The 229,380-nt window shown below is 41.1% G+C and carries 236 protein-coding genes, 7 pseudogenes and 2 riboswitches; of the genes and pseudogenes, 191 read left to right on the top strand and 52 right to left on the bottom strand.

Annotation, left to right across the window (positions count from 1 at the left end):
* Window positions 1–606: 606 nt before the first annotated feature.
* Entirely contained in the window at window positions 607–1,962 is a 1,356-nt protein-coding gene (locus SRA_RS01955; RefSeq protein ID WP_003087012.1) for an aspartate kinase, read from the bottom strand.
* Between the two features lie 98 nt (window positions 1,963–2,060).
* On the opposite strand from SRA_RS01955, the gene SRA_RS01960 reads away from it, so the two are divergent.
* From SRA_RS01960 to greA, 20 genes are all read left to right on the top strand, one after another.
* A complete protein-coding gene (locus SRA_RS01960; protein ID WP_003087013.1) occupies window positions 2,061–2,702 on the top strand; it encodes an HAD family hydrolase in 642 nt (213 codons plus the stop codon).
* 158 nt (window positions 2,703–2,860) lie between these two features.
* Entirely contained in the window at window positions 2,861–3,652 is a 792-nt protein-coding gene (locus SRA_RS01965) for an enoyl-CoA hydratase (RefSeq protein ID WP_003087014.1), read from the top strand.
* 154 nt (window positions 3,653–3,806) lie between these two features.
* Window positions 3,807–4,241, top strand: coding sequence for a fatty acid biosynthesis transcriptional regulator FabT (gene fabT, locus SRA_RS01970; RefSeq protein ID WP_003087015.1), 435 nt, complete (start codon window positions 3,807–3,809; stop codon window positions 4,239–4,241).
* Window positions 4,241–5,218, top strand: coding sequence for a beta-ketoacyl-ACP synthase III (locus SRA_RS01975; protein ID WP_003087017.1), 978 nt, complete (start codon window positions 4,241–4,243; stop codon window positions 5,216–5,218). Before fabT ends, SRA_RS01975 begins: the two co-directional genes overlap by 1 nt.
* 59 nt (window positions 5,219–5,277) lie before the next feature.
* Window positions 5,278–5,502, top strand: coding sequence for an acyl carrier protein (locus SRA_RS01980; RefSeq protein WP_003087018.1), 225 nt, complete (start codon window positions 5,278–5,280; stop codon window positions 5,500–5,502).
* 101 nt (window positions 5,503–5,603) lie between these two features.
* Window positions 5,604–6,566, top strand: a complete 963-nt coding sequence (gene fabK / locus SRA_RS01985) for an enoyl-[acyl-carrier-protein] reductase FabK (protein ID WP_003087021.1) — start codon at window positions 5,604–5,606, stop codon at window positions 6,564–6,566.
* Window positions 6,567–6,741: 175 nt separating this feature from the next.
* On the top strand, window positions 6,742–7,662 hold the full coding sequence (fabD, locus tag SRA_RS01990; protein WP_003087023.1) for an ACP S-malonyltransferase: 921 nt from the start codon (window positions 6,742–6,744) through the stop codon (window positions 7,660–7,662).
* Between the two features lie 16 nt (window positions 7,663–7,678).
* On the top strand, window positions 7,679–8,416 hold the full coding sequence (gene fabG, locus SRA_RS01995) for a 3-oxoacyl-[acyl-carrier-protein] reductase (RefSeq protein WP_003087024.1): 738 nt from the start codon (window positions 7,679–7,681) through the stop codon (window positions 8,414–8,416).
* 41 nt (window positions 8,417–8,457) lie between these two features.
* Window positions 8,458–9,690 carry a beta-ketoacyl-ACP synthase II gene (gene fabF, locus SRA_RS02000; protein ID WP_003087026.1) on the top strand — a complete coding sequence of 411 codons (1,233 nt, stop codon included), beginning with the start codon at window positions 8,458–8,460 and terminating at the stop codon, window positions 9,688–9,690.
* A 3-nt stretch (window positions 9,691–9,693) separates the two neighbouring features.
* Window positions 9,694–10,167: an acetyl-CoA carboxylase biotin carboxyl carrier protein gene (gene accB / locus SRA_RS02005; RefSeq protein ID WP_003087028.1), complete on the top strand. Its 474-nt coding sequence runs from the start codon at window positions 9,694–9,696 to the stop codon at window positions 10,165–10,167.
* A complete protein-coding gene (gene fabZ, locus SRA_RS02010) occupies window positions 10,164–10,586 on the top strand; it encodes a 3-hydroxyacyl-ACP dehydratase FabZ (protein WP_003087030.1) in 423 nt (140 codons plus the stop codon). The genes accB and fabZ overlap by 4 nt, the downstream gene beginning before the upstream one ends.
* Before the next feature lie 31 nt (window positions 10,587–10,617).
* Window positions 10,618–11,988: an acetyl-CoA carboxylase biotin carboxylase subunit gene (gene accC, locus SRA_RS02015; RefSeq protein WP_003087032.1), complete on the top strand. Its 1,371-nt coding sequence runs from the start codon at window positions 10,618–10,620 to the stop codon at window positions 11,986–11,988.
* Window positions 11,989–11,996: 8 nt separating this feature from the next.
* The gene (accD, locus tag SRA_RS02020) at window positions 11,997–12,863 is read left to right on the top strand and encodes an acetyl-CoA carboxylase, carboxyltransferase subunit beta (protein ID WP_003087033.1); all 867 of its coding nucleotides are present in this window, start codon (window positions 11,997–11,999) and stop codon (window positions 12,861–12,863) included.
* Window positions 12,860–13,630, top strand: a complete 771-nt coding sequence (locus SRA_RS02025) for an acetyl-CoA carboxylase carboxyl transferase subunit alpha (protein ID WP_003087035.1) — start codon at window positions 12,860–12,862, stop codon at window positions 13,628–13,630. Before accD ends, SRA_RS02025 begins: the two co-directional genes overlap by 4 nt.
* Window positions 13,631–13,744: 114 nt before the next feature.
* Window positions 13,745–16,834: a pilus expression-regulating Snf2 family helicase gene (locus tag SRA_RS02030; protein ID WP_003087036.1), complete on the top strand. Its 3,090-nt coding sequence runs from the start codon at window positions 13,745–13,747 to the stop codon at window positions 16,832–16,834.
* A gap of 61 nt (window positions 16,835–16,895) precedes the next feature.
* Window positions 16,896–17,486 carry a divisome accessory protein ZapJ gene (zapJ, locus tag SRA_RS02035; RefSeq protein ID WP_003087037.1) on the top strand — a complete coding sequence of 197 codons (591 nt, stop codon included), beginning with the start codon at window positions 16,896–16,898 and terminating at the stop codon, window positions 17,484–17,486.
* A gap of 16 nt (window positions 17,487–17,502) precedes the next feature.
* The gene (gene murC, locus SRA_RS02040; protein ID WP_003087038.1) at window positions 17,503–18,834 is read left to right on the top strand and encodes a UDP-N-acetylmuramate--L-alanine ligase; all 1,332 of its coding nucleotides are present in this window, start codon (window positions 17,503–17,505) and stop codon (window positions 18,832–18,834) included.
* A gap of 54 nt (window positions 18,835–18,888) precedes the next feature.
* Complete coding sequence (locus SRA_RS02045) at window positions 18,889–19,380, top strand: GNAT family N-acetyltransferase (protein WP_003087039.1); 492 nt, start codon at window positions 18,889–18,891, stop codon at window positions 19,378–19,380.
* A gap of 267 nt (window positions 19,381–19,647) precedes the next feature.
* On the top strand, window positions 19,648–21,432 hold the full coding sequence (mltG, locus tag SRA_RS02050) for an endolytic transglycosylase MltG (protein ID WP_404827215.1): 1,785 nt from the start codon (window positions 19,648–19,650) through the stop codon (window positions 21,430–21,432).
* Between the two features lie 231 nt (window positions 21,433–21,663).
* Window positions 21,664–22,146 carry a transcription elongation factor GreA gene (gene greA, locus SRA_RS02055; RefSeq protein ID WP_003087042.1) on the top strand — a complete coding sequence of 161 codons (483 nt, stop codon included), beginning with the start codon at window positions 21,664–21,666 and terminating at the stop codon, window positions 22,144–22,146.
* 329 nt (window positions 22,147–22,475) lie between these two features.
* Here greA and yidC read toward each other — a convergent pair whose 3' ends face one another.
* Together yidC and SRA_RS02065 are read right to left on the bottom strand one after the other, a co-directional pair.
* Window positions 22,476–23,408: a membrane protein insertase YidC gene (gene yidC, locus SRA_RS02060; protein ID WP_003087044.1), complete on the bottom strand. Its 933-nt coding sequence runs from the start codon at window positions 23,406–23,408 to the stop codon at window positions 22,476–22,478.
* Between the two features lie 90 nt (window positions 23,409–23,498).
* Window positions 23,499–23,777, bottom strand: a complete 279-nt coding sequence (locus SRA_RS02065) for an acylphosphatase (protein ID WP_003087046.1) — start codon at window positions 23,775–23,777, stop codon at window positions 23,499–23,501.
* Between the two features lie 32 nt (window positions 23,778–23,809).
* On the opposite strand from SRA_RS02065, the gene SRA_RS02070 reads away from it, so the two are divergent.
* From SRA_RS02070 to yidD, 14 genes are all read left to right on the top strand, one after another.
* Entirely contained in the window at window positions 23,810–24,550 is a 741-nt protein-coding gene (locus tag SRA_RS02070; protein ID WP_003087047.1) for a TrmH family RNA methyltransferase, read from the top strand.
* A 35-nt stretch (window positions 24,551–24,585) separates the two neighbouring features.
* Entirely contained in the window at window positions 24,586–25,089 is a 504-nt protein-coding gene (locus SRA_RS02075; protein WP_003087049.1) for an HD domain-containing protein, read from the top strand.
* Window positions 25,090–25,109: 20 nt separating this feature from the next.
* Window positions 25,110–25,799 carry a Bax inhibitor-1/YccA family protein gene (locus tag SRA_RS02080; RefSeq protein WP_003087051.1) on the top strand — a complete coding sequence of 230 codons (690 nt, stop codon included), beginning with the start codon at window positions 25,110–25,112 and terminating at the stop codon, window positions 25,797–25,799.
* A gap of 199 nt (window positions 25,800–25,998) precedes the next feature.
* On the top strand, window positions 25,999–27,249 hold the full coding sequence (locus SRA_RS02085) for a diaminopimelate decarboxylase (protein WP_003087053.1): 1,251 nt from the start codon (window positions 25,999–26,001) through the stop codon (window positions 27,247–27,249).
* A 120-nt stretch (window positions 27,250–27,369) separates the two neighbouring features.
* Window positions 27,370–27,618, top strand: a complete 249-nt coding sequence (locus SRA_RS02090) for a YneF family protein (RefSeq protein WP_003087069.1) — start codon at window positions 27,370–27,372, stop codon at window positions 27,616–27,618.
* A gap of 51 nt (window positions 27,619–27,669) precedes the next feature.
* On the top strand, window positions 27,670–28,464 hold the full coding sequence (gene racE / locus SRA_RS02095; protein ID WP_003087072.1) for a glutamate racemase: 795 nt from the start codon (window positions 27,670–27,672) through the stop codon (window positions 28,462–28,464).
* Window positions 28,461–29,441: a nucleoside-triphosphate diphosphatase gene (locus tag SRA_RS02100; RefSeq protein WP_003087074.1), complete on the top strand. Its 981-nt coding sequence runs from the start codon at window positions 28,461–28,463 to the stop codon at window positions 29,439–29,441. The genes racE and SRA_RS02100 overlap by 4 nt, the downstream gene beginning before the upstream one ends.
* On the top strand, window positions 29,423–29,941 hold the full coding sequence (locus SRA_RS02105) for a metallophosphoesterase (RefSeq protein WP_003087077.1): 519 nt from the start codon (window positions 29,423–29,425) through the stop codon (window positions 29,939–29,941). The genes SRA_RS02100 and SRA_RS02105 overlap by 19 nt, the downstream gene beginning before the upstream one ends.
* Entirely contained in the window at window positions 29,938–30,399 is a 462-nt protein-coding gene (cbpB, locus tag SRA_RS02110; RefSeq protein ID WP_003087080.1) for a cyclic-di-AMP-binding protein CbpB, read from the top strand. The genes SRA_RS02105 and cbpB overlap by 4 nt, the downstream gene beginning before the upstream one ends.
* On the top strand, window positions 30,396–31,136 hold the full coding sequence (gene xerD / locus SRA_RS02115; RefSeq protein ID WP_003087082.1) for a site-specific tyrosine recombinase XerD: 741 nt from the start codon (window positions 30,396–30,398) through the stop codon (window positions 31,134–31,136). The genes cbpB and xerD overlap by 4 nt, the downstream gene beginning before the upstream one ends.
* On the top strand, window positions 31,136–31,843 hold the full coding sequence (locus SRA_RS02120; protein WP_003087085.1) for a segregation/condensation protein A: 708 nt from the start codon (window positions 31,136–31,138) through the stop codon (window positions 31,841–31,843). Before xerD ends, SRA_RS02120 begins: the two co-directional genes overlap by 1 nt.
* Entirely contained in the window at window positions 31,840–32,427 is a 588-nt protein-coding gene (scpB, locus tag SRA_RS02125) for an SMC-Scp complex subunit ScpB (protein WP_003087088.1), read from the top strand. Before SRA_RS02120 ends, scpB begins: the two co-directional genes overlap by 4 nt.
* Window positions 32,417–33,145 carry a pseudouridine synthase gene (locus SRA_RS02130; protein ID WP_003087091.1) on the top strand — a complete coding sequence of 243 codons (729 nt, stop codon included), beginning with the start codon at window positions 32,417–32,419 and terminating at the stop codon, window positions 33,143–33,145. Before scpB ends, SRA_RS02130 begins: the two co-directional genes overlap by 11 nt.
* Complete coding sequence (yidD, locus tag SRA_RS02135; RefSeq protein ID WP_003087094.1) at window positions 33,142–33,384, top strand: membrane protein insertion efficiency factor YidD; 243 nt, start codon at window positions 33,142–33,144, stop codon at window positions 33,382–33,384. Before SRA_RS02130 ends, yidD begins: the two co-directional genes overlap by 4 nt.
* Before the next feature lie 353 nt (window positions 33,385–33,737).
* Here the strand turns inward: yidD and SRA_RS02140 are convergent, their stop codons facing one another.
* On the bottom strand, window positions 33,738–35,177 hold the full coding sequence (locus SRA_RS02140) for a TrkH family potassium uptake protein (protein WP_003087098.1): 1,440 nt from the start codon (window positions 35,175–35,177) through the stop codon (window positions 33,738–33,740).
* Window positions 35,178–35,180: 3 nt separating this feature from the next.
* Window positions 35,181–36,536 carry a Trk system potassium transporter TrkA gene (gene trkA / locus SRA_RS02145; protein WP_003087101.1) on the bottom strand — a complete coding sequence of 452 codons (1,356 nt, stop codon included), beginning with the start codon at window positions 36,534–36,536 and terminating at the stop codon, window positions 35,181–35,183.
* Window positions 36,537–36,887: 351 nt separating this feature from the next.
* On the opposite strand from trkA, the gene trmL reads away from it, so the two are divergent.
* On the top strand, window positions 36,888–37,436 hold the full coding sequence (gene trmL / locus SRA_RS02150; protein WP_003087104.1) for a tRNA (uridine(34)/cytosine(34)/5-carboxymethylaminomethyluridine(34)-2'-O)-methyltransferase TrmL: 549 nt from the start codon (window positions 36,888–36,890) through the stop codon (window positions 37,434–37,436).
* Window positions 37,437–37,589: 153 nt separating this feature from the next.
* Here trmL and SRA_RS02155 read toward each other — a convergent pair whose 3' ends face one another.
* The 3 genes from SRA_RS02155 to SRA_RS02165 are packed head-to-tail and all read right to left on the bottom strand — an operon-like array spanning window position 37,590 to window position 39,308.
* The gene (locus SRA_RS02155; RefSeq protein ID WP_003087118.1) at window positions 37,590–38,426 is read right to left on the bottom strand and encodes a DUF4097 family beta strand repeat-containing protein; all 837 of its coding nucleotides are present in this window, start codon (window positions 38,424–38,426) and stop codon (window positions 37,590–37,592) included.
* Window positions 38,423–38,995 (bottom strand): DUF1700 domain-containing protein, encoded by a 573-nt coding sequence (locus SRA_RS02160; protein WP_003087119.1) that lies wholly within the window; start codon window positions 38,993–38,995, stop codon window positions 38,423–38,425. Before SRA_RS02160 ends, SRA_RS02155 begins: the two co-directional genes overlap by 4 nt.
* The gene (locus SRA_RS02165; protein WP_003087122.1) at window positions 38,982–39,308 is read right to left on the bottom strand and encodes a PadR family transcriptional regulator; all 327 of its coding nucleotides are present in this window, start codon (window positions 39,306–39,308) and stop codon (window positions 38,982–38,984) included. The genes SRA_RS02160 and SRA_RS02165 overlap by 14 nt, the downstream gene beginning before the upstream one ends.
* 141 nt (window positions 39,309–39,449) lie before the next feature.
* A riboswitch (FMN riboswitch) is annotated at window positions 39,450–39,658 on the top strand.
* 43 nt (window positions 39,659–39,701) lie between these two features.
* Here SRA_RS02165 and SRA_RS02170 point away from each other — a divergent pair.
* The 7 genes from SRA_RS02170 to SRA_RS02200 all read left to right on the top strand — a co-directional run bounded on the left by SRA_RS02170 (window position 39,702) and on the right by SRA_RS02200 (window position 47,356).
* Window positions 39,702–40,301 carry an ECF transporter S component gene (locus SRA_RS02170; protein WP_302048530.1) on the top strand — a complete coding sequence of 200 codons (600 nt, stop codon included), beginning with the start codon at window positions 39,702–39,704 and terminating at the stop codon, window positions 40,299–40,301.
* Window positions 40,291–40,947, top strand: coding sequence for a phosphatase PAP2 family protein (locus tag SRA_RS02175; protein WP_003087128.1), 657 nt, complete (start codon window positions 40,291–40,293; stop codon window positions 40,945–40,947). The genes SRA_RS02170 and SRA_RS02175 overlap by 11 nt, the downstream gene beginning before the upstream one ends.
* 228 nt (window positions 40,948–41,175) lie before the next feature.
* A complete protein-coding gene (locus tag SRA_RS02180) occupies window positions 41,176–42,114 on the top strand; it encodes a cation diffusion facilitator family transporter (RefSeq protein ID WP_003087133.1) in 939 nt (312 codons plus the stop codon).
* Window positions 42,107–43,039, top strand: coding sequence for a tRNA modification radical SAM protein MnmL/YtqA (gene mnmL, locus SRA_RS02185; RefSeq protein ID WP_003087136.1), 933 nt, complete (start codon window positions 42,107–42,109; stop codon window positions 43,037–43,039). Before SRA_RS02180 ends, mnmL begins: the two co-directional genes overlap by 8 nt.
* The gene (gene mnmM / locus SRA_RS02190) at window positions 43,036–43,584 is read left to right on the top strand and encodes a tRNA 5-(aminomethyl)-2-thiouridylate-methyltransferase MnmM (RefSeq protein WP_003087139.1); all 549 of its coding nucleotides are present in this window, start codon (window positions 43,036–43,038) and stop codon (window positions 43,582–43,584) included. The genes mnmL and mnmM overlap by 4 nt, the downstream gene beginning before the upstream one ends.
* A gap of 155 nt (window positions 43,585–43,739) precedes the next feature.
* Window positions 43,740–46,796 (top strand): GbpC/Spa domain-containing protein, encoded by a 3,057-nt coding sequence (locus tag SRA_RS02195; protein ID WP_003087142.1) that lies wholly within the window; start codon window positions 43,740–43,742, stop codon window positions 46,794–46,796.
* Window positions 46,793–47,356, top strand: a complete 564-nt coding sequence (locus tag SRA_RS02200) for a hypothetical protein (RefSeq protein ID WP_003087143.1) — start codon at window positions 46,793–46,795, stop codon at window positions 47,354–47,356. Before SRA_RS02195 ends, SRA_RS02200 begins: the two co-directional genes overlap by 4 nt.
* 94 nt (window positions 47,357–47,450) lie before the next feature.
* Here SRA_RS02200 and SRA_RS02205 read toward each other — a convergent pair whose 3' ends face one another.
* On the bottom strand, window positions 47,451–48,236 hold the full coding sequence (locus tag SRA_RS02205) for an ABC transporter ATP-binding protein (RefSeq protein ID WP_003087145.1): 786 nt from the start codon (window positions 48,234–48,236) through the stop codon (window positions 47,451–47,453).
* A gap of 76 nt (window positions 48,237–48,312) precedes the next feature.
* Between SRA_RS02205 and SRA_RS02210 the strand changes: the two genes are divergently transcribed.
* The 10 genes from SRA_RS02210 (at window position 48,313) to SRA_RS02255 (ending at window position 57,073) form a co-directional block, all read left to right on the top strand.
* Window positions 48,313–49,407, top strand: a complete 1,095-nt coding sequence (locus SRA_RS02210; RefSeq protein WP_003087148.1) for an AI-2E family transporter — start codon at window positions 48,313–48,315, stop codon at window positions 49,405–49,407.
* A gap of 39 nt (window positions 49,408–49,446) precedes the next feature.
* Complete coding sequence (locus tag SRA_RS02215) at window positions 49,447–50,784, top strand: hemolysin family protein (RefSeq protein WP_003087151.1); 1,338 nt, start codon at window positions 49,447–49,449, stop codon at window positions 50,782–50,784.
* A 355-nt stretch (window positions 50,785–51,139) separates the two neighbouring features.
* A complete protein-coding gene (pflA, locus tag SRA_RS02220; protein ID WP_003087154.1) occupies window positions 51,140–51,931 on the top strand; it encodes a pyruvate formate-lyase-activating protein in 792 nt (263 codons plus the stop codon).
* Window positions 51,932–52,140: 209 nt separating this feature from the next.
* Entirely contained in the window at window positions 52,141–53,076 is a 936-nt protein-coding gene (locus tag SRA_RS02225) for a manganese-dependent inorganic pyrophosphatase (RefSeq protein WP_003087157.1), read from the top strand.
* Window positions 53,077–53,230: 154 nt separating this feature from the next.
* The gene (locus SRA_RS02230) at window positions 53,231–53,881 is read left to right on the top strand and encodes a DUF1803 domain-containing protein (RefSeq protein WP_003087174.1); all 651 of its coding nucleotides are present in this window, start codon (window positions 53,231–53,233) and stop codon (window positions 53,879–53,881) included.
* Window positions 53,882–53,920: 39 nt separating this feature from the next.
* Window positions 53,921–54,844, top strand: coding sequence for a helix-turn-helix transcriptional regulator (locus tag SRA_RS02235; protein ID WP_003087184.1), 924 nt, complete (start codon window positions 53,921–53,923; stop codon window positions 54,842–54,844).
* Window positions 54,845–54,907: 63 nt separating this feature from the next.
* Window positions 54,908–55,483 (top strand): type 1 glutamine amidotransferase family protein, encoded by a 576-nt coding sequence (locus SRA_RS02240; protein WP_003087186.1) that lies wholly within the window; start codon window positions 54,908–54,910, stop codon window positions 55,481–55,483.
* Window positions 55,484–55,539: 56 nt separating this feature from the next.
* Window positions 55,540–55,914 carry a VOC family protein gene (locus SRA_RS02245; RefSeq protein ID WP_003087188.1) on the top strand — a complete coding sequence of 125 codons (375 nt, stop codon included), beginning with the start codon at window positions 55,540–55,542 and terminating at the stop codon, window positions 55,912–55,914.
* Window positions 55,915–55,917: 3 nt separating this feature from the next.
* Window positions 55,918–56,538 carry an SAP domain-containing protein gene (locus tag SRA_RS02250; protein ID WP_003087189.1) on the top strand — a complete coding sequence of 207 codons (621 nt, stop codon included), beginning with the start codon at window positions 55,918–55,920 and terminating at the stop codon, window positions 56,536–56,538.
* 25 nt (window positions 56,539–56,563) lie between these two features.
* The gene (locus SRA_RS02255; protein WP_003087191.1) at window positions 56,564–57,073 is read left to right on the top strand and encodes a YbhB/YbcL family Raf kinase inhibitor-like protein; all 510 of its coding nucleotides are present in this window, start codon (window positions 56,564–56,566) and stop codon (window positions 57,071–57,073) included.
* 74 nt (window positions 57,074–57,147) lie between these two features.
* Here the strand turns inward: SRA_RS02255 and SRA_RS02260 are convergent, their stop codons facing one another.
* The 5 genes from SRA_RS02260 to SRA_RS02280 form a co-directional block, all read right to left on the bottom strand.
* On the bottom strand, window positions 57,148–58,152 hold the full coding sequence (locus tag SRA_RS02260; protein WP_003087193.1) for a FecCD family ABC transporter permease: 1,005 nt from the start codon (window positions 58,150–58,152) through the stop codon (window positions 57,148–57,150).
* Window positions 58,149–59,168 (bottom strand): FecCD family ABC transporter permease, encoded by a 1,020-nt coding sequence (locus SRA_RS02265; protein WP_003087194.1) that lies wholly within the window; start codon window positions 59,166–59,168, stop codon window positions 58,149–58,151. Before SRA_RS02265 ends, SRA_RS02260 begins: the two co-directional genes overlap by 4 nt.
* A gap of 9 nt (window positions 59,169–59,177) precedes the next feature.
* The gene (locus SRA_RS02270; RefSeq protein ID WP_003087196.1) at window positions 59,178–60,110 is read right to left on the bottom strand and encodes an ABC transporter substrate-binding protein; all 933 of its coding nucleotides are present in this window, start codon (window positions 60,108–60,110) and stop codon (window positions 59,178–59,180) included.
* 18 nt (window positions 60,111–60,128) lie between these two features.
* Window positions 60,129–60,911 carry an ABC transporter ATP-binding protein gene (locus SRA_RS02275; RefSeq protein WP_003087198.1) on the bottom strand — a complete coding sequence of 261 codons (783 nt, stop codon included), beginning with the start codon at window positions 60,909–60,911 and terminating at the stop codon, window positions 60,129–60,131.
* Window positions 60,912–61,082: 171 nt separating this feature from the next.
* The gene (locus SRA_RS02280; RefSeq protein WP_003087200.1) at window positions 61,083–62,528 is read right to left on the bottom strand and encodes a UDP-N-acetylmuramoyl-L-alanyl-D-glutamate--L-lysine ligase; all 1,446 of its coding nucleotides are present in this window, start codon (window positions 62,526–62,528) and stop codon (window positions 61,083–61,085) included.
* Between the two features lie 87 nt (window positions 62,529–62,615).
* Here SRA_RS02280 and SRA_RS02285 point away from each other — a divergent pair, with 87 nt between their 5' ends.
* The 28 genes from SRA_RS02285 (at window position 62,616) to SRA_RS10115 (ending at window position 86,721) form a co-directional block, all read left to right on the top strand.
* The gene (locus SRA_RS02285; RefSeq protein ID WP_003087202.1) at window positions 62,616–64,250 is read left to right on the top strand and encodes a putative polysaccharide biosynthesis protein; all 1,635 of its coding nucleotides are present in this window, start codon (window positions 62,616–62,618) and stop codon (window positions 64,248–64,250) included.
* A gap of 178 nt (window positions 64,251–64,428) precedes the next feature.
* Window positions 64,429–65,523, top strand: coding sequence for a cystathionine gamma-synthase (locus tag SRA_RS02290; RefSeq protein WP_003087204.1), 1,095 nt, complete (start codon window positions 64,429–64,431; stop codon window positions 65,521–65,523).
* Between the two features lie 9 nt (window positions 65,524–65,532).
* Window positions 65,533–66,693, top strand: a complete 1,161-nt coding sequence (locus SRA_RS02295) for a MalY/PatB family protein (RefSeq protein ID WP_003087206.1) — start codon at window positions 65,533–65,535, stop codon at window positions 66,691–66,693.
* 369 nt (window positions 66,694–67,062) lie between these two features.
* Window positions 67,063–67,257 (top strand): hypothetical protein, encoded by a 195-nt coding sequence (locus SRA_RS02300; RefSeq protein ID WP_003087208.1) that lies wholly within the window; start codon window positions 67,063–67,065, stop codon window positions 67,255–67,257.
* A 619-nt stretch (window positions 67,258–67,876) separates the two neighbouring features.
* Entirely contained in the window at window positions 67,877–68,506 is a 630-nt protein-coding gene (gene upp, locus SRA_RS02305; RefSeq protein ID WP_003087210.1) for a uracil phosphoribosyltransferase, read from the top strand.
* Between the two features lie 185 nt (window positions 68,507–68,691).
* Window positions 68,692–69,282: an ATP-dependent Clp protease proteolytic subunit ClpP gene (gene clpP / locus SRA_RS02310; RefSeq protein ID WP_003087212.1), complete on the top strand. Its 591-nt coding sequence runs from the start codon at window positions 68,692–68,694 to the stop codon at window positions 69,280–69,282.
* 145 nt (window positions 69,283–69,427) lie between these two features.
* On the top strand, window positions 69,428–69,868 hold the full coding sequence (locus tag SRA_RS02315) for a YlbF/YmcA family competence regulator (protein ID WP_003087214.1): 441 nt from the start codon (window positions 69,428–69,430) through the stop codon (window positions 69,866–69,868).
* Between the two features lie 5 nt (window positions 69,869–69,873).
* Complete coding sequence (locus SRA_RS02320) at window positions 69,874–70,122, top strand: DUF2129 domain-containing protein (protein ID WP_003087216.1); 249 nt, start codon at window positions 69,874–69,876, stop codon at window positions 70,120–70,122.
* Between the two features lie 101 nt (window positions 70,123–70,223).
* Window positions 70,224–71,399 carry an ABC transporter substrate-binding protein gene (locus SRA_RS02325; protein WP_003087218.1) on the top strand — a complete coding sequence of 392 codons (1,176 nt, stop codon included), beginning with the start codon at window positions 70,224–70,226 and terminating at the stop codon, window positions 71,397–71,399.
* 83 nt (window positions 71,400–71,482) lie between these two features.
* Window positions 71,483–72,352 (top strand): branched-chain amino acid ABC transporter permease, encoded by an 870-nt coding sequence (locus SRA_RS02330; RefSeq protein ID WP_003087220.1) that lies wholly within the window; start codon window positions 71,483–71,485, stop codon window positions 72,350–72,352.
* Window positions 72,353–72,355: 3 nt separating this feature from the next.
* Window positions 72,356–73,312 carry a branched-chain amino acid ABC transporter permease gene (locus SRA_RS02335; protein ID WP_003087222.1) on the top strand — a complete coding sequence of 319 codons (957 nt, stop codon included), beginning with the start codon at window positions 72,356–72,358 and terminating at the stop codon, window positions 73,310–73,312.
* Entirely contained in the window at window positions 73,312–74,076 is a 765-nt protein-coding gene (locus tag SRA_RS02340; protein WP_003087227.1) for an ABC transporter ATP-binding protein, read from the top strand. Before SRA_RS02335 ends, SRA_RS02340 begins: the two co-directional genes overlap by 1 nt.
* Window positions 74,076–74,786, top strand: a complete 711-nt coding sequence (locus SRA_RS02345; RefSeq protein WP_003087232.1) for an ABC transporter ATP-binding protein — start codon at window positions 74,076–74,078, stop codon at window positions 74,784–74,786. Before SRA_RS02340 ends, SRA_RS02345 begins: the two co-directional genes overlap by 1 nt.
* Before the next feature lie 252 nt (window positions 74,787–75,038).
* Window positions 75,039–75,698: a CBS domain-containing protein gene (locus SRA_RS02355; protein WP_003087234.1), complete on the top strand. Its 660-nt coding sequence runs from the start codon at window positions 75,039–75,041 to the stop codon at window positions 75,696–75,698.
* 83 nt (window positions 75,699–75,781) lie between these two features.
* The gene (gene tmk, locus SRA_RS02360; protein WP_003087235.1) at window positions 75,782–76,420 is read left to right on the top strand and encodes a dTMP kinase; all 639 of its coding nucleotides are present in this window, start codon (window positions 75,782–75,784) and stop codon (window positions 76,418–76,420) included.
* Window positions 76,421–76,433: 13 nt separating this feature from the next.
* Window positions 76,434–77,309, top strand: coding sequence for a DNA polymerase III subunit delta' (locus SRA_RS02365; RefSeq protein WP_003087238.1), 876 nt, complete (start codon window positions 76,434–76,436; stop codon window positions 77,307–77,309).
* Complete coding sequence (gene ricT, locus SRA_RS02370) at window positions 77,306–78,112, top strand: PSP1 domain-containing protein (protein ID WP_003087239.1); 807 nt, start codon at window positions 77,306–77,308, stop codon at window positions 78,110–78,112. The genes SRA_RS02365 and ricT overlap by 4 nt, the downstream gene beginning before the upstream one ends.
* Window positions 78,105–78,437, top strand: coding sequence for a DNA replication initiation control protein YabA (gene yabA / locus SRA_RS02375; RefSeq protein ID WP_003087240.1), 333 nt, complete (start codon window positions 78,105–78,107; stop codon window positions 78,435–78,437). Before ricT ends, yabA begins: the two co-directional genes overlap by 8 nt.
* A gap of 5 nt (window positions 78,438–78,442) precedes the next feature.
* On the top strand, window positions 78,443–79,309 hold the full coding sequence (rsmI, locus tag SRA_RS02380) for a 16S rRNA (cytidine(1402)-2'-O)-methyltransferase (protein ID WP_003087241.1): 867 nt from the start codon (window positions 78,443–78,445) through the stop codon (window positions 79,307–79,309).
* Between the two features lie 363 nt (window positions 79,310–79,672).
* Entirely contained in the window at window positions 79,673–80,908 is a 1,236-nt protein-coding gene (locus SRA_RS02385; protein WP_003087242.1) for an ammonium transporter, read from the top strand.
* A gap of 16 nt (window positions 80,909–80,924) precedes the next feature.
* Window positions 80,925–81,266 (top strand): P-II family nitrogen regulator, encoded by a 342-nt coding sequence (locus tag SRA_RS02390; protein WP_003087243.1) that lies wholly within the window; start codon window positions 80,925–80,927, stop codon window positions 81,264–81,266.
* 229 nt (window positions 81,267–81,495) lie between these two features.
* Entirely contained in the window at window positions 81,496–82,587 is a 1,092-nt protein-coding gene (gene serC / locus SRA_RS02395; RefSeq protein WP_003087247.1) for a 3-phosphoserine/phosphohydroxythreonine transaminase, read from the top strand.
* Between the two features lie 112 nt (window positions 82,588–82,699).
* Window positions 82,700–83,230: a GNAT family N-acetyltransferase gene (locus SRA_RS02400; protein WP_003087248.1), complete on the top strand. Its 531-nt coding sequence runs from the start codon at window positions 82,700–82,702 to the stop codon at window positions 83,228–83,230.
* Between the two features lie 93 nt (window positions 83,231–83,323).
* Window positions 83,324–84,517, top strand: coding sequence for a phosphoglycerate dehydrogenase (locus SRA_RS02405; protein ID WP_003087249.1), 1,194 nt, complete (start codon window positions 83,324–83,326; stop codon window positions 84,515–84,517).
* Window positions 84,518–84,666: 149 nt separating this feature from the next.
* The gene (locus SRA_RS02410) at window positions 84,667–85,182 is read left to right on the top strand and encodes a methylated-DNA--[protein]-cysteine S-methyltransferase (protein ID WP_003087251.1); all 516 of its coding nucleotides are present in this window, start codon (window positions 84,667–84,669) and stop codon (window positions 85,180–85,182) included.
* Between the two features lie 17 nt (window positions 85,183–85,199).
* Window positions 85,200–85,553, top strand: coding sequence for an arsenate reductase family protein (locus tag SRA_RS02415; RefSeq protein WP_003087255.1), 354 nt, complete (start codon window positions 85,200–85,202; stop codon window positions 85,551–85,553).
* A gap of 67 nt (window positions 85,554–85,620) precedes the next feature.
* Complete coding sequence (gene nth / locus SRA_RS02420) at window positions 85,621–86,250, top strand: endonuclease III (RefSeq protein WP_003087257.1); 630 nt, start codon at window positions 85,621–85,623, stop codon at window positions 86,248–86,250.
* Between the two features lie 243 nt (window positions 86,251–86,493).
* Window positions 86,494–86,721, top strand: coding sequence for an IS3 family transposase (locus SRA_RS10115; RefSeq protein WP_126417909.1), 228 nt, complete (start codon window positions 86,494–86,496; stop codon window positions 86,719–86,721).
* Here the strand turns inward: SRA_RS10115 and SRA_RS02425 are convergent.
* From SRA_RS02425 to SRA_RS02440, 4 genes are all read right to left on the bottom strand, one after another.
* Window positions 86,696–87,115, bottom strand: coding sequence for a VOC family protein (locus SRA_RS02425; protein ID WP_003087260.1), 420 nt, complete (start codon window positions 87,113–87,115; stop codon window positions 86,696–86,698). The genes SRA_RS10115 and SRA_RS02425 overlap by 26 nt on opposite strands.
* 10 nt (window positions 87,116–87,125) lie before the next feature.
* Window positions 87,126–87,503 carry a VOC family protein gene (locus tag SRA_RS02430; RefSeq protein WP_003087261.1) on the bottom strand — a complete coding sequence of 126 codons (378 nt, stop codon included), beginning with the start codon at window positions 87,501–87,503 and terminating at the stop codon, window positions 87,126–87,128.
* A 143-nt stretch (window positions 87,504–87,646) separates the two neighbouring features.
* Complete coding sequence (locus SRA_RS02435) at window positions 87,647–88,474, bottom strand: exodeoxyribonuclease III (RefSeq protein ID WP_003087263.1); 828 nt, start codon at window positions 88,472–88,474, stop codon at window positions 87,647–87,649.
* A gap of 378 nt (window positions 88,475–88,852) precedes the next feature.
* Window positions 88,853–89,494 carry a deoxynucleoside kinase gene (locus SRA_RS02440; RefSeq protein WP_003087266.1) on the bottom strand — a complete coding sequence of 214 codons (642 nt, stop codon included), beginning with the start codon at window positions 89,492–89,494 and terminating at the stop codon, window positions 88,853–88,855.
* 335 nt (window positions 89,495–89,829) lie between these two features.
* Here SRA_RS02440 and SRA_RS02445 point away from each other — a divergent pair, with 335 nt between their 5' ends.
* The 3 genes from SRA_RS02445 (at window position 89,830) to SRA_RS02455 (ending at window position 93,669) form a co-directional block, all read left to right on the top strand.
* A complete protein-coding gene (locus SRA_RS02445) occupies window positions 89,830–90,663 on the top strand; it encodes a hypothetical protein (RefSeq protein ID WP_003087268.1) in 834 nt (277 codons plus the stop codon).
* Between the two features lie 294 nt (window positions 90,664–90,957).
* Complete coding sequence (gene metG / locus SRA_RS02450; protein WP_003087271.1) at window positions 90,958–92,961, top strand: methionine--tRNA ligase; 2,004 nt, start codon at window positions 90,958–90,960, stop codon at window positions 92,959–92,961.
* Window positions 92,962–93,174: 213 nt separating this feature from the next.
* On the top strand, window positions 93,175–93,669 hold the full coding sequence (locus tag SRA_RS02455) for a VIT1/CCC1 transporter family protein (RefSeq protein ID WP_003087272.1): 495 nt from the start codon (window positions 93,175–93,177) through the stop codon (window positions 93,667–93,669).
* 222 nt (window positions 93,670–93,891) lie between these two features.
* Here SRA_RS02455 and SRA_RS02460 read toward each other — a convergent pair whose 3' ends face one another.
* Together SRA_RS02460 and SRA_RS02465 are read right to left on the bottom strand one after the other, a co-directional pair.
* A complete protein-coding gene (locus SRA_RS02460) occupies window positions 93,892–95,094 on the bottom strand; it encodes an IS110 family RNA-guided transposase (RefSeq protein WP_003087274.1) in 1,203 nt (400 codons plus the stop codon).
* A 257-nt stretch (window positions 95,095–95,351) separates the two neighbouring features.
* Window positions 95,352–96,308 carry a glutathione S-transferase family protein gene (locus SRA_RS02465; protein WP_003087275.1) on the bottom strand — a complete coding sequence of 319 codons (957 nt, stop codon included), beginning with the start codon at window positions 96,306–96,308 and terminating at the stop codon, window positions 95,352–95,354.
* A gap of 427 nt (window positions 96,309–96,735) precedes the next feature.
* Here SRA_RS02465 and SRA_RS02470 point away from each other — a divergent pair, with 427 nt between their 5' ends.
* The 7 genes from SRA_RS02470 to SRA_RS02500 all read left to right on the top strand — a co-directional run bounded on the left by SRA_RS02470 (window position 96,736) and on the right by SRA_RS02500 (window position 101,848).
* Window positions 96,736–97,077 (top strand): PadR family transcriptional regulator, encoded by a 342-nt coding sequence (locus SRA_RS02470; protein ID WP_003087278.1) that lies wholly within the window; start codon window positions 96,736–96,738, stop codon window positions 97,075–97,077.
* The gene (locus tag SRA_RS02475; RefSeq protein WP_003087279.1) at window positions 97,058–97,939 is read left to right on the top strand and encodes a DUF1129 domain-containing protein; all 882 of its coding nucleotides are present in this window, start codon (window positions 97,058–97,060) and stop codon (window positions 97,937–97,939) included. The genes SRA_RS02470 and SRA_RS02475 overlap by 20 nt, the downstream gene beginning before the upstream one ends.
* A 422-nt stretch (window positions 97,940–98,361) precedes the next feature.
* Window positions 98,362–98,802, top strand: a complete 441-nt coding sequence (locus tag SRA_RS02480) for an ASCH domain-containing protein (protein WP_003087280.1) — start codon at window positions 98,362–98,364, stop codon at window positions 98,800–98,802.
* A gap of 73 nt (window positions 98,803–98,875) precedes the next feature.
* Window positions 98,876–100,255, top strand: a complete 1,380-nt coding sequence (gene glmU / locus SRA_RS02485) for a bifunctional UDP-N-acetylglucosamine diphosphorylase/glucosamine-1-phosphate N-acetyltransferase GlmU (RefSeq protein ID WP_003087281.1) — start codon at window positions 98,876–98,878, stop codon at window positions 100,253–100,255.
* Window positions 100,256–100,264: 9 nt separating this feature from the next.
* A complete protein-coding gene (locus SRA_RS02490; RefSeq protein ID WP_003087282.1) occupies window positions 100,265–100,816 on the top strand; it encodes an NUDIX hydrolase in 552 nt (183 codons plus the stop codon).
* Window positions 100,817–100,826: 10 nt separating this feature from the next.
* Window positions 100,827–101,147, top strand: a complete 321-nt coding sequence (macP, locus tag SRA_RS02495; protein WP_003087283.1) for a cell wall synthase accessory phosphoprotein MacP — start codon at window positions 100,827–100,829, stop codon at window positions 101,145–101,147.
* Window positions 101,148–101,158: 11 nt separating this feature from the next.
* Window positions 101,159–101,848, top strand: coding sequence for a 5'-methylthioadenosine/adenosylhomocysteine nucleosidase (locus SRA_RS02500; RefSeq protein WP_003087284.1), 690 nt, complete (start codon window positions 101,159–101,161; stop codon window positions 101,846–101,848).
* A 319-nt stretch (window positions 101,849–102,167) separates the two neighbouring features.
* Here the strand turns inward: SRA_RS02500 and SRA_RS02505 are convergent, their stop codons facing one another.
* Window positions 102,168–102,944, bottom strand: a complete 777-nt coding sequence (locus tag SRA_RS02505) for a peptidylprolyl isomerase (RefSeq protein WP_003087285.1) — start codon at window positions 102,942–102,944, stop codon at window positions 102,168–102,170.
* A 205-nt stretch (window positions 102,945–103,149) separates the two neighbouring features.
* Between SRA_RS02505 and SRA_RS02510 the strand changes: the two genes are divergently transcribed.
* The 3 genes from SRA_RS02510 (at window position 103,150) to ahpF (ending at window position 107,777) form a co-directional block, all read left to right on the top strand.
* The gene (locus tag SRA_RS02510) at window positions 103,150–105,519 is read left to right on the top strand and encodes a DNA translocase FtsK (protein ID WP_003087287.1); all 2,370 of its coding nucleotides are present in this window, start codon (window positions 103,150–103,152) and stop codon (window positions 105,517–105,519) included.
* A 149-nt stretch (window positions 105,520–105,668) separates the two neighbouring features.
* Window positions 105,669–106,229, top strand: a complete 561-nt coding sequence (gene ahpC, locus SRA_RS02515; protein ID WP_003087289.1) for an alkyl hydroperoxide reductase subunit C — start codon at window positions 105,669–105,671, stop codon at window positions 106,227–106,229.
* 12 nt (window positions 106,230–106,241) lie between these two features.
* Window positions 106,242–107,777 (top strand): alkyl hydroperoxide reductase subunit F, encoded by a 1,536-nt coding sequence (gene ahpF, locus SRA_RS02520; protein WP_003087291.1) that lies wholly within the window; start codon window positions 106,242–106,244, stop codon window positions 107,775–107,777.
* 234 nt (window positions 107,778–108,011) lie between these two features.
* Here the strand turns inward: ahpF and SRA_RS02525 are convergent, their stop codons facing one another.
* The gene (locus tag SRA_RS02525; protein WP_126417912.1) at window positions 108,012–108,365 is read right to left on the bottom strand and encodes a DUF3397 family protein; all 354 of its coding nucleotides are present in this window, start codon (window positions 108,363–108,365) and stop codon (window positions 108,012–108,014) included.
* Window positions 108,366–108,592: 227 nt separating this feature from the next.
* On the opposite strand from SRA_RS02525, the gene rplK reads away from it, so the two are divergent.
* From rplK to smpB, 23 genes are all read left to right on the top strand, one after another.
* Window positions 108,593–109,018 carry a 50S ribosomal protein L11 gene (rplK, locus tag SRA_RS02530; protein ID WP_003087294.1) on the top strand — a complete coding sequence of 142 codons (426 nt, stop codon included), beginning with the start codon at window positions 108,593–108,595 and terminating at the stop codon, window positions 109,016–109,018.
* Between the two features lie 99 nt (window positions 109,019–109,117).
* Window positions 109,118–109,807 carry a 50S ribosomal protein L1 gene (rplA, locus tag SRA_RS02535; RefSeq protein ID WP_003087295.1) on the top strand — a complete coding sequence of 230 codons (690 nt, stop codon included), beginning with the start codon at window positions 109,118–109,120 and terminating at the stop codon, window positions 109,805–109,807.
* A 169-nt stretch (window positions 109,808–109,976) separates the two neighbouring features.
* Window positions 109,977–110,714, top strand: a complete 738-nt coding sequence (gene pyrH / locus SRA_RS02540; protein ID WP_003087296.1) for a UMP kinase — start codon at window positions 109,977–109,979, stop codon at window positions 110,712–110,714.
* A 124-nt stretch (window positions 110,715–110,838) separates the two neighbouring features.
* Window positions 110,839–111,396 (top strand): ribosome recycling factor, encoded by a 558-nt coding sequence (frr, locus tag SRA_RS02545; RefSeq protein WP_003087297.1) that lies wholly within the window; start codon window positions 110,839–110,841, stop codon window positions 111,394–111,396.
* Window positions 111,397–111,556: 160 nt separating this feature from the next.
* Window positions 111,557–112,414: a CvfB family protein gene (locus tag SRA_RS02550; protein WP_003087299.1), complete on the top strand. Its 858-nt coding sequence runs from the start codon at window positions 111,557–111,559 to the stop codon at window positions 112,412–112,414.
* 22 nt (window positions 112,415–112,436) lie between these two features.
* Window positions 112,437–112,931, top strand: coding sequence for a hypothetical protein (locus SRA_RS02555; RefSeq protein WP_003087300.1), 495 nt, complete (start codon window positions 112,437–112,439; stop codon window positions 112,929–112,931).
* 264 nt (window positions 112,932–113,195) lie between these two features.
* Window positions 113,196–113,606, top strand: a complete 411-nt coding sequence (locus tag SRA_RS02560; RefSeq protein ID WP_003087302.1) for an OsmC family protein — start codon at window positions 113,196–113,198, stop codon at window positions 113,604–113,606.
* Between the two features lie 233 nt (window positions 113,607–113,839).
* A complete protein-coding gene (gene msrA / locus SRA_RS02565) occupies window positions 113,840–114,349 on the top strand; it encodes a peptide-methionine (S)-S-oxide reductase MsrA (protein ID WP_003087304.1) in 510 nt (169 codons plus the stop codon).
* The gene (locus SRA_RS02570; RefSeq protein WP_003087305.1) at window positions 114,346–114,561 is read left to right on the top strand and encodes a YozE family protein; all 216 of its coding nucleotides are present in this window, start codon (window positions 114,346–114,348) and stop codon (window positions 114,559–114,561) included. Before msrA (SRA_RS02565) ends, SRA_RS02570 begins: the two co-directional genes overlap by 4 nt.
* 142 nt (window positions 114,562–114,703) lie before the next feature.
* Window positions 114,704–115,771 carry a PhoH family protein gene (locus SRA_RS02575; protein ID WP_003091434.1) on the top strand — a complete coding sequence of 356 codons (1,068 nt, stop codon included), beginning with the start codon at window positions 114,704–114,706 and terminating at the stop codon, window positions 115,769–115,771.
* Window positions 115,772–116,253: 482 nt separating this feature from the next.
* Window positions 116,254–116,748 (top strand): rRNA maturation RNase YbeY, encoded by a 495-nt coding sequence (gene ybeY / locus SRA_RS02585; RefSeq protein ID WP_003087312.1) that lies wholly within the window; start codon window positions 116,254–116,256, stop codon window positions 116,746–116,748.
* Window positions 116,732–117,139, top strand: a complete 408-nt coding sequence (gene dagK, locus SRA_RS02590; protein WP_003087316.1) for a diacylglycerol kinase — start codon at window positions 116,732–116,734, stop codon at window positions 117,137–117,139. The genes ybeY and dagK overlap by 17 nt, the downstream gene beginning before the upstream one ends.
* A gap of 239 nt (window positions 117,140–117,378) precedes the next feature.
* The gene (gene era, locus SRA_RS02595; protein WP_003087317.1) at window positions 117,379–118,275 is read left to right on the top strand and encodes a GTPase Era; all 897 of its coding nucleotides are present in this window, start codon (window positions 117,379–117,381) and stop codon (window positions 118,273–118,275) included.
* A 130-nt stretch (window positions 118,276–118,405) separates the two neighbouring features.
* Window positions 118,406–119,188, top strand: a complete 783-nt coding sequence (locus tag SRA_RS02600) for an alpha/beta fold hydrolase (protein ID WP_003087320.1) — start codon at window positions 118,406–118,408, stop codon at window positions 119,186–119,188.
* Between the two features lie 64 nt (window positions 119,189–119,252).
* Window positions 119,253–119,777, top strand: a complete 525-nt coding sequence (locus tag SRA_RS02605; protein ID WP_003087321.1) for a mycothiol transferase — start codon at window positions 119,253–119,255, stop codon at window positions 119,775–119,777.
* A gap of 50 nt (window positions 119,778–119,827) precedes the next feature.
* The gene (gene mutM, locus SRA_RS02610) at window positions 119,828–120,649 is read left to right on the top strand and encodes a DNA-formamidopyrimidine glycosylase (protein ID WP_003087323.1); all 822 of its coding nucleotides are present in this window, start codon (window positions 119,828–119,830) and stop codon (window positions 120,647–120,649) included.
* On the top strand, window positions 120,646–121,242 hold the full coding sequence (gene coaE, locus SRA_RS02615) for a dephospho-CoA kinase (RefSeq protein ID WP_037611447.1): 597 nt from the start codon (window positions 120,646–120,648) through the stop codon (window positions 121,240–121,242). Before mutM ends, coaE begins: the two co-directional genes overlap by 4 nt.
* Window positions 121,243–121,258: 16 nt before the next feature.
* Window positions 121,259–122,092, top strand: coding sequence for a class I SAM-dependent methyltransferase (locus tag SRA_RS02620; RefSeq protein WP_003087327.1), 834 nt, complete (start codon window positions 121,259–121,261; stop codon window positions 122,090–122,092).
* 157 nt (window positions 122,093–122,249) lie between these two features.
* Window positions 122,250–123,422 (top strand): multidrug efflux MFS transporter, encoded by a 1,173-nt coding sequence (locus tag SRA_RS02625; protein ID WP_003087329.1) that lies wholly within the window; start codon window positions 122,250–122,252, stop codon window positions 123,420–123,422.
* Window positions 123,422–123,568: a 50S ribosomal protein L33 gene (gene rpmG, locus SRA_RS02630; RefSeq protein ID WP_003087331.1), complete on the top strand. Its 147-nt coding sequence runs from the start codon at window positions 123,422–123,424 to the stop codon at window positions 123,566–123,568. The genes SRA_RS02625 and rpmG overlap by 1 nt, the downstream gene beginning before the upstream one ends.
* A gap of 48 nt (window positions 123,569–123,616) precedes the next feature.
* Complete coding sequence (gene secG / locus SRA_RS02635) at window positions 123,617–123,853, top strand: preprotein translocase subunit SecG (protein WP_003087333.1); 237 nt, start codon at window positions 123,617–123,619, stop codon at window positions 123,851–123,853.
* Between the two features lie 59 nt (window positions 123,854–123,912).
* Window positions 123,913–126,255, top strand: a complete 2,343-nt coding sequence (gene rnr / locus SRA_RS02640; protein WP_003087334.1) for a ribonuclease R — start codon at window positions 123,913–123,915, stop codon at window positions 126,253–126,255.
* Window positions 126,218–126,685, top strand: coding sequence for an SsrA-binding protein SmpB (gene smpB, locus SRA_RS02645; RefSeq protein WP_003087335.1), 468 nt, complete (start codon window positions 126,218–126,220; stop codon window positions 126,683–126,685). The genes rnr and smpB overlap by 38 nt, the downstream gene beginning before the upstream one ends.
* 333 nt (window positions 126,686–127,018) lie before the next feature.
* Here the strand turns inward: smpB and gloA are convergent, their stop codons facing one another.
* Complete coding sequence (gloA, locus tag SRA_RS02650; RefSeq protein ID WP_003087336.1) at window positions 127,019–127,411, bottom strand: lactoylglutathione lyase; 393 nt, start codon at window positions 127,409–127,411, stop codon at window positions 127,019–127,021.
* 58 nt (window positions 127,412–127,469) lie between these two features.
* Window positions 127,470–128,135, bottom strand: coding sequence for an NAD(P)H-dependent oxidoreductase (locus tag SRA_RS02655; protein WP_003087337.1), 666 nt, complete (start codon window positions 128,133–128,135; stop codon window positions 127,470–127,472).
* A 62-nt stretch (window positions 128,136–128,197) separates the two neighbouring features.
* On the opposite strand from SRA_RS02655, the gene SRA_RS02660 reads away from it, so the two are divergent.
* The 9 genes from SRA_RS02660 (at window position 128,198) to SRA_RS02700 (ending at window position 137,041) form a co-directional block, all read left to right on the top strand.
* Complete coding sequence (locus SRA_RS02660; RefSeq protein ID WP_003087338.1) at window positions 128,198–129,091, top strand: ROK family protein; 894 nt, start codon at window positions 128,198–128,200, stop codon at window positions 129,089–129,091.
* Window positions 129,092–129,179: 88 nt separating this feature from the next.
* The gene (locus SRA_RS02665) at window positions 129,180–130,613 is read left to right on the top strand and encodes a 6-phospho-beta-glucosidase (RefSeq protein WP_003087339.1); all 1,434 of its coding nucleotides are present in this window, start codon (window positions 129,180–129,182) and stop codon (window positions 130,611–130,613) included.
* 172 nt (window positions 130,614–130,785) lie between these two features.
* Window positions 130,786–131,115, top strand: a complete 330-nt coding sequence (locus tag SRA_RS02670) for a hypothetical protein (RefSeq protein WP_003087340.1) — start codon at window positions 130,786–130,788, stop codon at window positions 131,113–131,115.
* Between the two features lie 485 nt (window positions 131,116–131,600).
* Window positions 131,601–131,918, top strand: a complete 318-nt coding sequence (locus SRA_RS02675; RefSeq protein WP_003087341.1) for a PTS cellobiose transporter subunit IIB — start codon at window positions 131,601–131,603, stop codon at window positions 131,916–131,918.
* A 44-nt stretch (window positions 131,919–131,962) separates the two neighbouring features.
* Entirely contained in the window at window positions 131,963–133,951 is a 1,989-nt protein-coding gene (locus SRA_RS02680; protein ID WP_003087342.1) for a BglG family transcription antiterminator, read from the top strand.
* A complete protein-coding gene (locus SRA_RS02685; protein ID WP_003087343.1) occupies window positions 133,951–134,265 on the top strand; it encodes a PTS cellobiose transporter subunit IIA in 315 nt (104 codons plus the stop codon). Before SRA_RS02680 ends, SRA_RS02685 begins: the two co-directional genes overlap by 1 nt.
* Before the next feature lie 12 nt (window positions 134,266–134,277).
* Window positions 134,278–134,796: a hypothetical protein gene (locus SRA_RS02690; protein ID WP_003091379.1), complete on the top strand. Its 519-nt coding sequence runs from the start codon at window positions 134,278–134,280 to the stop codon at window positions 134,794–134,796.
* Between the two features lie 14 nt (window positions 134,797–134,810).
* Window positions 134,811–136,160, top strand: a complete 1,350-nt coding sequence (gene celB, locus SRA_RS02695; RefSeq protein ID WP_003087346.1) for a PTS cellobiose transporter subunit IIC — start codon at window positions 134,811–134,813, stop codon at window positions 136,158–136,160.
* 290 nt (window positions 136,161–136,450) lie between these two features.
* Complete coding sequence (locus SRA_RS02700) at window positions 136,451–137,041, top strand: CDP-archaeol synthase (RefSeq protein ID WP_003087348.1); 591 nt, start codon at window positions 136,451–136,453, stop codon at window positions 137,039–137,041.
* Window positions 137,042–137,165: 124 nt separating this feature from the next.
* Here SRA_RS02700 and SRA_RS10550 read toward each other — a convergent pair.
* The 3 genes and pseudogenes from SRA_RS10550 to SRA_RS02705 all read right to left on the bottom strand — a co-directional run.
* Window positions 137,166–137,373, bottom strand: a pseudogene (locus SRA_RS10550) (hypothetical protein); the annotation flags it as partial.
* Window positions 137,374–137,534: 161 nt separating this feature from the next.
* Window positions 137,535–137,687: a hypothetical protein gene (locus SRA_RS10130; RefSeq protein ID WP_003087352.1), complete on the bottom strand. Its 153-nt coding sequence runs from the start codon at window positions 137,685–137,687 to the stop codon at window positions 137,535–137,537.
* A 156-nt stretch (window positions 137,688–137,843) separates the two neighbouring features.
* The gene (locus tag SRA_RS02705) at window positions 137,844–138,077 is read right to left on the bottom strand and encodes a hypothetical protein (protein ID WP_003087355.1); all 234 of its coding nucleotides are present in this window, start codon (window positions 138,075–138,077) and stop codon (window positions 137,844–137,846) included.
* 513 nt (window positions 138,078–138,590) lie between these two features.
* On the opposite strand from SRA_RS02705, the pseudogene SRA_RS09885 reads away from it, so the two are divergent.
* Both SRA_RS09885 and SRA_RS09890 read left to right on the top strand, forming a co-directional pair.
* Window positions 138,591–138,677, top strand: a pseudogene (locus SRA_RS09885) (IS3 family transposase); the annotation flags it as partial.
* Window positions 138,667–138,909 (top strand): annotated as a pseudogene (locus SRA_RS09890) (IS110 family transposase); the annotation flags it as partial. The pseudogenes SRA_RS09885 and SRA_RS09890, both read left to right, overlap by 11 nt.
* 251 nt (window positions 138,910–139,160) lie before the next feature.
* On the opposite strand, the gene SRA_RS02710 reads toward SRA_RS09890, so the two are convergent.
* Window positions 139,161–140,240: a M24 family metallopeptidase gene (locus SRA_RS02710; protein ID WP_003087358.1), complete on the bottom strand. Its 1,080-nt coding sequence runs from the start codon at window positions 140,238–140,240 to the stop codon at window positions 139,161–139,163.
* 164 nt (window positions 140,241–140,404) lie between these two features.
* On the opposite strand from SRA_RS02710, the gene ccpA reads away from it, so the two are divergent.
* From ccpA to ftsY, 14 genes and pseudogenes are all read left to right on the top strand, one after another.
* Complete coding sequence (ccpA, locus tag SRA_RS02715; RefSeq protein WP_003087361.1) at window positions 140,405–141,406, top strand: catabolite control protein A; 1,002 nt, start codon at window positions 140,405–140,407, stop codon at window positions 141,404–141,406.
* 107 nt (window positions 141,407–141,513) lie between these two features.
* A complete protein-coding gene (locus SRA_RS02720) occupies window positions 141,514–142,977 on the top strand; it encodes an alpha-amylase (RefSeq protein ID WP_003087364.1) in 1,464 nt (487 codons plus the stop codon).
* A 246-nt stretch (window positions 142,978–143,223) separates the two neighbouring features.
* Entirely contained in the window at window positions 143,224–144,222 is a 999-nt protein-coding gene (locus tag SRA_RS02725) for an LTA glycolipid anchor biosynthesis glycosyltransferase, IagA/BgsA family (RefSeq protein ID WP_003087366.1), read from the top strand.
* Window position 144,223: 1 nt separating this feature from the next.
* The gene (locus SRA_RS02730) at window positions 144,224–145,558 is read left to right on the top strand and encodes a glycosyltransferase family 4 protein (RefSeq protein WP_003087368.1); all 1,335 of its coding nucleotides are present in this window, start codon (window positions 144,224–144,226) and stop codon (window positions 145,556–145,558) included.
* Window positions 145,559–145,636: 78 nt separating this feature from the next.
* A pseudogene (locus SRA_RS10435) lies at window positions 145,637–145,821 on the top strand (hypothetical protein).
* A gap of 326 nt (window positions 145,822–146,147) precedes the next feature.
* Window positions 146,148–148,100: a threonine--tRNA ligase gene (thrS, locus tag SRA_RS02735; protein ID WP_003087372.1), complete on the top strand. Its 1,953-nt coding sequence runs from the start codon at window positions 146,148–146,150 to the stop codon at window positions 148,098–148,100.
* Between the two features lie 133 nt (window positions 148,101–148,233).
* Window positions 148,234–148,647, top strand: coding sequence for a helix-turn-helix domain-containing protein (locus SRA_RS02740; RefSeq protein WP_003087373.1), 414 nt, complete (start codon window positions 148,234–148,236; stop codon window positions 148,645–148,647).
* A complete protein-coding gene (locus SRA_RS02745; RefSeq protein WP_003087374.1) occupies window positions 148,644–149,069 on the top strand; it encodes a hypothetical protein in 426 nt (141 codons plus the stop codon). Before SRA_RS02740 ends, SRA_RS02745 begins: the two co-directional genes overlap by 4 nt.
* Before the next feature lie 184 nt (window positions 149,070–149,253).
* On the top strand, window positions 149,254–149,703 hold the full coding sequence (locus tag SRA_RS02750) for a helix-turn-helix domain-containing protein (protein WP_126417915.1): 450 nt from the start codon (window positions 149,254–149,256) through the stop codon (window positions 149,701–149,703).
* Window positions 149,704–149,769: 66 nt separating this feature from the next.
* Complete coding sequence (locus SRA_RS02755) at window positions 149,770–150,978, top strand: alpha/beta hydrolase family protein (RefSeq protein WP_003087378.1); 1,209 nt, start codon at window positions 149,770–149,772, stop codon at window positions 150,976–150,978.
* Between the two features lie 224 nt (window positions 150,979–151,202).
* Window positions 151,203–152,261, top strand: a complete 1,059-nt coding sequence (locus SRA_RS02760) for a DUF3114 domain-containing protein (RefSeq protein ID WP_003087380.1) — start codon at window positions 151,203–151,205, stop codon at window positions 152,259–152,261.
* An 86-nt stretch (window positions 152,262–152,347) separates the two neighbouring features.
* Window positions 152,348–153,163, top strand: a complete 816-nt coding sequence (locus SRA_RS02765) for a Cof-type HAD-IIB family hydrolase (RefSeq protein ID WP_003087381.1) — start codon at window positions 152,348–152,350, stop codon at window positions 153,161–153,163.
* A complete protein-coding gene (locus SRA_RS02770) occupies window positions 153,150–153,968 on the top strand; it encodes a Cof-type HAD-IIB family hydrolase (protein ID WP_003087392.1) in 819 nt (272 codons plus the stop codon). The genes SRA_RS02765 and SRA_RS02770 overlap by 14 nt, the downstream gene beginning before the upstream one ends.
* Window position 153,969: 1 nt before the next feature.
* Window positions 153,970–155,481 carry a signal recognition particle-docking protein FtsY gene (gene ftsY / locus SRA_RS02775; RefSeq protein ID WP_003087408.1) on the top strand — a complete coding sequence of 504 codons (1,512 nt, stop codon included), beginning with the start codon at window positions 153,970–153,972 and terminating at the stop codon, window positions 155,479–155,481.
* Window positions 155,482–155,541: 60 nt separating this feature from the next.
* Here ftsY and SRA_RS02780 read toward each other — a convergent pair whose 3' ends face one another.
* From SRA_RS02780 to SRA_RS10335, 4 genes are all read right to left on the bottom strand, one after another.
* Window positions 155,542–156,906 (bottom strand): DHA2 family efflux MFS transporter permease subunit, encoded by a 1,365-nt coding sequence (locus SRA_RS02780; protein WP_003087411.1) that lies wholly within the window; start codon window positions 156,904–156,906, stop codon window positions 155,542–155,544.
* Window positions 156,907–157,075: 169 nt separating this feature from the next.
* On the bottom strand, window positions 157,076–157,891 hold the full coding sequence (locus tag SRA_RS02785) for a TIGR03943 family putative permease subunit (RefSeq protein WP_003087415.1): 816 nt from the start codon (window positions 157,889–157,891) through the stop codon (window positions 157,076–157,078).
* Window positions 157,891–158,793, bottom strand: a complete 903-nt coding sequence (locus SRA_RS02790; RefSeq protein WP_003087418.1) for a permease — start codon at window positions 158,791–158,793, stop codon at window positions 157,891–157,893. The genes SRA_RS02785 and SRA_RS02790 overlap by 1 nt, the downstream gene beginning before the upstream one ends.
* Before the next feature lie 5 nt (window positions 158,794–158,798).
* Entirely contained in the window at window positions 158,799–158,936 is a 138-nt protein-coding gene (locus tag SRA_RS10335; RefSeq protein ID WP_003087419.1) for an SPJ_0845 family protein, read from the bottom strand.
* Between the two features lie 156 nt (window positions 158,937–159,092).
* On the opposite strand from SRA_RS10335, the gene SRA_RS02795 reads away from it, so the two are divergent.
* The gene (locus tag SRA_RS02795; RefSeq protein ID WP_003087421.1) at window positions 159,093–160,139 is read left to right on the top strand and encodes an LLM class flavin-dependent oxidoreductase; all 1,047 of its coding nucleotides are present in this window, start codon (window positions 159,093–159,095) and stop codon (window positions 160,137–160,139) included.
* A 613-nt stretch (window positions 160,140–160,752) separates the two neighbouring features.
* Here SRA_RS02795 and SRA_RS02805 read toward each other — a convergent pair.
* Entirely contained in the window at window positions 160,753–161,721 is a 969-nt protein-coding gene (locus tag SRA_RS02805; protein ID WP_003087429.1) for a helix-turn-helix transcriptional regulator, read from the bottom strand.
* An 84-nt stretch (window positions 161,722–161,805) separates the two neighbouring features.
* Between SRA_RS02805 and SRA_RS02810 the strand changes: the two genes are divergently transcribed.
* Window positions 161,806–162,459 carry an FMN-dependent NADH-azoreductase gene (locus SRA_RS02810; RefSeq protein WP_003087431.1) on the top strand — a complete coding sequence of 218 codons (654 nt, stop codon included), beginning with the start codon at window positions 161,806–161,808 and terminating at the stop codon, window positions 162,457–162,459.
* 552 nt (window positions 162,460–163,011) lie between these two features.
* Here SRA_RS02810 and SRA_RS02815 read toward each other — a convergent pair.
* On the bottom strand, window positions 163,012–163,920 hold the full coding sequence (locus tag SRA_RS02815; protein WP_003087437.1) for a LysR family transcriptional regulator: 909 nt from the start codon (window positions 163,918–163,920) through the stop codon (window positions 163,012–163,014).
* 123 nt (window positions 163,921–164,043) lie between these two features.
* Between SRA_RS02815 and SRA_RS02820 the strand changes: the two genes are divergently transcribed.
* From SRA_RS02820 to SRA_RS02890, 16 genes and pseudogenes are all read left to right on the top strand, one after another.
* Window positions 164,044–165,006 (top strand): NmrA family NAD(P)-binding protein, encoded by a 963-nt coding sequence (locus SRA_RS02820; RefSeq protein ID WP_003087440.1) that lies wholly within the window; start codon window positions 164,044–164,046, stop codon window positions 165,004–165,006.
* Between the two features lie 285 nt (window positions 165,007–165,291).
* Window positions 165,292–165,459, top strand: a complete 168-nt coding sequence (locus tag SRA_RS10515) for a DUF2798 domain-containing protein (RefSeq protein ID WP_225310772.1) — start codon at window positions 165,292–165,294, stop codon at window positions 165,457–165,459.
* Between the two features lie 126 nt (window positions 165,460–165,585).
* Window positions 165,586–165,735, top strand: a pseudogene (locus SRA_RS10340) (ISL3 family transposase); the annotation flags it as partial.
* Window positions 165,711–165,980: a hypothetical protein gene (locus tag SRA_RS02830; protein ID WP_003087444.1), complete on the top strand. Its 270-nt coding sequence runs from the start codon at window positions 165,711–165,713 to the stop codon at window positions 165,978–165,980. The pseudogene SRA_RS10340 and the gene SRA_RS02830, both read left to right, overlap by 25 nt.
* Before the next feature lie 293 nt (window positions 165,981–166,273).
* Entirely contained in the window at window positions 166,274–167,263 is a 990-nt protein-coding gene (locus SRA_RS02835; protein ID WP_003087447.1) for a Gfo/Idh/MocA family protein, read from the top strand.
* Window positions 167,264–167,534: 271 nt separating this feature from the next.
* Window positions 167,535–168,146, top strand: coding sequence for a TetR/AcrR family transcriptional regulator (locus SRA_RS02840; RefSeq protein ID WP_003087449.1), 612 nt, complete (start codon window positions 167,535–167,537; stop codon window positions 168,144–168,146).
* A 112-nt stretch (window positions 168,147–168,258) separates the two neighbouring features.
* The gene (locus SRA_RS02845) at window positions 168,259–168,777 is read left to right on the top strand and encodes an HdeD family acid-resistance protein (RefSeq protein WP_003087452.1); all 519 of its coding nucleotides are present in this window, start codon (window positions 168,259–168,261) and stop codon (window positions 168,775–168,777) included.
* A gap of 47 nt (window positions 168,778–168,824) precedes the next feature.
* Window positions 168,825–169,184, top strand: a complete 360-nt coding sequence (locus SRA_RS02850) for a potassium channel family protein (RefSeq protein WP_003087454.1) — start codon at window positions 168,825–168,827, stop codon at window positions 169,182–169,184.
* A 36-nt stretch (window positions 169,185–169,220) separates the two neighbouring features.
* Window positions 169,221–170,426 carry a chloride channel protein gene (locus SRA_RS02855; RefSeq protein WP_003087456.1) on the top strand — a complete coding sequence of 402 codons (1,206 nt, stop codon included), beginning with the start codon at window positions 169,221–169,223 and terminating at the stop codon, window positions 170,424–170,426.
* Between the two features lie 644 nt (window positions 170,427–171,070).
* The gene (locus tag SRA_RS02860; RefSeq protein WP_003087457.1) at window positions 171,071–173,197 is read left to right on the top strand and encodes a Tex family protein; all 2,127 of its coding nucleotides are present in this window, start codon (window positions 171,071–171,073) and stop codon (window positions 173,195–173,197) included.
* The gene (locus tag SRA_RS02865; protein WP_003087459.1) at window positions 173,184–173,627 is read left to right on the top strand and encodes a SprT family protein; all 444 of its coding nucleotides are present in this window, start codon (window positions 173,184–173,186) and stop codon (window positions 173,625–173,627) included. The genes SRA_RS02860 and SRA_RS02865 overlap by 14 nt, the downstream gene beginning before the upstream one ends.
* A gap of 85 nt (window positions 173,628–173,712) precedes the next feature.
* On the top strand, window positions 173,713–174,006 hold the full coding sequence (locus tag SRA_RS02870) for a PspC domain-containing protein (protein WP_003087461.1): 294 nt from the start codon (window positions 173,713–173,715) through the stop codon (window positions 174,004–174,006).
* Window positions 174,007–174,271: 265 nt separating this feature from the next.
* Complete coding sequence (gene hprK / locus SRA_RS02875; protein WP_003087463.1) at window positions 174,272–175,207, top strand: HPr(Ser) kinase/phosphatase; 936 nt, start codon at window positions 174,272–174,274, stop codon at window positions 175,205–175,207.
* Window positions 175,200–175,991, top strand: a complete 792-nt coding sequence (lgt, locus tag SRA_RS02880; protein ID WP_003087465.1) for a prolipoprotein diacylglyceryl transferase — start codon at window positions 175,200–175,202, stop codon at window positions 175,989–175,991. Before hprK ends, lgt begins: the two co-directional genes overlap by 8 nt.
* Window positions 175,992–176,009: 18 nt before the next feature.
* Window positions 176,010–176,402 carry a DUF948 domain-containing protein gene (locus SRA_RS02885; protein WP_003087467.1) on the top strand — a complete coding sequence of 131 codons (393 nt, stop codon included), beginning with the start codon at window positions 176,010–176,012 and terminating at the stop codon, window positions 176,400–176,402.
* A 2-nt stretch (window positions 176,403–176,404) separates the two neighbouring features.
* Window positions 176,405–176,848, top strand: coding sequence for a YtxH domain-containing protein (locus tag SRA_RS02890; protein WP_003087470.1), 444 nt, complete (start codon window positions 176,405–176,407; stop codon window positions 176,846–176,848).
* 389 nt (window positions 176,849–177,237) lie between these two features.
* Here SRA_RS02890 and SRA_RS02895 read toward each other — a convergent pair whose 3' ends face one another.
* On the bottom strand, window positions 177,238–177,525 hold the full coding sequence (locus SRA_RS02895) for a DUF3270 domain-containing protein (protein ID WP_003087472.1): 288 nt from the start codon (window positions 177,523–177,525) through the stop codon (window positions 177,238–177,240).
* A 161-nt stretch (window positions 177,526–177,686) separates the two neighbouring features.
* Here SRA_RS02895 and SRA_RS02900 point away from each other — a divergent pair, with 161 nt between their 5' ends.
* Both SRA_RS02900 and SRA_RS02905 read left to right on the top strand, forming a co-directional pair.
* Complete coding sequence (locus SRA_RS02900; RefSeq protein ID WP_003087473.1) at window positions 177,687–178,613, top strand: peptidase U32 family protein; 927 nt, start codon at window positions 177,687–177,689, stop codon at window positions 178,611–178,613.
* Window positions 178,614–178,629: 16 nt separating this feature from the next.
* On the top strand, window positions 178,630–179,919 hold the full coding sequence (locus SRA_RS02905) for a peptidase U32 family protein (RefSeq protein WP_003087474.1): 1,290 nt from the start codon (window positions 178,630–178,632) through the stop codon (window positions 179,917–179,919).
* Between the two features lie 190 nt (window positions 179,920–180,109).
* Here SRA_RS02905 and SRA_RS02910 read toward each other — a convergent pair whose 3' ends face one another.
* Entirely contained in the window at window positions 180,110–180,424 is a 315-nt protein-coding gene (locus SRA_RS02910) for a hypothetical protein (protein WP_003087476.1), read from the bottom strand.
* A 148-nt stretch (window positions 180,425–180,572) separates the two neighbouring features.
* Here SRA_RS02910 and SRA_RS02915 point away from each other — a divergent pair, with 148 nt between their 5' ends.
* Window positions 180,573–180,785: a YdbC family protein gene (locus SRA_RS02915; protein WP_003087478.1), complete on the top strand. Its 213-nt coding sequence runs from the start codon at window positions 180,573–180,575 to the stop codon at window positions 180,783–180,785.
* A gap of 61 nt (window positions 180,786–180,846) precedes the next feature.
* Here SRA_RS02915 and SRA_RS02920 read toward each other — a convergent pair whose 3' ends face one another.
* Entirely contained in the window at window positions 180,847–182,202 is a 1,356-nt protein-coding gene (locus SRA_RS02920) for an Nramp family divalent metal transporter (protein WP_003087481.1), read from the bottom strand.
* Window positions 182,203–182,414: 212 nt separating this feature from the next.
* Window positions 182,415–182,558, bottom strand: coding sequence for a hypothetical protein (locus SRA_RS10345; protein ID WP_003087484.1), 144 nt, complete (start codon window positions 182,556–182,558; stop codon window positions 182,415–182,417).
* Between the two features lie 85 nt (window positions 182,559–182,643).
* On the opposite strand from SRA_RS10345, the gene SRA_RS02930 reads away from it, so the two are divergent.
* The 8 genes and pseudogenes from SRA_RS02930 to msrA (SRA_RS02960) all read left to right on the top strand — a co-directional run.
* Window positions 182,644–182,994: a hypothetical protein gene (locus SRA_RS02930; RefSeq protein WP_225310745.1), complete on the top strand. Its 351-nt coding sequence runs from the start codon at window positions 182,644–182,646 to the stop codon at window positions 182,992–182,994.
* On the top strand, window positions 182,955–183,176 hold the full coding sequence (locus SRA_RS10145) for a hypothetical protein (RefSeq protein WP_126417916.1): 222 nt from the start codon (window positions 182,955–182,957) through the stop codon (window positions 183,174–183,176). Before SRA_RS02930 ends, SRA_RS10145 begins: the two co-directional genes overlap by 40 nt.
* Before the next feature lie 328 nt (window positions 183,177–183,504).
* Complete coding sequence (locus SRA_RS02935; protein WP_003087487.1) at window positions 183,505–183,987, top strand: MarR family winged helix-turn-helix transcriptional regulator; 483 nt, start codon at window positions 183,505–183,507, stop codon at window positions 183,985–183,987.
* A 6-nt stretch (window positions 183,988–183,993) separates the two neighbouring features.
* Window positions 183,994–184,368 carry a class Ib ribonucleoside-diphosphate reductase assembly flavoprotein NrdI gene (locus SRA_RS02940; protein ID WP_003087488.1) on the top strand — a complete coding sequence of 125 codons (375 nt, stop codon included), beginning with the start codon at window positions 183,994–183,996 and terminating at the stop codon, window positions 184,366–184,368.
* Window positions 184,369–184,391: 23 nt separating this feature from the next.
* Window positions 184,392–184,700 (top strand): antibiotic biosynthesis monooxygenase family protein, encoded by a 309-nt coding sequence (locus tag SRA_RS02945; protein WP_003087489.1) that lies wholly within the window; start codon window positions 184,392–184,394, stop codon window positions 184,698–184,700.
* Between the two features lie 22 nt (window positions 184,701–184,722).
* Complete coding sequence (locus SRA_RS02950; RefSeq protein WP_003087491.1) at window positions 184,723–186,072, top strand: dihydrolipoyl dehydrogenase family protein; 1,350 nt, start codon at window positions 184,723–184,725, stop codon at window positions 186,070–186,072.
* Window positions 186,073–186,121: 49 nt separating this feature from the next.
* Window positions 186,122–186,559, top strand: coding sequence for a peptide-methionine (R)-S-oxide reductase MsrB (gene msrB / locus SRA_RS02955; protein WP_003087493.1), 438 nt, complete (start codon window positions 186,122–186,124; stop codon window positions 186,557–186,559).
* 28 nt (window positions 186,560–186,587) lie between these two features.
* Window positions 186,588–187,073 (top strand): annotated as a pseudogene (gene msrA / locus SRA_RS02960) (peptide-methionine (S)-S-oxide reductase MsrA); the annotation flags it as partial.
* A gap of 290 nt (window positions 187,074–187,363) precedes the next feature.
* Here the strand turns inward: msrA (SRA_RS02960) and lysS are convergent.
* Complete coding sequence (gene lysS, locus SRA_RS02965) at window positions 187,364–188,854, bottom strand: lysine--tRNA ligase (protein WP_003087497.1); 1,491 nt, start codon at window positions 188,852–188,854, stop codon at window positions 187,364–187,366.
* 88 nt (window positions 188,855–188,942) lie between these two features.
* Between lysS and SRA_RS09910 the strand changes: the two are divergent.
* Both SRA_RS09910 and SRA_RS02970 read left to right on the top strand, forming a co-directional pair.
* Window positions 188,943–189,167, top strand: a pseudogene (locus tag SRA_RS09910) (hypothetical protein); the annotation flags it as partial.
* Between the two features lie 338 nt (window positions 189,168–189,505).
* On the top strand, window positions 189,506–190,408 hold the full coding sequence (locus SRA_RS02970; RefSeq protein WP_003087499.1) for an HAD family hydrolase: 903 nt from the start codon (window positions 189,506–189,508) through the stop codon (window positions 190,406–190,408).
* Window positions 190,409–190,837: 429 nt separating this feature from the next.
* Here SRA_RS02970 and SRA_RS02975 read toward each other — a convergent pair whose 3' ends face one another.
* The 7 genes from SRA_RS02975 to SRA_RS03005 all read right to left on the bottom strand — a co-directional run bounded on the left by SRA_RS02975 (window position 190,838) and on the right by SRA_RS03005 (window position 196,180).
* On the bottom strand, window positions 190,838–191,479 hold the full coding sequence (locus tag SRA_RS02975; protein ID WP_003087501.1) for a histidine phosphatase family protein: 642 nt from the start codon (window positions 191,477–191,479) through the stop codon (window positions 190,838–190,840).
* Window positions 191,480–191,499: 20 nt separating this feature from the next.
* Complete coding sequence (locus tag SRA_RS02980) at window positions 191,500–191,862, bottom strand: YccF domain-containing protein (RefSeq protein ID WP_003087503.1); 363 nt, start codon at window positions 191,860–191,862, stop codon at window positions 191,500–191,502.
* A 3-nt stretch (window positions 191,863–191,865) separates the two neighbouring features.
* Entirely contained in the window at window positions 191,866–192,339 is a 474-nt protein-coding gene (locus SRA_RS02985; RefSeq protein ID WP_003087506.1) for a YbaK/EbsC family protein, read from the bottom strand.
* A complete protein-coding gene (locus tag SRA_RS02990) occupies window positions 192,336–193,178 on the bottom strand; it encodes a DUF368 domain-containing protein (protein WP_003087508.1) in 843 nt (280 codons plus the stop codon). The genes SRA_RS02985 and SRA_RS02990 overlap by 4 nt, the downstream gene beginning before the upstream one ends.
* A gap of 44 nt (window positions 193,179–193,222) precedes the next feature.
* Window positions 193,223–194,206 carry a peptidoglycan recognition protein family protein gene (locus SRA_RS02995; RefSeq protein ID WP_003087510.1) on the bottom strand — a complete coding sequence of 328 codons (984 nt, stop codon included), beginning with the start codon at window positions 194,204–194,206 and terminating at the stop codon, window positions 193,223–193,225.
* Between the two features lie 378 nt (window positions 194,207–194,584).
* Window positions 194,585–195,154 (bottom strand): energy-coupled thiamine transporter ThiT, encoded by a 570-nt coding sequence (thiT, locus tag SRA_RS03000; protein WP_003087511.1) that lies wholly within the window; start codon window positions 195,152–195,154, stop codon window positions 194,585–194,587.
* 39 nt (window positions 195,155–195,193) lie between these two features.
* A riboswitch (TPP riboswitch) is annotated at window positions 195,194–195,293 on the bottom strand.
* A gap of 41 nt (window positions 195,294–195,334) precedes the next feature.
* Window positions 195,335–196,180 (bottom strand): glycoside hydrolase family 25 protein, encoded by an 846-nt coding sequence (locus SRA_RS03005; protein ID WP_003087513.1) that lies wholly within the window; start codon window positions 196,178–196,180, stop codon window positions 195,335–195,337.
* 152 nt (window positions 196,181–196,332) lie between these two features.
* Between SRA_RS03005 and SRA_RS03010 the strand changes: the two genes are divergently transcribed.
* The 7 genes from SRA_RS03010 (at window position 196,333) to tpiA (ending at window position 205,462) form a co-directional block, all read left to right on the top strand.
* Window positions 196,333–197,475, top strand: a complete 1,143-nt coding sequence (locus SRA_RS03010; protein ID WP_003087515.1) for a 5-methyltetrahydropteroyltriglutamate--homocysteine S-methyltransferase — start codon at window positions 196,333–196,335, stop codon at window positions 197,473–197,475.
* Window position 197,476: 1 nt separating this feature from the next.
* Complete coding sequence (locus tag SRA_RS03015) at window positions 197,477–197,992, top strand: ECF transporter S component (RefSeq protein ID WP_003090430.1); 516 nt, start codon at window positions 197,477–197,479, stop codon at window positions 197,990–197,992.
* The gene (locus SRA_RS03020) at window positions 197,976–198,362 is read left to right on the top strand and encodes a DUF4430 domain-containing protein (protein WP_003087519.1); all 387 of its coding nucleotides are present in this window, start codon (window positions 197,976–197,978) and stop codon (window positions 198,360–198,362) included. The genes SRA_RS03015 and SRA_RS03020 overlap by 17 nt, the downstream gene beginning before the upstream one ends.
* Before the next feature lie 156 nt (window positions 198,363–198,518).
* Window positions 198,519–201,254, top strand: coding sequence for a phosphoenolpyruvate carboxylase (gene ppc, locus SRA_RS03025; RefSeq protein WP_003087521.1), 2,736 nt, complete (start codon window positions 198,519–198,521; stop codon window positions 201,252–201,254).
* A gap of 446 nt (window positions 201,255–201,700) precedes the next feature.
* Window positions 201,701–202,984 (top strand): cell division peptidoglycan polymerase FtsW, encoded by a 1,284-nt coding sequence (gene ftsW, locus SRA_RS03030; protein WP_003087523.1) that lies wholly within the window; start codon window positions 201,701–201,703, stop codon window positions 202,982–202,984.
* Window positions 202,985–203,290: 306 nt separating this feature from the next.
* Entirely contained in the window at window positions 203,291–204,487 is a 1,197-nt protein-coding gene (gene tuf, locus SRA_RS03035; RefSeq protein ID WP_003087525.1) for an elongation factor Tu, read from the top strand.
* A gap of 216 nt (window positions 204,488–204,703) precedes the next feature.
* On the top strand, window positions 204,704–205,462 hold the full coding sequence (gene tpiA, locus SRA_RS03040) for a triose-phosphate isomerase (protein WP_003087526.1): 759 nt from the start codon (window positions 204,704–204,706) through the stop codon (window positions 205,460–205,462).
* A gap of 152 nt (window positions 205,463–205,614) precedes the next feature.
* On the opposite strand, the gene SRA_RS03045 is transcribed toward tpiA, so the two are convergent.
* The 4 genes from SRA_RS03045 to SRA_RS03060 form a co-directional block, all read right to left on the bottom strand.
* Window positions 205,615–206,850 carry an aminoacyltransferase gene (locus SRA_RS03045; protein ID WP_003087528.1) on the bottom strand — a complete coding sequence of 412 codons (1,236 nt, stop codon included), beginning with the start codon at window positions 206,848–206,850 and terminating at the stop codon, window positions 205,615–205,617.
* Complete coding sequence (locus SRA_RS03050) at window positions 206,850–208,064, bottom strand: aminoacyltransferase (RefSeq protein ID WP_003087530.1); 1,215 nt, start codon at window positions 208,062–208,064, stop codon at window positions 206,850–206,852. Before SRA_RS03050 ends, SRA_RS03045 begins: the two co-directional genes overlap by 1 nt.
* Entirely contained in the window at window positions 208,064–208,873 is an 810-nt protein-coding gene (gene yidA, locus SRA_RS03055) for a sugar-phosphatase (RefSeq protein ID WP_003087533.1), read from the bottom strand. The genes SRA_RS03050 and yidA overlap by 1 nt, the downstream gene beginning before the upstream one ends.
* Before the next feature lie 167 nt (window positions 208,874–209,040).
* Window positions 209,041–210,351 carry an HD domain-containing protein gene (locus SRA_RS03060; RefSeq protein WP_003087535.1) on the bottom strand — a complete coding sequence of 437 codons (1,311 nt, stop codon included), beginning with the start codon at window positions 210,349–210,351 and terminating at the stop codon, window positions 209,041–209,043.
* Between the two features lie 108 nt (window positions 210,352–210,459).
* On the opposite strand from SRA_RS03060, the gene SRA_RS03065 reads away from it, so the two are divergent.
* The 5 genes from SRA_RS03065 (at window position 210,460) to SRA_RS03085 (ending at window position 214,857) form a co-directional block, all read left to right on the top strand.
* A complete protein-coding gene (locus SRA_RS03065) occupies window positions 210,460–211,338 on the top strand; it encodes a TSUP family transporter (protein WP_003087536.1) in 879 nt (292 codons plus the stop codon).
* 45 nt (window positions 211,339–211,383) lie between these two features.
* Window positions 211,384–211,770 (top strand): YwiB family protein, encoded by a 387-nt coding sequence (locus tag SRA_RS03070; RefSeq protein WP_003087538.1) that lies wholly within the window; start codon window positions 211,384–211,386, stop codon window positions 211,768–211,770.
* Window positions 211,771–212,277: 507 nt separating this feature from the next.
* Window positions 212,278–213,186, top strand: coding sequence for a 4-hydroxy-tetrahydrodipicolinate synthase (gene dapA, locus SRA_RS03075; RefSeq protein ID WP_003087540.1), 909 nt, complete (start codon window positions 212,278–212,280; stop codon window positions 213,184–213,186).
* Window positions 213,187–213,213: 27 nt separating this feature from the next.
* Window positions 213,214–214,491: an SLC13 family permease gene (locus tag SRA_RS03080; protein ID WP_003087541.1), complete on the top strand. Its 1,278-nt coding sequence runs from the start codon at window positions 213,214–213,216 to the stop codon at window positions 214,489–214,491.
* 18 nt (window positions 214,492–214,509) lie between these two features.
* Complete coding sequence (locus tag SRA_RS03085; RefSeq protein WP_003087543.1) at window positions 214,510–214,857, top strand: hypothetical protein; 348 nt, start codon at window positions 214,510–214,512, stop codon at window positions 214,855–214,857.
* 40 nt (window positions 214,858–214,897) lie between these two features.
* On the opposite strand, the gene SRA_RS03090 is transcribed toward SRA_RS03085, so the two are convergent.
* On the bottom strand, window positions 214,898–216,682 hold the full coding sequence (locus SRA_RS03090) for a sigma-54-dependent transcriptional regulator (protein ID WP_003087545.1): 1,785 nt from the start codon (window positions 216,680–216,682) through the stop codon (window positions 214,898–214,900).
* A gap of 163 nt (window positions 216,683–216,845) precedes the next feature.
* On the opposite strand from SRA_RS03090, the gene SRA_RS03095 reads away from it, so the two are divergent.
* The 6 genes from SRA_RS03095 (at window position 216,846) to SRA_RS03120 (ending at window position 226,019) form a co-directional block, all read left to right on the top strand.
* Window positions 216,846–218,105 (top strand): four-carbon acid sugar kinase family protein, encoded by a 1,260-nt coding sequence (locus SRA_RS03095; RefSeq protein WP_003087547.1) that lies wholly within the window; start codon window positions 216,846–216,848, stop codon window positions 218,103–218,105.
* Window positions 218,095–219,252 carry an iron-containing alcohol dehydrogenase gene (locus SRA_RS03100; RefSeq protein ID WP_003087549.1) on the top strand — a complete coding sequence of 386 codons (1,158 nt, stop codon included), beginning with the start codon at window positions 218,095–218,097 and terminating at the stop codon, window positions 219,250–219,252. Before SRA_RS03095 ends, SRA_RS03100 begins: the two co-directional genes overlap by 11 nt.
* A 25-nt stretch (window positions 219,253–219,277) precedes the next feature.
* A complete protein-coding gene (gene pdxA, locus SRA_RS03105; protein WP_003087551.1) occupies window positions 219,278–220,306 on the top strand; it encodes a 4-hydroxythreonine-4-phosphate dehydrogenase PdxA in 1,029 nt (342 codons plus the stop codon).
* A gap of 465 nt (window positions 220,307–220,771) precedes the next feature.
* A complete protein-coding gene (locus tag SRA_RS03110) occupies window positions 220,772–221,944 on the top strand; it encodes a sialidase family protein (protein WP_003087554.1) in 1,173 nt (390 codons plus the stop codon).
* A gap of 225 nt (window positions 221,945–222,169) precedes the next feature.
* Window positions 222,170–224,851, top strand: a complete 2,682-nt coding sequence (locus SRA_RS03115) for a calcium-translocating P-type ATPase, PMCA-type (protein ID WP_003087556.1) — start codon at window positions 222,170–222,172, stop codon at window positions 224,849–224,851.
* Between the two features lie 415 nt (window positions 224,852–225,266).
* The gene (locus SRA_RS03120; protein WP_003087558.1) at window positions 225,267–226,019 is read left to right on the top strand and encodes a glycerophosphodiester phosphodiesterase; all 753 of its coding nucleotides are present in this window, start codon (window positions 225,267–225,269) and stop codon (window positions 226,017–226,019) included.
* Between the two features lie 208 nt (window positions 226,020–226,227).
* Here SRA_RS03120 and SRA_RS03125 read toward each other — a convergent pair whose 3' ends face one another.
* Window positions 226,228–227,085 (bottom strand): metallophosphoesterase, encoded by an 858-nt coding sequence (locus SRA_RS03125; protein WP_003087560.1) that lies wholly within the window; start codon window positions 227,083–227,085, stop codon window positions 226,228–226,230.
* A 271-nt stretch (window positions 227,086–227,356) separates the two neighbouring features.
* On the opposite strand from SRA_RS03125, the gene SRA_RS03135 reads away from it, so the two are divergent.
* Window positions 227,357–229,279 (top strand): fructose-bisphosphatase class III, encoded by a 1,923-nt coding sequence (locus tag SRA_RS03135; RefSeq protein ID WP_003087563.1) that lies wholly within the window; start codon window positions 227,357–227,359, stop codon window positions 229,277–229,279.
* Window positions 229,280–229,380: the final 101 nt, after the last annotated feature.

Consider the following 229,380-nt stretch of genomic DNA (forward strand, 5'->3'; position numbering starts at 1 on the left):
GTTTCTATTTAGAAAATGAAAGACTAGGATTATTTTGGCTCTTTGTCAACTGTAGTGGATGACTTATATTAAGCATGAGAGAGAACCAGCTGCTCTCTCTTTTTTGATGTTCAAGATAAAGAAAATGCGTGTTTCTTGAAGTTAGGGAAATTACGATGGCAAACCCTTGGCGCTTGATAGCCTTGGTAAGCTTGTCGCTTGCTTTTCATTATAAGTCTATGGGGCTTTTTTGGTAGCTAGAATTTACAATAGAAGTGTAATAAAAAACGCCATAATACCTCTAATGGATTTACTCACTACAAATATTATAGAGCCAGAAATTACACAGCTTTTTTTTATAAAATAATAGTTTTTAGACGGAACTTAGAATATATGGATAGGAAATATTAGTAGGGCTCACTTTTTACAAACATCTGATTTTTTAGTTCAATGACGTTATTGGAAACTGATTTTGTCATGGTACAAAATCTGCTAACTTTATTGTAAGTACTGTAGCCTTAAAGTGCGCTATTGATGGATATCTAAATCAGAACTCAAAAAATGAGAGAAAACTGAGCTTTTTTGAGCGGTTTTCTCTCATTTTTTATGTTATTGGCTGCTGCTTTGTTATTCTGTCTCAAAAAAAGTTTGGTAAAGCGCTCGAACAGCTGCTTTTTCCTGCTCTGTCTTGATAACAAACATGACGGATACTTCACTGGATCCCTGAGAAATCATTTCCAAATTAATATGTTTCTTTGAAAAAGCTTCGGCGGCTTTAGCCGTGACACCGATATGATTTTTCATGTTTTCTCCAACAATCATGATGATGGAAAGATCTCGCTCAATTTCTACTTCGTCAACTTCGAGTTTACGGGTCAATTGTGAGATAATTTCCTGTTCTTTGATGGGTGTCAGCTCACGGCCCCTAAGAATTATAGACATATCATCAATACCGGTCGGAATATGTTCCCAGCGGATATTTAATTCTTCTAAGATTTGCAGAACTTTACGTCCAAATCCGACTTCCCTGTTCATCAGGTACTTAGAAATATTAATGCTGACAAAGTCATCGTCACCAGAAATTCCGATAACTGGAATAGTAGCTCCAGTGTGTTTCAGGACAATTTTAGTACCTGGATGGTCAGGATTATTTGTGTTTTTAATGACAAGAGGAATCTTTCCGCGGTAAGCTGGGATTAGCGCTTCATCATGCAAAACTGAGAAACCGGCGTAGGCCAATTCGCGCATTTCCCGATAAGTTAATTCGGAAATAGATTGAGGCTTATGCACTACACCCGGGTGTGCTGCAAAGATGCCATCAACATCAGTGAAATTTTCGTAAAGATCAGCTTTAACACCAGCAGCCACAATTGAACCTGTAATGTCGGAACCGCCTCGAGAAAAGGTACAAACTTGATTATCAACCGTTACACCAAAAAAGCCAGGGATAACCAAGACTTCATCACTGTCGCACAGCTCTTCCAGTTTATCATAGCTGGATGGAAGAATCCGTGCATTGCCTGGTTCACTGGTGACAGTAATACCAGCATTTTTGGGATGGACATAGCGGGCAGGAAGATCATTTTTCCTGAAATATTCAGCAACCAGTTTTGCGTTATTATCCTCTCCGGCAGCTAAAAAGGTGTCATAGAGAAAATCGTTATTGTCAATAGGCAAATTAGCCAGATCAATAATGGCCTTGGTAATTTTTTCCAGAATACCCTGTCCGAGTCCGAGCTCATCAATAATCGAACGATAGCGGTTGATAATCCAAGTTTGATCCGCGGTAACATCTTTTTCTGAAATATAAGATTTATAGTACTTAATCAGGGCATCTGTTACTTTTATATCTTGATCGTCACGTTTGCCTGGGGCAGAAACAACAACAAAACGGCGGCTGTCATCAGATTTGATAATGTTTAAAACCTTTTCAAGCTGCGCAGCAGAGGCGAGCGAGCTCCCTCCAAATTTTACGACTTTCATATGTTCTCCAAATTTCAATAAGATTATATAAATTATAGCAAAATTCAGAAAATTTGTCAGCAGTTTTTGTGGTAAAATGGTTGAAGGAAGGGGATATCATGACAGTAAAGGCAATCATTTTTGATATGGATGGGGTTCTTTTTGATACTGAAAGTTTCTATTACAGGCGGCGTGAGGTCTTCCTGAACAGCAAAGGAATTTCAATCAAGCATTTGCCGCCAGCATTTTTCATCGGCGGCAATATAAAACAGGCATGGCGGCAGATTTTAGGCAGTGATTATGATAGGTGGGATACTGAGCAGCTGCAAAAAGAATACACTGACTATAAAAACAACCATCCTCTGCCTTATAAAAATTTGATTTTTTCCGATGTTAAAGATGTTTTAGAAAGACTTCATCAGCAGGAAATTAAAATTGCTTTGGCTTCCAGTTCGACTAAGTCTGATATTTTGCTGGCTTTAAGCGAAACAGATATTTTGTCCTATTTTGAATTTGTTTTATCAGGGGAGGAGTTTCCTGAAAGTAAACCCAACCCGGAAATTTATAATGAGGCTGCGCGCCGTTTAAATATACCCAAGTCGGATATTTTAATTATTGAAGACAGTGAAAAGGGAATTGCCGCAGGTGTAGCTGCAGGTATGGAAGTCTGGGCTGTTAAAGACAGGACATTTGGTCTTAATCAGACAGCTGCCAGCCGGCTTGTTGCCAGTTTAACACAGGCAGTTGAGGATGCTTTTTAAGCTAAAGATACTAGAAAGTACTTTTTCTTTTTGAGAACTGTTTATTTTTATGATAGAATGAAATGGTTAAGAAGTTTGAGATTCAAACTATTTTGAAATGAAACAGCGGGCTTTGTCAGCCGCTTGAACATTTAGAATTAGAGATGGAGAATGAGAAAATGGATTTTAAAGAAATTCTGTACAGTGTGACTGATGGCGTAGCAACTTTAACCCTCAACCGTCCGGAGGTTTCAAATGGTTTTAATATCCCGATTTGTGAGGAAATTTTGCAAGCCATTTCTGCTGCTGCAGAAGATGAAAATGTCCAAATTTTATTAATTAATGCGAATGGGAAAGTCTTTTCAGTAGGCGGTGATTTGGTAGAGATGCAAAGAGCTGTTGATGATGATGATGTTCAGTCTCTTGTTCGTATTGCCGAGCTGGTTAATGAGATTTCCTTTTCTCTGAAACGTTTGCCTAAACCTGTTGTGATGAGCACAGATGGTGCAGTTGCTGGAGCTGCGGCTAATATGGCAGTGGCAGCAGATTTTTGTATTGCCAGTGATAAAACGCGTTTTATTCAAGCCTTTGTTAATGTTGGTCTTGCTCCCGATGCCGGAGGTCTTTTCCTCTTGACCAGAGCAATCGGGATAACTCGTGCCACACAATTGGCCATGACCGGCGAAGCACTGACTGCGGATAAGGCATTAGAGTACGGTGTTGCCTATAAAGTTTGTGAATCAGAAAAACTAGAAAAAATGACAGGACGCCTGATTACCCGTTTGAAACGCGGGTCTATCAATTCCTATAAAGCCATTAAGGAAATGGTTTGGCAGAGTTCTTTTGCCGGCTGGCAGGACTATGCAAAATTGGAATTAGATCTGCAAAAATCCCTTGCCTTTACAAACGATTTTAAAGAAGGTGTCCGCGCTTATACGGAAAAACGGCGGCCAAAATTTACAGGGAAGTAATAGTAAAAAGCAGGATAATAAACTGAAGGTACCTCAAGATAGTTACTTGAGGTGCTTTTTTTACAGAAAACATTTTTGAATTAAGCTTGCAATTTCAGTAATCTTTTGATAAACTTTGATAGTCAAAGTTTATTTTCGTATAGGAGGTGGCAGATTGGATTATAATCAAATTAATTCTTACTTAGTTGATATTTTTAATAAAATCATGATTATTGAAGAGATGAGTTTGAAAACGAGTCAATTCAAAGATGTATCTCTAAAAGAGATGCATACGGTAGATATTATTGGAAAAAATACCAATGTGACACCGAGTGACATTGCCCATGAGCTGCTGGTAACTTTGGGAACTGTCACGACCAGCTTAAATAAACTTGAAAAAAAGGGTTATATTGAACGGACACGTTCTCAGTTAGACAGGCGTGTTGTTTATTTGACTCTGACACAAAAAGGCAGACTGCTTTATCGTTTACATAATAGATTTCACAAGAATGTTGTCAATCGCATTACGAAAGACATGGATACGACAGAGCTGGGTGCTTTAGAGAAGGGACTGAGTAACCTTCATCAATTTCTTGAGGGGTTGGTTTAATGGCTTTTGCAAAGATTAGTCAAGCAGCATATTATGTGCCTTCACAGGTTGTGACCAATGATGACCTGTCCAAAATAATGGATACCAGCGATGAATGGATTGCCAGTCGGACAGGTATCAAAGAGCGCCGTATCAGTCAAACAGAAGATACCGGTGATTTGGCCAGCCGGGTTGCTGAGCAGCTCTTGCAAAAGGCAGCATTAAAGGCAGAGGAGATAGATTTTATCATTGTTGCTACAATTACTCCGGATTCGATGATGCCTTCTACTGCTGCCCGTGTTCAGGCAGCTATTGGTGCTGTTAATGCCTTTGCTTTTGATCTGACAGCAGCCTGCAGTGGTTTTATTTTTGCTCTGTCAGTGGCTGAAAAGCTGATTAAGTCTGGTCAGTATCGAAAAGGCTTGGTTATTGGTGCGGAAGTATTGTCTAAAACGATTGATTGGACAGATCGAGCTACAGCTGTTCTCTTTGGGGATGGTGCCGGCGGTGTCCTTTTAGAGGCTGATTCTTCAGAACATTTTTTGGCTGAATCTATTCATTCAGATGGACGTCGCGGTGAGAGCTTAACCTCAGGAAATCATGCTATTTCATCACCTTTCTCGCAGGAAAGTGAGGAAGATAAGGGCTTTTTGAAAATGGATGGCCGGGCAATTTTTGATTTTGCTATTCGAGATGTGTCAAAAAGTATTTCAGCTTTGATTGAGCAATCGGGCTTCTTAGCAGATGATATTGATTGTTTCCTGCTGCATCAAGCTAATATCCGTATTTTGGATAAGATGGCTAAAAAAATTAATGCTGACAGAGAAAAGTTTCCTGCTAATATGATGAGCTATGGCAATACCAGTGCTGCCAGCATTCCAATTTTATTAGCTGAATGTGTCGAAAATGGAACCATAACCTTTGATGGTTCGCAGACTGTCCTCCTCAGCGGCTTTGGCGGAGGTTTGACATGGGGCAGTTTAATTGTTAAAATCTAGTTATACATTTTGTGCCTGGCACAGTATATAAAAAATATTTCTTAATAAAGGAGAAAAACATGGCAGTATTTGAAAAAGTACAAGAAATTATCGTTGAGGAACTTGGAAAAGATGCAGAAGAAGTTAAATTAGAAACAACTTTTGATGAACTTGATGCAGATTCTTTGGATGTCTTCCAAGTTATTTCTGAAATTGAAGATGAATTTGATATTCAAATTGAATCTGAAGAAGGTCTTCAAACAGTTGGTGATTTAGTTGCTTTTGTTGAAGAAAAAACAAAATAAATAGTATTTTGAGAGTATTCTTATAAGAATATTCTTTCTTCTTATTGTGATAGTTTGACTGTCAAATTATTGAGTAAAAAGCTTAGAAAGTTTGTATAAAAATGAAAACGCGTATTACAGAATTATTAGATATAAAATATCCTATTTTTCAAGGAGGAATGGCTTGGGTAGCTGATGGTGACTTGGCAGCAGCTGTATCGAAAGCTGGCGGTCTGGGCATTATTGGCGGCGGAAATGCACCTAAGGAAGTTGTCAAGGCTAATATTGACAAGATTAAAGCTGTTACAGATAAGCCTTTTGGAGTCAATATCATGCTTTTGTCTCCTTTTGCAGATGACATTGTTGATCTGGTTATTGAAGAAGGTGTTAAAGTTGTAACAACTGGTGCGGGTAATCCAGGAAAATACATGGAACGTTTCCACGATGCAGGAATTACTGTTATTCCAGTTGTTCCTAGTGTAGCTCTTGCCAGACGTATGGAAAAATTGGGTGCCGATGCTGTGATTGCCGAAGGTATGGAAGCCGGCGGTCATATCGGTAAATTAACAACGATGACTCTGGTGCGCCAAGTTGTAGATGCTGTTGATATTCCAGTTATCGGAGCCGGCGGCGTTGCTGACGGACGCGGGGCAGCAGCTGTGTTCATGCTGGGAGCTGAAGCTGTTCAGGTTGGAACACGTTTTGTCGTTGCTAAAGAGTCCAATGCCCATCAAAACTTTAAAAATAAGATTTTAAAAGCCAAAGATATTGACACTGTTGTATCAGCTTCAGTAGTCGGTCATCCGGTCCGTGCTATCAAAAATAAACTGTCTTCTGAGTACAGTCAGGCCGAGAAAGATTTCTTAGCTGGGAAAAAATCAGCTCAGGAAATTGAAGAATTGGGAGCCGGTGCTCTGCGCAATGCCGTTGTTGACGGAGATGTAGATAATGGTTCTGTTATGGCGGGGCAAATTGCAGGTTTTGTGAGCAAAGAAGAAACCTGTGAAGAAATCTTAAAAGATCTCTATTACGGAGCAGCAGAAGTAATAAAAGCTGAAGCAGCACGTTGGGCAGATGTGAAATAATCCTTACTGGTGATTATAGTAAAAGACAACATAGAAAGGAATTAAATCCGGTCGGAGAGCGAAAAAAAGCACAGCTGCCTGAACCTTAGCTGCGCTGCATTGCAGATGCTTGGGAATTGCAGTTCCTAAAATGGCTTATTTCTCTTGCTTTCCAGCCGACTTTGATATCTTAGTTATGACTAAAACAGCATTTTTATTTGCCGGTCAGGGTGCTCAAAAACTTGGCATGGCAAGGGATTTATATGAAACTTATCCAGTCGTCAAAGAGACTTTTCAAAGGGCTGAATCAGTTTTAGGCTATGATGTGCGTGCTTTGATTGATAATGAGGAAGAAAAGCTGAATCAAACACGTTATACGCAGCCTGCAATTTTAACAACCTCGGTAGCCATTTATCGCCTTCTAAAAGAAAAAGGCTGCCAGCCTGACATCGTAGCTGGACTTTCTCTGGGAGAATATTCAGCGCTTGTTGCAGCCGGAGCCATTTCCTTTGAAGATACGCTGAGTTTAGTCGCTAAGCGTGGGGAATTCATGGAAACAGCGGCACCAGCAGGTAGTGGACGGATGGTTGCTGTCATGAACACTGACCCCCAAGTGATTGAAGATGTGTGCCGGCAGGCAAGCACTAAAGGCATTGTAACACCGGCTAATTACAATACACCGGCTCAGATTGTTATCGGCGGTGAAGCTGCTGCGGTTGATTATGCTGTAGAATTGCTAAAAGAAGCTGGCAGCAAGCGCCTGATTCCTCTTAAGGTTTCCGGGCCTTTCCATACTGCGCTGTTAGAGCCGGCCAGCCAAAAATTAGCAGAAGTTTTAGAAACTGTTAACTTCTCCGATTTTGACATTCCCTTAGTCGGCAACACCAAAGCTGAGATCATGCAAAAAAATGAGATTAAAAGCTTGCTTGCCCGTCAGGTTAAAGAGCCTGTGCGTTTTTATGACTCTATTGCGGTTATGCAGGAGTTTGGCGTGGATCGCTATATCGAAGTCGGTCCCGGTAAGGTCTTAAGCGGCTTTATGAAAAAAATTGATAAATCTGCTAAGGTTTCAGCTGTTGAAGACTTATCAAGTCTGCAAGCCCTTTTAGAGAATTAGAAAGGTAACTACAGAAATGGAAATTAAAAATAAAAATGTGTTTATTACAGGCTCAACTCGAGGTATCGGGCTGGCGATTGCGCATAAATTTGCCCAAGCAGGAGCCAATGTTGTCTTGAACGGCCGTTCAGAGATTTCGGAAGAATTAATGGCTGAATTTAAGGATTACGGAGTTGCTGTCGCAGCTGTTTCAGGAGATGTGTCGCATTTTGACGATGCCAAACGTATGGTTGATGAGGCGGTCGAAGCACTGGGCAGTGTTGATATCTTGGTTAATAATGCAGGTATTACCAATGATAAGCTGATGTTGAAAATGACAGAAGAGGATTTTGAAAAAGTTCTGAAAGTCAATTTAACTGGCAGCTTTAATATGACAAAATCTGTTTTGAAAGCGATGACCAAGGCCCGTCAGGGTGCCATCATTAATATGTCCAGTGTTGTCGGACTTGCCGGCAATGTTGGTCAGGCTAATTATGCAGCTTCCAAGGCTGGCTTGATTGGCTTTACGAAATCTGTTGCCCGTGAAGCAGCAGCAAGAAATGTGCGCGTCAATGCAATCGCGCCGGGCTTTATTGAGTCTGACATGACAGATCGCATTCCTGATAAAATGAAAGATACTATGCTGAATCAAATTCCGATGAAAAGGTTTGGAACGACTGACAATGTAGCTGAAGTTGCACTCTTTTTGGCTCAGCAAGATTATCTGACAGGTCAGGTTATTGCCATTGACGGCGGCATGACCATGCAATCGTAATTGATAAGCTAACTAAATTTCCCCCAATAAAGGAGAACAACATGACATTACAAAGAGTTGTCGTAACTGGTTACGGCGTTACTTCACCAATAGGACATACGCCAGAAGAATTTTGGAACAGTCTTCGTAACGGAAAAATTGGGATCAAACCCATCACTAAATTTGATGCTTCAGAAATTCCGGTTTTCAATGCCGGAGAAATCCAAGATTTTCCATTTGACAAGTATTTTGTGAAAAAAGACAGAAATAGAATGGATGACTATTCTCTTTATGCCATCTATGCTGCTATGGAGGCTTTGGAAAATTCTGCGCTTGATATGGCGAAAACAATTCGTGACCGTGTCGGTGTCATCGTATCATCAGGTATTGGCGGTCTGCAAGAATTAGAAGATCAAATCATTCGCATGCATGAACGCGGTATGAAACGTATTAAGCCCATGTTTATTCCTAAAGCTCTGTCAAATATGGGTGCCGGCAACATTGCTCTTAAGATTGGTGCTCAAGGGGTATGTAAGTCTATTACAACTGCCTGTGCATCAGCTAATGATGCTATCGGAGAAGCCTTTCGTGAAATTAAACACGGTTTTCAGGATGTTGTCTTAGCTGGCGGTTCAGAAGCTTCTATTACCCAGATTGGTATCGGTGGTTTCAACGCTCTTACAGCTCTGTCTACAACAGAAGATCCCGCTCGCTCTGCTATTCCATTTGACAAAGATCGCAATGGCTTTGTCATGGGAGAAGGGGCAGGCGTGCTGGTTCTTGAAAGCTTAGAGCATGCCCAAAAACGCGGTGCAGCTATTTTGGCTGAGGTTGTTGGATATGGCAGCAACTGTGACGCCTATCATATGACAACGCCAAGACCGGATGGTTCTGGTGCCGCTAAAGCAATGAAGCTAGCTATTCAAGAAGCTGGCATTGAACCTGAGCAGGTCGGTTATGTCAATGCTCACGGAACATCAACCCAAGCCAATGAAAAGGGTGAAAGTCAGGCCATTGTTGCTGTCTTAGGAAAAGATGTCCCAGTATCATCTACGAAGTCCTTCACAGGTCACCTTCTGGGTGCAGCGGGTGCTGTAGAAGCAATCGCAACACTCGAAGCGATACGTCACAGCTACCTGCCTATGACGGCCGGCACTAAGGAAGTATCAGAAGATATTGAAGCTGACGTCATTATGGGTGAGGGCCGTGAGGTAGCAGTTGACTATGCAATTTCTAATACCTTTGGATTTGGCGGGCACAATGCTGTTCTTGCTTTCAAACGCTGGGAGGCTTAATTCATGAATATTTCAGAAATCAAAGATTTGATGAGTCAGTTTGATAGTTCCAGTCTTCGTGAATTTTCCTATAATAACAACGGTGAGGCCCTTGTTTTCAGCAAAAATGAGTCGGCTGCAGCAGTTTCTGCTGCTGCGATTGAAGCAGCTGTTCCAGCCGCCGCGGTTTCAACCCCAGCTCCTCAGCCTCAAGCAGCAGAAGTTTCAGCTCCTCTTGCTGACCAAGCAGAAGTGACTGCTGAGGGCGATATTGTTGAAAGTCCCTTGGTTGGAGTAGCTTACCTTGCTCCGGCTCCCGACAAACCAGCCTTTGTTTCTGTTGGCGATCAAGTCAAAAAGGGTCAGACACTGCTTATCATTGAAGCCATGAAAGTGATGAATGAAGTGCCGGCACCAAAAGACGGTACTGTTACAGAAATTTTAGTAGCAAACGAAGAAGTGGTTGAATTTGGAAAAGGACTGGTACGCATCAGATGATTGATATTAATAAAATTCGTGAGGCACTTCCTCACCGTTACCCTATGTTATTAGTTGATCGTGTTCTTGAAGTCAGTGATGATGAAATTGTTGCAATTAAGAATGTGACCATCAATGAGCCCTTCTTCAACGGTCATTTTCCCCAATATCCTGTCATGCCGGGTGTTCTGATTATGGAAGCCCTGGCACAGACTGCGGGAGTCCTTGAATTATCAAAAGAAGAGAATAAGGGAAAACTTGTTTTTTACGCAGGCATGGACAAGGTGAAGTTTAAAAAGCAGGTTGTTCCCGGTGATCAGCTTGTCATGACGGCTAAGTTTGTTAAGCGCCGCGGGACGATTGCTGTAGTTGAAGCAAAAGCAGAAGTAGACGGAAAACTGGCTGCAAGCGGAACGTTGACGTTTGCATTAGGGAATTAACAAATTAAAACCTTAGGAGAAATGCATCATCATGTTTAAGAAAATTTTGATTGCCAATCGTGGTGAAATTGCTGTGCGTATTATCCGCGCAGCCAGAGAATTAGGAATTGCGACTGTTGCAGTCTATTCGGAAGCAGATAAAGATTCGCTTCACACCCTCTTAGCAGATGAGGCTGTGTGTATTGGACCGGCTAAATCAACAGATTCTTATCTTAATATGAATGCTGTTTTGTCGGCAGCCATTGTAACTGGTGCTGAAGCCATTCATCCAGGTTTTGGTTTTTTAAGTGAAAATTCTAAGTTTGCAACCATGTGTGAAGAGATGCGGATTAAATTTATCGGTCCGGCAGCTGCTGTTATGGATAAAATGGGAGATAAAATTAATGCGCGTGCTGAAATGATAAGAGCCGAAGTTCCTGTTATTCCAGGTTCTGACGGTGAGGTTTTTACGGCTGAAGAGGCTTTGAAAACTGCCGATAAAATTGGCTATCCGGTTATGCTGAAGGCTTCTGCCGGCGGCGGTGGCAAGGGTATTCGTAAGGTTGATAAAGAAGAAGACCTGACAGCAGCCTTTGAATCGGCTTCTCAGGAAGCTTTGGCAGCTTTTGGCAATGGTGCCATGTACTTGGAAAAGGTTATCTACCCAGCTCGCCACATTGAAGTGCAGATTTTGGGAGATTCTTTCGGTCATGTTATTCACCTGGGAGAGCGTGACTGCTCACTTCAGCGTAATAATCAAAAAGTTCTGGAAGAAAGCCCTTCTATTGCAATCGGTAAGACTCTGCGTGGCAAGATGGGAGATGCTGCTGTCCGGGCGGCGAAGGCCGTCGAATATGAGAACGCCGGCACAATTGAATTCCTTTTGGATGAAGCTTCGGGACAGTTTTATTTCATGGAAATGAATACACGTGTTCAAGTTGAACATCCAGTAACAGAATTCGTTACCGGTGTTGATATTGTGAAGGATCAGATTCGGATTGCTGCAGGTCAGGAATTAGCCTATCAGCAAGAGGATATTCAGATTTCCGGCCATGCGATTGAATGCCGGATTAATGCTGAAAATCCTAAATTTAATTTCGCTCCCAGTCCGGGCAAGGTTAGCGAGCTTTTTCTGCCGAGCGGAGGTGTTGGGCTGCGTGTGGACAGTGCGATGTATAATAACTACACCATCCCGCCTTACTATGACAGCATGATTGCCAAAATTATTGTTCACGGTGAAAATCGCTTTGATGCTCTGATGAAGATGCAGCGTGCTCTCTATGAGTTTGAAGTAACTGGTGTTGTGACGAATGCTGAATTTCAGCTTGATTTAATTTCTAATGCAAATGTTATTGCTGGTGATTATGATACCTCCTTTTTGATGGAGACTTTTTTGCCAGCCTATACAGAGGATAAAGAATAGGTGTTGATATGGCTTTATTTGAAAGAAAAAATAAGTATATCCGTATAAATCCTCAGCGATTCGTTAAAGGGACAGAACCTCGGGAAACACCGGAAGTTCCAGATGAACTCTTTGCTAAGTGCCCGGCTTGCAAACACATGATTTATCAAAAAGATCTTGGTTTAGCCAAAATCTGTCCCAAGTGCTCTTATAATTTTCGTATCTCAGCTCAGGAACGCTTAGCGATTACGGTTGATGAGGGTTCTTTTCAAGAAATGTTTACAGGCATTAAAACAAAAGATCCCCTCGATTTTCCTGACTATAAGGAAAAATTGGCGGCAGCCCAAGCTAAAACCGGTCTTGATGAAGCTGTCATGACAGGGACAGCTGCCTTTGCTGGGCAAAAAGCAGCTCTTGCTATCATGGACTCTCATTTTATTATGGCTTCAATGGGAACGGTTGTTGGTGAGAAAATTACTCGTCTTTTCGAATATGCCAGAGCAGAGCATCTGCCGGTTGTCATTTTTACAGCCTCAGGCGGTGCCCGCATGCAAGAGGGTATTATGAGTCTGATGCAAATGGCTAAGATTTCAGCGGCGGTAAAACGCCATTCCAATGAAGGTCTTTTTTACTTAACGGTGCTGACAGATCCTACAACCGGCGGTGTGACAGCCAGTTTTGCCATGGAAGGTGATATTATTTTAGCGGAACCTCAGACTTTGGTTGGCTTTGCCGGCCGTCGTGTTATCGAAACGACTGTTCGTGAAACCTTGCCTGAAGGATTCCAAAAAGCTGAGTTTCTTTTGGAACATGGTTTTATTGATGCCATTGTTAAGAGAACGGATTTGAAGGAAACAATTGCTAAATTGCTTGCATTTCATGGAGGTGGCAAATGAGTGATGTGTCAAGAATACTCAAAGAAGCTCGCAATCAGGCACGTCTAACGACTTTAGATTATGCAGAGCAGATCTTTGATGACTTTATGGAATTGCATGGCGACCGCCATTTTGCAGATGATGGAGCAATCGTTGGAGGAATTGGTCTTTTGGATGGGAAACCAGTTACTGTAATCGGTGTCCAAAAGGGAAAAAACTTACAGGATAATCTTAATCGTAATTTTGGCCAGCCGAATCCGGAAGGCTACCGTAAGGCTCTGCGCTTGATGAAACAGGCGGAAAAATTCAAAAGGCCTGTGGTTACTCTGATTAACACAGCAGGAGCCTATCCGGGTGTTGGAGCAGAAGAAAGAGGGCAGGGAGAAGCAATTGCCCGCAATTTATTGGAAATGAGCGACCTTAAGGTGCCCATTATCGCTATTATTATTGGTGAAGGCGGATCAGGCGGAGCCTTAGCCTTAGCTGTTGCAGATAGGGTTTGGATGCTTGAACATACCATGTATGCTGTGCTCAGTCCAGAAGGTTTTGCCTCTATCCTTTGGAAAGACGGCAGTCGTTCTGTTGAAGCTGCTGAATTGATGAAAATTACAGCAGGAGAGCTTCTTAAAATGGGAGTTATTGATAAGGTTATTCCTGAACACGGTTATTTTTCAAGTGAAATTGTTCAAATGATGAAGACAAATTTAATGGAAGAACTAAGGAAGCTTGAACAGCTGGATGTAGCTGATTTGTTGGAAGAACGTTACCAGCGTTTTAGAAAATATTAACGATTAATCTCATCTTAAGGTGAGATTTTTCTATTTTTTTAAAAGAGATTTTCATCTAAGAAAAGTTCTTACAGATATGATATAATTAAGGGATAAGGATAAAGGCGGAAAAAAATGAGTAGATTGATTCCTGGACATGTTCGTCATAAGGGCATTGACTTTTACGAACAAAACTTAGTATCTATTTTAGAAGAAAAAGATAACTTTCTGCTGGCACAGGTTGCTGACCACAAAGTTCACTACACTCTTGAAGACAGTCTTGTTTTTTGTTCCTGCGATATGTTTCGAAAAAAGGGCTACTGCCCTCATATAGCAGCAGTTGAGCACTATTTAAACAATCACCCTAAGGGGAAAAATCTGGCTGATAACCTTATTGCAGACGAGCAGGATTTGGAGGAAAGAAGGGAGCAAACCTCTTTTGGCAGTCTTTTTCTTGACGGTTTGACAATGAACGAAGATGACAGTCTCAAGTATCGTTTATCTGCTCAGGGCAGTCAGAGTCCCTTTTCATCAGATTTTTGGTGGACTTTAAAGATTAACCGCCTGCCTGATAAGCGTTCTTACGTCATTCGTGATATTAAGGCCTTTTTGAACGTTGTCAAAAAAGAGTCGTATTATCAGATAGGCAAGAATTATTATGAACCGCTCTCCCTCCTGCAGTTTGACGCAGCCAGTCAGGAACTTATCGAGTTTTTGTGGCGTATTGTGCCCGATGTTGCTGCCAATACAGAGTTTTTGCTGCCCAATCATGCTCGCAATTTAACCTTTCCAAGTGGTTTTTTTGAAGAGGGTATCAGTATGTTAACTGATCTTTATGATTTTTCTTTTGAAGGAGAGTCGCAGGTTTATCATGATTTAAATTTTATAGAATTAGACAGCTCGGTGCAATTCTATCATTTTAAAGTTGTTGTGCACCGTCAGTCTATTGAGCTGATTATCAATGAAAAACCTGCAAAATTTTTCTTTGATAATCAGTATCTGCTTTATCGTAATACCTTTTATCATCTTGACTCTAAGCAAAGAAAGCTGGCTGGTGCAATTAAGAGCCTGCCTTTGGAAGAGGACCTAGCTAAGCATCTTTATTTTGATTTTGAAGATCAGGCAAAGCTGGCAGCCAGTCTTTTAGATTTCAAAAAGCTTGGCAAGGTTGATGCACCTGCCAGTTTTGATATCCGTGATTTTGATGTTATTTTTAATTTTGATTTGTCTAACGATCAAGAGCTTGTGCTGCATCTGGTATTTGATTATGGGCATGTGCAGGTTTCTAGCCAAGAAGAAAAAGAAGCCCTGCCTTTTGCCAGCCATTTTAAAAAGGAGAAGAAAATTGCCAATCTTCTTGAACTTTATGGCTTTTCAAAGGGATTTACAGCCTATCATCCGCCTTTGAAAGCCCAGGAACTTTATCGCTTTTTCACGGAAATGCTGAACCATTTTGAGCGTATAGGCAAGGTCACGCTTTCGCCGTCGCTTGAAGCCCTGCGTTATCTGGAAAAGCCAAGGATTGATATTAAAACGGCTCAAGGACTGTTGGATATCTCATTTGATTTTTCTAGTATTTTTGAGGGTGATATTGATGATGCTCTGACAGCCCTTTTTGAAAATCGCTCTTACTTTGTCAGTAAGTCTGGGAAATTAGTCCTTTTTGACGAAGAAACACAAAAGGTCAGTCAGGCTCTGCAAAATTTGCATGCAAAAAAACTCCCTAACGGTCATCTGAAGGTCAACAAAATTGCTGCTTATCAGGTTTCTGACGCCTTGCAGGATGCAGAAAACGTTCAATTCTCTGAAGAATTTGCTCAGCTGGTCAAGGACTTACGGCATCCGGAAGAATTCTTGCTGCCCGATTTTAAGGTCAATGCCAGCCTGCGTGATTATCAGCTCAAAGGTGTGAAATGGATGTCAGTACTTGATAAGTATGGCTTTGGCGGCATTTTAGCCGATGATATGGGCTTGGGGAAGACCTTGCAGACTCTAACCTTTTTGACCGGCAATCTCAGCAAGGATTCCAAGGTTCTGATTTTATCACCATCAAGCCTCATTTATAACTGGAAGGACGAATGCCAAAAGTTTACGCCTGACTTAGATGTGGCAGTCTCTTACGGTCTCAAGGCGGTCAGGGATGAGGTTATTGCTGAAAACCATCAGGTGACGATTACCAGCTATACTTCCTTCCGTCAGGATTTTGACCGTTACCAAAAAATGCACTTTGACTATCTGATTTTAGATGAAGCGCAGGTTATGAAAAATACCCAGACGAAGATTGCTCAGAGTCTCCGCGCTTTTGAAGTCAAAAACTGCTTTGCCCTTTCTGGGACACCTATCGAAAATAAACTGTTAGAAATTTGGTCTATTTTTCAAATTGTTTTGCCGGGACTCTTGCCGGCAAAGAAAGAATTTTTAAAAATGGAACCTGAAAAAGTTGCCCGCTATATTAAACCTTTTGTAATGCGGCGCCGCAAGGAGGATGTCTTACCGGAGCTTCCTGATTTAACGGAAATTAACTATCGCAATGAATTGGCAGACAGTCAAAAGGCTATCTATTTAGCCCAGCTCCGCCAAATGCAGGACAATATCCGGCAGTCCTCCGATGCTGAAATCAATCGGCAGAAGATTGAAATTCTTTCTGGAATTACACGCCTGCGTCAAATCTGTGATAGTCCTAAACTGTTTATGTCCTATGACGGTGAAAGCGGGAAGATGGATAGTTTGCGCGAACTGTTGCAGCAAATCAAAGAAAGCGGTCATAGAGCCTTAATCTTTTCTCAGTTTCGCAATATGCTGGATTTAGCTGAAGAGGAGCTGGGTATTCTTGGCCTGACCAGCTATAAAATGACAGGATCTACCCCTGCTAATGAGCGTCAGGAGATGACACGCGCCTTCAACAATGGCAGCAAGGATGTCTTTTTAATTTCTCTTAAAGCGGGCGGTGTCGGTCTCAATCTGACGGGAGCAGATACTGTTATTTTAATTGATTTATGGTGGAATCCTGCTGTGGAAATGCAGGCCATCAGCCGTGCCCATCGTATTGGACAGAAGGAAAATGTTGAGGTTTACCGCATGATTACGCGGGGAACGATCGAGGAGAAAATTTTAGAGCTGCAAGAGAGTAAGAAAAATTTGGTGACAACTGTCTTGGATGGAAATGAAACCCGTGCCAGCATGAGCATCGAAGAAATTAAAGAAATTTTAGGAATTTCTGAATGATGGCTTTCAAAATTGTTGTTTTTAGTTTATAATAGGAATGTTTCAGAAAGGATGTGAGTTAATGGGTCGTAAAAGAAAATTTCCCTTGGTTGCGGATGATGAGGTTGTCGTTGAAATTGCTAAAATAATGCATTTATATGAAAATGAAGATCTGATCACCAATATTCACGGTCCTTATGAAGATAAGGTTTATGACGATGTAACTCAAGGTTATCAGTTTATTCCTGATAATCCTAATCCTCAGGACGTGGCTTCAGAGCGCATTAAGACACAAAAGGCAGGAAAAACCTACGCTGAAATTGCCCGTGAAAAAGCCCGCCAGGATCTGAAAAAGAAGCGTCAGTCTTTTATTGCCAATGATTATAACAGACCGGTCTCTAAAGGAGTCATCAAGCAATCTGAAAAGGAGACACCGGCTCCTAAGACTGAACTAGGCCGTTTTTCAAATCATCTACATCAGGATTCTTATATCTTGGCTGAACTGCCTAAGCATTATTCAGAACTAGAGAATCCTTCAAGAAAAGATATTAAAAAGAATAATTATGACTTTTTAAAAACCAGCCAGATCTATAATCAGAAAGAAAAACAGGAACACCGTGAGCGCCATGTAGCTCAGGAGTTAAACTTGGAACGTCTTGATGATGTTAACTAGAGGAGAAATTAAAAACATGTCTAAAACCATTCACTTTATTGGAATCAAAGGTTCAGGGATGAGTGCCCTGGCACTGATGCTCCATCAAATGGGGTATAAGGTGCAGGGAAGTGATGTGGATAAGTACTATTTTACCCAGCACGGTCTTGAAAAAGCAGGTATCGCTATCCTGCCTTTTGCCGAAGCGAATATCACTGATGATATGGAAATTATCGCAGGAAATGCCTTTCGGGAAGACAATAATATTGAGGTTGCCTATGCCGTAAAAAACGGTTATCACTTTAAACGTTATCACGAGTTTTTGGGTCAGTTTATGCGTCAGTTTATCAGCCTCGGTGTGGCGGGAGCTCATGGCAAGACATCAACAACAGGCCTTTTAGCTCATGTCCTGAAAAATATTACGGATACCAGCTATTTGATTGGTGATGGTACAGGACGCGGTCTGGCTAACAGCCAGTATTTTGTCTTTGAATCGGACGAATATGAGCGTCACTTCATGCCCTATCATCCGGAATATTCTATCATCACAAATATTGACTTTGACCATCCTGATTACTTTACAAGTGTAGATGATGTTTTTGATGCCTTTAATGATTATGCCAAACAGGTTAAAAAAGGTCTTTTTGTTTACGGAGAAGATCCCTACCTGCGCAAGATAACGTCATCGGCACCGATTTATTATTATGGTTTTAAGGACGATAATGATTTTGTTGCCTATGAGATTATGAGAAATACCAACGGCTCTGACTTTAAGGTCAGACATGGACAAGAAGAGTTGGGACGTTTCCATATACCGGCTTTTGGCCGCCACAATGTACTTAATGCGACAGCCGTTATTGCCAATTTGTATACTGCCGGTGTTGATATGGAATTGGTAGCTCAGCATCTGCGGACTTTCTCTGGTGTTAAGCGGCGTTTTTCAGAAAAACGTATTAACGATACGACTATTATTGATGACTTCGCACACCATCCGACTGAAATCATTGCAACGCTTGATGCTGCTCGGCAAAAGTATCCATCAAAAGAAATTGTAGCTATTTTTCAGCCGCACACCTTTACAAGGACTATTGCGCTGTTAGATGACTTTGCCGAAGCTTTAAATGAAGCTGACAGTGTTTATCTAGCACAGATTTATGGTTCTGCGCGTGAGGAAGATCATGGTGATGTTAAAGTAGAAGACTTAGCAGAAAAAATCATTAAACCTGCTAAGGTTATCACTGTTGAAAATGTCTCTCCTCTTTTAGATCATGATAATGCTGTCTATGTCTTTATGGGAGCAGGAGATATCCAGCTTTACGAGCGTTCCTTTGAAGAACTCTTATCTAATTTAACAAAAAATACACAATAATATAAAGGATTTCTTTACTTTTCAGTAAAGACCTTTTTTCTAAAAGGAGAAAAAATGCTGATTAGACAAGTTCAGCTGGCTGATTTAGGAGCAGTCAGCCGTATTGAAGCTGAAAATTTCTCAGCTGCTGAGGCAGCGGCTCCCAAAGCTATCAAAGAGCGAATTGAAAAAATAGCCGATACCTTTTTAGTAGCCGAACAAAATGATCAGCTTGTAGGCTATATTGAAGGCCCTGTGATTACCAGCCGTTACCTGACAGATGATTTATTTCAAACGGTTCAGGCCAATCCAAACCAGTCTGGCTACATTGCAGTAACCAGTCTTTCTGTGTCTAAACCATTTCAGAAACAAGGGATTGGAACGACCTTGCTGGCAGCCCTGAAGGATCTGGCTGTGGCCCAAAAGCGGTTAGGAATCAGCCTGACCTGTCATGAACATTTAATTTCTTATTATGAAATGAATGGTTTTACAGATGAAGGTCTCTCATCGTCCAATCATGGCGGCAGCACTTGGTACAATATGGTTTGGGATAATCCTGAAATCTAATTTTTTGTTACGCAGCTGTAATAAAAAACTGGTAAGATTGCCTTTAAAGCGTTTTTAGGTTATAATAGCCTGTGATAAACATTAGGAGGTTAAGCTTTGACTGATGGTATCTTTAATGACAAAGAGAAGAAAAAAGCTCAACAGACGAAAAGTTTTAAAGAACAAATTTTAGCAGATATGAAAGAAGCCAGCCGCCTGCGCAGAGAAGGCAAGGCTGAGCAGTCAGACATGGGAAGATCTGAAAATCATTCTGCTGCTAATAATCAGCTGCCTGAAGAATCATCCAGTCAGGCAGCAAAAAAAGAGGAAACAGCAGTTGTGATGCCGGTCCCTGAGGGAAAGATTACAGATCAGGTGGTTGATGATGTTTTAGCCAACCTAGATGAGGTCTTCTCGCCAGATTCGAGCGGCCCGTCAGATAAAAAAGAGACTGTTCAGCCAGCATCTCAATCAGCTGAGGCGCCGGCAAAGGTATCTCAAACTTCCAAATCCATCCCGAAAGAAACAGATACAGCTCAATCGAATCCAGATCCTGCTGAAGCCGATTCAGAAGTACCTGTTGCCAATGATCCTTCTAATAATTTAGAAGTAAAAGTTAAAACAACAGGAACTTGGTTTGATGACGGCGAAGCGGAAAACTGGCAGCTGCCTGCTGATTTTATAGGAAAACATCAAAGCAGTATTGAGGAAGAAACAAAAGAGCTGTTTGTATCCGATTTGACATCTAAGACCCAAGCTAAGCCTCAGCCTAAAGAGGAAACCGAGGCAGAAAAAGCAGAGGAAACTCCTAAATTTGAAGAAGCTAAGGAGGCACCAAAAATTACGAAAAAACCTAACCAATCTAAAGATAAAAAGGCTCCTCAGGACACAGCTGTCAGCCTGAATAAGAGTAGACAGCAGCAACGTAAGAAAACTAACAGACTGGCTAGAAAAATCTCAACTGTTTTAATTACCTTCATCCTCGTATTACTGATAGGCACAGGTGTTTTTGGCTACTATTATGTTTCTAGTGCTCTCAAGCCTGTGGATGCTAAATCTTCCAAGTACATTCAGGTAGAGATTCCGAGTGGTTCTGGCAATCGGATGATAGGTAAGATTCTTGAAAAAGCTGGACTTATCAAAAATGCAGCTGTTTTCAATTATTATACTAAATTCCGCAATTACGGCAATTTGCAGAGCGGTTATTATAATTTGCAAAAGAGTATGTCGCTGGATGAAATCGCTAAAGCCCTTCAAAAGGGAGGTACAACAACACCTCAGGCTCCTGTTCTGGGCAAGGTCTTGATTCCTGAGGGCTATACTATCAAGCAGATTGCCAAGGCCATTACAAGCAATGCCAACACTAAGAAAAAAACAGATAAAACACCTTTTACATCCAAAGAGTTTTTAAAAACAGTTCAGGACAAGGCTTTTATCAGCAAAATGGTAAAGAAATATCCTAAACTCTTAGGCAGTCTGCCGGATGCTTCTAAGGTAACTTATCAGTTGGAAGGCTATCTGTTCCCGGCTACTTATACTTACGAGAAAAAGACCAGTGTCGAAGATCTGATTGACAGTATGCTGGCTGCTATGGATGCCAACTTGCAAAATTATTATGATAGTATTGAGTCACAAGGTAAGTCTGTCAATGACATTTTGACGGTGGCTTCCCTTGTTGAAAAAGAAGGCTCAACAGATGATGACCGCAAGAAAATTGCGGGTGTTTTCTACAACCGTATAGATCAGGACATGCCTCTTCAGTCTAACATTGCTATTCTTTATGCAATGGGGAAATTAGGTGAGAAAACAACCTTGAAAGAGGATGCCAATATCAATACCAAAATCAAGTCTCCTTATAATGTTTATACTAATAAGGGTTTGATGCCCGGTGCAGTAGATAACCCTGGCCTGTCTGCTATCAAAGCAGCGGTCGAGCCGGAATCTACCGATGATCTGTACTTTGTGGCAGATGTCACAACGGGTAAAGTATATTATGCTAAAACTTACAAAGAACATTCTGCTAATGTTGAGAAATATGTCAACAAGAAGATAGAAGACTCAAGCAGTGAGTAATTAGAGAGCTGAGTGGTTTACACGACAGCTTAAAAATATTAACAGTCTTACCTTAAAGACAGCAGCAGCTGACTTTTAGATTTATTTTTTCCAAATCGTCTTAGGGCTTTTGGAGACTGTCAGCTTTGCAGGGGTGGACGGCAAGTTTCGCAGCTTGAGCGTTTGCAGAAGCTTGCCCCACTCCCTTTTCATGTCTAAAATTATTTATTTTATAGAAAAGAGAGATTAACTATGTCAGAAAAAACTTATCCAATGACGCTTGCTGAAAAGGAAAAACTTGAACAGGAACTTGAAGATTTAAAATTAGTTCGCCGTCCAGAGGTTATTGAGCGTATTAAGATTGCCCGTTCTTACGGCGATTTATCAGAAAACAGTGAGTATGAAGCTGCCAAAGATGAACAGGCCTTTGTTGAAGGGCAGATTTCAAGCATTGAAACAAAAATCCGTTATGCTGAGATTGTTGACAGCGACGCTGTTGCTAAAAATGAGGTAGCCATTGGTAAAACAGTTGTTGTTCGCGAAGTCGGTACCACAGATGAAGATACTTATTCTATCGTCGGAGCTGCCGGAGCCGATGTCTTTGCGGGGAAAATCTCTAATGAAAGTCCTATTGCGCAGGCCTTGATTGGCAAGAAAACTGGCGATAAGGTTACTATTGAGTCTCCCGCAGGCAGCTATGAAGTTGAAATTATCAAAGTTAGAAAATCAAAATAAAGGGACAATTTAAAACCAGTCTGAATAAGCAAGTTCAGACTGGTTTTACTATAGTTTGCTAAGCAGCTATTCTAGCAGTAAATACTTGGCAGAAGAGGCTTAAAATCCTACCAAGATTATTCTTTGTCAATGGTATATCTAATCCCTATAGATAAGTTATACTCTTCGAAAAATAAACTCAGACCTTGTCGCCTTGATTTGATGAAGACAGTTCGACCTGCATCTGCGTTGCCTAGTCTGATTGTGATTTTCATTGAGTATTAGCAATAAAAAATGCTTAATAATAAGCATTTTTTATTATGTATCTTTTATGTTGTTCTGCCACAGTTTTATTTTCGGCTGCGCTGTTTACCAGCATTGCGTTTAGACTTATGCTTTTTAGGTGCCGTGATAGCTTGGCTGTTAGCTGGCTTTTTAGGCGTAACATCCTTGCGGGTATTGGATTTAAAGGCTTTAGGAGGATTTTTTTCAAATTCCTCATCAATTTGCTGGCGAAGTTTTGGCTTGATAATGTGATTGGTCAGCAGCTGCTGAATGAGTCCGAAGATACCGCTAATCAGCCAGTAGAGAGCACCTCCCGCAGGAGCGCCCATAGAGATAACAACCATCATCAGAGGCATTACCAGCATCATCCCTTTCATTTGCTGCTGCTGTGCTTCAGAAACGCTGCGCGTTGACAGCCATGACTGGACAAAATAAAGAATTCCGATGATAACTGTAATGAGTAAACTTGGCTCGCCGAGATTGATACCAAGAAAGCTATGGCTGGAGATTCCCTGGGTATAGCGAGTAGCATAGAAGAGCGCAGAGAAGAACGGCATTTGAATCAGAATAGGCAGACAGCCAAAACCGCCAAACATGCTGATGCCATAGTGCCGCTGCGCTTCCATCAGCTCAGTCTGTGCGGCCATCTTTTCTTCTTGAGTCTGGGCTTTCTTCATTCGCTCTTGAATAGGTTCAAAAACAGGTTTGAGATAGGCCATTTTTTCCGTTTGATAGGTCATCTTTTTGACTTGGCTCAGACCCAGCGGCAAGATGAGCAGACGGACAACGATGGTCACAATGATAATTGCAAAACCAAAGCCGATGCCTAAATCATTGGCCAGATACTTGATAACATTACCCATAGGTTCAACTAAGAGGTTATAGACCCAGCCCTCACCGGTTGGCTTGCCATTTTTAGTCTGTACACAGCCTGATAGGAAAAAAAGCATTGACAGCGCTAGGCCTGAAAATAAAAGTCGTCTATAAGTTTTTTTCACAATAATCTTCCTTTGTTTTAATAATACCTATCTATTTTACTGTTTTTTCATAAAATTCTCAATAGTTCTTAAGTATGATTTTTAGACAAATTAATTAGCCATTTTAAAATCGTGGTAATCAGCAAAATTAGCCATATTGACATCCACATAGGTTACTTTAGAAAAAGGGGAAGGACCTTTTCTGACTTCCTGAATAAATTTAGCCATCTTTTCGGGACTTTCAGACTGTGCTAAGATTTCAACCGTTCCATCATCATTGTTCCAGACACGGCCGTAAATATCGCCTATTTCCAGAGCAAGGCTGTAAGTTGAATAGCGAAAACCGACACCCTGAACACGGCCTGAAACGACTAACCTGACTTTTTGCATACTTCTACCTCCTTTTTTGTTATAATATCCTTATGACTATTATAACCTCAAAAGCCAATTCTTTGGTTAAAAAAACAAAAAAATTATTACAAAAAAAGTATCGCAAAGAGTCTTACCTGATTGAGGGTTGGCATCTTTTTGAAGAGGCCAGAGCACATGGAGCTGAAATTCTTAATGTTTTTGTTTTAAGGGACTATGCTTTTAAGGCGGATGGTTTAACTAATGTTTTCATTGTTTCAGAAGAAATTTTAAAAGACCTGTCAGCTTCAAAGACACCTCAGGGAATTGTTGCTGAGATAGCTCTGCCAAAGCCAGAGCTGCCGCAAAATCTTCTTGGGAAATACCTGCTTTTAGAAGATGTTCAGGATCCCGGGAATGTAGGAACCATGATTCGAACAGCTGATGCCGCTGGTTTTGATGCTGTTTTTATTTCCCAAAAGACGGCTGATATTTATAATCTAAAGACACTTCGTTCCATGCAGGGAAGCCATTTTCATCTTCCTGTGTACAGGGTTAAGCTGCCGGAGCTGACGGCACTTTTGAAAGAAGCTGGCACTCTAACCATCGCTACAACTTTATCGGAAAAATCTCTTGATTACCGAACTTTAGATAAAATCGAAAACTTTGCGCTGATTATGGGAAATGAGGGACAGGGAATTTCTCACGAAATGGCTGAGCAGGCAGATATTTTAACGCATATTAACATGCCCGGTCAGGCAGAAAGTCTCAATGTTGCCATCGCTGCTGCTGTAATTATTTTTAGCTTAATTTAAGCTGGTATGATATAATAGATAAAGAGGTGACAGTCATGAAGAAATACGAACAGGACGAGGAATTCATGAAGCTGGTCGGACATCTAATTGATCATCCGCGCTTTAAAAAGCTGGATGGGATTGTTCAGCATCAGCATTCGACACGTTCCGAGCATTCCATTAATGTCAGTTATACCAGTTATAAGATTGCCAAAAAGTTTGGCTGGGATGCGAGAAGTACGGCCCGCGGGGGGCTTTTGCATGATTTGTTTTATTATGATTGGCGTGACACCAAATTTAACAAGGGACATGCCTGGGTACACCCTAGAATCGCTGTCAAGAATGCCCGCAAAGTGACCAAATTAAATAAAAGAGAAGAAGATATAATCGTAAAGCATATGTGGGGAGCTACGATTGCTCCGCCTCGCTATAAAGAAGGTTATATCGTGACTATGGTTGATAAATACTGGGCTATTAAGGAAGCGATAACGCCTCTACGCAATAAATGGCATAAACGCCGGATTCTGCGCCGCAAGTTTTTGGGCAGTCACAATCATTAAAAAATTTTAGGAGAAAGCAAATGGAGAATAACACAATTTATACACAAAGCGATAGTAAACTCAGCAGTTTCTTCGCAAAAATTTACAGCTTGGTCGGAATGGGAATTGGTTTATCGGCCTTGGTTTCATATCTGATGCTTTATGTTTTTCGGGATAATATGATAGCTATCATGACAAATGCTGTCTGGATCTATTATCTGGCTATTTTTGGAGAGCTTGCTCTTGTCTTGATTGCAAGCAATGCTGCCCGCAAGAACAGTCCCGCAGCTCTGCCGCTGTTTCTCACTTATTCGGCTTTGAATGGCTTTACACTTAGCTTTATCATTGCTCTTTATGCGCAGACAACGGTTCTGCAGGCCTTTGTCTCATCCGCAGCAGTTTTCTTTGCTATGTCACTTATCGGTGTTACCGTGAAAAAAGACTTATCAGGCATGGCTAAGGCTTTGATAGCCGCTCTAATCGGCATCATTATTGCCAGTGTGATCAATATCTTCATTGGCAGCGGAGCTATGAGCTATATTATCAGTATTCTTTCAGTATTGATTTTCTCAGGGCTCATTGCTTATGATAATCAGCTGATAAAACGTGTTTATGAACATACCGGCGGCAATGTCGGTGACGGCTGGGCAGTATCAATGGCACTTAACCTTTATCTGGACTTTATCAATCTATTCCTCAATTTACTGCGTATCTTTGGCAGAAATGATTAAAATAGCAAGGAGAGAGTAGTAGAAACAGTCATCATGGCTGTTTCTACCGCTCTTTTTTAATCTTATCCAACTGTATTTATGCCGAGATTTGCTATTTTAATAACTTTTAATTTAGCAAATGAGAAGTGAACTGGGGAAGGGAGTTTTGCCTAGTTCTTTTTTGTGGTATAATGGTAAAAATATTAATTTGGGAGATGCTATGAAAACACCCTTTATTTCAAAAGAACAGTTAGACAAGATAACAGTACAGTTTCCGACTCCTTTCCACCTTTACGATGAAAAAGGCATTCGTGAAACAGCCCGTGCTGTTAATAAAGCCTTTGCGTGGAATCAGGGGTTTAAGGAATTTTTTGCTGTTAAGGCGACCCCAAATCCAACCATCCTTAAAATTTTACAGGAAGAGGGCTGTGGTGTTGACTGTGCAACTGATGTGGAATTGCTCCTGAGTCACAAAGTCGGTTTTGACAGCAGTTCGATTAGTTTCACTTCCAACGATACGCGTCCGTCTGAATTTGTCTATGCGCGTGAGATTGGGGCAACCATCAATCTTGATGCTTATGAGCATATTGCTTTTTTGGAAGAAGTAGCTGGGCTTCCGGAAACGGTTTCGCTTCGCTATAATCCTGGCGGTGTCTTTACGCTGGGTACGGCCATCATGGACAATCCAGAAGAATCTAAGTTTGGAATGACCAAAGAGCAGCTTTTCCAAGGTTATAAAGACTTGAAAGCTAAAGGTGTTAGGTCTTTTGGTTTGCATGCTTTCTTGGCATCCAATACAGTGACTAACGACTACTATCCGACTTTGGCCGCACAGCTCTTTAACCTTGCCGTTGAAATCAAGCAAGAACTTGGTATCAGCCTCGATTTTATCAACCTTTCAGGCGGTGTTGGCGTGGATTATACGCCAGCGGACCAGCAAAACGACATTGCACTTATCGGTAAAGGCGTTCATCGTGTCTTTGACGAGATTTTGGTACCAAATGGCTTGGGTCACATCAGCATTTATACGGAACTTGGACGCTTTATGTTGGCTTCTCATGGGCATCTTGTCACGAAGGTTCTCCATTTAAAGGATACTTACCGCCGCTATGTCGGTGTTGATGCCAGTGCTGTTAATCTGTTTCGGCCAGCCATGTATGATGCTTATCATCATATCACCAATATCAGCAACCCTGATGGAAAACTGCAGATTGTAGATGTTGTTGGCAGTTTGTGTGAAAATAATGATAAGTTTGCAAAGCAGCGGGAACTTCCCGAAGCACGTGTTGGTGATACACTTATTATCCATGATACAGGAGCCCACGGCTTTTCGATGGACTACAATTACAATGGCCGCCTGCGTTCAGCAGAAATTCTTTTCCAGGAAGATGGAACAGCTCAAATGATTCGCCGTGCAGAGACGCCAGAGGATTATTTTGCAACACTGTATGGATTTAATTTTGATGAGTAAAGTTTTGAAAGCCAGAGTGAAAAGCAGCCCTTTTCGCTCTGGCTCTTTTTATGCTATTTTATTTGTGAAAGGTTTTCAAATCTGATATAATATTCATGTAAAAAATTTAGGAGAACAAAAATGAACACTTTTCTTTGGATTGTATTAGTTATTATTGCCCTGCTGGCAGGACTTGTCGGAGGTACTTTTATTGCTCGCAGGCAAATGGAAAAATATTTAGAAGAAAATCCGCCGCTCAATGAAGATGTTATTCGCAACATGATGAGCCAGATGGGACAAAAACCAAGCGAAGCTAAGGTGCAGCAGGTTGTCCGTCAAATGAATAAACAGCAAAAAGCTGCTAAAGCAAAGGCTAAAAAGAAGAAATAAATCTTTTATAAGACTGGGTTTTCCTAGTCTTATTTTAGAAAGAAGACAGCTATGGATAACAGACCTATTGGTTTTTTAGATTCTGGCGTGGGAGGCTTGACTGTTGTGCGTGAGCTTATGCGCCAGCTCCCCCATGAAGAAGTCGTCTATATTGGGGACTCGGCGCGTGCTCCTTATGGACCGCGTCCGGCTGAGCAAATCAAGAAATATACCTGGGAATTGGTGAATTTCCTTTTGACTAAAAATGTCAAAATGATTGTTTTTGCCTGCAATACAGCGACAGCTGTCGCTTGGGAAGAGGTTAAAGAAGAACTTGATATTCCTGTTCTGGGCGTGATTTTGCCGGGTTCAAGCGCAGCGATTAAGTCCACCGCATCCGGCAGAATCGGTGTCATTGGAACACCTATGACTATCAAATCTAATATTTACGAAAAAAAGATATTAGATTTATCACCGCAGATGGCAGTGACTAGTCTGGCCTGTCCCAATTTTGTTCCTATTGTTGAGTCTAATGAGATTCATTCCAGTGTAGCCAAAAAAATTGTTTATGAAAATCTGGCTCCCTTAGCTGGTAAAATTGATACGCTGGTGCTGGGTTGTACACACTACCCTCTTTTAAAGCCTATTATTCAAAATGTTATGGGTCCCGGTGTCAAGCTGATTGACAGCGGAGCAGAGTGTGTGCGCGATATTTCTGTGCTGCTGAATTATTTTGAAATTAACCGCAGCCGCGGCTTAGAAAATCAGGAACATCGTTTTTATACAACCGCCAGTACCACCAGCTTTAAAGAAATTGCTGATGATTGGCTGCCTTTGACTATTGAAGTGGAGCATGTTACTTTATGAATTCAAAAATATACGAATATAAAGATGAGCAAAACTGGTTTATCGGCCAATACTCTGAGACTGACTCATCAGTATATTATCAAGAAGAAGCGAAAAAGACCTATGGTTCTCTTGTAAGAGACCTGAGAAGTCTGCTTGATGAGGGAAGCTCCTTGATGCTAACTGTTGTCAGAATTGCCTCCAGTATGGCCTTGGTTCAGTTTTTTTTAGAAATGATCAATGACCAACAGCAACATACCTATGAGGCCAGCAGTCATAAAGGTGCTGTATTGGTTACAGAAGAAGACCGCTTGGTTCTAATCTGCCTGCCTAAGGGAGGTCTGACAGTCAGTGAATTTTTCGGCGAAGAAAATAATCACTCTGCTATCCCTGGAGACAGTATCCTGATTGCAACCCGCAATGAAGGAAAGACTAAAGAATTCAGTCAGATGTTTGCTAAGCTGGGGCTTAAAGTCGAAAACCTTAATCACTATCCTGAACTTCCCGAAGTTGAGGAGACAGGTTTAACTTTCGAAGAAAATGCTCGGCTTAAGGCAGAAACGATTTCTAAGCTGACAGGCAAGATGGTCTTAGCTGATGATTCAGGACTGCAGGTTGATATTTTAGGCGGTTTGCCGGGTGTCTGGTCAGCTCGCTTTTCTGGACCTGATGCTACGGATCAAAAGAACAATGCCAAGCTTTTGCATGAATTAGCCATGGTATTTGACCTTAAAGATCGTTCAGCTCACTTTCATACGACCTTAGTTGTTGCTGCTCCCAACAAAGAAAGTTTAGTGGTTGAGGCGGACTGGCCAGGGTATATTGGTATGGAAGCTAAGGGCAGCAATGGTTTTGGTTACGATCCGCTGTTTATCGTAGGAGAGAGTGGAAAGACTGCAGCAGAGCTCTCAGCTCAGGAAAAAAATGACATTTCTCACAGAGGACAAGCTGTTAAAAAGCTTATGGAGGTATTCCCGGCATGGCAGAAGGCACATTAATTATCATGAGTGATTCACATGGGGATCGGCAAATTGTAAAAGACATAAAAGAACGGTATTTAGGCAAGGCAGATGCTATTTTTCATAACGGCGACTCTGAGCTGCCTGCCAGTGACCCCATTTGGGAAGGGATTCAGGTGGTCCGCGGCAATTGTGATTTTGGGGATTATCCGGATTCTCTTGTAACCGAACTGCCTAATTTGACAGTCGCTCAGACACATGGTCATTTATTTAATATTAATTTTGGCTTTGAACGTCTGGATCTTTGGGCTCAAGAAAAGGATGCAGATCTTTGTATCTATGGGCACCTTCACAGACCGGCCGTCTGGAAAAACGGCAAAACTGTTTTTATCAATCCGGGCAGTGTTTCTCAGCCTCGCGGCGATATTAACGAACGCCTGTATGCCAAAGTATGTTTTAATGAAAATACTATTAAAGTAGATTATTTCACAAGGGATCATGAGATCTATCCAGCACTTTCACAGGAAATAAAACGATGATAGCAAAAGAATTTGAAACTTTCTTAAAACCGCTTTTGGAAAATGACCTGACTCCGGCTGAAGAATTGGCGATTTTTATTGATACCCATAATACAGCCCATGTCATGCTGCTCCTTGCTAACAATGGCTTTTCGCGAGTGCCTGTCATTACCAAAGATAAAAAATATGTTGGTACAATCAGTATGTCAGATATTGTTAGGTATCAGCAAGAAGAAGATATTGATGATGAAAAGCTGGCTGCACTGGATATCTCCTATATGACTAATGGCAGTTATGCGACTGTAGGACCTAATGCTGATTTGACTGAGGTGATGCACAAATTAGTGGATGCTAATTTTCTGCCGGTCGTTGAAGCTGATGGTACCTTTTTAGGTATCATTACACGAAAAGTTATTTTGAAAGCACTGAACAGCCTGCTTCATGAATTTACAAACGAATACACACTAACAAAAAAATGATAACACTTATTCCAGAATTTATTGCTAGTAAATCCTTATCTTCAAATTCGCAAAAATCCTATCTCTATGATCTGCAGCAGTTTGCAGAGATTACTAAAGGAAAAGTCAATCCAAACAAGCTCAAACTGTATGAGCAATCGCTGACAGACTTAAAGATCTCAGCTAAAAAACGTAAAATTTCAGCTGTCAATCAATTTCTTTTCTTTTTGTATGAGCATAAGAAATTGGATCATTTTTACAAAATTAAAAATAAGGAAAAACTGCCGCTTGCAAGGCCTGTCTACCAAGAAATAGATCTGTCTGTCCTCTATGAAAAAGCTGCTGACCGTACAGGGCAGCTTATTGCTCTTTTGATCGCAGAATTAGGCCTTTCTCCAAGTGAGATTGCCCGGCTGAAGTGGGAAAATATTGCTTTGGATTTTCAAGTACTGACAGTGATAAGCAGCCAGTCCATGAGAGTTTTGGAACTGACTGAACGGCTGCTCTCTCACATACCGGAAAAAGAAGAAGGAGCTGTCTACCTCTTTGACAATAAGGGAGAGCCTTATTCGCGTCAGTGGCTTTTTAATAAATTAAGTCATTATTTGGCGTCTGTGAATCTCAAGGAAATGACAGCTCAGAAATTGCGGGAGCAATACATTATCAAGGCTAAAAACAAGGGTGTCAGTATGTTGGATTTGGCCAAACATCTGGGCCTTAAAAGTCCTGTAACTTTGGAAAAGTATTTTAAAAACTGATGGATATTAAATTAAAAGATTTTGAAGGACCGCTGGATTTGCTTTTGCATCTGGTCTCTAAATATGAAGTTGATATTTATGATGTTCCTATTGTTGATGTTATTGAGCAATATTTGGCTTATATTGCAACGCTGCAGGCTATGAAGCTTGAAGTGGCTGGTGAATATATGGTCATGGCTAGTCAATTAATGCTGATTAAAAGCCGCAAACTGCTCCCTAAGGTTGTCGAAAGTGTTGAGCCTGAAGAAGATCCGGAGCTGCAGTTATTACAGCAAATTGAAGAATACCGGACTTATAAGCTTTTAGGGGAACAGTTGGCCCTTAAGCACAGTGAACGGGCACAGCATTTTTCTAAACCTAAGCTAGAGCTGATTTATGATGACGTTGAACTTAGGCAGGATAAATCAGTTGTGGATATTTTTCTGGCCTTTTCAAAGGTTATGGCTGAAAAACAAGAAGACATTAAAAACAGCCATACCACAATTGACAGCGATGACTACCGTATTGAAGATATGATGCTGGTTATTGAAAAGAAAGTCGCCAGTCAAAAAGAGATTAATTTGTCGCTCCTTTTTAAAGAAGCTGTTTCGGTTAACGAGATGGTGACTATCTTTTTAGCCACTTTGGAATTAATTAAAGTACACCGTCTTTCGGTCTGGCAGGAACATAATTTTAGTGATATTATTTTAAGAAAGGAAAATGCATGACCCCTCTGTCAAAGATAGAAGCGCTCTTGTTTGTAGCAGGAGAGGATGGACTTGGCTTGCGTCAGCTGGCTGCTCTCTTGGATATGCCTGTCCCGGCCCTGATTCAGCAGCTGGAAAAACTGGCTCAGAAATATGAAGCGGATGGCAGCTCTGCCCTTTGTTTGATGGAGTCTTCAAAAACCTATAAGCTGGTGACTAAAAAGGACTATGCAGAGCTTTTGCGCCAGTATTCTAAAAGTCCGATTAATCAGAGCCTGTCCCGAGCCAGTCTTGAGGTGCTGTCTATTATTGCTTATAAACAGCCCATCACTCGAATTGAGGTCGATGATATTCGGGGTGTCAATTCCAGCAGTGCCATTTCGAAACTTCAAGCTTTTGATTTAATCCGTGAAAATGGGAAAAAAGAAGTACTGGGACGGCCGAATCTTTATGTGACGACAGATTATTTTTTGGATTATATGGGAATCAACAGTCTGGAAGAATTGCCGGATGCTTCCGGTATCCAATTAAAAGACGAAGAGTTTACGCTTTTTAGCAATAAAGACGAATCGCTTGAAGAAGTAAAGGAAGAAAATGAGAATTAATAAATATATTGCACATGCAGGGGTTGCCAGCCGTCGCAAGGCTGAAGAGCTGATTAAACAAGGACTTGTGACCCTTAACGGTCAAGTGGTTACTGAACTGGCAACGACTGTTAAATCAGGAGATAAGGTTGAAATTGACGGTCAGCCTATTTATAATGAAGAAAAAGTTTATTACCTACTCAATAAACCGCGCGGAGTAATCTCCAGTGTTTCTGATGATAAGGGGCGAAAGACTGTTATTGATTTGCTGCCTCAAGTTCAAGAGCGGATTTATCCTGTCGGCCGTTTGGATTGGGACACTTCAGGCCTTTTGATTTTAACCAATGACGGTGATTTTACAGACAAAATGATCCATCCGCGCAATGAGATTGATAAGGTCTATGTGGCGCGTGTGAAAGGGATTGCGGATAAGAATAACCTGCGTCCCTTAACACGTGGTGTGCTTATTGACGGCAGAACAACCAAGCCTGCTCGTTATACGATTCTCAAAACAGACCGAGAAAAGAATCGCTCAGTTGTTGAATTGGTCATTCATGAAGGGCGCAACCATCAGGTTAAGAAAATGTTTGAGGCAGTGGGCTTAACAGTTGATAAGCTGTCACGAACGCGCTTTGGTACGCTTGATTTGTCAGGACTGCGTCCGGGAGAATCAAGACGGTTAAATAAAAAGGAAATCAGTCAGCTCTACAATGCAGCTGTCAATCGAACAAACAAATGAAAAAATTGCTCATTGCGCCAGTCAGATTCTATCAGAAATTCATTTCACCCTTTTTTCCTGCGTCCTGCCGCTATCGCCCTACTTGCTCAGCTTACATGATTGAAGCTATTGAAAAGCACGGTTTAAAGGGGTTCTTGATGGGAATTGCCAGAATTTTGCGCTGCCATCCTTTTGTCAAAGGCGGTCAGGATCCGGTGCCGGATCACTTTACTTTGCGGAGAAATGACAAAGACAGTTAAAATAATCTGATGCCCTGCAGCGGTCTTAAGAATATTACTTCATTGAAAGCAGAACAGTACCCCCAAAAATTAGGCAAAAAAGCCAATTTTTGGGGTGCTTTTTGATAATGTCGACTGAAGAAAAATTAGTCAAAGCAGACTGTGACTGCAACTTTTACAGCTCTGAAGTTCTGAATGCTGTCAGAGCAAAGGAAAGGGCCTGACTCCCTTATTACAATTTAGGAATCAGGCCGCTGTTTACTTTTATGATTTAAGATCTACTTGATTGGCAGAGCTCACTAAAAACCTAAGTGAGGAGCTGCAATATAGGAAAACAGTACTGTCTGCTTATATAAGGACTGACGAAGCAGCTGCTAAGTTTTAGACCAAGTTCTTGGAATAAAGAGCAGCAGCATTGGATAAATTTCCAGCCGTCCTGCAATCATTGCAAAAGAGAGAACTAGCTTTGAAAACGGACTAAAAATAGCAAAAGTTTTATCTGTTCCCAAAATAGGACCAATATTATTAAAAGCACTGGCTGCCGCACTCGTTACAATCATGAGATTATTATTGTCAAGGGTCAGAATGAGAACTAAGCCGATGAAGATAAAAATATAAATAGCTAGATATTTAAGAACACTGTGCTGAGTCTTTTTATCTAATGGCTGATGATTAATGTGCAATGACAAGACACGATTAGGATAAAGGCTTGAAAGGACTTGGTTTTTAGTGATTTTTGATACAATCAAGGTCCGCATCACCTTAAAACCACCTGCTGTTGAACCGGCTGATCCTCCAATAAACATTAGCAAAAGCAGAATGAATTGTGAAAAAAGCGGCCAGACAGTTAGATTGGTAATCCCAAAACCAGTTGTTGTCATGACGGTAGAAACTTCAAAGAAAGAAATTTCCAAGCCTTCTTTTGTTGAGGAGAAAAGATTGCCAACATTTAACCAGATTAAAATAGTGGCTGCTAAAGCAATTCCGATATAGGTTCGGAGTTCTTCGTCGCCAAAGAAGGATTTAAACTTGCGTATCAGCAGCAAATAATAAAGATTAAAGTTGACACCGAAAGCCAGCATTCCCACTGAGACCAAGTTTGTAATCAGCGAACTGTGGTAGTGGGCAATACCATCATTAAAGACAGTGAAGCCGCCGGTTCCGGCAGTTCCCATTGCCGTAACTAGACTGTCGTATAAAGGCATGCCTGCAAACCAAAGAAGGACGGTGAAAATTGTAAACATAGCCAGATAGATAATGTAGAGAATCTGAGCTGTGTTCTTGAGCTTAGAGACAACCTTGCCAAAGACAGGCCCTGGAACTTCTGCCCGCATGACTTCCAGATGGCTGTTTTTGCTGTTTTCCATAATGGCAAGAGCAAAAACCAGTACTCCCATTCCGCCAATAAGGTGAGTGAAACTGCGCCAGAAGAGCAGTGAATGGGATAAAACAGAAACGTCCGGCAAGATAGTGGCCCCAGTTGTTGTAAAACCTGAGCTGATTTCAAAAAAAGCATCGATAATATTAGGAATTTGACCGGTAAAAACAAAGGGCAGTGCTCCAAAGAAGGACCAAAGCACCCAGCAAAGAGCAACAATCAGCAGCCCCTCCTTGGTATAAATATGCCGGTTTTTAGGTTTAAAAATAATACCAAGGCTTCCAAGAAGAATCAGAATAGCCATAGTGCCTAAAAGACTAAACATAACTGTTCGATCTTCCTGATAAATCAGAGCGACAGCTAAGGGAACAATAAGAAGCGCAGCTTCGATCAGCAGTAATTTTGACAAGAGAAAGCGTACCATACTTTTATTCATAGCTTACCTCTTCAATAAATCATAGATATGTGTGATGTTCTTGCGCAGTGTGATGACAACAATTTTATCACCAACTTCAAAAACATCATCACCAGTTGGGAAAATAGTCTTGCCGCGGCGAATAATGGCAGCTATTAAAACATCACTTTTAAGTTTTAAGCTGGACAGTGTTTTGCCGGCCATCTTATTGGCCTGACGAATCTCAAACTGCAAGGTTTCAATTCGGCCGTTAGCCACATGATGCAACGCGTCCAGATTGGAATCCTGAGCATTAACACGTCCGCGGATAAAGTGCATCATGGAGTCTACTGCGATGTTTTTAGGTGTAATAATACTTGAAAACTGTTCGGGATTGATAATTTCAAGAAGGCTGGTGCGGTTGACCTTGGTAATGTTTTTCTGCACGCCCAGTGTTTCTAAAAACATGGAGGCAATGATATTTTCTTCGTCAACACCAGTAAGAGTAGCGATAGCATCGTAGTTGGCGGCACTTTCTTCCAACAGAATATCTTTAGCCGTTCCATCTCCCTGAACAACGTGAATGTGAGGAAATTCCTGGCTGAAAAGCTCAGCCTTTTTAGGATCAACTTCAATGACTTTGACCTGCAGATGGCGATTTGTCGCTTTGAGGATGTTGAGCAGATAGTAAGCAATCCTTCCAGCTCCGATAATCATTAAACTTTTAATCATTTTATTTTTGACAAAGTTATGGAAGTGAATCATGTCTATACGATTACCGGTTACAAAAATCTTATCACCTGGCTGAATAATGTCATCACCGTCAGGGATAATCAATTCATGTTTTCGTTCAATAGCGCAAATAACAATGTTGCTGAACTTTTTACGGAATTGATTGAGGGACATCTGACAGAGCTTGTTGCTGTCTAAAATCTTAAATTCCATCAGCATAACGCGACCACTGACAAAATGTTCTACAGACAGCGCATTAGGAAAATCAACCATGTTAGCAATGTAGCGGGCTGTCAGGAGTTCAGGATTGACCACTAGGGAGAAACCGAGAAAGTTTTTGTTTTTAAAATAAGCATTGGAATATTCAGGGTTGCGAACCCGTACAATAGTTTCTTTGGCACCCATTTTTTTGGCCAGAACGGCCGCTACCATGTTCACCTCATCCTTATCTGTAATAGCAATGAAAATATCACAGTTTTGAATGTCAGCCTGCTCTAAAATTCTAAAATTAGCGCCATTACCGGCAATACCCATAATATCAAGGCGTTTTGTCACATGATTAAGCACAGTTTCATTCTCTTCAATGAGAATAACATCGTGTTTTTCATCGACCAGTGAGCGGCAGAGAGCCTTTCCGACCTTACCGCCGCCAACGACAATAATTTTCATGATCTACCTCCAAATTATAGTAACTATCATACCTCTTTTCAGGAGAAAATGCACTAGTTTTCTACAAAAATTCAAAAGAAAAACAAGGAGAAAGCAACTGAAACAAGGAGCTCCTTTTTTGGCAGAAAGCAGTAAACGCTTTTCTGAAAAAAATCTTAATTTTTTTCTTATATTTTATTGACATCTTTGATAGAAGTGTTATACTATATAACAAGCTACTCATTGTTTTAAATCAAACCTGTTATGATTTAAGATAATGAGGCCCCACATACCACGTTGCCTGCTGAGCATGACTCCGGGTTTCGTGGTTCTTTTTTTGTAATAAATTTACTATCAGAAAGTTAAGATCAGATGAATATTGAAACATTGGAAAAAGAAAATCATTTTCCGGCATCGGGAAAAAATCATGTTGTCTTGTTTGAACCGCAAATTCCTGCCAACACCGGCAATATTGCCCGAACCTGTGCAGCAACCAACAGTCCTCTCCATATTATCCGTCCCATGGGCTTTCCTATTGATGATAAGAAAATGAAGCGGGCAGGTCTTGATTACTGGGATAAGCTGGATGTGCATTTGTATGACAGTCTCAAAGACTTTATGGACAGCTGTTCTGGCCGGCTGCACTTGATTACAAAATTTGCTGAGAAAACCTATTCAGATGAAAATTATGATGATACTGAGAATCATTACTTTATGTTTGGCCGTGAGGATAAGGGGTTGCCGGAAACTTTTATGCGGCAGTACGCTGAACAAGCACTGCGCATTCCTATGAATGATCAGCATGTCAGGAGCCTTAATCTGTCAAATGCGGTTTGCATGATTGTTTATGAAGCATTGCGCCAGCAGCAATTCACTGGTCTGGAGCTCAGTCATATTTATGATGCTGATAAATTAAAATAAAACTGCCTGTCCTTACTTTTTAGTATTCCTAATAAATGTATGAAAAAAGATTGCTCCTTGCATCAAGCAGGAACAATCTTTTTTGGCATTATTGGCAGATTTTTTGGAGATGAAGTTCAATTCGTCCAGCTTTCCTAAGCAGTTTAATAGTGTTTAATTAACTTTGATGCTGCCAGTATTAGCTTTCATGCTTAACTGATTTTTGGAGATGCCGCCTCTTAAGACATTGTCTGAAATGTTAAGATCACCAATATCTGTTTTAGCGTTGACAACTGTATCTTTAAGGCTTTTCGCAGATAAAACAATTTCGGTATCGCCAACATTATTATCCAAACTGACAGTTCCCAGAACGGTAAGATTTTCAGCAACAATATTACCCGTATTAGTTTTTCCTTCAATATTAGTCAAAGTACTGTTATTAAGATAAATATTACCGACATTGTTGGCAATACGTCCCTTAGCCAGTTTGCTGTTTTTAATAAACAGATCATTTGTGCTGCCCTGCAGATTAACGTCTGAAATTGTTTGATTTTCAATACTGATATTGCCGACTTTATTGCTGATAGCAACTTTTTTCAAGAGCAGATTTTCAGGCACAGTCAAAGTCACTGTGCGGCTGTCATTTCTATGAAGCCAGTCAGAGAGATCGCTTAATTTGAAAAATTCAATAGTAAAGATATTGGAAGGTCTATTTTGTTTTAGGGATAGCCTGCCCTTAGTAAAACGGTAAGAAATATTTTCTTTAGGTTTTTCGCAGTAAGTCAGCTTAAAATGCTTATCTGCAGAGGTCTTGATTTTGATATCCTTAAAGTTAAAATCAAAGTCCAGTACTTGAACATTGTCTAACTGAATTTCCTTTTTTTGAGCCGCTTCATTATAGCTTTGCAGCTTTTCGAGACCGTCGGATGACAGACCAAAGCCTAGTAAAACCAGTCCTAAAATGCTTAAAACCAGTCCGACTATTAAAGTGATTCTGAATGATTTTTTCATGATTTATAACCTCGCTTTGCAATCCACTGGCTGAATTTCAGAAAGATAAATTTAAATAATCGAGCCAGTAAAATAGTAGCAGCTGCAAACAGCAGGCTTACACCGAGTGACAGAAGACTAGCTCCTAGACTAAGATTCAGGGTTGCTAAAGAACCGGACAGCTTTGTGACTGCTTCCCAAAGAAAAGAAAGACTTAAAACAAAACCAACGAAACTAAAACTGGCAGTAATTAAAACGGCTGACATGGCAGTAACGATGATGGCAAAAATAACACTCAGCGCTGCGATAGTTAGGGGCAGAGCCATCGGTGCTGCTAGGACAGCTAAGACTGTGAGCCAAATGGTTTGTTTGGGATTGTTGCCGATCAAGTGATTTTTTTCGATAAGCTGGCTTAAAATATCATGGGCAGCCTCCTTAGGACTTCCTAATTCCCTGATAATTTCTTCTTCCCTCTCAGGACCCGCTTCCTCAAAATATTCCCTAAAATAATCCATTGCTTCTTCATAATCAGCCTGCGGCAGTCTTCTTAAATAATGCTCTAACTGACTGAGATATTCAGTTTTTGTCATGACGAATTCTCCCTTCTACAATACCATCAATAGTCGTTTTATAAACCGACCATTCCTTAGTCAGGTAAACGAGATGCTGCTTGCCGGAATCAGTTAGACGATAATACTTTCGTCGCCGTCCTTGATGTTCTTGAGTGTAAGTTGTTAAATATCCTGCCTTTTCTAACTTTTTCAATATGGGATATAAGGTAGATTCTTTGATACTGGCAATCAGTTTAATGGTTTGACTGATATCATAACCATAGGAATCATGCTTACTGACGATAGCTAAGATCAAGTATTCTATTAGCAGGGCTGAAACAGGATAATACATTCAGTCACCTCTATATATAAATATTTTATATATAAAATATATACCTATTCAATCATTTTGTCAAGAGCTTTAGAGGGTTGGCTGAAAAACTTAAAAATAAGTAAAAAAACTTGTTATTGCTTCTGTTTTTTGGTATGCTAGAAGTGTCTTCAGGGCAGGGTGAGATTCCCGACCGGCGGTGACAAAGACGATCATTTTTCAATAGAACAGTGAATCAAAGATAATATTGAACTATATCAAGATGAGCTAATGATCTATTGAAGAAAAAGAGATCTTTGAAGTCCGCGAGCGAAAGCTGATGTGGTGAGATTCCGCAACCGACAGTAAAGTCTGGATGGGAGAAGACAAAGGGTTTTTGTGCATGGCATTTTATACTCTTTGGAGCTTCTTTCGATTTGTAAAAATTGGAGGAATTTTTTTATGAAAAAAACACAAATTTTGGCTATCATTGCGGTTTTATCGGCACTTTCTTTTGTGCTCATGATTTTCAATTTTCCCATTGTTCCGGGAGTTGATTTTCTAAAGCTTGATTTTAGCATCATTCCAATATTGTTAGGATTAGTGCTGTTTGATCTACGGAGTGCTTATGCGATTTTGCTGTTCAGGTCACTGCTGAAACTGCTGCTGGATAATGGCGGCCCCGGCGGCATTATTGGTCTGCCCATGAATATGGCAGCGCTGGGTGCCTTTGTGTTAGCATTTGGCTTGATTTGGAAGAACAGGGAAGAAAAAAGAGCATTTGTTATTGCCAGTGCTGTCGGAACAGTTGCAATGACAGCGATTATGCTAGTCCTTAACTATATCTATGCGATTCCGCTTTATGCTAAGTTCGCCGGATTTGATATTGCTAAATTCATTGGTATCGGAAAATACTTGGTCAATATGGTCGTTCCCTTTAATCTTCTTGAAGGAATCATTTTTGCAGTCAGCTTTGCTGTCATTTATGTGGCAGCCAAGCCGATTTTGAAAAATTATAAAATTTATGAAAAATAAACAACTTTATCTTTTAGGAGCCTCCTTTGCTGCCCTGCTCTTTTTTATGCTGGGCTATGTCGTTAAATTTTATCCTGATGTTTTAAAGGCTTTTGACAGCAGTATGCAGGGGGCAGTGCGCGGCGATTTGCCTAAGAATGCAACGATGTTTTTTAAAGCAGTAACTCAGCTGGGACATGAAGTCTATATTTTTGTTTATGTCTTTCTTATTGCTTTACTCTGCTATTTTTGGAAAAAATGGAAGGCAGAAGCTTACTTTTTAGCTGGCAATCTCATTTTAATGAGTATTTTTTCGACAGCTTTTAAATATTTGTATAGTCGTGCAAGACCTGATCTTTACTATCTCATTGAAAAGCCGATGGGAGCTTCTTTTCCAAGCTGGCATGCGGCATCAACCATGATTGTTGCTCTAAGCTTGGCCGTTATTGTTCAGCAACGGATGACAAAAGAAGTACCTAAGCGGATTGTACAGACAATACTGATTCTCTTGGCGGTCTTAACAGCGCTGTCACGGATTTATTTGGGAGTTCATTACCCTTCTGACATAGTAGGAGGCTGGCTGCTTGCCGCTGCTATTTCAGCCTTTGTCTATCCTTTTTACGATCAAAAGCGCTTTGAATGGCGTTTTCAAGGCCGGCAGAAGTAGCATCAAAACTGATAATAATAGTTAAAAAGAGCTGTTTACCATTGTCTATAGAACAGTTCTTTTTGCTTAAAAAATGCCAGTAATGACAGCGGTTCATGTTATAATAAAATCAATAAACAAAACTTTATTTAAAAAAATAGATTAAAAACTTCCTTAGGGCTTTGTGCAGCTGTATTAGCAGCTTTAGCCGCAAAGCAATCTAACAAATTAAAAGGAGAACGTATGAAAATGGGCAAGCACCACCATCATCATGGCCATCACCACGATGTCTCTAATCAGTCAACGACTCGAATTTTTATTGCTTTTATGTCCAATTTTGTCTTTGCTATTATTGAGATGATTTTTGGCGGTATTTTTAATTCCAGTGCTATTTTGGCCGATTCTGTTCATGACTTTGGCGATGCCTTGGCTATTGGCTTGTCTTATTATTTTGAACGGCTATCCAAGCGCAGAAGCGATTATCAATACACTCTAGGCTACTGGCGTTTCAGTCTCTTAGGAGCTTTAATGACGGCGGTTATTCTTATTATCGGATCTGCCTTGGTTCTATTTGAAAATGTTCAAAAAATAATGCACCCTGAACCAGTTAATTATAATGGGATGCTGGTTCTAGGCTTGATTGCTATTGCAGTCAATATTGTGGCCAGCCGTGTTTTAAATGGTGACGAATCCGAGCATGAATCTATTTTAAGCCTGCATTTTCTTGAAGATATTTTAGGTTGGGTGGCTGTTATTATTGTTTCATTGGTTTTGAGAGTGACAGATTGGTATATTCTTGATCCACTCCTGTCGGTGGCTATTGCACTCTTTATTTTAAGTCAGGCTCTGCCTAAATTTATCAGAAACCTATCTGTATTTTTGGAACGTGCTCCCGGGAATTGTGATATTCAGCAGTTAGAAAGGGAAATCCTGGCTCTGGAATGGGTTCAGGCCATCAATCAATTTAATCTTTGGTCTTTAGACGGCCGAAAAAATATTGCCATGATTCACCTGCTGGTTTCCCCTGACTGCAACGAACAGCTCCTGAAAGACCGAGTGCATCATCTTTTTCAGACCCATCATATTGTGGAGTCGGCTGTTGAATGCGACCATTCTACCTTTCAGCACCTGCACCACAGTCCTTATATAAAAAATAATTTAAAAATGAATCATAATAGCTATGAATAAACGTTACAATACTCTAAATGCCTATTATCGCCGTCTTTTTGGCGAAAAAATTTTTAAAGTGCCCATTGATGCTGGCTTTGACTGTCCTAATCGTGATGGAACGGTAGCTCACGGCGGCTGTACTTTTTGCACCGTTTCAGGCTCTGGTGACGCTATCGTGGCGCCAGAGGCACCGATTCGCGAGCAATTTTACAAAGAAATAGATTTCATGCACCGCAAGTGGCCGGAGGTTAAAAAGTATCTGGTCTATTTTCAAAATTTCACCAATACACACGATAAAGTCGAGGTGATTCGTGAACGTTATGAACAGGCAATCAACGAACCTGGTGTGGTCGGCATCAATATCGGAACCCGCCCCGACTGTCTGCCAGATGAGACCTTGGCCTATTTGGCTGAATTGTCCGAACGCATGCACGTTACCTTAGAGCTGGGGCTCCAGACGACTTATGAGGAAACCTCAGCTCTGATTAATCGGGCCCATTCTTATGAGCTTTATGTGGAAACTGTCAAGCGGGTGCGGGAGCAGGCGCCAAAAATCGAGATTGTCTCCCACTTGATCAACGGACTTCCGGGTGAAAGCCACGAGATGATGCTGGAAAATGTTCGCCGCTGTGTGACGGATAATGATATTCAAGGCATCAAGCTCCACCTCCTGCATCTTATGACCAACACCCGCATGCAGAGGGACTATCACGAGGGGCGCCTGCAGCTGCTCAGCCAAGAAGACTATGTCTCCATCATCTGCGATCAGCTGGAAATTATCCCGAAAGATATTGTCATTCATCGGATTACCGGTGATGCTCCCAGAGAGATGCTGATTGGTCCCATGTGGAGTCTTAACAAGTGGGAAGTGCTAAATGCCATTGATCAGGAAATGGAGCGACGGGGGTCTTACCAGGGCTGCTGCTTGGAGGAAAACTTATGATTAAACGCCCCATCCACCTCTCCCATGACTTTTTGGCAGAGGTTCTGGACAAGGATAGCATTGCGGTGGATGCCACAATGGGAAATGGCAATGATACGGCCTTTCTGGCCGGATTGGCCAAGACAGTCTATGCCTTTGACGTTCAGGAAGAAGCCTTATGCAAAACGCAAAAGCGGCTGGAGCAGTTGGGTCTTGATAACGTCCAACTCATTTTAGATGGGCATCAAAATATTGATAAATATGTAAATGAGCCTATCTGCGCAGCTATTTTCAATTTGGGTTACTTACCAAGTGCAGATAAATCAATTATTACCAAACCTGATACGACGCTTGAAGCTATTCAGAAAATTTTGGATAGGTTGGAATCTGGCGGCCGTATGGCCATTATGATCTATCATGGGCACGAAGGCGGAAACAGTGAAAAAGAGGCTGTTCTGAACTATGTCAAACAGCTGCCCCAGAAAGCCTTTACCGCCATGTGCTACCAGCCCCTTAATCAGATTAATACACCGCCATTTTTGGTGATGGTGGAGAAGTTGAAGTAGTCTAAAGCCCCAAGAGGGCTTTTTTGATGTCTATATTTATTTATCTTTCAAAAATAACTATTTTTGAAATATAAATGAAATATTTATGAAATTTTTCTGTACAATTAGCTATTCTTTTGTTATAATTTTGAAAATATTATAAAAAGGAAATAAAGATGCGAAAGAATCATGGTCTTCTGTCAACTATAGGTATAGTTCTTTTTAGTGTTATTTTTTTAGCAGATGGCGAAAACAAGGTGAGTGCCGATGAATCCAATAATGTTGCTACACCTGTAACAGTGACACCCATTGCTTCAGAGACGAGCGGAGCAACTGTTGCTTCTACAGAAGCCTACACTAACAATTCATCTCTTAATCAGTCAATCTCAAATGCCTCTAATGAAGGTCTGCAGGTTGTTGAGACACCAGAGCAGACGTATAATGAACAGTCTTTGATAAATGAAGATTATAGCAATCAGGCTCAAGCTATCCAAAAGGTTACAGATAAATACAGGCAAGATAAGGCAAATTATGAAAGCCAAGCAAAAGCTTATCAAGACTATGTAACTAAGGAAGCTAAATATCAAAAGGATCTAGCTGCTTATCAGGCTAATCAAGAAGAGCAAAAACGTTATCAGAAAGACTTGGCTGCTTATCAAGTTGAGGAGAAGGAGTACCAGCTAGAAAAAGCAGCTTATGAAGAACGTCTTTCACAGGCCCAGGCCAACACAGTCAAAAAAGGAAATCTCAGCCGAGTTCAGGCACAGTATTTAATTTTTAAGAGTGAACCAAACGCTACAGTCAGTTTTGAAGGAGTTGATAAATTTTTTGCTCCTAATTATCCTTTTGGTACAGATTTGGCAGGAATCAGTTATAACTTTTCAGACATTCCTCTGACTTCCAAGCCAAGCTTAGCTAAAGGTGTTGGCAGTGCTACAGCAGCAGGCAGCGGAGACGGCTATGGTCTTATCCTAGAAAAAGGCAAGCCAATTTCAGTTATTTATCGTAATCTTGAGAAAAGCTCCTATAATGGACGTCCTATTAAAAAAGTTGTCTACACCTACGAGCTGACATCGACTTTTTCGGCAGACAATGTCGCTACAGCCTTTATTTATACTGACCCTACGAAGACTATTTATGTTGGTACTTCAGGAGTTAATAGAGGTCAAGTTGATTTTAATATTCACCAAACTATTACTTACTACTATGATGAAAAAGAAAGAGTTGTTTTTGCTCCGAGAACGACAGCTTTAATTTCCTTTGCTTCACGGAATAACTCCTTTAGTATCGGTGAACAGGAGTATGTTAGACTAGGTCAAGGCATGACCTTCATTCCGATAACGGGCTCGTCTGTCACAGGCCAGGATAACTATGTTGCCTCACGTGGCAGCAATGATCTCGTGGCGGACGGTTCTAGCTTTGATAGGGATGACTGGGACAAAGACGGCAGTCTCAATGAGTACTATGGAGCTGGAGTCGCTCAGGTTACTGGGGCAGCTATTGCCTTTGATTTTGGCATTCATTATCAGGCTGATGCTATTGCAAAATCGAGTCGAGCACAGGGACTTAGAAATAATTCTAGGCAGTGGTTCTCCGTTAATTCAGACATTAAGGCGGGCGGCATTTTTAATGAGACGCTCAGACCTGCTCCGATCGCCCCAGCTCGGCCCTTGGTTCTTAAGAAACCGCTGGCACCTAACCGCGTGATGAGGCCTCTGGCTATCGTTACACCCATTATTTTTTACCATCAAAACCGCTATCAGGCTCCAGCTGTATCACCCAAGAAAGCTTCAAAAACAGAAGCCTCACCTAAAAAAGTATCAATCATTACACGCTCTACATATGATGATCGCATCCCAGTTGCCTACACCTATGCTAGGCCGATAAGTAAAGTGAGAGGACAGGTAATTCGATATGGGCAATCTTATCGAAAAATTTTCAGCTACCCAGCTCCTGTTCCTATTAGAACAGTCACTAATAAGCAGACCAGCAAATCAAAAGCATCAGCACTAAGACCCCTATCACTGGTTGACAAAGAGATCCGTGAAAGAAACATTAAAAAGAATACCGGTCTTTCAATGCAAGACTATAACGAGCTAATGGCTTATATGAAAGATGTAGCCAAAATGGCTCAGAAAAAGTACGGTAAAAAGAATAAGGCTAAGATTAACCAAGCCATTGCCAATGCGATAGCTGGGATTAGCTATTCAACATCAAAATCGGAAAGTGCGATCAATGACTTCAACACTGTTAATTATCAAAATAGTAAATATTTTGATAATGTACGTCGTATAGTGAACAGTAATCATAAAAGTAAAAATTCAACAATAGACCTTGCCCATCTCATGATGCCCATAGCAACAAGCTATTCCAGCGGTTTCCTAAAAGATGCGGCCAAATGGGGCATGACTTTACCGGGAGGGCTGCTGCATTCACTGGATGGCAAGGAAACCTTCTTTTGGTTAAACTCTTATACAGGTGACAAGTACACCAATCTCAATTCAAAGGACAAGATAAGCGATCAAGATGCCTACATTATCTGGAAATCTTTAGAAAATGATAACAACTATCTGTATGAGTCCTTTGACCGCCTCTATAGTTCTGACTTTGACAGGGACAGCAAACTGTACGAAGCTATTAGTGGAGGCAGGCAGGAAGCCGGCCGGCTTAACTTTAAACTCAACAATGATTTAGCGACCCTGACTCTTGGAACAGCAGCGATTGTCGGCCTTTTCTATCTGGGGAAGGCAAAAGAAAAAATTTCTCAAGCCTATAAAAAAGTGAAATCTGGCACTAAGAAGGTTGTCAATAAGATAAAGACAGTCACTAAAAAGGCTATCAAGAAGGTTAAGGCCATCAGCAAAAAGATCGTTCATAGGGCTAAAAGACTAACTAAGTCGGTTATGGCTAAAACCAAAACTCTTGCTAAAAAGGCGGTTCATACTGTAAAATTAGCTAGAAAAAAGATTGTTAAAGGAATCAAACGGGTTAGACAAAGGATTGTCAGACAAGTCCGAAAAGTTAGCCGGTCAGTGATTAAGAGGGTCAAAAGACCTGTACGAAGAATCATTAGACGGGTCCATAGAGTTGTCCGTAGGGTTAGAACCTTTGCCAGAAGAGCTGTCCGTCAGCTTAGACGTGCGGTAAGACCTCTTATTCGTAGGGTACGGCGATACATTCCTAGGTTCTTTAGACGGTCTAGATCAGTCCGTAGAGGAAGGAGACGCCGATGATCCGAAAAATCCCTCAAAAAGTTAGAGACTGGCTCCGTCTCCTCTTCTTTCTCGGCTGTCTCTTGGTCTATACCAAAATCAATCTCCATGAATACACTATTTATTACTATATTCATTCAGCTAAAACTGATAAAAGCCAGACGCCGGCTATTGTAATCAGATATCTCAATACTGTCACGGAACCCAAGAGGGAACAGAATGGGAAATTTTATTATACCAATGATGGAAGTAATGGTATCCAATATGAAGAAACACAGACTACCAGTATGTTATTTAGTGAAGGAGAACGCAAACTTGACTATATGAGGTACTCGTTTAGTATAAGTAATAATAATACTGAATCAACTTATTACCTAGATGAAAATCTAAAGGTGAGGAGAAAATATGTTTCCTCAAACGATGAACTAACAGAAAAAAAGAAAGTCATGGTTGGAGATCAAAAAATAGTAGATCAAGGCATTCAAACTCTGATTCAACCTATCTTAAAAGAGCGCGTTCATCCACCCATTTTCTTTAATCTTCAGTGGCTCTACGATTGGTTATACCAAGAAGGTCAGTAGAGAAGCTTATTGAAGAGATAGCACATTCATAGATAAAGAGCACCATAATCTCTCTGCAAGGCACTGTTACTAAAGAGACTATGGTGCTTTTTATTTATGAAAGTTCTGGTTTAATAAAGAAGCGCTCCTCATCAATAGGAATAATTTTTACATGATTGTCGTAGAAGTTTGACAGAACTTCCTGAGTGATAATATCTTCTTTTTTGCCCTGAGCAACAATTTTTCCTTCCTTTAGGAGAAGAATGTGATCCATAGTACGGGTGATTTCCTCAGCATGGTGAGTCACATAGAGGATCAAAGGCGCATGCGGCAGTTTAGCAATCATATCAACTTGCTGCAGCAGTTTTTCACGGGCAAAGAGATCAAGACCGCTTGTTGCTTCATCCAAGATGATAATTTCAGGATCTTCCATCAGGCTGCGGGCAATGAGAAGGAGCTGTTTTTCGCCCTGAGACAGACTGGCATAGGAGCGGCCGAGCAGGTGTTCTCCGCCGATAGCTCTCAGCATATCACGCGCTTCATCCAGCTCCTTATCACCGTAAGCCTTATAAAGGATGCTGGATTTGTATTTTCCGGTCAGGACAATTTTTTCGGCCAGCATATTTTTCGGCAGGCGCTCAGCAATAAAAGAGCCGACAACACCAATTTTAGTCCGCATATCGGGAATGTTTCCCTGGCCGAATTTAGTGTCCAAAACTTCAACCTTCCCTTCTGAAGACCAGTATTCGGCCATAATCAGTTTTAACAAGGTTGTCTTACCGGAACCGTTGAGTCCCAAAATGGCCCAATGTTCTCCCTTATTAACCTGCCAGTTAAGATTGCTGAGCAAGGTTTTGCCCTGTCTTTTCAAGGTTACATGTTCCATGGAAATAAGTGCCATCTTTTACCTCTTTGTCCTTTAATTGTTATTTATTATAACACAAAAATATGATAAAATAAGCGCAAAAGGAGAGATTATGTTTAAGAACAACAGACTATTCTTTTGGACAGTAGAGGTTTTGCTGCTGACCCTGATTCTTTTTATCTGGCGGCAGATGGGAAGTCTCCTCAGCCCCTTTTTCAGTGTTGCTAAGACCTTCTTTATGCCCTTTTTGCTGGGCGGTTTTCTTTATTATATTACCAATCCTGCTGTTACTTTCTTAGAAAAACGTCTTAAGATGAAGCGGATTTGGGCGATTGTCATTATCTTTGCGGCTTTAATTTCCTTACTGGTCTTCTCGATTACCAGCCTGATTCCTAATTTAATTAATCAGCTGACGGATCTGATATCAGCCAGTCAGAATATTTATGTGGGACTGCAGGATTTATTCAATGAATGGAAAGACAATCCGGCCTTTAAAAATATTGATATTAACGCTCTTTTGAAACAATTCAACCTGTCTTATGTGGATATTTTGGAAAATGTTCTCAACAGTGTGACAGTCAGTGTTTCCAGTATCGTTTTCATGATTACAAATACCGTGATGATATTGATTCTCACACCGGTTATTTTATTTTATCTGTTAAAGGATGGTGAAGGGCTGCTGCCTATGCTGGAGCGCTCTATTCTGAAGAATGACACCCATGATATCAGTAAGCTTATGGGACAGATGAATAAGACGATTTCACGCTATATCAGCGGTGTTGCGATTGATGCGGCCTTTATCTTTGTCTTTGCTCTCATTGGCTATCATTTCATGGGTATTCAGTATGCCTTTCTCTTTGCCTTGGTTGCCGGGGTCACCAATGTTGTTCCTTATGTCGGTCCTTATCTGGGATTGACGCCCGTTATTTTAGCTTATGTTGTCAGTGATCCTAAAAAAATGATTATCGCTATTATTTACATCATGACCCTGCAGCAGATTGACGGCAATATTGTTTATCCGCGTGTTGTTGGCAGCACCATGAAAATCCATCCTTTGACCATTATGGTGCTTTTAGTCCTAGGCGGCAATATTGCAGGGCTTGTCGGCATGTTAGTTGCAGTACCGGCTTATGCTATTATCAAGGAAATCGTAAAATTCATCGCTGGTGTTTATGAGTATCACAAGAAAAACAAAATTGTGTTATAATAGACTGACTATATATCATTTAGGAGAAAAATAATAAATATGGAAGACCCTGGTAGTCAATCCTTAATCTTACAATTCTTAATACTGCTTATTTTGACGCTTTGCAATGCCTTTTTTTCAGCCACTGAAATGGCTCTGGTGTCTTTAAATCGTGCGCGCGTTGAACAAAAAGCTGAAGAAGGCGACAAAAAGTACATCCGTCTCTTGAAGGTTTTAGAAAAGCCAAATCATTTTCTCTCAACTATTCAAGTTGGCATAACCCTTATCACCCTTCTGTCTGGAGCAAGTTTAGCAGATTCTCTGGGAGGTGAAATTGCTGCCTGGTTCGGCAATTCGGCGACAGCACGAACTGCAGGCAGTATCATCGCTCTTGCGTTTTTGACTTATATTTCAATTGTCTTAGGAGAGCTTTATCCCAAGCGCATTGCCATGAATTTAAAGGACAGTCTGGCAGTGTATTCAGCTCCGCTTATTATTTTGCTGGGTAAGCTTGTCAGTCCTTTTGTTTGGCTTTTGTCAGCTTCAACTAATCTGCTGAGCCGTATCACGCCGATGACTTTTGATGATGCTGATGAGAAAATGACGCGTGATGAAATCGAATATATGCTGACAAACAGCGAAGAAACCCTGGATGCTGATGAAATCGAAATGCTGCAGGGCGTCTTTTCACTTGATGAGTTGATGGCGCGTGAGGTTATGGTTCCTCGGACCGATGCTTTTATGGTTGATATCAATGATGATACAAGTGATATTATTCAGGCTATTTTAAATGAGAGATTTTCCCGTATTCCTGTTTATGATGGGGATAAGGATAAAATTATCGGTCTTATTCATACAAAAAGGCTCTTAGATGCCGGTTTCAAAGAAGGTTTTGATCATATCAACCTGCGCCGCATTTTGCAGGAACCGCTTTTTGTGCCGGAGACTATTTTTGTCAATGACCTCCTGACGGCTCTTCGAAATACTCAAAATCAAATGGCTATTCTTCTAGATGAATACGGCGGTGTGGCAGGCCTTGTGACTCTGGAAGACCTCCTAGAAGAAATTGTCGGTGAAATTGATGACGAAACTGATAGGACTTCTATTTCTGTTCGGGAAATTGCAGAGAACACTTATATTGTTTTAGGGACAATGACTCTCAATGACTTTAATGAATACTTTGAAACGAACCTTGAAAGTGATGATGTTGACACCATTGCCGGCTTTTACCTGACCGGTGTCGGAACGATTCCAAGCCAGGACGAAAAGGAGCATTTCACTGTTGACAGCAATAATAAACACCTAGAGCTAATCAACGACAAGGTTAAGGACGGACGCATAACCAAACTGAAATTGCTGGTAACAGAAATTGAAGAAACAGAAGATGAAAAAGACTAAACAGAATGTTAGTCTCAGAGTGTAGACAAACACATTTTTCAATGCAAACATGCTTTGAAGTTCTTCAACTATCGATTAAATGGCTTTGGTTTGCGAGCGAAGCGAGCCTTAATCCGAGACTTTCCGCCGTGATAAAAGTGGCAGAAACCCCATTGTTTCTGCCACTCGGAAGATTTGAGACCTTAGGCTCAAATCTTAGGCATGGAATTCCGAAGGAAGTCGCTGCCGTCCGCATCACCTAAGGAAAGTCTCACAAAAGACTTTGTCTTCAAGTTGAGACTAAACAGAATGTTAGTCTTTTTTACTTTTAAAGTGTTATAATAATATCAGATAAACGTTTACAGGAAAGAAAATTATGACAGAAGAAATTGACTACAGAAAGGTAACCGGGCTTGTTCACTCAACAGAATCTTTTGGTTCTGTTGACGGTCCGGGCGTGCGCTTTGTCGTTTTTATGCAGGGCTGTCAAATGCGGTGTCAGTACTGCCATAACCCAGACACTTGGGCAATGACCAATGATAGAGCAACAGAGCGAACAGCAGAAGATGTTTTGGAGGAGGCTCTGCGTTTTAAGGGATTTTGGGGCGATAAGGGAGGCATCACAGTCTCCGGTGGTGAAGCGACCCTTCAAATTGACTTTTTGATTGCTCTTTTTACCTTGGCTAAAGAAAAGGGTATTCATACAACTCTGGATACCTGTGCGCTTACCTTTAGAAATACGCCCAGCTATCTGGAAAAATACAATAAATTGATGGCAGTCACTGATCTGGTGCTTTTAGATATCAAGGAAATCAACCCTGAACAGCATAAGATTGTGACCGGCCACGGCAACAAAACTATTCTGGCCTGCGCTCGTTATCTGTCTGATATCGGTAAGCCTGTTTGGATTCGTCACGTTTTAGTGCCGGGTCTGACAGATCGTGATGAAGATTTGATCAAATTGGGTGAGTTTGTCAAGACCTTGAAAAATGTTGAGCGTTTTGAAGTGCTTCCTTACCACACAATGGGAGTATTCAAATGGCATGAGCTGGGAATTCCTTATGCCTTGGAGGGTGTCAAACCGCCGACACCGGATCGTGTTCGCAATGCCAAAGAGCTCATGCACACAGAAACATACGAGGAATACAAGCGCAGAATCAATGGCTAACAGTCCAAAGATGCTAGCTTGAAAAGACAGCTCTTCTATGTGTTTTGTTCTCATAACTGATTATAGAAGGCCGAAATTAATATTTTCGGTCTTTTTTGCAGCTTCTTAAATGACAATCTTTAAAGTCTTTAAAATCCGGTTAAAGCTTCTTTTGCTTAATGACATCAAATTTGGTAAAATGAGATGAAAAATAAAAACGAGGTAATATTATGTCTAAAATTTTAGTTTTTGGTCACCAAAATCCAGACTCAGATGCTATTGGGTCATCAGCTGCTTTTGCTTATTTGGCTAAAGAAGCTTATGGATTGGATACTGAGGCTGTTGCTTTGGGGAGGCCTAATGAAGAAACAGCATTTGTTCTTGATTACTTTGGTGTGAAAGCACCGCGCGTGGTAGAATCAGCTAAGGCTGAAGGTGTGGGGACTGTCATCCTGACTGACCACAATGAATTCCAACAATCCATTTCAGATATCAAAGATGTGACGGTTTATGGTGTGGTTGATCATCACCGTGTGGCTAATTTTGAAACTGCTAACCCACTCTTCATGCGTTTGGAACCTGTAGGATCAGCCAGCTCAATCGTTTACCGCATGTTCAAAGAAAGCAATGTCGCTGTACCAAAAGAATTGGCAGGTCTCATGCTGTCAGGTTTGATTTCAGATACTCTTCTGTTGAAATCGCCGACTACCCATGCAACAGATCATCAAGTAGCTCAGGAATTAGCTGAATTAGCAGGTGTCAACCTTGAAGAATACGGCCTAGCTATGCTTAAAGCAGGTACAAACCTTGCTAGCAAGTCAGCAGAAACCTTGATTGACATTGATGCCAAAACCTTTGAACTGAATGGCAATAATGTCCGTGTCGCTCAAGTCAACACCGTTGACATCAACGAAGTTTTGGCTCGTCAAGATGAAATCGAAGCAGCTATCGAAAATTCTCGCGCAGCCAATGGCTATTCTGATTTTGTCTTGATGATTACTGACATCCTTAACTCAAACTCAGAAATCTTGGCACTCGGATCAAATATGGATAAAGTCGAAGCCGCCTTTAACTTTACCTTAGAAAATAATCATGCTTTCTTGGCAGGTGCCGTTTCTCGTAAGAAACAAGTTGTACCGCAATTGACAGAAAGTTTTAATGGATAAAATCTCGAAAAGAAGAGGATAGGAAAAATTCCACCTCTTTTTTTGAGGTCTTCTGTAGACTTTAAAGCTTTTTAAAGTGTCTATCAATTATTTTTATTAAAGGCACTTTCATCGAATTCAGTCTAGAAGGCTAATTTTCTGCTATAATATTTTTATGATTAAAATTTATAATGGCAGCAAATTAACACGCCAGCCATTTTTCACAGAGCTTATCCATTATCTGCACATTCATGATAATGTTACACTCCGGCAGATTAAGAAAGATTTTTCTGACATTAAGAATTTAGAGCGCTCTATTGAAGACTATGTGCAGGCAGGTTATATTTTACGTGAAAATAAGCGTTACAGTAATGCTTTTGAACTGTTAAAAAATCTTGAAGGCCTGACAGTGGCCAGCCAGATTTTTGTAGATGATCAATCGTCCACTTATCGGGATTTACTGGCTTTAAGTTTTGAAACCTGTCTGTCCAATCAGACAAACAAGGCGCTTATTGTCGAGAAAACAACTATTAGCAGGGATTCTTTAACGCTGTCCAATTACTTTTTTAAACTCAGCGAAAATCTGCCTCTATCAAAAGAACAAAAAGAATTGTATAATCTTTTGGGTGATGTTAATCAGGAGTATGCCCTCAAGTATATGACGACTTTTTTGTTGAAGTTTGGTCGCAAGGATGTGGTCAAGCAGAAGCGTCCGGATATCTTTGTTCAGGCTTTGGCGCTTTTAGGTTATTTGGAACCGTTAGATGAGCAGGGTTATGGTTTGAAGTTGACTTTCGATAAAGAGAAATTGATTTTTTCATCATAAGGTCTCTCTTTTAGCGTTCTTAAGAGCAATAGAGGAAAAATGAAATTAGAAAGATTATTGGCTATTTTGTCCCTGCTTTCAGAGAGAGATAGGGTAAGGGCTAAAGAGTTGGCAGAAAAATTTGAAGTATCCAGGCGGACGATTTATCGAGATTTGGAAAGTCTCAGTCAAGCAGGATTTCCTATTATTTCTTATGCTGGCCGCAATGGCGGTCTTTCGCTGATGAAAAACTATAAGATAGATAGGCGTATCTTATCAAAGGCAGATACTAAAAATCTTTATTCTGCTTTAAAGGGCTTGCAAAGCATTAAGCAGCAGCCAGAATTGACTGCCCTGATAGCAAAACTTTTGCCTGAGGAAAAGGGTAACCCCGCAGCAGATTATGATATCCATTTTTCTTCTTGGTATGCAGACAGTTTCATTCAAAAGAAAATTGATATCTTGCAAGAGGCCATTGAAGGAAAATCTTGTGTCTTATTGGATTATATTTCAAGTTCTGGCAGAAGGAAGCGGAAAATTGAAGCTTATCAATTCGTCTTTAAAGATTCAGCTTGGTACCTGCATGCCTTTTGTCACAATCGTCAGGACTTTCGTCTTTTTAAACTGCAGCGAATGGCATCTTTAACCTTGCTGGAAGAAAAATTCCTAGGCCGTCCTTATCCAGCTTTAACATTACAAAGCACAGCTTATTCTGATTTTTCTTTAGAACCGATGGAAGGCCATACCAAGGTTATTTTGGCTTACAATCCTGAGGATGCTTTTGCGATAACCAAGGTACTGGATGCTTCCATATTAGCCGCTTCTGAAAAGGAAGGCGTGATGATCTTTTATACGGCACATTTGGCCATGGCTTGTGATTTGGTCTTTCAATTACTAGAAAAGGTCAGGGTTCTTGAGCCGATTGAACTACAGCAACAGGTTGAAAAAAAGTTGGACGAAATCCAATCCTTTTATAAAAGATGACATAAAGATGTCATCTTTTTTCGTTTATACTAATAGCTGATAAAATAGAAAGCAGGTAGAACAATGAAAAATGACATTCTTGTTTATGTCTTTGATGACTATGCTGACTGGGAGCCAGCTTATGTTTGCGCAGAATTAAATAGGCAGGACAGTCCCTTTCAGATTAAAACCATTGGTTTAGATAAAGGGCCTAAAATATCCATGGGCGGATTTCGCGTGATTCCTGACCATGATCTGATGGATTATCCTAAGGAATTTAAACTCTTGATTATTCCTGGCGGAGATAGTTGGCTGGCAGGGAAAAATACTGAAATCTTACCTGTAGTAGACTATGCTGTTCGCCATCACATACCAATTGCTGCCATTTGTGCCGCTACCAATGTTTTAGCTGAAAATGGTTACTTGGATCATGTCAAGCATACTGGCAATACCCTTGAATGGATGAAAGAACAAGCTCCTCATTATCGTGGAGAAGCCTTTTATGTAGAAGAACAGGCAGTCAGTGACGGCGGTATTGTAACAGCAAACGGGACAGCAGCCTTAGAATTTGCTAGAGAAATTTTCTTCTTACTAAATGTTAAAACCCCTCAAGAAATAGAGGAGTGGTATCATTTTAATAAAGTGGGCTTCTATCATTAAACAGCTTTTAATATCATCTTGTTTTGAAAAAATGTATAATAAGGAGGAGGTAGATTATGATTGATCATTTTGGCATTACTGTAAAAGATTTGGGAAAAAGCAAAGCCTTTTATCAAGCAACCTTAGCACCTCTAGGTTATGAGCTAAAGGTTGACAATCCTTTTTGTGCCAGTTTTTCAGAAACTCGTAGTACAGATCCTGCGGGGGATTTTTGGGTTAGTAAGGGCGAAAAGTTCCCGCCATTGCATTTTGCTTTCAATGCTCAAACACGAGAAGAAGTCAGAGCTTTTTATCAAGCTGGTCTGAAAGCTGGTGCGGCTGATAACGGTTCTCCAGGTATTCGAGAAAACTATCATCCTAACTATTATGCCGCTTTCTTGATTGACCCAGATGGCAATAACATTGAAGCTGTTTGCCATAAGAAGGAGTAGACTATGGCCAATCGTCCTGATTTTTTTCAAATTAAAACCTATGAGGCGTTTTGCAAGTATTATTGGTATCGGAAAGAACTATCGCAGATTTGTCGACGGCTGGGCTATCGCTGTTCCGGAACAAAGCAGGAATTAATTGCTCTTATCAAGGCTTATTTTGCAGGCGAAGTGGTGAAGTCTGCAAAGCCTAGCAGGTCTAAGGCCGTTGGTAATAAGGCTGTCAAAAAGATTGCCTTAGATAGCCCGCTTCTGGCTTGTGGCTTTGCCTTTAATCAAACCTTTCGGGCCTATTTTGCTGAGCAGACTGGTATTGAGCCTTTTAAATTCACTGCGGATATGGCAACGGCCTGGCGAAAAGTGAAAGAGGAAAATGACTGGTCCTTTACGCTTCAAGATATGCTGGACCTGTATGAAGGCAAGTCACATTATGCTAAGTATGATAACAGGGCTTGCCAGTGGAATCAATTTTACAAAGATTTCTGTGCCGATAAAAAAACCGCTGCTATCAAAAATAAAATGAAAGCAGCAGCTATTCTTTGGCGAGAAGTCAGAGATTCAGATGGTCCCAAAGTTTACTCATCTCAATTATGGGACAGGTATTCAAATGTGTTAGGAAATGACTAAAGAGAGTAGAAGGGAGGTGTTTGACATGATAGAAAGATTAGATTTTAGTTGTCCGACCATTCCTGAGGGTGGAGAATTTCCGCTTGAACATACAGGAAAGGGAGAAGACAGGTCACCTGAATTTTACATCAAGAATCTTTCTCCTCAAGCCCAAACACTTGCTATTACTTTGGAAGATTTGACCCATCCTCTTAAAAAGGAATTCACCCATTGGCTCATCTGGAATCTTCCGGCTTCCAGTCACATTAAGGACAATTTGCCTCAGGGTTTTGAAGTAGCAATCCCTCAAGGAGCTAGGCAGGGGATAGCCTACGGCTGGCATCGTTATGCCGGTCCAAAACCTCCGCTAGGTCAAAATCATCAATATCGCTTTACGATTTACAGTTTAGACTGTTCCTTAAGTTTGAATCGCTGGACGCGAAAAAGCAGCCTTTTAAGAGCTATGGACGGACATGTTTTACAGAAAGGTCAACTAACAGCTTCTTTTGGGAACAAAAAGATCTGGAATCAAGATTCCAGACCAATGATGGTATGATCAAGCTTTGGAGCTATTGCAGGGGTTTTGTTTTTTAAGAATATTGGTAAGAGGGGGTATTCATGCCTCTCTTTTTATTTGTCTGCTTTTGTCATTAAGTGGAGGAAATAGGGAGCACCTAAAATGGATACGATAAGTCCTGTTGGAATTCCTGTACCAATGAGAAAAACACGTCCGATAGTGTCAGCAAGCAGCAGTATGAGCATGCCAATCAGCATGGCAGCAGGTAAGCTGATAAAGTGGTTATTCCCTAAAATTTTTCGGCTGATATGGCCTGCGACTAAGCCGATAAAGGTGATATTACCGGCTAATATGACACTGAGAGCTGCCAGACTTGTGGCTAGAATCAGCGTTATCAGCCGTTCTCTTTGCAGCTTTAAGCCAAGTGCCAGAGCCGTGTGATCGTTTAAACTCATAATATTAAGTATCTGGCTGCGGCTGTAGGTAAGCCCCCAAAGAATAAGTAAGAAAGGGGATAGGATAGCTAAACTTGTCCAGTTGTCACCGCTGAGACGGCCGCTCAGCCAGCCAATAATATAATCCACCTTGTAGCGATCAATACTGCCGACAATAGAAACCATGATTCCTGACAGCATGGTACTGACACCGACTCCTGTGATGATGAGACGGGCAGGACTGATATTATTGTTTTTCTTGCGGGCCATTAAATAGACCGCTAAAATTGTCAGACAGCCCCCCATCATGGCAAAAAAGGGTAAAAAGGCTATAACCCAGCGCTTTTCCAGACTGGCATAAGAAATAGTCAAGGCAATGGTCATACCCGCTCCGGTATTGATTCCTAAAATACCAGAATCAGCTAGGGGATTGTGGGTCAGCGTTTGTAAAAGCATACCGCTTAAAGCTAAAGAGGCACCTGCCAGCAGAGCGACAAGGATTCTAGGCAGCCGCACTTTCACAATAATCATAGTCAAAGCACTGTTGCTTTGGCCAATAAAAACATTGAGAACATCAAAAATAGAAAAGCTGCTCTCCCCGATGGCGAGTGACAAAACAGCCAGCATCAAAAGCAAAAGGATCAACAGTATGAAAATCTGTCTTGTCTGTAAATGTTTTTTCATAGATGCTGCCCCCTTTTAATCAGCCATAAAAAGCAAGGAAGGCCAATGATGCTGATAAGAGCACTTAAGGGTACTTCATAGCCGGGATTGACAGTTCGGCAGGCCAAATCCACCCAGAGCATGAAAACAGCTCCTAAGAAGGCAGTTAGGGGGAGGAGGAAGCGATAATTTCTGCCGATAAACATTCTGATGAAATGCGGAATAATCAGTCCCACGAAAGCAATAGAGCCCACAAGCGCAACAGCAGAGGCAGACAGAATCAAGACAATTCCCAGCAGGATCAGAGTTATTAAAAAGGTTCTTTGTCCCAGTGATTTAGCGACTGTTTCATTAAGACTTAAAACAGTCAGCTGGTGGGAAAAAAGCTGCGCTAAGATCAAGCCGATAATGATAAAGGGAGCAATGATTTTAATCATCGACCAATTGACAGAGACCAAGCCCCCAGCCTGCCAGCCGACAATGGCTGTTGATAAATTGAAATAAAGGGTGATAGCTTGGCCAAAAGCGCTAAAAAGCGTTGAGATCATAGCTCCTGCCAAGATCAATCGTATCTGATTGTAGCCCTTTCTGGGTGTATAGGACAAGGAAAACACAAGCACAGCTGCCAGACCCGATCCCAGCAAACAAATGAACAGGATAAAGCTATAATGCAGGTGTCTGAAAAAAGCATAACCGATAACCAGAGCAAGCCCCGCTCCGGCATTAATCCCTAGCAATCCGGGATCTGCAATTGGATTTCTGCTTACTCCTTGCATAATGCTGCCAGCTGTTGCCATAGCAGATCCAACTAGGAGGGCGCCGGCTATCCGCGGAATTCTGACATCAATAACGACATCTTGAACAGCAGATGAGGTAAGAGGGTGTCTCAGCACTTTGACTAAGTCTGCATTTGAATAGCTGACAGCTCCATATTTCAAGCTGCAATACAAGCCGCTGATAAATAACAGTAAAATAATGAAAAAAACAAGCCAAAAGTTTTTTGGCTTATTTGCTTGAGCAACTGATGTCATAAGCATTTTTCAACCTCATTGGACGGCCTTCAAAATACCCTTTTGAAGAGTTTTCAGTTCATACTCAAGTGTCAGCGGGTCGTTAAAGTAAAAGGCATTAGCGTTAACCTTGATAACATGGCCTTTTTTGACCGCAGGAATATTTTTCCAGAGATCGCTTTCATACAGCGATGCACCGGTCTTTTTATCCTCTGCGGCGACAATGACATAATCCTCAATATAATCACCGATGACTTCCTGTGAGGCAGACAAGTAGCCTTCCGGAAAGACTTCTTTAACGACCTTGTCGGGTGCTTTAAAACCGAGGGCTTGATAGATCACTTCGCCGCCGCGGCCCCAATTGTTGCCGAAAAGATAGATTTCTTTTTCAAAGAGTCCCATAACAGTAAATTTAGCATCGCTGCCAACAGCCTTGGTTAATTTTTTCTTGGCTTTGGCGGTTTTGACTTTCCAGGCAGTGCGCCACTGTTTGGTTTCTTTTTCCTTATTGAAAATTCTGCCAAAGTCAGAGAAAACATCAAGGTAATTGCGCTTGCCGTATTCAATTGAAATAACAGGAGCGATGTCCTTTAATTGGTCAATCTTTTCTTCTGTTGAGCCAACCACGATTAAATCAGGCTTAAGGGCAGTAATGGCTTCAAGGTCTGATGAGGTCACTTGTTTGGCTTTTTTCACTTTATTTTTGAGGACAGGGTTTTTCTTGTCATAGGAAGACACTCCGACAAGATTTTGGTTGAGTTTCAATAGATAACCAGTGTAAGTAGAGGTGATGCTGACCACGCGCTTGGGCGATTGAGGCACCTCGCCGTAATAAGTAACACCGGAAATTTTTGGCATGCTGGAAACAGCCGCTTTTTTATCTGATGATTTTGAAGCATTGCCGCAGGAAGCAAGGATAAGTGCAGCAGCAAATGCTATTAAAACTGTAAGAGTTTTTTTAAAGTTCATGTATTATCTCCTAAAAATCTATATTAGCTGATAAGTCAGCAGAACAGGGCGTTTGTGGATAGGGTCTTCAATAATCTGAGCATCTATTTGAAAAATATCCCTTAAAATAGGAGCGGTCATCATTTCTTTGACATCCCCTTGGTATTTGATACTGCCATTTTTCATGGCAATAAGATAGTCAGAAAACCGGGCGGATAAGTTTAAGTCGTGCAAAACCATAATGATTGTTTTTTGCGTTTTACGGTTGAGTCTTTGCAGAAGCTCTAAAATCTCCAGCTGATGATTCATATCAAGATAGGTCGTCGGCTCATCAAGAAAAATAGTATCTGTATCTTGGGCGAGTGCCATGGCGATCCAGACACGCTGCCTTTGACCGCCGGAAAGATTGTCAACGTCCAGTTTAGCAAATTCGACAACTTTAGTTACTTCCATAGCCCAGTGGATCTTGTCCCTATCGTGCTGAGAAAGGTTTCCCAAATATTTTTGATGAGGAAATCTTCCGTATGAAATTAATTCATAGACTGAAATTCCTTCAGTTGCCTCCAAAACCTGAGGAAGCAAAGCCAGCTTTCTGGCGACTTCTTTGGTGGGCAGCTGAGCGATTGCTTGGCCGTCAAGAAGAATCTGTCCCTTATTGATGGCCTGAATGCGGGTCAGAGTCTTTAATAAGGTTGATTTGCCGCAGCCATTGGCTCCGATGATGGTTGTGATCTTTTGATGGGGAATCTGAAGCGATAAGTCATCAATGACAATGGTTTGATCATAAGCAACCTGGATGGATTCAGCACGAATATCAGACATGTCTAGCCTCCTTTCTTCAAAATTATGATTATTATAGCATAGAAAAAAGGCTTAAAAAAGCCTTTTCAAACAGGAAATACGAATTTTTTGGACAGCAGATATTTGTTTAGAATCATTCAAATTAGTACTTAAAATGATTCTCATTAAAGCTTGTTAGGAGATTTTTTAGCATCAAAGATATGTCTTAGCAATCTCAATATCACCGGCATAATCTGCCCGCCGCCCTTTAACAATTTGAAAAGCGTCAGCTCCCTTACCTGCCGCAATGACAGCATCGTTTTTGGTCTGTGTCAGTGACATGGCCTTTTGAATGGCCTGCTTACGGTCAACAATAATAGCCACAGGACGTTTGATATAGCTGGCTATTTCCTGACAGATATCAAAAGGATCTTCATTATTGGGATCATCAGCTGTCAGAATAACAGTCAGGTCAGGGTGTTGATTGATGATGCGGCCGAAATCTTTGCGGCGGCTTTCGCCCTTGTTTCCGGGAGCTCCGAGAATCAGGATGAGTTTGCCCCTTTGGTGTTCCTCTACAACTGACAGCAGTTTTTCAAGGCTGTCACCGTTGTGTGCATAATCCACAAAGACCTTAGCCCCATTTTTTTGAGTGAGCACTTCCATACGACCGGGAACCCTTGTTTGAGCGATGCCTTTTTGAATATCGCTCGGACTGGCTCCCAGCTGCAGGCAGGCAAGGCCTGCAGCCAAGGCATTTTCCTGGTTGAAAGAACCGATTAGCTGAATATCATAATGGCCTGCTAGTTTTCCTGTAAGATCAAAGGAGAAGGCCTCGCTGTTTGTGATTTGATTGTCAGAATATTTCCCATAAAAATCATGCGGTTGGCTAGCAACCTGATCCTGGACAAGAGTAAAATAATCCATTTGGCTGTTGACAACAGCGTAGCGGCTATTTTTAAGCAGGAGCCGCTTATGGTAAAAATAATCTTCAAAAGTAGGGTGCTCAATTGGTCCGATATGATCAGGACTGATATTGAGAAAAACACCGACATCAAAAGTCAGGCCGTAAACCCGCTTGACCAGATAGGCCTGGCTGGAAACTTCCATAATAAGATGGGTCATGCCATTGTCAGCAGCCTGAGCCATCATTTTAAAAAGGTCCAAGCTTTCAGGAGTTGTCAGTTTTGATTTGAAGAATGTTTTTCCATCCAGTGTTGTATTCATGGTAGAAAGCATAGCCGGACGGTGGCTTTGCTGTAAAATATAATAAGCAAAATAAGCTGCAGTTGTCTTGCCCTTAGTTCCGGTAAAGGCTAAAGTTTTCAATTTATCTTGAGGATTGCCATAAAATTCCTTGGCAACAAGGCTCATAGCATTTTTAATATCATTGACGATGATTGCTGGAATACCAACCTGATAATCCCTTTGAGCAATGTAAAAGGGCAGCCCTTTTTGCACAGCAGTCGTGAGAAATTCTTTTTTAAAATTAAGCCCTTTGGCAAAAAAGAGGGTAGAGTCACTTACGTCTCTGCTGTCATAAGAAACATGGCTGAAAGTGAAATCGGGATAATTATTTAGGTAATGCTCCGCGTCAATTATTTCACGAAAATTGCCATCCTCTTTGAGAATACTGAGTGTCTTCTTTAATGTAATCATACCTTTTATTGTAGACTTAAAGTTAGTGTTTTACAAGTACCAAGCAAAAGTTTATAATAAATTTATTAAAAACTAGAAAGAAAATTTATGTCTGAAAATAAAACTAAACTGAGTCAGCAAGAGCAGATGGTCCGCGGGACTGCCTGGCTGACTGCCGGCAATTTCATCAGCCGGCTTTTGGGAGCTGTCTATATTATTCCCTGGTATGCTTGGATGGGAAGATATGCTGCCGAAGCCAATGCCCTGTTTGGAATGGGCTATGAGATTTACGCCCTGTTTTTGCTGATTTCAACAGTTGGCATTCCAGTTGCTGTTGCCAAACAGGTTTCCAAGTATAACACATTGGGAGATCCGCAAAAGAGTACCTATCTTGTGCGTAAAATTTTGCATTTTATGCTGCTTTTGGGCCTTGTCTTTGCATTGGTGATGTATGTGGGTTCTCCTTTTTTTGCTTCACTCAGCCGTGGGGGGCAGGATTTGGTGCCGGTTCTTAGAAGCTTGACGCTGGCTGTTCTTGTCTTTCCGTCCATGAGTGTGCTCAGAGGTTTCTTTCAGGGATTTAACGATCTAAAACCCTATGCCATGAGTCAAATTGCTGAGCAGGTTATCCGTGTCATCTGGATGCTCCTCACGGCCTTTTTCATCATGAAAATGGGATCGGGCAATTATGTTGAAGCCGTGACACAATCCACCTTTGCTGCCTTTGTGGGGATGTTTGCCAGCATTGCTGTGCTCATTTATTTCCTGTGGAAAAATGACTTATTGGCTGTTCTGTTTGGTAAAATGCCTGACAGTATGGTGATTGATACCAAGGCTCTGCTTGTTGAAACAGTCAAAGAAGCCATTCCTTTTATCATCACGGGATCGGCCATTCAGGTTTTCAAGCTGATTGACCAGTTTACCTTTGGCAATACCATGGCTCTTTTTACTGACTATTCCGATAGAGAATTAAAGGTTATGTTTGCTTATTTCTCAACTAATCCGGGCAAGGTAACTATGATTTTGATTGCAGTTGCGACAGCTATTGCGGGTGTTGGTATTCCGCTTTTGACGGAAAATTTTGTTAAAAAGGACAAAAGAGCTTCTGCTCGTTTAGTGGTTAACAATCTGCAAATGCTGATGGCCTTTATTGTTCCGGCTATTGCTGGTTCTGTTATTTTGGCCAGACCGCTTTATACGGTCTTTTATGGTATGCCTCAGGGACAGGCTTTGGGGCTGTTTGCAGCTTCTCTTTTACAGACGGTCATTTTAGCTATCTATACTGTTTTAGCTCCCATGCTGCAGGCCCTGTTTGAAAATCGCAAAGCGATAAGATATTTTGTTTATGGTGTGATTATCAAGTTGCTTCTGCAAGTTCCTTTGATTTATCTGTTTCATGCCTATGGTCCGATTATTTCAACAAGCCTTGCCTTGTTGGTTCCGATTGTGCTCATGTATCTTCGTATCCACAAGATTACAGGCTTTAGCCGCAAGGCTGTCAGAAGAACAAGCCTTTTGGTTCTTATTTTGACCGCTCTAATGAGCCTTGCTGTTGGGGCAGCCGTTTGGCTGCTTGGCCTTTTCTTTGCTGACAGCGGCAGACTGTCAAGTCTAATCTACGTTATTTTAATAGGCTGCGTGGGTATGGCTGTTTACGGCATCTTAGGTCTTATGACGCATTTGCTGGACAAGATGCTGGGAGAAAAAGCCCAGACTCTCCGCCGAAAATTACATCTGGAATAATTTATCTTTTTGATAAGAGTGGGGTCTGGCTCACTCTTTTTTGAGTTTAGCCCAGCGTTTTAAGTGCGGCTATAGTTATTTTTTATAGCTAACTATTGAGAAATAGAATAGGAATAAATGCCGCTGCAATAAGGAAGAAGTGGTAAAATAAACTCATTAGGTTTGAAAGGCAAAAACTATGACAGATGATTATAAATTAGAAACCATTTTAGCTCATGCGGGCGTTAATACAGATAAAACAACAGGCGCCCTGATTGCGCCCCTTCACTTTTCAACGACTTACCAGCATCCGGAATTTGGTCAGTCTACCGGCTTTGATTATACACGCACTAAAAATCCTACCCGTGCTGTCTTAGAGGAAACGCTGGCTAAGATCGAAAAGGCAGACCATGCTCTTGTGACAGCATCCGGCATGGCAGCCTTGGTGCTGCTGTTTAATGGGTTTCCTGCTGGCAGCAACATCGTTGCGGCGCGCGATTTATATGGCGGATCCTTCCGCTGGTTTAATGAACAGGAAGCAAGGGGCCGTTTTTCCTTTACCTATACTAATAGGGAAGATGAGATGATTGCTGCTATTTCAGATGAAACAGACTATGTCTATCTCGAGACACCGACAAATCCGCTGATGATTGAATTTGACATCAAAAAGATCGCTCAGGCAGCGCATGCACATGGTGCCAAAGTAATCGTTGACAATACGTTTTACAGCCCTGTTTATCAAAATCCAATCACCTTAGGAGCCGATGTTGTCCTGCACTCAGCCACCAAGTATCTGTCGGGCCACAATGATGTTTTAGCTGGTGTTTTGATGACCAGTGACAAAGATATTTATGATAAACTGTTTTATGACCAAAATACTACGGGACCAACGCTGTCGCCTTTTGATGCCTACCTGCTGATGCGCGGGCTTAAAACATTAAAACTGCGTATGGAAAAGGCAACGCAAAATGCTAAGGCGATTGTTGCTTATTTGGAACAATCACCCGCAGTCAAGGATGTTCTCTATACCGGTAAGGGAGGCATGATTTCCTTCAAAGTGGCTGACGAAGATAGGATTCCGCAGATTATTAATGGTCTGCAGGTTTTCACTTTTGCGGAAAGCTTGGGCGGTATTGAAAGCCTGATTACTTATCCGGCAACGCAAACACACTTGGATATACCTGCAGAAGTCCGCCATTCTTATGGTCTGACGGATGATCTTCTGCGCCTGTCAATCGGAATTGAGGACGCAGAAGACTTAATCAATGATTTAAAGACAGTTTTAGAAGCATAGGAGATAAAAATGGCTCAATTTGATTTTACAACATTGCCGGATCGTCTTAAAACGCATTCGGAAAAATGGAAGGAAGTCCAAAAGGACAAAGAGCTGCTGCCTTTATGGGTGGCAGATATGGATTTCTTAGCTTTTCCAGAAATGCAGGCTGCTATTCAGCGCTATGCTAATTTTGGCATTTATGGCTATCCTTATATTTGGGATGGTGTACTTGAAGCTATTCAAGACTGGGAAAAAAATGAGCACGGTTACCAGGTGGATAAAGAAGCCATTGTCCTTATTGAAGGAGTCGTCCCTGCTATATCAGTAGCCATTCAGGCCTTCACTCAAGAAAAGGACGCCGTTCTCATCAATACACCGGTTTATCCTCCCTTTGCCCGCTCTGTCAAACTCAACAACCGCCGATTGATTGAAAATTCTTTGGCGGAAAGACATGGCCATTTTGAAATCGACTTTACTCAATTAGAAAAAGACATCGTAGAAAATCAAGTCAAACTTTATGTCTTTTGCAGCCCTCATAATCCTGGGGGGCGTGTCTGGACACCTGAGGAGTTACAAAAAGTAGGTGAGCTCTGTCAGAAGCACGGAGTTATTCTAGTTTCAGATGAGATACATCAGGATTTAGCTCTGTTTGGTCATAAGCACCACAGTATCAATACTGTCGGTGACTTCGGTCAGTTCAGTTTAGTTCTTTCCAGTGCGACTAAAACCTTTAATGTTGCCGGAACTAAAAACAGTTTTGCTATCATTGAAAACCCAGCCTTGCGAGCTCAGTTCAAAAAAAGGCAGTTAGCTAATAATCAGCATGAGGTACCAACCATCGGTCTTATAACAACAGAGACTGCCTTTCGTTACGGCAAACCTTGGCTGACAGAATTAAAGCTGCTTCTGGAAAAACACAGCGATTTTCTAGCAGATTATCTAGAGCAGCATACTAAGATCAGGGTCATGAAGCCAGAAGGAACCTATCTCGTATGGCTGGATTTCTCAGCCTACAACTTATCAGACGAGGAGCTTCACAAAAAAATCAAAGGAGAAGCCAAGCTTATTCTTAATGTAGGCTCGACCTTTGGTAAAGAAGGCGTAGGCCATGCCCGCCTCAACCTCGCTACCCCCACACCAGTCCTGCAGGAAGCCTGTGAGCGATTAGCTAAGGTTTTTGCAAAATAAGAGCTACTGAGCAGCTAAAAGGCACTGCCCCCCCTCCTTTTCAGCAGTGTCAAGGAGAGCCAGTGATTTTTTGGGTTGGTTTTTAGAATGAGGATGTAGGTTAACTTTTATTAAAAAACAATCATAATGATTCGAAAAATTACGGTTTGTTGCAAAGTGTTGTTATTTGTGTTAAATATTACAAAATATCTTGTGAAAGAAAAATATAAGCGTTAAAGTATCCACATAATTTCAAAAAGGAGATTTTTATGCATACATCAAGTTTGAATTCAATGGCTTTTGATAACTTTGAAGCAGTAGGTATGGATTATCTGTCTATTAGTTGATGGTGGAAGCTTTAGTTGGAGAGGTTTCAGCGACGCAATTGGTGTGGGTGGACTTGGAGGAGCAGCTGCTGGAGCAGCTCATGGAATATATACTGGTGCAATTGGCGGTACCTCGGTCTGTCCTGGTGTAGGGACTGTAACAGGGGCAGTGGCATGTGGTGTAGGTGAAGGATTTATAGGAGCTGTAACTGGCGCAATTGGTGGTGGGGTGACCTACTTAGCCCATGAATATTTATGATAGGATATCAATATGGAGTACTTTATCGTTGGAGCAATTACAGCACTGCTTGTATTAACGCTCTTAAATCTAAAGAATCGAAAAAAATAATAAATTAGATTGGCAGTGCACTGATTAAAACAGATACAGAGTTTACTTTAATAATTTAACAGCATTCTGCCTTTTGGAATATGGGTGTTAATCTATCCTAAGTATAAGGTGTATACGGCATGCATTAAAAAATATCAGCACAAATTTTAGAAAAGGTGATAGTGATTCATGCACCTCATTCGGTTAATCTTAGTCTTACTTGTTCTTTGTGCACTGGCACTTATTTCTTACCGCAGTAAAAACATTATTATTTCATTTATATGTATTTTCGTCTTGCTTGCTTTATTTGCTTATTATCTCTTGCATTAGTAAAAGCAAAGATTCATTGTTAATGACGGTCGAACCTTTGGCTCAGAAGACCGCAAACATTTCCGTCTCAAACCCGCAGCTCCTAAAAGATTTATTGAAGAAGCCTGTCTGAGAATTGCTGGAAGGAAGTCTGCAATCCTAAAAAATTCTGCTGATTTTTCACGAAAGTTAGTGAGTTTTATGCTATAATAAAAAGAAATAAATAGAAGGAGGTTTTCCTATGGGGAAATTTCAAGTTATTTCACATCCGCTCATTCAGCATAAACTCTCTATTTTACGTCGTGAAGATACGTCAACCAAACATTTTCGTGAGTTGGTAAATGAGATTGCCATGCTTATGGGTTACGAAGTTTCTCGCGAATTGCCGCTGGAAGAAGTGGAAATAGAAACACCGCTTAAAAAGACGGTTCAAAAGCAACTGACAGGTAAAAAACTGGCAATTGTTCCGATTTTGCGTGCTGGTATTGGCATGGTGGACGGTCTTTTAAGTCTGGTCCCGGCTGCTAAGGTCGGCCATATCGGTGTGTACCGTGATGAAGAAACTTTGAAACCGGTAGAGTATCTGGTAAAGCTTCCTGAGGATATTGATCAGCGTCAGATTTTTGTTGTAGATCCTATGATTGCTACTGGAGGTTCAGCAGTTTTGGCAATTGATTCTCTGAAAAAGCGCGGAGCAGCCAATATTAAGTTTGTTTCCCTTGTGTCAGCTCCCGAAGGAGTCAAGAAACTGCAGGAAGCTCATCCGGATATCGACATCTATACTGCTGCTCTGGATGAAAATCTAAATAAAAAAGGCTATATTGTTCCCGGTCTGGGTGATGCAGGCGATCGTCTCTTTGGAACCAAGTAAGCAGTATTTTTCTGGAAAATTATGAGAAAGCAAGGCAGCTGCAGGGCACAAACCGTCAGCTGCTTTTAATCTTTGCTAAAACTGCTGAGCAGAGAAAAATTTACAAAATGTGAAGTAAATATTTGACCTTTTTTGACCAATGAGATATAATAACTCCAAGATTGAATTAAAGGAGAAAAATAATTATGATTCCTGTAGTTATTGAACAAACAAGCCGTGGAGAACGTTCTTATGATATCTATTCACGTCTTTTAAAAGATCGTATTATTATGCTGACTGGTCCTGTCGAAGACAATATGGCAAATTCTATTATTGCTCAGCTTCTTTTCCTGGATGCTCAGGACAACACAAAAGATATTTATCTTTATATTAATACACCAGGCGGCTCTGTTTCAGCAGGTTTGGCAATCGTTGATACTATGAATTTCATCAAATCAGACGTTCAGACTATTGTTATGGGAATAGCAGCGTCGATGGGAACAATCATTGCATCCAGCGGTACCAAGGGCAAACGGTTCATGCTGCCAAATGCTGAGTACCTGATTCACCAGCCAATGGGCGGAACAGGTGGCGGTACACAGCAGACAGATATGGCTATTGCAGCTGAACAGCTCTTAAAAACGCGTAAGAAGCTGGAAAAAATTCTGTCAGATAATTCTGGCAAGACAATTAAGCAGGTTCACAAAGACGCTGAACGCGATTACTGGATGGATGCCAAAGAAACCCTTAAATATGGCTTCATCGATGAAATCATGGAAAATAATGAACTGAAGTGATGCTGATTTGTGATATTAGCGAATCTGATAACAATGAGTGAGAGCTGGCATGTCAAGTCTCACTCATTTTTTTGTGGGAAAGAGTTGACAGATAAATTGCTTCAAGAGAAAAGACGGAAGCAGTATTTTTTGATATAATGGCATTATGTTAAAAATGGATGATCAGCTCTTGGCTATAGATGATGCTCTTGATGATGTCATAGCAGCTTTTTTAGACTTAGACACAGTTAAGGCTTATCAAGTAGCTGTCAAAGCTGTCTCAGCAGATGAAGAGCTGCAAAAACAAATCGATACCTTCCAGCATTTAAAAGCAGACTATGATAGGCAGCAGTTCTTTGGGAAATACCGTCCGGAAGTGGCTCAGCTGAGAAAAGCTGTCCTGAGGCAAAAGCGTCAGCTGGATTTAAATGATAAAATGATTGCTATGAGAAGAGCCGAAGTGGATCTGCAGACGGTTTTGGCTGAAGTATCGCAAAAGATAGCGGCGGCCGTCTCACCGGATATTTTTGTCGATACAGGCCTGCCACTGGCACCCCGTAAGGCGCCTCATAAAAAGGGCCGCGGAAAAAATATTAAAGAAGGATAAGAAAAATGTTTGAAAAAAACAAGCGGTTAGGAATTAGTGTTTATCTTTATTACAATCGTGATGCCAGAAAACTGAACAAGTACGGGAAAATCCTCTATCATTCGCACCGTCTGCGCTATCTAGTGGTTTATGTGGATCAGACAGAGGCTGATGCCGTCATTGAAGAGCTTCAGAATCTTAAATTTGTTAAAAAAGTCCTTCCATCCTCTTTAGATGATATTGATCAGGATTTTGTCGGCAGCCTGCTGCGCTAGGCGTCAGTCTGCAAAAAATAAGAAATTATGCTTGACAATTTTCAGATAATTCAGTATTCTTATTGATGACTATAATTTAAGACAATCTTAAGGAGAAAACAATGGAGAAGAAAAAAATAGCTCTAGCAGCTCTTTCTTTTGTCAGTGCAGCTGTTCTTGCGGCTTGCGGTTCTGCACCGGGCAGCTCATCAGATGCTGCCGGCAATAAAATCGGAGATACCGTTAAAATTGGCTATAATCTTGAGCTTTCAGGAGATGTAGCAGCCTACGGACAAGCTGAAAAACAAGGTGCTGACCTTGCTGTTGAAGAAATCAACAAAGCGGGCGGTGTTGATGGTAAAAAGATTGAAGTAGTTTCTAAGGATAATAAATCGGATAATGGTGAAGCTTCAACAATCTCAACTAACCTTGCTACTCAAAGTAAAGTCAATGCTATCTTAGGCCCGGCAACATCCGGTGCGACAGCTGCAGCCAGTCCAAATGCTAATGACGCAGCGGTGCCGCTTGTAACACCTTCAGGAACACAGGACAGTCTGACTTACTCTAAAGGCAAAGTTCAAGAATTTGTTTTCCGTACAACTTTCCAAGACAGCTTCCAAGGAAAAATTATTGCTAAGTATGCTACTGATACTTTGAAGGCTAAAAAAGTTGCGCTTTATTATGATAAGTCAAGCGACTATGCACAAGGTATCGCTGATGCGTTTAAAAAAGCTTATAAAGGTAAAATCACTGTTGAAGATACCTTCCAAGCAAAAGATCAAGATTTCCAAGCGGCTTTAACAAAGTTCAAAAATAAAGAGTTTGATGCTATTGTTATACCAGGTTATTATACTGAAACTGGTTTAATTACAAAACAAGCGCGTGATATGGGCTTAAATCAGCCAATCTTAGGACCCGATGGTTTTAATGATGAAAAGTACATTGAAGGTGCTGGTGCAGCTAATACAAACAATGTTTACTATGTATCTGGTTACTCAACAAAAGTTGATTTAACAAGCAAGGCAGAAAAATTCTTAAAAGCCTACAAAGCAAAATACGGCGAAGAACCAAATATGTTTGCCGCTCTGGCTTACGACTCAGTTTACATGATTGCTGATTCTGCAAAAGATGCTAAGACATCAAAAGATATTGCAGAAAAACTTGCTAAACTGAAAAACTTTGAAGGTGTAACAGGTAAGATGACAATTGACAAGAAACATAATCCTGTTAAATCTGCTGTTATGGTCGGTCTTAAAGATGGTAAGGAATCTACAGCGACAGCTGTTGAAGTCAAATAAGGCAGGCTTAAACCTAAACAATGAAAATCTGGGGAGCCATCTTCCCAGATATTATTTATTTATAGAAAGTTTGGTAAAATTATATGCTCCAACAACTTATAAATGGTCTTATCCTCGGGAGTGTTTATGCGCTGTTAGCCCTTGGTTATACCATGGTTTATGGAATTATCAAGTTGATTAACTTTGCTCACGGAGATATTTACATGATGGGAGCCTTTATTGGTTATTTCCTGATTACACAGTATCACCTCAATTTCTTTGTGGCTCTTGTCTTAACAATGGTTTTAACAGCTATTTTGGGAGTTGTCGTTGAATTTCTTGCTTATCGTCCTTTGAGAAATTCAACACGGATTGCAGCTTTAATCACTGCAATCGGTGTTTCTTTCTTCCTTGAATACAGTATGGTCCGCCTTGTCGGTGCCAACAAACACGCCTTTCCGCAGACGCTTGCAACGGTTAAGTATAATTTTGGGCCAATCAGCGTCACCAATGTACAGCTGATTATCTTGGGCGTCTCTATCTTTTTGATGCTGGCTCTGCAGTTTGTTGTCCAAAAGACCAAAATGGGGAAAGCCATGCGGGCAGTGTCTGTTGACAGTGACGCGGCTCAGTTGATGGGGATTAATGTCAACAGTACCATCAGCTTTACATTTGCTCTGGGCTCTGCTCTTGCAGGTGCTGGCGGTGTTTTGATCGGTCTATATTATAACTCTGTTGATCCTTTGATGGGAATGGTTCCTGGTATTAAAGCCTTTGTTGCTGCTGTTTTGGGTGGTATCGGTATTATTCCGGGTGCTGCTGTCGGTGGCTTTTTAATCGGTCTTTTGGAAACTTTTTCTGTTTCCATTGGACTTGCAAGCTATAGAGATGCTGTTGTTTACGCTGTTCTTATCATTATTCTTTTGGTAAGGCCGGCCGGTATTTTAGGAAAAAATGTGAAAGAGAAGGTGTAAGCAATGAAAAAAAATCTAAAAACAAATTTAAGCTGGCTTGCGCTGGTTCTTGTCATCTTTTTCCTTCTTTCAGGACTTATCAGTGCAGGTGTCATTGATGTCTACTATACTCAGATTCTTATGGGAATTGGAATCAGCATTATTATGGCCTTGGGAACCAATCTGGTTCTTGGTTTCTCCGGTCAGCTTTCTTTGGGACAGGCCGGATTTATGGCTATTGGAGCCTATGCCACAGCTATTTTGACAACTCAAATGCCAACCTATGCTGGTTTTTACCTGTCCATTTTCGTTGGTATGGTAGTGACGGCTATTGTGGCCTTGGTTGTTGGGATTCCAACACTGCGTTTGACAGGAGACTATTTAGCGATTGCAACCCTCGGTGTGGCTGAGATTATCCGCAAGCTGATTGAAAACGGCGGCAATCTGACCAATGGTTCCAGAGGTATCATGGGAATTCTGAAATATACCACATGGCCGGTTGTCTTTATTTTCGTTGTCTTGATTACCATTTTGGTTCTTAATTATCTGAGAAGTCCGATTGGACGTGAGGTTATTGCTGTTCGTGAAGATGAGATTGCAGCAGAGTCTATGGGTGTCAATACGACTAAAATCAAAGTTCTGACCTTTATGTTTGCGGCTGTTATTTCAAGTATTGCTGGTTCACTTTATGTGGGTTATATCGGGACAGTTGCGCCAAAAGACTTTACAATCATGAAGTCCATTGACTTTCTGATTGTCGCTGTTCTCGGTGGTTTGGGTTCTGTCACAGGTACCATTGTTGCTGCAATTGTGCTTGGTGTCTTAAATATGTTCCTGCAAAATGTATCAGATATCCGCATGATTATCTATTCCTTAGCGCTTATTCTGGTAATGGTCTTTAGACCGGGCGGCCTGTTAGGTACCTGGGAATTCAGTTTTTCAAAACTTTTCGCTAAAAAAGCTAAGGGGGGCAGCAAATAATGGCACTTCTTGATGTAAAAAATTTAACCAAGAATTTCGGCGGTCTGACTGCTGTCGGTGATGTTACCATGGAGCTCAATGAAGGTGAACTCGTTGGTCTTATCGGCCCTAACGGTGCGGGAAAAACAACTCTCTTTAACCTTTTAACCGGTGTTTATGAACCCAGTGAAGGAAGTGTGACTCTTGACGGGACACTTTTAAACGGGAAAGCACCCTATAAGATTGCGTCTTTAGGACTATCACGGACCTTCCAAAATATTCGTCTCTTTAAGGATATGACTGTGATTGAAAATGTATTGGTAGGCATGGGAAACAATCATAATCCTCATTTACTGTCCAGCTTCTTGCGTCTGCCAAAATTTTATTCCAATGAAGAAAAACTGCAGAAAAGAGCAGTTGAATTGCTGAAGATTTTCAACCTAGATAAAGATGCTGACACATTGGCAAAAAATCTTCCTTACGGGCAGCAGCGTCGTTTGGAGATTGTGCGTGCTCTTGCAACCGAACCTAAAATTCTCTTTCTTGATGAGCCTGCTGCCGGCATGAATCCGCAGGAGACTGCTGAATTGACGCAGTTGATCCGTCAGATTAAAGAAGACTTTAAAATTACGATTATGCTGATTGAGCACGACATGAGCTTGGTGATGGATGTTACCGAACGTATCTATGTTTTAGAATACGGCCGTCTCATTGCGCATGGAACACCGCAGGAAATTAAAAACAATAAGCGTGTTATTGAAGCCTATCTGGGAGGTGAAGCCTAATGACTATGTTAAAAGTTGAAAATCTGTCTGTTCATTACGGCGTCATCCAAGCGGTAAAAGACGTTACTTTTGAAGTTAACGAAGGAGAAGTTGTCTCACTGATTGGCGCAAACGGTGCGGGAAAAACCTCCATTCTGCGGACGATTTCCGGTTTGGTTCGTCCAAGTTCAGGGAAAATTGAATTTTTGGGAAATGAAATTCAAAAGACAGCTACCCGTAAGATTGTTGCCTCTGGCCTTTCTCAGGTTCCGGAAGGACGCCATGTTTTTCCGGGGCTGACTGTTTTGGAAAACCTAGAAATGGGGGCCTTTCTTAACAGCAACCGCGATGAGAATCAAGCGCGTCTCAAGAGAGTCTTTGAGCGTTTCCCGCGTTTGGAAGAACGTAAAAATCAGGATGCAGCAACTTTGTCCGGCGGTGAACAGCAGATGCTTGCTATGGGGCGGGCTCTGATGAGTCAGCCTAAGCTGCTCCTGCTCGATGAGCCTTCTATGGGCTTAGCGCCAATTTTTATTCAGGAAATTTTTGATATTATCCAAGACATTCAAAAGCAAGGGACAACTGTTCTCCTGATTGAACAGAATGCCAATAAAGCACTGTCAATTGCGGATCGCGGCTATGTTCTTGAAACAGGAAAGATTGTTCTTTCAGGAACCGGAGAGGAATTGCTGGCTTCTGATGAAGTCCGCAAGGCTTATCTGGGCGGCTAAAGAAGTAACAGGGGCTGAGCAGACTGCTTTTTCAGCCCCTGTTTCTATTACTGTCTCTCAGGTACAGGATCTGGCAATTGTGATTATGCTGGTCTTGTGTTCAGCTCTTGGAGATTTTTGCAAAGTCTGGATTTTTGAATATGCAGAAATAGTTAACAAATGGTTTTTGAGCTCTCTCCTTCCTTTTTAGTGAGAGAACTTATTAACGTGTAATTATGATATAATGAAAATAAAAGAGAGTGAGGTTTTACGATGCCAGTAAAAGATTTCATGACCAAGAGAGTCGTTTATGTCTCTCCTGATACAACAGTAGCCAAGGCGACAGATATTATGCGTGACAAGAATCTGCGCCGTCTTCCGGTTATTGAAAATGATGTCTTGGTAGGCCTTTTGACCGAAGGAACAATTGCGGAAACCAGTCCTTCAAAGGCAACCAGTTTATCCATCTATGAAATGAACTATCTCCTGAACAAGACCAAGGTTCGTGATGTCATGATAAAAGATGTGATTACAGTTTCAAAAGATGCTCGGCTGGAGGATGCTATCTATCTTATGATGGTTCATAAAATTGGTGTTCTGCCGGTTGTTGATGGCAGCCAGATGTCGGGTATTATTACAGATAAGGATATTTTCCGTGCTTTTTTGGAAGTTTCAGGTTATGGCAAAGAAGGTGTCCGGATAAGACTTTTAGCTGATGATAAAGCCGGCGTTTTGGAACAGGTAGTCAAAATTATTTCTGATGACCATCTCAACATTCGCCGCATCGTTGTTGCCGACCGTCAAGTCGGCAAGGTCACTGTTGAAATTCAAATTGACGGTAAATTTGATACAGATCTTCTTAGTCAAAAGCTGCATGGACAGGGCTTTGAAATTGAGTCAATTGAACAAACTGAGCGAAAAACAGACTTTTAAGAAGGCACTGCCGGTAAATCTGGCAGTGTTCTTTTTATGAGATTTTTGGTAAAATAGAAGTAATCATAATAAAAGGAAATCTAATGACAAAAGGAATCTTTATTTCGTTTGAAGGCCCGGACGGAGCTGGGAAAACGACGGTTTTGAAGGAAATTTTACCCAGCCTGAGAAAAATGACTGAAAATGAGGTTCTCTTAACACGCGAACCGGGCGGGGTCAGTATTGCTGAGAGTATTCGGGATGTCATTCTTGATGTTAAACATACAAACATGGATGATAAAACGGAACTCCTGCTTTATATGGCTGCCCGCCGCCAGCATTTGGTTGAGAGAATTCTGCCGGCACTCGAAAAGGGAAGCCTTGTCCTGGCAGATCGTTTTATTGACAGTTCAGTAGCTTATCAAGGTTACGGCCGAGGTCTGGATACAGCAGCTGTGACTTGGCTGAATAACTTTGCGACAGACGGCCTTAAACCTGACTTAACACTTTATTTCGATGTTGACTCAGAAATCGGGCTGGCTCGTATTGAGCAAAATAAGGAGCGGGAAGTCAATCGGCTTGATTTGGAAAAGATCGATATGCACCAGCGCGTTCGTTCGGGCTATTTAAAATTGGCTGCTGAAAATCCTGAACGTATTGTAACGATTGATGCCAGCCGTCCGCTGAATGAGGTGGCTGAGGAAGCTTTGCTTGTGATTCAGCGAAGGTGTTTAAAAAAGTAAAATGACTATTGATATGGAATTAGAAAAGCTGCAGCCTAAAATTTTTCAAGAATTCAAGCACATTTTAAAATCTGATAGGTTGAACCACGCCTATCTTTTTTCGGGAGATTTTGCCAGTTTTGAAATGGCGCTTCTGCTGGCAAAGAGCCGTTTCTGTGAACAGCCAGCAGACGGTCTTCCCTGTGGCGAGTGCCGTTCCTGCCGGCTGATTGCAGCAAATGATTTTTCGGATGTCAGGGTGGTGGAGCCCAGCGGCCAGCTCATCAAGACAGAAACCGTCCGAAGCCTCCTGCGGGAGTTTTCCAGCTCAGGCTTTGAAGGACAGTCACAGGTTTTTATTATTCGCGATGCTGATAAGATGCATGTCAATGCTGCCAACAGTCTGCTGAAATTTATAGAAGAGCCGCAGAGCGATTCCTATATTATTTTGCTGACCAGAGATGACAGTAAAATTCTGCCGACCATCAAAAGCCGCACGCAGATTTTTCATTTTCCTAAGAATACCGTTTATTTAACTAGGCAGCTGGAACAAGCGGGCCTGCTTAAAAATCAGGCTGAAATATTAGCTGATTTGGCTAAAGACTGGACCCAGGCAGAAGAATTTGCCCAAAACAGCAAGATGTTAGATCTGCTCAAAGCTTGTGAGCGTTTTGTGAGTCTCTTGTTTAAGAGCAAGGATCTTGCTTTCTTGGAAGGTGCACGGCTGACTCAGATAGCTGCTGATAAATCTGAGCAGGACTGGATCTTTCAGATCTTAACTCTTCTCTTGGCCAAACAATATGAAAACAGAGCTGCTTTGGACTATTTAGAAGCTGTTTATCAAGCTAAGCAAATGTGGCTCAGCAATGTTAATTTTCAAAATGCACTGGAATATATGGTGATCAAATGATAGAAGTAATTGCTATTAAATATGAAAAAGCAGGCCGTATCAATTATGTACTGCCTGATCAAACCTATCAAGAAGAAGATTTTCTCATTGTCAAAAAACATAAGGGCAACCACTTAGCTCAAGTTGTTCGGGCTAATTTTGACATATCTGCCGATAAGCTGCCTGACACTGAACAGATGGACAGAGCTGTAAGAAGAGCAGAAGCTGCTGATATTGAGGCTTATCATAATAATTTGAGATTGGCAGAAGACAGTTTTCCTAAAGTCAGGGAGCTCATTCAAAAAAATCAGCTTGAGATGAAACTGATTGACATTGTCTTTCCTTTGGAGCGTGAACAGGTTCTTATTACCTTTGTCGCGGAGCACCGTGTTGATTTTAGGCAGCTTTTGAAAGATTTGGCCAATCTTTTTAAGGCTCGGATTGAGCTGCGTCAGATTAACAGCCGTGAAGAAAGCAAGGTTTATGGCGGATTAGGTCCTTGCGGCAGGGCTCTTTGCTGCTCGAGCTTCTTGGGTGAATTTCCGCCGGTATCGATTAAAATGGCTAAAAATCAAAATCTGTCTTTGAACTCCGGCAAAACAACTGGAATTTGCGGCCGTTTAATGTGCTGCCTAAGTTTTGAGGATGATTTTTACAGAGAATCTAAGGAAAAATTCCCAGATTTGGGAGCTAGTGTAGAGACCCAAAACGGTCAGGGTGTTGTTGCAGGAATTGATGTGATTTCAGAAACGGTCAAGGTGCGTTTTGATGAAAATCCTAGCCTTTTGACCTATGCTTTAGAGGAGGTTAGGGTCAATGGATAAAAAAGATTTATTTGCGGCCTTTGACGGTTTTTCACAAAATTTAATGGAAACGTTGGCTGAAGCCGAAGCTTTGAAAAGACAGGTTCGGGATCTGGTGGAACAAAATGCAGCCCTGCGTTTAGAAAACAGCAAGCTCCGTGACCGCTTAAGCCAGTTCAGTCAGATGGAAGAAAGTGAGTCCAGCAGCAAGGGTATTAGTTTCAGGAAAGAAAATCTTGAAAATATTTATGAGGATGGCTTTCATATCTGTACCTTCTTTTATGGCCAGCGCCGTGAAAACAATGAAGACTGTGCCTTTTGCATGGAATTATTGTATCGAGAGTAGAAGTGATGCAAGTACAAAAAAGTTTTAAAGATAAAACAGGTTTCGGCACACTGTATTTGGTTCCGACTCCTATTGGCAATCTCAGTGATATGACTTTTAGGAGTATTGAGGTGCTGAAGGCTGTTGATATGATTGCGGCGGAAGATACGCGAAACACCGGTTTTTTGCTGAAGCATTTTGATATTGCTGCCCGTCAGATTAGTTTTCATGAGCACAATGCCTTTGAAAAAATTCCTGATTTGATCAGCTGGTTAAAAGAAGGAAAATCTTTGGCTCAGGTTTCTGATGCGGGGCTGCCCTCTATTTCGGATCCGGGGCACGATTTGGTAAAAGCTGCTGTAGCTGAAAGCATTCCTGTGGTTGCTCTTCCGGGGGCATCAGCTGGAATTACGGCTCTTATTGCCAGCGGCTTAGCGCCCCAGCCTCATATTTTTTATGGCTTTTTGCCGCGCAAAGCAAGTCAGCAGAAATCTTTTTTTGAAGAGAAAAAGTATTATCCGGAAACCCAGATTTTTTATGAATCGCCTTACCGCGTCAAAGATACGATGACCAATATGCTGGCTGTCTATGGCGACAGGCAGATAGTCTTGGTCAGGGAATTGACCAAACTTTATGAAGAATATCAAAGAGGACGGCTGACAGAAATTTTGGCCTATATTGCTGAAAATCCTCCCAAAGGGGAATGTCTTCTCATTGTCTCTGGCTATGAAAAGCAGGAGAATGAGCAGCAGCTCAGTGAGATTAATCTTAAAGATCTAGTTGAAGAGTTAGTTGGGGAAGGAATGAGGCCTAATCAGGCTATTAAAAAAGTAGCTAAAGACAATAACTTCAATCGTCAGGAACTGTATCAACTCTATCATGAATTGCACTGAGACCGGCGCACAGCCATATCCTTAGAAGTGCAGACAAGTTTTATCAAACGGGAAGAGAAAATATAGAACTCTTAGAATTGTTGCTCTATCAGCATTTCTAAGAGTTTTTTATTTTGGCTCATGCAAAAAAAGCATCAGATAAATAGCTTTAGCTGACAATGTTATAAAATATAACATTATATGAATAAGGATTATCTTCTTTTACAAGCAAATGAAATAAGCTATAAACCTTGGTATAATAGCAATTCAGAACTAACAGAGGATGTTATGTTTTCTGAATTTTTAGAAAATTTTGCCAAAAACTCTTTTATTTTCTTGAAAAATATGTTATGTTATATAACATAAAAGGAGGTGCTGATTGAAATGAATTCAGGATCAATAGCATTTATTATTATTTGTTCTGCCCTTGTTTTTTTAATGACGCCGGGTCTGGCCTTTTTCTATGGAGGTCTGGGGCGCCGCAAAAACGTCATCAATACCATGATGATGGCTGTTGTGCCGCTTGCTTTGGCTTCGCTGCTGTGGGTCATTGTGGGTTATTCCTTATCTTTTAGCGGTACTGGAAAAGTAATTGGTGATTTTTCACATATCTTTTTAAATGGGGTAAAAGAAGGGACAAGCAGCAGAGGCTTAGAGATACCGGATATCTTATTTAGCGGCTTTCAGATGATGTTTTCGATCATTACCGTGGGTATTTTAACAGGTGCTGTTGCCGGCAGAATGCGCTTTACTCCCTTGGTTATTTTTATTATCTTTTGGCTGCTTTTAGTTTATTATCCCTTTGCACACATGGTTTGGGATAATGGACTGCTGGCCAAATGGGGGACGCTTGATTTTGCTGGCGGCGATGTTGTTCATATCACATCAGGGGTTTCAGGTTTGATATTGGCCTTAGTTGTTGGTAAACGCCGTGATCATGACCGTTTGGAATACCGTCCGCACAATATTCCCTTTGTTCTTTTAGGAGCAGGTTTGCTGTGGTTTGGCTGGTTTGGTTTTAATGCGGGTTCCGCTTTGGCCGCTGATCGTTTGGCTGCCCATGCTTTAATGACGACTCATATTTCTGCTGCGGCAGCGATGTTTTCATGGCTGGCACTTGAAAAATACTTAAATGGCAAGCCTTCTTTAGTAGGCGGATCAACCGGTTTAGTAGCAGGCTTGGTTGCTATTACACCGGGAGCAGGTTTTGTGTCACTATGGAGCTCTTTATTAATCGGGCTTATGGTTAGTCCTCTGTGTTACTTTGCCATTGCCGTTTTGAAAAGTAAATTTGGCTATGACGATGCTTTGGATGCCTTTGGCTGTCATGGCGTTGGCGGGATTTTTGGAGGAATTGTAACAGGACTTTTTACCATGCCTCATTTAGCCTTGGATAAATCCAATATTGGACTCATTTATGGCAATGCCAGATTGCTTTTGGTTACTCTGGCAGCCATCCTTGTTACAGTTGTTTGGTCAGCTTTGATGACTTTTATTATCATAAAAATGCTTGCTCTTTTCATGCCGATTCGTGTCAGCGACAGGGCAGAAGCTACTGGACTTGATGATGAGGAACATGGAGAGACTGCTTACCCAACCTTTATGGGACTTGATTCTTAAGAAGAAAGAGGATATCATGAAAAAAATAGAAGCTATTATTCGCTCAGATAAATTAGAGGATCTGAAGACGGCCTTGGTTCAGTCAGGTTTCACAAAAGGAATGACCATCAGCCAAGTCTTGGGGTTTGGTAATCAACGAGGCTATACAGAATATGTGCGCGGTCAAAAAATTACGCCGGCCCTTTTGTCCAAAGTGAAAGTTGAAATTGTTGCTCATGATGCTGCCGTTGAAGAGATGATTGCTATTATCAGTCGAGCGGTACGAACAGGAGAAGTAGGTGATGGTAAGATTTTTGTCAGTCCCATTGATGAAATTGTCCGTATTCGTACAGGGGAACGTGACGGCGATGCGATTTGACTTATCTGGCAGCAGACTATTCTGTTAAGTAAGAAAATTGCTGAATAAAATATTTGAAAGTGCATTCTAAAGATTAGACGAGAGTCTGTTTTTAGGATGTATTTTTTTACTTTTTCTTTGAAGAGCAGTCTGTTTTTGAGTAAATTTTAAAAAATTGCCTTTAACTGAAATTAGCTTACAAAATTCTGAAAATTTGTGATATAATTTACTTACTTTAAGGAGGTATCAGATGACAATTTATAATTTTTCTGCAGGTCCTGCAGTATTGCCAAAACCTGTTCTTGAAAAAGCGCAGGCTGAGTTCTTGGATTATAATCACTCAGGTATGAGCGTTATGGAATTATCTCATCGCTCCAAAGAATTTGATGACATCATTAAGGATGCTGAAAAATTGCTTCGTGACTTAATGGCAATTCCTGATAACTATAAGGTGATGTTCTTGCAAGGCGGAGCTTCGACACAATTCTCTATGCTGCCGCTCAATCTTGCTAAAGGACGCAAAGCCTATTATGTAGTAGCAGGATCCTGGGGGAAAAAAGCTTATACAGAAGCTGTCAAATTGTCCAAAACAATTCCTTTTGAACCGATTCTTTTGGCTTCATCAGAAGAAACGACTTATGATCATATCCCAGATATTGACTCTGCAAAGATTGATAAAGATGCCGCTTATGTACATATTACAACTAATAATACCATTGAAGGAACAGCTATTTATGATCTTCCTGAAACAAAGGGTGTCCCAATCGTAGCAGATATGTCTTCTAATATTTTGGCCGTTCGCTATAATATTGAAGATTTTGGTCTGATTTATGCAGGAGCACAAAAAAATATCGGTCCTGCTGGGGTTACCATTGTTATTGTTCGTGAAGATTTGTTAAATGATGAGCCAATGCTTTCAAGTATGCTGGATTACCGCATTCAGGCTGAAGCAGGTTCGCTTTATAATACACCGCCAACCTACGGTATTTATATAGCTAAGCTTGTCTTTGAATGGCTTAAAGAACTTGGTGGTGTTGATGAAATGGAAAAAATTAACCGTGAAAAATCAGGGCTGCTTTATGATTTTATTGAACAGTCGGACTTCTACACCAGTCCTGTCAAAAATTCTAAAGATCGTTCAGTCGCCAATATTCCGTTTGTAACACCATCTAAAGATCTGGATGCCAAGTTTGTCAAAGAAGCTGATGCGCTTGGTTTCAAAAATATCAAAGGTCATCGCAGTGTCGGCGGTATGCGTGCTAGTCTTTATAATGCCTTTCCACGTCAAGGAGTGCTGGATTTGCTGGAATTTATGAAAAAATTTGAAGAGGAAAATAAGTAATACTTAAGCTGACTCTTGGGATTAAAAAATAAAAGGCAATAGACTGGTATTATTGAAACTCAAAAACTGAAAGATAAAGAGAAGGTGCAGCCTTCAAACAGCAGGTAGAAAAATGGACATTAGATTAGCTTTTCCAAATGAAATAGATCGTATTATGTCTATTATTGATGAAGCTAGAGAGAAAATGGCTTCTTACGGAAGCGACCAGTGGCAGGGTGACTACCCTAATCAAGAAATCATTTTTGAAGATATTTTAGAAGGACGCGGCTATGTTGCCCTTGCTGAAGGGGAAATTGTGGCTTATGCAGCAGTTATTGATGGGCATGAGGCTGCTTATGATCAGATTTACGAAGGCGAATGGAAACATAAAAACCATCGCTATGTGACCTTTCATCGAGTTGCTGTAGCCAGTTCTTACCAGGGTCAGCAAGTTGCTCAGACCTTTCTTCAAGGCTTGATTGAAGGCTATGCAGGACATGATTTTCGCTGTGACACCCATGAAAAGAACAAGGTCATGCAGCATATTTTAGAAAAGTTGGGCTTTGTCTACTGTGGAAAAGTTCCCTTAAACGGTGTTAGACTGGCCTATCAAAAAATTAAAACCAAAAGTGAAAACAGCCTCTATCAAGAAATTGATGAATAAGTCAGATGGACTTTTGAGCTGCTTGGTAAATCAGGCAGTGTCAGATTATAGCAGAAAAGGAGACGCTAAGGATTTTCCAAGGCATGAACAAGTATGGTATTTAGTGTAAGAACATTTAATAATATTAATCAAATCGGATTAAAAGAATTAGGCAATGGTTTTCAAGTTGACGGAGATTTGAAAGACAATCCGGATGCTTATATTATTCGGAGTGAGAATCTTCATAAGGCTGATTTTCCTGAAAATTTAAAGGCCATTGCCCGTGCAGGTGCAGGGACCAATAACATTCCCATTGATGCGGCTACTGCCAAAGGAATTGTCGTTTTTAATACGCCCGGCGCTAATGCTAATGCGGTTAAAGAAGCTGTTATTGCCTCTGTTTTGCTGGCAGCGCGTGATTATATCTCAGCTAACCGTTGGGTTAATAGCCTGTCAGGGGACGATGTTCCTAAGCAAGTTGAAGCAGGGAAAAAGCAATTCGCCGGAACAGAAATTGCCGGAAAAACTTTGGGAGTTATCGGCCTGGGTGCTATCGGTGCCCGCATTGCTAACGATGCCCGCCGTCTAGGTATGAATGTCCTGGGTTACGACCCATATGTATCTATTGAGGCTGCTTGGAATATTTCCAGCCATGTCAAACGTGTCAACGATCTAAAAGAAATCTTTGAGAACTCAGATTACATTACCGTCCATGTTCCTTTGACAGAAGATACCAAGGATACCTTCAATGCAGACAGTTTTAGTCTGATGAAAAAAGGAACGGTTGTCATTAATTTTGCCCGCGGTGAGCTGGTAGATAATGAAGCCCTGTTTGATGCGATCGAAACGGGTGTTGTCAGACGTTACTTTACCGATTTTGGGAGCGAAGAGCTGCTCAATAAAGAAGGCATAACGGTCTTTCCGCATGTCGGGGGCTCTACCGCAGAAGCTGAGCTGAACTGTGCTATTATGGCCGGGCAAACCATTCGCCGTTTCATGGAAACCGGTGAGATTACTAATTCGGTCAACTTCCCTAACATGCACCAAGCGCTGACAGCGCCTTATAGGATTACCTTAATCAATAAAAATGTTCCTAATATTGTAGCGCGTTTGTCAACTGCTGTCTCTGATTTGGATATCAATATTGATAATATTCTGAATCGTTCAAGAGGAGAATATGCTTATACTATTCTTGACCTTGATGAAACAGATAAAGGGAAAATTGATGAGCTGGTGGCTAATTTTGAAGCCAGCGACAACATTGTCCGCGTTCGCTTGATTAAGGGCAAGAGCAAATCAGCTAAATAATCAGCTGAAAATGAGGGTGAGCGTTAGCTCGATTGTGGGCTAACATCACCCTTTTCTATAGCTGTTTGACCTCGGATAGGAGCAGCAAAGGGTTGATATTAGTTGATGTTTTACTGAACATTTTTGTTAAAAGCAAAAGGAGGATGTCCATGACCCTATACAAGCAAATCTATCACTCTCCTTTGGGAGATCTATCCTTGGCTGCCGATGAACAGGGGCTTATTGGTGTCTGGTTTGTCGGTCAAAAATATTTTGAACAGGGGATAAGCGGTCAAGCGTTTTTAGAAGCTGCCAACCCTGTTTTAAGTCAGGCAAGTCAGTGGCTGGATGCCTATTTTGCCGGAGAAAAATCTAAGCAAGATAAGCCTGTGCTCTCTCCTCAGGGAACTCCTTTTCAAAAGCAAGTCTGGCAGGTGCTGCGAGAGATTCCCTCAGGACAAACGCTGACCTATGGTGACATTGCGGAAAAAATAAACTGCCGCTCTGCTCAAGCAGTCGGGGGAGCTGTCAGCCGCAATCCTTTAAGTATTATTGTTCCCTGCCACCGGGTTTTAGGATCTAACGGTCAATTAAGAGGTTATGCTGGCGGGATAGACAAAAAAATCTGGCTCTTACAGCACGAAGGTGTTAAGCTTGACAAGCAGCCCTTCTTATCGTTAAGATAGAAAAGAAAGGAGAAATGATGCTTGTATTTTATGAATACCCTAAATGCAGTACCTGCCGCAGAGCCAAGGCAGAGCTGGATCAGCTAGGTCTTGAATACCAGTCGATTGATATTAAAAAGAATCCGCCGCAGGCAGATCTTATCAAAGACTTGATAACAACCAGCGGACTGGAGCTGAAAAAATTTTTTAACACTTCTGGTCAATCCTACCGTGCACTGGGCTTAAAGGATAAAATAGATCAGATCAGCCTTGATGAAGCTGCTGATTTATTGGCCGGTGACGGTATGTTGATAAAGCGTCCGCTTCTGATAAAAGACGGCAAACTCTTACAAGTTGGCTATCGGACCAATTATGCAAATCTCAGCTTTTAAAAGCCGAGATTTTTTCTTTCCCTTACCTTTCATGCTATAATGGAAACAAGGAGAAATTGGAATTATTATGGTCTTATCAAAAAAACGGGCTCGCAAGGTTCTAGAAGAAATTATTGCTCTTTATCCTGATGCCAAGCCCAGCCTAAATTTTAAAAATCATTTTGAACTGCTGATTGCTGTTGTTTTATCAGCCCAAACAACGGATGCCGCAGTCAATAAGGTGACACCGGCCTTGTTTGCAGCCTATCCTCAGCCTAAAGATCTGGCAAAAGCTAATTTAAAAGATATCGAGTCCTACATTTCAAAAATCGGCCTCTACCGCAATAAGGCAAAGTTTTTAAAAGAATGCTCACAGCAGTTAATGGACAGATACGGAGGAGAAGTGCCTCATACGAGAAAAGAACTGGAAAGTTTATCAGGTGTCGGCAGAAAAACGGCAAATGTTGTTATGAGTGTAGGCTTTGGTTTGCCTGCCTTTGCCGTTGATACCCATGTCAGCCGTATTTGCAAGCATCACGATATTGTTAAAAAATCGGCGACGCCTTTGGAAGTGGAAAAACGTGTTACTGATGTTTTACCGCCGGAACTCTGGCTGTCTGCCCACCAGGCTATGATTTATTTTGGTCGGGAAATTTGTCATCCTAAAAATCCAGAGTGTCATCATTATCCTCAGCTTTACGATTTTTCGGATTGTTAGTGTATTATAAAAAAGATTGAGGCAAGTCGCTAATATGAACTCCCCTATAGTAGACAGTGAAAAAATAAAATTCACTAGAAACTATGAGGGGAGTTTTCCTATGTCCAAAAGAAGTTCAAAATCTTCCAGAAGAAAAATGAGAAATTGTCCAATTGTATCTTCATCATGTGACGTCATTTAGTCAGCTGTTAGGGACTAATCAGATTTCTGACTATGCCTTAAGGCCAAGGGCTTTAATAGGAAATGTATTTGATCTTGCACCAATTGAGAATTTCTTTGGTCATTTCAAGACAGAGTTCTATCACTTCAAAAAAGACAAGATACGATGAGCTGGTCTCAGATATCAGCCATTACATTCACTTTTATAACACACAGCCTTATCAAGCAAAATTAAACAACCTGACTCCTTTAGAATTCAGGAATCAGGTTGCGCTGTTCAGGATGATTAGGCGTTTGCGCCTTCTGTATTGATTTGCCACATGACACCGAATTGGTCAATAAGGTTGGCATAAGCAGGGCTCCAGAAGGTTTCCTGCAGCTCTAAGAAAACATGCTGTGCATTTTGGCTTAGCTTTTGATACAGTTCCTTTGCTTCCTCAGGGCTGTCTGTAATGATAGCGATAGACAGGTTAGTTCCTGCCTTGTAGGTTTCGTCAGGATTTTCATCTGAAACCTGGAGGCGGATACCATTAAATTCCAGCTGAGCATTAAGCACCAGATGCTCTTTGTCTTTAGGGCAGTCTGGAATAGCATCTTTCCAAAGCATTAGGTTGGTAACTTGCGCCTGAAAGAGGTATTGGTAAAAATCAACAGCTTCACGGCCATTGCCATCTGTCACAATGTAACTATTTAATGCAGAAATCATCTGAATCCCCTTAATCGATTTGTCTAACGGCAAAATAATTGCCTTCATTATCTGGGAAATTAAAGGTTAGCATGCCGGCCATTTCAACGACAGGGTTAGCCGCAATGCCTTTTTCGATAAATTGAGCCTGTGTTGCATGGATGTCTTTGGAAGACATGAGGATTGATGGAATGCCTAAGTTCATGCCAGGGTTCATCTTAGCCACCCAGTCTTTGTTGTGAAGGACAAACTGGACATCGGCCTCTTCGGAAGGGGCAATGGTGTAAGAGGTGGCATCGGGAAATTCTTCTGTTTTAAGCAGGACAAAACCGGCTTTTTGAGTCCAGAATTCCATCGCAGCTTTAGTATCATCCATGTAAAGCATGACTTGACCGATTGATTGGATCATGAGTGTCTCCTTAATAAAAAATAAATACAGCTTATTATACTAGCTTGTCCCGATATTTAGCAAGAAAAAAGACTCATCAAAAGAGCCTTTTAGTGACTGAGCTGTCATATAGAAGCCGTTAGATCAGTCGAATGATATTCTATTTATAAATCGATTTCTAAGAGAATCGGCGTGTGATCCTGCCGTGTTCCGGAGTCAATCATTTCCGATTTAAGGACTTTATCGGCAATGCGATTGCTGGTCAGCCAATAATCGATTCTCCAGCCTGAATTGTTGATTTTGCTGGTTTTGCTGCGTTGGGCCCACCAGGAGTAAACATCAGGAATGTCACCGTGTATGTAGCGGAAAGTATCTGTAAAACCCTTGGCCAATAAGTTAGTGAATCCGGCACGTTCTTCATCTGTAAAACCTGGAGAGCGGCGGTTGCTGGCTGGATGAGCAAGGTCAATTTCTTGATGGGCGACGTTATAGTCCCCTGCTGCCAAAACCGGCTTTTGCTTATCCAGATCTGCGAGGTAAGCAGCATATTTTTCATCCCAAATTTGCCGTTCTTCTAAACGTCTGAGACCGTCGCCAGCATTGGGCGTGTACACTTGCGTAACAAAAAAATGATCAAATTCAAGTGTAATGATCCGGCCCTCAGCATCCATAGTTGCCGGAGCGCCAATGTTAGGGTAAGTGACGGTTGGTTTAAGCTCTGATTTATAAATAAATATGGTGCCGGCATAGCTTTTGCGTGCAGGTTCTACAGAAGAACGCCAGGCAATATCATAGTCAGCAAAATAGTTTTTTAGAATTTCTAAGTGCTTTTTGGTCGGCCCTTTAGCAGGCAGCTTTGTTTCCTGAATAGCGATGATATCAGGTTTTTTCTCAGCTAAAGTATCAATAACCGCACGTGAGAGCAAGGCCCGGGCTGAATCGCTAGTCAAAGCGGCATTAAGAGAATCAATATTCCAGGAAATGAGTTTCATAAATAAGATACCAAGAACATACCTCGGTCCGGTAAACTGAGGAAATAAGCGAAAACAAAAGTTTTTCTTATCTATTTTATAGATGATAGCAAGAAGATTTTTTCGCTTGTGTTCTGTCTTTCTAATCATTTTTTATTATTGTATCAAAAAATAGGCCTCAGAGCGACTGAAACAGTCTGAAGAGATTTTTTAGCGCTTCGTAAAATCCTAATGTTGGCTGAACCTTTGAGCTGTCTTGAAAGATAGTTTAAAGCGATTCAGTAGGGCGCAAACACTGCCCTGCCTTGTAGAATTAAGCGAAGCTATAAAAATCAGAAAAGACAAAAAAGCACTCTTCCAGAAGAAGTTCTGCTGGACGCTTCAGAAAGGATGCCAGAGTTAGTTTTCACCTATTCCAAGGATGCTCATTTCTTGCTGGATCATACGGTAGACAGCTTCCCAATCCTTGGGTTTGTTGATGTCAAAGTCATCTGTCTGAATCCTCATTTTAGGACTGTAATGATAGTTTTCATACCAATCTTTGTAGTTGCGATGCAGCAGCTGGTAGTAATCCATGAGGCCGTTATCTTTTGTCGGCTGCTCAAAGGAGCGGCCGCGCTTTTTAATATTGTTTAAGATATGGTCAAAACTGCCGTCTAAATAAATTAAAAGATCCGGTGCTTTTTTAGGCAGCCCTTTGATTTCTTCCATCATATTGTCCAGAAGCTCCAGATAAATCTGATATTCCTGCTGGCTGATGCTTCCTTGTAAAGTATTGATGTAAGTAAAAAGGGCATCTTCATAGATAGAGCGGTCCAGAACATTGTTATCCTGATGATAGGCGCTTTTGATGGATTTAAAGCGCTTGTTGAGAAAATAAATTTGCAAAGCAAAACCGTATTTTTCAGGATCTTTATAATACTTATCCAAAATAGGATTGTTATCTACAGGTTCAAAAAAAGCCTGAGTTCCTAAGCTTTCAGCAATGCGGGATGTATAAGTTGTTTTTCCGACGCCAATCATCCCAGCTAATATAATCACGATTGTCAAGCACCTCCGAATTGTAAGACTGTATTTTGCTGTTTAGACAGCAAAGTAAGTCCCTGCGCAATGTTTTTGAAATTAGGTATCTGCACAATATATTGTGCAACAGTTAATATAATAACACTATATATTGTATTTAATCAAGTCTTAAGCCATGATGATTTTATGAGCTGCTAAAATAGCTTTTAGGGGTTAGTCCATGGAGTCACAGCCTTTCATGATAGTTTTAGAATACGACAGTTCAAAAGCCCAAAAAACAATTTAAAAATTCTGCAAAACTGGACTGTAAGTATGGTAAAATAAAAGAGTAATAAAATATGAAGGAGTTCAAGATGAATCAAAATGAATGGCAAAAGCAATTCCGGAAAGCAAATGGACGCGAGCCCAGCCAAGAAGAGTTTCAGGCAGCTTTTCAGAGAGGAGAATTTACAGAGTCCCGCCAAAAAGCTAAGAAAAAAATGAAAACATCAACAGTTGTTATTATCAGCGTGGTGTCTGCTCTTGCAGTTTTGCTGCTGATTGCTGCCGGTGCTGCGGGTTATTATTACTACACTGGCAACATAGATGGTATTTGGGAAAGAGAATCTTCATCTTTTTACAGTTCAAAAAAAGATAAGTGGATCGATTTGGATAAACAAAATGCAACATACGGCATGGATTACCACAGTTTTTTGAACATTGAAAAAGGTTCTGTGAAAACTTATGCTTATTATAAGTTAAAGAATTATGAAGAACCGGTAAGTGATGAAAGCTATAATTACGTTGGAATTGTCAGTACCGCCTATACCGGTCATATTAGGCCCATGCATAAGGTCAATATCTGGAAGAGAGAGCTTGAGCTTTCTATTTCTCAAAAGGAATTTTTAAAGGATATGAACCGCTATATAAAGGATTATATTGAAAATAAATATTCCACCAGCAACTATATTCAAAAACTGAAAGCGACTTACAAAAAGGATTTCCAAACCCAGAAAAAGGAAAGAGTTTCCTATCAGAAGAAAGGCAGCCGTTTGATTGTTAAGGGATATAACAAAAAAGGCAAATTAACAAATAAAGCAGTTTACATCAAACGTACCGGCAAAGCTGCTGCTAAGCTGTCTAAAGATTATAAAAAGGCTGTAAATGATGAGCGTGAAGGTTTAGAAAAACTGAATGCTGCGGATTAAGGCGCAGTCAAATCAATCACTAAGAGGCGGAACCACCCAGCAATTTTGCTGTTGCTGGCTTTTCGCTTTTTTATTTTTTGATAAAGCTAAATCTCTAGGGCCGTTTTTGAATTTGAGCTTTCATACCGGCCAATTTATGCTATAATAAAGTGTTATCAAAAAGAGGTTTCATCTGCCTCGGGAGAAAGGAAATGAACGTGCAAGCAAATAGTTTAGCAGCTAAAAGCCCTGTCTTTTTCTGTTTTTTCATTAAGGCTGTTTTTCGCTTGTTTTTACGTTCTTGGTATCTTAAACATGAGTGATAAAAAGCCATTTTACATTACGACACCGATTTATTATCCATCTGGCAAGCTCCACATTGGTTCGGCCTATACGACTGTTGCCTGTGACGTTTTGGCGCGCTACAAACGTATGATGAACTACGATGTTTTTTATCTAACGGGGCTGGATGAGCACGGTCAAAAGATTCAAGCTAAAGCCGAAGAAGCGGGTATTACACCTAAGGCTTATGTGGACGGTATGGCAGTTGGTGTTAAGGAACTTTGGAAACTCCTTGACATCTCTTATGATAAGTTTATCCGTACAACTGACGATTACCACGAAAAAGTGGTGGCTGATGTTTTTGAAAAATTGCTGGCGCAGGATGATATTTACTTGGGTGAGTATTCTGGCTGGTACTCTGTCTCTGACGAGGAATTTTTCACTGAGAGCCAATTGGAAGAAGTCTTCCGTGATGAAAGCGGTGAAGTTATCGGAGGAATTGCACCATCAGGCCACGAAGTAGAATGGGTGTCAGAAGAGTCTTATTTCTTGCGTCTGAGCAAATATGCAGATCGCTTGGTAGACTTTTTTCATGCGCATCCTGATTTTATCCAGCCTGACGGCCGTATGAATGAAATCATCAAAAACTTTATCGAACCTGGTTTGGAAGACTTGGCCGTTTCTCGCACCTCCTTTACATGGGGCGTTAAGGTGCCTTCAAATCCAAAACACGTCGTTTATGTCTGGTTTGATGCTCTGCTCAACTATGCGACAGCCCTTGGTTATGGTCAGGAAGACCACGCTAATTTTGACAAATTTTGGAACGGTACAGTCTTTCATATGGTTGGAAAAGACATCCTGCGTTTTCACTCTATTTACTGGCCAATTATACTCATGATGCTTGATTTGAAATTACCAGAACGTATGATTGCCCACGGCTGGTTTGTCATGAAAGACGGTAAAATGTCTAAGTCTAAAGGTAATGTGGTTTACCCAGAAATGCTGGTGGAACGTTATGGACTTGACCCGCTCCGCTATTACCTCATGCGCTCACTTCCAGTTGGTTCTGACGGAACCTTTACACCTGAAGATTATGTTGGCCGTATCAATTATGAGCTTGCTAATGACCTTGGCAACCTTCTTAATCGTACGGTTGCTATGGTTAACAAGTATTTTGGCGGCGAAATTCCTGCTTACGTGGAAAATGTCACTGCATTTGATGCTGATTTGGCAGCAGTAGTGACTGAAAATCTAGCGGAATATCACAAACAGATGAATGCAGTGGATTATCCGCGCGCGCTGGAAGCGGTTTGGAATATTATTTCGCGTACCAATAAGTACATTGATGAAACAGCTCCTTGGATTCTTGCTAAGGATGAAGCCAAAGGTGATGAATTAGCGGCTGTCATGGCACACTTAGCGGCCAGTCTGCGCGTGGTAGCTCACCTCATTCAACCATTCATGATGACAACCTCAGATGCGATTATGGAGCAGCTTGGCTTAGCTGGACAATTTGACCTTGAACACCTGACTTTGGCCAATTTTCCAGAGGGTGTCAAGGTAACAGCTAAGGGCACACCAATCTTCCCACGTCTTGACATGGAAGCTGAAATTGAATACATCAAAGCTAACATGGGTGGAGCAGCAACTGCAACAGAAGAAAAAGAATGGAATCCAAGCGATGTTGAGCTAAAAAATGAAAAGAAAGCTATCAAATTTGATGATTTTGATAAGGTTGAAATCCGCGTAGCAGAAGTTAAGGCAGTTTCTAAGGTTGAGGGCTCTGACAAGCTTCTCAAATTCCGCTTGGATGCTGGTGACGGTGAAGACCGTCAAATTCTTTCAGGTATCGCCAAGTTTTATCCAAATGAACAGGAACTGGTCGGTCAGAAAGTTCAGATTGTTGCTAATCTCAAGCCGCGTAAGATGATGGGGCTAGTTAGCCAAGGTATGATTCTTTCAGCTGAGCATGCTGATGGCAAACTGACCGTTTTGATGGTGGATGAAAGAGTGCCTAACGGCAGTCAGATTGGTTAGAGATGTTTGGTTTAATAAAAAATCAGCAGAAAACTTCTGCTGATTTTTTGCTGCAAATGGCAGTGCTCTTCCCAATGTCTCATCTCATTAGCATGTGAAACTGTCCCTGAAATTTTTATTGTAATTATTCTAAATAAGAGTATAATAAAGATAGAGATATTTAGAATAATTCTAAATAAAAACAGTGTTTAAAATAATCGGAGGACAGCTTTAATGACGAATTTGAAAGATTATGCCAAATCAATTGTCTATGGAGGTTTGGATGGTATTATCACGACTTTTGCTCTAGTTGCGGGTGCCGTAGGGGGAAAACTTGGAACAATGACCATTATTATTCTGGGTTTTTCGAATTTACTGGCAGATGGTTTTTCCATGGCTATCGGTGATTATTTGAGTTCAACAACGGAAAAGCACACGGATAACAAACAAGCTGTTAAAAATGCTTTAGCAACCTTTCTTGCTTTTAATGGCTTTGGTCTTCTCCCATTACTGTCTTACTTGCTTATCAACCAAGTGGAGCTGTTTCGGAATTATACCTTCCTTATTGCCTGCTTCCTTGTCGCTTTGGCTCTGGTCTTGCTGGGAATAGTGAAGGCTGCTATTACCCACCAATCAAAACGAAAAGAGGTTATACGTACAGTAGCAGTCGGTCTTATTGCATCCTTTGTTGCTTACTATGTTGGTTATTTATTGGGCCTGTTGGTCTAACAAGGTTGGAAAAAGAGAGTGAGAAAATTGATTTTTTCTCACTCTTTTCTACCATTTGTCAAGTCTATCAACGGTTTTGAGAACTATTTTTTAAAGATATAGTAGATGTTTAAAGTCTACTGTATCTTTTTAAGTTGTTTAAATCTAAAAAGTGTACACTAAAACAACACCTTATTTTGTGATTTTTTTGATAAGGTGTTACAATAATAGTGCATAACCCCTTTATTGATTTTTGGTTGAAGTATAATCGTAAAGTTTGTTATGCGTTATGAGGTAATACATTGTCCGAATGAGACGATGTATGGAGGCAATCGTGTGCGGCTTAGTTGAAGTCGTTTGCGATTGTCTTTTTCGTTTCTCATAAAAGTCGGCGATATGGCAAGGATTGGTATGACTGGCTGAAGCGATATTGTGAATGCATTTGAAAAGAATCTTTCTGGCATAAGGGTTGCCGCGTTTGGTAATGTGTTCCTGTGCCAAAAAGTTTCCAGATTCATAGTGCCTAAGATCAATGCCGATAAAGGCGTTGATTTGATTGGCAGACTGAAACCGACGAATGTCACCGAGTTCACCAATAATGCTTGTTGCAGTTGTTTCAGCGATACCAGGAATAGAGAGAAGGATCTCATATTCTGGTAAAGGCTTAGCTAGAGTAACCATTTGGTCTAAGACAGCTTTCCTGCGTTCAGAAAGTCTGAGTAATTCTTGTGCATAGTAACGGCTCTCTTCGAACATTGGAGAGGTTTTCTTAACGGCACAATAAGACTGATTGGCTAGTGCTGTCAGCTTCTCTGCTAAGTAAGCGACACGTTTGTCAGAAATCCGTTTTGAAGTGGACTGAAGGATGCTCTCCGAGAGCTCATCTTTGCCTACCTCAAGCACGAAGTCCTTGCAAGGAAACGCAGTAACTAAGTTCCAGTATTGCTCACCGGTTGGTGTTGCCAAGATATTTTCCAACTCTGGGAAAGTGACTTGCAAAACCTTGTGCAGACGATTTTTGGCCCGAACAATGTCCTCAGTCAGATTCTGATAGAAACGGCTGAGATCCCGCAAGTTTTGGTAGACTTCTTCTTGGACATAAGTCGGTTTACGATTCAGCACAAATTGAGATTGAGCCAGTTTTTCAGCGTCAATTTGTTCGGTTTTCCGTACACGCAAGCTATCCAGTTGCTTCTTAGCTTCTAAGGGATTAAGTCGTGTGTAAGCATAGCCATTATCTTCTAGAAAAGTTTGGAGACGGCGAGAGTAGACACCTGTTGCTTCAAAGATGATTTCTGGCTTGTGGACGGTTTTCAAATCGCCAAGTAGCCGAGCAAAGCCAATGGCATCATTGGGCATGGTATAGCCATGAACCTTCTCGCCGTTGACTAGAATAGCCACTTCTGAACTTACCTTACTCACGTCAATCCCAAATACTACTCGCATGCTATTACCTCTTTGTCTTGAATGATTCCTTGTTTTAGTGATGTCATTTTCAATACGCGACGTCTGGCGTCCCACATACTTTGATAACATTCTTCCTAAAACAGGTGTCTTGCCAGTTTTTGTTACGACGTCCAGCGCCTAGAGAGAACACGACTTAACAAGACACCTCTACTTTATCATCTTGAGAATGAAAAGAGTAGTGAGTATTCTCTCCCGTCGGAGATTTCTTCACTACTAATCTTAGTATGTTTTTGTTTTTATAAAGACCAGTCTAATTCTGGTCCGACTGGAACGATGCCTGTAGGATTAATGGTTTTGTGGCTGCCGTAGTAGTGCTTTTTGATATGGTCAAAATTAACTGTATCTGCAATACCAGGCATATTGTAGATACGTTTGGTATAGTTCCACAGATTGGGATAGTCAACGAGGCGGCGGATATTGGTTTTGAAATGCCCGTAGTAGACGCTGTCAAAGCGCACCAGAGTTGTAAAGAGCCGGATATCTGCTTCGGTGAAACGGTTATCAACGAGGAAGTCATTGGCAGACAGCAGAGCTTCTAATTTATCCAGTGCAGCAAAGAGCTTCTTGACTTCCTCTTCATAAACTTTCTGAGAAGTAGCAAAGCCTGCCTTGTAGACACCATTGTTGATATTTGGATAGACACAGTCATTCATGGCGTCAATGTCAGCCTGAAGTTCTTCTGGGTAATAATCATCGGTATTGCCTGTGATGTCATTAAAAGCCGTATTTAACATGCGCATGATTTCGGCAGACTCGTTGCTGACAATGGTTTTAGTTTTCTTGTCCCACAGGACAGGTACGGTTACACGGCCAGAGTAATCTGGCTGCGCAGCCAGATAAACTTGGTAGAGATAATTACTGTGCAGCTCAGAGTCAGCAATGACACCGTCAGCCTGCTCGAAGGTCCAGCCGTTCTCCAGCATGAAAGGATTGACAACAGAAATGGAGATATGTTCCTCTAAACCTTTGAGGGCGCGCATGATGAGGGTGCGGCTGGCCCAAGGACAGGCCAGTGAGATGTAGAGGTGGTAGCGGCCGGACTCAGCCTTGAAGCCGCCTTTGCCAGTTGGACCTGCGGAGCCGTCCCTAGTAATCCAGCTGCGAAATTGCGTAGTCGTGCGGACGAATTTTCCGCCGGTTGACTTGGTATCATACCACTTGTCAACCCATTTGCCGTTTTGTAAAAGTCCCATAATAAATAGTCAAGTTAGCAGGGCTTGATTTTTTTCTTGCCCGACTAATCTTCTTTCCTTTCTTTTTAATTATTACTATATGGTGATAGCTTAACCTTTTACCTAAAAAAATACAAATTTTCAGCTTGGAATGACAGGCATTAGAGACAGCAGTCTCTTGACTGATTATTTTGCATATATTATTACCATTTACTGGCCTATCAAAAAGCTGATTGATATAGAATTGGGAATTTATTTTTATAATCTTTACTACTATGCTTTACATATTAGCATAAGCGTGTTATAATAAAAACGAAAGAGTAGTAGGTATTACATACTAGTAGAAGGAGAGAGCACTGAGCTGCGATTCTTGTGCTGGTGAAGGTATTTTTCGATTGGTAAAAGTATTATTAATTAAAAATGTTTGAAAATAAATAGGGTGAAGCCAATGAATGAGACGCAAATGCTCAAAGGTGTGTTAGATGGATGTGTGCTTCAAATCATTGCCAAGGAAGAAATTTACGGCTATGAGCTTGTGCAGCGACTAAAAAAAGCAGGTTTTGTCAATATGGTGGGGGGAACGGTCTATCCGCTTCTGCAAAAATTAGAGAAAAAAGAGCTCATACAATCTCAGCTAAAGCCCTCTCCTGAGGGGCCAGACCGTAAATACTTTACCATAACGGATGCAGGAAAACTTTATCTATCAAGTTTTTGGCAACAGTGGCAGGATTTGGTGGGTAAAGTGGATGACTTAAAAGGAGGTGAAGACCATGCAAGAACTGCAGATTAATGATTTTTATTTAAAAACACAGGAAGCTGTCAAAGATTTATCAGCAAATAATCAAACATATTTTAAAAAACTGCAAGATTATATGCTGCTATCAAGTTTTTTCTATGATGAAATTGAAATTCGTGAGCTGCTTTATGGCATGGCTTGTGATTTAGCAGATGCAGATCGAGATGGCATGACAGCGGAAGATTATTTTGGCAAGAAAGCGCAAAAAATGGCAGATCAGATATTAAAACATGCGACTCTAGAAAAAAAGCGCAATCTCTTGACTTTGGCGGGATATCTTCTGGGAATTCTCTGGTTTTATCGCTTTTTATCAGATTTTAGCAGCCTGGGTCTGGTAAAAGTGAACCTTCTTTCTTATCTGTCTGATGCGCTGATTAGTTTTCTTGGACTGACCTTAATCTTTCAGGTGATAAAATTTGGTATTTATCATTTTAATCATTGGGAACGATTTAAATTTAAGATATGTGGAGAAACAGTGACAATTGGAGAGTGTTTTACCTACTGGCTGGCAGCCCTGCTTTTTATAGGCTGTGTTTTGATTCGTATTTATGGTGAGTCTTATTATCCAAACTGGCTGACTTTTCAAATACCTCAGTCTGTAGGCTTTCCTTTGGTAAGTATTCTTGCTCTGGCTGGTATGGTTTTAGTTTGGAAAAATATTATTATCAGGCCAGCTATCTGTCCAATTTTAGGCTATCTTATTACGGGATTTTTGAAAGCTGGCGTCAATGCCAAAGTACTGACAGGTATTTGGCCAGAAATGATTCTACCTTTAGCTATTGTTATTCTATCTTACTTGATTTTTATCTTCTGGGCACAAAAAAATCTCAAGAACAATACAGTGAATTTTCATTGAAAAAAGACTAAAATGCTGAGCAAATACCAAAATAAGGTTAAATAGGAGACCAGCTTTGAGCTGGTTTCAGAGTGTAGACAAACACATTTTTCAATGCAAACATGCTTTGAAGTTCTTCAAATATCGATTAAATGGCTTTGGTTTGCGAGCGAAGCGAGCCTTAATCCGAGACTTTCCACCGTGATAAAAGTGGCAGAAACCCCATTGTTTCTGCCACTCGGAAGATTTGAGACCTTAGGCTCAAATCTTAGGCATGGAATTCTGAAGGAAGTCGCTGCCGTCCGCATCACCTAAGGAAAGTCTCACAAAAGACTTTGTCTTCAAGTTGAGACCAGCTTTGAGCTGGTTTTTTGTGATACAATAAAAAGCAAGAGAAAAATCGTAAGTTTAGAAATTGATTTGGATATGACACGGAGGAATAAATGGACGCGCAAACACTGTGGAATGAGTACAGGCAAATAAATCCGGCTATTGGTGATGAAATTGACGCCTGGGCATTTGGGGCAGAAGCCGATTTGCTGGCGCAGCTGGTGCTGGGAGGCGTTAAAACAGCAACGGCTTCGGCTTATGATTTGTATGAAGCAGACAATGAGCCCCTGCCTCAGGCAGGCAGCTATGATGTCATTTTGGACAGTCATGATGAGGCTGTCTGCATCATTGAAATTACCAAGGTTAGCATTGTTCCTTTTAAGGAAGTGTCAGCTGATCATGCTTTTAAAGAAGGCGAAGGTGACCGCACACTGACTTGGTGGCGCTCTGTTCACTGGCAGCTTTTTACGCAGTGGTTTGCAGACTGCGGCTTAGTTTTTACAGAAGACAGTCCCATTGTTCTTGAAGAGTTCCGTTTGGTCTATGCTCCTTAATTTAACAAATGATTAGAAAAGTGCTATAATGAAATGAACATTTTTGTTGTATTATTTTTGCAAAGGACATTTTATGAATAACTACGCTATTATCCTTGCTGCAGGCAAGGGTACTCGAATGAAATCAGATCTTCCCAAGGTCTTGCATAAGGTTGCGGGAATAACCATGTTGGAGCATGTTTTTCGCAGCGTTTCTGCTCTAAATCCTGCCAAAAATGTAACAGTTATCGGACATAAGGCAGATCTTGTTAAAGATGTTTTAGCAGATCAGTCTGATTTTGTCCTGCAGACCAAACAGCTGGGGACAGGACATGCTGTCATGATGGCTGAAGGAGAGTTGGCGGGTCTTGACGGTCAGACGCTTGTCATTGCCGGAGATACTCCATTGATTACCGGAGAAAGTCTGAAAAATTTGGTGGATTACCACAGAAATCATAAAAATGTAGCCACGATTTTAACAGCAGAAGCCGATGATCCTTTTGGCTACGGTCGGATTATCCGCAATCAAAATGCCGAAGTGACTAAGATTGTCGAGCAAAAAGATGCTTCGGAATTCGAGCAGCAGGTCAAGGAAATCAACACGGGAACCTATGTCTTTGATAATAAACGCCTCTTTGAAGCCTTGAAAGACATTAACACGGACAATGCTCAGGGTGAGTACTACCTAACAGATGTTATCAGTATCTTTAAAGCAGCTGATGAAAAAGTTGGAGCCTATAAACTTCGTGATTTTAATGAAAGTTTGGGAGTTAATGATCGTGTTGCCCTTGCTGAAGCTGAAAAAGTAATGCGTCAGCGTATCAACCATGCTCATATGGTAAACGGCATTACCTTTACTGACCCAGACAGCACCTATATTGATGCTGATGTTGAGATTGCACCGGATGTGCTCATTGAGGCGAATGTTACGCTTAAAGGACAGACAAAGATTGCTTCGGGAGCTGTCCTAACCAATGGCAGCTATATTGTAGATTCGCTTATTGGTGAAAATACTGTGATTACCAACTCTATGATTGAGTCTTCGCAGGTTGAGCGCAATGTTACAGTTGGTCCTTATGCTCATCTGCGGCCAGATTCTGTCTTGGAAGAAGGTGTTCATGTCGGAAACTTTGTTGAAGTCAAGGCATCAACTCTGGGCAAGGCAACAAAAGCAGGCCATCTGACCTATATTGGCAATGCTGAGGTTGGCCATGATGTCAATTTTGGTGCGGGAACGATTACTGTCAATTACGACGGTCAAAATAAATACAAGACAACCATTGGCAACCATGTCTTTATTGGCAGCAATTCAACGATTATTGCTCCTCTTCAAGTAGGAGACAATGCCCTGACGGCAGCTGGCTCAGCTATTCATAAGGATGTTCCGGCGGACAGTGTTGCTATCGGTCGCAGCCATCAGGTCAATAAAGAAGGCTATGCCAAGAAAAAGCCTCACCATCCGGATAATCATTAGGAGATGTTCATGGAATTCGAAGAAAAAACCATCAAGCGTCAGGAGATTTTTGATGGGCAGATTTTTAAGGTTGCTGTTGATGATGTTGAGTTGCCCAATCAATTGGGCACAGCTAAGCGCGAACTGATTTTTCATCGGGGAGCGGTTTCTGTTTTGGCTGTTACGCCGGATAATAAGTTGGTCATTGTCAAGCAGTACCGCAAGGCAATTGAAAAAATCTCTTATGAAATTCCGGCAGGAAAACTTGAAATCGGTGAAAATGGCGGTGAAAAAGCAGCTGCTCTGCGTGAATTAGAAGAAGAGACGGCTTATACAGGGGATTTGCAGCTGATTTATGAATTTTATACAGCTATTGGATTTTGCAATGAAAAAATAAAACTTTATCTGGCTACAAATCTTAAGAAGGTTGCCAATCCGCGTCCGCAAGATGATGATGAGGTTATTGAACTTCTGGAATTAACATATGATGAATGCATGGAACTGGTGGCATCAGGAGATATTGAAGATGCTAAAACCTTGATTGCTCTGCAATATTTTGCCTTGCATTTTAAAAATAAATAGAGGAAATATTATGGGAAAACCGCTTTTAACAGATGAAATGATTGAGCGTGCCAACCGCGGTGAAGAATTTTATGATAAAGAGGATTTTGATCCGGAAAAGACTATTGTCATTCGAACAGACAAAACAGCTGCCTCTGATTATAGCAGCAGCGATAGTGACAGTGACTATGATGACGATTTTGATTTTGATGGTTACGATGAGGATCCCATCATCAAAAGCCGCCGTATTGAGAATGCTAAGCGCGGTGAATTTCAGTCTAAACTCAACTGGATTTTAATCGGCATCGCCTTGCTTTTGGCAATCTTAATTTATGCCATTTTTAAACTTTAAAGGAAAAGAAAATGAAAATCGGAATTATCGCAGCCATGGACGAAGAACTAAAGCTTCTTCTGGAAAAGCTGAATCACAGGACAGAAGAAGTTTGTCTGGGGCGGACTTATTACAGCGGCCGTCTGGGCAGACATGACGTTGTTCTTGTGAGAAGCGGTGTTGGTAAAGTGATGAGTGCTATGAGCGTCGCTATTTTAGCTGATCATTTCGCCGTTGACGCTCTGATTAATACAGGTTCTGCCGGAGCTTTAGCGCCGGATTTAGGAATCGGTGATGTTGTGGTGGCAGACAGGCTCGCCTATCATGACGTTGATTTGACTGCTTTTGGCTATGCCTTCGGACAGATGTCAGAGCAGCCTCTTTATTTTGAATCCGACAAAAGTTTCGTTACTGCCTTTGAGAAAGTACTGGCGCAGCATCAGATCAAGAGTAAGATTGGCTTAATCACCAGCAGTGACTCTTTTATGGCCGGTAAGGATAGGACCGATTTTGTTAAAGAGCACTTTCCGGAGGTTGAAGCTGTAGAGATGGAAGGAGCCGCTGTTGCTCAGGCAGCCTTAGCGGCTAAACTGCCTTTTGTTGTTATTCGCGCCATGAGCGATACCGCAGCGCATGATGCCAATATCACTTTTGACGAATTTATCCTGGAAGCTGGCAAGCGTTCTGCCCAGATTCTTCTGGACTTTTTGGACGTTTTATGACTATGATCTTAATAAAAGGACTGGGAACAGCAAGTGGTTGGCTTAGTTGTGCCCTAGCGCTTGGAGCAGGAAGGTTCGTTACAGGAGCAATTAGCGGAACTGCTGAATATTTAGTATCATGTTGGTAAGGAATCAGTTATGAAATATTTTTTGATCGGTGCCATCTCATTTATAATTTTGGCGATAGTTTTGTATATATGTGGCTTTATTAAATTAAAAAAATAAAAGCTAAGGTATATCAATTCCCTCGTCTCCATCTAGAGGTCGAGGTATTTTTCTGAAAAGCTGAAATATAATTAAAAGCAGCCATTGAGCTGCTTTATTTTTTCTTAGAGAACTGATAATCTTTAAGAACTGTAATCGTCTTGATAACGACTTTCTCCTCAGGCTTGCCGTTTTGGTCTGTCTTGATTGCTGCGATAGCATCAACGGTCTTCATTCCTTTAATAACCTGTCCAAAGACCGTGTAATTGCCATCAAGCTTGGGTGCTCCGCCCTTCTTATAAGCATTGATTATTTTTTGAGGATAGAGGTCGGATGAGAGCTGCTTAGCCTGATTGGCCTTGTTTTGGACAATGTAAAATTGACTGGCGTTGGTGTGGGAACCGGCATTGGCCATAGCCAAAGCACCCCTTAGATGATAGAGATATTTTGAGCTTTCGTTAGCAAAACCTTGACCGGAATCTTTTGATTTGTCCTTGCCTTTCCAGATAGATTCGCCGCCGGTACCATCACCTTTAGGATCGCCGCCTTGAACAACAAAATCAGCGATAACACGGTGGAAGGTTAGATTGTTGTAATAACCGTTTTTGGCATGGGTCAGGAAATTTTCAACGGCCAAAGGAGCATATTTGGGAAACAGTTTAAGGGTAATGTTGCCTTTAGATGTCTTAATTTGAACTTCAGCCTCATTTTTGGCAACCTTTTGAGATAGTTGCGGGAAACTGGCCTTGTTTAATTTTTTCAGCTTATTTTCAGCCTTTTGCTTGGCAATGCTGTTATCAACATACTTATCTCCTTTAATAGCACGATCCATGCTTTCACAGCCCGCCAAAAAAACGGCAGCTATTAAAATGAGACTTAAAAATTTTTTCATGACTGCTCCTTGACTTTGAAAGATAGTTCTATTTTACCATAAAAACGGTCTGCCAGTTGCTTGGCCTGCTAAATTTTCGCCAAGGATTTGAAGGAAAAGATTAGCAATTCACACTTTCTACAGTATCTTTAAAACCTGTCATAAATTTAGAAAAAGAGACAGGCAGTTCTTTCCCCAAATACCATAAAAATGGTATAATAGCATCATGGCTAAAGCAAAGAATAAACGAAAAGGACGGAGAACGCGCCGTCCGACAAAAGCAGAATTAGAAAAGCAAAAAGCGATAAAACGAATGGCAGCTGCCTTTATAATGGCTTTTGTCCTCTTTTTTGCTGCTTTTAAACTAGGACGGGTCGGAATTACAGCCTATAATATGATACGGTTGCTGGTGGGAAGTCTGGCTTACCCTCTTATTTTTGCTGTTTTAATCTATCTTTTTGGAGCGAAGTGGCTGCGTAAATACGAAGGCTTGGTTGGAGGCTTTGTCGTTACCATGCTGGGCTTGCTTTTGGAATGGCAGGCTTACCTTTTTTCCATGGCCGGTATGAAAGGGCAAAATGTCATTAAGGGGACCCTTCTCATCGTTTTCAGTGATTTGACTAATTTTCGTGTCGCTAATTTTGCTGGCGGCGGTCTTTTAGGGGCTCTCTTTTATATGCCGGTTGCCTTTCTCTTTTCTAATATTGGTTCTTTTTTGATAGGCGGTCTGTTTATCCTTTTAGGTCTTTTTCTCATGAGTCCTTGGGATGTTTATGATATTATGGACTTTTTCAAAGGAGCCTATGTTAAATTTCAGACTAAGCGTGAGGAACATCGTGAAAGGCGTTTTGCCGAGAAAGAAGAAGAGCGTCTTCAGGCTGAATTAGAGGCTGCTCAAAAAGCGCAGGAATTGGCCGAGGCTGACCATGGGATTAATGCTGCTATTGATTTAGAAACGGGAGAAGTTTTGGATCAGGCTCAGACAATTGATCTGGATGATTTTGACGGTCAGGTAAACAGAGAGCCTGAAATTATCGGCTATCAGCCAAATGATGAAGAGGAAACGCTTGAAGAAATACCTTCTGTTCAGCCGGCTGAACATACTGAGCTAAAACCTGAAGATGACTATTCTGATGAACCTTTAGAAGTTGATTTCACACCTAAGGAAAATCTTCATTACAAACTGCCTGGGATTGATTTATTTGCCAAGGACAAGCCTAAAAACCAAAGCAAGGAGAAGAAGCTTGTTCGTGATAATATCAAGGTACTGGAAGAAACTTTTGCCAGCTTTGGAATCAAGGCCAGTGTTGAACGCGCTGAAATCGGTCCTTCGGTAACCAAGTACGAAGTCAAGCCGGCCGTTGGTGTCCGTGTCAACCGAATTTCCAATCTTGCAGATGATCTGGCTCTGGCCTTGGCAGCTCAGGATGTTCGGATTGAGGCACCGATTCCCGGTAAATCGCTGGTTGGGATTGAAGTGCCCAACTCTGAGGTGGCAACAGTAACTTTTCGTGAACTCTGGGAGCAGGCCAAAACATCACCAGATAAATTGCTTGAAGTGCCTCTAGGTAAGGCAGTCAACGGCTCTGTCCGTTCTTTTGATTTGGCAAGAATGCCCCATATTTTGGTGGCAGGTTCAACTGGTTCTGGGAAATCAGTAGCGGTCAATGGTATTATTGCCAGCATTCTGATGAAGGCCCGGCCCGATCAAGTTAAGTTTATGATGATTGATCCTAAGATGGTTGAGCTGTCTGTCTACAATGACATTCCTCATCTGCTCATTCCTGTTGTGACCAACCCGCGCAAGGCGAGCAAGGCTCTGCAAAAGGTTGTCGATGAAATGGAAAACCGCTACGAGCTGTTCAGTCATTTTGGAGTACGCAATATCGCTGGTTACAATGCCAAAGTAGAAGAATTCAACCGGCACTCAGAAACCAAACACATTCCTCTGCCGCTTTTGGTTGTTATCGTAGATGAGCTGGCCGACCTTATGATGGTAGCCAGCAAGGAAGTGGAGGATGCTATTATCCGTTTAGGACAGAAAGCGCGTGCAGCCGGTATTCATATGATTTTGGCTACGCAAAGACCTTCTGTTGATGTTATTTCAGGCCTTATCAAGGCTAATGTCCCCAGCCGGATTGCCTTTGCGGTTTCAAGCGGGACAGACAGCCGCACTATTTTGGATGAAAACGGTGCTGAGAAACTTCTTGGCCGCGGCGATATGCTCTTTAAGCCAATTGACGAGAATCACCCTGTCCGCCTGCAAGGATCCTTTATTTCAGATGATGATGTTGAGCGTATTGTCTCCTTTATTAAGGATCAGGCTGATGCTGATTACGATGAGAGCTTTGATCCGGGAGAAGTTTCTGAAAATGAAGGCTCTGACAGCAATGGATCTGCCTCTGAAGGAGATCCGCTTTTTGAAGAAGCCAAGGCTTTGGTATTAGAAACGCAGAAAGCCAGTGCTTCAATGCTGCAGCGCCGTCTCTCTGTCGGTTTTAATCGGGCTACTCGTCTTATGGAAGAATTAGAAGAGGCAGGTGTTATCGGTCCGGCAGAAGGCACCAAACCGCGCAAGGTTTTGCAAAGTAATTGATTAGACTGAAAATGAATGGTATTCTTTCTCGTGTTTAGCATACCATTCATTTTTTCTTTGTTATTATAAAAGTTATCTCTTTAAGCTGATTATTGGACTTTTTGTAAGAGTTTTCCTATAATGTTTTCAAAATAAAAGGAGGACGAAATATGTCTTTAGTCGGAAAAGAAATGGTTGAGTTTTCAGCTGATGCTTACCATAATGGTAAATTTGTGACCGTCTCAAATGAGGATTTAAAAGGGAAATGGTCAATCTTTTGTTTCTATCCAGCTGATTTTTCCTTTGTCTGTCCCACAGAACTCGGTGATTTGCAGGAACAGTATGATGCCTTGAAAGCATTGGGAGTTGAAGTTTATTCTGTCTCTACAGACACTCACTTTGTTCATAAGGCTTGGCACGATGATTCAGATGTTGTCGGTACAATCACGTATACCATGATTGGCGATCCGTCTCATGTGCTTTCTCAAGGCTTTGATGTTTTAGGTGAAGACGGTTTGGCTCAGCGCGGAACCTTTATTGTTGATCCAGACGGGATCATTCAAATGATGGAAGTCAATGCTGACGGTATTGGACGAGATGCCAGCACTCTAATTGACAAAATCCGTGCCGCTCAGTATGTTCGCAGCCATCCAGGTGAAGTCTGCCCGGCTAAATGGAAAGAAGGAGCAGAGACTCTAAAACCAAGTTTAGATTTGGTTGGTAAAATTTAAAGGAGGCTGTTTATGGCTTTAGATGCAGACACCAAACAACAATTGAGCCAGTACCTAGAGCTGCTGGAATCTGATATTGTTTTGGAAGCTAATCTGGCAGAGGATGATAATTCTTCAAAGGTAAGGGATTTTCTTGAAGAAATTGCAGCCATGTCTGAGCGTATCAGTCTTGAGGCAAAGGCGCTGTCAAGAGTGCCGAGCTTTCGAATTGCTCAAAAAGGAAGGCAGTCAGGAGTAGAATTTGCAGGGCTTCCTCTGGGACATGAGTTCACGTCTTTTATCTTAGCTTTGCTGCAGGTCTCTGGCCGTCCGCCCAAGGTGGAAGCGGATATTATTGAAAGAATAAAAGCTATTGACAGTCCCTTGCATTTTGAAACTTATGTCAGTTTGACCTGCCATAACTGTCCCGATGTCGTTCAGGCCTTTAACATCATGGCCATTCTTAATCCTAATGTCAGCCATACTATGGTTGAAGGAGGCATGTTTGAAGCAGAAGTGAAAGAAAAGGGTATCATGTCGGTGCCGACTGTTTATTTAAACGGACAGGAATTCACTTCTGGGCGTGCAACAATTGAGCAGCTCTTAGAGAAAATTTCAGGTCCCTTAAGTCAGGAAGATTTTGCTGACAAAGGTGTTTATGATGTGCTGGTTGTCGGAGGCGGTCCTGCAGGTAGCAGTGCAGCTGTTTATGCTGCCAGAAAAGGGATTAAAACAGGTCTTTTAGCAGAAACCTTTGGCGGTCAGGTCTTGGAAACTGTCGGCATTGAAAATATGATCGGCACTCCTTACATAGAAGGCCCACAGCTGATGGCTCAGGTGGAAGAGCATGTCAAAAAATATCCTGTTGACATTATGAAAGCTCAGAAAGCTAAGGCTCTCAGAAAAAACGACTTGATTGAAGTGGAGCTGGAAAACGGAGCCCTTTTGAAAGCCAAAACAGCAATCCTTTCTTTGGGGGCAAAATGGCGCAATATCAATGTCCCCGGAGAAGAAGAATTTCGCAACAAAGGTGTGACTTACTGTCCGCACTGTGACGGTCCGCTTTTTGAAGGTCAAAAGGTGGCTGTTATCGGTGGTGGGAATTCTGGGCTTGAGGCTGCTATTGATTTAGCTGGATTGGCCAGTCATGTTTATGTTTTGGAATTTTTACCAGATTTAAAAGCGGACCAAATTCTGCAAGAACGGGCACAGGCGCTCAGCAATATTAGTATTTTGACCAATGTTGCTACCAAAGCCATTGTGGGAAGCGATCATGTTGAAGGTTTGGATTATGTGGACCGTGCCTCTAATCAAGAACATCATCTGGATCTATCTGGTGTCTTTATTCAAATCGGTCTGGTTCCTAATACAAAATGGCTTACAGACAGTGATTTAGCTCTAAACAGTAAGGGTGAAATTATCACTGACAAACAAGGAGCGACAAATATTTCTGGAGTTTTTGCGGCAGGAGACTGTACCGATTCTGCCTATAAGCAAATCATTATTGCTATGGGCTCTGGAGCGACTGCAGCTTTGGGGGCCTTTGATTATTTGATCAGGCAGAGCTGATTTAGCCTTTATTAATAGTCGGTAAATCGCCATTAAATGGCGATTTCGATTTTTCTCGCTCTCCTATTTTAAGCCTCAGGTAGAAATCCTCCACTGAATAAAACTGGCTCAATTGAGCACAGTTTATTACAGATAAAAATCGACAATAAACGACTGCGTCAAACAGCTGAGGCCGCATAAATTGAAAGAGTTTAAGACTTTTGTCCCAAACTCTTTTTTAGTATGAAGTTATAATCAGTTGGCAAGAAAGGCAGCAATAACAGTCGCTAGATAAAAGAAGAAGGTCAAAATGAAACCAGCCCGCCAAAAAAATTTGAAAAAGCGCCTGAAAGAAAAAGCTTTTCTTTTCCTGAGCTGCCGAATGGCTAGCGTCAAGGCCAGAATTGACATGGCCAGCAAATAATGCGGCAGAAAACTGTGGGTATAAAACTTAGCTGAGACCAGAACAATTTCTGCTGCAAAAAGCGGCAGTGCAAGATCAGCAAGATTCAGACCAAAGCGCCTTAAGTGGAAGGTTGACACAATAATATAAGAAAAAATTAAAGTTAAAAAGATAAAGGCTACAGCCATAAATTTGTACATAGTCATAATCTTATTTTATAACGATTTTATAAGAAAGTAAATGTCTGAATGCAAATAAAAATGCTTTGGCCTCACACCATTGACAAAGGTAGAGCAGAAAAGAAATTCCCTGTTTAAATATCTTGATTTTTGTCTAAAATGGTGTATAATAAGTAGGTATGCTGTAATGGCATATTTGTGGGAGGTAAAAATCTTTTAATTACCGAAAGAACCACAACAGGAGGATTTATACAATGGCTAAAAAAGTCGAAAACATCGTAAAACTTCAAATTCCTGCTGGTAAAGCAACACCAGCTCCGCCAGTTGGACCAGCACTTGGTCAAGCAGGAATCAACATCATGGGATTCACCAAAGAATTTAACGCTCGTACAGCTGATCAAGCTGGTATGATCATCCCAGTTGTTATCTCAGTTTATGAAGACAAATCATTTGATTTCGTAACAAAAACACCGCCAGCTGCCGTTCTTTTGAAAAAAGCTGCAGGTGTTGACAAAGGTTCTGGTGAACCTAACAAAACTAAAGTTGCTTCAGTAACGCGTGCGCAAGTACAAGAAATCGCTGAAACAAAAATGCCAGATTTGAACGCTGCAAACATTGAGTCTGCAATGCGTATGATTGAAGGTACTGCTCGTTCTATGGGATTCACTGTTACTGACTAATCAGTAGACACCCTTATTACCCGCAATAACTTCATCACAACCTGATGAGTGACGTGGGAGATGAAAATCGATATGACCACATTACAAGGAGAAGAAAAAATGGCTAAAAAAAGCAAACAATTACGTGCTGCTCTTGAAAAAATTGACAGCACAAAAGCATACAGCGTAGAAGAAGCTGTTGCACTCGCAAAAGAAACTAACTTCGCAAAATTTGATGCAACTGTAGAAGTTGCTTACAACCTTAACATTGATGTTAAGAAAGCTGACCAGCAAATCCGCGGTGCCATGGTATTGCCAAATGGTACTGGTAAAACGCAACGCGTTCTTGTTTTTGCTCGCGGTGCTAAGGCTGAAGAAGCTAAAGAAGCCGGTGCAGATTTCGTTGGTGAAGATGACCTCGTTCAAAAAATCAACGGCGGCTGGTTAGATTTTGATGTTGTTATTGCAACACCAGATATGATGGCAGTTGTTGGCCGCCTGGGACGTGTCCTTGGTCCGCGTAACTTGATGCCAAACCCTAAAACTGGTACAGTAACAATGGATGTTGCTAAGGCAGTTGAAGAGTCTAAAGGCGGAAAAATCACTTACCGTGCTGATAAAGCTGGTAACGTACAGGCTATCATCGGTAAAGTATCATTTGAGGCAGATAAACTGGTTGAAAACTTCAAAGCTTTCAACGATGTTATCGTAAAAGCTAAACCTGCTACTGCAAAAGGTACTTATATTACAAACCTTGCCCTTACAACAACTCAAGGACCTGGTATCAAAGTTGATGCAAACTCATTTTAAGCTAAAAAGATAAAATCCAAGGTACCAGCCTTGGATTTTTTGCTGCAATCAACCATAAAAATAGTTTTAAGGGAAAAGTCAATTCCCTTTAAAAAATAAAAGGGAACTGTACTATAAATTTTAATAGAAGTATGGTAAAATATTAGGGATAAAGTAAGGAGTACAGATAATGGTAAAACCTAAATATAATCGTGTATTGATTAAACTCTCTGGTGAAGCCTTAGCCGGAGAAAAAGGAGTTGGCATTGACATCCCAACTGTTCAGGCAATTGCTCAGGAAATCAAGGAAGTTCATGATTCCGGTGTTGAAATTGCTCTGGTTATTGGCGGCGGTAACCTTTGGAGAGGCGAACCTGCTTCTGAAGCAGGTATGGATCGTGTTCAGGCTGACTACACCGGAATGCTTGGTACGGTCATGAATGCTCTTGTCATGGCAGATGCTCTCCAGCATGTGGGAGTAGACACGCGTGTTCAGACGGCCATTGCCATGCAGCAAGTTGCAGAGCCATATATTCGCGGACGGGCACTGCGTCACCTCCAAAAGGGTCGTATTGTTATCTTTGCCGCGGGTGTTGGTTCTCCTTACTTCTCAACCGATACAACATCTGCCCTTCGCGCAGCAGAAATTGAAGCAGATGCCATTTTGATGGCTAAAAATGGTGTTGACGGAGTTTATAATGATGATCCCCGTAAAAATGCCGATGCTATCAAATTCAATGAGTTAACCCATATGGAAGTTCTCAAACGTGGACTTAAAATTATGGATTCAACAGCCAGCTCACTGTCAATGGACAATGACATTGACTTAGTTGTTTTCAATCTGAATGAATCAGGAAACATCAAACGTGTTATCTTTGGTGAGCAAATTGGAACAACTGTAACCAGCAAAATTTCTGATTCAGAATAATTGAACACGGCTACGACCCTGTCAAAAAGATAGCTTCTCCTAGAGTCCTTTGACTCTTGGTCGACCCTCCCTTTTTTGCTTTGTGTCGCTTATGCCTTAGTATCTTAATATAAGGAGAATATCAATGGCAAATGCTATTATAGAAAAAACTAAAGAAAGATTTGAACAGTCACACCAGTCTCTTGCGCGTGAATTCGGCAGCATCCGTGCTGGACGCGCTAATGCCAGCCTTTTAGACCGCATTGAAGTCGAATATTACGGGGCACCAACGCCTTTGAATCAGCTGGCTTCAATTACTGTCCCAGAAGCGCGTGTGCTTTTGGTTTCACCTTTTGATAAATCGTCATTAAAAGATATTGAACATGCCATCAATGCTTCAGATATTGGAATCAATCCAGCTAATGATGGCTCTGTTATTCGTTTGGTTATCCCAGCTTTGACCGAAGAAACGCGGAGAGACTTGGCTAAAGAAGTGAAAAAAGTTGGTGAAAATGCCAAGATTGCTATCCGTAATATCCGCCGTGATGCTATGGATGAAGCTAAGAAGCAAGAAAAGGCTAAGGAAATCACCGAAGATGAACTGAAATCTCTTGAAAAGGATATCCAAAAGGTAACAGACGATGCTGTCAAACACATTGATGACATGACAGCCAACAAGGAAAAAGAACTGCTTGAAGTCTAAAGTTTAATTTTTAAAAATCTGTCAGTTTTACTGGCTGATTTTCCTTGTTTTAAGTCTCTTAAACAGCAGCAAAGATATGGGGCAGGTGACACATCAAAACAGTTTTAGTTTTTGATCATGTTTCTGCTCCTATCTTTTCTTAAAAAGAAATGGGAATGATATGAATGAATTATTGGGAACTGTTATCACAGGCATGATAACAGATGAAAATGCTGCCTTTTACTTTATCCAAAAAGATGGTCTAACATTTGCACTTGATAAGGAAGAGGGCTCCCGTCAGCTAGGTGAAATGGTCACAGGTTTTGTCTACACAGATTTGCATCAAAAATCCCGTCTGACAACACTTATTCCAGCGGTAAGCCGAACGTCTTATGGCTGGGGTGTGGTGACAAATGTGCGCCGCGATCTCGGTGTGTTTGTAGATACAGGGATTCCTGACAAGGAAATTGTGGTTTCTTTGGATCTTTTGCCGGAATTGAAAGAATTGTGGCCTAAAAAAGGGGATAAATTGTATATTAAGCTTGATGTGGACAAAAAAGGCCGCATCTGGGGTATTCCTGCTGAACAAACGGTTTTTCAAAAATTAGCCGGTCCAGCTTATGATAATATGCAAAATCAAGACTTGCGAGCCATCGTTTATCGTCTAAAGCTGTCAGGTACCTTTGTTTACTTACCGGATAATAATATGCTGGGCTTTATCCATCCCAGTGAGCGCTATGCGGAACCTCGCTTGGGAGAAGAAGTAACAGCGCGTGTGATTGGCTATCGTCAGGTTGACCGCACTCTCAACCTTTCTTTGAAGCCTCGTTCCTTTGAGATGCTGGAAAATGATGCTCAGATGATTTTGGCTTATTTGGAGAGCAGCGGGGGTTTTATGACCTTGAATGATAAATCATCGCCAGATGACATCAAAGCGACCTTCGGTATTTCTAAAGGACAGTTCAAAAAAGCTCTCGGTGGGCTGATGAAGGCAAAGAAGATTAAGCAGGATAGCAACGGAACAGAGTTAATCAAGTAAGATTTCAGATGGGAGACTGGCAATGGCTTTGTGCTTTCAAGTGACCGTGGTCGGTCTTGTGATGAGTTTGGTGTTTAATGGTGCGCTTGCTAGGCTCTGGCTAGCTTATCCGACAGCAGTGACTGCCATGCTGCCCAAGCAAATACAGCAGCTCGCTCCCAAACCTGACTTGCTTCAGCGTAAGAAGATGAGAAAGCGGCTATTCTGGATTTATCTGTTGATCTTGGGTTTAGGCTTGGTAACGACCGCCTTTCTGCCCATCAGAGGCTTTCTTCCGCTATTTGTGACAGGTTATTGGCAGATGTTTCTGGTCAATTTGGGTGATCTCATCGGTCTGGATTGGCTTTTTCGCCAGAAAAAACTGTCTCAGCTGATGATTCCTGGAACAGAAGATTGTTCAGCTTGGCAGACCAAAATCTGGATGGTCAGTCTAGGCTTGCCAGAACACCTGCTATTATGGCCCTTAGTAGTTTGTCCGCTTGTGGGTCTACTCTATCAAGTTTTGCAATTCTTGTAAGAAGGATGATGGGGAAGCTTTTATATTAATCGAAGCAGAAATTATTTAAGCCTATATGTCCGGCCCTGTCTTACTTTTGCTTAAAAATGACAAGCAAGTCTCCTATATATGATAGGAAACTTGGTGGAGAAAATGACTGTTAGCAATTGCGCAGCCATCAGGGCTATCTGTCCCATTTCTTTTAAATAATTTAGGTCATCTTTATTGACCAGCGCCTTTGACCATGCCATAATGGGTTTATCTTAAACCAGTAGGAGGATTTTTATGATTTATCAAACAATTGCAACTAACAGTCAGGGGCTTAGGGGAAAATTGGACTTTTCTGACCATGCCTCCATTGAAACGCAGCATCCTCTTGATAAGGGAGACGGCTTCAATCCTGAACAATTGATGTCCAGCGCTTGGGCAACCTGCCTTAATGCAACTATTGAATCCCTTTTAGAAGCTCAGGGAAAATCTCATTATTCATCAAAAACAGAAGTAACTGCGACGTTAAATAAAGAAACCACTAAGCCGGGATATTATTTTTCTTTAGATGCAAGGGTGACCATTGAGGGGATGATACTGGCGCAGGCAGAAAAAATTGTTGAGGAAGCGCACCAGCGCTGTCCGGTCTCAAAACTTATCCAGCAATCGCCAACAATAACTCTTCAGGTGGAAAACGGAAGAGATTAGGTTTAAAAAATATTAGCCGTGCGGCAGTGATTAAAAAGATTTGTTCAACTTGGCAGGTCAATGGTAAATACTGCTGCAATAAAGGCTGAAAGGCATGTCGTGAACGTGCTTTTCCTTGCTATTGAAATATGATAGTCAGACTGAGCTGGAAAAATTCAGTTTGGTTTTTGATATCAGATAGTTAAATTTTTGTTATTTTGTTATAATGATGGGAGTTAAACAAGGAGAGAAGAATGCAGAAAGCAATTTTCGCAGGCGGCTGTTTTTGGTGTATGGTCCAGCCTTTTGAAGAACAAGACGGTATTTTGTCTGTCCGGTCAGGCTATACAGGCGGTCATGTGCCTAATCCGACTTATGAGCAGGTTTGCAGTCATACAACTGGACATACGGAAGCTGTAGAAATTATCTTTGATGAGAATAAGATTTCTTATGCTGATCTTGTGGAGCTTTACTGGCGGCAGACTGATCCGACCGATGCTTTTGGACAATTTGAGGATCGCGGTGACAACTATCGCCCTGTAATCTTTTATGCTAATGACCAGCAGCGGGAAATTGCGGAGCAGTCTAAGGCAAAATTGCAGGCATCCAACTACTTTGATAAACCTATTGTAACAACGATTGAAGCAGCGCAGCCTTTTTATGAAGCAGAGACTTACCATCAGGCTTTCTATCGGAAAAATCCTAAACGCTATGCGCAAAGCAGTGCTGTTCGCCATCAATTTTTAAAGGAGAACTGGTCATGAGGAAATCATTTTATACTTGGCTGATGACACAGCGCAATGCCAAAAGTCAGGAGCCTGCTGCTATTTTAGCAGACTTGGTTTTTGAGGATACTACCTTTCCCAAGCATACGGACAGTTTTGAAACAGTCAGCCGGTATTTGGAAGATGAGGCGAACTTTTCCTTTAATCTGAGTGAATTTGACAAGATTTGGGAGGATTATCTGGCACATTAAAAGTCACGCGGTCAGCGTGATTTTTTGATATAATAATATCAAAAGTAAGAAGATGAACAGGGCTGCATGTCACTATGTATCAGCTTTAGCTGAAAAGAGCAATTTGATATGCTCCCTAAAAAATATAAAAAAGGAGCTGCTTTTGCAAGATTATTCTGTTGATATTAGCTTAAACCATCCCGACGATATGATGAATCTTTTTGGTTCCAATGAGCGTCACCTAAAGCTCATTGAGGAGCATCTCGGGGTCATCATTCATGCCAGAACCGAGCGGGTGCAGATTCTTGGAGACAGTGAGGAGGCAGTTAACTTAGCCCGCCTGACCATTGAAGCCCTGCTTGTTTTGGTTAAACGAGGCATGATTATCAATACTTCAGATGTGGTAACAGCCCTCTCTATGGCTCAAAACGGTAGTATTGATAAATTTGTGGCCCTCTATGAAGAGGAAATTATTAGGGATTCTTATGGCAAGCCTATTCGTGTTAAAACACTGGGACAGAAGGTTTATGTGGACAGCGTTAAGAATCATGATATTGTTTTTGGCATAGGTCCTGCCGGAACAGGGAAAACTTTTCTAGCTGTCACGCTGGCTATAACCGCTTTAAAAAGAGGTCAGGTCAAGCGCATTATTTTAACGCGTCCGGCTGTTGAAGCAGGCGAAAGCCTTGGATTTTTGCCGGGTGATTTGAGAGAAAAGGTTGATCCTTACCTGCGTCCTGTTTATGATGCCCTCTATCAAATTCTGGGGAAAGAGCAGACTGCACGGCTCATGGAGCGTGAAATCATTGAAATTGCGCCTTTGGCTTACATGCGCGGACGGACCTTGGATGACGCCTTTGTCATCTTGGACGAAGCGCAAAATACGACCATCATGCAGATGAAAATGTTCCTGACCCGCCTTGGCTTTAATTCCAAAATGATTGTCAATGGGGATATTAGTCAGATTGATTTGCCCCGTAATGTGAAGTCCGGTTTGATTGATGCTTCAGAAAAACTAAAGAATATTAAACAGATTGATTTTGTTTATCTGTCAGCTAAGGATGTGGTCAGACACCCTGTAGTTGCTGAGATTATCAATGCTTATGAAAATTCAACCGACAGGGAGCGCAGCTATTTTCCAAAAGAAGAAAAATCAGGCCTGACCAGCTACGAAACCATTGGTGAGCCAGCCCAAGAGCCAGCAGATGACCAAGGCAGCTCTCTTAGCTAGTCTGAACAAACTGCCCACGACTGAACTTGAGCATATTCGCTTGCAGAAGAACTTATCTTTGAGAGAGGGAAAGTGGGCTAAAAAACGTATCCAAAGACCTGAGGCAAAGTGTGATTGTCGGGGGAAAAATATCTATGTGACTGCTGCATCAAAACTGCAGGCAGCAAAGACGTCATAAAGCCCAGCAGGGCTTTTCTTTAGAAAGCAGGGGCTTTATGGTATAATAAAGTAATAAGATTAGAAGAGCAGGAAGGATAAGGCTGGTTTGTGCCTAGGAGCAGACACAAATGTGAACGCTTGGAATTTAGATTAGTTAAGGGTAAGCTTTAATCGCGGTTTTAAAGAAAACTGCTGCTTTGCTCTTTTATTTTAAGATTTGACAGTACTTAGCCTGCGTCAGATGATTGATCTGCAGCTGAGTGGCTTGATTATTTTGTTTTAACTGTCTAAATTTCTGCTGCATCAGGCCTTTTACATTAGACATGTATGTTGAAATGATTGATGAAACTGGTCAAGTTTCTGAAGAAATTAAGAAGCAAACCTTGGATTTATTGGAGTTTGCAGCTCAAAAGATTGGTAAGGAAAACAAGGAAATGGCGGTGACTTTCGTTACTAATGAGCGCAGCCATGAACTTAATCTAGCCTATCGTGACACCGACCGCCCAACGGATGTTATTAGTTTAGAGTATAAGCCAGAAGTTCCTTTTTCTTTTAATGAGGAAGACCTGAAAGACAATCCTGAACTAGCAGAGATGATGGATGAGTTTGACAGCTATATCGGTGAATTATTTATTTCGGTCGATAAGGCTGAGGAACAAGCTAACGACTACGGCCACAGCTTTGAGCGTGAGATGGGCTTTTTAGCGGTGCACGGTTTTTTGCATATCAATGGTTATGACCATTATAGTCCCCAAGAAGAAGAAGAAATGTTCAGCCTACAGGAAGAGATATTGAATGCCTATGGACTTAAGAGATAATAAACAAAGCCAAAAAAAATGGAAAAACAGAACCCTAACTTCCAGTCTTGAATTCGCTCTGACGGGAATTTTTTCGGCTTTTAGGGAAGAGCGCAATATGAAAAAGCATGCGGTATCAGCTGTTTTAGCTGTTATTGCAGGCTTTGTCTTTAAAGTGTCAGTCATAGAATGGCTTTTTCTTTTACTAAGTATTTTTTTGGTTATAACCTTTGAAATTGTGAACTCGGCTATTGAAAATGTTGTTGATTTGGCCAGTGATTATCACTTTTCCATGCTGGCTAAGAATGCTAAGGATATGGCAGCTGGCGCTGTCTTGATGATTTCGGGCTTTGCGGCTTTAACCGGCTTGATTATTTTTGTGCCAAAGATTATTGATTTGATTTTTGGCTAATGGCAGAGCTGGGAAAAACAGCGGTGTGAGTTTATCTTGTCAGATCATTTGACCAATAGCCTTAAACTGGGCTGACATACAGTCCAAAAGTAATAGAAAAAGTAAAAAAGAAAGGAATGGACGCGTTCCGCGTTTCGAAATGAACACGGACTAAAAACTGCGAAAAACAACTGTTTGGAGAATCAGGAAGTTCTACTGGCTGTTTAGTTTTACCTTGCTTTTAGCGTCCTCTGTATTTTATGTTTAAATCAGGCTTTGTGGCCATTTTAGGCCGTCCTAATGTTGGTAAATCAACATTTCTCAACCATGTCATGGGGCAGAAAATCGCCATCATGAGCGATAAAGCCCAGACAACGCGCAATAAGATTATGGGAATCTACACGACTAAGACCGAGCAGATTGTCTTTATTGACACTCCGGGAATTCATAAGCCTAAAACAGCTCTAGGGGATTTCATGGTGGAGTCGGCTTATTCGACCCTGCGTGAAGTGGAGACCGTCCTTTTTATGGTGCCGGCTGATGAGGAGCGCGGCAAGGGTGATAATATGATCATGGAGCGCCTTAAAGCGGCTAAGATTCCTGTTATTCTGGTAATCAACAAGATCGATAAGGTTCATCCCGATCAGCTTTTGGAAAAAATTGAGGATTTCCGCTCCCAGATGGACTTTAAGGAAATTGTTCCGATTTCAGCTCTTCAGGGCAATAATGTGGAAACTCTGATGACCATTCTCAAGGACAACCTAGAGGAAGGCTTCCAGTATTTCCCTGAAGACCAAATTACTGACCATCCGGAACGTTTTTTGGTGTCTGAAATGATTCGCGAAAAAATCCTAAAACTGACTGAGCAAGAGGTTCCCCACTCCGTTGCCGTTGTTATTGAATCTATGAAGCGAGATGAAGAGACCGATAAGGTCCATATCCGTGCGACCATCATGGTGGAACGTGACAGCCAAAAAGGGATTATCATCGGTAAGCAAGGAGCTATGCTCAAGAAAATCGGTAAGATGGCTCGCCGTGACATCGAACTCATGCTGGGGGACAAGGTCTACCTCGAAACTTGGGTCAAGGTCAAGAAAAATTGGCGGGATAAAAAGCTGGATTTGGCTGACTTTGGTTATAATAAGAAAGAGTATTAAAAAGAAGTCATCACCCTAAAAGCAAAAAGCAGGTGCTGTTGAAACCAAGAACAGGTACTGACTTTGAATATGAGAGATCGAATTGGGCTGATGAAACCTTTAATCACTATCTAAAGGCAGGTTGATAGGAATGAAACAGCTATTTGTTAAAGAAATTGGGCAGCAAAATGCACAGACGATTGTCTTCTTGCACGCCTCTGGTTCCAGCAGTCGAATGTGGCAGCATCACATCCGTGCTCTTGAGAAAGATTTTCATTGTATCGTTATTGACTTACCTGGACATGGAGCCAGCCGTGATGTAGAATGGACAAGTTTTGATGATGTGACAGAAATGATTGTGGCGATTATCAAAAGCAGAGCTCACGGCAGGCCGCACCTTGTTGGTCTGTCATTGGGAGGCAGTCTCATTCTCAAATTGCTGGAAAGTCATTCGGATGCAGTTGATAGGGTGATTGTTGACGGTGCCTGTCACCACCCCATAAAAGGCTATCGCAAAGTCATTGCCATGGTCTATGTCATGTCGCTGTTTAAAAACACGAAAATAGTTGCTCATTTGATGACCAAGATGATGCAGGATGACGGGGCTTCTGAAGAGGATTGCCGAGGTTTTGTTGCTGATTTGCAGAGAGCATCCAGCAAATCATTTCGCCGAGCGATGTCTCAGGCTAACGTGTTAAATGTTGGCTTGTTCTTTGCTAATCCTGCTTTCTTTGTTTCAGGCGGCAAAGAATCTGAGACTATTCATGCGGCCCATCAGCTATTAGCTAAGAAAAATACAGACAGTCAATGTGCCTATTATCCTGATAAAGGTCATGCTTGGTTATTTAGTGATATTGATACCCATATTCAGTTGGTCAGGTATTTTTTACAGGGCACCGCTTTTCCAGAGAAATTGAGACATTTTGCTGATTAAGTGTATGTAAAATAACATTTATAGCTGGGCAGACCCCAGCTTTTGCCATAAAGGAGGTAGCGGTATGACTTATTTAGATATGTTAGTAGAAAGTGTTGACCGTGCACAGGAGCGGTTTGAGCGTTTATTTGACGGCGTAAGAGCTGATGAAGCTAATCGCTTTCCGGCTGCAGAAGTTTCAGGTCAAATTAAATCTATGACTTGGCTGGCTTGGCATACGGCGCGTGAAATGGATCTGCAGATTTCTGATTTAGCAGATAGGGAACCTATCTGGTTTAGCCAGGGCTGGAAAGAAAAGTTTCATTTGGACTTGCCCGATGATACGCCAGATTGGCGGCATTCCTTGGATGAAGCTCAAAAAGTTCAGGTGGATGACTTGAGTCTTGTGCTGGGCTATCTAGATGCAGCTGCCAATCTTGCTAAAGACTATCTTAAGTCACTTGATGAAGACAGCCTCGATGATATTGTGGACGACTCTTGGACGCCTGCGGTCACTCGCGGTGCCCGTTTGGTATCTATCATTGATGATGCGGCCATGCATTCAGGTCAGGTCATCTATGCTAGGCGCTTGCTGGGTTTGAAGGATTAGTTTTTAGGAAAATAGCAGAGCGGTAAGAATGTTTAGAAAAAGGAGAAAGCATGCCCGAATTGCCAGAAGTTGAAACGGTCAGGCGCGGCTTAGAACGGCTAGTTGTCGGTAAAAAGATTGTCGCTGTTGAGGTACGTGTGCCCAAGATGGTTAAGACGGACTTGGAAATCTTCAAGCTTGATCTTCTAGGACAGGAAATTAAAGCCATGCGTCGTCGTGGGAAATATTTGATTTTTGATTTAGGCGCTCAAGTGCTGATTTCTCATTTGCGAATGGAAGGCAAGTACTTACTTTTTCCTGAAGCAGTACCTGAAAATAAGCACTTCCACCTTTTCTTTGCCTTGGATGATGGGTCAACGCTTGTCTATCAGGATGTCCGTAAGTTTGGAACCTTTGAACTGCTGGCAAAATCAGAAGAAGAGGCTTATTTTATCAAAAAGAAAATAGGACCTGAGCCAAGCAAAAAAGACTTTAAACTGGCGCCTTTTGAGCGGGCTGTCTTGTCTTCTCATAAGCCTATCAAGCCGCTGCTTTTGGAGCAAAAATTAGTTGCCGGTCTAGGCAATATTTATGCCGATGAGGTGCTCTGGGCAGCCAAGGTCTATCCGGAACGATTGGCTGACAGTCTCAAAAAAGCTGAAATCAAGCGAATCCATGATGAAACCATTAACATTTTGCAGCTGGGCATTGAAAAGGGCGGATCAACCATTCGTACCTATCGCAATGCCCTAGGTGAAGATGGTACCATGCAGCAGTATTTGCAGGTTTACGGCGAATCGGGTGAGCCTTGTCCGCGCTGTGGAGCAGAAATTCAGAAAATCAAAGTAGGAGGACGCGGGACGCATTTTTGCCCGTCCTGCCAAAAACGATGACAAAGATTATTGGAATTACAGGCGGCATTGCCTCGGGAAAATCCACTGTCGCTGAGTACATTCGCCGAGCTGGCTACAAGGTCATAGACGCTGATCAGGTCGTGCATGAGCTGCAAAAAAAGGGAGGCAGACTCTATCAGGCCCTCATTCTTGCCTTTGGGACAGAGATTTTAGCGGCTGATGGGGAGCTGGACAGACCTAAATTAGCTCAGCTGATTTTTTCTAGCAAGGAAAATCAGGAAAAATCTGCCAAACTGCAAAATCGGATTATCCGTGAGGAATTGGCAGGCAGGCGTGATGCTTTGGCTGCTAAAGAGTCTATCTTTTTTATGGATATTCCGCTTTTGCTGGAGCTGGACTATCAGGACTGGTTTGATGAAATCTGGCTGGTCTATGTAGATGAGGAAAAGCAGTTAGAGCGCTTGATGAAGCGCAATCACTACAGTCTTGATGAGGCTGCTAAACGGCTGGCTGCCCAGATGCCCTTGCAGAATAAAAAGAAATTTGCTCAGGTTATTATTGACAATAATGGCAGTCCGAAAGAGACTCTGCAGCAGCTCCAGCTGCAGTTAAAACGTTTAGCAGATGGTTGATTGAAAGGAAAAAGCAATGGATGAAAATTATTTTGAAGACAATCGTGTCAACTGGAATGACCGTGCCCGTCTGCATCAAGAGTCAGGCTACGGAATTGACAAGCTCTTAGAAGACAAAAGTTATATCACGCCCGAGGTAGCTCAGGATAAGGATTTAATAGGAGATCTGACAGGTAAAGATGTTGTGCATCTCCAGTGCCATCTAGGGACAGATACTATTAGCTTGGCACGTCTAGGAGCTGAGCGTCTCGTCGGTCTAGACCTTTCTGATGAATCTTTAAAGCGTGCTAAAGAGCTAGCTGAAAAGGCCAATGCCAATATTGAATTTATAGAAGCAAATGTCTATGATGCTAGGTCAGCCATTGAGGGAGACTTTGATTTGGTGTATACGTCCTTGGGTGTCTTGTGCTGGCTGCCAGACATTGCTGCTTGGGGCAGAGTCGTTGCCAGCCTTTTGAAACCCGGCGGCAAATTTATCATTCGTGATGACCATCCCATGTTTATGACCATTGGTGAGGATATCAGTCAAGGCTTTAAAATTGAACAGCCTTATTTTGAACAGACAGAGCCTATGACTTGGGAAGACGAAGGATCTTATATTGAAGCAGATGAGTCTTCAGAAAAAATCCAGCATCCGCGCAATCACCAGTGGAACCATGCACTCAGTGAAATCATTATGGCCTTGATTGAAGCAGGTTTGCAGATTGATGTGGTTGATGAAAGTCAGCAATCCGCTTGGAATATCTGGCCGGATTTGATGGAAGAGCGTTCAGGCAGCTATGTCCTCAAAAAGGGTTCTCAAAATCTGCCCTTACAGTTTCTCATTGCCGCTCATAAGCCTAAAGCCTAGTCTTAACCGGCTGTGAAGGGAAATAAAAACAGTTTCAGATGAGACGGATTGCTAAGCAAAAAATCCCTTTTGTGCTATAATAATGAAGCAGTTTAGAGAAGGAAGATGATGAATTATAGAAGCGCATAGTATTGTGACTGTCAATTGGCGGCAGAATATGAGAGTCGCTTGGTTTGGTAATTTTTTGACTGGAGCAAGTTTTTCACTGGTTATGCCTTTCATGGCACTTTTTGTGGAAGAGTTAGGTGCTGATCCGAGCAGAGTGGAATTCTATGCAGGTCTGTCAGTCTCACTGTCAGCTCTGGCTTCAGCCTTGGTTGCTCCTATTTGGGGAAAGCTGGCTGACCGCTATGGGCGTAAACCCATGATGATTCGGGCCAGTCTGGTTATGGCCTTTACCATGGGAGGATTAGCCTTTGTTCCCAATGTCTTTTGGCTCTTGACCTTAAGGCTCATCAATGGAGCCTTTGCAGGCTATGTGCCTAATTCTACAGCCTTAATTGCAGGGCAGGCCCCGCAGGAAAAACTAGGCTATGCACTGGGAACCTTAGCAACAGGAGTTACGGCTGGTAGCTTGATTGGCCCTCTTTTGGGCGGTTATTTTGCCGATCTTCTGGGCATTCGCAATCTCTTTCTTTTTGTCGGCAGTTTGCTTTTGCTGCTAAATTTTATGACCATCTTTTTGATTAAGGAGGATTTTACACCGGTTAAAAGAAGCGATGAACTGCCAACCAAAGATTTACTAAAGCAAATTAAAAACCGTCAGGTCATGGTGGGGCTTTTTGTGACCAGCATGATTATTCAAATTTCAGCTCAGTCCATTGCACCGATTCTGACACTTTATATCCGTCATCTGGGACAGACCGAAAACCTCATGTTTGTATCGGGTTTAATAGTGTCCAGCATGGGATTTTCCAGCATGATATCTAGCTCTTTTCTGGGAAAAATCGGGGATAACATCGGTAACCACCGTCTCTTGCTGGCAGCTCTTTTTTACAGTTTTTGTATGTATATTTCTTTTGCCCATGCAAAAACACCTCTGCAATTAGGGCTGCTTCGCTTCATGTACGGTTTTGGAACAGGGGCTTTGATGCCCAGTGTTAACTCTCTCTTAACCAAGATTACTCCTAAGGCAGGAATTTCTCGTATTTTTAGCTACAATCAGATGTTTACCTATATGGGACAGGTCATCGGACCTTTTATTGGGTCAAGCGTAGCTGCAGGACTGGGCTATCATTGGGTCTTTTATGTGACCAGTGCCATCGTTTTTGTTAATTTCTCTTGGAGCCTAATCAATTTTAGACATTATTTGAAAGTTAAGGAAATTTAGTGCGTATTAAAATTCATTTACAATGTTCAAGCTGCGGCAGCAAGAATTATCTGACCAGCAAAAATAAGCAAAATCACCCTGAAAAAATTCAAGTGCTTAAGTATTGTCCCAAGGAAAGAAAAGTAACTCTGCATGTTGAATCTTAACAGGAAATATGTTAGAATGGCTAAGATGACAGTGGAGGAAGTAGGTACATGTACAACTTTTTATTAACAGCACTTCTGGTCTTATCTTTTATTTTGATAATTGCGATTTTTATGCAGCCGCAAAAAAATCCTAGCAGCAATGTTTTTGATAACAGCGGATCGGAAGCTTTGTTTGAACGTACGAAAGCTCGGGGCTTTGAAGCCTTTATGCAGCGCTTTACAGCGGTTCTAGTCTTCTTTTGGCTGGCAATTGCCTTGGCGCTTGCGATTTTATCAAGTAAATAAAAAGTGAGCTTGACCTAGTCTGGCTTATTTTTTTTGAAACAAATGATCAAGGAAAGAATATGAAAGAAAAAATTATTAATTATTTGCAGGAGAAGGGCAAATCAAGCGTTGATGACCTAGCCAGCAGCCTAAATATGGCCGGTGCTAAAAAATTCCCTTCGCTGATTAAGGAGATTTCCAGTCTCGAAAGCAAGGGAAAGCTGCGCTTTGAACGAGATGGAACCATCTCACTGAGGAAAAAAATAGAAAAGAAAGACCAGATTACCGTTAAGGGAATTTTTCGGGCTAACAAGGCGGGCTTTGGCTTTGTGACTGTTGATGAGGCAGAAGAGGATCTTTTTGTTGGCCGAAACGATACCGGTTATGCCATTGACGGCGATACGGTTGAGGTGGTCATTAAAAAGGTGGCTAACCATCTTAAAGGCACGGCAGCAGAAGCGCGTGTGGTTAAAATTGCTGAGCACGGCTTGAAAACTGTTGTCGGCCGCTTTGTTTTAGATGATGAAAAACCTCATTATGCTGGTTATATCAAAAGTAAAAATCAAAAAATCAGCCAAAAAATTTACATCAAAAAAGAACCCATTGTTTTAGATGGTACTGAAATTATCAAGGTTGCTATTGATAAGTACCCTACACGGGGTCATGATTATTTTGTTGCCAGTGTCCGTGATATTGTGGGCCATCAAGATGATGTTGGCATAGATGTTTTGGAAATTTTAGAGTCCATGGATATTGTGTCAGCATTTCCTGATGCTGTTTTAGCAGAAGCTGAGGCTATTGCTGAAACGCCAAGCAGCAAAGATTTTATTGGGCGCCTTGATCTGCGCGATGAGATCACTTTTACCATTGACGGGGCTGATGCTAAGGATTTAGATGATGCCGTTCATGTCAAATTATTAGACAATGGTAATTTTGAGCTGGGTGTTCATATTGCTGATGTTTCTTATTATGTTAAGGAAGGCTCTGCTTTGGATCGCGAAGCCTTGGCCAGAGGAACCAGTGTCTATGTGACAGACCGAGTGGTTCCTATGCTGCCTGAGCGGCTGTCAAACGGTATCTGCTCTCTCAATACTAATCTTGACCGCCTGACTCAGTCAGCCATTATGGAAATTGATAAACAAGGGCATGTTGTCAGCCACCAAATCACCCAGACAGTCATCAAGACAGCCTTTCGCATGACTTACAGCGATGTCAATCAGATTATTAGCGGTGATGCAGAGTTGATGGAGAAATACGATAAGATTGTACCTTCTATCCATTATATGGTGACCCTGCATAAGATTTTAGAGAAAATGCGTGAGAAGCGCGGAGCTCTTAACTTTGATACCTCAGAAGCTAAAATTTTGGTCAATGATAAAGGAGCTCCTCTGGATGTTGTGTTGCGTCAGCGCGGGATTGCCGAGCGCATGATTGAATCTTTTATGCTGGCTGCCAATGAATGCGTGGCTGAGCATTTTGCTAAGAAAGAGCTGCCTTTTATCTATCGGATTCACGAAGAACCCAAGGCTGAAAAGATACAGCAGTTTATGGATTATGCCAGTATTTTTGGTGTCAGCATCCGGGGTACCGCTAATAAAATCAGTCAGGCAGCCCTGCAGGATTTCATGAAAAAAATAGAAGGTCAGCCCGGCAGTGAAGTGCTCTCAATGATGCTGCTGAGGTCTATGCAGCAGGCACGGTATTCAGAGTACAATCACGGCCATTATGGCTTGGCAGCTGAATTTTATACGCATTTTACCAGTCCGATTCGCCGCTATCCCGACCTTTTGGTACACCGCCTGGTGCGCGAATATGACAAACCAAATGCTGAAAAAATAGAGCATTTTGCTGAGCGGATTCCTGAAATTGCAGCCCAAAGCAGCAGTTTGGAACGCCGGGCGGTCGATGCTGAACGAGCTGTTGAGGCCATGAAAAAAGCTGAGTACATGGAAAATTATCTGGGACAAGAATTTGAAGGCGTCGTATCCAGTGTTGTCAAATTTGGTCTCTTTGTCGAGCTGCCAAATACTATTGAAGGTCTGATCCATGTGACGACTTTGCCGGAATTCTATCATTTTAATGAACGCAGCCTCAGTCTTCAAGGGGAAAAATCCGGTACCGTTTTCCGTGTTGGCCAGAAAATAAAAGTAAAACTGACGAGGGCTGACAAAGCAACTGGCGATATAGATTTTGAATATATGCCCAGCGGTGATGATGTTATTGAGAAGGTTTCACAGGCGAAAAAGAATAAGCCGCGGCGTTCACGCCCAAGTGGCGACAGCAGCTCAAAAACAGGTAAGCGTAGCAAAAAATCGGCTCTTTTACAAAAGAAATCAAAAAAGAAAAAGCCTTTTTACAAAGAGGCAGTGAAGAAAGGAGGTAAGCATGGCAAAGGGGCAGGGAAACGTCGTCGCACAAAATAAGAAAGCCAGGCACGATTATGAGATTTTAGAAACTTACGAGGCCGGACTTGTACTGACGGGAACCGAAATCAAAAGTGTGCGGGCAGCCAGAATAACGCTTAAAGACGGTTTTGCTCAGATCAAAAACGGTGAGGCTTGGTTAAATAATGTCCATATAACGCCTTATGAGCAGGGCAACATTTGGAATCAGGATCCTGACCGTACGCGCAAGCTCCTGCTGAAAAAGAAAGAGATTGCCAAGCTGGAAAATGAACTGAAAGGCTCAGGGATGACTTTGGTTCCTCTTAAGGTCTATCTCAAGAATGGCTTTGCCAAGGTTTTGCTGGGTCTGGCAAAAGGGAAACACGATTATGATAAGCGCGAATCTATCAAGCGCCGCGAGCAGGATCGAGACATTAAACGGCAAATGAAACAGTTTAACAGGAGATAAGAATAAAATGAGGCTGGGCAAAAATGCCCAGCCTCATCAATTAGAGTTCGTTTTAACATCATAAGGCAGTGGTTGGGAGAAACTCTGTTAGCTTTAGCTAACCTAGAGTTTCCCCTGCACAGTTCATTAGGCACTTTAGTGCCTATGAACCATTGTTGAATGGCAGTTTCGTTCGCGTTTTACGCTCTTGAGCTGACCTATTCAACTGTACGGGGGTGGGAGTGAAACGGTCTGGGGAAAGACCGTTTCAGGTCACCGCCTAGAAATTAGGGAGCGGTGAGAACCAAAATTTTCAATTTTTGGCTTCTTTCCCACTCCCATTTTTGTTATGATTTATTTTTCTTGGAATTGGCTAAGGCGAATAACTTCAATCTTATAGCCATCAGGGTCTGTGATGAAATAGTAAGTTTTTGGTCTGCCGGGAAGGCCGGAGAGCTCAGTCACTGTGTAGCCGGCTTCTTTATGAGCCTTATGGGTGGCTTCCAAATCATCAACACCGACAGCGATATGACCATAGCCGTTGCCCAAATCATAAGCCTCATGGCCATAGTTATAGGTCAGTTCTAACTCATAATCAGGATCATCTTCCAAGGCCATGTAAACCAGAGTAAATTTGTGATCGGGAAAGTCTCTGCGGCGGGCTTCTTTAAAGCCCAGTGCTTCTTGATAGAATTTAAGTGAAGCGTCTAAATCCTTAACGCGGATGCAGGTATGTAAAAATTTCATAAGTAGTTCCTTTCTTTAACTAAGGGGTAAGCTGTTTTAGCCAAACAGAAGAATCCAGTTACTTAGGCCAAGTAATGACTTCTTTTCGCGCTTTACGGCTGCGCGGGTGTTTAGGATCGCGCAAGCGATAGCCAAAGGAAATCATATTGGCGATGCCTTCGGTTTGAGGGTTAATAAGACCGGCCTGACTTAAGATATGATTAGCCTTATCATAATCAAATCCTTCGATTGGACAGGAGTCAATGCCAATCATGCTGGCAGCTGTCATCATATTGCCCATGGCAATGTAAGTCTGCTTAGCAGCCCAGTCAAACAAAGCCCGCTCGCTGTCTAGCTTCAAATCACTTTCCTGAAAAGACTGATAGAGCTTAAGGCGAGAATTCAAATCTTCTCCATCCTTTATTCCGCGGCGGATCAGGCTTTGACGAACATTTTCTGAATCATAGCGGACGTCTTTGCTGGCTATAGCCAGCACAAAATGACTGGCTGTCTCCAGCTGGTACTTAGCTCCCCAGGCAATTTCCTTGAGCTGTTTTTTGACAGCTTCATCTTCTAAAACAATAAAACGCCAAGGTTCAAGGCCGATAGAAGACGGGCTTAGCCAGGCCGTATCAAGGATGAATTCCATATCGTCTTTGGGAATCTTTTGGTCATTGTAGACCCGCACGGCAACGCGGCGATCAAAAGCCTGACGGACTTGTTTTTTAATGTCTTCTTTAGTCATGGTGAAATGCTCCTTATTTTGATAAACTTATCATATCATAATTTATAAAAAAGAGGAAAAAGATGACAATTTTAGCCTTAGATTTTGGCGGAACTCAGCTTAAGTCTGCCTTGATTAGTGATGATTTAGAAAAGATTGATCCTTTACCGATACAGGCTTCGCCACAGGACATGGAAAGCTGTCTGACTTTGATAGACAGTATTGTTACCCCGCATTTGGCAAAAATAGCAGGGATTGCTGTCAGTGCTCCGGGGACTGTTGATAGCGAAAAAGGGATTATCTATTATGGCGGAGTCCTGCGATTTTTACATGAATTTCATGTCAAAAGTGTTTTGGAGGCAAAATATGGCAAGCCTGTTGCTGCCATTAATGATGGCAAGGCTGCGGCTCTGGCAGAATTAGCCAAGGGTAATCTAAAGGGCATTCAAAACGGACTGGCTCTGATTTTGGGAACTGGTCTAGGCGGCGGTATCATTATCAATGGTCAGCTTTATCAAGGATCGCATTTTCAAGCTGGAGAATTAACCTTTTTATTGCCAGATAAAGAGAAAAATCAGATAGGAGACATGAAGGGCATCCAAGTGTCAGCTGTCGGTCTTATTGAAAAAATAGCAGAAGTTTTAAAACTTGCTGATAAACAGGACGGCAGAGCTGCTTTTCATTACATTGAACAAAAAGATGCCCGTATCTACTCTCTTTTTGAAACCTATTGCCGCCACGTAGCCCATCTTATTCTTAATTTGCAAACCATTCTTGATGTGGAATGCTGTGTTATCGGCGGCGGTATCAGTACTCAGCCCGTGCTGCTTGAAGAAATTAACAGACAGTTCGACCTTTTGCATGCTCAAGTAGATCCTGTTAGGCTGATTGTTGAGCGCCCGCAAATCTTAGCCTGTCAGTTTTTCAATGATGCCAATCTTTTAGGAGCAGCTTATTTTTTAACAAAATCTGTTTAAAATTTCCTTATGCCTTAAGGAAATCTTCTCTATTTTAATTTTGAAAGCGTTTGTTAAAATGAAAGTAGAAAAACAAGGAGGTAGAAGTATGTCTAAATTACCTGAGCATTTTCTTTGGGGCGGTGCGGTGGCCGCCCACCAGTTGGAGGGTGGCTGGCAGGAAGGCGGCAAGGGAATTTCTGTTGCTGATGTCATGACAGCAGGCCGACACGGCATTCCGCGGGAAATCACAGACGGTGTCCTGCCGGGAAAATATTATCCCAATCATGAAGCCATTGATTTTTATCATCACTACAAGGAAGACATTAAACTCTTTGCAGAGATGGGCTTTAAATGTTTCCGAACGTCAATCGCTTGGACCCGTATTTTTCCTAAAGGTGATGAGGCAGAACCTAACGAAGCTGGACTTCAATTCTATGATGACCTTTTTGATGAATGCTTGAAATACGGGATTGAACCGGTTGTGACTCTGTCGCATTTTGAATTGCCTTATCATCTGGTGACCGAATACGGCGGCTTTACCAACCGCAAAGTCATTGATTTCTTTGTGCGTTTTGCAGAAGTTTGCTTCCGTCGATATAAGGATAAGGTCAAATACTGGATGACCTTCAATGAAATCAATAACCAAGCCAATTATCAGGAAGACTTTGCACCCTTTACCAATTCAGGCATTGTTTACAAAGAGGGGGATGATCGCGAAGCAATCATGTACCAAGCTGCTCATTATGAATTAGTAGCTTCCGCGCGTGCCGTAAAAATTGGCCATGAGATTAATCCTAGTCTCCAAATCGGCTGTATGATTGCCATGTGCCCGATCTATCCGGCAACCTGTAAGCCAGCTGATGTGCTGATGGCGCAAAAAGCTATGCAAAAACGTTATTATTTTGCAGATGTGCATGTGCATGGTTTTTACCCAAATCATATTTTCAAGTATTGGGAACGCAAAGGCATCAAGGTTGATTTTACTGAAGAAGATAAAAAAGACTTGCTGGCTGGCACAGTTGATTATATCGGCTTTAGCTATTACATGTCCTTTGCTATTGACTCACACCGTGACAATAATCCTCATTTTGATTATTTGGAAACAGAAGACCTAGTGAAAAATCCTTATGTCAAAGCTTCCGATTGGGACTGGCAGATAGATCCCGAAGGCCTGCGCTATGCTCTCAACTGGTTTACTGATATGTACCACCTGCCGCTCTTTATCGTAGAAAATGGCTTTGGGGCTATTGACCAAGTGGCAGAAGATGGTCTGGTGCACGATGATTATCGGATTGACTATCTGTCAGCTCATATTAAGGAAATGATTAAGGCTGTTGATGAAGATGGTGTTGATCTCATGGGCTATACGCCTTGGGGCTGTATTGACCTTGTCTCAGCGGGCACAGGTGAAATGCGGAAACGCTACGGCTTCATCTATGTAGATAAGCATGATGACGGCTCAGGAACTTATGCCCGTTCACAGAAACTGTCCTTTGATTGGTACAAGAAAGTTATTGCTTCAAACGGGGAAATTCTTTAATTGACTGATGACCCTTACAAGCTTTTAATCTCCTAGTTTGTAGTGGTTTTCTCTATGCTCATTTTATCTTAGGAAAATATCACAAAGATATATAATAATCTCATAAAAAAGGTCTAGAAAATAGTGATATATCAAGGCTGATAAGCTTTCTTTAGAAAGTGAGGAGAATTCTATGTTGGTCATTATTGAAGCAATAGTTACTGTTTTTGTGGCAGTTTTACTGACTGCTTTTGTCGTTTGGTTCTTCTTTGGCAGGAATCAATCAGAGTCAAATTTCAAGGAAGTTGTCTATATCATCCACTTTAAATCAGATATTCCGGATATTAGTAAAAACGCTAAAATTATGGATAAGGTGGCTATTATAGAAAATACAGCTGACGGATATGTTGTTCACAGCTCAATCAATGATAGTAAGCTGCACCAGCTTATCACTCAGGAATACGCATTAGAGCCAAAACAAGTTTATGTTCATTCTAAGATTTTTGCGGCAATGCCCCTGTAAGAACGTGATAGCGAAAAAACAAGCCTACTGCTTGTTTCAGAGTGTAGACAAACACATTTTTCAATGCAAACATGCTTTGAAGTTCTTCAACTATCGATTAAATGGCTTTGGTTTGCGAGCGAAGCGAGCCTTAATCCGAGACTTTCCGCCGTGATAAAAGTGGCAGAACCCCCCTTGTTTCTGCCACTCGGAAGATTTGAGACCTTAGGCTCAAATCTTAGGCATGGAATTCCGAAGGAAGTCGCTGCCGTCCGCATCACCTAAGGAAAGTCTCATAAAAGACTTTGTCTTCAAGTTGTAACAAGCATACTGCTTGTTTTTACTGATACAAATATTAAAAAAATGCAAGGGAAAATCATAGTCCCTTGCATTTTTTGCCGTATTGAGTTAAAGATTTCCGTTTTACTGCGGAAAATTTCCGTATTCACATTATGTAAGCGTTTTACTATAATATGAATGTAAGTAAAAACAAAGGAGAATACATTATGGCAAAACAAGCTTTGATTATTTGTGCAGGCGGTATGTCATCTTCAATGATTGCCAAAAAGACAATGACTCTTCTTCAAGAACAAGGTGAAGACATTGAAATGGACGCAGTCGGTGTTCCAGAGGGACAAAAACGCATTGAGGCAGATAACTACGATCTCTACCTCGTCAGTCCTCAAACAAAAATGAATTTTAAACAGTTGGCTGATGCAGCAGCTAAGAAGGATAAACCAATTGTTCAGATTCCGCCGCAAGCCTATATTCCAATTCCGATGGGTATTGAAAAAATGGCCAAGCTGGTTAAGGAAAATATCTAGAGCTAATGCCGCAGTGTCCCAGATATCAAACTGGAGGTTGTCAGGTGTTAAATAAAAAAGAAACGCAGATTATCCAGATCTTGAGTAAGGCTGAAGGACAGTTTATCACTAGTAAGACACTAGCAGAGCAGTTGCATTGTTCAGACAGAACGATTAGGACTTATTACAAATCTTTAGCTGAGAAATTAAAGGAGCATTGCGGTGTCACGATTGTTTCAAAACAAGGTCAAGGCTATCGGCTGAACATTACAAACAAAGAGGCCTATCTTCAATTTCTGGAAGACAATCATATTACTGATCGTCCCTTACATTATAAACAGGTGATTGATATTACTGATCGCTACAACTATTTACTGAATAAGCTGTTGTTTGAACAAAATGAAATCTATTTTGATGATTTAGCAGATGAGCTTTTTGTGAGCCGTTCCACTCTGTCCAATGACTTTAAAAAGATAAGAAAACGCTTTGTTCCTTATCATTTAAAAATTGAAAGCAAGGCTAATAAAGGCGTCTTTGTGACAGGAACTGAACGTGACAAAAGACGCTTTATTATGGACTATTTTATCCATTCTGGCTTCATCAATACGATGCAGACCTATATTGATAATGAGCTCTTAAATCAGAAAATTTCATTTGAAGAGTTAACGATTATTGTTTTGGATGAATGCCGTGAAGGTCATCTAAAGCTTTCAGATTTTGTTATTCAAAATTTAGTTATTCACATTGCTCTGGCGATTAGACGAATAACGGAAGGCTTTCATATTGCAAAAATTTCAGATAAAACGGAATTTAGTAATAGTCCTGAAAGAGAAGTAGCCAGAAGAATTCTGAAACGCGTAACGCTGACAACTAAGATTGAATTTCCCATGGAGGAAGTTGATTACATTACGCTTCATCTTATTTCAAAAAGCTATAATAATGCTCATTATATTTCAGATGCGCATTTTGAACAGATTCGTAAAGAGCTTATCGCCAGCGTTGAACAGCTGGAACCTTGTCTCAAAAGTGATTTTCAGTTTATCGAAGGTTTGTTGGCGCATCTCTCAACCATGTTTATTCGCTTGGAGAGCAGGATCAATTTGGAAAATCCTTTGACAGCAGAAATTCAGGAAAAATATCAGACTAAGTATCAATTGGCTAAAGAGTTAGTTCACACTATGCCCATTTTTAGTCAGTTCTCTTTCTCTTCAGATGAAATTGCCTACATTGCCCTGCATTTTATGGCAGCTGCAGAAAGGCTCAAAGAGAAGAATAAGCATAATATTTTAGTTATTTGTGCGACTGGCTATGGCAGTGCGCAAATGCTGAAAAATCGGATTGAAAATGAGTTAGGGAATCTTGTCCATATTGCAGATGTTATTGGCTATTATGATATTGATGATGAAAAGCTAAAGAATATTGATTTCATCATTTCATCCATTGATCTATCTAATCTTATCTTTAATATCCCTGTTTTCACTGTTTCGGTGTTCTTGACCGAGGATGAGCTGAAGACCATTAGACATGGGATTGCTCACCTGAATACGTCATCTGCTGAAATGGCTTCTGAGCTTCCTTGGGTTGACTTAGTCCCTGTTTTTGATGCCTATTTTTCAAAAGAATCTTTTTTCCGCTTATCAGATATGCCTAAAGAAGAAGTGCTAAAGAAGTTGATTCTCAGTATTTCTGAGGGGGAAAATGAAGACTTTGCTGATAAGATGGAGAAATTTCTTGTTCGGCGTGAGGCCATGAGTTCGGTGGTTTTCAGTGATACAATCGCTGTACCGCATCCGATAAAAGCAGTAGGCAGCAGACACCGCATAGCAGTAGCTCTGATCAAAGAGGGCTTATTTTGGAATCAGGACTATCCTAAGATTAAACTGATCTTTTTAACGTCAATGTCAATTTATGAAAATGACGGTTTACCAGAGTTAGCCTCTTGTATTGTCAATTTAGTCAATCAGCCGAAGATTCAGCAGGAAATGCTAGATTGTCAATCATTTGAACAATTTAAAAAGTTATTTTTAAAACTGGAAGGAGGAAAACAAGATTGATGAATACAGAAGAACTACAGGTTGCGGCCTTTGAAATTATTTTGAATTCTGGCAATGCGCGTTCAATGGTTCATGAAGCCTTTGAAGCCATGCGCCAAGGAGACTATGATTTAGCTAAGCAAAAGCTTGCAGATGCAAATGATGAGATGCTTAAGGCCCATCAGGCGCAGACCGATCTTTTGCAGAAATATGCCGGCGGAGTTGAAATTAAAATCGAAATCATCATGGTTCATGCTCAGGATCACCTTATGACAACGATGACCCTGAGAGAAGTAGCACTTGAAATGCTGGAATTGTATAAAAAGCTAAACTAGAAAGGAGCTGAGATGTCTCAACAATTGTACAAAGAAGCAAAAAAGGCGGACAATCAGCAGCTAAAACAAAAGATAAGCCTAAAAAATAATCTGTTTTCACGCTATTTGCTGTTTCGATACAGCTTGGCTTTATTTTTCTTTGTGAATCTTTATTGGATACTTTCTCTGATTTATAGGCCGAGTGCTTATTTCATTTTACCAGTGATTCTGCTGTTTTTAATTATTGCAGCCTGTGCTGAGCAGTTTAAACTTTACGGAGCTAAGGAGGTTTATCTTGAACAGACTAAGCGGGCGTTAAAAGCTCAAATCAGTGTAGAGCTGTTGCTGCTAGCTGTTACGATGATTCCTCGGCAGCTACCAGCGGTTGTTCCTTTCTTTTCAGATACTGTGCCAGCCCACATATTTTTTGCCTTGGTGCAGCTTCTTGGTTTGCTTATCTGCTGCTATAATCTTAGGCGTATCAGACAAATCAATAATAATGAAGACAAATTTTACAGTCGTTTTCATAATCATATTGAAAAGTATATTTAATGGAGGAAAAATTTATGGATGAACAAAAAGGATTGTTTGGTTTTCTGGACAAGTATCTCATGGGACCAATGAGTGTCATTGCACAGTATAAAATTGTCCGAGCCATTACGGCAGCAGGGATGGCTGTTGTACCGTTTACTATTGTTGGCTCTATGGTCTTAGTTTTCAGCGTTTTGCCGCTTTCCTTTTCTTTCTTGCCTATTATCAAGGACATTTTTGCGGCTTCCTTTGATAAGTTTACAGCCTTATATATGATTATTAATTATGCAACGATGGGCTCTTTATCACTCTATTTTGTCATAACTATGGGTTATGAATTGACAAAAATTTATGCGGAAGAGGAAGAGTTGAATATGAATCCTCTAAACGGAGCCTTACTTTCTCTTTTTGCCTTTTTGATGACTGTTCCTCAAGTTGTATTTAATAAAGGTTCAATGTCAGCTGTTACCCAACTAAAAAAAGGGGCAGTTGTTGCGGATGGCTGGGCTGTCAGCAATGGGGTCACTCGTTTTGGTACGACAGGAATTTTCACCGCTATTATTATGGGGATTCTGACTGTTTATCTCTACCGTTTATGTATCAAGCGTAATTGGGTCATTAAAATGCCGGAAGCTGTTCCAGAAGGAGTGTCCCGTGGTTTTACCGCCTTGATACCGGGATTTGTGATTGGTTTTGCCGTCATCATTCTTAATGGTATCTTTATTATGCTTGGAACAGATATTTTTGAAGTCATCTCTATTCCGTTTAGTTTTGTGCGGAATCTAACCGGTACCTGGATTGGTATTATGATCATTTATCTCTTAACACAGGCCCTTTGGATTGTAGGGATTCACGGTGCTAATATTATCTTTGCCTTTGTTAATCCGATTGCACTGGCTAATATGGCCAGCAATGCTCAGGAAGGAACGCGTTATATTGTTGCAGGTGAGTGGTCTAATATGTTTGTTATCGCCGGCGGGTCCGGTGCTACTCTGGGACTTTGTATTTGGTTAGCTACTCGTGCTAAATCGGAACAATTAAGCGCTATTGGAAAAGCTTCAATTGTCCCAGCTGTCTTCAATATTAATGAACCGCTTATTTTTGGGATTCCAATTATCTATAATCCAGCATTGGCAATTCCCTTTATCTTGGCGCCTATGACTTCCGCAACGCTTTATTATCTCGCTATGAAGTTGGATTTGATTAAAGCGGTGTTTGCTAATGTTCCATGGCCAACTCCAGTTGGTATTGGAGCATTCATCGGTACAGGAGACTGGAGAGCTATTATTTTAGCCTTAGTTTGCGCCGTTGCTGCCTTTCTTGTTTACTATCCATTTATTAGAAATTATGACAGGAAGTTGGTTAAAGAAGAACAGGGTGCTTAATAAACAAGAGGCTGGGACAAACCGCGATGATTGCACAACAATCATCGCGGTTTGTCCCACTCCTTTTAATTACAAGTTAAATGTTTTACTTCACCAGAGTTAGAAGGTTTTTCTATCGGTATATAAAAGAGATATTTTGTTTGCATATCCATGATTGTTCTAGTCTTTTGATTAATATAAAAATGTAACTTTCTGAGCACTTATCATTTTCCTCATTTTCCCGGTACGTCTTTATTCCACTTTTCTAAGAATGTGCTATAATAAGCTTATATGAAAAGAGGAGAAACCTTTTGAAGACAATTACAATGATGTATGTGACCCTTTTGCCCGTGATTTTTGCTGGGGTTGCCAATAAATTTTTTTGTAAATCTGACTTTCTGGCTTGGATTGATGAGCCAATTGACGGCGGTCTCAAAAAGTCTGACGGCAGACATTTTTTAGGCCCCAATAAAACGTGGAAGGGCTTCTGGGGGATGATTGCTCTAACTGCCTTTTTTCAGATTATTTGGGGGCTGATTTTAGGAATCATTCCGCATTTTCTCTCCCTGTCCTTGGTCGCTGCTTACAACAATGATATTTTCTTCAATCTTTTTTTTGGTTTTCTTCTGGGCAGTGCTTACGCTCTTTGTGACCTGCCTAACAGTTTCATCAAGCGCCGCTTCAATATCCCTGCGGGAAAAGAGGGTCAAGGCAATGCCAGATGGGTTTTCATTGTCTTAGATTATGCAGTTCCTTGTGTTGGTTCCATTGCTGTAATTGCTCTTTTTAGCCCCATGACTTTTTCTTATTATGTGGGCTATGTCTTTTTAAGCGGGCTTACAGCTTTTCTGCTTGATTTGCTTTTGCAGGTTATTCAAACTAAAAGAAAGACTTTGCCATAGAGCTTTTTCTGTTTTATAAAAGAATTAAGAGTTTGGGACGAAAGTGAACTGCTCCCTGTCAAAGGAATAGTGAAATAATAAACGATTAGGCAACTGCCTTGTTCCTCATTTCAAGAGGGTCAAGGCCGTTGTGCTTGGCGACAGAGACCAGTACCGCTGGGCCACAGTCTTCTGGTATCGACCTGAGGAACCAGCTTGTAGTGCCGACGCCAAAAGAGAGGGGGCAAGCCATGGGTAGACGATCCTCTGCCAGATCAGCTCAAGCGCTTGATGAGCTCCAGCAGGATATTGAACCTTATGACAACTGCGATAATAAAAATGACTTGGTTCATAGTCTCACTTCCATGGGTAATTTTTTCAGAAAAAAAACCTGACTTCCTATAAGAGTAGAAGCAGGGGAGAGGTATTTTCTATATTTAAATCAAAAATGTAACCGTGTCTACTCTAAACGTCTGTATTTTATGAGTAGAAATGGAATGAATAAGATCCAGCATTAATAGTTATCAATAGCTCCAGTAACAAAACCGACAGTTCCAAAAAGTAAAGCTCCACCAGCAGCAATGCTAATACCTGCAGTAGGACCAGCTGGGATGGCACCTAGCCCAGCTCCAAGCGCTCCGCCTGCTGCAGCACCATTGGCCCCCATTCAAGTCCTCTATCTATTCCTCCTACAACTGCACTATACACTCCTGCACCATCAAAATCAGCCAGAAGAGTATCGTTTAGTGTTTCAAAATTATTAAAAGCCATTGAATTTAATGTCACTGTATTCATAGTATTTTTTCTTTCTGTTACAAGTATATCAGACAAAATCTTTATGGGATAATAGTCCTATTACTATTTTTATAAAAACAACCCAAGCATAGATGGTTGCTAAAATTTCCATAATCCCAAAAATGAGGAATAAATTTCCATCAATTAATTCATAGTTACGAAGACGGCTTAGTATAACTAGACTGAGGACATAGATTACTGTAAAAATGAAAGTACTTTTAGACATGGTTGTATGTTCAGTCAGTTTTAAATTCAGTTTCATACTTCCTCCATAAAAATATTTTTAGCCAAACAGTCTTAGACTGAGGATATTCTCCTAGTAAAACTATTTTTCAAATCATTATCGTTTATTTAGAGTATACACATATCCCCCCTTCTTTGTCCCTCCTACTAAATATCCATCTTGGTCTGTGATCGTTTCTTCATAAATCTTCATACTATTTTCACAGTGTGGTCAGGTCTTGAAAAATTTTATGAAAATTTACGCTTTTATTTTAACGCTTAGGATTTTCTTAAGCAAGGGGTTTTGGTCTAAATTAATATTATTTAACAAGTCTGATGCGAAAATTCAAAAAAAGATTCTGACAATTTATGTGGAATATGAGAAAAAATATCCCTCTAACTATTCCGATTTTTAATTAAGTGAGCTAATAAATCTGGTCATGCAAAAAGACTGAGAAACTGAATAGCTCCCTATCAAGTGGACAGTGAAATAATAAACGATCAAGCAACGGCCTTGTTCCTCATTTTAAGAGGGGCAAGGCCGTTGTGCTTCACTCTTGAAAAACTATCTATCAAAACAAGGGACTATGTACATTGGTGGAATTACCAGCGTATTCACAGCAGTCTTAATTACCAAACGCGGCAACCCTTATGCCAGAAAGATTCTTTTCAAATGCATTCACAATATCGCTTCAGCCAGTCACACCAATCCTTGCCATATCGCAGACTTTTATGAGAAACGAAAAAGACAATCGCAAACGACTTCAACCAAGCCACACACGATTGCCTCTATACATCGTCTCATTCGGACAATGTATTACCTCATAACGCATAACAAACTTTACGATTATACTTCAACCCAAAATCAATAAAGGGGTTATGCACTATTATTGTAACACCTTATCAAAAAAATCACAAAATAAGGTGTTGTTTTAGTGTACACTTTTTAGATTTAAACAACTTAAAAAGATACAGTAGACTTTAAACATCTACTATATCTTTAAAAAATAGTTCTCAAAACCGTTGATAGACTTGACAAATGGTAGAAAGAGAGAACCCATTTGATTCTCTCTCGTGCTTAATTATAAGTCTCCCACTACAGTTGACAAGGAGCCTCAAAATATTAGAAATACAACAATTCTTTAGGTGTTTTAGTGAAAACTTCAAAGCCGTTTTTGGTGACGTGACCGCAGTCTTCAATACGAACACCGACTTTTTCAGGAATATAGATACCGGGCTCGACAGAAAAACACATGCCCTCTTCCAGAATCAGATCGTTGCCGGCCATGATAGAAGGAAATTCGTGGACACTCATACCGATACCGTGGCCCAGTCTGTGATTGAAGTATTCTCCATATCCGGCTTTTTCAATGACTGAGCGGGCAGCAGCATCGACCTGAGCGGCAGTGACACCAGGTTTGATAAAATCAAGAGCTGTCAGCTGAGCTTCTAAACAGACGTTATAAATATCCTTTTTGAACTGATCAGGCTGTCCAACGGCGACTGTACGGGTCATATCGCTGACATAGCCCTTGCTTTCCACGCCAAGGTCAAAGAGCAGCAGATGATTGTTTTCGATCTTATTGCTTCCAGGGATGCCGTGAGGATTAGCTGCGTTCTTGCCTGTCAGCACCATGGTTTCAAAGCTCATCTTATCAACGCCCAGTTTTTTCATTTGAAACTCGATTTGAGCGATGATGTCTGTTTCGGCAGCATTAAGGGAAATATGGTCAAAACCAGTCTGGACGGCCTTGTCTGCCAGCCTTCCTGCGACTAATAATTTTTGGATTTCATCGGCAGATTTAATCAGGCGCATTTGATTAACAAATGGAGTCAAATCAGTGAACTGTCCGGAAAAGATGCTTTCAAGTCCTTTAAATTTGGTAACATTAAGATTATCAAATTCCAGTGCAACTTTTGAGTAGTCAGTTTTAGTTAGTGATTGTCTGATTTTTTGCCAGGGATTTTCAGAATCAATATAGCCAAGAACTGGGAAATCAATAAGCTTTCTTGCTCTTGCGGCATCAAGCTCCGGTAAAAAGAGCAAAGGGTCTCTGTCTGCAAATAAAAAGAGCAGCATGAGCCGTTCGTGCGGATCGCTGTAAAAACCTGTGAGATAGCTGATGGAAACAGGATCAGAAAGGACGGCTGCAGCAGTTCCGTCTTGCCTGAGTGCTTGAATTAATTGTACTTGTTTGGACATATAAAAACCTTCTTTCGTTCTCTATTTTTTCAAAAAAACACAAAAAAATCAAGTTTATGCTAAGTTTTTCATAAAACTTGCACTCTTATACTTGAAAGTGTTTTCAAATAGTGCTAGAATGACATTGGAAGCGTAATTTTCAAAATAGAAAGGATGATGCAAGGATGAACACAGATGACACTATCACTATTTACGATGTTGCTCGGGAGGCCGGAGTATCTATGGCAACGGTCAGCCGCGTTGTAAATGGCAATAAAAATGTAAAAGAAAATACTCGGAAAAAAGTTTTGGAAGTTATTGACCGTTTGGATTACCGGCCAAATGCCGTGGCGCGTGGTTTAGCGAGTAAAAAGACAACTACCGTCGGTGTTGTGATTCCTAATATTGCCAATGCTTATTTTTCAATCTTAGCTAAGGGAATTGACGATATCGCAACGATGTATAAATATAATATTGTTCTTGCTTCAAGCGATGAGGATGATGATAAGGAAGTTAATGTTATCAATACTCTGTTTGCCAAACAGGTAGATGGTATTATTTTTATGGGACACCATCTGACAGAAAAAATCCGTGCGGAATTTTCACGTTCGCGTACGCCGATTGTGCTGGCAGGAACAGTTGATCTTGAGCACCAATTGCCAAGTGTCAATATTGATTATAAATTAGCTACTCAAAATGCAGTGGATTTGCTGGCTAAAAATCATGATAAGATTGCCTTTGTATCGGGACCTCTTATTGATGATATTAATGGCAAGGTACGGCTTAGCGGCTATAAGGAAGGGCTTAAGAACAATAAGCTCAGTTTCAAAGAAGGTCTTGTTTTTGAAGCGCAGTATAAATACCAAGAAGGCTACAATCTTGCTCAGCGGGTCATCAATTCAGGTGCCACAGCTGCCTATGTTGCTGAAGATGAACTGGCTGCCGGTCTTTTAAACGGTCTCTTTGCTGCCGGCAAAAAAGTACCGGAAGATTTTGAAATTGTTACCAGCGACGATTCTGCCATTACTTCCTATACCCGTCCGAATTTGACCTCTATCAGCCAGCCTGTTTATGATTTGGGTGCTGTTGCCATGCGCATGCTGACCAAGATCATGAACAAGGAAGAGCTGGAAGAAAAAGAAATTGTTCTTAATCATGGGATTACAGAAAGAGGAACAACTAAGTAATTCTTCCGTTCTTATCATTTTTAAGATTGAAAAGGCAATCGTATTTTACAAGTATATAAAAGAGTCTGGGAGTTATATTCTGGACTCTTTTGATAAAAGGAGCACTTATGACAAACGAAACAATAATGCAGTATTTTGAATGGTACCTGCCGGACGACGGACAGCACTGGCAGCATTTAGCTCAGGATGCCCAGCATTTAAGCGAAATCGGCATTAGCAAGGTATGGATGCCGCCGGCTTTTAAGGGAACAGGCTCAAATGATGTTGGTTACGGCGTTTACGATATTTACGATTTGGGGGAGTTTGATCAAAACGGAACTATTCGAACCAAATACGGCACCAAGGAAGATTATTTAACTGCTGTCAAAGCTCTCAAAGAACAAGGAATCATGCCAATTTCGGATATTGTTCTTAACCATAAGGCTAATGGCGATGCCAAGGAAAAATTTGAAGTGATTAAGGTCAATCCCAGCAACCGCCAGGAAAAAATTTCAGAGCCATATGAGATTGAAGCTTGGACGCAGTTTAATTTTCCGGGACGGCAAAATGCCTACAGTGATTTCAAGTGGCACTGGTACCATTTTACCGGTGTAGACTACGATGCCCTGCATAATGAAACAGGTATCTATATGATTCTTGGAGACAATAAAGGCTGGGCCAATCAGGAAAATATTGATCAGGAAAACGGCAACTATGATTATCTCATGTACGATGATATTGATTTTAAGCATCCCGAAGTACAAGAACATTTGAAAGAATGGGCAGGCTGGTTTTTGCAAACAAGCGGTGTCGGTGGCTTTCGCTTAGATGCTGTTAAGCATATTGATAAGCAGTTTATGGCAGAGTTTATCGGCTACATTCGCGATCATTTTAAAGAAAACCTCTATGTCTTTGGAGAATATTGGAAAGACAGCAATTTTGATATTACTGACTATCTTAATGATACCGGACTTCAGATGGATCTCATTGATGTCATGCTGCACATGAATTTTTTTGAAGCCGGACAAAAAGGGGCGGATTTTAATTTAGCGACCATTTTAGATGACAGTCTGATGCAAAGCAATCCTGATTTTGCTGTCACCTTTGTAGACAATCATGACTCACAAGGAGGACAGGCCTTAGAGTCAACGGTTGCAGAATGGTTTAAACCGCTGGCCTACAGTTTAATATTGCTGCGCCAAGAAGGAATGCCTTGTGTTTTCTATGGCGATTATTACGGTATTTCAGGTGACTTTGCCCAAGAATCCTTCCAAACCGTTTTAGATAAGCTTCTCTATATTAGGAAATACCATGTTTACGGTCCGACTGAGGATTATTTTGACCATCCGAACTGTATCGGCTGGACCTGTCTGGGAGATGAGGAGCATCCTGATGGTTTAGCCGTTGTTATGACCAATGGTGATGCTGGCTGGAAGCATATGACCATGGGAGAATATAATAAGAATAAAGTTTTTGTGGATTACCTTGGCAACTGTTCGGACGAAGTTGTTTTAGATGATCAAGGCTGGGGTGATTTTCCTGTGCAGGCGGGCTCTGTATCGGCTTGGGTTAATAAGGATGCTCACTTGTAAGGCTATAGTGAAAAAGCGAGGTCTAAAAGTCTGCGGCGATGATGCCGAAGGCTGTGTCTTCGTTTTTTTGCAGTCTTGTTTTTTCAATCTGTTTTCTTGTGTTAAAGTACTTTAAAAGACGAGAATAAGCAGTTTTAGCCGGCTTATTCATAGAGCTTTGGCAGGATAATATATCAGCTTGGCTAGTAAATTTGGTGCAGCAGCAGTCAGTGGCATCTCAAAAGATTTAGTGTTATAATTAGAAGCATGAAAGTTTTACTGTATTTGGAGGCAGAGCACTACCTGAGAAAATCAGGTATTGGCCGTGCCATCAAACATCAAGAGCGTGCTTTGACTTTAGCAGGAATTGATTATACAACCAATCCAGAAGATGATTATGATTTGGTTCATATTAATACCTATGGCTTTAAAAGCTGGCGCTTAATGAATCGTGCTAAGAAGGCTGGAAAAAAAGTTATTATGCACGGTCATTCAACAGAAGAGGACTTTAGAGATTCCTTTATCGGTTCGAATTTAGTAGCCCCTCTTTTTAGAAGATATCTTTGTCATTTTTATAAAAAAGCTGATGCCATTATTACTCCGACCCCCTATTCAAAGCGCCTGATTGCAGGCTATGGCATTAAGAACCCCATCTATGCTGTTTCTAATGGTATTGATTTGGAGCGCTATGTGCCCAGCGAGGCCAAGGAAGACGCCTTTAGACGTCATTTTCAGCTAACTGGTGATAGGCCGGTCGTTATCTGTGCCGGTCTTTATTTTAAACGCAAGGGAATTGAAGATTTTATCAAGGTTGCTGAGAGAATGCCCCATGTTCGCTTTATCTGGTTTGGGGAAACCAATAAATGGGTCATTCCCCATGATGTCAGAGCCATTGTTGCTAAAAAACACCCCCAAAATGTGACCTTTGCCGGCTATATTAAAGGGGATGTTTTTGAAGGAGCTATGAGCGGTGCGGATGCCTTCTTTTTTCCCAGTCTGGAAGAAACAGAAGGGATTGTTGTTTTGGAGGCTCTGGCCAGCCATCAGCATGTTATCCTGAGAGATATTCCGGTTTATGAAGGCTGGATAACGGACGAAGATGCCGAATTTGAAACAACAGCTGAAGGATTTGAAGAGGCTATTCAAAAGGTTCTTGATGGACGCAGTGATAAAAAAGAAGCCGGCTACAGAGTCGCTTGCAGCCGCAATATTGACAAGGTGGCACATGATCTGGTCAGTGTTTACCAAAAAGTAATGGAGGAGTAAGATGCGTGTAGGTCTTTTTACCGATACCTATCTGCCGCAGATTTCAGGTGTTGCAACAAGTATCAAAATCCTGAAAGAGGAATTGGAAAAACAAGGGCATGAAGTCTATATTTTTACGACGACTGATAAGCATGTGAAACGTTATGAAGATCCGACAATCATTCGTCTGCCCAGCGTTCCTTTTATTTCTTTTACCGACCGCCGAGTTGTTTACCGGGGACTTTTTGCGTCTTATAAAATCGCTAAGGCCTACAAATTGGATATCATTCATACTCAGACAGAGTTCAGTCTGGGAATTTTAGGAAAAATGGTTGGGAAAGCCCTGCGCATTCCGGTTATTCATACCTACCACACCCAGTATGAAGACTATGTCCGCTACATTGCTAACGGTAAATTGATTCGCCCCAGCATGGTTAAATATATCATTCGAGGCTATCTGAGCGATCTGGACGGCGTTATCTGCCCCAGCCGCATTGCCCTTAATTTGCTGGACGGCTATTCTGTGAAGATTCCCAAGCGGATAATTCCCACAGGTATTGACTTAAAAAACTATGAACGGCCGGATATCAGTCAGGAAGATATTGAAGCTCTGCGCCAAAAATTAGGTCTTGCGGATGACGAAACCGTTCTTTTAAGCTTATCCAGAGTATCCTATGAAAAAAATATTCAGGCTCTGATTCAAAAGATGCCGGAGATTTTGTCTGGAAATGCCAAGGTCAAACTACTTATTGTTGGAGACGGTCCTTATCTTGATGATTTGAAAGAGCAGGCCAAAGACTTAGGTGTTACCGATCATATTATTTTTACAGGGATGGTTGGACACGATGAAACAGCCTTTTATTACAAGCTTTCTGATTTCTTTGTCAGTGCCTCAACCAGTGAGACGCAAGGGCTGACTTATACCGAAAGTTTGGCCAGCGGCAAGCCGATTATTGCTCAGGCCAATCCTTATCTCAATGATTTGATTACCGATAAAATGTTTGGCACCCTCTATCAGACAGAGTCAGATTTGGCGGATGCTGTTTTAGATGCTATCATATCTACGCCGGCTAAAGATGACAGCCTCTGGCAGAAAAAACTGTATGAAATTTCTGCTGAACATTTTGGAAAATCTGTTTTTGCCTTTTATTTGGATATGATTATTTCAAAGAAGGCTAAGAAAAAGGAAAAACTGTCTCTGGCTGTCGAAGGAAATAAGACGGATACATCCATCAAAATTGTAAAGACAACTGTCAAACTTCCGGCTACTGCCCTTAAAAAAACTGCCAAGACATCTGTCAAGGTAGTCAAGGCTCCAGTTCGTTTGGTTAATACTATTCGGGATTTTCTTGATTAAGAGACTTGAAAAACAAAGAAAACCTGCTATAATAAATTTTGGAGACATGTTAAGTGTGTTTGGTTTTTAAGAGAGCGCTTGGCAGCTGAGAAAGCGCAGACCTATCATTTAATACTACTCCCCAAGTTTTTATGCAAACATAAAACGGTGGCTACGTTACAGCCAAACTTGAGGTGGCAGCAGTTTCGTTTTTGCTGTACACGAATGAAGGTGGAACCACGTTGCGACGTCCTTTCGGGGAGGTCGTATTTTCTTTACCTTAGAAAAATAGGGTAGAGGGAAGATGGCGGGTGGATATTATTGCTTTTGAAGATAGCGATCAAGAAGCTGCTGTTGATTTTTCTATCTTAGAGGTTGATAATCGTTTTTGCCGTTACCAACTCTACCCACAATGACTAAATGCGAGCAAAGCGAGCCCTAACGACGGTTTCCGCAGTGGCGAGAATCGAATAATCAGTCGTGATTATTCGATGGGGAAGTTTTGAGATTTTGGCTCAAAACTTAGGCATGGAATTCCGCAGGGGAGTCGCTGCCGACCCTGCCACCTAAGGAAACTGTCAAAAATTAAGATTAAAAAGGAGAAACTCCAATGGTAAAAATCACTTTCCCAGATGGCGCTGTGCGTGAATTTGAATCTGGTGTAACAACTTTTGATATTGCACAAAGCATTAGCAACTCTCTCGCTAAGAAAGCTTTGGCTGGTAAATTGAATGGAAAATTGATTGACACTACACGTGCAATCACAGAAGATGGCAGCATTGAGATTGTCACGCCTGACCATGAGGATGCTTTGCCAATCTTGCGTCACTCAGCTGCTCACCTCTTTGCCCAAGCTGCACGCCGTCTCTTCCCCAATATTCATCTGGGTGTCGGTCCAGCTATTGAAGATGGTTTCTACTATGATACGGACAATCAAGCAGGGCAAATTTCTAATGAAGACCTTCCGCGTATCGAAGAAGAAATGAAGAAAATCGTCAAAGAAAACTTCCCTTCTATTCGTGAAGAAGTGACCAAAGATGAGGCACGTGAAATCTTCAAAAACGATCCATACAAATTAGAGTTGATTGAAGAACATTCGGAAGATGAAGGTGGTCTCACCATCTATCGCCAAGGGGAATATGTGGATCTCTGCCGTGGCCCACACGTCCCATCGACTGGTCGTATCCAAGTTTTCCACCTTCTTAATGTGGCTGGTGCCTACTGGCGCGGCGACAGCGATAATGCTATGATGCAGCGTATTTACGGTACTGCTTGGTTTGACAAGAAAGATCTTAAAGCCTACCTCAAACGTCTGGAAGAAGCCAAGGAACGTGATCACCGTAAACTTGGTAAAGAACTTGATCTCTTCATGATTTCACAAGAAGTTGGACAAGGCTTGCCATTCTGGCTGCCAAATGGAGCAACCATTCGCCGCACGCTGGAACGTTACATTGTTGATAAGGAGATTGCTGCGGGCTACCAACACGTTTATACGCCGCCAATTGCCTCTGTTGACCTCTACAAGACATCTGGTCACTGGGATCATTACCGCGAAGACATGTTTCCAACTATGGATATGGGTGACGGTGAAGAATTTGTCCTTCGTCCAATGAACTGTCCACACCATATCGAGGTTTACAAGCACCACGTGCATTCTTACCGTGAATTGCCAATTCGTATCGCTGAAATCGGTATGATGCACCGCTACGAAAAATCAGGTGCTCTGACAGGTCTGCAGCGTGTGCGTGAAATGTCTCTTAATGATGGTCATACCTTTGTCACACCAGAACAAATTCAAGACGAATTCAAAAAGACGCTTCAGCTGATCATTGACGTTTACGAAGATTTCAACTTGACCGATTATCGCTTCCGTCTGTCATACCGCGATCCTAAAGATACGCACAAATACTATGACAACGATGCCATGTGGGAAAATGCCCAAGCTATGCTTAAAGCAGCTATGGATGATATGGAACTGGATTACTTTGAAGCAGAAGGCGAAGCAGCCTTCTACGGTCCTAAGCTCGATATCCAAGTGAAAACAGCTCTTGGCAATGAAGAAACCCTCTCAACCATTCAGTTGGACTTCCTCCTGCCTGAACGCTTTGACCTTAAATACACGGGTGCTGATGGGGAAGAGCACCGCCCAGTCATGATCCACCGCGGGGTTATTTCAACCATGGAACGCTTCACTGCTATCTTGATTGAAACCTACAAGGGTGCCTTCCCAACTTGGTTAGCGCCACAACAAGTAACGGTTATCCCTGTTTCCAATGATGCTCACCTTGATTACGCTTGGGAAGTGGCTAAGACCTTGCGTGACCGCGGTATCCGTGCTGAAGTTGACGAGCGCAATGAAAAGATGCAATACAAGATCCGCCAAAGCCAAACTCAAAAAGTTCCTTATCAGCTCATTGTTGGTGACAAGGAGATGGCAGACAAGTCTGTTAACGTCCGCCGCTATGGCAGCAAGCAGACCCATACCGAAGCTCTGGATGAATTTGTTGAAAACATCTTAGCGGATATTGCTAGGAAATCGCGTCCAGAAGAATCTGCTGAATAAGTAAAAAAGGAGTCCAGAGGGCTTCTTTTTTGCTATGATTTTTAACAAAACTTTTTAATTTTGCCAGCTAAGCTTGCTTGAAAGTCGGATAGTAACCCTCTATAATGGGGTTAAAAAAGTAGGTAGGAAAAGTATGATTAGTGAAACGATTCTTTTATTGAGAAAAAAGTTAGGCTATTCTCAGGAAACATTAGCTGAAAAGGTAGGAGTATCCCGCCAAACCCTTAGTAAATGGGAATTGGGCGAGAGTTTACCAGATATTGTCGCTTCAAGCCGTTTGGCAGAAATTTTTGACATTAGCTTAGATGAGCTGGTTAATGGTGATGATTCTCTTTTCGCTGGTAAACCTAAGGAGGGAAAGTATATCTTTGGAACGGTAACGGTTGGTGAAAAGGGACAAATTGTCATTCCTGTACGGGCTAGAAAAGTGTTTAACATTAAAAAAGGCGATAGTCTTATGGTCTTAGGTGATATCAATCAAGGCTTGGCCTTGTTAAACAGCGATTTCTTTGTTCAGGCTTTTGAAGAAATGGGGTTAATGAAATGAGAAAACTAACTGGCTTTGGCCTTAGCTTTGCAACCTTGATGTTTTTTCTAAATATGATTGGCTGTTATGATTTTGTTATGGTGATGACCCACAATCAAGCTTATTTAGCAGAACATTATAAGCCAGCTATTGAGACTTACTTTAGCCACTATCCTATCCTCTTTTTGATATTATGGATAAGCAATTTATTGAGTGGGATATTGACTCCAGTTTTCTATCTTTTCAAAAGCAAATCAGCTTTTATTTTAGCTGGACTAGCCTTTTGGGCAGATGCCATACTAGTACTATTGACCAGTCTTTTTAGGAATCGTATTCAGCTTTTTGATTGGCAATTCGTTTTTGATTTGCTCATTTTAAGCTTGTTTGGTGTCTATTATATGTATTTGCGTAAGGGAAAGTCAAAATCAGAAAAGAAAAACTGAACCGTGCGGTCCCTCAAAACTGAATTTAGGAAGCCTAACCGAGGGAGGCAGTTCAAGATTAGATTGGCTCTAGTCTCTCTTTAGGGCAATTTGAATATCGGTGTTTTTGACTAAAAGCCTATTATTTTCTTGACAATTCTTACCTAAAATGATAAGTTTAGTTTGTGATGAACTAAAGGAACTAATGATGGAAGAAACAAAATTAAGAGAGATTGAAAAAATCACCAATATCTTCATGCAGCTGGATTATGCACGTACACCTTCAAGTATTTTAGCCTATCTCATGCTGGAAGAAGAAGATAGTGTTACTTTTAATAAGATTATTGAGCAGCTTGGTCTGTCAAAAGCTAGCACCAGCACAGGTCTTCGTTTTCTGGAGGATAAAGGGATGATCAGCTATCACAGTCGCTTGAACTCAAGAGAACGTTTTATTCACCTCAATCTTATGGGGATTGTCACTTGGTTAACTTCCAGGATGGCTGTCATTGAAGAAATGAAGCATCTATTTACTGAAGTGGCTGATCATCATGCTTCTGCTTATGGAGAGCAATTCAGAACCCTTGCCCATCTCTATGATAAGATAGATGCTGCTGTTAACCAAGTTTTAGAGGATTTTGATAAAGGGGGAGTCTAGGATTTTCTTTTACTATTTTAGTTCAATTGGTTCGGAACAAAAAACAAACAAAGGAGGTCTTCACTAATGAAAGAAAATGATGCTATCTTGAAACGTCAAGATTATAAAGTTAAGTTTAATAATAAAGATATGGATTTCTGCTTTAATTGGATGCTGGGAATTGGGCAAATGCTTGGAATGAGTGCAGGTGAACTGTTTTATATTGCTAGCGGTATCCGAGATGGCAATCCTGCAGATTGGCGGGAACGCTTTACGGAGCATGCTAATTATTTGGAAAATGAAGCGGAACAAGCCGAAAAGGATGGTTACAGAGACTTGATGTCTCATTTGTATTTTTCAGCTTGCTATGCCCTTCGTGCAGCTCTTCAGTTTACAGATCCCAATGTGCCGGAATTTATGGAAAATTTTCAACGCATGGAAGATTTTTTCATGCTAGCAGCAGATAATAGTGATACCCCGCTTAAAAGCATTGAGGTTCCTTTTGCTGGGAAAAACTTACCGGGTTATGCCATTATCTATGATGATAGACCGCGAGATACTGTGATTGTAATAGGCGGCGGAGATACTAGCCGTGAAGATCTTTTTTATATGCTGGGCTATTCTGGCTGGAAAAATGGCTACAATGTCCTAATGGTTGATTTGCCCGGTCAAGGAAAAAATCCAGCACAAGCTATGCCTTTTACCGTAGATGCGGGAGCGGCTATCTCAGCTATCTTGGATTGGTATCAAGCACCAACCGATAATATTGCCCTTGCTGGTTTCAGCGGTGGCGGTTATTTTACAGCGCAGGCGGCAGAACAAGATAAGCGTATTAAAGCTTGGATTGCTTCCACGCCCATTTATGATGTTGCCCAAGTCTTTCGGGTGTCATTTTCAGCTGTACTAAAAACTCCCCAAACGGTTCTGAAATGGGGCAGCAAGCTGGTAACAAGTGTGAATAAGGTTGCAGAAGTTAACTTGAAAAAATATGCTTGGCAATTTGGTCAAGCTGACTTTACAAGCTCTGTCAGCGAAGTTTTGAAACAAGCTCAAACAGTAGACTATCATAAAATAAGCATTCCCAGTCTCTTTCTGGCAGGTGCAGGAGACAGTCCAGAACTCTTGCGACAGACAGATGTGATTGTTGAGGATTTTCGTAAGCGTGGTGTGCCTGCCACTGTCAGAAAATTTGAATCTGCCAGCGGTGCAGATGCGCATTGCCAAGTGAATCATTTCCGTCTGATGAACTATGTCGTTTTTGAGTGGCTGAATCATCTTTTTAAGAAAGAGGGATAATCTTGTAAAGAAGAAATGAGCCATTTCAGTCAGGGCCATTAAGCTATTTAAGTCTGTTCGACTATGTAGTAGTAATGATGCCTTGTTAAAGCTGAATAAGAAAAGAAGAAGTCCTGCCGGGCTTCTTTTGATAGAAAGCCATCAAAGAGGCTGTTGGTATCAAAGAATCTGCTTCTGTCTTATGGCCTTTTTTGATATAATATGGTGTTGAAAGGAGGGAGCCTATGTGGTCAATTTTAGAAAATTATACCTTTTCCCAAGCAGGGCTGAATAAGCGCTATCAGCAGGCTAAGCAGCTGCTTTTATGGGAAAGTGCAGGGTGGACTAGGAAAGATATAAAGCAACTAGCTAAAAGAAATTTGCAGCTATCTGATTTTTGCATAGGCTCTCAGATTTTTCAGTCATTATGGCAGCATGCTTACGGCAGGAGAAAAGCTCAAGACCTGCTGATAATTGTCTTAGATATGGCTGCTATGCCGGAAGAATTATCTGGTGATTTGCAGGAAAATCAAAAATTAGTTGGTCATTTTTCAAATAACTTGGCGCCAGACCACGCTTTCTGGCATGATTTTTCACTGCTGGTTCAAGAGGTTTTTCCAAAGAATAAACTCAGTGCTGAAACCACTTTTGCTAAACGTATTCACCAGTTTCGCTATGTCATTTCCAGCCAGCAGGCTCAGTATATTCGCCGGCATTTCAAAAAAAGTGCAATGACCGATAAAGAAGCCTTGGCTGCTTTTTTAAAAGGCAAAAAGCAGCAGCAATTTTGGCGGAAAACAGCTGACTATAGTCTGAAAGAGTCTGCGAGGCTCCACAATAAGCGGGCCTTTAAAGATGGTACCGTTATTTATCCGGATAATTGTATGCGGGTTAATTTCAAGGTGCTGCTGAATTATCATACCGAATTTATTCTTGATGATGAGGGTCGATTTTTAAATGAAATTGATGCTGAGTATAGCAGCCAAAATGCGATCATCAACGGTGCCAGTTTTAACTATGCCAATAAGACAGACAAGCGCCATTGGGAGCTGGATGTCAATCCTGCCAAAAGACATGATCCTGCTTTCAGAAAAAAGCTTATCGCTAATGAAGGTCTTGGCTTTCGGGCTCCTATGGCTGTTTCTAAAAGGACTGAGGCCGATTCTATCGAGGACTGGCAAAGGAGTTATTTTAATAAAAAAGGTCTTTATGCCGACAGGCGCAAGAGTAACTTCAAGGCTGTTAAAAAGCAGGTACGGCAATTTAAATGGAAAATTTTTAAACTGAAATGGAAAAGAAGGTGAAGGTCGCAACTTTTAGGAAATAATTCCCAAAAATTGCTTAAATTTTGATAAAATAAAAGTAGTGTGATGCGCGAAAGGAGATTCTGATGGAAGACATACGCCTAATTGCTACAGATATGGACGGCACTTTTTTAAATTCTACCGGCAGTTTTGATTATGAGCGTTTGGATAAACTGCTGCAGGAATTTGACAAGCAGGGCCTTATCTTTACTGTTGCCAGTGGCCGCGGACTTCTCGCGCTGAACAAGCTTTTTGCTGATTTTGTGGAGCGGATTGCTGTCATTGCTGAAAACGGCAGTTCCATTCAATATAAAAATAAAGTTCTGCTTGAGCGCTTTATGACTGAGGAACAGTATCTCTTTTTAATTGATAAAATTTTAGAAAATCCCTATAATCAAGGAACCGAGCTGCTTTTGTCCGGGAAGAAAGCAGCTTATATTCTGGCCGACAGTCCTCAAAGCTATGTGGAAAAAATGCGTTATTATTATGAGAATATCTGCTTGGTTGAAAATTTTGACCATCTGGATGATGATATTTTTAAAATCACGACCAATTTCCCTGCTGAGGATATTAATAAAGGTATGGTCTGGCTCAATAAAGAGCTGCCCCATATGCAGGCTGTAACAACAGGCTTTGAATCTATCGATGTTATTTTGCAGGGTGCCAACAAAGGTTTTGGTCTCAATCGTCTCTGCCAGGCTTTAAACATCCATGCGGATCAGGTTGTAGCTTTTGGTGATGATTTAAATGATTTTGAAATGCTGACCTTTGCAGGAAGGGCAGTTGCGCCTAGGAATGCACGGGCTGAAATTCGCGAAATCTCAGATGATGTTATTGCCCACCACCAAGAAGAATCAGTGATCGCTTACATGGAAGGTATGGTAAAGAATGGCAGAATTTAAATTACTGGCTTTGGATTTGGACGGGACACTTTTTAATACTCAAAAGGAAGTCAGTCCTGCAAATAAGGCTGCTCTCAAAGCGGCACAGGAAAAGGGGGTTAAGGTTGTTATCACGACAGGCCGCCCCTTGAAAGCTATTGAACACTTGCTGGAAGATCTTGATTTAATATCAGAGGACAATTACCTCATTACCTTTAATGGCGGCTTGGTTCAACGAACGACCGGAGAGATTCTGGATAAGGCTGCCATGACACGCAAGGACATTGAAACCATTCAGACAGAGATGGAAAAATTAGCCTTGCCTGTTGATGTGCTGAGCGATGGTACGGTCTACAGCATCAGCAACCAAGACAACCATTCGCTTTATCAGCTGGCAAATCCCATGCTGACTTTTCGTGAAATTGATGGTCTTAAGCACCTTCCCGATGTGGTCTATAATAAGGCGGTCGTTGTTTATAATACGGATTTTTTGGACCAGCAAATTACCAAAATTCCCCAGTACATGTATGAAGAATTCGAGGTCTTTAAATCGCGGGATATCATTTTGGAATTTATGCCTAAAGGTGTCCACAAAGCAGTCGGACTGAATCTATTGATTAAGCATCTAGGGATTGACCAAAGTGAAGTGATGGCTATGGGAGATGAAGAAAATGACCTAAGCATGCTAAAGTGGGCCGGCTTTGGCGTAGCTATGGCAAACGGTGTTGCTATTGCAAAAGAAACAGCTGATGCTGTTACAAAGCGGACCAACGACGAATCCGGCGTTGCCGAGGCAATCGAACAATATATTTTAAACGAGGAGTGACATGGGACTATTTGACCGCTTATTTGGAAAGAAAAAACAAGAAGATAACTTAGAAACAACGGATATTTCTCAGACGGCAGATCAAGCAGAAGCTGATGAAAGGCCGTCACAGGCAGATTTGTCGGCCGCAGCAGAAAGCCTTTCGGGCACAGAACAGACATCTACTGTTCCTGAAGATTTGCCTGAGACTGACCAGTCTGTGCCTGATTCTGTCTCTGGAGCTGTGCCAGAGACAGAAGAGGTTCAAGAGTCAGCGGCCTTAGATCCTGTCCGGTCAGCAGAGCAGCTCACAGAAACATCAGAAGCTTCTCCTGAAATTGCTAAGGATACAGCTGCCGGCGAAGAAGTTACAGCTTCTCAGGCTGAGTCAGAAATACCAGCAGCTGAACCAAAAAGTAGCTCAGCAGATTTTATGGCAGAATACTATGCTCGTAAGGCTGAATTGGCACAAAAAGTGGAAAGTCAAGCGCAAGAAGAAACCGCTGAACAAGAAAATCAAACAGCAGTCTCAGCCCAAGAAGAAACGGATGAGGCTGTCAATCAATCTGAGAAAGAACAAGCTTCAAATCAAGTAACAAGTGCTGCTGAAACTGAGGAAGAAAAATATAACCGCAGTCTGAAAAAAACACGTAGGGGTTTTGGCGCTCGTCTGAATGCTTTTTTGGCTAATTTTCGCAGTGTTGATGAAGAATTTTTTGAAGAACTGGAAGAAGTGCTGATTCTGTCGGATGTCGGTGTTCAGGTTGCTTCGACTTTAGCTGAGGATTTGCGCTATGAAGCTAGATTAGAAAAAGCCAAGAAACCTGAGGCTCTTCGCCGTGTCATCATTGAAAAATTGGTTGATATTTATGAAAAAGACGGTCAGTTCAATGAAAAAATCAATCTGCAAGATGGCGTTACGGTCATGCTGTTTGTTGGTGTCAACGGTGTCGGAAAGACAACTTCTATCGGGAAATTAGCTTACAAGTATAAAAATCAAGGGAAAAAAGTCATGCTGGTTGCAGCTGATACTTTCCGGGCCGGAGCCGTCGCTCAGCTGGTCGAATGGGGCCGCCGTGTAGATGTGCCTGTGGTTACAGGACCCGAAAAGGCTGATCCTGCCAGTGTTGTCTATGATGGTGTTGAGAGAGCAGTGGCAGAAGATGTTGATATCCTCATGATCGATACGGCCGGCCGTCTGCAAAATAAGGACAATCTGATGGCAGAGCTGGAAAAAATCGGCCGTATTGTCAAGCGTGTTATACCAGATGCACCTCATGAGACACTTCTGGCTCTTGATGCCTCAACAGGACAGAACGCTCTTGTTCAGGCTAAGGAATTTTCAAAAATAACACCTCTGACAGGTTTAGTGCTAACAAAAATTGATGGAACAGCTAAAGGCGGTGTTGTTCTAGCTATTCGTCAGGAACTTGATATCCCAGTAAAATTCATTGGTTTTGGTGAAAAAATTGATGATATCGGTGAATTCAATTCGGAAGACTTCATGAAGGGACTTTTGGAGGGACTACTGTAAAAGACAAAAAAACTCTCTGGCATCTGCTTTCAAGCAGATGCCAGAGAGTTTTTCGATTTGTTAATTCTTCTTCAAGGAAGCAAAAAGCATTTTGAAGCACATAAAGATAAACAGGACTAAGATAAAGAGGCCCCAAAATATAGTTTTAACACCGGCAGTCATATTTGGTGCCAGCTGCAAAACCACAGAAGACAGTGCCGTTCCCAGAGCTCCTGCAAACTGCTGCATCATCTGAAAAATAGCAGTAGCATCAGCTGTTTTGTTTTTCGGCAGTTGTGAAATGGCGACTGCCATTGTATTGTTGAAAGACATATTACGGCCGAATGTGAATATGATATAAATCAGTGACATCAGCATAACGGTCAGCGAGTCAGCCCACAAAGCAAAGATGAACAGACTGACAGCAAAGAGAGTATTGCCAGTGTACAGAGAGAGTTTTGGCCCTTTAATATCATAGAGTTTCCCGAAAAGAGGGGCTAAAAGTCCGCCCAGAAGAGTTCCTGGAAGCAGCACGAATCCAGCAGCAGTGGTCGAAACATGCTCGACTTGGACTAAAAAATTGGGAATAAGAAAGTTAGAAGCTAGATTTGAAAATTGATAAATGAAAAAGGGGATCAGTCCTAAAATGACGGGAAGCTGTTTCAGAATGCGGATATCCAAAAAAGGTGTTTCTGATTTTAGAGTTCTTAAAACAAACAAAACGCAGGCCAGTATGAAAATCAGCAGAGCAAGCCAATTGACAGAACCTGATTCTAAGCCAGAAATCAGGATCAAAAAGAAGCTTAGCGTAACGGCCAGCAGGAGAAAGCTGATGAGATCAAAGGGACGTTTTTGATTTTTAACGGAATTTTCAAGGGCAAAATGACTAATGAAAAAAGCGATAACAGGAACCGGAAGTATTAAGAGAAAAATCCACTGCCAAGAAAAATGGGCAATCATAAAACCACCGTAAGTCGGTCCAAAAGCAGGTGCCAGCCCCATGATAAGCCCGCCAATGCCCATATAAGTTCCAATTTTACTGATGGGGACACGCTCGATGATCAGATTAAACATCAAAGGCATGGCAATTCCGGTTCCGGCTCCTTGGAGGGCACGGCCGGCAATCATGACAGTAAAATTTTTGCTAGCAATACAGGTCAATGTTCCCAAAAGAAAAAGCAGAACAGCTATATTAAACTGATGCCGCTCTTTGACATTTTGCTGTAAAGTGGCACTGAGAGTCATCGAAATAGCAACAGCCAGCAGATAAACAGTCGTAATCCACTGAAGGCTGCTTAAGGGCAGATGAAAAACAGACATTAATTTGGTAAAAGTTACGTTCATGCTGGTTTCAGACAAGATACCAGAAAAGCCCAGAAGGGCGGTTGCAACAATGGACAGCTGTGTTTTAGGTGAAACAGTTTCTGTATGATGGTTGATGGTCATCGGATCTCCTATTCTCGTTTTTTATCATTGTAACACAAAAAAAGAGGTAAAACAAAGAGAGCAGAACAGGCTCAAACCGTTCTTTATGATTTGAGCCTGTCTTGCCCTCTGAAAAACTTGGTGAAGCAGCTGATTTTTCCAAATATTTTAGGGAAGCTGCCGTCAGAGTTTAAAAAACACGGTAGACATAAGGATTTTTAGGCTGCATTGCTCTTGAACTCTGCGAAATGTGCAGCACTGGCAGGGTTTGTTTCAGATTTTGATTGTATTCAACGGAAATTTTTCCGCAAACCTTCACCCAGGTATTATTATCATAGTGGCTGTGTCCGCCTGTTGTCAGAAGCCCGTAAACACCCGAATCAGCAATACAGTGGATGATACCAAAACGAAAGAGGAACTGACTGTTTTTATCCATGGGATCATTGTAGACAAAACCGATATACTCAATTTGACGGTTTTTAAATTCATCTGGGAAGAGGTAGATAATCTCCATCACTTCCATGTAATTCTGCGTGGTAATCTGCAGCTTTCCGCTGCCCCTATATTTGTTTAAGGTGGTCCGCATTTCTTTTTGATAGGCTGATTTGGTAAAATACAGACTGGTATCTGGTTTTAGGTACTGAACGCGAGTGCCGTCTGGACTGACACCTGAACCAGCTGATCCAGCCGCTACCGGGAAATGATAGCCCTTAGCCGAAACGGTCGTTGAGTCTAAAGAAACCGTTGGCACTAAGAGTCCGACAAAAATCGGTACAGCTAGGATAAGGGGGCTGAAGAATTTGGCCCATTTTCCCGACAGATGGGAGGGCATTTTTAAATTTTTCATCCAAATAGTCAGCTGTACAACTGCTAAAATAAAGGACAGGACCATAGAAATGTATGCTAAGTAGGAGTAGTGAGTGTTGATATAACGGTCCAGCTTTCCGGAGAGCTGCAAATACATGCCCAATTCAAAATAGCCTGCAAGAATCAAAAAACGAATCATTAAATCACCCCCACAATCAGGCAGTAAATGATGATAACCAGGCTTGAGGTACCGACAAACTGCACAATGAACCTGCCTTTAAACACATTTTTCATCATCATCAGATTTTTAATATCTACCATCGGACCAATAAGCAAGAAGGCCACTACAGGAGCGACACCAAAGGTTGCCAGAAGCGATGTCCCGATAAAAGCATCGGCTTCGCTGCATAGTGACAGGATAAAAGCCAAGAGCATCATGACGAGGATAGCCGTTAGGGGACTGTGGCCAATGGTAGTCAAAATCCGAGTTGGGACATAAATTTGCATGGCAGCAGCGACCAAGCTGCCAAAGATTAGATAGCGTCCTGTATCAAAGAGTTCATCAACAGCATGGGCTAAGGCATAAAAGATTTTTTGGTGGATTTTTTTATCAGAGTAATCGTGGTAATGGCAAGGTTTAGCACTTTCTTTGCTAATATTTTCATCAATCAAAAAACCAAGCAGAATACCTAAAGATACAGCAACGATAATAGCACCGAATAGCCTGAGAAAGACAAAGCGCCAAGAATTGCCGAAAGCTGAAAAAGTCGCAAAGAGGACAATTGGATTAATAATAGGTGCCGTTGCCAAAAAAGGAATAGCAGTGTAGCTAGGAACTTTTTTCTCCAAAAAACGATTGACAATGGGAACAATTCCGCATTCGCAAGAAGGAAAGATAAAGCCTATAAAAGTTCCAAAAAGAATCCGCGGAATCTTGTGTTTAGGAAGGTATTTTTGAACCAGATCAGGTGTCAGATAGACCTCAATGAAGCCTGATAGAATAGCTCCCAGCAAAATAAAAGGCAGCGCCTCAATAATAATAGAGAGAAAGATAGCCAGACACTGCAGAACACTAGCAGGCAGATGGTTAAAAACAGCCATAAAACTTATTTCTTATCCTTCTGTTTGTTTTTTTGATCGCTATCTTTGGAATCTGGGAATGTCACATTTTCCAGATCAGGAAGCTTAGCAAAATTTTCCATCATCTTTTCCAGTTCATCTTTTTTCTTAAATGTAATTGCCATAAAAGCACCTCATTTCTAAGTGAATAGTATTATTATACTACCAAATAAAAAAATATGACAGCTTAAACTGCGCCTGTCAGAAAAACAAATAGATTGTAATTATTACTAATTAGTGATATTATGTTTCTATCATTAAGATAGACAGGAGTGATTGATATGACAATCGAACTAGGAATTTCAACCTTTGGTGAGACAACACCTCTTGAAAAAACAGGTCAGGCAATACCTCATGATCAGCGTATCCGTGAATTGATTGAGGAAATTGAGCTGGCGGATCAGGTTGGTTTGGACATTTATGCTGTTGGCGAGCACCATCGCGAAGATTTTGCTGTTTCTGCCCCTGAAATTGTACTGGCTGCTGGCAGCGTTAACACCAAGCATATTCGCTTATCAAGTGCTGTAACTATTCTTTCTTCGATTGATCCCGTACGTGTTTACCAGCAGTATGCGACCATCGATGCGCTGTCAAACGGTCGGGCAGAAATCATGGCAGGCCGCGGTTCATTTATTGAATCGTTTCCGCTTTTTGGCTACGATTTAAAAGATTACGATGAGCTTTTTAATGAGAAGCTGGACATGCTTTTGATGATTAAAAATCAAACCAATTTGAAGTGGAAGGGCGAGTTGACTCAGTCTGTTGATAACCGTCCGGTCTATCCGCGCGCTGTTCAAGAAGATTTCCCCATTTGGATAGCTACAGGAGGTAACCTTGATTCTACAGTAAGAATTGCCGAGCAAGGCCTTCCCATCGCTTATGCAACTATCGGCGGCAATCCTAAAGCCTTTAGGCAGCTGGTTCGTATTTATAAGGAAATTGGCAGCAGGCACGGCCACCATCCGGAGCAATTAAAAGTCGCTGCTCATTCATGGGGCTGGATTGAAGAAGATAGGCAGTCTGCTGTTGACCATTATTTCTATCCAACTAAACAGACGGTTGACAATATTGCCAAAGGACGTCCGCACTGGCGGGAAATGACCAAGGAGCAATACTTAGAGGCTGTTGGCCCTGAGGGTGCCATGTTTGTCGGAGATCCGGAATATGTGGCACAAAAAATCATTACAATTATTGAGGATTTGGAATTAGACCGCTTCATGCTGCACTTGCCAGTTGGTTCGATGCCGCATGAAGAGATGCTCAAAGCTATCAAACTATACGGAGAGCAGACAGCCCCAATAGTCAGAAAACATTTTGCTAATAGGTAAAAGAGGCTGGAACAAAAAGATTTTGATTTTTGAAAGTCTTTATTATCAAGTCCTTTGAATGGCTAAAATTAATAAAAAAGCGAACAAAACAGAAGTTTAAATGTCAGAAAAACTCATTTTGTTCGCTTTTTATAGTGGAGGTCGGACTTTTGTCCTAGGCTTTTTACTTTACCATAATCAGAAATACAGTCTATACCGTGTTTTAAAAATACAGCCCGATAATCATCAAGACCCTCAGGTAGGTTTGCAGCGCGGCATAATCAGCCGTGGAATTGCTGCAGTTTAAAAGATGATATTTGTTTTGACCGAACTGGTGGGAAGAAGCTGACCTTATCAGCTTTGACAGCCTTATGTGCGGTAAGGGACAGATCAGCATTTTATCAAAGATAAAAAATAGAGAGGATATGTTATAATGGAAGTTAGTATATAGGAGGCAATCATCGTATGCGTTTAGGACTAAAATCGAGTGCCGATCCCGACCAAATGGAGAGTCGTCTGAAATACCAACCCAGTGTCTATGAATTTTATACCTCGGAGCATGATTTGACAAAAGAGGGGCTGTCTAGGCTGGAACAGGGGATTAGGAGAGTAAAGGATGCTGGTATCCGGGATATCATCCTGCACCATCCGGTATTTTATCGAGGGGAGATGCTGGATAAAGATTTTTGATGCTATCTAGCTCAGCCAGATAAGCCTCTTGTAGTTCTTTAGGACTTTCGACATAGATATGTTTGCCAAATTCGATAAGGTAATGAGTGAGATAATGTAGTTCGTTAGGGTTATAGTAGCCATTCAAAAAAGTCTGCTGGTTTTCTTCCGTGAGCGACATACCTTCATAGTGATTTTTGTGGAATAGTTCTTTACCAAAAGGAGTCAGTCTGCAGCGAAACGGGACGGAGCGAAAATGTCGTTCATGTTCTTCTAAAGATAGTTTTAAGCTGTCTCTCGAGATGCCTTTTCTATCCTCGTTAATGGAGAGTGATTGGATGTAGTCGCAACGAAAAATAGCCCAAGTATCTGTTGTTAATTGATAACCATGACTAAACCAGACACCTTCTCTATAGAAAAGATCATAAAATTGAACGGTCAACCACTTGTCCTGATTTTGTGTGTAATGAATAGACAGGACAGTCTCGTCTAAAATAGCTGTTAAGATATCAGGAAGGAAACTGGGAGGGTTTATGGCAGAAACATTGTAGTAGTCAATAACGGATAGGGTCTGCTCTACAGTTTGAGATTGTTCAGGCGTAAGATTGCACTGTAATTTCTTGATAATAGTTGGATAGTGATAGTCAAAAGGAGTTGTGATGACCTTTTCAAGTGCTTTTAAGGCATAAAAAATAGCGGATAGTTCCTTATGAGATATATGGATTGGAACGAGGAGACTCTGAGGAAGTATCCGATAACCACCGCCTCGTCCATTTTCTGTATAGAGAGCCAGTCCCATTTTTTCTAATTCTTGGATATCTCGCAGGGCAGTTCGCTTTGAGATGTGAAAGACTTCCATCAGTTCCCTGAGTTGAAAATATTTTTTATCCTTTAGATAGAGTAATTCTTGATTGATTCGAGCTTGTTTTGACAATCGTCATCTTCTTTCTAAAAAGGTGTCATAAATTGGCACCTTTTGATGTTATACTTAGTTTATCAAAAAAATGGAGGAACCACAATGTACAAAACATTAGTGATCAATGCCCACCCTGATTACAAAAATCGTCAGCACAATTCGACTCGTCTGGAAGATTACACTGTAAGACAGCTGCAACAACGCTTCTCAGAGACAGAAGTGACAGTGTTAAATCTCTATGAGGAAACGATTCCACAAATCAATGAAACCACCTATGAAATCTATCGTAAAAATGCGGCTTGCATTGATTTAACTGCAGAAGAACAGGCGATTTTTGAGCGTTCCACAGCTCTGTTGAAGCAGTTCAAGGATCATCACCGCATTATCATTTCATCACCACTTCATAACTTCAATATCACTGCCAGATTGAAAGATTATTTAGATAATGTGATGATTGCACGTGAAGTTTATCGCTATACGGAGTCAGGTTCAGTAGGCTTGATGACAGATGACTATAAGGTTCTTTACTTACAGTCTAGTGGCTCAATCTATACCAATCAAGATCGCTACACACCTTTGGAATTTTCAACCAACTATCTGAGAGAAATGTTTGAAAACATCATGGCTTTTGATAAGTTCTATGTTGCTCGTGCTCAAGGTACCGATCTACTAGGTGCAGATAAAGAACAAATCTTTACGACTGCCCAAGAAGAGGTCGATAGTATCTTAGATGTTTTTTTTACAAAAGAAAAATAGCACAGAAGAGTGGTACTAGCCCCATAAAATGAGGTACAAACAAAATACTCCTGTTTCTAGTTTACTAGATTTCAACAGGAGTGTTTTGTTATGGTCAAAAAAGCGTATTCGGTAGAAACCAAGTTAGCCTGCATCGAAATGAAAAAGGCAGGTAAGTCCAAGAAGAAGTCAGTAGGATCAAAGTCAGAGTGGCAATGAGCGTTACAGGTAGTGTCCAACTCCACTTACGTTTGAATGGTCTGGATTTTTTCTGAGCTAGTGCTTTATTATAGGCATTCTCAAAATAGAGGTCAACCTAAGGCTTGAGAAACCAGTTGTAAGACATAAAACCAAATCCTAGAAGAACGATCAAAATAACATCTGGTCCCACCAGCCAATGTGTCCAACCTTTGGCTACATAAAAATCCTTAAAGAACGGAGAATACGACTTTGTCCCTCCTTAAATCATTTGAGCTTGACCAGTTCCTTTTTTGAAGAATCGGAGGGAGTCACCCTCGTTTTCAATATGCTGGTCTATCTTTTTTGATACAAATGGCATGATTTCCTCACTTTTCAGAATTCTGTTCCATAATTACAATAAAAAGCATAACTTTCTTTTGCCAACAACACGAAGTCTTCTACCATTTGGGAAACATTTTTGGTTCGCCATACAATACCGTACGATACTTTTTCTTTTATCTCCAGTGGCAATGTAGCAATGTGCTTATCTGGCACACAGATAAAATCAGGCATAATTGCAATCCCCAATCCTCCCCTTGCCATGATACAACCAGTCATTTGATGATCAACATAGGTAATAGGAGAATTAGGGCATGCTGTGATAATATATTGCTCCATCTGCTTCATCTCTTCTGGACAACGAAGTGGTTCCAATAAAATCAACGGTTGTTTTTGCAAATCAGAAAACGATAAGGTCTCTTTTTGAGCAAGTTCATGCTTTGGAGATAGTACACACATATACTGTCCTTGATACAATTCTTGATAAGCAACCTGTGAGAGCTGAGTAACTTTGTCCTTAACAGTAAAAAGGATATCTACCTTCTCATCTTTGAATAGAACGTCCTTCCGAACATGATCAGTCACATTTAATTCCACTTGAATAGAGGGATACTTTTGATGAAACCGTTCTAAAATATCTGATAAATGGAGCATAACCAAAGAGTTGTTCTCATATGCTATCACTAATCGGTTATCATATACTTCCGAATAATGACGAGCTTTTTCAACTCCCTTATATAAATGCTCTAATAAATACCGACTTTCTTCATAAAAGCTTTCACCAGCTTTTGTCAACTCTACCTCTCGCTTTGTTCGTTTGAACAATTCAAATCCTAGCTCTTTTTCAAGTTGCTTAATTTGATGGCTTAATGTTGGTTGAGAAACAAATAGTTGTTGTGCAGTTAATGAAAAATTCAACGTTTCAGCTAAATTGAGAAATCCCTCAAGTTGTTTTGTGTCCATCACGTTCTCACTTATTCATTTTTTGAATATAGTATAACATATTTCAATTTCACATTCCCATTCATCCATGTTAAACTTATCACAAAGTTAACTTTTATCATTAAAAAAATAGGAGACACATTTATGCGGTATATTGTAACTGGTTGTGACGGCCAACTTGGTTGTCGCGTTGCACAAAATATGTTTAAGGAAGTTCCTGGAGAACAACTCATTTTTACCTGTCCTGATCCAAGTCGCATTGATCCTCAAAAGCGAAAATTATGGGAAGATGGAGGTGTAACAATTCGTCAAGCCGATTATGATGACAAAGAAGGCATGATTCAAGCCTTTACTGGTGGAGAACGAATTTATTTTGTATCTAGTATTATCAACGGACCGAAGCGAGTACAGCAGCATAAAAATGTGATTGATGCTTGCAAAGAAGCAGGAGTTCAACATATTACCTATACTTCATTTTTCGGAGCCAACAGAGATGGATACCATCAGTACGTTCTAGAAGACCATCGATCAACTGAAGCTTATCTAAAAGAATCTGGTATTCCATTTAATATTATGCGTAATAATCTCTATATGGAAAACTACCTAACTGTTTCTGTCATTTTAGCCATGTTGAGCAATAATGTCTGGGGAACCAATGCTTGTGAAGGAAAAGCGACCTACATTGCTAAGGATGATAGTGCTCGGTGTGCAGCTGCATTACTGCTAGGAAAGGGTGAACCTAATAAAGATTATGATATTACCAGTCTTACTCCTATCAGTCAACGTGAAATTTGCCAGATGATTTCGGAAAAATCTGGGATTGATTTTAAATTTGTTCCCATGAACGATGATGAATTTCGTTCTTACCTAGAAGCACTACATATCCCGACAACAACTGACGGTGATTTCTCTCAATCTCCTGTTCCTTTCTGTACCATGGATATGGTGACAAACGAAAAAGGGATTGCAGATGATCAGATGGGGATTGTATCACACGATGTGGAGCTATTAACGGGACGAAAACCTCTAGAAGTTGCCGATTTATTGGATACATATAGTTATGTTTGGAAAGAAAAGCTAAGCAACATCTATCAATTAAAACGTTAGGAGATAGACATGATTTCAAAATGATATTTTGGATTACTCATGCATTTTTGGTTATCACTCTTTAATGGAGCTATCGTTACTTCTGTAATGATGTACAAAAATACAGGAAGCTTAGTGTTAATACCATTACTGATATCCATTTTTCAAGCTTTTGTAGCATCCTTCGTAGTTGGTCTCATTATACCTGCAGTTCCTTTTGGTGCATACTTAGCTTCTGAGTATTTCACTTGCAAGTCAGGAACATTCAAATATATTCTAATTTCTAGTATTCCTGTCTGTTTGTTAATGGCGACACTTCTGTCCTTCTTATTTGCCTTTCTCGCCATTGGGATTCGTCCAATTTTGTTACTAGCATGGTTAAGCGGCATCCCAATAGCCTTCATAATCTCTATGGTAACAACTGTATGTCTTACCCCTCTGGCATCAAAATTATCTACTTTATTATCTAAATAAATGGGTTCTATAATTTCTGTAGTGGGTAAATCCACTGTGGAAATTATGGAGCCTTTTTGAGTGTAGAAAAAAGTCCCATATGACTTCTAATGAAAAGCGATCAAACAACTCATTAGAAAGACTCATATGGAACAAGTAAATCTTATCACAAATTTTCTCGGAATTAAAGGCAAAAATATCATTATCACTGATGAATATGATATAGGAACTCACTTAGAACTCCATGGGCACTTGGATTATACTGCTCCTCAATGCCTTACCTGCAAGGGACAGATGATTATAAGGTCCTTTACTTGCAGTCCAGCGGCTCAATCTATACCAATCAAGATCGCTACACACCTTTGGAATTTTCAACCAACTATCTGAGAGAAATGTTTGAAAACATCATGGCTTTTGACAAGTTCTATGTTGCTCGTGCTCAAGGTACCGACCTGCTAGGTGCAGATAAAGAACAAATTTTTGAAATAGCCAAAGAAGAAGTAAACGCAATCTTAGAGGTATTCTATACAAAGGAGAAGTGAGTTATGCTATAGACAAGAGAGACTGACTAGGCTTCCATTTTGGTATAGCATGATTTTCTGAGTTCATCATTGACTTTAACTAAATTGGTGCGGACGGTATCCGTAAATTTACCAACCAAAAATACATCCATAGCGCAAGTATTGACATGTTCACTTTAGTCAAAAATGAGGAATGCCTAAACATATTGAATAATAGTATCTCTAAAAGTTTGAACGGTTGTTATCTCAATAAAAGGAACTATTTTATTATGTTAGCGATTTTTATGGTAAAATGGATTTAAGGAGGGTTGCATATGGACAAAAAAAGAAATTACAGGTGGGCGACTTTGGGAACAGGAGTCATCGCTAATGAATTGGCGCAAGCTTTAGCCAGTCAGGGACGTAAACTGTATTCAGTCGCTAACCGGACATATTCTAAGGGGCTTGATTTTGCAGCCAAATATGGGATTGAAAAGGTCTATGAGCAGATTGATGATGTGTTTTCAGATCCAGAAGTGGATATCATTTATATCTCAACGCCGCATAATACTCATATTAACTATCTTCGCAAGGCTTTAGCTGCAGGTAAGCATGTGCTTTGTGAAAAATCTATTACGCTTAATAGTGCTGAGTTAGAAGAAGCAGTTCGATTAGCTGAAGAAAATCAGGTCATCTTGGCCGAGGCTATGACCATTTTCCACATGCCCATTTATCGCAAGCTATCAGAAATCGTCGACAGCGGTCAGCTTGGTGATCTCAAAATGATTCAAATGAATTTTGGTTCTTATAAGGACTATGACATGACCAATCGTTTCTTTAGCCGTTCTTTGGCTGGAGGTGCTTTGTTAGATATTGGTGTCTATGCCTTATCCTTTGTTCGCTGGTTTATGCATTCAGCTCCAAACCAGATTGTCTCACAAGTCAAACTAGCGCCAACAGGTGTTGATGAAGAGGCTGGTATTCTTTTAACTAACGACCAAGGAGAGATGGCAACAGTAACCCTAAGCCTCCATGCCAAACAACCCAAACGAGGAACAGTTGCTTATGACAAAGGCTATATTGAAATTTACGACTATCCCCGTGGGCAAAAAGCAGTGATTACTTATACAGCAGATGGTCATCAAGAGGTCATTGAGGCTGGAGAAACAGCGCAAGCACTGGTCTATGAAGTTCAAGATATGGAAGCTGCTGTAGCGAATCAAGAAAATCGGATGCATCTAGACTACACAAGAGATGTTATGGCGATTATGACTAAGCTTCGTCAGGATTGGGGACTGCTTTATCCAGAAGAAGAATCTGTATAAGCAGCAGCTGAGCCAAGTTTATCATCATTCATCTACCAAACTTTTGGATCTCGTAGTAAAAATAAACTGAAAAGATTATATAGCCCAAAAATCCGTTAATCAGCAGAAGATTAGCGGTTTTTTTGTGCTTTTAGTATAGTCCTTATATGTTCACTCACTAGGCTGCATTCTTTAAGGAGCAGTGCTGCCTGTTATTGTTAAGCAGGGAAAGCTGTTCAGTTGACATTATAGACCAAACGGTCTATAATTATAAGCAGAAGGTGAGGAAGTCATGAAAAAAGCCTTAAAAACTCAGCTGACTCAGGAGCGGATCCTAGAGGCGGCCTTGATCGAATTTGCTCAAAAGGGTTACCGCTCTTTTCGGATCAATGAACTGTGTAAGAAACACGGCATTTCAAAGGGCGTGCTTTATCATAATTTTTCAGGTAAGGAAGAGCTTTATTTGTCTTGTGTGAGAGAGAGTTTTCAAAAAGCGGTCGCTGTCATTGGTGGAAAAGCTGATGACGTTCCCAGTCTATCAGACTATATGGAGAGGCGGCATCGTTTTTACAGAGAATTTCCCCATCATAGCCATGTCTTTTTTGAAGCTTGGCTGACAGCGCCGCCAGAGATTGCAGAGGCTATTGAGGCAGAGAAGGCTGTTTTTGAAGACTTGAATACAGAGGTCTCCCAGAAATTACTGGCTGAATCCAAATTAAAAGCAGCTATCAGTCCCTCACAGGCTATGGATTATCTGGCCTTTATTCAGCAGCTCTTTAGAAGCTATTATTTATTAGCTGAGACAGGCAATGATTTATCGTATTTTGTGAAAAAATATGAAACCGACCTGAATAAGGTTTTGGAACTGATGATTTACGGTATCTTAGAAGATGATAAAGAGTGATGATAAAGAGTGATGAGAAAGGATTAGGATTCATGATTAGAAGCCCAGTTTGAGGTATATTCCTCAAATCCATCGAAATAAAATAATATTTAAGAACAATAGGAGAATTCATATGTCTAAACAATTATCATGGTTGTCAATTTTTGCAGGAATCTTATCCATTATCACTGGTTTTTACCTTTTGGTAAATCCTGCCTTAAGTCTTTTATCTTTTGCCTTCTTGTTTGCCATTATTTTTTTGGTAAGCGGTATTTCTGAAATCAGTAAATATATCACAGCTGATAAGAAAAGAGGATGGGATTTGTTTAATGGAATAATGACGGTTCTTTTGGCTGTCTGGCTATTTTCGGGCAGCTTTATTGAAAAGGTTACCTTCATTCCATTTATCTTTGCCTTCTGGGCTCTATTTACGGGTGTTTCCAAAATGATTATGAGTTTTGAAGTTAAGAATGAAGATAAAAAACTTGGGAATACTTTACTCTGGACAGGGATTTTAGGCCTTCTGGCAGGACTTATCATGATGGGTCGTCCACTTATGACAGGTATTTTTGTGACCTATACCATAGCTTTTGTCTTTATCTATCAAGGTATCGTGAGTATCATTTTCTACTTCAAGTCTAAAAAAGGGTGATTAAAAAAGAAAGTCTATTATCTTAACATGTAAAGAGGGGAAGAGGCATGGTTAAAAAATCAGACAGGAAAAAGAAGCCTTATCAGATTTTGTGGCATATTATTAAGGTAACTCATTTTACAAAATTTATTTTGTCCTTTCTATGTTACCTTTTTATAGCGGCTGTGATTTTGCTTTTTACAGAGCCGGCAATTAAAAATTTTAGCGACAGTATCTGGTATTGTTTTGTCTCTTCCACAACTCTTGGCTATGGGGATATCGTTGTCACAACAGCCATTGGCAGAATTGTCAGCATTATTCTGGCTCTTTATGGCCTTCTCTTTTTTGGCTGTCTGTCGGGGATTGTGGTGACTTACTATATGGAGGTAAACAAAAACCTGCTCCAAAAAGATGATGAAAAAGACTAATTGCTTCTGTAAAAAGAATGTGAAAGGAATATAAGAGTGATAAAAAAACAAGATCTTTTCTTCTTGCTTTACGGTTGTTTTCTGAGCAGTCTGATTGCTTTGGCAGCCTTTCTTTTTTTAATGGCTGAGAAATTTGGTAGCCATCTGCTTTGGGAAAGCTGGGGGCACTCCGTGCCTTTTCCCATCCTCTATAAAGCTCTTTTACTGTTGCTTGGAAGCTGTCTTATTTATATCTTTAAGCGCAAATGGGGCAATCTTCCCCGAACAAGCCACGAGCTGATGAAAGAATTGAAAGAACATCAGACGGTCTCCTACCGCCATACTTGGCGCAGTCTGTTCTTGGCTCTGCTTATCCTTGTTATGGGAGCAGGAGTTGGGCCTGAGGCACCTTTGTTGGGGGCAGTCATTGCCTACTCTGTTTGGCAGGCAGATAAATTGCGCTATGTCAGAGCCCAGGCCAGCCAGTTTGCCCACTTGTCTGTCAAAGACAAACTAGTACGGCTTTTCCATCCTAGTCAATACCTTTTGACCTATCCAGTCAGCCAGCAGGGAATGGATAAGAAAGGGCGGCTGTTCTTTATCGTCAATGGCCTGCTTGTCTTTATCCTTCTCATGCAGATGACCGATCAGCCCTCCTTTATTACCAAACTGGGAGACAGCCATTGGCAGGCAAAAGAGCTCCTCTTGATTTTGCCATTGTTTCTCTATGGTCTTCTCTTTGGGCATATCTATCATTGGGGAGTGAAAAAAGTGAAAGCAGTGTTTGGAAAGTTTTCTATATCCTTACTGGGAAGAATCCTACTTGGTGCGGCTTTTATCTTTTTCATCTCCGTCTTTGCACCGTCTTTGCTTTTTTCGGGGCAGCATGCCATGCCCCTCGTTCTTGATATGGGTGTGGAGATGCCAGCCTTCGCTTTGATAGCTTTGTCATTGCTTAAGCTTCTCTTTTTGGAAGTTTGTCTTGGAACTGGCTGGACAGGAGGGGATATTTTCCCGGTTGCCTTTGCTAGTATCCTACAGGGCTTTGCCCTTGCCCAGCTTCTGCCAAGCTATGATAGCCTTTTTGTGGTCTTAGTGGTCAGTCTCTCCTTATCAATGCTTCTGCTGCAGAAAGAGTGGCTAGCAGGTGTCTTTATCTCACTCTTCTTCCCAATCAAACTCTGGCCAATTACCCTGCTTTTGATTATTTTATTTCGTGTGCTAAAAAAGTGGGGAGCTAGCAATATGAAACATTTAGTCTGATGATAGATTGGAGGGTGAGCTCTGTACCATCAGTAGATATGATAACAAACCTAAAAGATTTGCTAAGACTAAAAGACTGCGTAAGTTTGCTTGTGCAGTCTTTCTTTTAGAAAAGAAAATTATATTTAAAAAATTAGGATATTTTAAAGTGAGTAAAACCCACAGTCAGCAAACGCCGATTGTGGTTTTTTACCTGTAGTGAGACGGTTATCAACGATTGCGAAAGGGATACAAATGGTGTTTTCTGATAATCAGCATCCTTTGTCCAACTGCATGGGCTGAAGATATCTTCTAGCGATTGTGTGCAAAGGTAAGCGGCTATTTTCTATTTTGGCAGAAGATAAGGAAACTAGCAAGCTAATACTCAGTTAAAATCACAATCAGAATTTTTCCTTAGTTTCATTTCCTAGGTAGGGAGATCTAACCTCAAGAAAAAATTGAAACAAAAGGTTCCAACTCAAACAATGAAATGATGAACTAATTACTTCATTGCTAATCCTCCCTAGCTAATTGAGGTGTAACTAATATTTTTCAGATATTGAAAATAAGTAAGCATTAAAAGTCATTTTAGGCATCAGTGAAAAATAATGTTCAGCTGTTTTTTCTTTATCTCTAACAGGAGTAATTGTGCTATAATATTTCTTATGGAAATTATTGACAAAATTACTCAGGATTTAAATCTGAAAGAAAGTCAGATTAAGAAAGTTTTAGAATTAACAGCAGAAGGAAATACCATACCCTTTATAGCCCGTTACCGTAAGGAAATGACTGGGAACCTTGATGAAGTTGACATCAAGGCTATCATTGATCTGAATAAAAGCCTGACAGCCTTAGCAGAGCGTAAGACAAGTGTTCTAGCTAAGATTGAGAGTCAGGGTAAACTAACGCCCGAGCTGCAAGAGGCTATTGAAACAGCCGATAAGCTGGCCGATGTCGAAGAACTCTACCTGCCTTACAAAGAAAAAAGACGGACCAAGGCCACTATTGCGCGTGAAAACGGCCTCTTCGCCCTAGCGCGGCTCATTTTGCAGAATGTGCCGGATTTAAAAAAACAGGCTGAAAGCTTTGTCAATGAAACCTTCACGACAGCTGAAGAAGCTCTTGGCGGTGCTATGGATATCTTGATTGAAGCTTTAGCAGATGATACCAAGCTGCGTTCGTGGACCTATAATGAAATTTGGGCAAACAGTCTCATTTTATCAGACGTCAAAGATGCCGAATCAGATGAGAAAAAAGTTTTCCAAATTTACTATGACTTTTCGGAACGCGTTTCCAAAATTCAGGGCTATCGCGTTTTAGCACTCAATCGGGGCGAAAAACTTGGTATTTTAAAAGTACATTTTGAACACAATCTTGATAAAATGACCCGCTTTTTTGAAGCTCGTTTCAAGGACAAAAATGATTATATCAGACAAGTCGTGCAGGCAGCCCTCAAAAAGAAAATCCTGCCGGCCATGGAACGCCGGATTCGGGCAGAACTGACTGACAAGGCAGAAGACGGGGCTATTCAGCTCTTTTCTGATAATCTTAGAAATCTGCTGTTGATTCCGCCTTTAAAAGGGAAGATGGTGCTGGGCTTTGACCCCGCCTTTCGGACGGGAGCAAAGCTGGCTGTTGTTGATCAAACGGGGAAATTAATAGCAACGCAGGTCATCTATCCTGTTCCTCCGGCCAGCCGGGCTAAGATTGATCAGGCAAAAGCTGATTTGGCTAACCTGATTGCAGACTGTGCTATTGAGGTTATAGCTATCGGCAATGGGACAGCCAGCCGGGAGAGCGAAGCCTTTGTGGCAGAAGTGCTCAAGGATTTCCCCGGAGTTTCTTATGTTATTGTCAATGAAAGCGGTGCATCGGTCTATTCTGCTTCTGAATTAGCCCGGCACGAATTTCCGGAGCTGACTGTTGAAAAACGTTCGGCTATTTCAATTGCCAGACGCCTGCAGGATCCATTGGCAGAGCTGGTCAAAATCGATCCTAAATCTATCGGAGTCGGTCAGTATCAGCACGATGTCAGCCAGAAGAAATTAGCAGAAAATCTTGATTTTGTGGTGGAAACAGTGGTCAATCAGGTCGGCGTCAATGTCAATACGGCCAGTCCGGCTCTGCTATCACATGTTTCCGGCCTCAATAAGACCATTTCCGAAAACATTGTCAAATACCGAGAAGAAAACGGGCGCCTGACCTCCCGCAAAGACATTCAAAAAGTGCCCCGCTTAGGAGCCAAAGCCTTTGAGCAGGCGGCCGGATTCTTGCGGATTCCTAATGCTGACAATATTTTGGATAACACGGGTGTTCATCCGGAATCCTACGGCGCTGTGGAAAAACTTTTTTCCTTACTCGAGATTACAGAATTGGATGACTCTGCTCAGGCGAAACTTCGGTCTGTAGATATTGAACAAAGAGCTGCAGAGATTGGTCTGGGGCAAGAAACCTTAAAGGATATTATTGCCGATTTGCTCAAACCCGGCCGTGATTTGCGCGATGATTTTGCTGCCCCTCAGCTGCGGCAGGATGTGCTGGAATTAGCTGATTTAGAAATCGGGCAGCAGCTGGAAGGGACCGTTCGCAATGTTGTTGATTTTGGGGCCTTTGTTGACATTGGTCTTCATGAAGACGGTTTGATTCATATTTCGCAGATGAGCAGTCAGTTCGTTAAACATCCCAGTCAGGTCGTAGCAGTTGGTGATGTTGTCAGAGTTTGGGTTTCAAAAATTGACCAGGAACGTGAGAAAGTTAATCTTTCTTTGGTGGCTTTAAATGAACTTAACTGAATATGTTAAAGACGTTTCCCGTCAGGATTTCGGGATGGAATTCCAGCATAAGGCCCTTTGGAATTCACGTTTGCAGACGACCGGCGGACGTTTTTTCCCACAGGATGGGCATCTGGATTTCAATCCTAAATTCTGTAAAAAGGGTGATGAAGAGACCTTTCGGAAAATTGTTCGTCATGAACTTTGCCATTATCACCTCTATTATGCAGGCAAGGGGTACAGGCATCGGGACAAGGATTTCAAGGAATTATTGCTCAAGGTTAACGGTATCCGCTATGCACCGAGTCTGAGAAGCAAAACTTTTTACTATTCTTATCAATGTCAGAACTGCGGGCAAGTGTATCAGCGAAAAAGGCGCATTAATACAGAAAAATTTGCCTGCGGCAGCTGCCAGGGCAGATTAAGTCCGCAAAATCAGTCGCAAGGCTGATGCCAAACTTTTCTCAAATGTTATACTAGTATTGTCAATGAAGTTTATGACAGATTTTTAAAGGGAATGAGAAGGTAAGGTTTTAATGACAAAGGCTATCTTTTATAAGCAAAGAAAAAATCGGATGATTTGCGGCGTAGTGGCAGGCTTGGCCGATAAGTACGGCTGGGATTTGCCCATTGCCAGAGTTTTGACAGCTCTTTTTGTTTATTTTTCAGGGGGCTTTGGTATTATTCTCTATATTATTTTGGCAATCTGTCTGCCCTATAAGGAAGATTTGGGAAAGAACGGACAGTCAGGCAGTTATCATCAGGGACCGCGCAAACGCAAGGATGCTGAGGTTATTGATGATAAAGATAAAGGAAAGTGGTTTTGGTGATAGCACAGGCAGTCTAAAAAGCAGCATCTGTTTCAGAGATTCTTAGAACAGGAAAGAGTCATGAGTAATCTGCCGGTAAAAATACAGCCGGCTGGCTAATTTTATTTTTAGATGCTATCCAATTTGAGGAAAACGAGCTATTTTATAAGCAATAGAACCCTGTCAGCCTCCCTTATTATCGAAGGCTGACAGGGCTCTTTTTCTTTTACAGCGAAAATCCCATTTTATAGCTATTTGTGGTATAATAGGGTGCTAAGGAGGTAGTATGTCAGTTACAGTACAGATGTTGGTGGACAAGGTGAAATTAGATGTTGTTTATGGCACCGCTGAGCTCTTGCAAAAGACGATTGCAACAGCTGATATTTCCCGTCCGGGTCTTGAAATGACCGGTTACTTTGATTATTACGCACCCGAACGTATCCAGTTACTGGGAATGAAGGAATGGTCCTACTTAACACAGATGACCTCGCATAACCGCTATTCTGTTTTAAAAGAAATGTTTAAGACAGAAACACCGGCTGTTATTGTAGCCAGATCTCTCGCCATTCCGGAGGAAATGCTCAAAGCGGCTAAGGAAAAGGGTATAGCTGTTTTACAAAGTCACGTTCCTACCAGTCGGCTTTCAGGCGAAATGTCCTGGTATTTAGATTCCTGTCTGGCTGAGAGAACCAGTGTCCACGGTGTTCTTATGGATATTTATGGCATGGGTGTTCTCATTCAGGGAGACTCAGGTATCGGTAAGAGCGAGACAGGTCTGGAACTTGTTAAACGCGGTCACCGTCTGGTTGCTGATGACCGAGTTGATGTCTATGCTAAAGACGAGGAGACCCTTTGGGGTGAGCCGGCTGAAATTTTGCGGCACCTGCTGGAAATCAGAGGGGTTGGGATCATCGATGTGATGAGCCTTTACGGAGCCAGCGCTGTCAAAGATTCTTCACAGGTTCAGCTGTCTATTTACCTTGAAAATTTTGAAAAGGATAAAATCTTTGACCGTTTAGGAAACGGCAATGGAGAAGTCGAAATGTCCGGCGTTAAAATTCCCCGTGTGCGCATACCAGTTAAGACAGGACGAAATGTTTCAGTTGTTATTGAAGCTGCTGCCATGAATTACCGTGCTAAACAGATGGGCTATGATGCGACGAAGACCTTTGAAGATCGTCTGACACATTTGATCGGTCAAAATGAGGTGCGAAATGATTAATCCCATTGCCGTTCAGATTGGACCTATAGCCATTCGCTGGTATGCCATTTGTATTGTAACAGGGCTTATTTTGGCTGTTTATCTTACAGGGCTTGAAGCACCTCAAAAAAACATCAAAAAAGAGGATGTTTTAGACTTTATTTTAATCGCTTTTCCTTTAGCCATTATTGGCGCACGGCTTTACTATGTGATCTTCAATTGGGATTATTATGCTAAAAATCCCAGTGAAATTCTAGCCATTTGGCAAGGCGGCATTGCCATCTATGGCGGATTGATTACAGGAGCTGCTGTGCTCTTTGTCTTTTGTTACTACCGGATGATTAAGCCGATTGATTTTCTGGATATTGCAGTACCGGGAGTAATGCTGGCGCAGGCCATTGGCCGCTGGGGAAATTTTATTAATCAGGAAGCTTATGGCAAGGCTGTTGCCCATCTCAATTATCTGCCTGAATGGATCAAAAAGCAGATGTATATTGATGGCCACTACCGCACGCCAACTTTTCTTTATGAATCTCTGTGGAATTTGCTGGGATTTGCCATTATTATGAGTTTGCGCCACAGACCCAATCTTTTAAAAGAAGGAGAAATAACTTTCTTTTACCTGATTTGGTATGGCTGCGGCCGCTTTGTTATTGAGGGAATGCGAACAGACAGCCTCATGTTTATGAATCTGCGGGTATCGCAGGGGCTTTCTGCGCTGCTGGTTGCTGTTGGAATTATCCTCGCTGTCTATCGGCGCCGCCGTCAAACAGTACCTTACTATCAGATAGCTCGAAAAAGTTAGTTAGATTAGGAGAAAATTATGTGGGAAATTGCTTTATTGATTATTGCTATTGCCTTTGCTGTTTTAACTGTTTTTATCATTCTTTTGCTCAGAAAAATTTCAGATACTGTTGATGAATCTCGGCAAAGTTTGAAGGTTCTGACGAGCGATGTCAACGTAACGCTTTATCAGACCAATGAACTGTTAGCTAAGACCAATGTACTGGTAGAAGACGTTAACGGCAAGGTTCAAACTATTGATCCGCTTTTTACAGCCATAGCTGATTTATCAGAAAGTGTTTCTGATCTTAATCAGCAAGCTCGCTATTTTAGCCAAAAGGCAAGCAATGCTACCTCTAATGTTGGCAAGGCAGGAGCAGCTTATACAGTTGGCAAAGTAGCTTCTAAATTATTTAGGAAGAAAGGAAAATAATTATGGGTAAATTTTTGAATACAGTTATCATCGGTGCTGCATCAGGCGCTGCGGCAGCTTACTTTCTCTCTACAGATAAGGGAAAACAATTTAAGCAAAAGGTCAAGGAAACATTGTCGGCCTATAAAGAAAATCCTGAAGAATACCATCAATACGCCGCTCAAAAAGCTAATGAGTATAAGTCGGCAGCGGTCAATACTGTTAAGGATTACAAAGAAAAAATGGCAGCCAATGAGCTGACAAAAGATGATGTGGTATCTGCCGTTAAAGAAAAGGCCTCTCAGGTAGGAGACTTTGCTAATCAAACTTTGTCTGAAGTCAAGGATCGTCTGTCTCAAGCTGCCGAAAAGTCAGAAAAAACAGCTGAAGCAGTGAAAGCTGAAGTTGATGATATTGTGATTGATTACCAAGAAGAAGCAGAAGCTGCAGACAATATCAAAGATTAAAAACGCAGTTTTCTCTAGCTTTTGAGACTGTCAGTTATAGAAGGGAGCGAGCAGATTACTGAAAAAGACTGCTTGTTATCGCTTGACTATATCTAAAACCACAAAAAAGAAAGCGGGATAAAGTAAATATCTCCCTGTCAAATAACAGTTGAATAATAAAATTAAGCAGGGGTCTGATTCCTAAATAATATGGGAGTCAGGCCTTTTCAATTACTTTGACTGCATTTAGAGTTGATACTATAAGCAAATGAGGGGCAGCCAGTTTCAGTTTATCTTCAAGCTTAATTGCATAAAAAAACACCTCAACTGTTAGCTTTTTAGACTAACGGTGAGGTGCCGTTGATTTTGTTTGAGCTTCATTTTGCTGGCAGAAGTCCACTTTTTTATTATCAAGATTTAAGGCGTTTCAGACCGGCTTGTGCTGCTGATGTAATTCCCCAGCTAATCAGCAAGGACAGCGGGAAAGCAAAGACAGGAGAGAACTTAGCAACTAGAAGAATAAAACAGGTCAGGATTGTTACGACACAGAAAAAAGCCAGTTTAGCGAAAAAAATAAGTTCGTCTAGCTTTGTTCTGCTATCATCAAAATCTTGAAATTCTTGATATTTAGGTGTCAGATCTTCTTGATAATCAAGTTCTTCATAATTTTCTGTCTGCCTGTTCAGATTTGCTGACATGAGTTCCTCCTCTGGATATTCCTTAACATCTTATCACAAATTGTGAAGTTTGTCATCTGTTTTCTGAAATTTTTTTTGTAAAAAGCCTTCTTTCGCTTTTGATAGGGCTTTAAATTTTTAAAAAAGTGGCTTTTTATCTTAAATTTGATACAATAATAGGTATGGAAAAAATTGTTATTACTGCAACTGCAGAATCTGTTGAACAAGTCAAAGAATTGTTAGACGCTGGTGTAGACCGCATCTATGTCGGTGAGAAAGATTATGCTTTGCGTCTGCCGCATACTTTTAACTATGATGAGCTGCGGGAGATTGCTGCGCTGGTTCATGGAGCTGGGAAAGAGCTTACGGTTGCCGCCAATGCTCTCATGCACCAGGAAATGATGGATAATATCAAGCCTTTTTTGGAATTGATGAAGGAAATTCAGGTAGATTATCTGGTGGTTGGTGATGCCGGGATTTTTTATGTTAATAAGCGTGATGGCTATCATTTTAAGCTGATTTATGACACATCTGTTTTTGTTACTTCCAGCCGTCAGGTTAATTTTTGGGGGGAGCATGGAGCTGTAGAAGCTGTCTTAGCGCGTGAAATCCCTTCAAAAGAGCTTTTTTCCATGTCTGAGAATTTAGAAATTCCCGCTGAAATCTTGGTTTACGGGGCTTCTGTTATTCACCATTCAAAACGGCCCTTGATTCAAAATTATTACAATTTTACGCATATAGATGATGAAAAATCAAGAGAACGCGGTCTTTTTCTGGCTGAACCTAGCGATCCGGAATCGCATTATTCGATTTACGAAGATAAGCATGGAACGCATATTTTTATTAATAATGATATTGATTTGATGACAAAACTCCCAGAGCTGACTAAGCATCATTATTGTCATTGGAAACTGGATGGTATTTACTGTCCGGGACAGAATTTTGTGCAGATTGCTAAATTATTTGTCAAGGCACGTACCTTGATTGAGGAAGGTATTTTTACGCAAGATCAGGCCTTCCTCTTTGATGAAGAAATTAGAAAACTCCATCCCAAGGGCCGTGGTTTAGATACTGGTTTTTATGATTTTGACCCTAATCTAGTGAAATAAAAGAAAGAGATAGATAATGATACAAACAAAGAAAAAAAGGCCGGAAGTTTTGTCACCGGCTGGAACTTTAGAAAAACTTAAAGTTGCTGTAGATTATGGAGCAGATGCTGTTTTTGTCGGCGGTCAGGCCTATGGTCTTCGCAGTCGTGCTGGCAATTTTTCCATGGAAGAAATGGCCGAGGGCATTCATTACGCTCATGAACACGGTGTAAAGGTCTATGTAGCTGCCAATATGGTAACCCATGAGGGCAATGAAACTGGAGCTGGTCAATGGTTTCGGGATCTGCGTGATTTAGGTCTTGATGCTGTTATCGTATCAGATCCCGCCTTGATTGCCATCTGTGCGGCGGAGGCACCCGGTTTAGAAATTCATTTGTCTACACAGGCTTCGTCAACGAATTATGAAACATTTGAATTTTGGAAGGAACTGGGGCTGACACGTGTGGTTTTAGCACGTGAAGTTACCATGAAAGAACTAGCTGAAATACGCAAACGTACCAGTGTTGAAATCGAAGCCTTTGTACACGGTGCCATGTGTATTTCTTATTCAGGGCGCTGTGTTTTATCAAATCACATGAGCCATCGTGATGCCAATCGGGGCGGCTGCTCACAATCCTGCCGCTGGAAATACGATCTTTTTGATATGCCTTTTGGCCAGGAACGCAGGTCGCTGAAAGGTGAAATTCCTGAAGAATTCTCGATGTCAGCTGTTGATATGTGCATGATTGAACATATTCCCGACATGATTGAAAACGGTGTTGACAGCCTTAAGATTGAAGGCCGTATGAAATCCATTCACTATGTCTCTACAGTGACCAACTGTTATAAGGCGGCTGTTGATGCCTACCTTGAAAGTCCGGAAAAATTTGAAGCTATCAAAGAGGATTTGATTGACGAATTATGGAAGGTAGCTCAGCGGGAATTGGCAACTGGCTTTTACTACAGTACCCCAACTGAAAATGAGCAGCTCTTCGGAGCGCGCCGTAAGATTCCGCAATATAAATTTATCGGTGAAGTTGTTGACTTTGATGAAACAAGTATGACAGCAACCATTCGCCAGCGCAATGTTATCAATGAAGGAGACCGAGTTGAATTTTACGGACCGGGTTTTCGGCATTTTGAAACCTTTATCCAAGATTTGCATGATGCTGACGGTGTTAAAATTGAACGTGCCCCTAAACCTATGGAGCTCTTAACGATTACAGTGCCTCAGGCAGTAAAAGCAGGGGATATGATCCGTGCCTGCAAGGAAGGCCTGGTAAATTTATACAAAGAAGATGGCAGCAGCGTGACGCTCAGAGCCTGATGTGTCTTAATACTCTTTGAAAATCAAAGGTTGTTGACTTCGCTTTGCCGTACTTCAGTACTGTCTGCGGCTCGCTACTTAGTCCAATCTTGATTTTCTTTGAGTCTTAATTAATATAAAAGAACCCCTAAGGTTAGCCAGAGAATCTAATCTTAGGGGTGAGTTTATTGGATCTGTTTTTACCTGCAAATCAGCTCAGTTTTTGTGAATCTCTGACGGTTTTTGGGACCAGAGTTAAGCGTTTGATGTCTGAGATACTGATAATAGCTGATATATTTTTTTGGAAATTTTTTAAAATGAGCTTATTGTTCTCTTTGTCATATTTGACAATATCTCCCGTAAAACTCTTATCAAGATAGATTACATGGACCGCTTCGTGCTTTTTTTGTGCCTGCAAAATCGTATGTAATAATTGATTGGTTTTTAAAATAATATCAGGAGATTTTTTGGTGGGTTCAATGAATTCTCTCACATGCTCTAAAATGGTTTGTAAAAATCTTTTCATGGTATTTTCTCTAAAAAATTGTTAGAATGATTATACCTTATTTTAGGTTAAAATAAAATACTTAATTAAAAATTGTAAGAAAAACGATAAATTTAAAAGTTTTCCGTTTTCACAGTCTTTCTTACGAATATAATGATAGGAGGAATATATGGCAGAATTTACCTTTGAAATTGAAGAAAAATTATTGGTCCTGTCTGAAAATGATAAGGGCTGGACCAAGGAACTCAACCGTGTCAGCTTTAACGGCGCACCGGCCAAGTTTGATATCAGATCTTGGAGTCCGGATCATACAAAGATGGGCAAGGGCATCACGCTTACCAATGAAGAGTTTGATGTTTTAGTCAATGAATTTAGAAAATGAAGCCGAAGCACAGCATTGCTTCGACTTTTTTTCTTTGCCCTAAAGGCGGAGCTTCTCTTGCTTAAAAGACTGTGCTTAAGATTAGCTGCAAATTGAGGACTGTCAGTAAAACAGCCACTCCGTATGCGAGATAGGTATTCCATTTGGCATTGACAAAGTCCCCCATGATTTTTTTCTGGGAGGTAAAATAGACCAGTGGAAAGATAGAAAAAGGCAGAGCGACAGACAGAAAAACTTGTGAGTAAACGATGAGCTGGTCTAAAACCTTTTCCTGACTGCCGTAAATAATGGCAGCAATTAAAACAGGAAGCAGTGCTAATAGACGGGTTACCAAACGAATGAGCCACTGGGGCATCTTTAAATGCAGGAATCCCTCCATTACAATCTGACCGGTCAGTGTTCCGGTAATGGTTGAATTTTGGCCGCTGGCTAAAAGAGCAATGGCAAATAATGTTGACAAAAAGGAACTGGCAACAGCTCCGGCAATGCTGTGATCAGCAAGAGCATTGTACATTTGTGAAAAGGCACTGATTTCACTGGCATGCCCATAGAAAAGCGATGCTCCGAGAATCAGTAGGAGAGAATTAACAATAAATGCCAAGCTTAACTGAATGTTGGAGTCCCAAGTCATGAATTTTACGGCCTGCTGAATGGAAGATTTTTGTTTGTAGTCCACCCGGCGTGTCTGTGAGATAGATGAGTGGAGGTAGAGGTTATGCGGCATAACAGTAGCGCCAATAATACCTAGGGCCAGGGTCAGTCTGCTGTTGTCAGCAGTTCTGGATAGATCAAAGATTGAAGTGCTGGGAAGGTAGCCTTTAAAAATACCAGCCGCACTGGGATGAGAAATAAAGACGAGGTAAGCAAAAATAAGCAGAATCGTCAAGATTAAGGTTGAAACAATCGCTTCAATCTTTCTAAACCCTAATTTCATAATGGAAAGAAGTAGAAAAACATCCAAAATAGTAATGAAAATTGAAAACAGTAAGGGCCAGCCAAATAAGAGGTGCAGGGCAATGCCTGAACCGATGACTTCTGCTAAGTCAGTAGCCATCAAAGCCAGCTCAATAATGACAAATAAAAGGTAGCGTAAGCCCTTAGGAAGATGAGCTGCTGTAGCCTGTGCTAAGTCTTGACGTGTCACAATGCCTAATTTTCCAGCCATTTGCTGCAGCTGCATGGCAATAAGGGAGGAGATTAGAACAACCGATAAAAGCAAGTATTTATAACTGGCTCCGCCGACAACGCTGGTAATCCAGTTGCCAGGGTCCATATAACCAACCGCAACAAGGGCTCCCGGCCCTAAAAAAGCTCTCAGAGTTATCCAGAAAGAAGCGTTTTTAGGAACTTTAACACTTTGATTGACTTCGCTGAGGGACTTTTTCTTAGGAATCGTAGAAGACGAATGAGCTTTCATTTGAAAATCTCTTTTCTAAATAATACTTTTATCTCAGTATAGCATAAAAACTCTAAAAAGTTAAGGATAACAAAGTAAAAAATTAGGCATGCTTTATTTAATAGAAAAATAAAAAGGTTGGTCAGCGATGAACCCGTTTCACAAGTGAGCATAAAACCCAAGCTGTGTCTGCTGTTCAGCGTCTCCAAACTCATTTTAATTATTTTTACCAGCTAATCTTTCTTGTGATCCAAAATATCCTTGATGCCAATGAGGATAAAAACGATACCGAGAACCGCAAAGATGTAGTGCTTTTGCAAGAGCCCATAGATGATAAAAATAGCAGCCGATAAAAAAGAAATATAATATTTTTTCATGTTAATGATTAATTGGCAAATGAGCGGGAGGTCAAATGTCCTTTCTTTAAGAGTAAGTATAAAAAAACTCCGATTTCATTGTATCATGAAAAGCTGCTGGAAACCAGCAATTGGAAATAAGATGATGTCCTGCAAGGTCATCCAAAAATCCAGCCTGTTAACCAAGCTGGACTTTTTAATGTGCCTAGCAACAGAAAAAGAATGCCTGTATGGGTTTGATACAGCAGTTGATTATGAAAGAGAAAATATTGCTGATGTCATTCAAGCAAAGATAGCTGGTCTAGGTGTGGATCTCATTATCAACCCTCTGGGGCAAAGTTTTGCAGATAGAGATAATGATATGCTCGCGTTCAATGGGGACTCAGTCTGTACTGGTGCATCGCCAATGCAAATGCGATGGATAAATTATTTTCACGTGGCTTGGGAGGTCATTTAACTTTTATAGGGGCTGCTCATCAAAGCGGAAACATGCAACAAAAGAAAGATTTAGGACAAATGGCAAAAGCAGTGTTGTCATTAGTTTCTGAAAGAAAATTAAAAGTTCCAATTGCTCGCTCATTTACCGTTAGCATTAGCAACATTAGAAAAAGAACCACCTGTTGGAAAGTTTGTTGTTAAAATTAAGTAATAAAGTAAATTTCAGTATGAAGAGACAAAAACAACTAAAAGGAGAGCAGGTTCTTTTTAAGATTATTCAGATCTCAGACAACTATTAAATATATTTACCTTATTTTGTATAACTTTGGTGTAATGATGATTTGTATTAGTGAGAAATATTCACAATTAGTTTTCATCAAGAAATTTGTACTATTCTTTTATCTAATTTAATGTGATGATTGATATATTAAGAATCAGGGGCGTGAGCAAAATATTTGAAACGCACATTCGATTTTGTTAAACTAATTTCAATCAATCGATTGAGCAAAATCGTTATAAGGAGGTTACATTGATACAAACACAAGAAACAATAGGTGATAGACTCCAAGAGCAACCATCATCTCTGCTTTTAGAACACAACCTCTGCTTTTCTTTGTATGCAGCTTCGAGAGAATTTATCAACCGTTACACGCCTTTGTTGGCTAATATCGGACTAACCTACACACAATATGTGGTCATGATGGTTCTCTGGGAAGAACACAGCATTGTCACACGTGAACTGCGTGATAGGGTTTTCCTAGACAGTGGTACTCTAACGCCTGTCCTAAAGAAATTAGAGGAAAAAGGGTTCATCACAAAGGAGCGTTCGCAAGCAGATGCTCGTGACTTGATTGTCACCCTCACTCAAGAAGGTACATACCTAAAGCAAGCCGCTCTAGCTGTCCAAGCTGAAATTGCTAAAAACTTTAAGGGCAGTACGGACAATGATAAGCTTTTGCAATTGCTCCAAGAACTGATGGAGACATTCCGACAAGAACGAAAGGGAAAGTAAACAGTGATGACAAAAATCGTTTATGCAAGCCGCTCAGGTCATGTTGAGAAAATCGTGAACCAACTGGGTGTGGCAGATGCCTTGAAAATCGAAACAGGCGAAGAAACACTTGACGGGGACTATGTGATTTTCACGTATTCTACAGGACGGGGTAAAACGCCCAAGGTTGTTGAGCAGTTTTTAGCGCATAATCCAGGCGTCAAAGCCGTTGTTGGGAGTGGTTCCATGGCAAAACATGCTGAAACCTTCAATTTTGCAGCAGAAAACATTGCTAAGGCCTACAAGGTACCAATCTTAGCCAAGTTAGACGGCGTGGGGACATCTCAAGAGATTGAAGACTTGGCTAAAAGCTTAGCAAATTGTAACCACCTAGGAAATTGATTAGATAAAAAGGAGAACTCATTATGACAATCGTACAAACAGCTGTATTTACCGTAGACAAAGACTACCAAGAAGCTTTTCTTGAAAAAATCAAACGCGATGTTGCTTCTCTTAAAGCGTGGCCAGGCAATTTGGCAGCTGAGGGCTGGCAAGGCGAAGACAAGGGAGATAGCATCGAATTTATTCTCTTATCAAAATGGAACTATAAAACTGATTTTGAGGCATGGATGAGTCGCCCAGGTCACAAAGAAGGACACTCAGACCCAAAAACACAGGAGATTCGCAAGCACGTCTCACGTAAGGCAAACACTTATAAAGTCTTGGCTGACTAAACAAAGAAATAGGAGAAAAAACATGAACTATGATGTGATTTTTATCGGAAGCGGCCATGCTAACAACCACGGTGCCCGTCTGTTAGCTGCAGCAGGAAAAAAGGTCGCTATGATTGAGGCAGACAAATTTGGCGGTGTCTGTACCAACTATGGCTGTGATGCCAAAATTCTCTTAGATGGTCCCTTTGAGTATTTAGATGGGCTGAACAACTATCAAGATTTGGGCCTGAAAGCGGATGTGAAGATTGATTGGGCAGCCATGATGGCTCATAAGCGCAAAACTCTGGCTGGCTTTCAAGAGGTATTTCCGTCCATGTTCAAAAGTTTGGGGATTGATATTATCAATGGACGGGGAAGACTGGTTGATAACCACACAGTTGCTGTTGGCGATCAGCACTACACGGCTGACTATATCATCATCGGGACTGGTGCCCGCAATGCTAAGCTTAATATTCCGGGCAAAGAGTTTACGCAGGGTAGTGCTGAATTTTTAGATTTGGACGCTTTGCCTGAACACATGATTGTAATTGGTGCAGGTATTATTGGGATGGAATTTGCCTCAATGGCCTTGTTGGCAGGCAAGCAAGTGACCTTCTTTGAATATGCCAATCGGCCGCTTTTAGCTTATCCAGAGAAATATGTCCAAAAAATCGTGACTAAATTTGAAGCCCAAGGCGCAGTTTTCTACTTTGGTCAAGCTATTTCCCAAGTTGAAAAAGTGGATAGTGGTTTGCGTGTGACGATAGCTGAAGGTCTTTCAGCGACAGGCGATTTCGTGCTGGATGCGACAGGACGTATCCCTAACATTGAAAACCTGGGCTTGGAAAATTTGGGTATCGAAGCCAGCCCACGAGGGATTAAGGTGGATGACCACATGCGTACTGCTATACCAAATATCTATGCCTCAGGTGACGTTGTTGACAAAACCATTCCCAAATTAACACCAACTGCTGAGTTTGAATCTAATTATATCGGCCGTGATATCTTAAATCCCAATGGACCATCCATTTCCTACCCCGTCATCCCTAACCTTGTCTTTACTCTGCCACGCATTGGTCAAGTTGGAGTTACTATCGATGAGGCAAAAGCCCATCCTGACCAATACAAATTGGTTGAAATCCCATGGGGAGAACAGCACGACTGGGTCAACAACCATGAGCTGGACGCTGAGTTGGCGCTGATTTTTGATAGGGAAGATTATCTGGTGGGTGCAGCTGCGATTTCCAGCCAAGCTGGTACTTGGTTGGATTGGCTGACGCCTATTATTGAGAAAAAGATGACCGCCAAAGATCTGGGCAACATGATTATGTCCTTCCCAACCCAGACCTATATGCTCTGGTCAACCTTAACATCGCTTTTAAGAGCACATTAACCAAAAGCTCTCTTTTATCATGAGTAAACAGTAACAAGGAGGTTACCCTTTGACAGAAGAATCCAAAGAAGCATTACGTAAGCGTATCAGCGATTTGGCCTACGAGGTCACGCAGAACGCAGCAACCGAACGTGCTTTTACAGGGGAATACGATAAGTTCTTTGAGAAAGGCATTTACGTTGATATTGTGAGTGGCGAGCCTTTGTTCTCTTCTACTGACAAGTATGATTCAGGCTGTGGTTGGCCGGCCTTCACCAAACCTATTAGCAACCATCGGGTGAGCAACCACGAAGACCATTCTTTCGGTATGCGTCGTATCGAAGTTCGCAGTCAAGAAGCTGATTCGCACTTGGGACATGTTTTTAACGACGGTCCCCTTGACCGCGGCGGTCTGCGCTATTGCATTAATTCTGCTGCGCTCAAGTTTATTCCTTATGAAGAGATGGAAAAAGAGGGCTACGCAGATTATATGGCTGTCGTTGAATAAGCACTTAGTATTGAAATGGAGGAAGCATATGAAAATAATTTATCTAGCAGGGGGCTGCTTTTGGGGTGTTGAAGGTTACTTTGACTTGATTGACGGTGTTGTGGAGACTCGTGTGGGCTATGCCAACGGTCAATCTGAAGCGACGTCTTATGCTTTGATTGATGCCACAGATCATGCGGAAACTGTCGCTGTCACTTACGACCCGGAACGTATCACACTGCGTGAGCTGCTCCAGCATTATTTCCGCATTATTAACCCTTTCTCTATCAATCGTCAAGGCAATGATATCGGCCGTCAATACCGTACAGGTATTTATTACACCGATGAAGCTGACAAAGCGGTTGCAGAAGAAATCATGCAAGCCGTCAGTCAAAAAAACGATAGCCGTCCTCTGGCTGTTGAGTTAGAACCCCTGCGTCACTTTATAGATGCTGAGGACTATCACCAAGATTACCTCAAGAAAAATCCCAATGGCTACTGCCATATTGATTTAGGATTAGCGAAAGTCCCTATTGCAAAGGGTGAATAAAGACTGGTTTGCCGGTTACTAAATCAAAACTAATTAAAACCTAGCAGCTATGAGGATCTAATCAGTTTAAGGATTTTTAAAAATATCAAAGTCACTAGATTTGAACCATTCAAAAAACCGAACATCTGACCTAAAAAATTGATTCTAGGATAAGAGTGTTCGGTTTTTCTATTGCTTTATCACCATTTTTACGCTTTTTCAAGTCTTAAAAATTGGTGTTAAGTTTTGTCAATTATGAGCTGACAAGCCCTTCAAATCAACGTTTTCGACCTCAATTATTTCATTGTTGGGAATAACAGTACATCGCGGATGGTAGTGGTATCAGTGAGAAGCATGACTAAGCGGTCAATGCCGATCCCCAGCCCGCTGGTTGGTGGCATGCCGTATTCAAGAGCTTCAATGTAGTCATAGTCGATGCCTGTAGCTTCGTCGTCTCCCAGTTCTTTGGCGGCAGCCTGAGCCTTGAAGCGTTCCAATTGATCGATAGGGTCATTCAGCTCGGTAAAGGCGTTGCCGTATTCATGACACATGATAAAGAGTTCAAAACGATCTGTGAAGCGTGGATCATCAGCATTTTTCTTAGCTAAAGGCGAAACTTCAACAGGATGGCCGTAAACAAAGGTAGGCTGAATGAGCGTTTCTTCGACCAATTCCTCAAAGAAGGCATTGATAATGTGGCCGACAGAAGTGTAATGTTTTTCAAGCGGTACATTTTTTTCCTTGGCCAAGGCTTCTGCCTCTTTTAAGGTCATTGGCTGCCAGAAATCAACACCAGTTACTTCCTTGATTAAGTCAACAATGTGAGCGCGTTTAAAGGGCTCGTTGATTTTGATTTCGGTACCTTGATATTCAATTGGACCATCTCCTTTGACAGCCTTAGCAACATGCTGAACAATGCCCTCGGTTAAATCCATAATATCTTCAAAATCAGCATAGGCCTGATAGACCTCAATGGAGGTAAACTCAGGATTGTGAGTAGCATCCATACCCTCGTTGCGGAAGATGCGGCCAATTTCATAGACACGCTCCATACCACCGACAATCAGCCGCTTAAGATGAAGTTCGGTAGCAATCCGAAGCACCATGTCCATATCCTGAGCATTGTGGTGAGTGGTAAATGGTTTTGCAGCAGCACCGCCTGCCTCGTTGTGGAGAACAGGTGTTTCCACTTCTAAGAAACCAAGATTATCAAGGTAGCGGCGGATTTCTGAGATGATTTTTGACCGAGTGACAAAGCGCTCAAAACTGTCGCGATTTGAAATCAAATCAAGGTAGCGTTTGCGGTAGATGGTTTCAACGTCTGTCAATCCGTGGAATTTTTCAGGAAGGGGACGAAGAGCCTTAGACAGGTGAGTGATATGCGTCGCCTTGATGGAGAGCTCACCCATATCGGTGCGCATGATTTCTCCTTCAACACCTAAGAAATCCCCAATATCGGCCTTTTTGAAAATCTGATAATTGTCATCGCCGACGGTATCTTTACGCACATAAATCTGAATTTGGCCTTGGCGGTCCTGAAGGTGGGCAAAACCAACCTTGCCTTTGCCGCGTTTGGTCATGAGACGGCCGGCGATAGTGGCTCTTTCATTAATGTCGTGCAGTTCTTCTTTTGATTTGTCAGCATATTTTTCTTTTAATTGACCAGAAGTAGCAGTACGCTCGAAACGTTTGCCAAAGGGATCAATTCCCTGTTCAGAAAGGGCAGCCATTTTTTCACGGCGGACAATCTGTTGATCATTTAATTCTTCTGTATGTTGATTTGACATGTTTTCCTCCAAAAAGTTTTCCTATTTATTTTACCATAAAATAAGGACATGTGATATAGGAAAATCTGCGAAAGTGCTTTGCTGGAGAGAAAAAGAGTTAAAAAATCAAAGTACAAGTGCATTCTGGAAATACAAGGCAAACGGCAATAGAGTGACTTTAGGGAAAGTCGAAGACAACAAGCTTTCTCAGTAGCAGTATAACAGTGTATTAGCTTTTGGCAAGCACTTCACTTCAGGAAGTTTTACTTATCAGATTTCCGAAGCTGGCCAAGGGCAAGTAAAGCAAAAGATGGACTTTGAACAAATTGATTAACAATCATGAAGCAGAAATTTATTTTGCATTATGCTGACTGTGAAATAAATCCTTAAAACAAGGGGCTTAGTTCTGCAAAGGCCTGCACTAAGCCCTTTTAAGTGCCTGAAATTCCATAGACAGAAAAAAGCTGAAGCTGGCTTTTCAAAGGAAAAAAAGATTTACTGTTTTTTTGTTCTTATTTCAGCTTGATAAAATGGGGCTTAGGCTTTGTCAAAGGATGACTGAGTGTAAAATAAGGAAATAGCTTATGCTGCTCAAATAGCTGATAAAGATTTTGAAAAAAGGCTGAAAAAATAGTATAATTTTTTAGAATTAAGATTTAGAAAGAATGACTTATGATTAGTGCTATTGTTTTTGATGTTGATGACACTATTTATGATCAGCAGGCGCCTTACCGAATTGCTGTTGAAAAATGTTTTCCTGATTTTGATATGACTCAGATCAATCAGGCTTACATCCGTTTTCGCCATTATTCAGACACAGGTTTTCCGCGGGTAATGGCTGGGGAATGGACAACTGAATACTTCCGTTTCTGGCGCTGTGAGCAGACCCTTTTAGAGTTTGACTACCGGCAGATCAGTGAAGATGAGGGAAATCATTTTCAGGAAGTTTATGAAAAAGAACTTGATCAGATTACAATGCTGGATGAAATGCGTCTGACACTGGATTTTCTGAAAGAAAAGAATATTCCCATGGGCGTTATTACCAATGGTCCGACGGAGCATCAGCTGAAAAAAGTGAAAAAATTAGGGCTCTATGATTATGTTGCCCCTAAGCGGGTCTTGGTCAGTCAGGCAACGGGCTTTCAAAAACCGCAGAAAGAAATTTTTAATTTGGCTGCTGAGCAGTTTGATATGAATCCGGATACGACTCTGTATGTAGGAGACTCTTATGATAATGATATCATTGGTGCTCATAACAGCGGCTGGCATTCTATGTGGTTTAATCACCGGGGCCGCCGCTTAAAGGCTGGGACAAAGCCTGTTTTTGATTTGCAAATCGATTCCTTTGAGCAGCTTTATGGGGCTGTGAAAGTTTTATTTGACCTGCCCAGCCATAAATTTATTTTTGACACAAATGATCGCAATAATCCTGTCTTGCAGCTGGGAATTAACAATGGTCTTATGATAGCTGCAGAACGCTTACTTGAGAGCAATATCAGTATTGACAAGGTTGTTATTCTGCTTAGACTGGATAAAAACCAAGAAAAGGTGCTGCGTTTGAAATATGCTAAGTAGAGACTGTTCAAGTATAGGGCTCACTTAGTAAGTGTTTAAATACAGTTTGGCAAAACTAAAAAGAGAGTGGACAGAAATCGATTCTTTAAATGACTCATTTCTGTCCACTCTCTTATTTTAAGCTGTTCGGCCTGAGACAGTTCATTAGACAGTTGTAGATCCGCCTTCGCATAGTTGATTCAGGTAATTGCTACCACTTGCAAGGCAGCACAGTTAATGGACCAAAGGTCTCATTAACTAATGATAGTCGCTATAGTGGACTGCCTAACCACCTTACTAGCTTTTCTCGTAGTATTATAGTATTATCGACTACTCGAACGCGCATCGCAAGGCAAGGGATGAGGGTTTCTCGCCAACCACTGCGCTAATCTGAAACTTGGCATATAATAAGGCTGGGACATGTTAGTCTCAGCCTCTTTTGAAAAGGTATTAAATACTTTGTTTTAGAACTGCTTTTTTATAAGAAGTATCGTTCCAAGTGATCAGCTCGAAATGTTTAAAGTCTGCTGTTTCTAAAATGGTGACACTGGCATTGTCAAGCCCGCCGTCACGGCGAAGCTGAGCGGGTTCGCAGCCTAAGAGTGACTGAATAGCAGCTGTCAGTGTAGCTCCGTGGCCCACCAGTAAAATATTTTGAGCCTGCAAATCTTTCAGCGATTTAACAAAGTTGGAGATGCGGTGCGTTACACGGTAGACAGACTCAGCATCAAATATGGAATGATCGAACTGTGCCAGATTATGGCGGAAAGCCTTCATTTGTTTAGGATAGATGGAGCTGACCAGACTGATTTTTTGACCTTCCAGTTTGCCTAAATTCCATTCTCGCAGGTTTTTGGTATAGGTGATATCCATTGGATAAAGGTTTTCCTGGGTGATAATTTGGCTGGTTAACTTAGCACGTTTGAGGTCACTGGAATACACTCTGTCAAATTTGATATCTTTCAAATAGTGTCCCAGAAGCTTGAGTTCCTTAACAGAGCTCTCCAGAAGCGGCGAGTCTCCGCCGGCGCCCTGAAAGCGGCCTTCCAAATTCCATTGCGTTTTTCCGTGTCTGACAAAATACAGTTTCACAATTCTTACATCTCCCAAATCTAATCAATAATTTCAACACCAAAAGGAAAAAGACTGATACGGGCCATCTTTACCGATTGTACCGCGAAAGGAATTCCGATAATGGTTATGCAAAGGACAGCAGCGCTGGCCAGATGCAGCAGAGCCAGTTCCCATCCGACCAGTAAAATCCAGATAATATTGCCTAAGAGGCTGGAGAAACGGTTGGAAAAGACGATTGTTTTGCCAAAAGGAAAAAGGCCGAAAGAGCCGATTTTAAAGCACTGCAAGCCAAAAGGAATTCCTAAAACGGTGATACAAAGCAACAGTCCCACTGCATACCAAGCAAGGGCAGCCCAAAGTCCAGCACAAAAGAACCAAATAATATTTCCAAGTACTCTCATTTTCTACTCCTTAATATCAGCGAATTGAGCATGGACAAAGTCTGCTAAAACTTGGCTGTCAATGCGAATAGAACGGCCGATTTCACCAGCTGATACAATCATTTTCCCCTTTTCAAGAGCCGTGCTGTCAATATAGATAGGAAAAGAATGTTTTTGCCTGATGCCAACAGGATTATTTGCACCGTGGATGTAGCCGGTTGTTTTTTGCAGTTCCTTTTGCGGAATCATACTGACCTTTTTGTTGCCGGATATTTTAGCCAGCTTTTTTTCAGACAGGTGCTCTGTGATGGGAATGATTCCGATAATTGGGCCTGTCTTATCGCCTTTTAGAGCCAGCGTTTTAAAAATATCTTCCTCTTGGATATCTTCCGGCAAATCTCCTTCTAAGGCATTGATGGCTAAACTATCGTGCTCTATTTTTGCTTTATCTAAAATTTGATCAACCAGTGTTTTTTTCAGCTTGTGCTTTTTACTCATTTGTATTTTTCCTCAAGTTTGCTCATCCAAGCACCCAAAGCAATACCGGCAATGCAGCACAAGGCAGCCAGTAAGAAGGTCACCCAGCTGCTGCCAGCATAAGAGATGCTCTCAGCATTTCTTGGATTTGGAATAATAATCAAAAGCGTACTGGAAATGACCAGTCCTAAAATAAAGTGATAAACACGGGAATGATAATGGTTCAAGGCATAATCCATAGCCTTTGAAAAGAGCAGCACAGCTGCCATACCACCGATAGCAATCGGCAGAAAAACACCCGCCAAATCAAGGTTTTTAAAACCAGTCAGCATGGGTGAGTAAAGGCCCATGATTAAAAGGAGATTAGATGGACTGAGACCCGGAACCAAAACACCGAGGGCAATTAGGACACCAGCAAGGATAAAACTAGCAAAGTTAGCTGGAATAGTACCGACCAAGTCATTTAAGAAGTAGAGCAAAAGACCTGAAACCAAAAAGGTTCCTAGCAGCCAGATCCAGTCCGTCTTATCGCGTTTAGATTTTTGAGTGGACTCAGCAAACAGGGTTGGCAGAGTTCCAATAATCGTTCCTGTAAAGGCCCAAAGAACAGGAACTTGATAATGTTCCAGCAGGTATTCTAAAGGTGCAGAAAAAAGAGCAATCCCCAGAATACCGCCGATTCCTACAGGGATAAAGAAAAGAACGTTTTTGACAAAATCTTTTGACAAGTGTGCCAAAAATGAAATAATACGCTCATACAGCCCTAAAATAGATGCCAATACCCCGCCAGATACGCCAGGCAGAATAAAGCCCAAGGCAATGATAACCCCTTTGATTAATCTTGCTATCCAAGAAATCATGATTTCCTCCAAAATAAAATAATATACCTTCCCATTATATCATTTTAAAGCTGATTATAATAGGCTTGAATTAAATCCAGAAAATTCTCTGCAGAATAATCGCTGGCAAAAAATTTTTCAGCCGCCGTATTCCAGTAGTCATCTGGATCTTGATGGTCAGTTCCGCCTAAATAGCTAGACACCATCTGGTGCGTCCAGACAGTTCCCGAAGCATCTTTTTTGCCCAGAGTAACTGGCAGCTGGTATTTTTTTAGCATGACGGCTGTATAATAAGCAGCATTCGCTAACTGTCTGGCGAAGTCTTCTTGGCTGTGCTCGCGTATCAGTTCAAACTGAAGGTAATAAGGATTGCCTTTAGGACCGGCACCTTGAGCCATATAGCGATCATCGGCGATCTGAAAAATATTGTCTTTGTCAATAAAGCTGTGGACAAAGACACCGGCTGATTTGTAATTTTGCTTCATATAAGAGACCTCGCTTTGAAGAGATGAGCTGTCGTTGCCGGTATCGTGAATAATGATGCCTTTTGGCTGGCCAGACGAACCAAAATAGGTTTTTTTAGCAAAGCGAGAATAGATATCTTTAGTGATTTCTGCATGAGGATAATTTAAGCGGGCAATGTATTGATTGATGGTATTAGTCTGCCGAAGTTGAAGGTTCTTAGCATCAAGATAATAGCTGCGCCCCTTTAATGTTATTTTAGCCAGAGTGACTTGTTTGCCCTTTAATTTTGTCAGAAAATAGCTCTCCACTTGTACGGTCGCATTTTGTTCCAATTTGTCGGCAGCCAAATCAAATAAATAGGGATAGAGCATCGGTGAAGAATCGGCTGTAATAGTTGCCTTTTGATTAACTTTATAAGAAGCAGAAACATGAAAGTGATGCTGGTAAATAAAAAAAGTAAGTCCCAAGAGAGCAAGCAGGAGTCCTGCAAGGATTGGATACTTCATTTGCTTTTTCTTTTTGCGCTGCCGGCTGCGCCGGCCTTTAGCAGAAGATTGTCTTTTTGTTTTTCGTTTTTTAGCCATATCATTATAATAACACGATTGCTTCAAAAAAACTGCAATCAAGAAAAAGCGCGGTTGATTTTAAGAAAGATTTGATGTCAAATGAAAAAGAACGGGTACTTTAATCCCGTTCTCAAATTGAAGATAAAATCACGCTTGGAGCTCATTTTGCTTGTAAATCAAGTAAATAACCTGATATTTAGAGGGTCAAGAAATCTTTGCGTTGAAAATAATTTGTCTACATTCCAAGAAAGTGGAATAGACAGGCATGATAGCTGCGCAATCACCCACAGAAGGCTATCGTTTGGAAGATGGCGTATAGGAAATCAGTTATTGCAAGCATTTGCTTTCGTTGTCCCACTCTTTTCATGAAATATCAGCAATTTTTACCTGCTGCTGTCAGCTCTTTGTTTTGGTCTTGGGTAAAAAGAACTTCGGCTGACTTGGCACTAGGACAAGCAAAACCAAAATAACCACTAAAAAGGTAAACAGTCCCGCACTGCCATTGACCGTAAAGGAATACCAGAAAGGAGACATTCCTTTTGGTGCATAACTTCCCCAAAAGATAAATCCGGCGATGTAATGGCAGACATATCTGGTGAAGGTGGCAGCAAAAGCTCCAATAATGGCATAGGACAAAGCCTTGGACTTGTGTCCCTTTTTAAGAGCCTGCTGAAGGGGATTTTGCATAAAACCGGCAAAACCCATACAAAGAAAAGCAAGGATATATTCTAGAATGACCTGTGAAAAACTGAGATAGTAGACTTTGGCCAAAAGAAAATGCAGCAGACCCCAGAGGAGACCAGATAAAATCCCATATTTAGCGCCTCTTCTTAAGGAAAAGATAATGAGCGGAATGGCTCCAAAGGACGGGGTGAACCAACTGGCAAAATCAGGCAGGAGTGACAGGACCATGGCTAAAGCAGCAGTCAGCGCCGCTTCGACCAGAATGACAGAATTTTTGGACATAAAAAGACCCCTTTATTCAAGGAGTCTGCATGTGTTAATTTCATCAATTAGTCACATCCCCACGCTAGTACTAACTAGATCAGGTCCATAGGATTTTGCAAAAAGCAATCTCAGCTAAGAAGCACTCCTTGTGATATTCTATTAATTACATTATATGACGGGAGCAAAAAGCTGTCAAGTTTATTCATTCACCGGTCCGAATAATTTTTCATAGGTCGCTTTGGTGTCTTTGTTAACAGCAATTTGATTGAGATCCAGTGTGTGTTTAAACCCTTGCAGCTGTCCCTGAGAAGTGTATTGGTGCAGGTCATAGTTTAACTTGGTCTTGGGAACAGCTTCAAAATAGCCTGAGTCGGTGCCGTAAGTTGGTATCCAGATAGCATCAAAGCCCTTGGTAGAGATGCTGTGTTCTTCCATGAAATACGTACCGATATAAATACCGACATTTTCAGCACCGAGGCGTTTCAATTCATCACGGAAAGCCTTAACGCCCTTATTCATGTTAGACATGGTTTTTTCTTCAACATCAAGCCAGTAGAAAGTCGGGTTGTAAGGTGAAGCGTTTTTATAGAAAGTTTTGGCCTCAGCTTTCATTTTCTTGACACTAGTTCCCCGTACATAGGCGTAGACGGCTACAGGAATGCCTCGTTTTTGAAATTCTTCAATATGTGTCTTAAACGATTTATCAACTCCGGAACTGTGAGCGGCGTTGTTTTTCTTTGAGACGCCTGAGCCGCCCTGCACACGAATAATGGCACCTGATATGTTGTTAGACAGGGTATCATAATCAATTTCGCTGGGCAGCTGCCAGCCTGAGATATCGATAATCGGATTAAGAGTAAAAGTGTCTCCATCTGAATTTGTTTTTTGTTTCTTTGCAGTTTGTTCAATTTCAGGAATTGATTTTCGAGCTGCGGCCAACTCTTTTTGCCGCGCACTTTCAGAACGAATATTGCCTAAAATTAACAATAAGGCGAACAAACTGAAGAAAGCCAGAACAAAGACAGGCTTAATTCTTCTTCTCATCTTTCTTATTTTAACGTAAAGTTTGGAAAAAAGCAAAATATGTCTGCTCAGAAGCATCAGATATAGTTATAAATTATAGCAAATCATAATATTTTTATATTTTACAGCTATAGGGGCAGATGATAAAATGAAAGACACTTATCTCTATCTATTTGAGGGGAAAAAATGACAAAAAATATTTTGAACATGTTGGTAGTTTTTTGCGTCCAGAAGCTCTGAAAAAAGCTCGGGAAGAATTTGAAGCTGGAAAAATTTCTAAAGAGCAGCTGCGGGCCACTGAAGATCAGCTGATTAAAGAATTGGTTGACAAGGAGATAGCGGCGGGGCTCGAAAAGGTGACCGACGGTGAATTTCGCCGTGCCTATTGGCATTTGGATTTTTTCTGGGGGTTTCATGGGATAGACCATGTCCAAGCAGCCGAAGGCTACCATTTTCATGATGAGACAACCAAGTCTGACTCGGCTCTGATTGCCGGAAAGATAAGCGGGGAAAACCATCCTTTTGTTGCAGATTACAGGTTCTTATATAATCTAGTGGCCAATAAGGAAAATGTTGAAGCCAAATATACTATTCCGGCGCCGGCACAATTCTATTTTGAATTAATCCGCGACGCTGACCATGTTGCTAAGTTAACTGCGGTTTATCCTGATTTTGCTGAATTACGGCAGGACATAAAAAAGGCTTATCTGACAGTGATAGAAGATCTGTTCAATGCTGGCCTGAGAACACTTCAGGTGGACGACTGCACTTGGGGGACTTTGGTCGATGAGGCCTTTTTGACAGCCTGGGGTGCTCCGCAAAACAAGACTGCTAAACAAGTTAGAGAGGAATTGGCAGATATTTTTCTGACCTTAAATAATGATGTATATCAAAATGTTCCAGCGGGTCTGCAGGTCAATACCCATGTCTGCCGAGGCAACTATCATTCAACATGGGCTTCATCAGGCGGATATGACCCCGTTGCCCATGAGCTATTTGGCGAAGAAGCGGCAAAAATCTACTTTTTAGAATTTGACAGTGAGCGGGCAGGCGGCTTTGAACCTTTAGCAGAATTTAAGGATCCAGATAAGGTGGCGGTTCTTGGCTTGATCACTTCAAAGGATGCTAAGCTTGAAGATAAAGAGGTTGTCATTGCCCGTCTGAAAGAAGCCAGTCAATATTTGCCGCTGGATCAGCTTTGGCTGTCTACTCAGTGCGGTTTTGCCTCGACAGAAGAAGGAAATATCTTGACAGAGGAAGATCAATGGGCTAAATTAGGACTAGTAAAAGAAATTATTGATCAAGTCTGGAGATAATATGCCGCTTAAAAAAATCAGCCGCATTGCAATTTTATCAGCGTTAGCGATTGTTTTGCGAATCGCCTTTGCTGGTTTGCCCAATATTCAGCCTATAACTGCCATCTTTTTAGTATGCGCAGTTTTTTATGGTTTGTGGGAAAGCGTATTGATAATGTCCGTAACAATGCTGGTTACCAGTTTTTTGCTGGGATTCGGACCTTGGGTTTTGGGTCAGATAATAAGTTTTGGCAGTATCCTGTTTCTATGGAAATTCATTTGTTATCCTCTGACAAAATTTTTGCCTTTGAGCAGACTAAACAAGATGATTCTGCAGGCTGTTTTGGCTGGTTTGATGAGCATTATCTACGGCATAATTGTTGATGCTTACTCAGCTTTGCTGTTTGCAGCTCCATTATTTGCTTATATCTTGGCCGGCATGACCTTTAATCTGATGCATGCTGTCTCAACTGTGCTCTTTTACCCCATTATTGTATCAATTTTTAGGAGATTATTATCTGATGAAAAAACTATGTAAATTTTTACTGTTAACCGGACTTGTCTTCCTTTTGACGGCCTGCAGTGACAATGGAAACAGCAGCAGGACTGAGACATCTAAAAACCTTCAGGTCAGGCTGATTGTTAAGACTGGCTCAGATAAAACTGATGAGAAGGTTTCCTTCAAAAAAGGGGATACTGTGATGGATGTGCTGAAAGCTAACTACAAGGTCAAAGAAAAAGGCGGCTTCATCACTGCTATTGACGGCCTGTCTCAGGACGAGAAGGCCGGACGTTACTGGATGTTTGATGTCAATAATAAGTTGGCTCCTAAATCTGCTGATAAGATCAAGGTCAAAGATGGCGATAAGATTGAATTTTACCAGAAAGTCTATAAGGATAAGAATTAAAGCAAGTGCTTGTTCTAATTAATATGTTGTCAGCAGATAAAAGCTGAAGCATCTGTGTTTTTGGCTATGAAAGCGCACCAATACCAGAGAACTCATTTACTTTTTTTCTAAAAGTGATATGATAGAAAATATCAATAAAGAAGGGAATTGCATTTCGTGACAGTCAGTAAATTAGAGAGCAGAAACGATAAAGAGGCTATCGCCGAAGAAATCAGTATTCTTACTGAAGTATTGGATGATGTTACAAAGAAAATGATTGGAAATGATAGTTTTGATAAGATTAATCTCTTAAAAAAATTATCCGTTGAAGAAAAGCATCAGGACTTAGAGGAGGCTATCAAAGGGCTGAATAATAACGAGATGGTTGTTGTTTCACGCTACTTTGCGATTTTGCCGCTTTTGATTAATATCTCTGAAGATGTTAATTTGGCTTATGAGGTTAATTATCAAAACAATAATGATATCAACTATCTTGGAAAGATATCAGCCACTATTGATCTGGTTTCTGAGCAAGACAACGCTCAGGAAATTTTAAAAAATGTTAATGTCGTACCGGTTTTAACAGCCCATCCGACTCAGGTTCAGCGTAAAACCATGCTGGATTTGACCAATCGAATTCATGAACTTTTGCGTAAATACCGTGATATTAAGTCTGGCTCTATTAATAAAGAAAAATGGTATGATGAGCTGCGCCGCTATGTTGAACTGATCATGCAGACAGATATTATCCGCGAGAAAAAACTCAAAGTTACCAATGAGATCACCAATGTCATGGAATACTACAATTCCTCTTTGATCAAGGCTGTTACGAAATTCAGCACCCAATACAAGCATTTGGCTCAGCAAAAGGGAATTGATCTGGATGGAGCAAAACCTATTACCATGGGAATGTGGATCGGCGGCGACCGTGACGGCAATCCTTATGTAACGGCTGAAACTTTAAAAATTTCTGCTCTGGTTCAAAGTGAAGTCATTTTGAACTACTATATCAGCAAACTATCAGACTTATATCGGACGTTCTCCCTGTCTACTAGCCTTTCTGTTATCAGCGAGGCTGTCAAAGAGATGGCAGAACGTTCGTCAGATGTCTCCATTTACCGTGAAAAAGAGCCCTACCGCAAAGCTTTTCACTATATTCAGTCAAGACTGCAAGAAACCTTGGCTTACTTAAAGAAGGGAGACTTTTCGAAAGAACAGGCTGATTCACAAGTTGCTGAAAATCAGCAAATTCGTCCCTATCAAACGGCACAGGAATTTCGGGATGACTTAGAGCTCATCAAGAATTCTCTGCTGGAAAATAACGATTCTGCTTTGGTCAGCGGTGATCTGACTGAAGTGATTCAGGCAGTTGATGTCTTTGGCTTCTTTTTGGCTTCTATTGATATGCGTCAGGATTCAAGTGTCCACGAGGCCTGTGTTGCAGAACTATTAGCATCTGCCAATATTGTTCCTAATTACAGCGATTTATCTGAAGAAGAAAAAATTGAGGTTCTCTTAAAAGAGCTGATTGAAGATCCGCGTACCTTATCTTCAACACATGTTGCAAAATCAGAAGAACTTCAAAAAGAACTAGCTATTTTCAAAACAGCAAGAGAATTAAAGGATGCTCTGGGTGAAGATGTTATTAGGCAGCATATCATTTCGCATACAGAAAGCATTTCTGATATGTTTGAACTGGCGGTCATGCTTAAAGAAGTTGGCTTGGTAGACACGAAAAAAGCGCGTGTTCAAATTGTTCCTCTCTTTGAAACCATTGAAGACTTGGATAATTCTCGGGAAATTATGAAGCAGTATCTTGATTATGATCTTGTCAAAAAATGGATTGCTGCTAATAATGGTTACCAGGAAATTATGCTTGGCTATTCTGATTCTAACAAGGACGGCGGCTACCTGTCTTCAGGCTGGACGCTGTATAAGGCGCAAAATGAATTGACAGAGATTGGTCTGGATAAAGGTGTGAAAATCACTTTCTTCCATGGCCGCGGAGGAACAGTCGGCCGTGGCGGCGGTCCTTCTTATGAAGCTATTACATCACAGCCTTTCGGCTCTATTAAAGACCGCATTCGTTTGACAGAGCAAGGAGAAGTGATTGGCAATAAATACGGTAATAAGGATGTTGCCTATTATAATTTGGAGATGCTGGTATCAGCAACTCTGGACCGCATAGTGACAAGAAGAATTGTTGATGCCGACAATCTGGTTGACTACCGTCTGATTATGGACGAAATCGTAGCAGACAGCAATATCATCTATCGTGATTTAGTTTTTGGCAATGATCATTTCTACGATTATTTCTTTGCAGCCAGTCCGATTCGGGAAGTTTCCAGCTTAAATATCGGTTCACGTCCTGCAGCCCGTAAAACCATTACGGAAATCAGCGGCTTACGTGCCATTCCTTGGGTCTTCTCATGGTCGCAAAACCGGATTATGTTTCCAGGATGGTATGGTGTCGGTTCAGCCTTCAAGCACTTTATTGACAAAGATGAAAAGAATTTAGCTAAGCTGCAAGAAATGTATCAATCTTGGCCTTTCTTCCATTCACTGCTGTCAAATGTTGATATGGTCTTATCAAAGTCAAATATGAATATCGCGTTTGAGTATGCCAAACTGTGTCAGGATGAAGCAACAAAAGAAGTCTTTAATACGATTTTGGACGAATGGCAGCTGACAAAGAACATTATTTTAACTATTGAAAATCATGAGCACCTTTTAGAGGACAATAGCTATCTGCAAGCCAGCCTTGATTCCCGCCTGCCTTATTTCAATGTTTTAAACTATATCCAGATTGAATTGATTAAGCGTCAGCGTCGCGGTGAGCTGGGGGAAAGTTTAGAAAATCTGATTCATATTACCATTAACGGTGTGGCTACCGGCCTGCGTAATTCTGGCTAATATCGAAGTTTTGTTTTGCACAGATACATGTTTGAGATTATTACTTCCAATTGGTCTATCAGTAATGTTTAGCTGCACTGTGATCTAAGCAGGTGTTTGACAGCTTTTCTGCGGCTGGGTATTTATCCGGCTGCCAAGACGCGGTCAGATGGCAAAACAGCATCAATAATATAGAGGCTGGGACATTTTTGTTCCAGCCTTGAACTTTGTATTGAACTACTAGTTTAAAGCAGCAATTAGGAGCAGCTCTTGCGGGCATTGGTCAGCCTAAAATTTTCTTCTGGCAAAACTGCCTAGGTTTTTAGTGTTCATCAACTAGGTGCTAAGGCCAACGGCAACATTGCTTTAACTGTCTGTTGATTTTTATCCACTCTCTTCTTTGTTTTAAATCTAAAAGATGGTATAATGCTAATGTTAGAATTGTAAGGATATTTTGAGGAAAACATATGAAAATTGACAAGCGGCACCTGCTGAATTATTCGATACTGCTGCCTTATTTGATTTTGTCGGTTTTTGGATTGATCATCGTCTATTCAACGACCAGTGCCAACTTAATTCAAAATGGCTTAAATCCCTTTCGCTCGGTTATCAACCAAGGTATTTTTTGGATTATTAGTTTGCTGGCCATTCTTTTTATTTATCGGCTGAAATTAAATTTTTTAAAAAACAGCGGTGTTTTGACTATTGTGATGCTAATAGAAGCCATACTGCTGATTATCGCCCGTTTCTGGACTCAGGAGGTCAACGGAGCGCACGGCTGGATTGTTCTTGGTCCTATTAGCTTTCAGCCGGCAGAGTATTTAAAAATCATCATGGTTTGGTTTCTGGCTTTTACCTTTGCCAGACGGCAGCAGGCCATTGAAGTCTATGATTATCAGGCTTTAACTAAGCGTAAGTGGCTGCCCAAACAGCTAAGTGATTTGAAAGATTGGCGCTTTTATTCTTTGGTTTTAATCTTTTTAGTAGCAGCGCAGCCGGACTTGGGCAATGCAACTATTATCGTTTTGACAGCTATCGTAATGTATTCAGTCAGCGGTGTCGGCTACCGCTGGTTCTCAGCTCTGCTGACCGGCATTGTCGCCTTATCAGCAGTTTTTTTGGGAATTATTAATATGGTTGGTGTCAAAACCATGAGCAAGGTTCCTGTGTTTGGTTATGTAGCCAAACGTTTCAGTGCTTTTTTCAATCCATTTCAGGATGTTACGGACTCGGGGCATCAGCTGGCTAATTCCTATTACGCTATGAGCAATGGCGGCTGGCTGGGCCGCGGTCTGGGGAATTCTATTGAAAAGCGCGGCTATCTTCCGGAAGCTCAGACAGACTTTGTCTTTTCCATTGTTATTGAAGAATTAGGATTGATTGGTGCTAGTTTGATTTTGGCTTTGATTTTCTTTTTGATTTTGAGAATTCTTTTGGTCGGCATCAAAGCTAAAAATCCTTTCAATTCAATGATTGCCTTAGGTGTTGGCGGCATGATGCTTATGCAGGTGTTTGTTAATATCGGCGGTATATCTGGTCTCATTCCTTCAACGGGAGTTACTTTCCCATTCCTGTCGCAGGGTGGGAACAGCCTGCTGGTTCTCTCTGTAGCTATCGGCTTTGTTTTAAATATTGATGCCAATGAGAAACGTGAGGAAATTTATTGGGAAGTAGCAGAGGCAGAGCGCAGCACTGATGATGTCTTTGTAGCATCTCAAGAAGAAATCTACGAAGAATACTACAATGAGTAACAGATTGGATAAAAACTTTAAGAAAAGATTGGACCTGTAGCTTGCAGATCCAATCTTTTTCTTTTTAAAGGCTTGCTGTATCATTGACAGCAGAGACAATGCTAAAGTTCAAGTCAGAAAAAGGTGGAGCTTGTCTCTTTTTAACTCTTTGAAGACTGATTTTAGCATTTCTCAGAAAAAAAGATAGAGACATACATATAAAAAGCTTGCATTTTTAGTGTAATTTGTTAAAATAGTAAGGTAAAGTTAGACTGTATTGCCTACCGTCTATCTATAAAATATATTTTATTGGAGGCTTTTCCCAAAATGGCAAAAGAAAAATACGATCGTAGTAAACCACACGTTAACATTGGTACTATCGGACACGTTGACCATGGTAAAACTACCTTAACTGCAGCTATCACAACTGTACTTGCACGTCGTCTTCCTAGTGCAGTAAACCAACCAAAAGATTATTCATCTATTGATGCTGCTCCTGAAGAACGCGAACGCGGTATCACAATCAACACTGCACACGTTGAGTATGAAACTGAAAAACGTCACTATGCTCACATCGACGCTCCAGGACACGCGGACTATGTTAAAAACATGATCACTGGTGCTGCCCAAATGGATGGTGCTATCCTTGTAGTAGCTTCAACTGATGGACCAATGCCGCAAACTCGTGAACACATCTTGCTTTCACGTCAAGTTGGTGTTAAATACCTTATCGTCTTCATGAACAAGGTTGACTTGGTTGATGATGAAGAATTGCTTGAATTGGTTGAAATGGAAATCCGTGATCTTCTTTCAGAATACGATTTCCCAGGTGATGACATTCCAGTTATCCAAGGTTCAGCCCTTAAAGCTCTTGAAGGTGACACTGAACAAGAAGATGTTATCATGGAATTGATGAAAACAGTTGATGAGTACATCCCAGATCCAGAACGCGATACTGATAAGCCATTGCTTCTTCCAGTCGAAGACGTGTTCTCAATCACTGGACGTGGTACTGTTGCATCAGGACGTATCGACCGTGGTACTGTTAAAGTCAATGACGAAGTTGAAATCGTTGGTATCCGTGATGACATCCAAAAAGCTGTTGTTACTGGTGTTGAAATGTTCCGTAAACAGCTTGACGAAGGTCTTGCTGGTGATAACGTTGGTGTACTTCTTCGTGGTATCCAACGTGATGAAATCGAACGCGGTCAAGTTCTTGCTAAACCAGGTTCAATTCATCCGCATACTAAATTTAAAGGTGAAGTTTACATCCTTACTAAAGAAGAAGGCGGACGTCACACTCCATTCTTCAACAACTACCGTCCACAGTTCTACTTCCGTACAACTGACGTAACTGGTTCAATCGAATTGCCAGCAGGTACTGAAATGGTTATGCCTGGTGATAACGTGACTATCGACGTTGAATTGATCCACCCAATCGCTGTTGAACAAGGTACTACTTTCTCTATTCGTGAAGGTGGACGTACTGTTGGTTCAGGTATCGTTTCAGAAATCGAAGCTTAATCAAAACAATTAAGTTTTCCCAAATAACAATTTAAGTCAGACAACTTATCTTGAAAAGAGTCTCGTAAGAGACTCTTTTTTGCTGTTCTTGCTAAGACAGCAGTATTTTAGCCGTTTTATTGTGAAGATTTTCATAAAATAATCTCTTAATCTTTCAATCACTCTGAATTTGTGGTAAAATAGACAATGTAAATAAAAGAAGAAGAGGTATGTGAAATGTCACGTAAACCATTTATCGCAGGTAACTGGAAAATGAACAAAAACCCTCAAGAAGCACAAGCTTTTGTTGAGGCCATTGCAGGGAAATTGCCTTCTGCTGACTTAGTAGAAGCAGCTATCGCAGCGCCTGCAGTTGATTTGAATGCTTTGCTTTGGTTCGCTAAAGACTCAGAACTTAAGGTTGCTGCACAAAACTGTTACTTTGAAGACGCTGGTGCCTTCACTGGTGAAACTTCTCCAAAAGTATTGTCTGAAATGGGCGTTAACTATGTTGTTATTGGCCACTCAGAACGTCGCGAATACTTCCACGAAACTGATGAAGATATTAATAAAAAAGCAAAAGCAATCTTTGCAAATGGCATGCTTCCTATCATTTGCTGTGGTGAAACGCTTGAAACTTATGAAGCTGGTAAAGCAGCAGAATTTGTAGGTGCTCAAGTATCAGCAGCACTTGCAGGATTGACTGACGAACAAGTTTCATCACTTGTAATCGCATATGAACCAATCTGGGCTATCGGTACTGGTAAATCAGCTAGCCAAGACGATGCACAAAAAATGTGTAAAGTTGTTCGTGACGTTGTTGCCAAAGACTTTGGTCAAGCTGTAGCTGACAAAGTTCGTGTGCAATATGGCGGTTCAGTTAAACCTGAAAACGTTGCTGAATACATGGCTTGTCCTGATGTGGATGGAGCCCTCGTTGGTGGTGCTTCCCTGCAAGCTGACAGTTTCCTCGCTCTTCTTGACTTTGTCAAATAAGCTAAGCGGCTAATCAAAGAGGATATTTTTCTTTCTGCATGCTAGTTTTTAAAAGGGCAGGAAGTTCCTTTCATTTTAAAAACACTGTTGATAAAGATCAGCAGTGTTTTTTTTGTAGGTAGATTTTTAAAAAGGTTTTTAATAGCCTTATTTTATTGACGGCCGAGCAATTTTTTGACTGCTTGGATAGCCTTGTATTTCAGTGGTTTAGGATAGTAGCGGAAGGTTCCCATTTTGCGGACAATGTAACCGTTGAAATTTTGTTTAAAGCGAAGGACACCGTCAGAACCATCAAAATGTCCTGTAATACCAAGAAGGTTGTAAAAAGAAATATCTTGTTTAATAGCTTCAAGCATGACATGTTCTTGCAAGAGAGCAGGAGCATAGAATTTATTAAATTCCGGATAAGATCCTGAAAAGAGGTAGACGGCTTCTTGAGGTGTATAAATGAAGAGACTGCCTGCTAAAATAACATCTTCTTTACCGTATTTATTGATAAATTCCTGAGCTTCTTCCTGGCGGGTTGTAAAAGTATCAAATTGGCTGGATAGTTCGCGCAGCTGATTTTGCTTTTTCTCAGAATGAGGATTTTTTTCTAAATCAGCCTGCAATTTAGTAATTTTATCACCCAGTTTTTTTTGATCCTTTTGCAAATGGTCAAGATAGTCTTCAAAATTAAGACTGGCCACCATAAATTCAGCCTTGTCTCCAAAACTATCGTAAAAATCTTGGTAATAGTCTAGACTTTTATCGCTGTATTCACGGCGATTGGAAGTAGCAGAGGTAATTTCCTTGAAGAGATGCAGCTCATCACGTTTTAGCCGACGAAGCTTAGTACCAAAAGTCTTAGCTTTTTTAACTAAAGGACGTCCCTTTTTACTGAAAGATTTCAGCAGGGTTTGCTCGCTGATATCTGATAAATCTTTGACATAGTGCCAGTCCCCTTCGCCATTAGGATAATCCGTCTGTAAGCCATCAAAGTGATAGTCTAGATCAGTCAGTTGAGTGATGAGGTTCTTTTGCTCTGCACTGGTCGCCTGACCATCGCTGTCAAAGGTTTGATAGGTATCATAAGGTTTGATAACCAATTCCAAAGCCCCTTGTTCTTTGACATAATTCCTTAAATCTCGGTAAAAATCACTTAGATGATCGGCAGCAGTGATGACAGGACCGCAGTTAATTTCAAAATAACGGCCGCCGGTCATTGGCATGCTGTATAAAATAGCTGAAATTTCAATTGTTTCTTGTTCTTTCCAAGCAACATAGTCAATATCATAGCCTCTTTTAGCAAGAAGCTTAGCCATTTCCAAAGTCTGCATGAAAGACTTCCGATGGGTTTGCTGAATATGGTCTGCAAAATCATGTTTTGAAATGCTTTGTAAGGACATCAGTGCTTGCTCCTTTGTTTTTTGCGTAGTGTATAAGCGATATTGGCCAATTTGTAGAGCGGACTGACAGGCAGATTAAATTCACCGATGAATTCTTCGATTTCCGGCTTAAATTTTGACTTGAAGCTGTACAGGCCGCCTGATAAGTCATTTTCGATACCGCCCATATTCTGCCATTTGCTGCCTCTTTCAAAGGCGTGGTTAGCTGTTGCAAACCAAGTATAGATAGCAGCTTGATAGCGACGGAATTCTTCATCCATACCAGCATAGACATTTTCGGATGTTCCGCCGAATTCCAGAGACAGTGTTCCCGAAAGAGGGACAGTATCCTTACCTTGGGATAAATGCTCTTGAAGAAAGGTGATTTCATCATTGAGGCGTTCGATTTCTTTTTTAGTGTTATCAATTTTACTTGCTTTAACCTTATCGCCAAATTTAGCCAAGTTATCTTGAGCTTTTTCTCGCTGATTTTCCAAATCGGCAAGTCTTTCTTTCAAATTAAGGCTGGCCAGAGTAATGAAAGACTGTTTGGGATAATTGTCTAAGAGCTTGCGATAATAGTCAATGCCTCTGAGATGAATACTTTTGCGATCCTCCGTTTTTTTCATTAAATTAGCAAAATCTTCTAGAAGTTCATAACTGCCAAAGCGAAGAGTAAGACCCTTGTTTTTGGCCGTGCGGATGGATTGCCGTATTTTCTTAGATAAATTGGCTTCAGAAAAATCTTTTGCGTAGATATTGGCTTGAAAACGCGGCTGAATGGTTTCTCCCATATCAGCTGTCTGCCCCAGCCATTCACAGCCTGAATTTTTCAAATTAGCAATGATATCCTGGGCTTGCGGATTGGCGATGTCTTCCTCATCAATTTGATGATGATTGAGCAAAATAAAAGGGTCAAATTTAATGAATAAGGCACGTTTTCTTTTGGCAAATCTTTTCAAAGAGCTTAAAACAAAGTTTACTAAGTCTTTGTTCTGATAGTCCATAACGGGACCTCTTGGAATGTAAAACATTGTCATACCAAGGGGTAAAGGTCTGATTAAGATAGAAGCAGAGGCTACAAGTTTATCATTGTGATAAAAGCCAATGCGTTCATTTCCCCATTCATTTTTGACTTTTGCCCAAGCACTGCTTTGCAGTAAATTGGTTTGATTGCTGTTTTTGATAAAATTATCGTGTTCTTCTCTCGAAATTCCGATTTTATATGTGTACATTAGTCTAATACCCACTTTTTAATTGCATAGGCGACACCGCTGTCGTCGTTTGATTTGGTAATATATTTAGCTATTTTTTTAAGTTCAGGAATACCATTTTCCATAACAACAGGGTTTCCTACCGCTTCAAGCATGGTACGGTCGTTTTCTTCATCACCGATTGCCATGGTCTCGTCTTTGCTGAGCCCCAGTTTTTGTGCTAAATGAGCAACAGCAGTTCCTTTGCTGACTTTTTTATTCATGAGTTCTAGGTAAAAAGGACGTGATCTAACGATGGTATAATGCTGATAAAAGCTGTCTGGAATATTGGCAATAGCTGTGGCTAAAATATCCGGCTCATCGATCATCATGATTTTGACGATTTCTTTATCGACCATCTCTTCAGGAGTGCGGTAATAGACCGGCATGTTGACCAGGCTGGCTTCGTGAACAGTATATTTGCCGATATTGCGGTTGGCTGTATAAATGCCTTCCTTGGTAATAGCATGCATGTGTACGCCCAATTTACGACTGAGCAGCTCAATATCAAGATAATCGTCATAGGCCAGGGGCTCTTTAACAAGTGCCTCCCCCGTAGCAGTATCCTGTACCAAGCCGCCGTTAAAGGTAATAACGTAATCACCATGGTTTCTGAGATTGAGTTCTTCTAATAAGTTTGTCACGCCAGCGATAGGGCGTCCGGTAGCAATAACAATTTTGACCCCTTCTTTCTTAGCTTCCTGAATGGCTGCAAAGACATCCGGTGTTATTTCGCGTTTATTGTTGAGCAGAGTGCCGTCAATATCAACAGCGACTAATTTAATTGACATAAATTTTCCTAATTTCTAAATACAATGTTATACAGTCTATCTTACTAAAAATCAAGCTATTTGTCATGCTGATAGGAGGAATTTATCCTCAGCGTAAGCAGCAGACAGGCAATATTTGAATTTAGTTCCTTTAAAGGAGAGCAAAGAGTAAAATAAGAATTCTTCATTTAGTTTGGCCTGTCAGGCAGAGTCAGATGTTTGTTTTTGATATAGCTGGCAAAAGTTTCTTTGGCTTCAGCAAACAAATCATCTTTAATCAGCATCTCTTTTGGAAAATAGAAGCGCCGATCGCCGTGTATGGTTCCGGATAAGGTATGAACAAGAGGCGAAAGGGTAGACAGCTCGGCGATAGAGCCGTCTTCCTGCAACATTTCAATTTGGGTCCGTGGATTTTTGACGTCTGGCTTGTAAACATCATAAGGCAGATCAAAATTCAGATGGACAGCAGTGTAGTAATCGGGATCAAAACCAAGTGATTGGACAATATCTCTTAGTTTATCCAGCTCACAAAGTTTATCCTCATCAAAAGTAATGGATTTGAAAACCTTTCGGTTAACAAAGCGGCTGGCCAGATTGGCCAGTATCTTATCGCCGCTATTCATCCATGTCTGAAAATAGGTATTCATCACACCGTCATCTAGGCTGAGATAGTCTCCCAGAGTAACTGCATTCTCAAAAAAGGGAACGAGATGAGGCGATGTAATAGTAAAGAATTCTTTTTCTCTCGGATAGAGATACTTGGCTCGCTTGAGAAGATTTTGCAGGAGGACTTCCATGGCCCGGCTAGCAGGATGAAAATAAACCTGCATATACATTTGATAGCGGCTGATGATGTAATCTTCGACAGCATGCATGCCGTCTCGTGAAAAGGCAATGCCGTTTTCAATCGGACGGATAACCCGCAGGATTCGAGTCAGGTCAAAGGCTCCGTAACTGGCACCGGTAAAATAGGAATCCCGTAAGAGGTAGTCCATACGGTCAACATCAATTTGACTGGAAATCAGCTGCTCAACTTGCTTATTTGGATAGGTGTGGTTGATGACACTGGCTACCTTATCAGGGAAATCAAAGGATACCTGCCGCAAAATCCGGTTAATTTCTGTTTCCGGACTTAAAATAATCTGCTGGGTGATAGCTTCGTGATCTGTATTAAAAAGTCTTTCAAAAGTATGCGAATAAGCTCCGTGGCCGATATCATGAAGAAGTGCCGCAGCCATCGTCAGCAGCGATTCATCCTTATTCCAGATGTCTGGATACTTTTTGTCAAAAATATTAGTGACACGCCTGGCCAGATAGTAAACACCCAGACAATGCGAAAAGCGGCTGTGTTCAGCACCATGGAAGGTAAAGCTGGATGATCCCAGCTGTTTGATGCGGCGCAGCCGTTGAAATTCTTTGCTGTTGATGAGATCGTAAATGACCTCATTTTCTACAGGAATGTAATTGTGAACAGGATCGCGAAATACTTTTTCAATCATAGTTCCATTATAACAAAATTTGTTAGAGATGCCTGTTTTCTAAGTGATAGCAGGATAAAAATTTCTTTTTGTATTTACGGATTTCCCAATTTGCATTATAATGAATGAATGACAAATAATTTAATACTCCATGTCATTCAGCTGCTCTTATTTACCCTGATTATAGGGATTATGGGAACTATTTTATGGCATGCTAAAAAACATCAAATTAACTTAAAAGAAAAATTTTTAACAGGCTTTTGGATTGGCTATCTGACTGACTTGCTTGATACTCTGGGAATCGGAACTTTCGCCACGACAACGACCCTGTTTAAGGCGACAAAACTAGTCGAAGATGATCGCAAAATCCCGGCTACCATGTCAACAGCACATGTGATTCCTGTTTTGGTAGAAGCTCTTTGTTTTGTAACCATTGTTAAGGTGGACATTACAACCTTGGTCTGCATGGCCGCAGCTTCCTTTACCGGAGCTTTTGTCGGCAGCCGCATTACCAAGAATTGGAACACCCGGCAGGTTCAGCGCGTCTTGGGGATTTTGCTGATTATCGCAGCTTTAGTAATGGTCTACCGAATGCTGACCAATCCGGGAGCCGGTATTTCGTCTGATGTGCGCGGTTTAAAGGGCATATGGCTTTTGATTGGTATTGTTTTTGATTTTATCATTGGTATGCTGATGACTATGGGGCTTGGCAATTATGCACCAGAGCTGATTTTCTTTTCCCTGATGGGCATCAATCCTTCCATTGCTCTGCCGGTTATGATGCTAGATGCCGCTATGATTTTAACCGCCAGTTCTATGGAATTTATCAAGTCTGACCGCGTGCATTGGCCTGGGACGATGGGGATTATCATCGGAGGTATTCTTGGCGTTTTGACCGCAGCTTTTTTCCTCAGCAGCCTAGATATTAACAATCTTAAAATTTTAGTTGTTTTCATTGCTCTTTTTACCGGCGGAACTCTGCTGCGCTCTTCCATTATCAAAAGATAAGTGGGGCAAAGAACGATGAAAAAGATTTACATTACAGGAGATAGTATGCAGCTTTATTTACGAAATCAAATTAATGTAGACGGTCAAGCAGAAGTTATTGAACAGTCCTATCCTGTTGAGGTAACTGAAAAAAATGGTTTTTCTTATCTGGTCTTTACAAATGAGGAAGATGAGAAAGTTATTATGAAGTGCAGTGATGAAGAGCTTGCTGTGACGCGCTTTTCCAGTCCTAAATCTACTATGCGTTTTCATAAGGACAAAAAAGCCCTAGCCAGTCTCCCTACGCCTGTAGGAATCCAGCACTTCATAACAGAAACCAGTTTGTTTAAAGTAGAGCAGCAGTCTGTTCAGATTGATTATGTTTTAAAAAATTCAGATCCGGAGTCAGAAGAAATTTTTGCTGAATATCAATTAGAGATGACGTGGGGTTAGAAAATAAAGTGCTTCTTCTTCGGGAAAACAAAGAGTTTGGAAACTCTTTGTTTTTTTATTAGACTTGTTCGAAAACGGATAGTCAATAGAAATCAAAAAACGAATGCTAATAACTTGCGATGGTCTTATTACAGGATTCATTCGTTTTTTGATTTCATTCTGATTGTTCAGAATATGCAGAGGAGATTCAACAAACTCACTTACTCTGCTATAACAGGCTGACTGTAAAAATGAAATATCAGAGAAGATTAGGGTGCCCTTTATTACTGATGGGAGAGAATTTTGCATCTATCCATGAGGCAATAATATTTAGGAGATCAAGAAGACTAAAAACGTTTCAAAAAGAAACTGAAAAGAAATAATAGGATAAATGAGTGAACTTTATTTTTTTATGTTTCATTTTGTTTCGTATTTGCTTATAAAAATCTTCTAAACGAATATCAAAATAGTTATAATTAGGATTATTAAAAACAAGAAATCCCCCTTTAGGGTAAAGGAGAATCACACATGAAAACTATTGAGCTAAAAGGAATTATTACTCCCATTTTAACGCCAATGCGAGATGACGAGTCAATAAATTTAGATGAACTGCGAAATCAAATTGAACGTCTAATTGAGGGCGGCGTACATGGAATTTTTCCGTTTGGAACAAATGGAGAAGGTTACATTTTAAGCTATGAAGAAAAGCTTGAAGTGTTGAAAGCTACCATTGAACAAGTTAAGGGAAGGGTTCCTGTTTATGCTGGTACAGGATGCATTTCTACTAAAGAGACTATCCAATTAAGCAAGGCTGCACAGGAGTTGGGAGCAGATGTTTTATCTATTATCACACCAAGTTTTGCTCTTGCTTCACAAAAGGAACTTTATAATCACTATGCAGCAGTTGCCAAAGAGGTTGACTTACCAATTGTTTTATATAATATTCCAGCACGGACAGGAAATAAACTTCTGCCTGAGACAGTTGAAAAATTGGCTCATGATGTTGATAATATCATCGGTGCAAAGGATTCCAGCGGTGATTGGGAGAATCTCAAAGAATATATCCACAGAACAAAAAAATTGGATAAGAAATTCTTTGTACTATCTGGAAATGATGCTTTGATTCTGTCAGCTTTAAAAGAAGGTGGAACAGGAGGCATTGCGGGCTGTTCAAATGTTTACCCGCATGTTCTTTCATCAATTTACGATCTTTTCCAAGAAGGAAAAGTTGAAGAAGCCCAGCAAGCTCAGGACTCTATTGCTGATTTTAGAGCTGTTTTCCAATATGGCAACCCAAATACTGTCGTAAAAACGGCTGTAAAATTATTAGGCTATCCAGTTGGCGACTGCCGTCGTCCATTCAATTATTTACCAGAAGAAGGGATAACTGCTTTAAAAACTGTTTTAGCAGCTAATAAAGAAAAAGGGATGAATTAATCTAAGAGCAAATAGAGGAGGATAATTATGACAACTCAAATGATTATTGCGCTAGCAATTACTGTCTTTATGATTATTTTAATTATGAGAGACAGATTGCCATTTGGAGCTCCGCCGCTTATTGCTTTGCTTTTGTTGGTTGTGACAGGGGTGTCCGATATTAAAGGTGCTTTTGCAGGCTTTGCCAATTCAACAATCATGATGCTTGCTGCTTTTATGGCTATCATTGCTGCCTTGCAGAAGACAAGCTTTATTTCAAAATTTAAAATAGCCATGTTTAATATGGCTAAAAAAGGTGGCTATAAAGCCTATATTCTATTAATCGTCATCGTCATGCTGGGGACCAGTTTATTTGGTACAGGCTCTACAGCTTATTATGTTTTAGTCATTGGGTTCCTATCTGCTCTGCCTGAAAATAAAGCGCTTGCTCCATCTAAGGTTTTGATGCCTGCAGGCTTTGCTGCTAATCACCCTTTGGTGCCATTTAATACAGCCTTACAATATGGGATTACTGTTGCTGTGCTGGATGCTGCTGGAGCGGCCACTAATGTTAACTTAGTAAAATTTTCAATTGTAAATCTTATTCTTTCTTTAGGTTTCCTTGCATGGTCAATTCTGGCTTATAAGTTTTTACCAGAACATCCAATATCTAAGGACTCTTCAGATAATGAAGCAGATCAAAGAGAGAAAACGCATCTGACTAAAAAACAAGAGCTCGTAACTTACTTGTCTTTTGCACTTGCTGTAGTTGGAATGGTTTCACAAAGTTATATAGGTGATGCTGGGTATGCTTTGACGGGTATTGCGGTTATTCCAATCTTCTTAGTAGGTGTCCTAGATTTTAAGGAAATCAGAGATGCTATCAGCGCACCGATAATTATTATGTCAGCTGGTGTTATTGGTGTGGCAGACGCTTTGGGGGGCACTGGCCTTACAGAAATGGTCGGGAAATCTGTAGCTGGTATGCTTGGATCTAATATCAATCCTTTCTTATTGATATTTGCCTTCTGTATTTTAACCAGTTTATTAGCCACCTTGACTGGCTCCACGATTGGCACTGTCTATGTATTTGCGCCATTAGCTATTGCAACTTGTTTAAAACTTGGATTTGATCCGACTGCTGCGGCAACAGCTATTGTCATTTCTGGCTGGTGCGGTCATTTCTTACCTGTAGACGGGATGCCGGCTCTAATTATGGGTACAGGGAATTACACAATGGTTGAATTTTGGAAATTTACTATCCCTCAATACTTTATTCGTTTATTTGCACTTACAGCAGGAGCCTTGCTCTTATTCCCAGTTTAATATTTACGAGGTTTTATCATGAAAAATACATTTGAGTTGGCCCACATTGGGATTAACACAGAATCTGAAGAACAAGCATTAGAACTAGCTAAATTATTAAGTTTAATGTTTAACTTAGAACCTAGACATGGCATGAAGTCAGAATTTGCCGGTGGTTATTTTGAATGCCTCAAGAGTCCGTACCTAGGCAAAAATGGTCATGTTGCTATGATTACTGCAGATGTAGAATCTGCTGTTAAAGAATTAAAGGAAAAAGGATTTAACTTTTTAGAGGATACAATTCAGTTGACTGAAGATGGCAAGTTAAAAAATATTTATATTGATGGTGAATTTGGTGGATTTGCTATTCATATTTTAAGAAAATAAGATGAATGACAAAAAGGTTTTAGGCATAACCTAAAACCTTTTATTTCATTTTGAGATAGCGCCAAAGTGTCGTTCGGCTAATACCTAATTGTTTTGCAGTTTTTGTTTGATTTCCTTTATTGTATTCAAGAACAGCGCGTACAATATCTTGACTGTAATCAAAGAGAGTCTTTTCTTCGATAATTACCGGTTCAGATTCTTTTGAATCATTTGAGCTTAGCTGCAGATGATTTTGATGTCTGCGTTCCTCGGATAGAACTTCTATTACTGCATTTTCTAAAATATAGTAAGAATTAGCAGATAGTATTAGCTTTTTAATGACTCTTTCTAACTGATAAAAATTACCAGTCCATTGAAATTTCTGAAGAGTGTGCATGGCCTGAGGTTCAAAACCGATAACCTGCGTGTGGCATTCAATATTGGCTTTATTAAGCAGAAGGGTAATAATGCTTGCTAATTCTGTATGGCGTTCAGATAAAGAAGAGGAATAGAGGCTGGCACAGTTAAGTTCCTGCATAATTTCCTTAAAAATCAGCTTATCGGGATCTGCTTTTTTTGTTGTATAGGTGAATATAATATTTTGTCTTTGCAATAAGCTGCTGCTTTTTATAAGTTCTAAAAGTTTGCGCAGATCCTCTAAAGACAGCTGTTCGCAATGCTGAAAGAGAAGGGTATTATCAGAATAAAGTAAAGGAGAGTTGCTGGTGTGGCTGAGATATTTCCACAGACGTTCACCAAACAATTTACAATTTATACTGATAAGATTTGCTGTATGGTATTGAAATTTCAGGAAACAGGAATAGGCAAGGCTTGTTTTTGTCGTCCCTTCTTCTCCAAAAATTATCATAGCATTATAATGCTTTAGAAGCTGGGACATGAGAACTAGATTTTTCTCTTGAATAAAAGAAGCAAAAAGCAATTTCTGAGATATTTTGTCTTCAATTTCTGAGCGATTGCTGAATGTGACACCAAATTGCTGGTGAATTAAAGGAGGGGTTACCATTTTTAGTTCACAATGATAATAACGCTGTTCATTGAGGGTTAAAATATTGCATCTAACCTGGTACGTTTGTCCTTTGTGTGTATGGTAGAGCTGTTGGTTATCCAGATGTTTTTGCTTTTTTAGAAAACGAATTAAAGTATGGGTGAGCTTTGCTGAGAGATTAGAGGAGATAGGTTTGAAGTCTTGGCTTAAGACTAGTGTTGCCAGCGCTTGCTTTGAGAGTACCTCTTGAAGTACATTTCGCTGAGTTTCTATTTTTTGTATGTATTTGGTAAATGTTATAGCCTGTTTATAAGCAGTTTTGATGCTTTCCAATCCAGAAGTAATTAAAATTGTATTTAATGAAAGTCTAAGAGCTGTATGGTTAGTGATAGCATCACAAAGAACCAATTCACAGCCTTCTTCTTTGAGTTTGATTAGGGTATCTGCAGTCTGCTCAGGCTGATCAATCGTGATAATTTTGATATTATATTGCAGAACATTACAGATAAGGTGAGCATTTTTAGTAATGCTTTCATAGCCAACAATTGCTATGTTTTGGCTGTAATTGTAAGCTAATTTAATACTGCTCAAAATGTCATAAACGGAAATTGAAACATCAATTACAGGTATATCAACAGCATCCTGAATAAGATGGGCTGTACCTCCGCGAGAGATGATAGCATCATAATTATGAGCTAATTGTATAGCTAAGTCTCTTCCTTCCTGCAAGTTCGCATTGAACACATCTATAGACAATGAATCAAACTGCTGGGCAACCAGATTCATAGAGTGATTTAATTCTTCATAAGGAGCAATACCAAGTAAGCGAATAGGTTTCATAACAGCCTCCTGTTTCATTTGTAAACTATTATATAAATGTTCTGAAAAAAAATCAATATTCTTTACGATGATTCAAAAAGAGACAATTATTTTTTTTGAAACCTAGTATTTTTTTCTTACAAAGTATAAACTAGGACTATAAATAATCAAAGGAGGTGTTGCAGTGATACAGCTGTTAGTTTTAGCTGATGATTTTACGGGTGCCCTTGACACAGGAGTTCAGTTTTCAAGTCAAGGGATCAATACATTAGTAACGACCAATCAATCAGTAAACTATACCAGTTTAGAGGATGAAGTAGAAGTACTGGTCATTAATACAGAAAGCCGCTATCTGTCCTTTGAAGATGCCTATCAGCTAGTTAGCAAAATTTTATCTGATGCTAAAAATTATGGTATCCCTTATTTTTATAAAAAAGTGGACTCGGCTCTTAGAGGAAATATCAGCAGTGAGATAAAAGCACTTTTAGACCAATTTCCGGAGAAAAAAGCAGCAATGGTTCCTGCCTACCCTTCTATTAAGCGAGTGATTCGGGGAGGAAAACTGTACATTGATGAAGTTCCGGTTTCAGACAGTGTTTTTGCTAAAGATCCTTATGAACCTGTAACTGAAAGCGACATTGCCAAGCGTCTCAATCAAGAGGCTGGTATTGAAACATCACTGGTAAGCAGCCAATCATTCTTGAAAGCTAAACAGCATTTGCTTTTATTTGACAGTGAAACCGAAGAAGAGGTAGAAGAAATTGCAGCTAACCTCCATCAGCAGAACCAACTGTCAGTCACTATCGGCTGTGCAGGCTTTGCCAAGTATCTGGTTAAGCAGCTTTTTCCTAAAAAGGAAGTTTTAAGACCGCAGCTTACTAAACCACTACTTGTTATCTGTGGCTCAGTTAATCCGATTACTAGACAGCAGATTGAATACGCTCAAGAAAAACACTATTTGCGTATTTCCTTAAGTTCTCAGGAATTATTGGAAGAAAATTACTGGCAGAGCGACAGCGGCCAAGATAAATTAGGGACCTATTTAGAAAACATCTTACAAAGTGAACTAGCTATTATTGAAACACTGGATGAAAAAACCAGCCATGACATTGTAGTCTATGCTCAAGCACAAGGCTTAGATAGAAATGCCATTCGTTTTAAAATCGGCCAGTCTCTGGGAGAACTCACGGAGCAGCTTTTAGAGAAAGAGTTGGTCCGAACCTTTCTTTTTACAGGCGGCGACACACTATATCAGTCGATGCAGGTATTGCACATTGACCAGATAAAACCGCTATGTGAACTCAGTGCAGGAGTCGTTTTAGCCGAATTAACTTGGAAAGATAAGGTGATTCAAGTCATCACAAAATCCGGTGGTTTTGGACATCGGGAATTATTTGAAGATATCAATAAAATGGTACAAAAGGAGGAAAACCATGTTAACTGATTACAGTTTGAAAATGCCTAAAAATGTATTGGCTGGAGAACATGCCTTGGAAGAAATAAAGACTGTTATCCCAGCTGCTACAAAAAAAATTGTGATTTTCACCGATAAGGGAATTATCAAGGCCGGTTTAGTTAAACTGCTTGAGGAAGTTTTGATAGATTTAGGTTTCCCCTACATAATCGTATCAGACATTCCTGCAGAACCAACTTATGATCAAGTGCAGCAAGTAGTTGATCAGTTTAAAGCCGAAAAAGCTGATTTTATCATTGCAATTGGTGGCGGCTCAGCCATGGACTCCGCTAAACTGGCCTCTATTCTTTCGACAGATAACTACGGTGTTAAGGATTTACTGGACAATCCACTTTTGGCTAAAAAGCAAGTAGCTAGTTTATTGATTCCAACAACTGCAGGGACTGGCTCTGAAGCAACTCCTAATGCTATCGTATCTGTTCCGGAGAAAAACCTTAAAATTGGCATTGTCAATGCAGAAATGATTCCAGATTTTGTTGTTTTAGATGCTCGTTTTATTAGAAATCTGCCAGCACGCATTGCAGCGGCCCCTAGTGTAGATGCAATGTGCCATGCCATTGAATGTTTCACTTCAAAAAAACGCAATCCTTTTTCAAATTCATTTGCCTTAGAAGCATTTGACTTGATTTTTAACAACATTGTGGAAGCAACTCTGAATCCAGATGCTATGGAAGCTAAGAAGAAAATGCTGATTGCAGCTTTCTACGCTGGCGTTGCCATTACAGCTTCTGGTACAACGGCTATTCATGCCTTGTCTTATCCATTGGGCGGTAAATACCATATTGCACACGGTGTCTCTAATGCTATTCTTTTAATGCCAGTCATGAAATTTAATGAGCCAGCTATCAAGGAATACTTGGCAGAAGCTTATGACCGTGTTGTTCATAATGGCGATAAATCGCTTTCTGTTAGTGAGAAATCTCGGTACATCATTCAGGAAATGGATCGGATTGTTGAAGTTCTCCAAATTCCAAAAAGTCTGACAGAATTTGGTGTTCCAAAAAGTGATTTGGAAGAATTGGTCGCTTCTGGTATGGAAGTTCAGCGGCTGCTGGTGAACAATATGCGTCCAGTGACAGCAGATGATGCCCGTGAAATTTATCAGCAAGTTCTGTAAAAAAGAGCGAAATAAGGAGGGAAAGATGTCTAAGAAAATTATTGGTATTACCATGGGAGATCCTGCTGGAATTGGGCCTGAGATTTCAATAAAGGCATTTAATAAGCCTGAGCTGTATGAACGCTGTCAGCCGCTTTTGGTTGGTGATGCTTCTGTTTTGACTTATTATTTAAAGAAACACCCTGAACTTAACTTAGCGGTTAATCTTATCCAAAATCCTAAAGACGGTAAATATGAGTATGGCACGATTGATTTAATTGATCTGGGTGTTGTTGATATGGCTGATTTTGAGATTGGTCAAGTCTCAACAACTGGCGGTGATGCTGCTTTTCAATATGTTAAAAAGGTTATTGAATTGGCTTTGGCTAAGGAAATTGATGCGACCGTTACTAATCCGCTCAACAAAGAAGCCATGAATGCAGCAGGTCACCATTATGCCGGTCATACTGAAATCTATGCGGATCTGACTGGAACAGATAAATACACGATGATGCTGGCAGACGGCAATCTTCGTGTTGTCCATGTTTCAACCCATGTGTCACTGCGTGAAGCTTGTGACCGTGCGACTAAGGAACGTGTTTTGGATGTTATTCGCATTGCTGATAAGGCTTGTAAGAATCTTGGCATTAAAAATCCAAGAGTTGCCGTGGCGGGTCTTAATCCTCATTGCGGTGAAAATGGACTTTTTGGTCGTGAAGAAATCGAACAGATCAATCCAGCTGTTAAGGCAGCTAAAGATGAGGGCATCAATGTGGAAGGGAGTCTCCCGGCAGATACGCTTTTCTCTAAAGCTAACGGCGGCATGTATGATATTGTTGTAGCTATGTATCATGATCAAGGGCATATTCCTTTGAAATTGCTTGGTTTTGTCTATGATCAAGAAAAGGGTTCCTGGCAGGCTGTTCAAGGTGTCAATATCACACTGGGATTGCCGATTATCCGTGCTTCTGTGGATCACGGAACAGCTTTTGATCAGGCAGGGAACTGGATGACTAGTGAGCTGAGCCTTGAGAATGCCATTGATTATGCCATTCGTTTATCAGAAAATTCATAAGATAAGAAGAGGTTTGGTACAATCTTGGATTGTGCTGAACACCTAGAAAATAGGTTGCTCTTTTACTTAAAATAGATCTGTCCTTGGAAGTGATAAATGCCCATAAGAATGATTGGGGAATTGGTTAGCATTATGCTTTTGATTGGCGGTTTTACTTTCTTGCGTTCTGGACAGACAAGCCGCTGGTAAAATCACAGTTTAAGGTGTATCGAAACTTTACTGATGTGCAGGTTGCTTTAGAAAGTGCTGAGTATGCGCGCTTGAAACTTGTCCAATTTAAATGTAGCTATTACTTACAAGGCCGAACGAGATATGGAAAAATATTCAGCAGCAACAGATCATTTGATGAAATGAGCCGGTATGTTTGTTTTCCGTGGAATGATCATAAAGCCGTTTTCATGTAAATGAGTCCTTAAGCTTTACAAAAGCTGTTATTAAATTAGAAGTAGAATAAAGAGGTGAACTATGGTTACAGAACTACCGAAAGTAAGAATTTCAGATCCTAATGGGATTGTTTATCAGGATGACTTTTTAGGTGTTGATTTTGCCTTGATTCCAACTGGAGGTAAGACAACGGCTCATGCGCCAGCTTTGATTGAAACACAAGATGGCGGTCTCTTGTGTGCTTGGTTTGCAGGTTCATTTGAAGGCAGCGGTGATATTTCCATTGCTGTTTCCAAGCTCGATCCAGAAAAGCAGGTTTGGTCTATTCCCCAAATTGTCTCCAAAGGTAAAGACAGAAGTGAACAAAACCCTGCCTTTTTCCGTGCTCCTGACGGGCAGATTTGGCTGATTTATACTTCTCAGCTGAGCCGTCAGGAAGGCAAAGATAACATGCAGTTTACCTCTGTAATTATGGTCCAAAAATCAAGCGATGAAGGTCAGACATGGGGAGAGCCGCAGATTCTTTTTCCAGAAGAAGGCACTTTCTCACGCCAGGCAATTCAAGTTTTGAGTAACGGCCGCTGGATTTTTGCAACTTGGCTTTGTGAAGATTCAGCTGAAGGCTTGACCAATGACCCTACAGAATTTCGAGTGTCTGATGATGCTGGACAAACATGGAAGCGTGTCCGTATGCCGGACAGCAACGGTCGGGTGCACGCTAATGTGATTGAGGTTGAGGCAGGGCATTTAGTGGCTTTTATGCGCAGCCGTTTTGCAGATAATGTTTATATCAGTGAGTCTTACGATTTCGGTGATAGTTGGACAATTCCGCAAAAAACAGTCTTACCCAATAATAATGCCAGCATCAGCGCTATTAAGCTCCAGTCAGGCGACATTGCTCTAGCTTACAATGTCAACGCTGCTCGTCATCCGGAATTCGGCAAGGTAGCATGGCCTGGTTTGCGCAATCCGGTTGCCGTTTCGATCTCAGAAGATTTTGGAAAAACTTGGCCTATCGGCCGCATTTTAGAACCAGCTGAAGGGTTTATTGGAACAGAAAATAAAACTAACAACGCTCAATATGAATATCCAACTCTTTATCAAACTAAAGATGGATTGTTGCATCTCGTTTATGCCTATAGGAACAGGCTTTGTGTCAAATATGTGCGTTTTTCACCGGCAGATGTTTTCGGTGAGAAAAGAGAAGCAGATGATGTTTATAATCCGACTTCAGGTGAAGGAGTTAAAAATTAAAAACTGTTAGCTTTTCAGATCTGCTGAAATAAAACAATTTACGGTTTTCATTATTGAAAAGGCTTTTATTTATGGTATAATGAAAGTTATCAAGGGAGTAGCTAGCGGTTTTGCCGTGATGTTGTCGTCAATCCGAAACTGTTTTCCGGCAACATATTAAATAGCGAGACTTGTTTATTAAATAAACAGGTCTTTTTCTTTTAAAGACCAAGAAGGAGAATAATTTTGTCGAAAAAACAAAGAAAAGAAGCTTTCTATGTCCAAGACGAAGAGACTGTCTTATCCAGTTTAGAGACTTCTAAAAAGGGTCTGACGACTGCTGAGGCTAAACAGCGCTTGGCTGATTACGGACACAATGAATTGGATGAGGACGAAAAGCGTTCGATATTTGCTAAGTTCATGGACCAATTCAAAGACTTAATGATTATCATTTTGCTTGTGGCTGCTGTGCTTTCAGTGATTACGGAAGGGATGGAAGGACTGACAGATGCTATCATTATCCTTGTAGTTGTTGTCCTTAATGCAGCTTTTGGGGTCTATCAAGAAGGGCAGGCAGAAGCAGCTATCGAAGCTCTCAAATCTATGTCCAGTCCTCTGGCGCGTGTCCGCCGCGACGGACATGTAACTGAGGTTGATTCCAAGGACTTGGTTCCTGGTGATGTTGTTCTACTGGAAGCAGGTGATGTTGTACCGGCTGATATGCGACTGCTGGAAGCAGCTTCGCTGAAAATTGAAGAAGCGGCCCTAACCGGTGAATCTGTCCCTGTTGAAAAAGATTTAACTGCTGAAATTGCTGAAGATGCTGGTATTGGCGACCGTTTAAATATGGCCTACCAAAATTCTAATGTTACTTACGGCCGCGGTATGGGTGTGGTTACCAACACTGGGATGTTTACCGAAGTCGGTCACATTGCTGGTATGCTTGCCAATGCTGATGAAACTGATACACCGCTGAAGCAAAACCTCAATCAGCTGTCCAAAGTCCTCACTTATTTGGTTGTGGCAATTGCGATCATTACTTTTATTGTTGGTGTCTTTGTCCGCAATGAACCCCCACTTAAAGGTTTGATGACTGCGGTTGCTCTGGCCGTAGCTGCTATTCCTGAAGGACTTCCGGCGATTGTTACTGTTGTGCTTTCTCTAGGAACCCAAACGCTGGCTAAACGCAAGTCTATTGTACGTAAGCTTCCGGCTGTTGAGACTCTTGGCTCAACTGAAATCATTGCTTCCGATAAGACCGGTACTCTGACTATGAACCAGATGACGGTTGAAAAACTTTACTACAGCGGTCAGCTGGCAGATGCTAATGATGATATTGATGTTAATAATATGGCGCTGCGGGTCATGAATTTTGCCAACGACAGCAAACTTGATGTCACTGGAAAATTGCTGGGCGACCCTACGGAAACAGCCCTTGTGCAGTACGGTTTGGATCATAATTTTGATATTCGTGACGTTCTCAAGGAAGAGCCGCGTGTGGCAGAGCTGCCCTTTGATTCTGACCGCAAACTCATGTCAACCATTCACAAGTTAGATCAAAGTAAATATCTCGTTGCGGTAAAAGGAGCGCCCGATCAGCTGCTCAAACGTATCACACAGATTGAGGAAAACGGGAGTGTCCGTCCCATTACCGAAGACGATAAAAAGACCATTCTGGAAACCAATAAATCGCTGGCTAAACAGGCTCTTCGCGTTCTTATGATGGCCTATAAGTACGAAGATCAAATTCCGACATTAGAAACTGAAATCGTTGAAAACAATCTGATTTTTGCCGGTCTGGTAGGAATGATTGACCCAGAACGTCCGGAAGCTGCCGATGCTGTTCGTGTAGCTAAGGAAGCGGGTATCCGTCCGATTATGATTACAGGGGACCACCAAGATACAGCCGAAGCCATTGCTAAGCGTCTGGGCATCATTGATGATGATGGCATCGATCATGTATTTACAGGCGCAGAGCTCAATGAACTCTCCGATGAGGAGTTTCAAAAAGTCTTCAAGCAATATTCTGTTTATGCGCGTGTATCTCCAGAGCATAAGGTTCGCATTGTTAAAGCATGGCAAAATGAAGGCAAGGTTGTTGCCATGACCGGTGATGGAGTTAATGATGCGCCGTCTCTGAAAACCGCCGATATCGGTATTGGTATGGGAATTACTGGTACTGAAGTGTCTAAGGGGGCTTCTGACATGGTTCTTGCTGATGATAACTTTGCAACCATCATCGTTGCTGTAGAAGAAGGACGTAAGGTCTTCTCCAATATTCAGAAGTCCATTCAGTACTTGCTTTCCGCTAATATGGCCGAAGTCTTTACCATCTTCTTTGCTACCCTGTTTGGCTGGGATGTGCTTGAGCCAGTTCACCTGCTTTGGATCAATCTGGTAACCGATACACTGCCAGCGATTGCGCTTGGTGTTGAACCTGCTGAGCCAGGTGTCATGAAACATAAGCCGCGCGGGCGTAAATCAAGCTTCTTCTCAGGTGGAGTCATGGGAGCAATTCTTTATCAAGGTCTCTTGCAGACACTTCTGGTGCTTGGTGTTTACGGATGGGCTTTGCTTTATCCGGAACACTCAGCCATGCGTGATGTTCATGAAGACGCTTTGACCATGGCCTTTGCTACTCTGGGATTAATCCAGCTGGTTCACGCTTATAATGTTAAGTCTGTTTACCAATCTGTCTTTAAAGTCGGACTGTTCCGCAATAAGCTCTTCAACTGGTCCATTCCTTTGGCCTTCATTATCCTGATGGTTACAATTGTCGTTCCAGGATTCAATAAATTCTTCCACGTAGCGCATTTAAGTGTTACTCAGTGGCTGGCTGTTGTTACAGGAAGCTTGCTCATGCTGGTGATTGTTGAAGTGGTGAAAGCTGTTCAGCGGGCATTAGGACAGGATCAAAAAGCTATTTAAAAAACCTATTTAAGAGGCTGGGACAAAAGTACTCAGCTTCTTTATTAGTGTAGGAATAGTTTACAAAACACAGTGGTTTGGAGAAACTTTGTTGATTTTAGTCAACTTAGAGTTTCCTATGCACAATTGATTAGACACTTTAGTGCCAATCAATCACTGTTGAGTGGGTTCTAATGCGCTGATAAATCAGCTTTTACAACCCTACTCAACTGTGCGGGGGTGAGACGATGAAATCAAGTTTCTGCGAAACTACTGATTTCTGTCCCACTCCCTTTTTATTTTATGAAAATAGACTTTTTCTTTGATTGCAGCCTAAAAGATTCTTATCAGACTGTTATTTTTAGGCCGAATAAGTGTTCTCGTCAACAATTTATGGTAAAATAAGGGTACTTTTATGTAATTTAGAAAGAAACTGATGACCCAAATTTTTGCTCATAGAGGAAGTAAATCCAACCGCCCAGAAAACACTCTGGCTGCTTTTGCTGAGGCGGTGCGTGTTGGCAGTGACGGTATCGAACTTGATGTTCACCGAACCAAAGATAATCATTTGGTTGTTATTCATGATGAGTCTGTTAACCGCACTACAAACGGCCGTGGGCTTGTGCGGCACCTGACCTTACAGCAGCTTAAAACTCTTGATGCCGGATCTTGGTTCCATCCAGCTTATTTCCGTGAAAAGGTGCCAACTTTAGAGGAAGTTTTACAGTTTTTAGAGGAATATCATTTTACGGGTATTCTAAATATTGAACTGAAAACCAACAGATACCCTTATCCTAAGATTGAAAAGCAGATTGCTCAACTAATGCATGCTAAAAAACGTCCCTTTTCTCACATGTATTCCAGTTTCAACTTTCTTAGTCTGCTTTTAATGAAAAAGCATGATCCTAAGGCTGAACGGGCTTATTTGGTAAAACTGAAACCTCTTTATTACTGGCTTGGGAGGAATTTAAATTTTATCGAAACTGTGCATTGCCACCGTTCTTTCTTTTTGGACAAGTCCCAAAAGGGAAAGCAAAAGCCGCTCAGGATTTGGACCATTAATAAAAGCAGTGACATGAAAAAAGCTTATTTGGCTAATGTTAAGGGTATTATTACGGATAAGCCGGAAGAAGCGGTCAGGGTCAGGAAATCGTTATCGATAGCGAAAATAAAGCACAATGAGGATTAAGGAAATTTTTTTCTTTGTTTCAGCGATATTCTGCAATAATTTTAAAGCCTCTTAGGACTGCTCATGTGCAGAGCTCTTTAGCAAGAAGTGTCTTTCTTGATAGGGTTTTGCGTTTTTATAACTCAAAAAGGACTGACAAATTATTTTTGTCAGTCCTTTTTGGCGGGTTGTTTCCATCTTTGATTAAAGATTTTAACTAGCAGTAGCTTCAAAGGTCAAAGATGGTCATGGAGTTAAGAAATTCTGTTGCCAAGTGTTTGTTTTTATATTCTTGAAAAACTGCTAGGTGCTTGACTGCATTGTAGCGTTTACTGAGATTCCAACTGCCGCTAGGGTTATATTCAGGGTGCTGATTGACAAAATCAATGGTCAAATCCCACTCTCGGATATAGCCCAGAGGCCTGGAATGATAAGTGACACCGTCAAGAGTGACATCGCCGAAACTTCTGTGAGCGTGGCCAAAGGCAACGTCTTTAATATTGTGCCGAACAAAAAGGTCGTGGAATTTCTGACTGCCCAAAAAGGCATTAAAAGGTGCAAACCGCGGATGCGTCATAAGAAACTGCTGATGGGGAACAAAGTGCATGGCAACAATCAATTTCTTGTTTTCTAAAGAAGTCAGAGTTTGATTTAGTTTTGTCAAGGATTCTTGGGCGATGGCAGGGTCGTCTTTTAGCCGCTGCAGGCGCCGATCAAACCAAAATATTTTTTTCAGACGCTGAATTTTAGCAGGGTCTTGGCTGGAAAAGGAATAATCATACCAAGCGTGAAGAGCCAGCAAAGAAGCCTCGCCTACCTGATGTGTCTGAAAATCAAAAGTCTGAATATGATATTCATCCAAGTCCAGCATGTCATGATTTCCTAGATTGTAGGTGACTGTCAAATCCTTTTGTAAGTCATCAATAAAAGGAAGGGTGTGGCTGTAAAAATGATTGGAAATATCCCCTGCCAGGTGAAGGTGATCAATATGCTGTGCCTGCAGCAATTGCTTAAGGGTTTTTATTTCAAAGTCTCCAAAATGATTGAGGTCAATATGGAGATCGCTCATAATAGCAAGTTTTGTCATAAGAGTATTGTACCACGATTTTCCAGAAAAGAAGGAACATAAAGATTGCAGCAGTTGCCTTGGACACTTCTATTGATAATATTTTGGCTGTTTAGCAGATTAGGCAGATCTTTTCTTGGGTATTTAAAAGGGCTGATAATGCAGTCTGTTAGTAATTGACAGCGCTGCCAAAAAGCTTTATAATCGTTATGCAGCAGCTGTTTGCTGCAGAAACTTTTAATGATTGTCACCAGCTTCTTTTTGAGGGATTGACACAGCTAAAGGAGATCAAATGAAGGCCTTTTATCAACTACTTAAGGAAAAATTTCCTACCAGAGCAGATATTCTGACAGAAATTATCAATCTGGAAGCCATCTGTCATCTGCCTAAAGGAACCGAGCATTTTGTCAGCGACCTGCACGGTGAATACCCAGCCTTTGATTATATCCTGAGGACATGTTCAGGTTCTGTTAAGTCTAAGATTCAGGAATGCTTTGACCTATATGAGCTATCCGCTATGGATAGTCAAGAATTTTGTTTGTTTGTCTACTATCCCGAACAAAAGATAGCTTTTGATAAGCAAACTCTCTCGCACAATGCCCTGCAAGCAAAGCTGATTGCTTTGGTACCTATTCAGATTCAAGTTCTTAAATACCTCGGCAATAAATACACGCGCTCTAAGGTTCGGAAGAGTCTGCCCGCCAATTTTGCTTATATTATTGAAGAACTCTTGGCAGAAATCGAAAGGAATCCTGATAAAGAGGGTTACTTTGATGCAATTATTGATAAGATTACAGAACTCAATCAGCTGGAAGAGCTCGTCATTGCCCTATCCTATGTTATTCAGCGTTTGGCTGTGGATGTTTTGCATGTTGTCGGTGATATTTATGACCGCGGAAAATACCCTGATATTATTTTAAACCGTTTGGAAAAACTGCCCAACGTTGATATTCAATGGGGCAATCACGATATTACATGGATGGGAGCCGTTTCAGGCTCTTATGCCTGTATGATTAATGTCATTCGCATTGCTGCCAGATACAACAATTTAACCTTGATTGAAGATCGTTACGGAATCAATCTGAGAAAGCTTGTTGACTACAGCCGTAAGTATTATCAGCCTGTATCAGCTTTTGATCCTATTTTGGACGAAGGGGAGTTGTCTCAGGAAGAAAACAACTTGCTGAATGTTGTTCAGCAGGCAACAGCTATTTTGCAGTTTAAACTAGAGAGCCGTTTAATTCACCGGCGGCCGGATTTTCAGCTGGAACACCGTCAGGTTCTGGAAATGATTGATTATGCGCAAAAGACGATTTGTTTAAAAGGCAGAGACTATGCTTTGTCGGATTTTAACAGCGGCCGTATTGCAGCTGAAAACCCTTGTGCGCTGGATGATGAAGAAGAAAAACTTCTCAAGCAGCTGATGCACGCTTTTCAGACATCAGAGTGCTTAAAGCGCCATGTTGATTTTTTGTTTGAAAAAGGATCCATGTATTTGCAATACAACGGCAATCTGCTTTTTCATGGCTGTATTCCTCTGCATGAAAACGGTGATTTTAAATCCTTGAAAATCAAGAACAGAAGCTACTCCGGCAAGGAACTGTTGGATTTTTATGAGAAAGAAATCCGCCAATCTTATCGGCACCCCGATAAGCACGAAGATTTTTCAACGGATCTTTTTTGGTATCTCTGGGTAGGAGAAAATTCTTCTCTTTTCGGGAAAAAAGCCATGACAACCTTTGAGCGTTATTTTATTAAAGATAAGGCCACACATGAGGAAGTCAAAAATCCTTACTACCGGCTGCGAAATAAGGAAAGTGTCTGCCGGGACATTCTGAAAGAATTTGGTCTGAGCGAAGAGGGACATATTATCAACGGTCACACGCCTGTAAAAGAAAAAGACGGGGAAAATCCTGTCAAGGCAGGCGGTAAAATGCTTGTCATCGATGGCGGTTTTGCTAAAGCCTACCAAAAGAAAACAGGACTGGCAGGCTATACCTTGGTTTTTAACAGCTATGGCATGCTGCTGGTGGCCCATCAGCCTTTTACCAATAGTCAGGATGTGCTAATGGGCAATTATGACATTCTTTCAACCAGACGTCTGGTTGAGGAATCCAGCCGTCGTATTTTAGTCAAAGATACCAATATCGGCCATCGTATTTGCGATGAAATCAAGCATTTAGAGTACCTTTATCGTCATTTTGATAAATATTGAAGGGCTAATCTTGCGCATTTTATCTATTGCAGCAATGCTTGTTGGCAGATACAGCAAAGAGACCGGAAACACTTTCCGGTCCTTTTTTAGCTCTAGTTATA

Source organism: Streptococcus ratti FA-1 = DSM 20564 (assembly GCF_000286075.1).
In the GTDB taxonomy this organism is placed as follows: Bacteria; Bacillota; Bacilli; order Lactobacillales; family Streptococcaceae; genus Streptococcus; species Streptococcus ratti.

Excerpts from the sequence above, each read along its gene's own strand:
- SRA_RS02130 (WP_003087091.1), top strand. The coding sequence starts at position 32,417 with ATGAGAATTAATAAATATATTGCACATGCAGGGGTTGCCAGCCGTCGC.
- accD (WP_003087033.1), top strand. The coding sequence starts at position 11,997 with ATGGCTTTATTTGAAAGAAAAAATAAGTATATCCGTATAAATCCTCAG.
- SRA_RS02320 (WP_003087216.1), top strand. The coding sequence starts at position 69,874 with ATGTTTGAAAAAAACAAGCGGTTAGGAATTAGTGTTTATCTTTATTAC.
- SRA_RS02250 (WP_003087189.1), top strand. The coding sequence starts at position 55,918 with ATGGCCAATCGTCCTGATTTTTTTCAAATTAAAACCTATGAGGCGTTT.
- ricT (WP_003087239.1), top strand. The coding sequence starts at position 77,306 with ATGATAGAAGTAATTGCTATTAAATATGAAAAAGCAGGCCGTATCAAT.
- thiT (WP_003087511.1), bottom strand. The coding sequence starts at position 195,154 with ATGTCCAAAAATTCTGTCATTCTGGTCGAAGCGGCGCTGACTGCTGCT.
- SRA_RS02895 (WP_003087472.1), bottom strand. The coding sequence starts at position 177,525 with ATGTCAGCAAATCTGAACAGGCAGACAGAAAATTATGAAGAACTTGAT.
- pyrH (WP_003087296.1), top strand. The coding sequence starts at position 109,977 with ATGGTAAAACCTAAATATAATCGTGTATTGATTAAACTCTCTGGTGAA.
- mnmM (WP_003087139.1), top strand. The coding sequence starts at position 43,036 with ATGATTAAACGCCCCATCCACCTCTCCCATGACTTTTTGGCAGAGGTT.
- SRA_RS02435 (WP_003087263.1), bottom strand. The coding sequence starts at position 88,474 with ATGAAACTCATTTCCTGGAATATTGATTCTCTTAATGCCGCTTTGACT.
- SRA_RS02260 (WP_003087193.1), bottom strand. The coding sequence starts at position 58,152 with ATGAAAAAACATTTACAGACAAGACAGATTTTCATACTGTTGATCCTT.
- SRA_RS01975 (WP_003087017.1), top strand. The coding sequence starts at position 4,241 with ATGGCTTTTGCAAAGATTAGTCAAGCAGCATATTATGTGCCTTCACAG.
- SRA_RS02400 (WP_003087248.1), top strand. The coding sequence starts at position 82,700 with ATGGACATTAGATTAGCTTTTCCAAATGAAATAGATCGTATTATGTCT.
- SRA_RS02415 (WP_003087255.1), top strand. The coding sequence starts at position 85,200 with ATGCTTGTATTTTATGAATACCCTAAATGCAGTACCTGCCGCAGAGCC.
- ahpF (WP_003087291.1), top strand. The coding sequence starts at position 106,242 with ATGGCTTTAGATGCAGACACCAAACAACAATTGAGCCAGTACCTAGAG.
- SRA_RS02210 (WP_003087148.1), top strand. The coding sequence starts at position 48,313 with ATGTTTAAGAACAACAGACTATTCTTTTGGACAGTAGAGGTTTTGCTG.
- SRA_RS02950 (WP_003087491.1), top strand. The coding sequence starts at position 184,723 with ATGAACTATGATGTGATTTTTATCGGAAGCGGCCATGCTAACAACCAC.
- SRA_RS02180 (WP_003087133.1), top strand. The coding sequence starts at position 41,176 with ATGGGCAAGCACCACCATCATCATGGCCATCACCACGATGTCTCTAAT.
- SRA_RS10145 (WP_126417916.1), top strand. The coding sequence starts at position 182,955 with ATGGATAAATTATTTTCACGTGGCTTGGGAGGTCATTTAACTTTTATA.
- SRA_RS02685 (WP_003087343.1), top strand. The coding sequence starts at position 133,951 with ATGAATACAGAAGAACTACAGGTTGCGGCCTTTGAAATTATTTTGAAT.
- SRA_RS02080 (WP_003087051.1), top strand. The coding sequence starts at position 25,110 with ATGGAGAATAACACAATTTATACACAAAGCGATAGTAAACTCAGCAGT.
- SRA_RS02525 (WP_126417912.1), bottom strand. The coding sequence starts at position 108,365 with ATGACTATGTACAAATTTATGGCTGTAGCCTTTATCTTTTTAACTTTA.
- SRA_RS02075 (WP_003087049.1), top strand. The coding sequence starts at position 24,586 with ATGAAGAAATACGAACAGGACGAGGAATTCATGAAGCTGGTCGGACAT.
- SRA_RS03070 (WP_003087538.1), top strand. The coding sequence starts at position 211,384 with ATGCAGCTTTATTTACGAAATCAAATTAATGTAGACGGTCAAGCAGAA.
- SRA_RS02500 (WP_003087284.1), top strand. The coding sequence starts at position 101,159 with ATGAAAATCGGAATTATCGCAGCCATGGACGAAGAACTAAAGCTTCTT.
- SRA_RS02820 (WP_003087440.1), top strand. The coding sequence starts at position 164,044 with ATGCGGTATATTGTAACTGGTTGTGACGGCCAACTTGGTTGTCGCGTT.
- SRA_RS02725 (WP_003087366.1), top strand. The coding sequence starts at position 143,224 with ATGAAAGTTTTACTGTATTTGGAGGCAGAGCACTACCTGAGAAAATCA.
- SRA_RS02355 (WP_003087234.1), top strand. The coding sequence starts at position 75,039 with ATGCCAGTAAAAGATTTCATGACCAAGAGAGTCGTTTATGTCTCTCCT.
- fabD (WP_003087023.1), top strand. The coding sequence starts at position 6,742 with ATGACTAAAACAGCATTTTTATTTGCCGGTCAGGGTGCTCAAAAACTT.
- SRA_RS02655 (WP_003087337.1), bottom strand. The coding sequence starts at position 128,135 with ATGACTAAAGAAGACATTAAAAAACAAGTCCGTCAGGCTTTTGATCGC.
- SRA_RS02275 (WP_003087198.1), bottom strand. The coding sequence starts at position 60,911 with ATGTCTGATATTCGTGCTGAATCCATCCAGGTTGCTTATGATCAAACC.
- ftsY (WP_003087408.1), top strand. The coding sequence starts at position 153,970 with ATGGGACTATTTGACCGCTTATTTGGAAAGAAAAAACAAGAAGATAAC.
- SRA_RS02755 (WP_003087378.1), top strand. The coding sequence starts at position 149,770 with ATGAAAGAAAATGATGCTATCTTGAAACGTCAAGATTATAAAGTTAAG.
- nth (WP_003087257.1), top strand. The coding sequence starts at position 85,621 with ATGGTCTTATCAAAAAAACGGGCTCGCAAGGTTCTAGAAGAAATTATT.
- SRA_RS02570 (WP_003087305.1), top strand. The coding sequence starts at position 114,346 with ATGAGGAAATCATTTTATACTTGGCTGATGACACAGCGCAATGCCAAA.
- accB (WP_003087028.1), top strand. The coding sequence starts at position 9,694 with ATGAATATTTCAGAAATCAAAGATTTGATGAGTCAGTTTGATAGTTCC.
- SRA_RS03065 (WP_003087536.1), top strand. The coding sequence starts at position 210,460 with ATGACAAATAATTTAATACTCCATGTCATTCAGCTGCTCTTATTTACC.
- SRA_RS02900 (WP_003087473.1), top strand. The coding sequence starts at position 177,687 with ATGGAAAAAATTGTTATTACTGCAACTGCAGAATCTGTTGAACAAGTC.
- SRA_RS02670 (WP_003087340.1), top strand. The coding sequence starts at position 130,786 with ATGTTGGTCATTATTGAAGCAATAGTTACTGTTTTTGTGGCAGTTTTA.
- tpiA (WP_003087526.1), top strand. The coding sequence starts at position 204,704 with ATGTCACGTAAACCATTTATCGCAGGTAACTGGAAAATGAACAAAAAC.
- SRA_RS02770 (WP_003087392.1), top strand. The coding sequence starts at position 153,150 with ATGGCAGAATTTAAATTACTGGCTTTGGATTTGGACGGGACACTTTTT.
- SRA_RS01960 (WP_003087013.1), top strand. The coding sequence starts at position 2,061 with ATGACAGTAAAGGCAATCATTTTTGATATGGATGGGGTTCTTTTTGAT.
- SRA_RS03120 (WP_003087558.1), top strand. The coding sequence starts at position 225,267 with ATGACCCAAATTTTTGCTCATAGAGGAAGTAAATCCAACCGCCCAGAA.
- SRA_RS02270 (WP_003087196.1), bottom strand. The coding sequence starts at position 60,110 with ATGAACTTTAAAAAAACTCTTACAGTTTTAATAGCATTTGCTGCTGCA.
- SRA_RS03125 (WP_003087560.1), bottom strand. The coding sequence starts at position 227,085 with ATGACAAAACTTGCTATTATGAGCGATCTCCATATTGACCTCAATCAT.
- SRA_RS02165 (WP_003087122.1), bottom strand. The coding sequence starts at position 39,308 with ATGTATTATCCTGTTTCAGCCCTGCTAATAGAATACTTGATCTTAGCT.
- SRA_RS03050 (WP_003087530.1), bottom strand. The coding sequence starts at position 208,064 with ATGTACACATATAAAATCGGAATTTCGAGAGAAGAACACGATAATTTT.
- SRA_RS02985 (WP_003087506.1), bottom strand. The coding sequence starts at position 192,339 with ATGAGTAAAAAGCACAAGCTGAAAAAAACACTGGTTGATCAAATTTTA.
- ahpC (WP_003087289.1), top strand. The coding sequence starts at position 105,669 with ATGTCTTTAGTCGGAAAAGAAATGGTTGAGTTTTCAGCTGATGCTTAC.
- lysS (WP_003087497.1), bottom strand. The coding sequence starts at position 188,854 with ATGTCAAATCAACATACAGAAGAATTAAATGATCAACAGATTGTCCGC.
- SRA_RS02840 (WP_003087449.1), top strand. The coding sequence starts at position 167,535 with ATGAAAAAAGCCTTAAAAACTCAGCTGACTCAGGAGCGGATCCTAGAG.
- cbpB (WP_003087080.1), top strand. The coding sequence starts at position 29,938 with ATGATAGCAAAAGAATTTGAAACTTTCTTAAAACCGCTTTTGGAAAAT.
- SRA_RS03100 (WP_003087549.1), top strand. The coding sequence starts at position 218,095 with ATGTTAACTGATTACAGTTTGAAAATGCCTAAAAATGTATTGGCTGGA.
- SRA_RS02230 (WP_003087174.1), top strand. The coding sequence starts at position 53,231 with ATGATTAAAATTTATAATGGCAGCAAATTAACACGCCAGCCATTTTTC.
- celB (WP_003087346.1), top strand. The coding sequence starts at position 134,811 with ATGGATGAACAAAAAGGATTGTTTGGTTTTCTGGACAAGTATCTCATG.
- SRA_RS10115 (WP_126417909.1), top strand. The coding sequence starts at position 86,494 with ATGTATTTGATCTTGCACCAATTGAGAATTTCTTTGGTCATTTCAAGA.
- SRA_RS01965 (WP_003087014.1), top strand. The coding sequence starts at position 2,861 with ATGGATTTTAAAGAAATTCTGTACAGTGTGACTGATGGCGTAGCAACT.
- SRA_RS02460 (WP_003087274.1), bottom strand. The coding sequence starts at position 95,094 with ATGCGAGTAGTATTTGGGATTGACGTGAGTAAGGTAAGTTCAGAAGTG.
- SRA_RS02455 (WP_003087272.1), top strand. The coding sequence starts at position 93,175 with ATGACGAATTTGAAAGATTATGCCAAATCAATTGTCTATGGAGGTTTG.
- SRA_RS02920 (WP_003087481.1), bottom strand. The coding sequence starts at position 182,202 with ATGAAAGCTCATTCGTCTTCTACGATTCCTAAGAAAAAGTCCCTCAGC.
- SRA_RS02760 (WP_003087380.1), top strand. The coding sequence starts at position 151,203 with ATGTGGTCAATTTTAGAAAATTATACCTTTTCCCAAGCAGGGCTGAAT.
- SRA_RS02280 (WP_003087200.1), bottom strand. The coding sequence starts at position 62,528 with ATGATTACATTAAAGAAGACACTCAGTATTCTCAAAGAGGATGGCAAT.
- SRA_RS02195 (WP_003087142.1), top strand. The coding sequence starts at position 43,740 with ATGCGAAAGAATCATGGTCTTCTGTCAACTATAGGTATAGTTCTTTTT.
- SRA_RS01980 (WP_003087018.1), top strand. The coding sequence starts at position 5,278 with ATGGCAGTATTTGAAAAAGTACAAGAAATTATCGTTGAGGAACTTGGA.
- SRA_RS03080 (WP_003087541.1), top strand. The coding sequence starts at position 213,214 with ATGACAACTCAAATGATTATTGCGCTAGCAATTACTGTCTTTATGATT.
- SRA_RS02790 (WP_003087418.1), bottom strand. The coding sequence starts at position 158,793 with ATGGCTGTTTTTAACCATCTGCCTGCTAGTGTTCTGCAGTGTCTGGCT.
- SRA_RS02085 (WP_003087053.1), top strand. The coding sequence starts at position 25,999 with ATGAAAACACCCTTTATTTCAAAAGAACAGTTAGACAAGATAACAGTA.
- SRA_RS02510 (WP_003087287.1), top strand. The coding sequence starts at position 103,150 with ATGGCTAAAGCAAAGAATAAACGAAAAGGACGGAGAACGCGCCGTCCG.
- SRA_RS02240 (WP_003087186.1), top strand. The coding sequence starts at position 54,908 with ATGAAAAATGACATTCTTGTTTATGTCTTTGATGACTATGCTGACTGG.
- SRA_RS01955 (WP_003087012.1), bottom strand. The coding sequence starts at position 1,962 with ATGAAAGTCGTAAAATTTGGAGGGAGCTCGCTCGCCTCTGCTGCGCAG.
- SRA_RS02340 (WP_003087227.1), top strand. The coding sequence starts at position 73,312 with ATGGCACTTCTTGATGTAAAAAATTTAACCAAGAATTTCGGCGGTCTG.
- SRA_RS03045 (WP_003087528.1), bottom strand. The coding sequence starts at position 206,850 with ATGTCCTTACAAAGCATTTCAAAACATGATTTTGCAGACCATATTCAG.
- SRA_RS02780 (WP_003087411.1), bottom strand. The coding sequence starts at position 156,906 with ATGACCATCAACCATCATACAGAAACTGTTTCACCTAAAACACAGCTG.
- macP (WP_003087283.1), top strand. The coding sequence starts at position 100,827 with ATGGGAAAACCGCTTTTAACAGATGAAATGATTGAGCGTGCCAACCGC.
- dapA (WP_003087540.1), top strand. The coding sequence starts at position 212,278 with ATGAAAACTATTGAGCTAAAAGGAATTATTACTCCCATTTTAACGCCA.
- tmk (WP_003087235.1), top strand. The coding sequence starts at position 75,782 with ATGACAAAAGGAATCTTTATTTCGTTTGAAGGCCCGGACGGAGCTGGG.
- SRA_RS02605 (WP_003087321.1), top strand. The coding sequence starts at position 119,253 with ATGACTTATTTAGATATGTTAGTAGAAAGTGTTGACCGTGCACAGGAG.
- SRA_RS02045 (WP_003087039.1), top strand. The coding sequence starts at position 18,889 with ATGCTGATTAGACAAGTTCAGCTGGCTGATTTAGGAGCAGTCAGCCGT.
- rplK (WP_003087294.1), top strand. The coding sequence starts at position 108,593 with ATGGCTAAAAAAGTCGAAAACATCGTAAAACTTCAAATTCCTGCTGGT.
- SRA_RS02785 (WP_003087415.1), bottom strand. The coding sequence starts at position 157,891 with ATGATTCGTTTTTTGATTCTTGCAGGCTATTTTGAATTGGGCATGTAT.
- yidD (WP_003087094.1), top strand. The coding sequence starts at position 33,142 with ATGAAAAAATTGCTCATTGCGCCAGTCAGATTCTATCAGAAATTCATT.
- gloA (WP_003087336.1), bottom strand. The coding sequence starts at position 127,411 with ATGAAATTTTTACATACCTGCATCCGCGTTAAGGATTTAGACGCTTCA.
- smpB (WP_003087335.1), top strand. The coding sequence starts at position 126,218 with ATGGCAAAGGGGCAGGGAAACGTCGTCGCACAAAATAAGAAAGCCAGG.
- SRA_RS02865 (WP_003087459.1), top strand. The coding sequence starts at position 173,184 with ATGAACTTAACTGAATATGTTAAAGACGTTTCCCGTCAGGATTTCGGG.
- SRA_RS02490 (WP_003087282.1), top strand. The coding sequence starts at position 100,265 with ATGGAATTCGAAGAAAAAACCATCAAGCGTCAGGAGATTTTTGATGGG.
- SRA_RS02425 (WP_003087260.1), bottom strand. The coding sequence starts at position 87,115 with ATGATTTCTGCATTAAATAGTTACATTGTGACAGATGGCAATGGCCGT.
- SRA_RS02720 (WP_003087364.1), top strand. The coding sequence starts at position 141,514 with ATGACAAACGAAACAATAATGCAGTATTTTGAATGGTACCTGCCGGAC.
- SRA_RS02215 (WP_003087151.1), top strand. The coding sequence starts at position 49,447 with ATGGAAGACCCTGGTAGTCAATCCTTAATCTTACAATTCTTAATACTG.
- SRA_RS02470 (WP_003087278.1), top strand. The coding sequence starts at position 96,736 with ATGAATGAGACGCAAATGCTCAAAGGTGTGTTAGATGGATGTGTGCTT.
- tuf (WP_003087525.1), top strand. The coding sequence starts at position 203,291 with ATGGCAAAAGAAAAATACGATCGTAGTAAACCACACGTTAACATTGGT.
- SRA_RS02405 (WP_003087249.1), top strand. The coding sequence starts at position 83,324 with ATGGTATTTAGTGTAAGAACATTTAATAATATTAATCAAATCGGATTA.
- fabF (WP_003087026.1), top strand. The coding sequence starts at position 8,458 with ATGACATTACAAAGAGTTGTCGTAACTGGTTACGGCGTTACTTCACCA.
- SRA_RS02945 (WP_003087489.1), top strand. The coding sequence starts at position 184,392 with ATGACAATCGTACAAACAGCTGTATTTACCGTAGACAAAGACTACCAA.
- glmU (WP_003087281.1), top strand. The coding sequence starts at position 98,876 with ATGAATAACTACGCTATTATCCTTGCTGCAGGCAAGGGTACTCGAATG.
- thrS (WP_003087372.1), top strand. The coding sequence starts at position 146,148 with ATGGTAAAAATCACTTTCCCAGATGGCGCTGTGCGTGAATTTGAATCT.
- yidA (WP_003087533.1), bottom strand. The coding sequence starts at position 208,873 with ATGTCAATTAAATTAGTCGCTGTTGATATTGACGGCACTCTGCTCAAC.
- mutM (WP_003087323.1), top strand. The coding sequence starts at position 119,828 with ATGCCCGAATTGCCAGAAGTTGAAACGGTCAGGCGCGGCTTAGAACGG.
- SRA_RS02835 (WP_003087447.1), top strand. The coding sequence starts at position 166,274 with ATGGACAAAAAAAGAAATTACAGGTGGGCGACTTTGGGAACAGGAGTC.
- SRA_RS02385 (WP_003087242.1), top strand. The coding sequence starts at position 79,673 with ATGAATTCAGGATCAATAGCATTTATTATTATTTGTTCTGCCCTTGTT.
- SRA_RS02830 (WP_003087444.1), top strand. The coding sequence starts at position 165,711 with ATGCCTTACCTGCAAGGGACAGATGATTATAAGGTCCTTTACTTGCAG.
- SRA_RS02065 (WP_003087046.1), bottom strand. The coding sequence starts at position 23,777 with ATGCAAAAAGTCAGGTTAGTCGTTTCAGGCCGTGTTCAGGGTGTCGGT.
- SRA_RS02705 (WP_003087355.1), bottom strand. The coding sequence starts at position 138,077 with ATGAAACTGAATTTAAAACTGACTGAACATACAACCATGTCTAAAAGT.
- SRA_RS10345 (WP_003087484.1), bottom strand. The coding sequence starts at position 182,558 with ATGAAAAAATATTATATTTCTTTTTTATCGGCTGCTATTTTTATCATC.
- SRA_RS02120 (WP_003087085.1), top strand. The coding sequence starts at position 31,136 with ATGGATATTAAATTAAAAGATTTTGAAGGACCGCTGGATTTGCTTTTG.
- SRA_RS02940 (WP_003087488.1), top strand. The coding sequence starts at position 183,994 with ATGACAAAAATCGTTTATGCAAGCCGCTCAGGTCATGTTGAGAAAATC.
- era (WP_003087317.1), top strand. The coding sequence starts at position 117,379 with ATGTTTAAATCAGGCTTTGTGGCCATTTTAGGCCGTCCTAATGTTGGT.
- SRA_RS02315 (WP_003087214.1), top strand. The coding sequence starts at position 69,428 with ATGTTAAAAATGGATGATCAGCTCTTGGCTATAGATGATGCTCTTGAT.
- SRA_RS02265 (WP_003087194.1), bottom strand. The coding sequence starts at position 59,168 with ATGCTTATGACATCAGTTGCTCAAGCAAATAAGCCAAAAAACTTTTGG.
- SRA_RS02930 (WP_225310745.1), top strand. The coding sequence starts at position 182,644 with ATGAAAAGCTGCTGGAAACCAGCAATTGGAAATAAGATGATGTCCTGC.
- SRA_RS02845 (WP_003087452.1), top strand. The coding sequence starts at position 168,259 with ATGTCTAAACAATTATCATGGTTGTCAATTTTTGCAGGAATCTTATCC.
- lgt (WP_003087465.1), top strand. The coding sequence starts at position 175,200 with ATGATTAATCCCATTGCCGTTCAGATTGGACCTATAGCCATTCGCTGG.
- SRA_RS03015 (WP_003090430.1), top strand. The coding sequence starts at position 197,477 with ATGCCGCTTAAAAAAATCAGCCGCATTGCAATTTTATCAGCGTTAGCG.
- SRA_RS02910 (WP_003087476.1), bottom strand. The coding sequence starts at position 180,424 with ATGAAAAGATTTTTACAAACCATTTTAGAGCATGTGAGAGAATTCATT.
- SRA_RS02890 (WP_003087470.1), top strand. The coding sequence starts at position 176,405 with ATGGGTAAATTTTTGAATACAGTTATCATCGGTGCTGCATCAGGCGCT.
- coaE (WP_037611447.1), top strand. The coding sequence starts at position 120,646 with ATGACAAAGATTATTGGAATTACAGGCGGCATTGCCTCGGGAAAATCC.
- SRA_RS02690 (WP_003091379.1), top strand. The coding sequence starts at position 134,278 with ATGTCTCAACAATTGTACAAAGAAGCAAAAAAGGCGGACAATCAGCAG.
- SRA_RS02410 (WP_003087251.1), top strand. The coding sequence starts at position 84,667 with ATGACCCTATACAAGCAAATCTATCACTCTCCTTTGGGAGATCTATCC.
- trmL (WP_003087104.1), top strand. The coding sequence starts at position 36,888 with ATGAATATTGAAACATTGGAAAAAGAAAATCATTTTCCGGCATCGGGA.
- SRA_RS02235 (WP_003087184.1), top strand. The coding sequence starts at position 53,921 with ATGAAATTAGAAAGATTATTGGCTATTTTGTCCCTGCTTTCAGAGAGA.
- murC (WP_003087038.1), top strand. The coding sequence starts at position 17,503 with ATGTCTAAAACCATTCACTTTATTGGAATCAAAGGTTCAGGGATGAGT.
- SRA_RS02070 (WP_003087047.1), top strand. The coding sequence starts at position 23,810 with ATGACTATTATAACCTCAAAAGCCAATTCTTTGGTTAAAAAAACAAAA.
- SRA_RS02390 (WP_003087243.1), top strand. The coding sequence starts at position 80,925 with ATGAAAAAAATAGAAGCTATTATTCGCTCAGATAAATTAGAGGATCTG.
- SRA_RS02740 (WP_003087373.1), top strand. The coding sequence starts at position 148,234 with ATGATTAGTGAAACGATTCTTTTATTGAGAAAAAAGTTAGGCTATTCT.
- SRA_RS10130 (WP_003087352.1), bottom strand. The coding sequence starts at position 137,687 with ATGGGGGCCAATGGTGCTGCAGCAGGCGGAGCGCTTGGAGCTGGGCTA.
- SRA_RS02090 (WP_003087069.1), top strand. The coding sequence starts at position 27,370 with ATGAACACTTTTCTTTGGATTGTATTAGTTATTATTGCCCTGCTGGCA.
- SRA_RS02860 (WP_003087457.1), top strand. The coding sequence starts at position 171,071 with ATGGAAATTATTGACAAAATTACTCAGGATTTAAATCTGAAAGAAAGT.
- SRA_RS02765 (WP_003087381.1), top strand. The coding sequence starts at position 152,348 with ATGGAAGACATACGCCTAATTGCTACAGATATGGACGGCACTTTTTTA.
- SRA_RS02560 (WP_003087302.1), top strand. The coding sequence starts at position 113,196 with ATGATTTATCAAACAATTGCAACTAACAGTCAGGGGCTTAGGGGAAAA.
- SRA_RS02030 (WP_003087036.1), top strand. The coding sequence starts at position 13,745 with ATGAGTAGATTGATTCCTGGACATGTTCGTCATAAGGGCATTGACTTT.
- zapJ (WP_003087037.1), top strand. The coding sequence starts at position 16,896 with ATGGGTCGTAAAAGAAAATTTCCCTTGGTTGCGGATGATGAGGTTGTC.
- msrA (WP_003087304.1), top strand. The coding sequence starts at position 113,840 with ATGCAGAAAGCAATTTTCGCAGGCGGCTGTTTTTGGTGTATGGTCCAG.
- SRA_RS02325 (WP_003087218.1), top strand. The coding sequence starts at position 70,224 with ATGGAGAAGAAAAAAATAGCTCTAGCAGCTCTTTCTTTTGTCAGTGCA.
- SRA_RS02245 (WP_003087188.1), top strand. The coding sequence starts at position 55,540 with ATGATTGATCATTTTGGCATTACTGTAAAAGATTTGGGAAAAAGCAAA.
- SRA_RS02475 (WP_003087279.1), top strand. The coding sequence starts at position 97,058 with ATGCAAGAACTGCAGATTAATGATTTTTATTTAAAAACACAGGAAGCT.
- SRA_RS02100 (WP_003087074.1), top strand. The coding sequence starts at position 28,461 with ATGAATTCAAAAATATACGAATATAAAGATGAGCAAAACTGGTTTATC.
- SRA_RS02660 (WP_003087338.1), top strand. The coding sequence starts at position 128,198 with ATGACAATTTTAGCCTTAGATTTTGGCGGAACTCAGCTTAAGTCTGCC.
- SRA_RS03085 (WP_003087543.1), top strand. The coding sequence starts at position 214,510 with ATGAAAAATACATTTGAGTTGGCCCACATTGGGATTAACACAGAATCT.
- SRA_RS03020 (WP_003087519.1), top strand. The coding sequence starts at position 197,976 with ATGAAAAAACTATGTAAATTTTTACTGTTAACCGGACTTGTCTTCCTT.
- SRA_RS02870 (WP_003087461.1), top strand. The coding sequence starts at position 173,713 with ATGACAAAGGCTATCTTTTATAAGCAAAGAAAAAATCGGATGATTTGC.
- yabA (WP_003087240.1), top strand. The coding sequence starts at position 78,105 with ATGGATAAAAAAGATTTATTTGCGGCCTTTGACGGTTTTTCACAAAAT.
- mnmL (WP_003087136.1), top strand. The coding sequence starts at position 42,107 with ATGAATAAACGTTACAATACTCTAAATGCCTATTATCGCCGTCTTTTT.
- SRA_RS02550 (WP_003087299.1), top strand. The coding sequence starts at position 111,557 with ATGAATGAATTATTGGGAACTGTTATCACAGGCATGATAACAGATGAA.
- SRA_RS02225 (WP_003087157.1), top strand. The coding sequence starts at position 52,141 with ATGTCTAAAATTTTAGTTTTTGGTCACCAAAATCCAGACTCAGATGCT.
- SRA_RS03135 (WP_003087563.1), top strand. The coding sequence starts at position 227,357 with ATGAAGGCCTTTTATCAACTACTTAAGGAAAAATTTCCTACCAGAGCA.
- SRA_RS02915 (WP_003087478.1), top strand. The coding sequence starts at position 180,573 with ATGGCAGAATTTACCTTTGAAATTGAAGAAAAATTATTGGTCCTGTCT.
- serC (WP_003087247.1), top strand. The coding sequence starts at position 81,496 with ATGACAATTTATAATTTTTCTGCAGGTCCTGCAGTATTGCCAAAACCT.
- SRA_RS02625 (WP_003087329.1), top strand. The coding sequence starts at position 122,250 with ATGAGAGTCGCTTGGTTTGGTAATTTTTTGACTGGAGCAAGTTTTTCA.
- SRA_RS02445 (WP_003087268.1), top strand. The coding sequence starts at position 89,830 with ATGAATCAAAATGAATGGCAAAAGCAATTCCGGAAAGCAAATGGACGC.
- greA (WP_003087042.1), top strand. The coding sequence starts at position 21,664 with ATGTCAGAAAAAACTTATCCAATGACGCTTGCTGAAAAGGAAAAACTT.
- SRA_RS02675 (WP_003087341.1), top strand. The coding sequence starts at position 131,601 with ATGGCAAAACAAGCTTTGATTATTTGTGCAGGCGGTATGTCATCTTCA.
- SRA_RS02025 (WP_003087035.1), top strand. The coding sequence starts at position 12,860 with ATGAGTGATGTGTCAAGAATACTCAAAGAAGCTCGCAATCAGGCACGT.
- SRA_RS10335 (WP_003087419.1), bottom strand. The coding sequence starts at position 158,936 with ATGGCAATTACATTTAAGAAAAAAGATGAACTGGAAAAGATGATGGAA.
- metG (WP_003087271.1), top strand. The coding sequence starts at position 90,958 with ATGAGTGATAAAAAGCCATTTTACATTACGACACCGATTTATTATCCA.
- SRA_RS02155 (WP_003087118.1), bottom strand. The coding sequence starts at position 38,426 with ATGAAAAAATCATTCAGAATCACTTTAATAGTCGGACTGGTTTTAAGC.
- ybeY (WP_003087312.1), top strand. The coding sequence starts at position 116,254 with ATGTATGTTGAAATGATTGATGAAACTGGTCAAGTTTCTGAAGAAATT.
- SRA_RS02255 (WP_003087191.1), top strand. The coding sequence starts at position 56,564 with ATGATAGAAAGATTAGATTTTAGTTGTCCGACCATTCCTGAGGGTGGA.
- SRA_RS02160 (WP_003087119.1), bottom strand. The coding sequence starts at position 38,995 with ATGACAAAAACTGAATATCTCAGTCAGTTAGAGCATTATTTAAGAAGA.
- SRA_RS02980 (WP_003087503.1), bottom strand. The coding sequence starts at position 191,862 with ATGAGAGTACTTGGAAATATTATTTGGTTCTTTTGTGCTGGACTTTGG.
- SRA_RS02175 (WP_003087128.1), top strand. The coding sequence starts at position 40,291 with ATGAAAAATAAACAACTTTATCTTTTAGGAGCCTCCTTTGCTGCCCTG.
- trkA (WP_003087101.1), bottom strand. The coding sequence starts at position 36,536 with ATGAAAATTATTGTCGTTGGCGGCGGTAAGGTCGGAAAGGCTCTCTGC.
- SRA_RS02365 (WP_003087238.1), top strand. The coding sequence starts at position 76,434 with ATGGAATTAGAAAAGCTGCAGCCTAAAATTTTTCAAGAATTCAAGCAC.
- SRA_RS02555 (WP_003087300.1), top strand. The coding sequence starts at position 112,437 with ATGGCTTTGTGCTTTCAAGTGACCGTGGTCGGTCTTGTGATGAGTTTG.
- SRA_RS03005 (WP_003087513.1), bottom strand. The coding sequence starts at position 196,180 with ATGAGAAGAAGAATTAAGCCTGTCTTTGTTCTGGCTTTCTTCAGTTTG.
- SRA_RS02850 (WP_003087454.1), top strand. The coding sequence starts at position 168,825 with ATGGTTAAAAAATCAGACAGGAAAAAGAAGCCTTATCAGATTTTGTGG.
- SRA_RS02285 (WP_003087202.1), top strand. The coding sequence starts at position 62,616 with ATGTCTGAAAATAAAACTAAACTGAGTCAGCAAGAGCAGATGGTCCGC.
- SRA_RS03060 (WP_003087535.1), bottom strand. The coding sequence starts at position 210,351 with ATGATTGAAAAAGTATTTCGCGATCCTGTTCACAATTACATTCCTGTA.
- SRA_RS02600 (WP_003087320.1), top strand. The coding sequence starts at position 118,406 with ATGAAACAGCTATTTGTTAAAGAAATTGGGCAGCAAAATGCACAGACG.
- racE (WP_003087072.1), top strand. The coding sequence starts at position 27,670 with ATGGATAACAGACCTATTGGTTTTTTAGATTCTGGCGTGGGAGGCTTG.
- ccpA (WP_003087361.1), top strand. The coding sequence starts at position 140,405 with ATGAACACAGATGACACTATCACTATTTACGATGTTGCTCGGGAGGCC.
- SRA_RS02430 (WP_003087261.1), bottom strand. The coding sequence starts at position 87,503 with ATGATCCAATCAATCGGTCAAGTCATGCTTTACATGGATGATACTAAA.
- rplA (WP_003087295.1), top strand. The coding sequence starts at position 109,118 with ATGGCTAAAAAAAGCAAACAATTACGTGCTGCTCTTGAAAAAATTGAC.
- SRA_RS03110 (WP_003087554.1), top strand. The coding sequence starts at position 220,772 with ATGGTTACAGAACTACCGAAAGTAAGAATTTCAGATCCTAATGGGATT.
- SRA_RS02480 (WP_003087280.1), top strand. The coding sequence starts at position 98,362 with ATGGACGCGCAAACACTGTGGAATGAGTACAGGCAAATAAATCCGGCT.
- SRA_RS02295 (WP_003087206.1), top strand. The coding sequence starts at position 65,533 with ATGGCTCAATTTGATTTTACAACATTGCCGGATCGTCTTAAAACGCAT.
- SRA_RS02105 (WP_003087077.1), top strand. The coding sequence starts at position 29,423 with ATGGCAGAAGGCACATTAATTATCATGAGTGATTCACATGGGGATCGG.
- fabZ (WP_003087030.1), top strand. The coding sequence starts at position 10,164 with ATGATTGATATTAATAAAATTCGTGAGGCACTTCCTCACCGTTACCCT.
- pdxA (WP_003087551.1), top strand. The coding sequence starts at position 219,278 with ATGTCTAAGAAAATTATTGGTATTACCATGGGAGATCCTGCTGGAATT.
- SRA_RS02140 (WP_003087098.1), bottom strand. The coding sequence starts at position 35,177 with ATGAATAAAAGTATGGTACGCTTTCTCTTGTCAAAATTACTGCTGATC.
- frr (WP_003087297.1), top strand. The coding sequence starts at position 110,839 with ATGGCAAATGCTATTATAGAAAAAACTAAAGAAAGATTTGAACAGTCA.
- SRA_RS02750 (WP_126417915.1), top strand. The coding sequence starts at position 149,254 with ATGATGGAAGAAACAAAATTAAGAGAGATTGAAAAAATCACCAATATC.
- clpP (WP_003087212.1), top strand. The coding sequence starts at position 68,692 with ATGATTCCTGTAGTTATTGAACAAACAAGCCGTGGAGAACGTTCTTAT.
- SRA_RS02335 (WP_003087222.1), top strand. The coding sequence starts at position 72,356 with ATGAAAAAAAATCTAAAAACAAATTTAAGCTGGCTTGCGCTGGTTCTT.
- fabK (WP_003087021.1), top strand. The coding sequence starts at position 5,604 with ATGAAAACGCGTATTACAGAATTATTAGATATAAAATATCCTATTTTT.
- SRA_RS02505 (WP_003087285.1), bottom strand. The coding sequence starts at position 102,944 with ATGAAAAAATTTTTAAGTCTCATTTTAATAGCTGCCGTTTTTTTGGCG.
- SRA_RS10515 (WP_225310772.1), top strand. The coding sequence starts at position 165,292 with ATGGCGACACTTCTGTCCTTCTTATTTGCCTTTCTCGCCATTGGGATT.
- SRA_RS02730 (WP_003087368.1), top strand. The coding sequence starts at position 144,224 with ATGCGTGTAGGTCTTTTTACCGATACCTATCTGCCGCAGATTTCAGGT.
- SRA_RS02465 (WP_003087275.1), bottom strand. The coding sequence starts at position 96,308 with ATGGGACTTTTACAAAACGGCAAATGGGTTGACAAGTGGTATGATACC.
- SRA_RS02665 (WP_003087339.1), top strand. The coding sequence starts at position 129,180 with ATGTCTAAATTACCTGAGCATTTTCTTTGGGGCGGTGCGGTGGCCGCC.
- accC (WP_003087032.1), top strand. The coding sequence starts at position 10,618 with ATGTTTAAGAAAATTTTGATTGCCAATCGTGGTGAAATTGCTGTGCGT.
- SRA_RS02620 (WP_003087327.1), top strand. The coding sequence starts at position 121,259 with ATGGATGAAAATTATTTTGAAGACAATCGTGTCAACTGGAATGACCGT.
- SRA_RS02995 (WP_003087510.1), bottom strand. The coding sequence starts at position 194,206 with ATGGCTAAAAAACGAAAAACAAAAAGACAATCTTCTGCTAAAGGCCGG.
- fabG (WP_003087024.1), top strand. The coding sequence starts at position 7,679 with ATGGAAATTAAAAATAAAAATGTGTTTATTACAGGCTCAACTCGAGGT.
- SRA_RS02905 (WP_003087474.1), top strand. The coding sequence starts at position 178,630 with ATGATACAAACAAAGAAAAAAAGGCCGGAAGTTTTGTCACCGGCTGGA.
- SRA_RS02205 (WP_003087145.1), bottom strand. The coding sequence starts at position 48,236 with ATGGCACTTATTTCCATGGAACATGTAACCTTGAAAAGACAGGGCAAA.
- SRA_RS02710 (WP_003087358.1), bottom strand. The coding sequence starts at position 140,240 with ATGTCCAAACAAGTACAATTAATTCAAGCACTCAGGCAAGACGGAACT.
- SRA_RS02330 (WP_003087220.1), top strand. The coding sequence starts at position 71,483 with ATGCTCCAACAACTTATAAATGGTCTTATCCTCGGGAGTGTTTATGCG.
- dagK (WP_003087316.1), top strand. The coding sequence starts at position 116,732 with ATGGACTTAAGAGATAATAAACAAAGCCAAAAAAAATGGAAAAACAGA.
- ftsW (WP_003087523.1), top strand. The coding sequence starts at position 201,701 with ATGAAAATTGACAAGCGGCACCTGCTGAATTATTCGATACTGCTGCCT.
- SRA_RS02810 (WP_003087431.1), top strand. The coding sequence starts at position 161,806 with ATGTACAAAACATTAGTGATCAATGCCCACCCTGATTACAAAAATCGT.
- SRA_RS02970 (WP_003087499.1), top strand. The coding sequence starts at position 189,506 with ATGATTAGTGCTATTGTTTTTGATGTTGATGACACTATTTATGATCAG.
- upp (WP_003087210.1), top strand. The coding sequence starts at position 67,877 with ATGGGGAAATTTCAAGTTATTTCACATCCGCTCATTCAGCATAAACTC.
- scpB (WP_003087088.1), top strand. The coding sequence starts at position 31,840 with ATGACCCCTCTGTCAAAGATAGAAGCGCTCTTGTTTGTAGCAGGAGAG.
- SRA_RS02345 (WP_003087232.1), top strand. The coding sequence starts at position 74,076 with ATGACTATGTTAAAAGTTGAAAATCTGTCTGTTCATTACGGCGTCATC.
- SRA_RS02885 (WP_003087467.1), top strand. The coding sequence starts at position 176,010 with ATGTGGGAAATTGCTTTATTGATTATTGCTATTGCCTTTGCTGTTTTA.
- hprK (WP_003087463.1), top strand. The coding sequence starts at position 174,272 with ATGTCAGTTACAGTACAGATGTTGGTGGACAAGGTGAAATTAGATGTT.
- SRA_RS02815 (WP_003087437.1), bottom strand. The coding sequence starts at position 163,920 with ATGGACACAAAACAACTTGAGGGATTTCTCAATTTAGCTGAAACGTTG.
- SRA_RS03090 (WP_003087545.1), bottom strand. The coding sequence starts at position 216,682 with ATGAAACCTATTCGCTTACTTGGTATTGCTCCTTATGAAGAATTAAAT.
- xerD (WP_003087082.1), top strand. The coding sequence starts at position 30,396 with ATGATAACACTTATTCCAGAATTTATTGCTAGTAAATCCTTATCTTCA.
- SRA_RS02200 (WP_003087143.1), top strand. The coding sequence starts at position 46,793 with ATGATCCGAAAAATCCCTCAAAAAGTTAGAGACTGGCTCCGTCTCCTC.
- secG (WP_003087333.1), top strand. The coding sequence starts at position 123,617 with ATGTACAACTTTTTATTAACAGCACTTCTGGTCTTATCTTTTATTTTG.
- SRA_RS02795 (WP_003087421.1), top strand. The coding sequence starts at position 159,093 with ATGACAATCGAACTAGGAATTTCAACCTTTGGTGAGACAACACCTCTT.
- rnr (WP_003087334.1), top strand. The coding sequence starts at position 123,913 with ATGAAAGAAAAAATTATTAATTATTTGCAGGAGAAGGGCAAATCAAGC.
- pflA (WP_003087154.1), top strand. The coding sequence starts at position 51,140 with ATGACAGAAGAAATTGACTACAGAAAGGTAACCGGGCTTGTTCACTCA.
- SRA_RS02290 (WP_003087204.1), top strand. The coding sequence starts at position 64,429 with ATGACAGATGATTATAAATTAGAAACCATTTTAGCTCATGCGGGCGTT.
- rsmI (WP_003087241.1), top strand. The coding sequence starts at position 78,443 with ATGCAAGTACAAAAAAGTTTTAAAGATAAAACAGGTTTCGGCACACTG.
- SRA_RS02745 (WP_003087374.1), top strand. The coding sequence starts at position 148,644 with ATGAGAAAACTAACTGGCTTTGGCCTTAGCTTTGCAACCTTGATGTTT.
- SRA_RS02990 (WP_003087508.1), bottom strand. The coding sequence starts at position 193,178 with ATGATTTCTTGGATAGCAAGATTAATCAAAGGGGTTATCATTGCCTTG.